Origin of the sequence: Sphingobium indicum B90A (genome assembly GCF_000264945.2) — a bacterium.
In the GTDB taxonomy this organism is placed as follows: Bacteria; Pseudomonadota; Alphaproteobacteria; order Sphingomonadales; family Sphingomonadaceae; genus Sphingobium; species Sphingobium indicum.
The window spans coordinates 2,597,048-2,819,478 of sequence record NZ_CP013070.1 but is presented as its reverse complement, the minus strand read 5'-3'; the positions used below and the strand labels follow the sequence as shown (position 1 = coordinate 2,819,478).

Sequence of the window (222,431 nt, the reverse complement as noted above, 5' to 3'; positions counted from 1 at the left end):
GCTGGGCGCGGCGCTGCATCCGCCCGGATCGGTAGTGATCGACCGGGCGGGCATCTATTATGACGCGCGCTCGCCCAGCGACATGGAGGCGCTGCTGGCGAGCTGCGTCTTCACCCCCGCGCTGGAACGGCGGGCGGCGCGCCTGCGGGCGAGGATATGCGCTTCGGGCGTCACCAAATATGGCAGGGAGGGGGGGCGGATGATCGGCCTGCCCCAGGGCCGCCGCACCGTGCTGGCGGTCGGGCAGGTCGAGGACGATCTGTCGGTGGAATATGGCGGCGCGGGGGTGACGGGCAATCTCGACCTGCTGAAGCGCGTGCGCGGGGCCGAGCCGGACGCCCATATCGTCTATCGCCCGCATCCCGACGTGCAGGCGGGCCTGCGCAGGGGGCATCTGAGCGATGCCGCGGTGCTGGAGCAGGCCGACGCCATCGACACCGGGTCGCCGCTGATGGAACTGGTGCAGGCGGTGGACGAGGTCCATGTCCTCTCCTCCCTCACCGGGTTCGAGGCGCTGATGCGCGGGCGGCCGGTGACGGTCCACGGCATGCCCTTCTACGCCGGCTGGGGGCTGACCCGCGACCTGGCGGCGGCCAATGGACGGCGCGGGCGTCGGCTCTCCCTGGATCAGCTTGTCGCCGGGGCCTTGATTCTCTATCCACGCTATCTGGACCCGGTCACGCGCTTGCCCTGCGGACCTGAAATCATGGTCGAACGTTTGGCAAGCGGGGCGCCGGCCCCGGTGTCATGGTTGATTCGACTGCGGACTTTACAGGGGAAGTTGCAGAGATTTATGACTTTGTCCGCCGAGTATTTCCATGGTTGACGCCCAGGCCAGAACCTTTCTCTTCCTCCAGGGACCGCATGGGCCCTTTTTCGCCATGCTGGCGGAGGCGCTGAGGGCGCGGGGGCACCGGGCGCTGCGCATCAACATCAATGGCGGCGACAAGGTGGACTGGCCGGGCGAGGGCGCGACCGACTATCGCGGGACGTTCCGCAACTGGCCGATCTTCTTCGACGACCATATCGTCCATCATGGCGTGACGGACCTGATCCTCTATGGCGACTGCCGCCCCTATCATGCCTCCGCCCACAAGATGGCGCGGCTGCGCAACCTGCGCGTCCATGTGGTGGAGGAAGGCTATATCCGCCCCGATTTCCTGACGCTCCAGGAGGATGGGGTGAACGGCAACTCGACCCTGCCGCTCGACCCCGAATGGTATCTGGAGCAGGCCAGGGCGCTGCCGCCGGAGGATAATGGGCGGGAACCGCAAATCCCCTCCACCTTCCGGCAGCGGGCCTTCAACACCGGGCGCAACGGCATGGCGTCGGCGCTGATGCGGCCCGCCTTTCCCTTCTATCGCACGCACCGGCCCAACAGCTTCCTGTGGGAGACGGTCGGCTGGTTCAAGAAGCTGAACCTGCGCCAGGCGGAACGCGGCAAGTCGCGGGAGCAGTGGTCGGCGGTGTGCGACCGGCCCTATTTCGCTCTGCCGCTCCAGCTCGATTCCGACTATCAGATCCGCGTCCATTCGCCCTTCGGCACGATGCGCGCCGCCTTGCGCTTCGTGATCAAGAGCTTCGCCGCCCATGCGCCCGCCAACACCGCCCTGGTGGTGAAGCGCCATCCGCTCGATCCCGGACTGGTCGCCTGGGGCCGGCTGACGCGGCGGCTGGCGGCGCAATATGGCGTCGCGGACCGGGTCTTCTACCTGGCGGACTGGGACATTGCCGAAGTCGTCGACAGGTCGCTGGGCGTGGTGACGGTCAACAGCACGGTGGGCACGCTGGCGCTCAACGCCGGAAAGCCGGTGGTCGTGCTGGGCCATGCGGTCTACAAGGTGCCGGGCGTGGTGCACAGGCGTTCGCTCGACGAATTCTGGTCCGCGCCGGGCGCGCCCGACATGGCGCTCTATTCCGCCTTCCGCCGGGTGCTGATCGACCGTTGCCTGATCCGGGGCGGCCTGCTGAGCGAGGAAGGGCTGCGGATGCTGGTGGACAATGCCGTGGAGCGGCTGACCCGTCCCGCCCCTTCGCGGGCCGAGCCGCGGCTGGTCCATGATCGTCGGCCCGCCCGGGCAGCCCAGCGCTAGGGGCGCGTGCCGCAGCAGGACGATCCGCCCGGCCCGCTGGCGCCTTTGGCCTCCGGCGCGAGTTCGCGCGTCTGGCGCGTGGACGAGGGGCGCGTGGCCAAGATATTCCACGCCGCCGTGTCGGAGGAGATGATCGCCCGCGAGGTGGAGGCGGCGACGCTGGCGGCGGAGGCGGGCCTGCCGGTCGCCAGGCCGCTGCGACGGCTGGACATGGCGGAAGGACGGGCGATCCTCTATCCCGAAGTGACCGGGCCGACGCTGATGCGGCGCATGCGGCTGCGGCCTTTGCAATCGGGGTCATGCCTGCGCGAGATGGCGGCGCTGCACCGGCGGATCCACGGGCAGGCCGCGCCGGGCCTGCGTTCCCTGCGGCAGGTGTTGCGCACGGACATCCTCTATGGCCCGGCGGATCGCGGCTTGCAGGAGGCGGCGGTGGCGCTGCTGGACGGACTGCCGGAGGGCGACCGGCTGCTGCACGGCGATTTTCACATCGGCAATATCCTGCTGTCGCCTTCGGGCATGGTGGCGATCGACTGGTCGAAGGCGGCGCGCGGCGACTTCGTGCCGGACCTGCTGCGGACGGAGATGCTGCTGCGCTTCGGCGAGGGGCCGCAGGATCGGTTGACCAACATGGCGCGGGACTGGGCGGCGCGCCATTATGCGGTCAGCTACAGGCGGCTCGCCCCGGCGCTGGAGCATGGCGCGGAATGGCGGGCCGTCGTGGCGCTGGCCTGGCTGCGGGCGCGGGCGCCGGTCAGGCAGGCGGCTTTCCTGGCCTATTTGAACCGGGCCCTGGCTGGGGCGGGCCTGCCCCCCTACAGCGCGATGACCTGATCGGCCAGCCGTTCGACCTCCGCCCGGTCGTGGCTGACATAGAGCATCGGCATGGCGAGATCGCGCTTCATCCGTTCTATCACGGTCAGGATTTCCTCGCGCCGGGCGGGGTCGAGCGAGGACAGCGGCTCGTCCAGCAGCAGGAATCGGGGGCCGGACAGCAGCGCCCGTCCGATCGCGACGCGCTGCGCTTCGCCGCCGGACAGGGTGGCGGGCCAGCGGTCGAGCAGATGGCCGATGCCCAGAAAGTCCATGACCGCGTCGAACGGCAGCGGCGCGTCGCCATGGCGGCCGTAGAGCAGATTGGCGCGCACGCGCATCTGCGGGAACAGGCGTCCGTCCTGGAAGACATAGCCGGCGCGCCGCCGGGCGGCGGGAATGTCGATGCCCGCGCCGCTGTCGAACAGCGTCTCGCCCGCCACCGCGATCCGGCCGCTGTCGGGCGTTGATATGCCCGCGACCATGTTGAGGATGCTGGTCTTGCCCGCGCCGGAGGGACCGAAAAGGGCGACGAGGCCCGCGCCCGCCTCTGCCCGCAGGCGGATTTGGCGGTCCGCGATGCGATGGTCGACGGCGATGTCAAAGGACATGGTTGGTCCTTCCGCCGCTCGCCCGGCGGGCCAATGCCTCCGATGCGACCAGCGCCCCCAAGGACAGCAGGATCGAGATGATGGCGAGCCGGGTGACCGCCGATTCGGCGCCCGGCATCTGCAGCGCGGAATAGATGGCGATGGGCAGGGTGCGGGTTTCGCCCGGAACGTCGGAAACGAAGGTGATGGTCGCGCCGAACTCGCCGATGGAGCGGGCGAAGCCGAGCACCAGTCCCGCCACTATGCCCGGCAGCGACAGCGGCAGCGAAATGGTGAGGAAGACGCGCCCCCGGCCCGCGCCCAGTGTCTGCGCGGCCTGTTCCAGCCGCCGGTCGATGCCCTCTATCGACAGCCGCATGGCGCGCACCATCAGCGGCATCGCCATGATCGCGGAGGCAAGCGCCGCGCCGGTCCAGCGGAACATGAAGCCGATGCCCAGCATCTGTTCGAACAGCCTGCCGAGCGGGCCGTTCGCGCCGAAGAGGAGCAGAAGCAGCCATCCGGTGACGACCGGCGGCACCACCAGCGGCAGGTGGACGAGCGCGTCGACGAGCAGCTTGCCGGGGAAGCGCCAGCGGGCGAGCAGCCAGGCGAAGGCGAAGGCGACCGGCAGCATCAGCCCGACCGCCACCAGGCTGACCCGGAGCGACAGCGCGACGATGCCCCATTCATCGGCAGAGAGGATCATGCCGCCCTCTTTCGGTCAGGATGGGGGAAAACACCAGCCCCCCGTCATATCCCGCTCATCGGCATTGCATCGGTCGAGGCCAGAGGGCAAAGCCGGACGGCCCTTCAAGCCGGAGCATGCGCATGAAAGACCTGATTGCCTTCGACCTCGACGGAACGCTGGCGGAGAGCAAGCAGCCGCTGGGCGAGGCGATGGGCGACGCGCTGGCGCGGCTGTTGCAGGTGGCGCATGTCGCGGTGATCTCCGGCGGGGACTGGCCGCAATTCGACAAGCAGGTGGCGAGCCGCCTGCCGGAACGGGCCGACCGCTCGCGCCTGTGGCTGATGCCGACGACGGGGACCAAGCTCTACACCCATCGCGACGGGCAGTGGACGCCGGTCTATGCCGAACTGTTCGAGGAGGCGCAGAAGCAGGCGATCCTGGCGGCGTTCGACGCCTCGCTGGAGGCGACGGGCTTCGTGCCGGAACAGGTGTGGGGCGAGCGGATCGAGGATCGCGGCAGCCAGATCACCTTTTCCGCGCTGGGCCAGCAGGCGCCGATCCATGCCAAGGAGGTGTGGGATCCCGACTTTGCCAAGCGCAAGGTGATCCAGGCCGACCTGCGCCAGCGCCTGCCGGGGCTGTCGATCAACATGGGCGGGGCGACCTCCATCGACATCACGCGGGAGGGGGTGGATAAGGCCTATGGCCTGAAGAAGCTGCGCGACGCGAGCGGGATCGCGCTGGAGGCGATGATGTTCATCGGCGATGCGATCTTCCCCGGCGGCAACGACTATCCGGCCAAGCAACTGGGGCTGGACACGGTGCGGGTGCGCGATCCGCAGGAGACGCTGGCGGTGATCGACGCGATCGTCGCCTGTCAGAGGTGATGGCGTAAGATTGGACATGCATCATGTTCCTGCGAAGGCAGGAACCCAGTCCTGCCGTTGGAACTGGGCTGTTGCCTTCGCAGGAGCACGAATTTCTCATGATCTGCCGGAATATCAAGGTCGGCTGAAACCATGGCGCACCAAGATGCTCTGCCCGGCTCGCGATAGCAGGAAGCGGCGGAAGCCTTCCGCCTCCGGGTGCCGGCTCGCGGTCAGGCGGGCGATGGGATAGCGGATCGGCGCATGGCTGCCCGCCGGGAAGACGCCGACCACCACGACCCCCTTCGATGCGCGGGCGTCGGTCGCGTAGACGACGCCCAGCCGCGCCTCGCCCCGTTCCACCAAGGTCAGGGCGGATCGCACATTGCCGCCCAGCGCCAGCCGGTTCGCCACGCTGGGCCACACGCCCAGCGCGCTGAGCGCCGCCTTGCCATATTTGCCCGCGGGCACGCTGTCCGGATTGGCCATGGCCAGCCGGGAGTCGCCCAGCGCCCTGGCGATCGGCATGCCGCGGGCGATCCGAAGCCGCAGCGGCGCGCGCGCGGGGGCGACAAGCACCAGCCGGTTGCCCGCCATGTCGGCCCTGCTGCCGCGCCGGACGAATCCGGCCTTCTCCACATCGTCCATCCAGCCTTCGTCCGCCGACGCGAACAGGTCGGCCGGGGCGCCGCCCCTGATCTGCCGGGCGAGGGCGGAGGAGGCGGCGAAGGACAGGACCGGCCGGGCATGGCGCCGCGCCGCCCAGGCGTCGGCGGCGGCGGTCATCGCCTCCTGAAGGCTGGCGGCTGCCAGCACCAGCGGGCCGCGCTGCTGCGCCATGGCCGGGACCGGCAGCATATGGACGACCATGGCGATGGACGCGAGGGCGCGGAGAATCGGTTTCGGCATGACCCTTGTCCTGCCAGCAGCGCGCCCTTTTGTCTTGCCCCGCCATCGGTTAAGCCGGAGCGCATGACGATGTTTCCGACCCCGCCGGTTCCGGCCTGATCGCGCCGTGGCGGTCATTCGCTCGCTTTGCGGCCAATGCGGCGTGGGCTGCGGCATCCGCGCCGTGACCGGCGAGGGGCGCGAGGCGCTGATAGAGGGCGATCCGGTGCATCCGGCCAATGGCGGCCTGCTCTGCACCCGCAGCGAAGCGCTGAAGGACATGTTCCCGCTGGACGGGCGGCTGTTGCGGCCGATGGTGGACGGCCGCGCCGCCGGCTGGGACCGGGCCATCGACCAGGCGGCGCGCCGCCTGTCCGCCGTCATCGCCCGCCACGGTCCGGGCAGCGTGGCGATGCACGTGCCGGGCGGCCTGCTGACCGAAGACTATTATGTCGCCAACAAGCTGATCAAGGGCTTCGTCGGTTCCGCGCATGTCGAAGCGCCGTGCAGCGATGCGGGCGGCATGGCGGCGGCGCAGCGCGCCGCCTTCGGCGAGGATGTGACGCCCGCCGTCTATGAGGATCTGGCGCAGGCGGACATGCTGTTGCTGCTGGGCGTGCCGACCGCCCGCCGCCATCCGGTTCTGCACGAAAGGTTGGCCGAGGCGCGGGCGGAGCAGGGCGCGCGCCTGATCCTGGTCGCGCATGCGGACGACGGGCAGGAGGTCGAGGCCGATGAGCGGCTGAACGTCGCGCCGGGCAGCGAAGCGATGCTGTTGAACGGGCTGCTGCTGCATTGCCATGACCATGGTGCGCTGGACCGGAAATTCATGGAACGCAGCCTGTCCGTGCCGGCGGATTTCTGGGCGGGGCTGCGCCGGGGACATGACCTCTGGTCGGTGGCCCGCGCCTGCGGACTGGCGCCGGGCGAGGTGCGCGCCTTTTACGATCAGGTCGCGGCGGCGCCCCGGCTGGTGACGCTGTTCAGCCCGCAGGGACAGGGTGAGGAGGCGCGTCGCCTTTCGGCCGCCATCCTCAATTTCCATCTGGCGACCGGGCGGATCGGCAAGGCGGGCGCGGCGCCCTTCGCCGTGACGGACGCGGGTAACGGCATGGGCGCGCGGGAAGTCGGATGCCGCGCCGGGGAACTGGCCGCGCACCGGGATTTTTCGGTCCAGGCCCTGGCGGAGGTCGGCCGCTTCTGGGGCGCGGCGCGGCTGGCGGACCGGCCGGGGATGTCCGGCGCGGCGCTGGCGCGGGCGGTGGAGGCGGGGCATGTCAAGGCGCTGCTGATGATGGGCGGCCTGCCTTCGGCGTCCCATCCGATCCGCAGCCTGATGGGGCAGGTGCCGCTGGTCATAGCGACGACGCCATGGAGCGAGCCGGAAATCGAGTCGCTGCGCATGGTCGCGCTGCCGTCGCCGCTGTGGGTCGAGAAGGACGGGACGCTGACCGGCGCCGACCGGCTGATCAGCCGACAGCGCCGGCTGTTTCCCCTGCCCGGAGAGGCGAAGCCAGACTGGTGGATATTCACCCGGATCGCGCAGGCCATGGGGTGGCGCGAGGCCTTCCATTATGAGCGCCCCGCGGAAATCTATCGCGAGCATGTGCGGCTGACCGCCTATCGCAATGAGGGGGGGCGGCTGCTGAACCTCAAGCGGCATGCGCCGATTTCCAACCCGGCCTATGACGAGCTGACGCCGTGGCGCTGGGGGGAGGTGCCGTTCGACGAAGGGCGTTTCCCGACGCCGGACGGGAAGGCGCGGCTGATCGCCCTTTAAGGTGTGTGGGGATTCAGCCCATGGCGGGCTGCAAATAGCGGCTTTCTGCGCTTCCGGTGCTCACGTACTGAAGTACGCTGCGCGCCGGTTCTCGAATTCCACTATTTTCGCCGCGCCCTGAACTGAATCCCCACACACCCTAGAGCGATTTCCAAGCGATGATCGGAACCGGTCGCCGGTTAAGAAATCGGGGGAAACAAAGAAACCAGAGCGGCGATCTGATTCAATCAGATCGAAACGCGCTCCAGGAGTCCCCAACCTAGGGTGTGTGGACAAATTCGGAATGTCGGGAACTGGCCAGTTCCGGACATCATTTACCGTCACCCCGGGCTTGACCCGGGGTCCCGCTTTCTTTCTGAGTCCGCGCCCAGCCCAAGGCAGCGGGACCCCGGATCAAGTCCGGGGTGACGAATAGGGGAATGACGGCTTCCCACTCAAATCACTCAGTCCGGCGAGTCTTGAATTTGTCCGCGCTGCCTAGGACCGCTGAGCCGCGATTGCGCGGAGATGCTCCAGCAGCGCGTCGCCATTGGCGGTCCAGGTGAAGCGCAGGGCCGCTTCGCGCACCGCTTCCCGGTCGGGCGGGTTGGTCAATATGGCGCTGATGGCGTCGGCCAGCGCTTCAGGTTCGCGGGCGACGATCAGTCCCGCCTCCGGCCGGTCGAGCAGTTCGCGGGCGCCGCCGACATCGCTGATCACGACGGGGGTGCCGCAGGCCAGCGCCTCCACCCAGGCATTGGCCAGCCCCTCGGACGAGGAGGGGAGCGCCATCACGTCGGCGGCGGCGTAGATGCGCGGCAGGCGGTCGTGCGGCACCGACCCCAGAAAGCCGATTCGCCGGTCGACGCCCAGTTCCTCCGCCTGCTTTTCCAGCGCCCGGCGATATTGCCCCTGGCCGGCGAACAGCAGCGTGACGCCCGGCAGGTGCGGCAGCGCCCGGATCAGCAATTCCTGCCCCTTGCGCGGAATGAGCGCGCCGACGCACAGCACCACCGGCCCTTCGAAGCCCAGGCTTTCCTTCGCGGCGGCGCGGTCGCTTATCTCGAATCGGTCGAGGTCGACGCCGGTATAGTGGACCCGGATCTTCTCCGCATCGATGCCCATGCGCGCCATCGACCGGCGCATCGCGTTCGACACCGCGAGCAGCCCGGCGGCATCGTCGGCGGCGCGCTTCACCATCTTCCGCGTGCCCCGGCGCGTGCCCCAATAATGGATGTCCGCGCCGCGCGCCTTCACCGAATAGGGAATGCCGAGGGCGCGGGACAGGCGCTGCGCCACCGGGCCGTCGGGGAAGAAGAAGCTGGCGTCGATGACGTCGAAGGGCTGCTGCGCATGGAGGCGCCGGACCAGCGGCAGGATGGCGCGGGTCATGCCGTGGACGTTGAAGCGGCCGCCGAATTTGGGGATGATCGGAAAGACCGGGCGGTGGACGGTCAGATCCTTCCATCGTTCCTTGGCGGGCAGGGCGCGCAGGGCGGCATAGCGCTTCGCCTTCGACAGGGGCCAGGGCGGAATGCCCAGCGGCGCGACCACCGTGACCCTGACGCCGTCCCGGCTGGCCAGTTCGCGGGCCTGCCGTTCCACGAAGACGCCGAAATTGGGGCGGCTCATGTCCGGGAACAGGGTGGACAGCATCAGGACGTTCAGCGTCATCGCATCTTCCTAGCGGGCGCTCATCAGGCGGCCCTGGTCGACGCAGCGTTAAGGATGAAACCGCCTTTGTCTACAGCCGTCTGACCAATTGGACCGCCACGGCGCCCCAGGGTGGGTCACTGATCACCTGCTGGCGGGTGCCGCTGCCCAGGGGAAGGACGTGCAGCCGGTCGTCCTCACGCCCGATCAGCCGACCGAACAGGAAGCGCCCGGCGTGGCGCGGCAACAGCAGGTCGCGGTTCAGCACGCTGGAAAATTCGTCCGGCATGATGCGGCGGCACCAGATTTCGTCACCGCTGCGGTAATCCCCGATGCTGCCCGACACCTGCACGCCCACCATCGCGTCGGCGGGGGCCGGCGGGGCGAGCGAAAGGGGACGGGTGGGCGCCCTTGCGCCCTCCGGCCCCAGCAGCGCGGCCACGGGCACCACATTCTGGCCCGGCAGCGCGACCAGTTCGGAGGAGGCGACGCCCAACGCGCGGGCGATGCGGTTCAGCCAGTTGACCGATACGGTTCGGGTGCCGGTTTCCAGACGGCCGATGGTCTGGGCCGTGGTGGGCGGGACGCACAGGGCGCCGACCTGTTCCAGCGTCAGCCCCTTGGCCTTGCGTACCTCCCGGATGCGGGTGATCATGCCATGTCCTGTTTTACCTATTTGGTTTTAGTTCTTTCCTACAAACGAGCCGCCATGGCAAGTCCCCTCGCATCCGATTCCTGCAAGGAGAAGCGCCATGGCCACGCAATATGTCGAACGGATCATGGAGGATCCCTTTGGACGGGCGCAGAAGGTGGCGGTCAACCTGCACGAATCGCCCCTCGCCTGGCTGCAGGCGCGGGGGCATTTGAGCGAGCGGCATTATCTGGCCGGCGACAGGCTGCGCGCCGATTGGGAGAAGGCGGGGCTGGGTCCGCGGGTCACGATGCGCTGGGACGCCGCGCCGGGGCGGCAGCGCGGCGGAGGCGCGGCGGCGCCCGAACCGGGCCTGGCGCAACTGTCCGCGCGCGAGCGGTTCGACGGCGCGATCCGATCGGCGGGGCCGGGCCTCGCCGATGTGCTGTGGCGGGTCGTCTGCGCGGGCGAGGGATTGAGTGCGGCGGAAAGGGCGCTGGGATGGCCGACGCGCGCGGGCAAGCTGGTGCTGACGCTGGCGCTGGATCGGGTGGCGGCCTGGTACCGGCTGAGCTGAAGCACGCTGCGTTGAATCGATCCGCCGCGTTCGTGCCGAGGGCTTGTCGAAGGGCTCAGCACGAACGGTTCCGAGCTATTGCACGCGGCCCAGTCGGAAGAGGGCGCTGCCGAATCTCCGGCAGCGCCCTCTTCGCAATGGTCGTTGTCCGTGGCGCGCCGGCTTACTGGGCGCGGGGCGCCGCCGCCGCCGCATTGGCGGGCAGGCCGCCGAGTTGCGTCACCAGCTTGGTATAGGCGTCGAGATAGGCGAGGACGATCACCTGGCCGATCTCCGTATTCTGGTAGCCGCCGCCGCCGGCCGCGGCCAGGCCGCCCATCCAGCCAGCGCCGCCGCCCGCGCCGAAGCTGAGGTCCGACTTGCGGGCATAGCCTTCCGTCAGCGCCTCTTCCTCGGTCGTGCGGGCGTTGACGATGGAGAGCGTCACATTGGCTTCGCTTTTCTTGATCGAGATGCCGCCGGCCAGCGCGCCGATCGTGCGGCCGCCCAGGAAGCCGCCGAGCATGCCGCCCAGCGCGTTGCCGCCCGAATTCTTGTTGGAGGAGACGATGTCGGGCTGAAGATAATAGTCAGCCGCCTTCACCTGGCCCTTGCCCAGGTTCGATCCGGCCTGAAGTTCGCCGGAGTCGGCCATGGCGCGCTCCATATTGCGGCTGGCCATGGCGCGGCCGCGATTGACGATGCCGAAGCAGCCCGACTGCTGGATGAACACCTTGAGGATCGCCTCCGGGCTGCCCAGGTTCAATTCCCGCCACCACTGGTTGTCCGGGTCGACGATGGCAACCGTGCCGAGGCGCCGGGTGCAATGAGGAATTTCGGCGGTTTTCTTGGCCTGCTGCTGGCGGGCGGACGAGCCCTTGTCGGCGGCCATCGCCGGAGAAGCCGCGACAGCCAGGCCGGCTGCGGCAGCGACGAACTTCGCGAACACACGCATTGTCATGCACCCCTGAAAGTTGCTGAAGTCGTTTTGATTTTGTGGCGCCCCGTTATTTGCCCCAAGCTCTAGCACAACCGCGTGGCCGCGCAAGTAATGCGAACGGTTATCGCCGCTATTGCCCTCCATGCGCGATCCTGCTGACAGGCCCGCAAATGGCTGCTATCGGCGCGGCCATGACCGATCTCTCGCACATCCGCAATTTCTCGATCATCGCCCATATCGACCATGGCAAGTCGACCCTGGCCGACCGCCTGATCCAGCGCACCGGGGGCCTGACCGACCGGGAAATGTCGGCCCAGGTGCTCGACAATATGGATATCGAGAAGGAGCGCGGCATCACCATCAAGGCGCAGACCGTGCGCCTGGACTATGTCGCGAAGAATGGCGAGACATATGAGCTGAACCTGATGGACACGCCGGGCCATGTCGACTTCGCCTATGAGGTGAGCCGGTCGCTCGCGGCGTGCGAGGGCGCGCTGCTGGTGGTGGATGCCGCGCAGGGCGTGGAGGCGCAGACGCTGGCCAACGTCTACCAGTCGATCGAGCATGACCATGAGATCGTGCCCGTCATCAACAAGATCGACCTGCCCGCCGCCGAGCCGGAGAAGGTGAAGGCGGAGATCGAGGAGGTGATCGGCCTCGACGCGTCGGAAGCCGTGCTGGCGAGCGCCAAGGCCGGGATCGGCATCGACGACATATTGGAGGCGGTGGTCGCCAAGATCCCCGCGCCCAAGGGCGACCGGGACGCGCCGCTGGAGGCGATGCTGGTCGATAGCTGGTACGACCCCTATCTGGGCGTCGTCATCCTGGTGCGCGTCGTCAACGGCGTCATCAAGAAGGGCCAGAGCATCAAGTTCATGATCGGCGGCACCGAGCATCTGATCGACCGCGTCGGCTGTTTCCGGCCCAAGATCGAGCAACTGGGCGAACTGGGGCCGGGCGAGATCGGCTTCATCACCGCGCAGATCAAGGACATCAGCCAGACCCGCGTCGGCGACACCATCACCACCGTCAAGAATCCGGCGAAGGCGCCGCTGCCCGGCTTCAAGGAAGTGCAGCCGGTGGTGTTCTGCGGCCTGTTCCCGGTCGACGCCAATGATTTCGAGAAGCTGCGCGAATCGATCTCCAAGCTGCGGCTTAACGACGCCAGCTTCTCCTTCGAGATGGAGACGTCGGCGGCTTTGGGCTTCGGCTTCCGCTGCGGCTTCCTCGGGTTGCTGCATCTGGAGATCATCCAGGAGCGGCTGAGCCGGGAATATGACCTCGACCTCATCACCACCGCGCCGTCGGTGGTGTACGAGATTCACATGAATGACGGGACGGTGCGGCATCTGCACAATCCGGCGGACATGCCCGACGCCAACCATATCGACTATATCGAGGAGCCGTGGATCGAGGCGGTGATCTATTGCCCCGACGAATATCTGGGTTCGATCCTGAAGCTCTGCCAGGACCGGCGGGGCATCCAGAAGAACCTGACCTATGTCGGCGGGCGCGCGCAGGTGACCTATGAACTGCCGCTCAACGAGGTGGTGTTCGATTTCTACGACCGGCTGAAGTCGATTTCGCGGGGCTATGCCAGCTTCGACTATCATCAGATCGGGGCGCGGGAAGGCGACCTCGTCAAGATGAGCATCCTCGTCAACAACGAGCCGGTCGACGCGCTCAGCATGATCGTCCACCGGGGCAGCGCCGAATCGCGCGGGCGCGGCATGTGCGAGCGGCTGAAGGACCTGATCCCCCGCCATCTGTTCAAGATCCCGATCCAGGCGGCGATCGGCGGCAAGGTGATCGCCCGCGAGACCATCGCGGCGATGCGCAAGGACGTGACCGCGAAATGCTATGGCGGCGACATCACCCGCAAGAAGAAGCTGCTGGAGAAGCAGAAAGAGGGCAAGAAGCGGATGCGCGAATATGGGTCCGTGCAGATCCCGCAGGAAGCCTTCATCGCGGCGCTGCGCATGGGGGATGAGGGCTGAGGCAGACGGGAATTGGGTGGGCCTTCCCCATATCGTCATGCTGAACTTGTTTCAGCATGACGGGTTTGATGGGGCAGTTCGCAGCGCTCGGATGTCGGATCATTCCGCCGCCAGATGGTCCCGGAACCAGGCGGCGGTTTCCTCCTCGCTCAGTTCTCCGGCGGCTAGTGCCAGGAAGGCTACCACCAACTCGGCATCGGTGGCCGTCAGCACATAGCCGTTCAGCACCAGGAAGGTTTCGCTCACGACTGCGGCGGTGCGCTTGTTGCCGTCGACAAAGGGATGGTTGCGCGCAATGCCATAGGCATAGGCAGCCGCCAGTTCCGCGGCATCGGGTTCATGATAGGCTGCCAGATTCTGCGGGCGTGCCATGGCGCTTTCCAGCAGGCCTGCGTCGCGCACACCTTCACCGCCGCCATGCTCGGCTAGCTGTTCGGCATGCGCCGCCATCGCCACTTCGGCGCTGATCCAGACCCAATTGCGGGACATGGTTTATTTCGCAAGCTCGCGCAGCGCGCGCTTGCGGCGCTGCATGACCTCCCGCGCTGCCGCCATCTGGGCGTCGAAATCGGGTTCGGCGGCGCTCAATTCGATGCCGCGCGGCGTGGTGACGACCGACAGGGTCTCGCCGATGCCGACATTGAGATGCGCCAGCACCTCCTTGGGCAGGATGACCCCGGCGGAATTGCCGATCTTCGTGATCTTGAGCGGTGCGTTCATACAGATGTTATAACCATGATCCGGTCACGGCGCAAGCCCGGCGGCCTTGACGGCGGCGGGGCGTCCATGGTCAATGCAGGGGTATCAGCGTCAGGGGACCGGCATGAGCGAGACATGGCTGTATGATGAGCATCCCGCGATGTTCCGCGCCCATCCCTTCCTGTTCCTGCTGCTGCTGATTTCCGTGGTCGGCATTCTGGCCATCGGCGTGTGGTGGGTGTTGCGCAAGGGCGAGCGGCTGGCGCTTTCCGACCGGGAAGTGCTGCTGGAGCGCGGCCTGCTCGCCAAGCAGCGGACGGAGATCGCGCTTTCCAGCATCCGCAGCGTGCGCATCACCCAGACGCTGGGCCAGCGCATCTTCAACGTCGGCAATGTGGAGCTGTTCAGCGCGGGCGACATGGCGGAAATCGCGATCAAATCCATGCCGCGGCCCGACCGCATCCGGGCGATCGCGGCTTCCCGCAATCTCGACCTGCTGCCCCAGCGGTAGGAATAGCCAACAGCCTCTTGACTTGACCGCATTTATTTCAACGATAGTGCAATAGCGAGAAGGGGCGCGTTGGAGCGCCCACGGCCAGCAGGAAGGACGCCGGAGGAACGCCGGTCCGCAGTGGCGCGGGCGGGTGATTGCAAGGGGTCGTCGTGCATGGGCTTGCGTGTGATGCCGTCGTTGCCGGAACTGACCGCGCAGCAGCAGGACGATGTCCGCCAGGCTTGCGGTTTCGCCTGCGTCCGATGTGGCGTGACCATCTACCGTTATCTGCGGCTGCCGGAGAGTCATGGGGTGACGCTGCTCTGCCCGACCTGTCATGGGCTGGTCGAGGAAGGGCGGCTGACGCCGATGCAGGTGCAGGGATTCCATGCCAATCCGGTCGTGCGGCAGCGCCATTTCGCGCGCGATCGCCTGCCCTTTTCGCCGGAACTGCCGACGCTGATCATGGGCGGCTCCCAATTGCTGAGGGACACGCCGATCCCGCTGACGCTGGAGGGCGAGCCGATCCTGATCTTCGCCCCGCCGCGCCGCAGCAATGGGGCGACGCGAATCAGCCTGCGCATGGGCGGCCCCGATGGCGAGCCGGTGCAGGTGGTGAACGGCAATGAATGGATGCCGACGGACGGTAGCTGGCATTTCCTGCTGCGCGGCGACCGCTACAGCATGATGGCGGCGCGGGGCGAGGGGCTGGCGGTGCTGCGCATCGTGGCGCGCAACCGGATCGCGGTGGAGCATCTGCGCACGACGATCAAGGGGCGCCGGCTGGAAGTGACGCCCGACTGGCTGGAGATCGACGGCAAGCGCTATGTCGGGCGGATCGGCAGCGGGACGTTGATCGGGCTGGAATGTTGATTGCCGTGGAGAACCATGTGCTCCTGCGAAGGCAGGAGTCCAGTTCCAACACCTGATCTGGTCCTGCCTTCGCAGGAGCACATGGTTTATTCCGTCCGGACTTAGCCGCAGCGGGCGGAGGTGATCGCCATCTTGCCGTCATAGCTGACGGTCAGACGGTCGGCGCGGAAATCCATGGTCATCGCCATGCCCGGCGCGCCCCAGCGCAGCGTGCGCGCGCCCGACGCCTTCAGCAATTCCGCTCCGGTCGCCGCGCTGGCGGTCTGGCCGAGGAAGCGGTCCAGCCCTTCGTTGCGGCACGGTCCCTCGACGGCGGGCGGCGTCGCGGCGGGGCCTTCGCCGTTGGCGCCCGCGCAGGCGGCCAGAAGGGGAAGGAAAATCAACGCTGCCGTCCGCATCGTTCCTGACTCCTATTGCGTGCGGGTCATCTTGAGGCGGCCGTTCTTGACAGCGAAGGCCAGGCGACCCTCCACCAGGTCGACCGCATCGCGGCCGAACTGTTCATAGCGCCAGCCTTCCAGGATGGCGAGGTCTTCCCGCACGCCGGCCGCCAGCGCGTCGATGTCGTCGCTGCGGGCGATGAGGCGCGCGGCGACGTTGATGTCGCGGGAACGGATTTTCAGCAGCAGCTTCAACAGGTCCGCCACCAGCGCGCCGTCCTTGCCCAGGCCGGGGCGCTTGGGGTCGCGCTCCGGCATTTCCTCCTTGGCGAGCGGCGCGTGGCTTGCCAGCGCCAGCATCAGGCGGTTGCCGATGTCGTTGGTCTTCCAGGTGGCGGACAGGCCGCGCACCTTGCCCAGGTCTTCCTGCGTGCGCGGCGGGTGGCTGGCGATGTCGGCCAGCGTCTCGTCCTTGACGATGCGGCCGCGGGGCAGGTTCTTGTCCTGCGCCTCCATCTCGCGCCATGCCGCCAGCGCCTTCAGGCGGCCCAGCACATCGGCCTTGCGGCTGGCGATGCGGACGCGCTGCCAGGCCTCGTCCGGCTTGTTCTCGTAATTGGACGGGTCGCTGATCCGCTCCATCTCCTGGTCCAGCCAGTCGCCGCGGCCGGTGCGGCGCAGTTCCTCCAGCATCTTGGGGAATATCTGGATCAGATAGGTGACGTCGCCGATCGCATAGTCGATCTGCCGCTTGTCGAGCGGGCGGCGCGCCCAGTCGGTGAAGCGCGCGCCCTTGTCGAGCTGCACGCCCAGCCAGGCGTCGACCAGATTGCCGTAGCCGATCTGCTCGCCCAGCCCCAGCGCCATCGCCGCGATCTGCGTGTCGAACAGCGGATGGGGCGTCTTGCCGGTCAGGTTGTAGATGATCTCCAGGTCCTGGCCGCCCGCGTGAAAGACCTTCAGCACATCCTCATTGTCGACCATCAGGTCGAGCAGGGGCGACAGGTCGAGGCCGGGCGCCTTGGGATCGATGGCGGCCGCCTCATGCTCGTCCGCGACCTGCACCAGGCAGAGGTCGGGCCAATAGCTGTTTTCGCGCATGAATTCGGTATCGACCGCGATATAGGGCGACTTGGCGATCCGGGCGCAGAATTGGGCGAGAGTCTTGCTGTCGGTAATCAGCGGATGGATTTGCATATGGTCTTCGATCTTATTATGGGCTGGCCCGTCGCGCACGGGCTCGTCAATGCTTGACAGGACTGCCCATAGCGGCGCTGCAACAATTTGTCATTTGCGTAAAACGAAGCTGAAAGACCAAAAACGCCATGCATCCCTATCGCACCCACACCTGCGGCGCCCTTACGACGGCGGAGGTCGGCAATGAGGTGCGGGTGTCCGGTTGGGTGCACCGCAAGCGGGATCATGGCGACCTGGTCTTCATCGACCTGCGCGATCATTATGGCATGGTGCAGATCGTCACCGAAGTCGACGGGCCGGTGTTCCAGGTGATCGAATCGCTGCGGGCGGAAAGCGTCGTGACGGTGACGGGCAAGGTCGTCGCGCGGGCGAAGGAAGCGGTGAACCCGAACCTGCCGACCGGCGAGATCGAGATTCGCGCTCTGGACGCGGTGGTGCTGTCCGCCGCCGCCGACCTGCCGCTGCCGGTCGCGGGGGAGCAGGAATATCCGGAGGACATCCGCCTGCGCTATCGCTTCCTCGACCTGCGGCGCGAGACGCTGCACGCGAACATCGTCAAGCGGACGAAGATCATTTCCGACATGCGCCGCCGCATGGAAGGGGCGGGCTTCACCGAATATTCGACGCCGATCCTGACCGCCAGCAGCCCGGAAGGCGCGCGCGACTTCCTGGTGCCCAGCCGCATCCATCCGGGGAAATTCTACGCCCTGCCGCAGGCGCCGCAGCAGTATAAGCAGTTGCTGATGGTCGCGGGTTTCGACCGCTATTTCCAGATCGCGCCCTGCTTCCGCGACGAAGACCCCCGCGCCGACCGGCTGCCGGGCGAATTCTACCAGCTTGACCTGGAAATGAGCTTCGTGCGCCAGGAAGATGTCTGGAACACGATGGAGCCGGTGATCGCTGAGGTGTTCGAGGCCTTTGCCGACGGCAAGCCCGTGACCCCGGCGGGCAGCTTCCCGCGAATCCCCCATGCCGAGGCGATGCTGAAATATGGGTCGGACAAGCCCGACCTGCGCAACCCGATCCTGATCACCGACGTCACCGAGCATTTCCATGGCTCCGGCTTCGGCATCTTCGCCTCTCTGGTGGAGAGCGGCAGCGTGATCCGCGCCATCCCGGCGCCGGGCGCTGGCGCGGGCAGCCGCAAATTCTTCGACGACATGAACAATTGGGCGCGCGGCGAAGGCTATTCGGGCCTGGGCTATATCAACATCAAGGACGGCGTGCCCGGCGGCCCCATCGCCAAGAATCATGGCGAGGAACGCACGGCCAAGCTGATCGAGGCGCTGGGCCTGGGGCCGAACGACGGCGTGTTCTTCGCGGCGGGCAAGGAAGGCCAGGCGGCGAAGCTGGCGGGCCTGGCGCGGATTCGCGTGGGCGAGCAGCTCGACCTGATCGACAGGGATCGCTTCGAACTGTGCTGGATCGTCGACTTCCCCTTCTACGAATATGACGAGGACACCAAGTCCATCGACTTCGCGCACAACCCCTTTTCCATGCCGCAGGGCGGGCTGGACGCGCTGGAGAATCAGGATCCGCTGAGCCTGAAGGCCTATCAGTACGACATGGTCTGCAACGGCTATGAAATCGCTTCGGGTTCGATCCGCAACCAGTCGCCCGAATTGATGGTCAAGGCGTTCGAGAAGGTGGGCCTCAGCCAGGCGGACGTGGAGGAGCGCTTTGGCGGCCTCTACCGCGCCTTCCAATATGGCGCGCCGCCCCATGGCGGCATGGCGGCGGGCGTGGACCGCATCGTCATGCTGCTCTGCGGGGCGCAGAATCTGCGCGAGATCACGCTGTTCCCGATGAACCAGCGGGCCGAAGACCTGCTGATGGGCGCGCCCAGCCCGGCGGAGTTCAAGCAGTTGCGCGAACTGCACATCCGGGTCGTGGAGCCGCAGGCCAAGGCCTGAAATCCTTTCGGTCCCGTGCTTGTCAAAGCCCCGCTCCTGTTCTCTAAGGGAGCGGGGCTTTGCTGTTCGGGAGCTGAGGGATGACCATCGACCTCGCCGACTATGAGAAGGGCGCGAAGTTCAAGGGCGACTATGAGGCCAGGCTTGCCGAATTGCAGGAGCGGCTCGCCAAGATACAGGTCGCGCACATCATCCACGACCGGCGCAGCGTCATCCTGCTGGAGGGATGGGATGCGGCGGGCAAGGGCGGCATCATCAAGCGCATGACCGCGCAGTGGGACCCGCGCTATTACAAGGTCCATCCCATCTCCGCCCCGACCGAGGAGGAGCGCGACCGGCATTTCCTCTGGCGCTTCTGGACGCGCCTGCCCGCCGGGCGCAACATCGCGATCTTCGACCGAAGCTGGTACGGCCGGGTGCTGGTCGAGCGGGTGGAGGGCTTCTGCTCCAAGGGCGAGTGGAAGCGCGCCTATGAGGAGATCAACGCCTTCGAAAAGCAGCAGGTCGACGCCGGGACCAACATCGTCAAGCTGTTCGTCCACATCACGCAGAAGGTGCAGGACGAGCAGCTTGCCGAGCGGCTGGACACCCCCTGGAAGCGGTGGAAGACCGGCGCGGACGATTATCGAAACCGGGCCAGGCGGGCGGATTATCTGGACGCCATGCACGACATGTTCCGCAAGACCGACACGAAGGCGGCGCCCTGGCAGGCGATCGACAATAATCATCGCCGCGCCGGGCGGATCGCCGCGCTGGAGCATGTGGCGAGGCGGCTGGAGAAGCTGGTGCCGATGGATTTTCCGGAAGCCGATCCGGAGGTGGTGAAGCTGGCGGCCGAGGCATATGGCTACAGGAAAATGCCGTAGCCCGAAAAGGGCTGGCTTCGGGCGGAATTCGGGTTAGGTTCTCCCTCCATAAAGAAGGAGAGGATGCATGCTCGTCATGTTCGTGGGCGCCGACCGGACCGAAACCGCCGTCAATGCCGCGCAGGTCACCTTCATATCCTCCGTGACCGACGGCACCCGCATCCGCTTCGGCGAAGGGCGCAGCGTCACCGTGATAGAGCCGATCGCCGAGGTGATGGAGCGGCTCAACGTCATATTGCGGCGGGATGATTAGCGGGGTTTCGGTTGGAGGGTGGACCTATCCTATTCCTCCCCATCGATAGATGGGGAGGGGGACCAGCCGAAGGCTGGTGGAGGGGAAGGGGCACGACCTCCGAATTCCCCCTCCCCACGCTTCGCGTAGGGAGGAATTGAGGGCAGGTCACTCCGGGTAGCAGATTTCCATCACCTCATATTCCTTCTCCCCGGCCGGGAGCATCACGCGGCGCAGGTCGCCCACCGCCGCGCCGCGCAGGGCGCGGGCTATCGGGGTGCTCCAGCCGATGCGGCCGGCGCTCGCCTCCGTCTCGTCATTGCCGACCAGGGTGACGGTGCGGCGCTTGTCGTCCTCGTCCGCGATGGTGACGGTCGCGCCAAAATAGACCTTGCTCTTGTCGGGCTGCTGGCGCGGGTCGACGACCTTCGCGTCCTTCATCTTACGCGACAGGCGCTTCAACTGCCCGTCGATCTCCCGCATCCGCTTGCGGCCGTAGAGATAGTCGCCATTTTCGCTGCGGTCGCCATTGCCCGCCGCCCAGCTTACCACTTCCACGATCTTCGGGCGCTCGACGCCAAGAAGCTGGTCATATTCGGCGCGCAGCTTCGCGAAGCCTTCCGGAGTGATGTAATTGGGGTGAGGGTTGCTCATGATGAACCCTCCCTACCCGTTCGCGTCGAGCGAAGTCGAGACACGTCATGCGCGGCGTTTCCCGACTACGCTCGAAACGAACGGAGGAGACAGCTTAGGGTGTGTGGGGATTCAGTTCAGGGCGCGGCGAAAATAGTGGAATTCGAGAACCTCGAAACGAGGCGCGTGACTCGTTTCGACGGAGCGTACTTCAGTACGTGAGCACCGGAAGCGCAGAAAGCCGCTATTTGCAGCCCGCCATGGGCTGAATCCCCACACACCCTAGCCCGGCGTCTGTTTGCCGAGATATTTGGACAAGGGCGTCGTCGTGCCCCTGAAGCGCGCACGCCCAGGGTTCATCGCCTCGTACACCACGGCGTTTTCCAGCACGCGCTGGACATAGTTGCGCGTTTCGAACAGCGGGATCTGCTCGATCCAGCGCAGAATGTCGGCGCCGGGCAGCCGGGGGTCGCCATTGGCGCTGATCCAGCGGTTCACATTGCCCGGCCCGGCATTATAGGCCGCCACCGCCAGCGGATAGCTGCCGCCATAATAGTCCAGCATCCGCTGGAAATAAGAGGAACCCAGCATGATGTTGTAGCTGGGGTCGTTGAGCGAACTGGGGTCGTAGCTCATCCCCAGCTTGCCCGCCTGTTCGCGGGCGGTGCCGGGCATCAACTGCATCAATCCCCGCGCCCCGGCGTGGCTGACGATCTGCCGGTCGAACTGGCTTTCCTGCCGGGCGATGGCGTGGACCATGGTCCAGTTATATTGCGCTTCGGACGGCACCGGCACGCGGGGGAAGGCGCTTGTCCCATAGCCGGTGAGGCCGCTGGACACGGCGCGGCGGCCGACCATCACGCCCATGTCGGGACGGCCGATGCTCTGCGCCAGCTCGACGGCCAGATAATGGTCGGCGTCGCTGTCGGCATTGTTGGCGATGGCGCGGGCGAATTTGCTCTGATCCTCCCAATAGCCCATCTGGCCCAGCGCCTTCACCGCCCGGACGACCGATCGGTTGGCGAAGGCGGCGCGTTCGCTCGCGGAGATTTCCACCGGGCGCTCCACGGCGGCGGGAGCGGGGATCGGGCGGCCCAGCCGTTCAAGCGCGAGCTGGCCGTAAAACTGGTCGGGAAAGGCCCCGGCGCGGGCGAAATAGCTGTTTGCGCTGGCGGCGTCCCCGGCCTGGAGCGCGGCGCGGCCCGCCCAGTAGAAGCCCTTGGACTGGGTCTGCGGCGACTTGGCGGCGGTGGCGTAGCGGCGGAACATCTCCATCGCGTCCAGCGGCTTGCCGAGATTGTAGAAGGCCGTCGACCCCGCCAGCCAGGCTAGGCTGGTATAATCGTCGCGCTCGCCGATGGGCCGGGTGCTGACGTCGGTGCCTGGCAGATAGGCGTCGTCCAGCTTGCTGGCGATGCCGTAGGCGAAGCTCCACTGGCTGTCGTTCGCGGCGGCGCGCGCCTGGGTCAGCAGCACCTCATACCATTTTTCCGCGTCGCCGGGGCGGAAGGTCAGCGCCGGGCGGTTGGCCAGATATTGACGCCCGGCGATCCAGTTGCCGGTGTTGAGCAGCCATGCCGCCTTGTCCGCGACGAAGCCCGCGTCGGTCGCGCCGACGGCCTCGGCCAGTTGCATCTTCATCGCGGCGTCGGGCGCCTTCTGGCGGAAGGCGATGCGCGCCTCATAGACGGGGCGGCGGGCGGGCGAGACATAGGCCAGCATCCGTTGCGCGCCGAACAGGTCGCCCTTCCACAGCAGGGCGTCGGCGCGCAGGTCATGCTCCGCCGATGTCCAGCCGGAACCGAACAGCGAGAGCAATCGCGCCTCGTCATCGGGGGAGAGGGTGCCGCCGATCCAGGCGTTGCGCGCCGCGATCCGCGCTTCGCCCATGCGGCCCTGCTGCATCAGCGCCAGCGCATGGCGGGCGTTGCCGGTCGCGGTGCGCGGCGGGAAGCGGGCGAAGAAGGCGACGACCTGCCCCGGATCGTAGCTGTTGGGATTGATGCCGGTTTCCGCCAGCCGCCGCATCCGGTCTTCCCCCGGCCAGCCGGGATTGGCCATGATGAAGCTCATATAGGTCGAAGACCCCAGCCCATCGCTCTGCTGGAGCGCGCGCCACTGGCTGATCGTGCCGGAGATCGAAGGATCGCTCGCCACGCCGATTCGGCTTTGCGCCTGCTGCCAGGGGCTGGGCTCGGTGGAGCGGGGAATCGGCTGCACCACGGCGCCCGGCGGATAGGCCGAGGCGGGCGCGGGGACGGCGGTTTCGGTCTGGGCGCTGGCGCCGGCCGTGAAAAGCAGAAGGGCGATCAAAGGCATACGAACCGTAAGGGCTTCCGGGGCAGTTTCGAGACAGGAGAGCGATACCCTACTGGACATTATCGCAATTGCATCCTTATCAGGCCCTGAATGACGCGCTATAGCGCGCCGTTCGCGTGTTTCACGCTATCATGCCCCGGAATCCCGGTGAGTTGAAGGAGTTTGTTGCATGTTTTCCGGGTCGATTCCGGCGCTGATCACGCCCTTCCGCGACGGGGCGGTGGACGAGGCGGCTTTCCGCGCCTTTGTCGACTGGCAGATCGGGGAAGGCAGCAGCGCCCTCGTTCCCTGCGGCACGACGGGCGAAAGCGCGACCATGACGGTCGAGGAGCATAATCGCGTCATCGCCATCTGCGTCGACCAGGCGGCGGGCCGCGTGCCGGTGATCGCCGGTTGCGGATCGAACGACACCCGAATCGCGCTGGAGCATATGTTCGCTGCGCAGGCGGCCGGGGCGGATGCGGCGCTGGTCGTCGCGCCCTATTACAACAAGCCCAATCAGGAGGGGGTCTACCGGCATTTCGCGCATCTGGCGGAGCGCTGTTCCCTGCCCATCATCCTCTACAATGTGCCCAGCCGCACCATCACCGACATCGGCGTTCCGGTGATCCACCGCCTGTCGGAGGAGTTCCAGACCATTGTCGGCATCAAGGACGCCACCGGGAATCTGGGGCGGGTCGCCGCGCAGCGGCTCGCCTGCCGGGCCGATTTCTGCCAGCTTTCCGGCAATGACGAAACGGCGCTGGGATTCAACGCGATGGGAGGGAAGGGCTGCATTTCGGTCACGGCCAATGTCGCGCCGCGCCTGTGCGCCGAATTCCAGCAGGCGACGGAGAACGGCGATTGGGATGGTGCCCTGGCGCTCCAGGATCGTCTCTATCCCCTGCATGATGCCCTGTTCAGCGACGCTTCACCCGGCCCGGTCAAATATGCCCTCACGCGGGTCCGCCCCGACATGCCCGGCGACGTCCGCCTGCCGATCACCTGGCCGTCGGAATCGAGCCGCGCCGCCGTGGACCGGGCGCTGGAGATCGCGGGACTGGTTTGAGAAGGGGACTATCCCCATCTTCCGTTCGCGCAGAGCAGGCCTTGAGCTTGTCGAAAGGCCGTATCGAAGGACGGGGATGTGCCAGATGCTTCGATACGGAGCTTCGACAGGCCCAGCCCCTGCTCTGCGCGAACGGATAGTTTAGAGAAGTCTGATTGAACGATAATGGCCCGTCCCCGTCCCGAAGCCTTCGACAAGAAGAAGATCGTCGCCGAGAACCGGCGCGCCCGTTTCGAATATTTCCTGGAGGATGTGTTCGAGGCCGGCATCGCCCTGCAAGGCACAGAGGTCAAGTCTCTGCGCTTCGGCGAGGGCAATATCGCGGAAAGCTATGCCGAGGTGAAGGGCGAGCAGGTGTGGCTGGTCAACAGCAACATCCCCGAATTCAGCCATGGCAACCGCTTCAACCATGAGCCGAAACGCCCCCGCAAGCTGTTGCTGCACCAGCGGGAGATCGCCCGGATGCACGGCGCCGTCGAGCGCAAGGGCATGACGCTGGTGCCGCTGTCCATCTATTTCAACAGCCGGGGCAAGGCGAAGGTGGAACTGGCGCTGGCCAAGGGCAAGAAGACCCATGACAAGCGCGACACGATCAAGGAACGCGACTGGAAACGCGACCAGCAGCGCATCATGAAGGCGCATCGCTGATGGACAATCGACTTTCCCGCTGGTGGCACGCCAATGCGCCCACCCGCGAGTCGCTGGAAAACAACCGCTTTCTGGCCCCGGTGGCGCATCGCGTGCTGGAACCCTCGCTGTGGCGCTTCACCCGGCGGTCGGTGCCGCGCGGCGTGGCGCTGGGGTTGCTGGTCGGCATCTTCCTGCTGATCCCCGGCGTGCAGATTGCGGGCGCGGCGCTGCTGGCGCTGCCGTTCCGGGCGAATATTCCGCTGGCGGCGGCGATGACGTTCCTGTCCAATCCTGCCACCACGCCGCTGTTCCTGATGGCTTCGGTGTGGATGGGCAACTGGATGTTGGGGCGGACGGCGGATGCTTCGGGCTTCATGGCGCTGATCGACCGGCACGCCTCGATCCGCGAATGGTGCGCCTGGCTCTTTTCGGAGGCCGCGCCTGCCATGCTGCTGGGACTGGCGCTGATTTCCCTGGCTTTCGCGGTGGTCGGCTATTTCCTGGCCGACTGGATCTGGCGCCATCGCATGGGGCGGAAATGGCATGCGCGCAAATTGAGGATTGGCAAGGCGCGCGAAAGCGGCGCATTGGAGGAAATCGCTTCGGCCTGAGGGGGTTGGGGCGGCAAGTCCATTGTGGATGCAGGGGGCGCGTGTGATCAGGGATGGAGACGCTTGGGCGGCTGACCGGCCATCGCCGCTTGCCCTGCCGCTGCTGGTCCTGCTGGCGCTGATTTCCGCCGGGCTGGTGATCTATGCCGCCGGGAACTGGGCGCTGGGCGCGGGCTTCGGCGCGGCGGTGCTGGCCGGGGCGGCGCTGCTGAGCTGGTATCGCAGGCTCCATCCGCCGGAAGTGGCGGTGGGGGAGGCCGTGCCCGACTGGACGGTGGCGCGGGCGGCGGCGGACGCATCCAACATGGCGATCGCCGTCACTGACCGGGCCGGGCGGCTGGTCTGCGCCAGCGACCTGTTCGGGGAGTGGTTTCCCGGTTTTCCCACGCCGCCGCATGTCACCGGCGATGCGCCCCTGTCCGACAGCCTGGGCCACGCCGCCCGCGCCGCCTGGCGCGACGGCGAGGCGCGGGTGGAGGGGATCGTGCAGGGCGCGCTGCGGCTGGACGCCTTCCTGTGCCGCACCGGTCGTTCGGAGGATTATCTGCTGTGGCGCTTTTCCCCCGTGCGCCAGCCCAGCGCGCTGGACGATGTGCATCGCCTGCTGACCGGGGAGGCCGGGCGGCAGTTGGGCGAAGCGGGCATCATGGCGGTGATGATCGGCGGGGAAGGGCGCATCCGGGCCGCCAACGGCGCCTTCCTGCTGCGCGCCGCCGGGCGGATCGACGCCAATATCACCGGGCGCGACTTCGCCGCCCACATGCGGGTGGACGACAAGGGGCGGCTGTTCCTGGCGCGGGAGGAATCGGGCGGCGTTCCGCTGCGGCTGTTGCAGGTGCCGTTGAAGCGCGCCGCCCAGCCGGCGGGGGCGCAATCGGGCGCGCAGGACGGGCCGATGCTGCTGCTGCTGATCGACGAGCCGGCGGGCAATGCGGGCGGGACGTCAGCGCTTTCCTATATCGAGACGCTGTTGTCGCTGCTGCCCTTTGGCCTTGCCATGGCGGATCGTGACGGGCGCGTGCTGTTCATGAACAAGGCCTTTTCGCGGGCCGCGGGCGTCAAGCCGGAGGAGAAGCCGAGCTATCCCGGCGACCTGGTGGTGCGGGAAGATCAGGCGGCGGTGGCCGACGCGGTGCGGCGCTTCGCGGTCGGACCGCAAATGTCGGGCGACGTCGCCGTGCGCATGCGCAACCAGCCCGACGAGCCGATCGCGCTCAGCCTGGCGGGCGTGCGCGGGCTGGGCGAGGCGGCGGTGCTGCTCTCGCTCAAGGACAATAGCGAGGAGAGCAAGCTCAAGCGGCAGGTGGCGCAGGCGACCAAGATGCAGGCGATCGGCCAGCTTGCCGGGGGCGTGGCGCACGACTTCAACAATATCCTGACCGCGATCATCGGCCATTGCGACCTGATGCTGATGCGCCATACGCCGGGCGACAGCGACTATGACGACATCCAGCAGATCAAGTCGAACAGCAACCGCGCTGCGGGGCTGACGCGGCAGTTGCTGGCCTTCTCGCGCCAGCAGACGCTGCGGCCGCAGATATTGCAGTTGCCCGACATCGTCGCGGACGTTTCCAACCTGCTGAAGCGCCTGCTGGGCGAGAGCGTCAAATTGGAAGTCACCCATGGCCGCAATCTGGGCGCGGTGCGGGCGGACCCCGGCCAGTTGGAGCAGGTGATCGTCAACCTGGCCGTCAACGCCCGCGACGCCATGCCGGACGGCGGCACGCTCAACATCCAGACCTATGCCGTGCCCGCCGCCAAGGTGCGGGAGATGCGGTCGGACATATTGCCGCCCGCCGACTATACCGCGGTGCGGGTGTCGGACACGGGCCTGGGCATCCCGCCCGACATATTGTCCAAGATCTTCGAACCCTTCTTCACCACCAAGGAACTGGGCAAGGGCACCGGCCTTGGCCTTTCCACCGTCTACGGCATCGTCAAGCAGTCGGGCGGGTTCATCTTCGCGGAATCCGAACTGGGGCGGGGGGCGAGCTTCGTCATCTACCTGCCGGTCTACCAGGGCGCCGACGCCGATCAGGCCGCGCAGCCCAAGGCGCCGGTCCGCCGCAGCGAAACCTGGGGCACCGGCACCGTGCTGCTGGTGGAGGATGAGGATATGGTGCGCGCCGTCGCGGAACGGGCATTGTCGCGTCAGGGCTACAAGGTGCTGACCGCCAATGACGGCGAACAGGGGCTGGAGGTGCTGGCCGGGGACGAGAAGATCGACCTGCTGATTTCCGACGTGGTGATGCCCAACATGGACGGCCCGTCGATGGTGGCGCGGGCGCGGGCGACACATCCCGACCTGCCGGTGCTGTTCATGTCGGGCTATGCCGAGGAACAGTTGCGCAAATCGATCGACATCGCCAATGTGGCTTTCCTCCCAAAACCCTTTTCCGTCAGCCAGTTGGCGGAAGCGGCGCGGGATGCGCTGGCGATGCGGCCGGCGGAATGAACGGCATGATGAACTTCCGCGCGGTTTGTCGATTATGTCGGTGGGAAAACGCCTTTGGGGTTGCGATGGGTAAGATTGGGGACCGCAAGCATGTCTGACGGCAAGACCATCCTGGTCGTGGAGGATGAGGCAATGATCGGCATGATGCTGGAGGATTATCTCGACACGCTGGGATACCGGCTGCACGCCATTGCCGAATCGGTGGACGAAGCCTGCGCCAAGGCGCGGGAGGGCGGATTCGACGCGGCGCTGCTCGACTGCAATCTGCATGGCGAGAAAAGCTGGCCCGTGGCGGACATATTGGCGCAGAGCGGCATACCCTTCGTCTTTGCGACGGGCGGCATGGCGGACGATCTGCCGACGGGCCATGCCGACCGGCCGACGCTGGCCAAGCCCTTCACCATCGGCGCGGTCGAACGCGCTCTCAACAAGGCGCTGGGCGCCGCATAAGAAAATTTCGTTCCCCTCTTGTTCCATTAGAACAAACAGGATACATGGTGGCCACGCGCCATCCGGACCGGCGCGTTCCGCTTGACAGGGGATAGGCCGATGACCGCAATGCTCTCACTCATCGATTCCAAGAAGACGGGGACAATGGACAGACAGAAAGCATTGGAAGCGGCCCTTTCCCAGATCGACCGCGCCTTCGGCAAGGGTTCGGCGATGAAGCTGGGCAGCCGCGAGAAGATCGAGATCGAGGCGATTTCGACGGGATCGCTGGGGTTGGACATCGCGCTCGGCATTGGCGGCCTGCCGCGCGGACGCATTGTGGAGATTTACGGGCCGGAAAGCTCGGGCAAGACCACGCTGGCGCTGCACGCCATTGCCGAAGCGCAGAAGGCTGGCGGCATCGCGGCCTTCGTCGACGCGGAACATGCGCTCGATCCCGGCTATGCGAAGAAGCTGGGCGTCGACATCGACGAACTGATCGTGTCGCAGCCGGACACGGGCGAACAGGCGCTGGAGATCGTGGACACGCTGGTGCGGTCGAACGCCATCGACGTGCTGGTGGTCGACTCGGTCGCCGCGCTGGTTCCCCGCGCGGAAATCGAGGGCGAGATGGGCGACAGCCATGTCGGCCTGCAGGCGCGCCTGATGAGCCAGGCGCTGCGCAAGCTGACCGGTTCCATTTCCCGCTCGCGCTGCCTGGTGATCTTCATCAACCAGGTCCGCATGAAGATCGGCGTCATGTACGGCAACCCGGAAACGACGACCGGCGGCAATGCGCTCAAATTCTACGCCTCGGTGCGTTTGGACATTCGCCGCACGGGCCAGATCAAGGACCGCGAGGACATTGTCGGCAACGCGACCCGGGTGAAGGTGGTCAAGAACAAGGTCGCGCCGCCCTTCAAGCAGGTCGAATTCGACATCATGTATGGCGAGGGCGTGTCCAAGATCGGCGAACTGCTCGACATCGGCGTGAAGGCCGGGCTGGTCGAGAAGTCGGGCGCCTGGTTCTCCTATGACTCGGTCCGCATCGGCCAGGGTCGGGAGAATGCGAAAACCTATCTGAAAGAACATCCCGAAATGGCGGAACGGCTGGAAAAGGCGATCCGCGGCAAGACCGAGGAGGTCGCCGAAGGGATGATGGCCGGACCCGAAGCGGAGGATGATGGCGAATAGGCGCTGACGGGCCTTCCGGCCGGATCAACCGGAAGGCTCCAGCGCGGCTCTGCCCGCCTGCCGCTTCACGCACTGAAAAGGCCCGCTGCGCGACTGGCGCGGCGGGCCTTTTACCGGATCGGCCTTTGCCGCACAGCCCTTTCGCCGGGCGCAGCGTCTAAAGCCCTGCGTTCAATCAAATCCACGGCGTTCGTCCTGAGTAGCCACGAAGTGACGCATCGAAGGACCAATCGGCGCAGATGCTTCGATATGGGCCTTCGACTTGCCTGTCTTGAACCCGTCGAAGGACTCAGTCCCTGCTCAGCATGAACGGTGCCGAGTCATTGCACGATGCTCCCGCTTTGGCCACGGCCGTCGGATGGCTTGCCAATCGCGGACCGGGCCATCGGTTCATCGGCGGAAAGAGCGATTTGCGGGCAGGAAACGCATCGTCCTCTCGGGGCGCCACTCGTTTCCTTCGAGCGCCCGGGCAGGAGCATGACGGGGTCCAGCCAAGGCCCTCGCCGCCTATCGTCCAAACTTCTTCTGCACCTTCCCGTAGCGCAATTTGCGGGTTCCCGGCTTGCCTTCCATGGCCCGGCCCCTGGGCGCCGCCACCTGCTGTTCGGCGGGCAAGCCCAGTTCCTCCGCCTCCAGCTTGCGGATCTCGTCGCGTATCCGCCCGGCTTCCTCGAACTCCAGATCGGCCGCGGCGGCGCGCATCTTCTTTTCCAGATCCTCGATATAGGCGCGCAGATTGTGGCCCACGAGGTGCGGCCGGTCCTCCAGCCCCGTATCCACCGTCACCTGATCCTTCGACGCGACATGGGCGATGATGTCGCCGATGTTCCGCTTGATCGTGGTCGGCGTGATGCCATGCTCCAGATTATAGGCCATCTGCTTCTCGCGCCGCCGCGACGTTTCGTTGAGCGCCCGTTCCATCGACCCGGTAATACGGTCGGCATAGAGGATCACCCGCCCGTCGACATTGCGCGCCGCGCGCCCGATCGTCTGGATCAGCGAGGTTTCGGAACGCAAAAAGCCCTCCTTGTCCGCATCCAGGATCGCGACCAGTCCGCATTCGGGAATGTCCAGCCCCTCGCGCAGCAGGTTGATGCCCACCAGCACGTCGTAGACGCCCAGCCGCAGGTCGCGGATCAGCTCGATCCGCTCCAGCGTCTCGACATCGCTGTGCATGTAGCGGACCTTGATCCCGGCCTCATGCATGAATTCGGTCAGATCCTCCGCCATCCGCTTGGTGAGCGTCGTCACCAGCGTGCGATAGCCCTTCTTCGCCGTCTCCTTCGCCTCATGGATCAGGTCGTCCACCTGATCCTCCACCGGCTTGATCTCGACCGGCGGGTCGATAAGCCCGGTCGGGCGGATCACCTGTTCGGAGAAGGCGCCGCCGGTCTGCTCCATCTCCCACGGGCCGGGCGTAGCGGAGACGCTGACCGTCTGCGGCCGCATCGCGTCCCATTCGTTGAAGCGGAGCGGCCGGTTGTCGATGCAGCTCGGCAGGCGGAATCCATATTCGGCCAGCGTGATCTTGCGCCGGTGGTCGCCCCGCGCCATCGCCCCGATCTGCGGCACGGTCTGGTGGCTCTCGTCGACGAACAGCAGCGCGTTTTCGGGCAGATATTCGAACAGGGTCGGCGGCGGCTCGCCGGGCAGTCGGCCGGTCAGGAAGCGCGAATAATTTTCGATCCCCGCGCAGGAGCCGGTCGCCGCGATCATCTCCAGGTCGAAATTGGTCCGCTGCTCCAGCCGCTGCGCCTCCAGCAGCTTGCCCTCGGCGGTCAGTTCCTTCAGCCGCTCGGCCAGTTCGAACCGGATCGCCTCCATCGCCTGCTTGAGCGTCGGCCCCGGCGTGACGTGGTGCGAATTGGGAAAGACCTTCACATAGTCGAGGCTCGCCACCTTCTTGCCGGTCAGCGGGTCGAACTCGACGATGTCCTCTATCTCATTGCCGAAGAAGCTGACCCGCCAGGCCGTATCCTCATAGTGGGACGGGAAAATCTCCAGATTATCCCCCTTCACCCGGAAATTCCCCCGCGCAAAGGCCGCGTCGTTGCGCTTGTACTGCAACGCCACCAGCTTGCGGATGATTTCCCGCTGATCCTCCACCTGGCCCTTCTTCATCGCGAAGGTCATCGCCGAATAGGTTTCGACCGATCCGATGCCGTAGAGGCAGGAAACCGAGGCCACGATCAGCACATCGTCGCGTTCCAGCAGCGCGCGGGTGGCCGAATGGCGCATCCGGTCGATCGCCTCGTTCACGCTGGACTCCTTTTCGATATAGGTGTCCGACCGCGGCACATAGGCTTCGGGCTGATAATAGTCGTAATAGCTGACGAAATATTCGACGGCGTTTTCGGGGAAGAAGCTCCTGAACTCCCCGTAAAGCTGCGCGGCCAGGATCTTGTTGGGCGCCAGCACCAGCGCGGGCCGCTGCAACGCCTCGATCACCTTCGCCATGGTGAAGGTCTTGCCCGATCCGGTGACGCCCAGCAGCACCTGGTCCTTCTCGCCCTGGAGCGCCGTTTCCACCAGTTCGGCGATGGCGGTCGGCTGGTCCCCCGACGGTTCATAGTCGGAAACCAGCTTGAACGGCCTGCCGCCCTCGCTCTTTTCCGGGCGTGCGGGGCGGTGGGGGACGAAGCCTTCGCCGGTCTCCGGCTCGTCCAGCGTGGTGCGGATCTGGATAGACATGGCCCGAATATGGTGCCTTTGGTTGGAGACGCAATCGGCTTCACACTCTCCTGGGGCAGGGAGGCGGAAAAGCCGTGCGCCGCCGTTCCTTTTACGACTTCAATTCAAACGCATCCTGGGGCGGGGGAGGATAAATCACCGGCTTGTCACCATAGCGAGCGCGCAGGGCTGCCTCACGCCGCCGTGCATCGACGATCTCGACATTCATCTCGTCAGGATATTTGAAACTAACGCTGAATTCGCCGTCCTTCACATCATATTCCATCACTGACCAACGCTTGATGGGATCTTCCGATGCCGCATACCAGGACTCGAAAAGAAGGTCTGAAAGAATCTCACTTGCTGAATTATAATAGCGGACGACGTCGCCTTCGTCCTTGAAGACGCTCGGTCCATTCCATCCTTCACCAATCTCCGCATAGAGGAAGACGCCATTTGGATCGCCGCCGACAATCTCCGCCAGTTCCTGTCCGATCTCATTCATCAGCGGCCCTAGATTGTCGAGTTTATCGTCTGCCATTGCTTGCTCCCCTCGGTTCGTTCGGGAAATTTCGGAGATTTCTTTCGCCATTGACGTACCAAGTAACGGTGAGCCTGTAGGGCCGCCTCGATGTTCCCGCATATTGGGGTATGATATCGACAAAGACTTTTTTGCCCGCTCGTAAATCGTTGGCCCAGCTATTTTCCAGTGCTTTATAGGCGCTCCGATTGAAATTGGCATCTTGGGCGAAATGATTGAAGCTGTCGTTCGGCCCGTTGAAGCGAGCAGCGATGAAATGTCCACGATCGTCACCAGAGCGACGATCCGGTTTGCCCGCTTGAATTTGATTGAATCGTGACCGTGCGGTTGTCGGACCGAGAAACAATTGGCCATGGACTTTCCTGACCCGGGCAAGCATGTCCATGTAGAAATCATAGCCATTCTTGCTCTCCCGGCTCATAGCAAAATAATTAGAACAAATCAAGAACAAACGTCGGAACTGTTCCGCATTGCATCGCCGCCGCCCGTTGTTATGGTGGCCAGCAAAATGGAGTGGAAACAGGGAGAATGCCTATGCGTGCGACACTTCCCGTCCTGATCGGCTTGACATCTCTGCTGGCGGCCTGCGGCGAAAAGCCGTCCGGCCAGCCCCAGACCCGCGAGGAGGTCCGTGAGGAGGTGCAGAAGGTTCAGCTCAAGCCCGGCCAGTGGGAGGGCGCCTATGAGCTGGTCGACATCGACATGCCCAACATGCCGGGCGGCGGCGACCAGATGAAAGAGCAGATGAAGAAGATGATGAGCCGCGCCTCCATCAAATATTGCGTCTCGCCGGAGGAAGCCGCCAACCCCAGCGGCAAGATGTTCTCCGGCCAGGAGAACAAGGACTGCGCCTACAAGGGGTTCGACGCGAGCGGCGGATCGGTGAAGGGGGAGATAAGCTGCAAGTCGCAGGGCGGCACGATGAACGCCGTCATGTCCGGCAGCTACGCGCCCGAAAGCTATGAGATGCACATGGACATGAAGATGACCGGCGCCCCCAACGGCATGAACATGAGCATGAAGGCGAAGACCAGCGGCAAGTGGATCGGCGCGGCCTGCGCCGAGAAATAAGGGCGAGGCGAGCGGGCGCCCCTGCCCGCAACAGGTGATGGCAGATTCCTCTTGCGCTTTGCGCGGCTTGGCGCGAGCCTGCCCCCGTTCCAACAGAGAACAGGGGAGAGGATATGCAGAAATTCGCGCTGGCGGCCCTGCCGCTTGGGCTTGCTCTCGGCTTGGCCGCCTGCGGCAGCAAGCCGGAACCCGCGCCCGAAACGACCGAAGCGCCGATCGTCATGAAAGCGGGCGAATGGACGCTCACCCGCAAGACCACCGGCTACAACACCCCCACCGTCACCCCGGCCGAATATCAGGCCGCGCTGAAGCAGGTGAGCGAGGACAGGGTCTGCATCGCCGTCGACGCGGCCGGCGTGCCGGACGCCAATGCGCTGGCCGGGGATGAGGGCAGTGACTGCACCTACAAGGACAAGCTGATCCGCAAGGGCCGCTTGATCGCGACGCTGAGCTGCACGTCCGGCAAGGGCACGTCCGAAATAGCGCTGGAGGGCAATTTCACCGCCGACACGCTGACCCTGGGCAGCACCATGACCAGGACAGAGGGCGGCCAGCCCGTGCTGCGCACCACCCATGACGTCACGGGCAAGCGCGCCGGGGAATGCACCAAGGCCTGAGGGCCGGTCCGACACCTTCCGTCCGACGCGGCGCCCGCATGCCATGATGGACGGCCGAACCGTCGGCAGGCCGCGCCCGGTCCGTGCATCGGATGGGGACGGCCTGCCGAACGGCGCGCATGGAAATGCCATGGGCCGATCGCGGCAATATCGGCGCCGCCTGGCGGACGCTCAAGATTTGCGCCTGAGGCCCAACAGCCACGGCTTCACCCCGCGCGTCGGATGCGGCGTGCCGTCGAGCCGTCTGGCGCGGATGATCCGGATCGGCTTGACGATCATCTGCCCGCGCATCGGCCCCGACCCGCAGCAGGTCGGCGCGGCGAGGATTCGTTTCACCACGTCCATGCCCGCGACCACATGGCCGAAGGCGGCATAGCCGATATAGTCGCCCCGCGCATCCATATTGGGCGTCGGCCCCACGGTGATGAAGAAATTGCCCATGGCCGAATTGGCGCGGTCGGGCCGCGCCATGGACAGCGTCGCGTCCAGATGCCTGATCCCGGTCCGCGTCGTCGGCTCATGCCTGATCGGCGGCAGCGACCGGCGCGCATCCGTGTCAATGCCGCCCTGGATCAGCCCCAGTTGCGGAGCGCTCTTGCGCCGCGCCGCGCGATAGAAGGTGACGCCGTCGAAGCGCCCGTCATCGACATAGGTCAGGAAATTGGCGGAGGTGACCGGCGCCCGCTTATCGTCGGTCGCCACGACGATGGCGCCGACGGAGGTCTCGATGGCCACGCGGGTATGGCCCGGCGTCGGCCGGTTGGCGTGCAGGGCGAGGGCGGGACCGGAGAGGAAGGCTGTCAGCAGGACGAGATAATGCAGGACGGCAGGACGCATCGGCGGGAAGGCACGCTCAGGAAAGAGGGACAAGACCCAAGGCTAGGGTGTGTGGGGATTCAGCCCATGGCGGGCTGCAAATAGCGGCTTTCTGCGCTTCCGGTGCTCACGTACTGAAGTACGCTGCGCGCCAGTTCTCGAAATCCGCTATTTTCGCCTCGCCCTGAACTTAATCCCCACACACCCTAGAGAGCTTGCAGGCGCGGCGCAACCGGGCGGCAAGCACGGACTTTAACCGCTTTGCAAAGGAGGAAGGTGGCGACGGGGGCGCTCCATGGGGAGCGCCCCTTTTTCAGAGGGCAGTCATCAGAAGCGCTTGGCCAGGGTGACCGTGTAGGACCGGGGCGGAGCGAAAATGCGCACGCCCAGATTCTGGAAGCTGATATGGTGCACCGAATATTGCTCGTTCGTCAGATTGTCGGCGCTCAGCGAGAGCTTCAGGCCCGACGCGCTCTCCCAGGATGCAAAGCCGTTGAGCACGCTGTAAGCCTTCTGAAGGCCCGCAACATCGTTGGACGGATTGTAGAAATAGGAACTTTGGAAAGCCTGGCTCAGACGCACCGTGGCCGTGCCGCCGAACAGGTCCTCGTTGAGTTCGATATAGTTGCTGATCTTGTAGCGCGGCGCGCGCGACAGGCGGTTGCCCTTATAGGCAAGCGTCGCCCCCGCGAATTGCGGATTGGACGTGAACTTGCCGTCGAGGAGGCTCGCATTGATGCCGACGTTGAGATGGCGTGACGGCGCGATCGCAACCTGGAGTTCGGCGCCCTTGATCCGCGCATTGGCATTGGCAAGGATGAAGTTCAGATTTGCGCCGAACTCGAACACCTGAAGCTTCTTATAGTCGAGATAGAAGAGGTCGGCGTTCACCCGCAGCGTGTTGTCCAGCCATTGGGTTTTCGCGCCCAGGTTGAAGCTGTCCAATTGTTCGGGCTTCACGAGGAAGGTGGCCTGGACGGCATTCTGAGCCTGGCTGGTGAAGGTGCCCGACTTGTAGCCGCGATCATAGCTCAGGTAGAAATGCTTGTCCGGGCTGGGTTCCATGGCCAGCGTTGCGCGCCAGGTGGGCTTGGTGAAGCTTGCGGACGCCGGCACCGCGTAAAGCGAGCCGGGGAAGAAGGGGAAGCCGAGTCCCTGGCCTGCCGGCGCATTATGCACCGCCTGCTGAAAGACGTCCTTCTTGTCGCGCGAGATGCGGGCGCCAAGCGTCAGTTCGAAGATTTGCGCGAACGGTATGGTGACCTGGCCGAAAGCGGCATAGCTCTTCGTGCTGGCATTCTGGAGGGCAGTGTTATCGCCGCCCAATCCTCGCGGCAGCGGCGCCACCGAGGTGACGACGAAGCGCTCCTCGCGGTCGATGCTGTCGGAATAATAGAAGAGGCCGGCGACCCACTGGACCTTCGAGCTGGACGGCGAGGTCAGCCGCAATTCCTGGCTGAACTGGTGCGACGCTTCATTGACCCGGTCGTCGGTCTGGAAGGGAAAATTCGATTCCCCCACATAGTCGGCGCGCAACGAATAGAGATTGTTGCGATAGGCGGTGAGCGACGTCAGCGTGGCCCAATCGCCCGCATATTCGACCCGCCCGACGAGTCCGTAATTGCGGCGACGCTGGAACGTCCCTGGGATCGTCTCGCTCTCCCAGACATTCTTGCGGTCGGCGTTGGAGGCGGCCGCCAGCGCCGCGAAGGTGGGGCTCGCCAAATAGGTCGACACGATCGACCGGGAATCGCCATCGAGATCATCCTTGGAATAATCTCCCGACAGGAGGATGGTCCATGCGTCCTTTTCGGCCTGGAACTGCAGTCGGCCGCCATAGCGCTCTCCGCCCTGAAGATGCTTGCCGGTCAGCAGGTTATATGCATAGCCGCGGCTGTCGGAATATTGACCGGCCGCGCGGAACGCCATGCCGTCGCCGACCGGCAGGTTGACGATGCCCTTGCCGCCGAAGGTGCGGAAGCTGCCGGCAGACGCCTCGACACTGCCCTCGAATGCTTCGGTCGGACGGTTCGAATAGAAGCTGATCGTGCCGGCGGACGCATTTCGTCCGTAGAGAGTTCCCTGAGGACCGCGCAGAACCTCGACCCGGCTGGCGTCCAGAAACGCGATCGACGTGGCGCCGCCGCGGCCGATCGCCACTTCGTCCATGGAGATCGTGACCGACGATTCGGAGGCGGCCGAATCCGTCTGCGATCCGACGCCGCGAATATAGGTCTGGGGTTCGCCGATATTGAACTGGGTCATGGTGACGCCGGGCGTCAGCGCCGCGACATCCAGAACCGAGGTGATATGCGCGCGCTCCATGGCGACGGAGCCGAGCGCAGTGACCGCGATCGGAACATCCTGGAGATTTTCGGCGCGCTTGCGCGCCGTCACGACGATGTCGGCAATGCCGACCGCGGCCTGTTCTTCAGCCGGCGCACCCGCCGCCGGAGCATTTGCGGCCGCTGTCCCTTGAGCGAAAACCGGCGCTGCGACACCGGCGGCGGCGGTGCACAGCAGACGCGACAATAGGCTGGCGAAATTACCTCGCATAACATCCTCCCTCTTTATGCAACCGGCGCCGCCCTCCCTCTTGTCAGGCGGCGTCCGGCTTCAATCTTCAGTTCACTTCGAACAATTGCCCGGCGCCCATGCCCCCGATGTCGAGGACGCCGGCCTCCCCCGGCGCGCTCGCCTCAGCTTCAGCCAGAAAAACGGAAGCGTCATCGGGAACGCGAGCATCAAGGGCCGCGCGCAACGATCGCGCCGTCCACCGCCTCGACCTCCGCAAACAGAGACGCGAGCTTTTCCGCACCTGGTTGGCCAGCATGAACGGAGTAGCCTTCGCGGGCGCGGCGCTTCACAATCTCGCCATCGACATAGTCGCCCACCCCAACTGATCCGCGATCGGTTCGGATCGCTTGGAAATCGCTCTAGTCGCGCCATTGGCGTCTTGATAAAGTGTATCTACACTTTTCTAAAAGCGGTCAACAGGATTCTGACTGAAGATCGGGGGTGACCGTCAACTTCAACGGCTTCGGATCAGGCAGCTTGCTGCGTTCAGGGGCTTGTCAGTTTCTCCGGTCCGCCGCTCCTGTCCTGTTCGCAATCGCTCGCCCCGCCGCAGATGCGCGCGACCGCCTCGGCGATTTCGCTGCTGGCCGTCATACTCTTCGGCAATGGCCTTGGTCCGCTGCTGGTCGGTCTTGCGAGCGACCTGATGGCATGGATGGGATATGATGCGGGGTCCGCGCTGCGGGCGGCCCTGACCATCACCACCGTGCCGGTGCTGTGCGCCGCGATTCTGTTTTTGTCAGCGGCGCGCCATTTAAAGGCCGATCTCGGCGAGATATGACCCTCACGCGAAGGTGAAGGAGCTGGATCAGCGAAGGCGGTCGAAAGCGATCGGCTTCCCGCCGCTCAGGCGGGCCGGCGGAATCCCTATGCCTTTTCCAGGGTGCACTGTAGCGGGTGCTGGTTCTGGCGGGCGAAGTCCATGACCTGGTTCACCTTCGTTTCCGCCACCTCATAGCTGAAAATGCCGCAGACGCCGACGCCGCGCTGGTGGACGTGGAGCATCACGCGGGTCGCCTCCTCCATGTCCATGCGGAAGAATTGCTGGAGGACGTGCACGACGAATTCCATCGGCGTGTAGTCGTCGTTCAACATCAGCACCTTGTAGAGAGAGGGCTTTTTCGTCCGGGCGCGGGTGCGCGTGGCAATGCCGACATTGGGACCGCCCGAGCCGTCGCCCTGGTCGTCCTGATCCCTGCCCGCCATCGTCACGGAATATGCCATCGTCGTGGAGCTGCTCATGATGGGCGAGGATATGGCGATTTGCTCCCGCATGGCAAGGGGTCCTGCCGGGCGTAAACCATCCTTCCTGGCGGGAATGGCATGGGGGAGAGTGAAATGGGTGGCTTCCCGCCATTCCCCATCTCGTCACCCCGGGCTTGACCCGGGGTCCCGCTGCCTTTTCCAGGCGGGCACTCAGAAAGAAAGCGGGACCCCGGATCAAGTCCGGGGTGACGGAGGGGCTAACGTCCGCCATTGGCCATGGGGCATCCTTCGGAAAAAGGAAACGGCCCCTGCGACGGGGCCGTTTCTTTCTCGCAAGCCCGAAGGCCGGGGGTCAGGCGGCGAGCGCCTTTACCTTGTCGGTCACCACGGTCACGCGGGCGGTCAGCGGAGAGGCGACGTCGCCGGCCAGCTTGATCAGCGCTTCGCTGCTCTTGGCCGCTTCCTTGGTGAATTCGTCGAAGCTGCTGGAGAGCAGCTGGCTCTGAAGCTGGAAGAATTCGGTCGGCGTCTTCACGGTCGAGAAGCTCTTGAAAGAAGCGGTCGCCTTTTCGAAGCTCTTGCGGCTGTAGTCCACGGCTTCCTGGCCCAGGGTCTCAAAGCCCTTGGCCGCGATCTTGCCGGATTCGACCAGCGCTTCGACATTGCCCTTGGCGATGTCGCTGAATTCCTCGATCGCCTTGGTCGACTTCTCGACGCTCACCTTCGCCTTCTCGTTCAGGTCGGCATAGACCGTTTCGAGCTTGGCCTTGGTTTCTTCCGCGAATTTCTTTCCGGTCTCGATCACATCGTTCATCATTTTCGTTCCTTCTGTGGCGGGCAGCAACATGGGCTCTAGCGGCCCGGCCCCGGATAACAGGGTCTTCGATAGGTCCGGTTGCGCCGCTGTCGGCTTCGCAACCGGCTTGGACCTGGGCGTCTCCGCCTTCGGCGCCGCGGCGACGGGGGCGGGTTGCGGGGTCACATCCTTCACCAGTTCCGGTTCGGGCGCCGCGTCGACCGCCGTGGTCGCCGCGATCACCGCTACCGGATCGGCCTTCGCCGCCGGCGCAGCCTTCGCCGCGGGCTTGGCCGCCGGAGCGACGGCCTTGGGCGGGGCAGGCTTTTTCGCGGCGGGCTTCGCCCGGGCGGGAGCCGGCGCCTTGATCGCCGCTTCGGCGGCCTTCAGCGCCTCGCTGGCGGAGAGGGTCGACGACGCCTTCTTGGCGACAGGCTTCTTACGCACTGGCTTTGGGGTAACGGCCATGGACCAACCTCCATTTGTTGCAGTGCACAATATAGAAATCGCGCCGCCGTTGCAAGCGCTTTTGTGCAGTGCAGCAAAATTGCCCGTACGACCCGTCGCTTCGGCAAGGCGGGCTGCCGCAAACGGGCCGCCCGCGAAGGAACTGGAGCGGGTTTCGATCTGAGCGAATCAGATCGCCGCTCTTGATTCTTCGTTTTCCGCGATTTCTTGACCAGCGATCGGAACCGACCGCTTGGAAACCGCTAACGGGTTTTCACATAGCGGCCGGGGGCGTCCTCCAGCGCCTTGAGTCGGCCCTTGCCGGGGCGACGGGCGCCCTTCACCGGGACGGTGGCGGGGGCCTGCCCGCGAATCCACTCGATCCAGTCGGGCCACCAGCTACCCTTTGTCTCCTTCGCATGGGCGAGAAAGGCCTCCAGGGTCGGCTGCGATTCGGCGCAGGTCCAATATTGATATTTTTGCGCGGAGGGCGGGTTCACCACGCCCGCTATATGCCCCGACCCCGCCAGCAGGAAGCGGATCGGGCCGGAGAAATGCTCGGTCAGCTTCCACACGCTTTCCAGCGGGGCGATATGATCTTCCCGCCCTGCCTGCACATAGGCGGGCGTCCTGACCCGGCGCAGGTCGATGGGCGTGCCCGCGACGCTGATCGCGCCCGGCTGCACCAGCAGGTTGTCGCGATAGAGCTGCGTCAGATAATCCTTGTGCCAGCGCGCCGGCAGGTTGGTGGTGTCGCCGTTCCAGTAGAGCAGGTCGAAGGGCGGGTAATCCTGCCCCAGCAGGTAGTTGTTGACCACATAGTTCCAGATGAGGTCGCGCCCGCGCAGCAGGTTGAAGGTCGCGGCCATGTAGCGCCCGTCCAGGAAGCCGCCGGAGGAAAGCTGCTCCACCATCTTCATCTGCTCGTCGTCGACGAACAGGGTGAGGTCGCCCGCCTTGCTGAAATCGACCTGGGCGGTGAAGAAGGTGGCGCTGGCGACCTTGTCCGCCTCGCCCCGCGCCGTCAGCAGCGCGAGCGTGGCGGCCAATGTCGTCCCCGCCACGCAATAGCCGATGGCGTGGACGCCGGGCACGCCCAGCAGGTCGCGCACCGTGTCGATCGCGTCGATCTGGCCGTCCAGGATATAATCGTCCCACACGACGTCCTTCATCGAGGCGTCGGCCGATTTCCACGACACCAGGAAGACGCTGATCCCCTGGTCGACGGCCCATTTGACGAAGCTTTTTTCCGGCGACAGGTCGAGGATGTAGAAACGGTTGATCCAGGGCGGGAAGATGATCAGCGGCGTTTCCAGCACCTTGTCTGTCGTCGGGGCATAGTGGATCAACTGGTAGAGCGGCGTTTCCTTGATCACCTTGCCGGGGGTCGAGGCGATGTTGCGGCCAAGCTCGAACGCCGTGCCGTCGGTGTGGGTGAGCTGGCCCTTTTCCAGATCGGCCAGCATGTGCTGCAGGCCCTTAACCAGATTCTCGCCGCCGCTCTGAATCGTCTTCTGCACGACCAGCGGGTTGGTCAGCGGGAAGTTGCTGGGGGCGATGGCGTCCAGCAGGCCTGTGGTGGCGAAGCGCAGCTTGGCCTTCTGCTTCGGATCGACGCCGTCCACCGCGTCGGCCAGCTTCATCAGATAATCCGAGAGCAGCAGATAGCTCTGCCGGATCAGGTCGTAAAAGGGATGCTCGGTCCAGGCCGGGTCGGCGAAGCGGCGGTCGCGCGCGGCCGCGGGGCTATCCGATGGCGGGGGTTCGGGATGGTCGCGCAGCAGGCCGCCGGAATCCAGGAAACGCTGCCACAGCGCCAAGCCTTCATCGGCAAAGCCGGTCTGGATGCGCGCCACGGCTTCGGGGTCGAAGGGCAATGTCCGGCCGGTCGCGCCTGCCGCCTGTTCCAGCATCAATTGCTGCGCCCGGCCCAGCACCTGCGTCCATTGCTGCATGTCCTCCAGCGTGGGGAGGTGGGGTTCCATGACGTCCTGTGCTTTCATGGCCACCTTCCTTCGCCTGGCATTGTCCGGTCCGCCGCTTTCTCTGGCGCGTCGCGGGCTGGCGGGTTATAGCCGGATCGTGACAAGCCGAGTGCGCGTCACTTACTATTCCTTACAGCGAGCTTTCAGGAAAGCCCCAATGTCCGAAGAATTCTACCGCATGAAGCGTCTGCCGCCCTATGTCATCGCCGAAGTGAACGCGATGCGGGCCGCCGCGCGCGCCGCGGGGGAGGACATTATCGACTTAGGGATGGGCAATCCCGACCTGCCGCCGCCCGACCATGTCATCGCCAAGCTGTGCGAGGTCGCGCAGAAGCCGAGCGCGCACGGCTATTCCCAGTCGATGGGGATTCCGGGGCTGCGCCGGGCGCAGGCCAACTATTATGGCCGCCGCTTCGGCGTCGATCTGGACCCGGAGACCGAGGTGGTCGTGACCATGGGGTCGAAGGAGGGCCTTGCCAGCCTGGCCACCGCGATCACCGCGCCGGGGGACGTCGTGCTGGCGCCCAATCCCAGCTATCCGATCCACATGTTCGGCTTCATCATCGCGGGGGCGACCATCCGCTCCGTGCCGACCACGCCGGACGAGCATTATTGGCAGTCGCTGGAGCGGGCCATGGCCTTCACCGTGCCGCGCCCCTCGATCCTGGTCGTGGGCTATCCGAGCAACCCGACGGCCGAGACCGTCGACCTCGCCTTCTATGAGCGGCTGGTCGCCTGGGCGAAGGAGAACAAGGTCTGGGTGCTGAGCGACCTTGCCTATTCCGAGCTTTATTATGACGGCAATCCGACGCCCTCCATCCTCCAGGTGCCGGGCGCCAAGGATGTGGCGGTGGAATTCACCTCGCTCAGCAAGACCTATTCCATGGCGGGCTGGCGCATCGGCTTTGCCGTGGGCAACCGGCAACTGATCGCGGCGTTGAAGCGGGTGAAATCCTATCTGGACTATGGCGCGTTCACGCCGATCCAGGCGGCCGCCTGCGCGGCGCTCAATGGGCCGCAGGACATCGTGCAGAAGAACCGCGAGCTTTATCACAAGCGCCGCGACGTGATGGTGGAGGCCTTTGGCCGGGCTGGCTGGGACATTCCCGCGCCCAGGGCGTCGATGTTCGCCTGGGCGCCGCTGCCCCCGGCGCTCAAGGACATGGGGAGCCTGGAATTTTCCAAGCAGTTGCTGACCCACGCCAAGGTCGCGGTCGCGCCGGGGGTCGGCTATGGCGAGGATGGCGAGGGCTATGTCCGCATCGCCATGGTGGAAAATGAGCAGCGGCTGCGGCAGGCGGCGCGCAACATCAGGCAGTATCTGAAATCCATGGGCGTCAACACGCCGGCCAAGGGCGCTGCCTGAGGGGAATAGGATCGGGAGATGAGGGACGTGCTCCTGCGCGGGCACTCGAATGAGACAAGTGGCTCATGAGAGCCCAGTTCTGCCCTCGGAATGTCATTCTACCGTTGGAACTGGGCTCCTGCCTTCGCAGGAGCACGCTTCCCCAAGGGCATGATGGCATGCAACCTGTACAGCCATTTCAACCCTTGCCATTTTCCTCGCTCTGCGCTGCTTTGACACGATGATCGCACTTCCCCAGGTTTCGCAGGTCGCGCAGACCATCCAGCTCGCCTTGGCCCCCGTCTTCCTGCTCGCGGGCATCGGGGCGTTCCTGAACGTCTGCGTCGGGCGGCTGGCGCGCATCATCGACCGGGCGCGCAAGGTGGAGGACAAGATCCTCGCCTCCCGCGGCAAGGAGCATGACCGGATGGTCAGCGAGATCCGCGTGCTGGACCGGCGGATGAGCGTGGTCAACGGCGCGATCTTCCTGTCGGTGGCGTCGGCCTGCGCGATCTGCCTGGTCGTCATCCTGTTGTTCGCCGCCAACCTGCTGGGTTCGCACCTCGGCACGCCCATCGCGATCCTGTTCAGCCTGGCCATGGTGTTGCAGGCGGCGGCCTTCGCCACCTTCATCCAGGAAATCCGGCTCGCCTCGCGCACCATCCACATCCGCAACGAAGTGCTCTATCACAAGGTCGAGGAAGAGGGCGCGGGATGACGAAGTTCACGGTCAACGACCGGCCCGTCCAATATCGCATGGACCCGGCGACGCCGCTGCTCTGGGCGCTGCGCGACGCGTCGAACCTGACCGGAACGAAATATGGCTGCGGCACGGGCGATTGCGGCGCCTGCACGGTCGACATAGACGGGGAGGCCGTGCGTTCCTGCCAGGTGACCATCGCCGCCGCGGAGGGGAAGTTCGTCACCACCATAGAGGGGCTGTCGCCCGATCGCGGCCATCCGCTGCAACAGGTGTTCGCGGCGGACAATGTTTCCCAATGCGGCTACTGCATCCCCGGCGTCATCATGGCGGCGTCGGCGCTGCTGCGGCGCACCAGCGATCCGAGCGATGAGGAGATCGACGCGGCGATCACCAATATCTGCCGCTGCGGCATCTATCCCCGGCTGCGAGGCGCGATCCAGCGGGCGGGACGGGTGATGCGGGGCGAGGAGGTGGTGGACGCCGTCCCGCCATCCGGCATCGCTCCGGAGGAGGCGGCGAAGGCGGTTCCGGCGCTGCGGCGGCCCTAGCTTCAGCCGAAGCGATAGCCGGACACGGTCCAGCCCAGCACGGTGCTGCCATGATTGCGCACCGCCTTGTCCTTGCCTGCCGCGCCGAGGGCGACCATCAGGGGCAGCAGATGCTCCTCCCGCGGGTGGGCGAAACGGGCATGGGGCAGGTCGGCCCAGGCCGCGACGCGGCGGGCGCGGCTGGCCGGGTCGGGATCGGTCACGGCGGCGGTCAGGGCGTCGTCCCACAGCTTCGACGGCGCGGTGGCCTGGGAACCGCGGACGCGCAAATTGTGGAAGCTCATGCCCGAACCGACGATCAGCACACCTTCGTCGCGCAACGGGGCGAGGGCGCGTCCGGCGGCGATGTGCGCCGCCGGGTCCAGATCGTGGCGGAGCGAGAGTTGGACGAGCGGAATGTCGGCTTGCGGCAGCGCGACCTTCATCGGGATGAAGACGCCATGGTCCCAGCCGCGCTCCTCCTCCGTTCCGGCGGGAAAGCCCGCCTGTTCCAGCAGGCCGGCGGCGCGGCGGGCGAGCGCGGGCGCGCCGGGCGCGTCCCAGCGGAGCGCATATGTGTGCGGCGGAAAGCCATGATAGTCGAACAGCAGGCCGGGCCTTTCCCCGTCATGGACGGTGAACCGGCTTTCCTCCCAATGGCCGGAGACCAGCAGGATCGCGCCGGGGCGTTCGGGCAGGGTCGCGACGATGCCCGCCAGATAGTCCTGCATCGGCTGCCACATCGGGTCGCAATGCGGGCGATCGGGGTCGCTGGGGTCCATGAAGAAGCAGGGGCCGCCGCCATGGGGGATGAAGAGAGTCGGCTGTCTCATGCCCACGAGATCGGATGGATTTGGGCGCAGCGCAAGCGGGGCGCTGGAAACGGACTGTTTCAGGTGGGGCGTGAAAGGCGGCGGCGGGCGGCCCTCAAGCTTCGTTCTCTTACAGCACGGGGGCGATGGCCTGGGCCAGGGTGGCGCCGGAATAGGGCTTTTTGAGCAAGGTCACGTCGCCGAAGCGTTCGGGCAGGTCCAGCCCGTCGCCATAGCCGGTGGCGAAGAGGAAGGAGACGCCCCTTTCCGCCAGCAGTTCCGCCACCGGAAGGCTGGTTTCATTGCCCAGGTTGAAGTCCAGCACCGCCAGATCGACCTCATGGTTCGCAATCGCCTCCCGCGCGCGGCTGACGCTGGCGGCGGTGATCACTTCGGCGCCCAGGTCGCGCAGCGCGTCCTCGCCGTCCATGGCGATGATCATATTGTCTTCGACCAGCAGGACGTTGCGGCCCTTGAGCAGCGTGGGCGCGGGCGCAGGGGCGGGGGTCGCGCGTTCGGCGCCGACGACGTCGGGCAGGACGGAGGCGACATGGGCGGAGGGGATGCAGAATCGCGCCTCCAGCCCGGAAAGGCGGTAATGCACCTCCGCCCGGCCATCGAGATCATAGGGGATGGACCGTTCGATCACGGTCGATCCGAAACCCCGGCGCGTGGGCGCGACCACGGCGGGTCCGCCGCTTTCCCGCCAGTCGAGCAGCAGGCTGCCGTCGGCATCGACGCGCCAGTCGATGGCCACGCTGCCATTGTCGGACAGCGCGCCATATTTGGCGGCGTTGGTCAGCATCTCATGGATCACCAGCGCCAGCACGGTGAAGGCGGCGGGGGTCAGCAGGACATTGGGGCCGGTCAGCTTCACCCGGTCGCGCCGCTCGCCCAGATAGGCGGCCGATTCCACCTCTATGAGGTCGTAGAGCCGGGCAGGCGCCCAGCGGTCGGCGGTGATCTGGTCATGGGCGCGGGCCAGGGCATGGACGCGGCTTTCCAGCGTGTCGATGAACTGGTCGACCGACTGGGCATTGTCGCGGGTCTGGGACAGCAGCCCCCGGATCAGCGAGAGGATGTTGCGGACGCGATGATTGAGTTCGGCGATCAGCAATTCCTGCTTTTCATGCGCCTTCTGCCGTTCCTCATGCGCGGAATCGGACAGGCGCAATATGACCTCCAGCAGGGCGGTGCGCAGCGCCCCGGCCACGCGCAGTTCGGCGGCGGTGAAGGGCACGGCGGTGCCGCGCACCAGTTCCGACCACTCCTCGAAGCTCTTGCGGGGGGAGAGGCGGGGACCGTTGGGACCATATTCGACATGCTTTTCCGGACTGCCCGCCCAGCGCACCGAGCGGAGCTGTTCCGCCCGGAACAGCACCACATAGTCGCGGGGACGGCGCGACAGCGGGATGGCGAGCAGGCCGGCCGCCCGATCGGCATGGGCCGCCGCTTCGGGCAGCAGGCGAGCCAGATGGTCGGTGGCGAAGACCTGGCCGGCGGCCGTCCGGTTCAGCATGGCGACGATGGCGGCGAAGCTGCGCTCGTCCGGGCTGAGGCCCGAAAAGGTCATCTGGCCGTCGATATAGACGCCCACGCCGTCCGCCGGGATGGTGTCGAAGATCACGTCGCCCAGCCAGCGGGCGTTGGACAGCAGGTCATGGTCCTGCGCCACCGCCGACATCAGCCGGTCGGCCACCTGCCGGGCCTTGCCCTCATAGGCGGCGGTTTCGCTGCGCTCGCGATTTTCGAGCATCATCGAGAAGATCTGGCCGAACAGTTCGGCCGCGCTGCGCTGCGCGAAGCTGGGCAGGCGGGGACCATAATGGTGGCAGGCGAACAGGCCCCAGAGCCGCCCTTCGACGATGATCGAGATGGAAAGCGAGGCCCCCACCCCCATATTGCCGAGATATTCGATATGGATCGGCGACACCGCCCGCGTCAGGCAGAGCGACATGTCGAGCGCCGCGCCGGAGGGATCGAGTTGAGGCACGACGGCAACCGGCCGCGCCCCGACGTCCGCGATCACGCGGAAGATGTTGCGCAGGTAGAGCGCGCGCGCCTGCGCGGGAATGTCGGACGCGGGATAATGCAGGCCGAAGAAGCTGTCGATGCCGGGACGCAGCGCTTCGGCCACGACTTCGCCGTCGCCGCCCTCCGCGAAACGATAGACCATCACCCGGTCGAAGCCGGTCAGCGCCCGCACCTGCCGCGCCCCGTCCCGCAGGAAGGCGGCCATGCCCTCCGTCTGGCCGAGCCGCGAGACCATGGAGCGGACCGTGCTGCTGGCCTCCATCTCGTCATGGGATGCCGGTTCGGCCTCGATCACGACCAGCGATCCGGAGAAATGGACGGCGACGTCGAACGGCGCGACGCCCTCCATCAGGGCGAGCGAGAAGATGCGCTCCACCGCGTCGGGGCCGCGCAGCAGGGTGATGCGGTTGCGCAGGGAATGGACCGCCTCCGCGCTGAAGATGCCGCTGATCGGCCGGCCCAGCATCTGTTCGGGCGAAAGGCCGATATGGTCGGCGCTGTTGGCCGACACGCGCGACACCAGCCAGTCGGCGGTCAGCGCGACCAGGAAGCCGAAGGGCTGGACCGTGCCGGGGACATGGATCGGCTCCCGGTCGCAATTGGCGAGGTCGACGGCGAAACCCCCCGCCGGGATATTGCCGTCAGCCATGGGCCGGCGCCGTGCCGCCGGCGGCGGCCGCGAACAGGCCGAAGGCGGCCTGCGCGCCGCGTATGGCATCGTCGATCCATGGCTCGCCGCCTTCGGCCGCGGCATCGTCCAGCCGACGCTGGAACGCGGCCCAGCCGCCCTTTTCATGCACGGCGGACAGATAGGCGCGGGGCAGGCCGGGGCCGACGCGCCGGGCGAGCATGGCGCCGCCCAGCCGCGATCCTTCCAGCGTGTAGCGGACGCCCCAGCGGCAGGCGTCGGACGGGGAGGGCGGCGCGGCGAGCGGCGCGGGCAGCGTTTCGCCCAGGTCCGCCAGATCGCGCGCCAGCAGCGGCAGGCGCGGCGCATCGGGCCGGGCCATCTCCTCCAGCGGGGCGAGCGCCCTGGCGTGGGCCTTCAGGAAAGCGGCATAGCTGGCGCTGTCCTCCAGCGAAAAATGGGAAAACAGGTCGTCGACCCGCTGATGGCTTTCCATCGTCGCTTGGCGCAGGGCCTGGCGGGCGCTGCCGGCAGTGGGCGTCATCGTCACCCCGCATTCCTAAGGGGGTTTGCGGGGCGATGCTCTGATCTGGATCAGCTTTTGCCGTTCCTGGCCATATTTCCGGTGATTTGGGCGCAACCGATGCTCATCCTGCGCCGGGGGATTCTTTCAAATCGCTGACAGACGGGTTCAGCATCACGACATGGCCCGAGTCCTAGAAGCGGAATATGAGGGGCGAATGGCCCCGTGATACGAAAGCGAACGGCATGTTGAGGAAAATGATGCTGGCGGGCTTGATGACCGCGACGATATTGGGCGGAATCGCCCCGGCCCATGCCCAGCGGGGCGAGGATGGCGGCTGGCGCGGACGCGGCGGCGAACGGTCGGCCCGTCCGGACGGCGGCCGTGGCGGCCAGGGCGACGGACAGGCGCAACGCCAGTGGCAGGGCGGCGAGATGCGGCAGCAGCGGCCGGAACGCTCGGCGCAGGCCGCCCAGCCGCAATGGCGCGGCAATGAAGCGCGGCCGGAGCAGCGCGGCCCCGCGACGGTCACCCGCTGGAACCGCGACCAGCAGCGTTTCGAGACCACGCCGCGCGGCGACGACAGGAACCGGCGCGGCTGGAACGGGCGGGACGGGGATCGGCCGAACTGGCAGGACAACCGGCGCGACAATGACCGCCGGGACTGGAATCGCGACGATCGGAACCGGAACGACCGGGATCGGGGCGACTGGAACCGGAACGATCGGGACAGGCGCGACGACCGCCGCTGGAACGGCGGCGGTTCGGGCTGGAACGGCGGGTCCGCCTGGAACGCTGGGCGGCGCTTCGACGACCGCACCCGGTGGCAGGGGCAGAGGCGCTGGGACAATGGCTGGCGCAACGACCGGCGCTATGACTGGTACAGCTATCGCGCCCGCTATGGCGACCGTTACCGGATCGGCCGCTATTATGCGCCGCGCGGCTGGAGCTATGGCTATTCGCGCTTTTCCATCGGGATCTTCCTGAACAGCCTGCTCTATTCGAACAGCTATTGGATCGACGATCCCTATTCCTACCGCCTGCCGCCCGCCTACGGCACGCTGCGCTGGATTCGCTATTATGACGACGCGCTGCTGGTCGACATACGCGACGGCTATGTGGTCGACGTGATCCACGATTTCTTCTGGTGATGCCGGAAGACAGGCGCTCCTGAACTGGCCTTCAGGACATACTGGGCCCGGAGCCGTGAGGTTCCGGGCCCTTTTCATTTGCGCCGGGCGCCCGCGCGGTGGCAGGAAAGCGGCATGAGCGAGATTGTTGACGATGGCGGCGTCGCCTCCGCGGCGCGGGCGCGGATCGGGGAGACGGTGCGGGCGCGGCTGGAGCGCAATCCGATGGTCAGCCGGATCGATGCGCCGCACCTTGAGATCTATGGCCGGCAGGAATTTCTGAGCGCGGAGGAATGCGCGGGCCTGCGGGAACTGATCGATGCGGGGGCGCAGCCCTCCACGCTGTTTTCCGGCAGCGCCAATGCCGATTACCGCACCAGCGCGAGCTGCCATCTGAGCCCCTGGAGCCCGCTGGTGATGGCGGTAAGCGACCGGATCTGCGCGCTGATGGGCCTGGCCGGGGAGCATGGCGAAACCCTGCAGGGGCAGCGCTACCAGGCCGGGCAGGAATATAAGGCGCATTGCGACTATTTCCCGGTGACGGCCAGCTATTGGCCGGCCATGCTGAAGACCGGCGGGCAGCGGAGCTGGACGGCGATGATCTACCTGTCCCCGGTGGAGGCGGGCGGGGAGACGCATTTCCCCCATTGCGGGTTCATGGTCCCGCCGGTGGAGGGCATGCTGCTGATGTGGAACAATATGGAGCGGGACGGATCGCCCAATCCGTTCAGCCTGCACGCCGCGCGCCCGGTGGAGCGGGGCGCGAAATATGTCGTCACCAAATGGTTTCGGGAGCGGCCCTGGACGCCCTGATCCCCCGGCCGTCGCCGTTTCGGCCGCTGATACAAAGTGCGACATAAATGACTGATTCCTGACCGTTTCATTCCCGGCATGTTCAGGTGGCCGGACGCATAACCGTCTTCGTGGTCGGCGGAACCGGCGGGCCGGGGGAAAGTTTCCCCCCTCCCCACCGGACTTCAGCCGCCAGGCAATGGGAGAAGACCTATGCGTAAATTGATCATCTTGGGCCTGATGGCCGCCACCGTCATCCCAGGGGCCGCCATGGCCCAGTCCCGCGCCGAGGTGCGCGACAGCGCCCGCGACCTGCGCCAGGAACAGCGCGACCTGCGCGACGCCCAGCGCTACGGCAACCGGCGCGACGTGCGCGAGGAACGCCGCGACGTGCGCGAGGCGCGGCAGGAATTGCGGGAGGATTGGCGCGATTACCGCCGGTCGCATCGCGACGTCTATCGCGGCGGCAACTGGCGCGCCCCCTTCCGCTACAATCGCTGGGAAGTCGGCGCGCGGCTCCGGCCCGCTTATTACAGCTCGCGCTACTATATCGCCGACCCCTATCGCTATCGCCTGCCCCGCGCCGGCGCGAACCTGCGGTGGGTGAGGCATTATAACGACGTGCTGCTGGTCAATGTGCGGACCGGCCGGGTTATGGAAGTGCATCGCGGCTTCTTCTGGTAACGGCCGCCCGAATGACGAAACGGCCCCCGACGAAGGTCGAGGGGCCGTTTCCTTTTGCGCTATGGCGCTTTCGGTCCTGTTCATCCCCCTTGGCCGCGCCGCTCGTTTCCGGGCGGGCGCGGCCGATGGCGCGTGAAACGCACCATCAGTCCGAAAGGGGGTGGACCATATGGCGAAACGCCCGGCGCCCCTTTATGTTCCGCTGCGCGCCGCTCAGGCGGCCAGCGCCTCCGCGATCAGGCGGCGGCTGTTCTCCACGCCGTAGAGCGCGATGAAGCTGCCCATGCGCGGCCCCTGGTCCGCGCCGAGCAGCGTCTGGTAGAGCGCCTTGAACCAGTCGCGCAGTTCGGCAAAGCCATAGGCCTCGTCCTTGCCGATGGCGTAGACGATGTTCTGGATGTCCTCCGCCGTGGCGCCTTCCGGCAGGGCGGCGAGTTCCGCGTCCAGCCTGCGCAGGGCGGCGGCCTCGCTGTCGGTGGGAGCGCGGCGCCTGAGCGTCGGGGCGACGAAATCGCGGTGATAGGCGAGCGCGTGGCCGATCAGCGCGTCCAGTTCCGGATAGCTTTGCGCATTGGCGTCCGCGACATAGTTCTGCAGATAGCCCCAGACCTGTTCGCGGCTGGCGTCTCCCATCACGCCGACCAGGTTCAGCAGCAGGCCGAACGTCACCGGCAGGCGGCCCTCCGGCGGCTTGCCGTCATGGATGTGGTGGACCGGATTGCCCAGCTGCTGTTCGACCGGCTGGTTCGGATAATTGCCGCGGAACTGCCAATATTCGTCCACGGCGCGGGGGATGACGCCCATGTGGAGCTGCTTGGCCTTCTTCGGCTCGCGATAGGCGTAGAAGGCCAGGCTCTCCTGCGGGCCATAGGTCAGCCATTGCTCCAGGCTGAGGCCGTTGCCCTTGGACTTGGAGATCTTCTCGCCCTTTTCGTCGAGGAACATCTCGTAATTGAAGCCTTCGGGCGGGCGGGCGCCCAGCGCGCGGCAGATTTTCGACGACTGGGTGACGGAATCGATCAGATCCTTGCCCGCCATCTCATAATCGACGCCCAGCGCGACCCAGCGCATCGCCCAGTCGACCTTCCATTGCAGCTTCGCGCCGCCCGACAGGATCGACTGTTCGATGACGTCGCCCTCATCCTCGAAGCGGACGATGCCATGGTCGGCGTCGATCACCTCCACCGGCACTTGCAGCACGATGCCCGTCTTCGGGCTGATCGGCAGGACCGGGGAATAGGTCGCCTGCCGTTCCTTGCGCAGGGTCGGCAGCATGATGTCCATGATGTCCCGATAATGGCGCAGGACGTTTTTCAGCGCGTCGTCGAACGCGCCGGACCTGTAGCGTTCCGTGGCGGAGACGAACTCGTAATCGAAGCCGAAGCGGTCGAGAAATTCCCGCAGCATGGCGTTGTTGTGATGCGCGAAGCTCTCGAACTTTTCGAACGGGTCGGGCACCTGCGTCAGCGGCTTGCCCAGATGCTGCGCCAGCATCGCCTGGTTGGGGACATTGTCCGGCACCTTGCGCAGCCCGTCCATGTCGTCGCTGAACGCGATCAGGCGGGTGGGGATGTCCGACAGCGCATGATAGGCGTTGCGGACCATGGTGGTGCGCAGCACTTCGTTGAACGTGCCGATATGCGGCAGGCCCGACGGGCCGTAGCCGGTTTCGAACAGCACATGGCCCTTTTCGGGCGCGCCGTTCTGATAGCGCTTCAGGAGCTTGCGGGCTTCCTCATAGGGCCAGGCCTTGGACGCCTGCGCGGCGGTGCGGATGATTTCGGACACGGTCATGATGCATGCCCCCCTAAGCATTTTCGCGGCGGTTGGAAACATCTGACGACTCGGAAAACATCATGGCGGCGGGCCGAAAGGCTAAGGCTCCGTTAATATAGATCAGCCTTCATTTTGGACCCTAAGCGGCGATTCCAGGTGCCGAAATGGAGACGAATGGCGGCCTTTCCCCACTCCCATTTAACTTTGATTAACCTTGATGAGGCATATTTATCGGGAGCTTAGGGGGCTCAGGAGGGACTATGCAGCCGCGCAGCCGTCATAGAATAACGGTCGATATACCAGTCGTGGTGACGACGGTGCTCGACAGCATGGACGGAACGATCGTCGATTTGAGCGAAGGCGGCGCGCAGGTCGCGGGCTGCGGCCTGCCGGTGCGCAGCCAGTGCCAGATCGACTATGAGGGCCATGTCGTGTTCGGCACGGTGCAATGGTCCGAAGAGGACCGCATGGGCATCCGCTTCCCCTATGAACTGGCCGACGGGCCGCTGTTCGACCGGCTGGAGATTGCGCGGGCGGCGCGGCTGACCCCCACGGCCCTTCAACCCCGGACTTTGGGCGCTCGTCCCGCCGGCGGTTTCGGACGTCGTTTCGGCTGAATCCGGCGCTTTTCAGGTTTCCCTTTTGTTCCCGTTCGCCTAAGCGAGACGGGTGATCGACCCCGCCGCCCTGCCCGCCCTTCACGCCAGCCATGGCGGCATCTGGCTTCGGGAAGCGGATCGCACCGCCGCCGTCGCCAAGGGCACGGCCATAGCGCGGACGGCCGAAACGCCGACATTGCTGCTGAACGCGCCGCTGACCGGACAGCGGCTGGGCTATCCCGACCTCAATGGCCTCGACCTGCTGGAATTATGGGCCTTCATCCATCCGGCGCGCTTCCTGGTGCCGACGCCCAAGGGGCTGGCCGAAGCGCTGGACCTGCCGCGTCCGGCGAGCGAATCCGATATTCCCGAACTGTTGCAGGCGGCGACCGCCGCCCTGTTGGCGACGCTGGAATCCCCTGCCTGGACGGAGCGCGAGGGCGGCTGGACGGCGGCGCAGGCTCTGCACCGGCTGCGATGGCCCTGGGCGCCGCTGCTGGCGGGCCGCATCGCCACGCCGAAGGAGGCGGAGCGCTGGCTCTTTTCCAAGCTGCCCGAATGGGAGGAGAACCCGCCGCGCCCTGCCCCCCGTTCCGTGTCGCTGCAACCCGATGCGGTGGTGGCGCGGCTGGAGCAGCTGACGGGCGCGGAGGCGGAGGCGCGGCCGGGGCAGCGCGCCTATGCGGCTGCGGCGGCGGAGATTTTCCGGCCCAGGGCGCATCGCGACCAGCCCAATATGCTGCTGGCGGAGGCGGGGACGGGGATCGGCAAGACCCTGGGCTATCTGGCGCCCGCGTCGCTCTGGGCCGGGGAGGCGCAGGGGACGGTGTGGATTTCCACCTATACCAAGGCGTTGCAGCGGCAATTGGACCGGGAAAGTCTGCGCCTCTTCCCCGATCCCGCCGTGGCGGCGAAGCGGGTGGTGGTGCGCAAGGGGCGGGAAAATTATCTCTGCCTGCTGAACCTGGAGGATGCGCTGCAAGGCGGCTTTGCGGGGCGGGCGGCGATATTGGCGCAACTGGTGGCGCGCTGGGCGGCCTTCACCAAGGATGGCGACATGATCGGCGGCGACCTGCCCGGATGGCTGCCGACCCTGTTCCGGCGCAACGGGTCGACCGCGCTGACCGACCGGCGCGGCGAGTGCATCTATGCGGGCTGTCCCCATTATCGAAAATGCTTCATCGAACGGTCGGCGCGGGCTTCGGCCGACGCGGACATCGTGATCGCCAATCATGCGCTGGTGATGATCAATGCGGCGCGGGGGCGGGAGACGGGACAGGCGCCGCAGCGCATCGTGTTCGACGAGGGCCATCATCTGTTCGATGCGGCGGATTCGACCTTCTCCGTCGCGCTTTCGGGGCAGGAAGCCATCGAACTGCGCCGCTGGGTGATGGGGCCGGAGGGAAATGCGCGGGGGCGGAGGCGCGGGTTGGCGGCGCGGCTGTCGGACCTCGCCAGCTATGACGAGCAGGGCGGCGAGGCGATCCGGGCGGCGGCGGAGGCGGCGCGGGCGCTGCCCGCCGACGAATGGTTGAAGCGGATCGTCGCGGACGAGCCTTTCGGGCCGGTCGAGCAGTTGCTCGCGGCGGTGCGGGGAACGGTCTATGCGCGGGCCGCCGACACGGGCGAGGCCGATGCGGGCTATGGGCTGGAGACCGAACTGGCCGAGCCGGACGGCGCGCTGGTCGAGGCCGCGCAGGAGGCGGCGCGGGCGCTCGATAATCTGCTGCGGCCGCTCACCCATCTGGGCAAGCGGATGGAGGCGGTGATCGAGGAAGCGCCCGACTGGCTGGACGGCGCGGCGCGGGCGCGGGTCGAGGGGGCGATTGCCTCGCTGGGCTGGCGGCGCGACCTGGTGACGGCCTGGCTGGCGCTGCTGGCGCGGATCGGCGGACCGGCGGACCCGGATTATGTGGACTGGCTGGCGGTCGAGCGGATCGAGGGGCGGGAATTCGACATCGGCATCCACCGCCATTGGCTGGACCCGACGCGGCCGCTGGCGCAGGCGGTGCTGAAACCGGCGCAGGGGGTGCTGATCACCTCCGCCACGCTGAAGGGCGGCGGCGACTGGGACAATGCGGCGAGCCGCAGCGGCGCCAACCACCTGCCGCGCGGGGCGGAGCAGTTCGAGGCGAGCAGCCCGTTCGACTATCCGGAGCGGTCGGAAGTGCTGATCGTGACCGACATCAAGCGCGGGGACATCGCGGCATTGTCGGGGGCCTATGCGCGGCTGATCGAGGCGGCGGGCGGCGGGACACTGGGGCTGTTCACCGCGATCCGGCGGCTGCGGGCGGTGCATGCGCGGATCGCGGACCGGCTGGCGCGGGCGGGGTTGCCGCTCTACGCGCAGCATGTGGACCCGATGGACACCGGCACGCTGATCGACATTTTCCGCGACGATCCCCGCGCTTCGCTGCTGGGCACCGATGCCTTGCGCGACGGGGTGGACGTGCCGGGCCATTCGCTGCGGCTGGTGGTGATGGAGGGGGTGCCCTGGTCCAAGCCGACCGTGCTGCACGCGGCGCGCAAGCTGGCGGGCGGCGGGTCGGCTTATGACGACCGGCTGATCCGGGCGCGGATGGCGCAGGCCTTCGGCCGGCTGATACGGCGGGCGGAGGACCGGGGCAGCTTCGTCATCCTGTCCGCCGCCATGCCCAGCCGGTTGCTGAGCGCCTTTCCGCCCGGCACGCCGATCCGCCGCCTGACGCTGGACGAGGCGATCATATCGGTCAGCGGGCAATCCCGCGCTGGCCATGGGAGCCATGCCGCGTTAGGGCATCAGCAATTCGAATCCGGCACCTAGAGACTTTGTTTTCGTGATTTCCGAGTCAGCGGCTGTTCCACCCGCTTCGAAATCACTCTGCGACCTGGAGCAAAAATGAAGCGGTTGATCCTGTTCCGTCACGCCAAGTCCGATTGGGACGATCCGGTTGCGCGGGACTTCGACCGGCCGCTGAACGGTCGCGGGGAAAAGGCCGCGCTGGTCATGGGCGAGTTCGCCAGGGCAAAGGGCATCCGCTTCGACATGGTGGTCGCTTCCCCGGCGGTGCGAGTGGTGGAAACGCTCAACGTCTTCTTCACCGGCTATGGCGAGGTGGTCGATCCGCATTGGGACCGGCGCATCTATCTGGCCTCCACGCCGACCCTGTTCGACGTGATCCGCGACCTGCCCGACAGCGCGGACAGCGTGCTGATGTCGGGGCATAATCCGGGGCTGGAGGAACTGGTCCTGGACCTGGTTCCCGACGACGGCGCGAGTCCGCTGCGCGAGGATGTGGAGGTGAAGTTCCCGACCGCCTCCATCGCCGTGCTGGACCTGCCCATCGATCATTGGAGCGAGGCGAAGGCCAATATCGCCACACTGGCCAGCTTCACGCGCCCGCGCGACCTGGACCCGGCGCTGGGGCCGGGCTCGCGCTGAGCGGGCGGCAACGCCGATCCTCCGGCGGCGGGCGGAGGCCCGCGATGGATATGGCCCATGCAGCGGCGGTGGGATGAGGGCTGTCCGGACGTGGCCGGAACGCCGCATGCTGGCGTGCAGGAACGTCCATATCGGAACGGATGGTCCCTATTCCCCGATCGCCTTGGCCAGAACGGCGCGGATGGCTTCCAGGCGCGGGATCAGATCGGCGCCGGCTTCCGTTTCGTCATTCTTCGGCGCGGGGGCGGCTGGCGGAGGATCGCCGCCGCCATCGGCCAGCGCCTTTTGCGCGCCGCGTACCGTGAACCCCTCGACATTCAGCAGATGGTTGATGCGCCGCACCAGCGCCACGTCGGCCGGCCGGTAATAGCGGCGGTTGCCCGATCGCTGGAGCGGACGCAACTGGGTGAAGCGCGTCTCCCAATAGCGCAATATGTGCTGCGGAAGATCAAGCTCGCTCGCCAGCTCGCTGATCGTCAGAAATGCGCCCTCTGCCTTTTCCATGGTCCTGATGTTGCACCTGTAGCGGCGCAAAGGTCAACCTTCGGGAAAATGGCTGTTTTGACGGCCGCCCTCTCAGGCCGAAGCGACACGGTCCCGCATCGTCTGGCTGGCGCGGAAGGTCAGCACCCGGCGCGGCTCGATCGGCACTTCGACGCCCGTCTTGGGGTTGCGGCCCATGCGCTGCGTCTTGTCCCGCAGCACGAAAGTGCCGAAGCTGGAGATCTTCACATTTTCCCCGCGTTCGAGCGCGGCGGACATATGCTCCAAAATGGATTCGATCAAGGTTGCCGCCTCTGCCCGCGAAAGGCCAATATGACGGTTCACGCTCTCCGCGAGATCCGCGCGCGTCAGAGTTCCGTTACCGCTCATAGCATTTCCCCACCTTGACACCCGTCAAGCCTAAATGCGGGTGATCATTCGACAATGTGCGCGATTTTGCATGATTCGGCAAGATCAGCGGTTGCCGAAATCCTTAAAAAACCGTGAAAATTGGACGGTATAGCGGTCCCGGAATGGGATTTGCGAGGGCCATGGGCAGGGATGTCGTCCGTTTTGGGCGGGATCGAGTGGGATCAAGGGCATCGCCGGACCGGAGCAGGTTGCGCCTGATGCCGGCAAAGGGTGGGACGCCGTCATTCCCCTATTCGTCACCGCTCCCCCTATTCGTCACCCCGGACTTGATCCGGGGTCCGCTGCCTTGGGCTGGGCGCGGACTCAGAAAGAAAGCGGGACCCCGGGTCAAGCCCGGGGTGACGGTAAATGATGTCCTGGATTGGCCAAAGCCCGCCCTACACGCGCAGGACGCAGGCGCCCCAGGTGAAGCCGCCGCCCATCGCCTCCAGCACCAGCAGGTCGCCGGGCTTTATGCGTCCGTCGCGCATGGCGAGGTCGAGCGCCAGGGGGACCGACGCGGCTGAGGTGTTCGCGTGGCGATCCACCGTCATCACCACCTTTTCCGGCGAGAGTTTCAGCTTGCGCGCGGTCGCGTCGAGGATGCGGGCATTGGCCTGGTGCGGGACCAGCCAGTCGATGTCCGCCGGGGTCATGTCGGCGGCGGCCATCGCCTCGGTCAGCACGGAGGCGAGGTTGGTGACGGCGTGGCGGAAGACTTCCTGACCCTTCATGCGCAGCTTGCCGACCGTCTGCGTGGTCGAAGGGCCGCCGTCGACATAGAGAAGCTGGTTGTGGCGACCGTCGGCATGGAGTTTCGAGGCGAGGATGCCGCGCCTGCCGTCGGCGCTTTCCTCCGCGCCCAGCACGACCGCGCCCGCGCCGTCGCCGAAGAGGACGCAGGTGGTGCGGTCTTCCCAGTCGAGGATGCGGCTGAAGGTTTCGGAACCGATCACGATGGCGTTGCGCGCCGCGCCGGCGCGGATCATGCTGTCGGCCACGGTGACGGCGTAGAGGAAGCCGGAGCAGACCGCCGCTACGTCGAAGGCGACGCAATCGTCGATGCCGAGCGCGGCCTGAACGACGGTCGCGCTGGCGGGGAAGGTCTGGTCGGGCGTGGCCGTCGCCAGGATGATCAGGTCGATGTCCTGCGCGCTGACCCCGGCGGCTTCCAGCGCCGCCCTGGCCGCGTCGGTGGCGAGGGTGGCGGTGGTTTCGCCCTCGCCCGCTATGTAGCGGGTGCGGATGCCGGTGCGCTCGACGATCCATTCGTCGCTCGTGTCCACGGTTTCCGCCAGTTCGGCATTGCTGACGGCGCGGGCCGGCAGGGCGGAGCCCGTGCCCAGGAGAATGGATCGGCGGATCACTTTGCGGGCAGCTCCATCCTGGATGCGGGGGCGGTCAGCCCCTCGATCCCATGCATGTCGGCGGCGATGCGCCGGGTGATGTCTTCCTCCAGCAGCCGGGCGGCGACATGGACGGCGTTGGCGACGCCCTTGTCGTTGGCGCTGCCGTGGCTTTTCACCACCACGCCATTCAGGCCCAGGAATACGGCGCCATTATGGTTGTTGGGGTCCAGATGATGGCGCAGCAGGTGCATGGCGGGCTTGGAGATCAGGAAGCCGAGCTTCGAGCGGATCGAACTGGTGAAGGCGGTGCGCAGCAGGTCGGTGACGAAGCGGGCCGTGCCCTCCGCCGTCTTGAGCGCGACATTGCCGGAAAAGCCGTCCGACACGATGACGTCGACATCGCCCCGGCCGATCTTGTCGCCTTCGGTGAAACCGTCGAAGGACAGCGGCAGGCTGGTCGCGGCGCGCAGGATGGCGGCGGCGTCGCGGATTTCCTCCGTCCCCTTCATCTCTTCCGTGCCGATGTTCATCAGCCGGACGCGGGGGCGTTCCAGGTCAAGAGCGATGCGGGCATAGGCCGCGCCCATCACCGCGAACTGGACGAGGTTGCGGGCATCGCATTCGGTGTTGGCGCCCAGGTCCAGCATGACCACGTCATTGTCGCCCAGCGTCGGCAGCATGGCGGCCAGCGCGGGCCGGTCGACGCCCTTCATGGTGCGCAGCGCCAGCTTCGCCATCGCCATCAGCGCGCCGGTATTGCCGGAGGAGACGGCAGCGCCGCAATCGCCCGCCTTCACCGCCGCGATGGCCATGCTCATGGAGCTGGTCTTCTTGCGGATGGCGACGCTGGGCTTGTCGCCCGCATCCACCACGTCGGGCGCGTGGACGATTTCCGACGCGGCGCGCAGATTGGGGTGGTTGTCGAGCGCGGCCTTGATCCGCGCCTCGTCTCCGAAAAGGGTGAAGCGCAGTCCTTCGTGACGGCGACGGGCGAGCGCCACGCCCGCCATCATCACGCGCACGCCTTCATCCCCGCCCATCGCGTCGATTGCGATTCGCGGTTGGCTGGACAAGTTAACGCACCCTTTTCAGGAGAAATTCCGGAACGTCAGGCCCCGACGGCGACGATTTCGCGACCGTTATAATGACCGCAGGCGTCGCAGAGATTGTGCGGGCGCTTCAGTTCGCCGCAGTTGGAGCATTCCTGATAGGCCTCTACGCGCAGCGAGTCATGGCTGCGGCGCATGCCGCGGCGGGACGGGGACGTTTTCCTCTTGGGGACAGCCATGTCGGCACCTTATTCCATAAATTGATCTGTTAGTGCGACTGGCCGTATCCGATGGATGCCGACGCCAACGGCGCCGCAGACCCATGCGGCCCGGATGATCGCGAAGCCCTGCGCCTATAGCGTTTTTTTGCCCATGCGCAAGTCCTTCCTTGCCCCGGCATGGCGCCGCCCTATTCTGGGGGCGTCACGATAAAAGGGGGGAAATCCGATGTTGCTGCCGATCACGCTGACCCTGGCCGCGGCCTGCGCGCTGATCAACATGTGGCTGGGGTTCCGCTGCACGCGAATCCGGATCGCGAGCCAGGTGATGCATGGCGACGGCGGCAGCGCGATGCTGGCCAGGCGGATGCGCGCCCATGCCAATTTCATCGAATATGTGCCGGTGACGCTGATTTTGTTCGGACTGGTGGAACTGGCGGTCGGCGCGTCGATCTGGCTGTGGGGCGCGGCGCTGGTGCTGGTGCTGGCGCGAATCGGCCATGGATTCGGGATGGATGCGGACAAGCCGACCGTCTGGCGCGCGGGCGGGGCGCTGCTGACCTGGGTGGTGATGGTCGGCATGGCGGTGACGGCGCTCGCCATCGCCTATGGCGCGACGCGGGAAGTGCCCGCGCCGCCCGCCATGGCGATGATTCGCTGACGCTCAAGCCAGGACGGCATCCCCCACGAAGGGATTGGTGCGGCGTTCATGGGCGAAATTGCTCATCGGGCCGTGGCCGGGGACGAAGGCCGTGTCGCCGCCCAGGGGCCATAGCTTGCCGGTGATCGCGTCGATCAGATCCTGATGATTGCCCATCGGGAAGTCGGTGCGGCCGATGGAACCCTGGAACAGCACGTCGCCGACGATGGCGAGCTTGCTGGGGGCGTGGTGGAAGACGACATGGCCCGGCGTGTGGCCGGGGCAATGATAGACGTCGAGCGTGAGGTTGCCGACCGTCACCTGGTCGCCGTCCTTCAGCCAGCGGTCGGGTTCGAAGCTTTCGCCGTTGATGCCATATCTCGCGCCGTCCTCGCCCAGCCGGTCGATCCAGAAGCGGTCGGCTTCATGGGGTCCTTCGATCGGCACGCCCAGGTCGCGGGCGAGGATGCCCGCCTGGCCGCAATGGTCGATATGGCCGTGGGTAACGAGGATCTTCTCTATGGTGACGCCATGCTGCTCGGCCGCCTTCCTGAGCAGCGGCAGATCGCCGCCCGGATCGACGAAGGCGCCGCGATTGGTCGCCGTGCACCAGAAAAGCGTGCAATTCTGCTGGAGCGGCGTGACGGGGATCAGGGCGGCTTTGAGGGGCGGAGTCGTCATGGCGTTGATGTGGCGAAGCTGCGCGCCGGGCGCAAGGCTTTGGGGGAAGGGTGGGAGTGGATCTCTCCTATTCCTCCCCATCGGGAGATGGGGAGGGGGACCATGCGAAGCATGGTGGAGGGGAAGGGAGCACGACCTCCGAATTTCCCCTCCACCACTCGCTATGCGAGCGTCGAAGAGAGTCACGTGCCTCTCTTCGACCCTCCCCACGCTGCGCGCAGGGAGGATTAATGTCGCCAAAGGCCCTCTTACCCCATGTCCCCCGTCGCGAAGGGTTCCGCCAGGCTGATGCTGTCGAGCACCTTGGCGGTTTCGTCGCGCACGCGGAGCATCACGCGGTGCAGGCGGCATTCCGATTCGGGCAGGCAGTTGGTGCAGGTCTCATGCGCGAAGCGGCTGGCGCAGGGCGTGAGCGCGAGCGAGCCGCGGGTCAACCGGACGATGTCGCCATAGCTGATGTCCACCGGGGCCAGCGCCAGCCAATAGCCGCCGTCGCGTCCGCGCTGGGTCGCGACCAGCCCCTCCCGCGCCAGTTCCGACAGGATCACCGTCAGGAATTTGGACGGGATGTTCTGGCGCGTGGCGATCTCGTTCAGCGGCACCGGACCCTGCCGGTAGCGGTCTGCGAGATGCTGGAGGGCGCGGATGGCGTAACGGGTCTTCTGCGAAAGCATGGGGCTGTTATTCGCTGCCGCCGCAGATTTGACAAGTCATCAGGGCGCGGGATTCAGCGCCTGGCGCGCCTGTTTCGGAAAATCGCTGAACATCGCGTCGACGCCCGTTCCGGCGACCGCCCGGACATAGCCGGCGAAATCGCCCCGGCCCTGCGGATCGTCGGGGCGCTGGAAGGCGGCGGGCAGGAAGCTGTTTTCCATGCGCAGCGTCCAGACATGGACTTGCAATCCGGCCTGATGGGCGCGCTCGACCAGCCCCGTCGGGCCTTCGGGCGCCAGCACCATGGCCGCCGCCGGGCCGATGCCGTCGGCATAGTCCGCGACCTGCCGCAGCCCCTGCGCCGTCATCATGTCGGCATAGCTCGTCCCCGGCTCATCGGCGGGACCGCCCTCGCCCGCGACGAGCTGGATCAGGCGCAGGCGCGACGCGGCGCGCAGGGCCTTGAGGTTGCCGACCTCGAAGGACTGGATGAAGACCGGATCGGCCTCCGTCTGATAGCCGTAGCGGCCGAGCAGATCGAGCAAGGGCGCCTGATGCGGCAGGCCGATGCCCGCGAAATAGGCGGGATGCTTGGTTTCGGGATAGAGGCCGATGCGGCGGCCGGTTTCCGCCTCCTTGGCGCGGACCAGCTTCAATATCTCCTCGAAGGTGGGGATCGGGTAGAGGCCGTCGAAGCGGCTGTTGGCGGGCCGAAGCTGCGGCAGCCGTTCGCGGGCGCGCAGCGTGCGCAGTTCCGCGAGCGTGAAATCCTCCGTGAACCAGCCGGTGACGGGCTGGCCGTCGATGGTCTTGCTGGTCCTGCGCGCGGCGAATTCGGGGTGATCGGCGACGTCGGTGGTGCCGCTTATCTCATTTTCATGCCGGGCGACGAGGACGCCGTCGCCGGTCAGCACCAGATCGGGTTCGATATAGTCGGCGCCCTGGTCGATGGCGCGTTCATAGGCGGCGAGCGTATGTTCGGGCCGTTCGCCGCTGGCCCCGCGATGGGCGATGATGAAGGGTTCCGCCCCGGTCTCCGTCATCGCTGGCGCCGCCGTCAAAAGGGTGAGGAGGAGGAATGTTCGGAGCATCCCCCTCAAAATCATGCCTTCACGCCCTCCAGAGCGTCCTCATAGGTGGTCGCCTTGAAGCCGACGATGGTGCGGTCGCCCAGGTCCAGGATCGGGCGCTTGATCATCGAAGGGTTGCTCATCATCAGCAGAATCGCCTTTTCCGAATCGATATGCGCCTTGTCGCCCGCGTCCAGCGCCTTGAAGGTGGTGCCGGAACGGTTGAGGATGGTTTCCCACCCATGCTCCATCACCCATTCCTCCAGCTTCGCCTTGTCGACGCCCGACACCTTGTAGTCGTGGAAGCTGTATGGCTTGCCGCTATTGTCCAGGAAATTGCGCGCCTTCTTGATCGTGTCGCAATTCTTGATGCCGTACATGGTCAGCATGGCCGTTATCCCTTGAACGCGGTGACTTCGATCTCGATCTTCATCTCCGGCTTGATGAGGCCGGTGACGATGCAGCTTGCGGCGGGGCGGGTGTCGCCGAAGACCGGCGCGGTCGCCTCCCCCAGCACGTCCCAATAGGCGGGGTCCGTGATGTAATAGGTGACGCGCACCACGTCCGCGAAGGAGAAGCCCGCCTCCTCCAGCGCCCGGCCGATGACTTTCAGCGCATTCTTGCCCTGGTCGACGACGGATTCGGGCATGGCCTTTGTTTCGGGATCGGTGCCGGTGGTGCCGGCGACGAAGCACCAGTCGCCCTGGACGACGGCGCGCGAATAGCCGACCTGCGCCTCGAAAGGCGAGCCGGAGGAAATGAGCTGGCGGGGCATGGAAGTTCCCTGTGCAGAACGGAGCGAAAAGGATCGCTGCGGCTCTTGCCCCGTTCGCAGGATGCTGTCCAGCGCCTTTTGCCCGGCGGGAACGGCGCGGGCCGCCGGCCGTTGGAGCGAGGAAGGAGACAGAGCATGAACCGACCCGACGACAGCCCCTTCCCCGACGCGGGGGAGGAAAATGACGAACAGGCCGAAGCGGGGTCGCAGGCGCAGGACGTGGCCGACGAGGCGCGGGCGCGGTCGACGGACCTGGCCGAGGACAGCGAGCGCGGCGGACGGCCCAATCCCGCGCAGATCATTCCCGACGACACGCCCGATCTGGTCGAGCGGATGGAGGAAATGAACCGATCCGGCCGGATCGACAATGACGCCTTCGCCGGCGAACCGCAGATGGACGATGAGGAGGATATATTGGGGCCGACCGAGGACGAGGAATAAGGTCCGGCCCGCCGGCCTGCTATCCGGCTAAGCCGCGTTCTGGTCCAGCGACAGGTTGATCATCCCCCTCGCCATATGGCCGAGCGCATCGGCCATGGCGGCGGCGAGTTGCGGGTCGATGCCCGGTTGCGCCTTTATGGCGCGGGCCATGGCGGCGGACCATTGATCCGCCAGTCCCGCGGTGATCGGGAAGGCGCGGTGCAGCGACATGATGCACTGGCCGCGTTCGAACCAGTCGCGCGGCCCGCCCGACCATCCCGCCAGGAAACGGGTGAGGCCATGGCGCACGGCGCGCAGGTCCGCCGCATGGATGGCGCGCAGATCGGCATAGGCGCGGTCCCGGTCGATCAGGTCGTAGAAGCGGTTGGCGATGGCGGCGACGGTCGCCTCGCCGCCGATGCGGGCATAGGGGGTGGTCATGGGGCCTCCTGCTGGTCGGGCCAGCGTGGCGGCCTGTGCCCGCGGGTCATTGATATGGATCAAATCGCGCGCTTTTGACGCGAGACGGCAGGGACGTCTTTCGTTATGGCCGCGTCATGAGCCGAGGAACCAGGAAGACGCGCAATGAGGTGATCTGGCTGGCGCAGGCGCGCCGGGCCGGGCGCGGACGCCTGCCACCCAGGAAGCCCAAGGGGCCTTCGGTCGCCATGCTGGTGATCGGCGGGGTTCTGATGGGCGCGGGCCTGGGCTGGTTCGGGCCGGATCTGGCGCAGCGCTTCCAGAGCAGTTGGCGGGAGGTGGCGTCGCCCGTCGCGGGGGACAAGCTGTCGGCGCGGTTCGGCTTCTGCCATGTCGGCGGCGGCGCCGATTGCGTGGTCGACGGGGACACCTTCTGGTTCCGCGGCGAAAAGATAAGGGTGATGGACATCGACGCGCCCGAAACGCACGGGCCGCGCTGCGCCCAGGAAGCGGCGCTGGGGGCGCGGGCGACGCAGCGATTGCAGCAGTTGATGAACGCCGGTCCCTTCTCGCTGGAAAGCGGCGATCGGGAGACGGACCGCTATGGGCGGGCGCTGCGGGTGGTGACGCGGGGCGGGCAGTCGATCGGCGAGATGCTGGTGGCCGAAGGGTTGGCGCGGGAATGGGACGGGGCGCGGCATCCGTGGTGTTGATTGCCCGGCATTGATCGGCCCCGTGCCGATAGGCCTGGCGTTGAATGAGGGCTGAGGGAGGGCGGCTCCCTCAGCCTTTCCGGTTTTAGCGGCAGCTCAGATTGCCGCGGTCGATTTCGCGGCCGAGCAGAGCGCCCGCGCCCGCGCCGATGAGGATGCCCGCCGTGTTGGAATAACCCCGGTCGAGTTGGCCGCCGAGCAGGCCGCCCAGCGCCGCGCCGACGATCAGGCCGGTCGTGCCGTCCGAGCGGCGGCAATAATAGCGGTCGTCATAGCCGCGATAGATGCGCGTCGAGCGGGTCACGCGGATCGGCTCATAGCCGCCGCGATAATAGCGGTCGGGCCGGTAATAGCGGCCATAGCGCGGGTCCGGACGGTTCCAGTCATAGCTGTAGATCACGCGGCCGGGGCGCTGGTAACGGTCATGCTTGCCGCCATGCTTCCAGTCGTTGCGGCCGTGGCCGGGATTATGCTTCTTGCCGTGACCGGCCCAGGGCGGCGGATCAGCGGCGGCGGGGGCCGCGCTCAACGTCACGGCGCCGAGGGACAGGGCGGCAAGGGCGGTTTTCAGGGTGAACTTCATCTCAGGCTCCCTTGGTTATGATGAGGGAGAACATCCGAATGCACATAAACGTTGCATGAACGGAACAAAACGGGGCGTTCATGTGAGGGACAGGGAGGGGGGAGGAATTTTGTACTTTGTAAGTTGCAAGAACGTCCGAAATCCAGCTATTTAAATATGTAATTTAAGTAGATCATTCATCCGATATAATACGACTTCTTATTTTTATGCATAATTTTGCAGTTGATGTATATGTCTTCTTCCATATTGTTAAAAGCAATAAACCTATTATAAGGCCTAATATTGTAGAAATTAAAAAGAAATTATAAATCTTGGTATTTGATATGTCAGTCGTCATCAGGGTAATTAAAAAAGATATGCCTATGGATATCAAGAATATTGCAAAATTTAAATATAGAGAGCTTGGTCCACCACTTTCCAATATATCTAGTTCATAGTCCGTTATCTCGTAAATAGAAAGAGAAGTAAGGCTGCCCCGCTTAATCACTGGAGCCGGAATGTAACCAGACTGCTCTAGTTGATTCATCACAGTTTAGCCTTTAGCCACTCATTCTTACAACGAGAGTTATGCCATGCTGCTTCACGGCCTGACTTAACTACAAACAACCTGTCGTTGCTATCCAGAACGGTAAGAAGATCATCTCTTATCTGAACCGCAGTTTTCGTCGTAACAATCACCCAATTCGATTCAGTTACTCTGGCCCAAGTGCCATAAGATTTAATTTTCTCGTATAAATTCTGATAATTCCTTCCAGGATTGGTTAGGTCATAACAGATAATATACGCGGCCATTCTACTTCCTCTACTCCGCCGCGATGCCCGCCGCCTTGAACATATCCGGGTCGCCCGCTTCATCCGCGTTGGCTGCTTCGCCGCCTTTCAGCTTGGCGCGGCGGTCGAAGGCGTCCCAGACGTCGTTCCACTGGCCGCGGGTCGCCGCCTTCGAATATTCGGTGGCGCGGGTTTCGAAGAAATTGGCGTGCTCCACGCCGTTCAGCAGCGGGGTCAGCCAGGGGAGGGGGTGTTCGTCGATCATGTAGATGGGTTTCAGGCCCAGTTGCCCCAGGCGCCAGTCGGCGATGTAGCGGACATATTTCTTGATGTCCTTGGGCGTCATGCCGGGCACCGGGCCCATTTCGAAGACCAGGTCGACGAAGGCGTCCTCGATGCGGACGGTCTTCTGGCACATGTCCATGATGTCGTCCTTGACCGAGGCGGTCAGGCAGTCGCGTTCCTTCACGAAGGCGTGGAACAGGCGGACGATGCCTTCGCAGTGCAGCGTCTCGTCGCGGACCGACCAGCTTACGATCTGGCCCATGCCCTTCATCTTGTTGAAGCGCGGGAAGTTCATCAGCATCGCGAAGCTGGCGAAAAGCTGCAGCCCCTCGGTGAAGCCGCCGAACATGGCCAGCGTCTTGGCGATGTCCTCGTCCGTGTCGACGCCGAACTGCTGGAGATAGTCGTGTTTGTCCTTCATCTCCTTATACTGCATGAAGGCGCTATATTCGCTTTCCGGCATGCCGATGGTGTCGAGCAGGTGTGAATAGGCGGCGATGTGGACCGTCTCCATGTTGCTGAAGGCAGTCAGCATCATCTTGATCTCGGTCGGCTTGAACACGCGGCCGTATTTTTCGTGGTAGCAGTCCTGCACTTCCACATCCGCCTGGGTGAAGAAGCGGAAGATTTGCGTCAGCAGGTTGCGTTCATGGTCGCTGAGCTTCTGCGCCCAGTCGCGGCAATCCTCGCCCAGCGGCACTTCCTCCGGCAGCCAGTGAAGCTGCTGCTGGCGCTTCCAGAACTCATAGGCCCAGGGATATTCGAAGGGCTTGTAGACCTTGCTGGCTTGAAGAAGGGGCATGGTGGTTACTCCGAGGATTTTATACCAGACCCTCTCCCCTTGTGGGAGAGGGAGGGGCCCATCGCGTCAGCGATGGGAGGGTGAGGGGTGAAGATCGCTATCCTTGCCAGCGCGCCTTCGGGATTTTGCATCACATCATGGTTCCAGAAGCGGATCACGCGATAGCCTTCCTGTTGGAGAAAGGCCGTGCGGGGCGCGTCTGCCGCCTTGTCATGTTGGCCGCCGTCCAGTTCGATGATCAGGCGGGCGGCGTGAGAGGCGAAGTCCGCGAAATAGGGGCCGATGGGAACCTGGCGGCGGAACCTGGCGCTCGGCAACTTTTCGCGGAGGAGAGTCCAGAGGCGTTTCTCGGCGTCGGTTGCATTGCGGCGCAGTTCTCTCGCGCGGGCGATCGTCGGGTTTGGGGCCTTACCCCTCACCTTCCCACGCGGCTTTGCCGCGCGGGCCCCTTCCTCTCCCACAAGGGGAGAGGAGATTCTTGGATCACTGGCAGGCGAGGCACTCGTCATAGTCGGTGGTCTCGCCGATTTCGAATTTGGGGGCGTCGATGGTGTTGTCCGCTTCCACCCCGCCCGCGAAGCCGGCGCGCTGGACCGACTTGGAGCGGAGATAATAGAGCGACTTGATGCCCAGCTCCCACGCCCGGTAGTGGAGCATCAGCAGATCCCATTTCTCCACGTCGGCGGGGATGAACAAGTTGAGCGACTGCGCCTGGTCGATATAGGGCGTGCGGTCGGCGGCCAGTTCGAGCAGCCAGCGCTGGTCGATCTCGAAACTGGTCTTGAAGACGTCCTTTTCCTCCTGGCTCAGGAAGTCGAGATGCTGGACGCTGCCGCCCTTTTCCAGGATCGAGTTCCAGACCGCCGTGCTGTCCTTGGCCTTCGCCACCAGCAGCTTTTCGAGGTACGGATTCTTCACCGCGAAGCTGCCGGACAGCGTCTTGTGGGTGTAGATGTTCGCCGGGATCGGTTCGATGCAGGCCGACGCGCCGCCGCAGATGATGCTGATCGACGCGGTGGGCGCGATCGCCATCTTGCAGGAGAAACGCTCCATCACGCCCATGTCGGCGGCGTCCGGGCACGGGCCGCGCTCGACCGCGAGCTGCATCGAGGCTTCGTTCACCTTCTCGTTGATATGCTTGAAGATGCGCAGGTTCCACGATTTGGCCATCGCCCCTTCGAAGGGAAGTCCGCGGGCCTGGAGGAAGGAGTGGAACCCCATCACCCCCAGGCCCACCGACCGTTCACGGCTCGCACTATATTTCGCCCGCGCCATTTCCGGCGGCGCGCGGTCGATATAGTCCTGCAGCACATTGTCGAGGAAGCGCATGACATCCTCGACAAACTGCCTGTCGTCCTTCCACTCGTCCCAGGTTTCCAGGTTGAGGGAGGAAAGACAGCAGACGGCCGTGCGGTCATTGCCGATATGGTCGCGACCCGTCGGCAAAGTGATTTCGGAACAGAGGTTGGAGGTCGACACCTTGAGTCCCAGATCGCGGTGATGCTTGGGCATCGTGCGGTTCACGGTGTCGTTGAAGACGATATAGGGTTCGCCGGTGGCGAGGCGGACCTCCACCAGCTTCTGGAACAGGGCGCGGGCGTTGACGCTGCCGCGCACCGACTGGTCCTTCGGGCTGCGCAGCGCGAATTCCTTGCCGTCGCGCACCGCCTCCATGAATTCGTCGGTCAGGAGGACGCCATGGTGCAGGTTCAGCGCCTTGCGGTTGAAGTCGCCCGACGTCTTTCGGATTTCCAGAAACTCCTCGATCTCCGGATGGGAGATGTCGAGATAGCAGGCGGCCGAACCGCGGCGCAGGCTGCCCTGGCTGATCGCCAGGGTCAGCGAGTCCATCACGCGGACGAAGGGGATGATGCCGCTGGTCTTGCCGTTGAGGCCCACCGGCTCCCCGATGCCGCGCACATTGCCCCAATAGGTGCCGATGCCGCCGCCCCGGCTGGCGAGCCAGACATTCTCGTTCCAGGTGTTGACGATGCCTTCCAGGCTGTCGTCGACGCTGTTGAGATAGCAACTGATCGGCAGGCCGCGCCCGGTGCCGCCATTCGACAGGACGGGCGTGGCTGGCATGAACCAGAGGCGCGAGATATAGTCGTAGACGCGCTGGGCATGGTCGGCGTCGTCGGCATAGGCGGCGGCGACGCGGGCGAACAGATCCTGATAGGATTCGCCGGGCAGCAGGTAACGGTCCTGCAGCGTGTCCTTGCCGAAATCGGTCAGCAGCGCGTCGCGGCTGGCGTCGGTCACGACATGGAAGCGGCGCTCCAGCACGGTGGAGGAGTCCGGCGTCGGGTCGGCCTTGGGCGCAGGCGCCCCATCGACCAGCGCCCCCTCGGCGGGAACGGGAGCCTTCTTCTTGTCCGCCACGGTTTCGACCACTTCGTCAATCACGGTTGCCACGTCGCTTGCACTCACCTGTTCGCTGTCTCGAAAATCCATGACCAGCTCCCGAATGTTCCTGTTTCGTTCGATTCGGTCAAGCCGCTGCCGGCCGGGCCGAACGAATATAGCATTATCGACCCGGTCAGGCACGGAGATGGGGCCAGCAGGCGCGATCGCAAGGGCAAAAACAGCCTCCCTCCGGGAAGCGGCCCGGTTGGTTCGATCACAATCTGTTGGGTAACCCCCGTTAACCCGATACAAGGGATAGTGCCACAGCTTCATTTCCTTTCAAGGGGGTAAATGACGGTTCGGAGACTCAACTCATCGACGCTGAGACTCGTTTCGTCGACGTTGCGGCACGGCGCAGCGCAGCGACGCACGGACTTTCCTTGGCTTTGCAAAAGGCAAGGGGGACAATTTGGCCCGGAAAATAAATTTGGCTTGCCACGCAATTGCTGGGCCGGGCGATTCCACCCATGGCGTTTCGCGACGAATGCATGACAGATAGGGGGGAACGGAGCAGCACGAGCCATGGGCGACGAGAGACGAGAGGAGCCGACATGATTCTCTATTACCACCCCCTCTCCTCCTGCAGTTGGAAGGTGCTGATCGCCCTTTACGAGAACGGCACCCCGTTCGAGCCGCGCATGCTGGACGACCCGGCCGTGGCGGAGGCGTGGCTGGCGCTGTGGCCGCTGGGGAAGTTCCCGGTGCTGCGGGACGAGGCGCGGGACAGGACGGTCGCGGAAACCAGCATCATCATAGAATATCTGGGACGGCATCGTCCGGGGCCTTTCCGGCCGATTCCCGAAGATGCCGACGCGGCGCTGGAGGTTCGGCTGATGGACCGGCTGTTCGACATCTATGTGATGACGCCGATGCAGGCGATCGTCGCCGAGAAGATCCGGCCCCAGGGCGTCGCCCGCGATTCCCATGGCGTGGGGGAAGCGCGGCGGATGCTGGGCAAGGCCTATGCGCTGCTGGAGGCGCGGATGGCGGGACGGCGCTGGGCGGCGGGGGACGATTTCACCCTGGCCGATTGCGCGGCGGCGCCGGCCCTGTTCTATGCCGACAAGATCGAGCCGATGCGGGGCGGCTTTCCGGCACTGCGCGCCTATCTGGAACGGCTGGAGGCGCGGGAGAGCTTCGCGCGGGTGCTGCGGGAAAAGGAGCCGTGGTGGCCCATGTTTCCCTTCGCGGATTAGGGCGTGTGGGGATTCAGCCCATGGCGGGCTGCGGGTCGGGCCTCAGCCCTTCCACGCCTTGAGCGCGCGTTCATAGCGCCCGGCGGCCGTATCGCGGGCTTTTTCCAGTCGGCGCCTTTCGGCCCCATGTCGTTGTTCCAGTTCCTGCCGCTCGCGCCGGAGGGCGGCTTCGCGGCGGGCCAGCCGCCGGCTTTCCGCTTCCTGCCGCCGGTCGAGCGCCGCCAGCGCTTCCTCCGCCTCGTCCAGCGGCGCGCGATCGGGGCGGGGTTCGGGCTTCGCCGCCTTGCGCGCCGTCGCTTTCCCGGAGCCTGCGGGCCTTTCCGCCGGCAAAGCCGCGAGATGCTCCGCCATGGAACCGCGGGGGCGCTTGATGACCGTGCCCGGATGGGCGAGCGGCTCGGCGGTCAGCGCGGGATCGGTCACGACCTCCGCCACGCCGCGGGCGAACAGATTGGCGTCGGCGCCCCAGGCCTCCAGCGCCGCCTTCTGGCTGGGCGCGGCGACATAGGCGTCGTGGAAGCCGATGGCGGTGCGATAGGTCTTGAGCGCGCGGGGCATGGCCGGGAAACGCCTGGGGCGGGCGCCCGGCTCCCTGCCGCCACTGGACTCGCGCGCGATTCCCTACTAGCCGCTCCCCTGCATGGACCTGCCGCGCCGGGCGGGCCTTTAGATTAGGGACCAGGGTAGATGACCGTCATCAAAACCGCCGATCTGATCGAGAGCGTGGCCGACGCGCTCCAGTTCATCAGCTACTATCATCCGATGGATTATATCCGCGCATTGGGCAAAGCCTATGAGGCGGAGGCCAATCCGGCGGCGAAGGACGCCATCGCCCAGATCCTGACCAACAGCCGCATGTGCGCCGAGGGGCACCGCCCGATCTGCCAGGATACCGGCATCGTCAACGTCTTCGTCAAATGGGGCATGGACTGCCGCCTGGACGACAACAGCCGTTCCATGCAGGAGGTGATCGACGAGGGCGTGCGCCGCGCTTACCTCAACCCCGAAAACCGGCTGCGCGCCTCGATCCTGAAAGACCCGGCGTTCAGCCGCGTCAATACGAAGGACAACACGCCCTGCGTGCTGAATGTCGAGATGGTGCAGGGCGACAAGGTGATCGTCGACGTCGCGGCCAAGGGCGGCGGGTCGGAGAACAAGACCAAGTTCAAGATGATGAACCCCAGCGATTCCATCGTCGACTGGGTGCTGGAGATGATCCCGCAGATGGGCGCGGGCTGGTGCCCGCCCGGCATGCTGGGCATCGGCATCGGCGGCACGGCGGAAAAGGCCGTCGCGCTGGCCAAGGAATCGCTGATGGAGCCCATCGACATGGGCGAACTGAAGGCGCGCGGGCCGCAGAACGACATCGAGAAGCTGCGCATCGAGATTTTCGACAAGGTCAACGCGCTGGGCATCGGCGCGCAGGGGCTGGGCGGGCTTTCGACCATCCTGGACGTCAAGATCTACGACTATCCCTGCCATGCGGCGGGCAAGCCGGTGGCGATGATCCCGAACTGCGCCGCCACCCGCCATGCGCATTTCACGCTGGACGGGTCGGGTCCGGCCTATCTGGAGGCGCCGAAGATTTCGGAATGGCCGCAGGTGGACTGGAAGCCGAGCAAGGAGGCGATCCGGGTCGACCTGGACAAGCTGACGCCGGAAGTGGTGCAAAGCTGGAAGCATGGCGACCGGCTGCTGCTGAACGGCAAGATGCTGACCGGGCGCGACGCGGCGCACAAGCGGATTCAGGACATGCTGGCCAAGGGCGAGGAACTGCCGGTCGATTTCAAAGGCCGCGTCATTTACTATGTCGGCCCGGTCGATCCGGTGCGCGACGAAGTGGTGGGTCCGGCCGGGCCGACCACCGCCACGCGCATGGACAAGTTCATGGACATGATGCTGGAGCAGGGCCTGGCGGCGTGCGTCGGCAAGGCGGAGCGCGGGCCTGCGGCGACCGATTCCATCGCCAGGCATAAGAGCGCCTATCTGATGGCGGTCGGCGGCGCGGCCTATCTGGTGGCGCGGGCGATCAAGGCGGCCAAGGTGGTCGGCTTCGAAGACCTGGGCATGGAGGCGATCTACGAGTTCGAGGTGCAGGACATGCCCGTGACCGTCGCCGTCGACAGCGAAGGGCAGAATGTCCACCGGCTCGCCCCGCTGGTGTGGCAGGAGAAGATCCGGAAGGAAGGTCTTCTCGAAAAGGCGTGAGGCTTCTTGATCCTCCCCATCGGTAGATGGGGAGGGGGACCAGCCGAAGGCTGGTGGAGGGGAAAGGGCGCGATGCCTCCCAAAAGGAAGACGGTGGCGCAGGCGCGGGGATTGCGCCGTGCTTTGACCCCTCCGGAGGTCAGGCTCTGGCAATGGCTGCGGGAGCGGCCCGAGGGGCTTAAGTTCCGGCGGCAGCATCCGGTCGGGCCGTATGTGCTGGACTTTTATTGTGCGTCGGCGCGGCTGGGGGTGGAGGTCGATGGCTCCGGGCATGATAGCGCCGAACGAGTGGTTCGGGATGAACGACGGGATGATTGGCTGGGCGCTCAGAATATCCGTGTTCTGCGGATCAGGGCTGTCGACGTGCTTCGGGAGTTTGAGGGGGTGACGGTGCATGTCCTGCACCAATGTCGCGCATTTCCCCTCCACCAGCCTGCGGCTGGTCCCCCTCCCCATCTTTCGATGGGGAGGAATGAGTGATTTGGCTTCCGGCGGCTTTGTTGGCGGGGGTGGCGCAGGCCTGGCGGACGGCGGTGCAGCGGCGGGTCAGTCATGATCTGTCCGTCAATGCGGCGGGGGTGGTGCGTTATCTTTATGGGCTGCCTTTCGCGCTGATGTTGCTGGCGGGCTATCGGCTGGTTTTTGCCGGGCCGTGGCCCTCGCCCGATGCTTCGTTTCTGCTCTTTTGCCTGGGGGGCGGGTTGGCGCAGATCATTGCGACCAATTTGCTGATCATGGCCTTCGCCCATCGCAATTTCGTCGTCGGCACCGCCTATTCCAAGACGGAGGCGGTGCAGGGGGCCATATTGTCCTTCCTGCTGATGGGGGAGCGGCTGCATCCGCTGACATGGGCGGGGATCGGTTGCGGGGTGATGGGCGTGATGCTGCTGTCGGCGGGCGGCAGGCAGGCGGGATTCGTCCGGTCGCTGGGGCAGCCGGCGGCGCTGTGCGGGATCGCTTCGGGTTTCTTCTTCGCGCTGACCGCCGTCGCCGTCCGGCGGGCGACGCAGATGGCGGGCGGCGGCGATCCGGTGCTGGCGGCGCTGGTCGTGCTGGCGGCGGCGGTCGCGATGCAGGCGGCGATGCAGGGCGGCTATCTGCTGCTGCGGGAGCCGGAGCAGATGCGCCGGGTGCTGCGCGGCTGGCGGGTTTCGGGGCAGGTGGGGCTGTTGTCCGCGCTGGGTTCGGCCTGCTGGTTCACCGGCTTCGCCACCGCGCCGGTCGCGCTGGTGCGGATCGTCGGGCAGGTCGAGGTCGCCTTCACCCTGGGCTTCGGCCATTTCTACCTGGGCGAGCGGATGGCGCGCAGCGAGGTCATGGGGCTGATGCTGGTGGTGGGCGGGGTGGTGCTGGCCTTGATGGGGGCGCTTTAACCAGCCCTTCGATGCGCCATTTCCACTTCGCTCAATGCTGCTCAGGACGAACGGAGTGAGTTCGGCCAACGGCCCGCCGCATCGCTAACGGATATTTTACCAACGTCCGATAGCCCGGATTGCGTGGAAAACCAGGCAAGAAACCGGAACGTCGAACAGGCGGTGAAGAAGGTGGCCGAGTTGTCGGGCGACCTGGGCATCCGCACGCTCGATTTGCAGGCGGACATCAGCGAACTGGCGGATCGCGTCACCAACCAGGCCCGCACCATAGAGGCGATCAGCGGCGCGGCGGCGCAGCTTTCCCGCGACGGCGAAAGCGTGGCGCTGGCGGGGCAGGACGCGCGCGAAAAGGCCGTGGCGGCCCGCGGCATCATCCAGGATTCTGGGCGCCAATTGTCGGACGCCAACGGCAATTTCGTCGACCTGATCGAACGGGTGAGCAGCGTCCACGCCCAGCTCGACGGCTTTCGCGAGGCGCTGAAGACCGTCGCCCATGTGACCAGCGTCATCAGCGGCATCGCCAGCCAGACCAATTTGCTGGCGCTGAACGCCACCATAGAGGCGGCGCGGGCGGGCGACGCCGGGCGCGGCTTCGCCGTCGTGGCGGCGGAGGTCAAGAAACTGGCGCAGGAAACCGCGACCGCCACCCAGACCATCGACCAGTCGATCGGCGCCCTGACCGGCGAGGCGGGCAAGATGCTGGAGGGCATCGTCCACGGCGCGGAAACGGCGCGCACCGCGCTCAACGACACCAAGAACATCGAACTGCTGGTCGAACGGCTGGGCGCGCTGATGGCGGACCTCTCCAGCAACAGCGAAACCGTCGCCGAACGCATCGCCTCCATCGTCGGATCGGCGGGCGAGATTCGCGGCGGGCTGGCGGCGCTGGCGAGCACATCGACCGACAATGCCGGGGGCCTGCAAAGGCTGTCCGGCCGCATCTCGACCGCCAGCGACGACACCAACCGGCTGCTGCAACTGGTGGCGGAAAGCGGCGTCGAGATCGCCGACACGCCCTATATCGACTTCTGCCTGGACGCGGCCCGGACGGTGAGCGACGCGCTGGAACTGGCCCTGGCGGAAGGCCGGCTGACGGAAGGCGAATTGTTCAGCGAAACCTATATGCCGATCCCCGGCACGCAGCCGGCGCAATACAGCCATCCGGTGCAGCCGGTGCTGATCCCGGCGGCGCGGGCGCAGCAGGAACGGGCGCGCGCCTTTCCGGGGCTGTTCGGCATGACCTTCACCGACCGCAACAGCTTCGGCGCGGTCGCCATGCCGGAACGGTCGCATCCGCAGCGGCCGGGCGACGACGACTGGAATTTCGAATATTCGCGCCAGGGGCTGATCTTCGACTATCCCGACACGCGGGAACAGTGCCGCATCACCCAGCCCTTCTGCATCAAGGCCTATCGCCGGCTGAACGCGGTGGGCGAGGTCATCCTGCTGAAGCAGGTCATCGCCTCCATCCACGTGCGCGGCCGACATTGGGGAATTTTGCAGATGGCCTATCAGGACCAGGACGGGTAAGATTTCCCGGCCGCCTGGAGCCATGTTCAAAGGCGTCAATAATCCTTCGAATAGCGCAGATTGGCGGACGATCCCGCATTGGTCCCCGTCTTCGACAGCAGGCTGAGCGTCCTCGACAGGGAAATTTCGAGCTGCGTCGCGGTGAAGCCCTTGGGATCGGTGATCACCTCCACATAGATGTTGTTGGAGATATGCTGCCCCACCGCCAGCGACGTGCCGCGCCCGGTCGCCTCGTCGCCGCCGACGATGCCGATCCGGTCGACGCCCGACGCATTTTGCAGCTTGCCCATGGGGTTCAGCCCGCCGCCGCCCCCCCGCAGGCCGTTCAGCGCCGCCGCCAACTGGATCGCCTGCGTCGCGGACAGGTTCGCCACATTGTCGCCGAACAGGATGCGCGCCAATATCTCATCCTGCGGCAGCGTCGGCGTCGAGACGAAGGCGATGTCCGGCCGCTGCGCCGTGCCGCCGACCGCTATGCCCGCCGTCACGTCGCTGATCTTTGTTTCGGCGCGGATCGCCAGCGTCGGGTTCATCATCGGCCCGTTGAAGCTGATGACGCCCTGCTCCAGATCGAACTGATGGCCGGAGAAGCTGTAGCGGCCGCGTATCACCTCGATCTTGCCGACCACGCGCGGATCGCTCGCCGTGCCGGTCACGCGCATGTTCGTCTTCCATTCGGAATCGAGGCCCATGCCGGTCACGTAGATCTCGTTATCGGCGCGGATGCGCACGTCCAGCTTCCATGGCGCGGGCCGGGCGGCCGCCTGCCGCGCCGCCACGCGCTGGTCCAGCAGGTCGGTCCCTTCGCCCTTGCGGCGCACGCCGGTCAACTGGCGGATGTCGCTGCCCCCCTGCCAGGCGACGCGGTAGCGGGTTTCGGGAAGCGACAGGTCGCCCCTGATCAGGCCGCCATCGGCCGGGCTGTTGGTGATGGCCAGCGTGCCGCTGACCACGCTGGTGATCGCTTCGCTGCGGGCGAGGCGGGCGCGGTTCAGCCTCACGGCGATGTTCATCGGATAGCCGCTTTCCGCCGCCAGCCCCACCGTGCCGCTCGCCTGCACCGTGCCTTCGCCCGCCCGCCCGGAAAAATCGCGCAGGTCGAGCCGGTCGTTGGTGAAGCGCCCGTCCAGCCGCATCTGCGTGACCCGCGTGCCGAAGGTCTCATTCTCATAGGTGAGCGCATTGGCGCGGACGAGGCCGTTAAGCCGCGGCGCGCTCAGCCGCCCGCCGAAATCGGCCGCGACGGCGATCGGCCCGGTTAATTGTTGATCCGCCAGCCCGGCGAAGGAGAACAGCACATCGGCCGGCCCGGCATAGCGGATGCCGCCCCCCAAGGGCGCGGATTGCAATTGCTGCGCCCAACCCGCGCCCGGTCCCGGCGGCGCCAGCGTCGCGACGAAGCGGCCGAGCGTCGCATTGCCGCGCCGGATGAGGCCGCGCATGTTGCCGCCCGCGCTCGACAGCTTGCCCTCGACCGCCATGGACACGGGATCGGACACGGCGGTCAGGCTGGAGCGGCGGAAATCCGCAATCGCCAGCCGCGTGGTCGCGGTCGGGAAAGCCGAACCATCCTGCGCGAAATCCAGCGTGCCGGTCGCCTTCCCGCCAATGCCCAGCCCCGGCGAGGCCATGTTGACGATGGCGAGGTCGAAATCCTTGAACCGCGCCTGCATCGCCGTCTGCTGGCCGAAGCGGCCCGCCAGATCCACCCGCCCCTGCGGCAGCACCAGCGTCGCGGGTTCCAGCCGATACCCCGCCTGCTCGATCCGGACGATGGCGGGCCGGGCGAAGCGGAAGGGAATGTTGCTCGCCCGTCCCTCCAGCGCGACGGCATAGAGCGTCGGGCGCAGCGCGGCGTTCATGGCGATGGAGAAGGGCACGCCGGTCGAACCGTCAGCGACCAGTTGCGCCCGCCCGCGCCCGCCGCGATAGTCGATCCGCCCGCGCGCCTTGCGCACCACATAGTCGCCATAGGCGGCGTTCGCCATCTGCACGTCGGCGCTGATCTGCGGCTGTTCGGCCAGCACCATGTTCGCGGTGATCAGCGCCCGGCCGATCACCACATCCGCCTCGCCCGGCAGCTTGGCATTGCTGGCGGTGGCGTTCAGCTGCGCGCCCTGCGCCTTGCCCACCGCCGTCAGGCGGACCGCGCCGGTGACGCCGGAACCGTTCATGGCAAGCTGCCCGGTGAAGGGACCGGCGGCGCTCTGCTGCACGCGGCCGTTCATGTCGATCCCGGCGAAACGCGCTTTGGCTATGTCGATGGTGAGCGGCCCCTTAGAGGTGCGGATCAGCACATTGGCGAAGAAGGGGCCATAGGCGGACCCGCCGGTGGCTTCCAGCCTATAGCCCGCCGCCTCGCCGTTCAGTTTCGCCACGACATCGTGAAGCTGCACCCCGACATTGGGTCGGGCGGCGCGCAGCACCGCATTGGGTCGCTCCATCGTGCCGCGCACGGTCAGCGCCAGCGGGCCGTATCGGTTGGACGTCGCCCTGGCGTCGAAGGCGATCCGGCCATCCGTATCATAGCTGCCCGAACCGCTGTGGATGCGGAATTCGGGCGCCGCGCCCTTCAGGCCGCTGAGGGTGAACCTGCCCTCCGGCGTCATGCCGATGCTGCCGGACGCGACGGCATTGCCGCCCAGGAAGTCGCGGACGGAGGCGTTCTCCCACCGCGCCGTGCGCACGCCGAAGCGGCCGGACAGGCCGAATCCGCCCCTCGGTCCCGGCACCAGCTTCACATCGGTCTGCAGGTTGACGATGCCGACGCCGTCGATCCGGTAGTCATTGACCCGGCCCTTCAGCGCGCCGCGATAGACGGCGTTGTCCATGTCCGCCAGCACGATGGCGGTGGCGTCCACCCGGTCGCTGTCGATCTTCAGATTGTCGCTGATCAGCTTCCCCGCGGCATAGGCGAAGTCGCCCTTCACCCGCAGATTGTTGAGCAGCCCGCCCGCCGCCGCGTTGAGGCCGGTGACGCGGCTGGCGGTGGCGCTCACCGGAATGCGGATGCGGTCGGCGTCGATCACGGCGCGCCCGCTGGCCTTCAGATTCTCGATGCCGGTGGCGTCGAAGGCGATCTGCCTGGCGGTGATGTCATAGTCGATGAAGGGCGTCGCCATCGGCCCGTCGAGAATGACGGAGGCGCGCACGTCGCGGCCCTTCACCTTCTCCATGATCGCGCCGGGGGCAAGCAGGGCGGCGTCGATCCGGAGCGCCCCGAACCGGCTTTGGCCAAGGTCGACCAGCCCCTGCGCGGTGGCGGCGACGGCGGGGGATTTCAGCGAGCCTTTGAGGTTCACCCGCCGCTCGTTCATCCCCGCGAACAGGTCGACGTCGAGCGCGGGCATCGTCAGCCGGTCGACCGTCCCGGCGAAGACCAGCCCCGGCCGCAGCGGCCCCTTCGCCGTGAAATTGCCGTCGCGGGCGGCGAGCGCGATGTTCGCCAGCTCGCCCTTGCCCGACATGGCGATCAGCCGCCCGTTCCACGCCTGCCATGTCCCCCGGCCGTCCAGCGTCGCGGTGAAGCCGTCGGTCAGGCCGCTCATCGCCGCGATCACCCCGCCTTTGGGCGCGGTCAGCCTGCCCTTCATGGCCAGGCGGTTCTGCGCGGGCACGGCGTCGAGATTGGCGTGCAAACGGTCGCCGCTGTCCACCACCGCATCGGCGGACAATATGGCGCGGCCGTCAGCGATATGGGTCACGCCGTCGATGGCGATCTCGCGTTTTTGACCTATGACCGGCTTGGCGACGAGGAACCGGGCGATCTTCAGCCGGTCGACGTCGATGTCCAGGTCGGGCAGGATCGGGGCGTTGGGATCGGTCTTGGTGATGTTGAACCGCGGGCTGCGGGCGAGGACCACCAGCGGGCTTTCCAGCAGCCGCACCGAAATATGGTTGTCGATGTAGCGGAAGGGACTCCACACCACATGCACTTCCGGGCTGACCGCGAAAATGCCCTTGGGGTCGCGCAGCACCAGATTGCGGATCGTCATGTCGCTGTAGATCGACCCGTCGATCCGCCCGACCTCTATGGCCATGCCGGATTCCAGCTTCAGCGCGGCGATCTGGCGGATCAGGAATTTCTTGCCCGGCTGCGTATCGAGGAACAGCAGCAGGCCCGCCGCCAGCACCGCCAGCGCGACGACAAGGCCGACGACGCCCAGTGCGACCTTCTGCCAGAGCGGGCGCTTTTCGCGAAGGATGACGGTTTCCTCAGCCATCAGAAGGCCTGTCCGATGCCGATATAGAGCGCGAATTTGGATTCGCCCGGCTGCCGGTTGATCGGCATGGCGATGTCGGCGCGGAAGGGACCGAAATTGGTGTAGAAGCGCCCGCCTATGCCCACGCCGTAGCGGATGTTCGAAAATTGCGGCACGGAGCTTTCATAGACCTGCCCCGCATCGACGAAGGCGACCACGCCATAATCGCCGAAGCGATAGCGGCCCTCGACCGCGAATTCATTGACGGACCGGCCGCCGATGGGATCGTTGTTCGCGTCCTTCGGCCCCAGTTCCTGATAGCCGTAGCCACGCACCGACCCGCCGCCGCCCGCATAGATGCGGCGGGATGGGGCGACATCGTCACGCTTCACCCCGCTGATCGTGCCGACCCGCGCCCGCCCGGCGATCACCAGGCTGTCCGATACCGGATAATAGCCGGTGAGGTCGAATGTCGCCCGCAAATAGGGCGAGAAACTGCCCTGCAAAGACCCCTCCGGCTCGGCGCGCAGATTGGCGCGGAAGCCTTTTGTCGGGTTCAGCAGGTCGTTCGACCGATCATAGCCGACCTGCACCGGCAGGCCGCCGATGAAATAGGTCCGCCGCGTCTTGTCCGCGCTCGCCGGATCGACCACCACCTGCTCGTTGGTCAGCAGCACCTCCGCCCCATAGCTGTAGGTCCAGCGCTTCTGGAAGATCGGCGTCGACTGGCGCGACCAGCCGATGTTCAGCCCCAGCGTATAGGCCTCATAGGCGTCGTAATTCTGGTGGTTGACCGCGATACCCGTCTGGAAGGTCTTGTCGCGCTTGCCCGCGTTCGATCGGCGGAAGGTGCCCGACGCGCCCTGTTCCTGCGTGCCCGCTATGACGCTGGCGATCACCGCGCCTTCGGGCGGGAAGAGGTTGCGGTGCGTCCATGTTCCCTCGGCGCGGAAGCCCTGCCCCGTGCCATAGCCCAGCTCGCCCGCCAGCGTGCGCGGCTTGCCCGCCTCCTGCGCGACGTTCAGGTCGACATATTCGGTGCCGTCCGGGCCGGACTCATCGGTGCGCACCGGATCGACCGAAATGCTGGAAAACAGCCCCGTCGCCACCAGCGCCCGGCGCAGATCGTCCACCTTGCGGCTGTCGTAAAGCTCGCCCGGCTTGAAGCGGCTGATGACCTTCATATGATCCGCGCCGAAGGCCTGCTTCTCGCCCGTGGTGGCGATCCCCCGGAACGACCCGCGCGGCCCGGTCTCCACCGGTAGGGTATAGTCTCCCGTCACCGTCGCGGGGTCGAGCAATATGTCCCGCTGCCCGACCTTGGCGAAGGGATAGCCGTTTTCCGGCAGCCTGACGCCGACATTGGCCTCCGCCCCCTCGACCGCCGCCGCGACGATATGGTCGCCGGCCTTGAGCGGCAGGCTGTCGCGGACCAGGCCGGGCGGCACGGTCGGCCCGGCGTTGATGACGATGTCCCCGATCCTGTAGCGCTTGCCCGGCGTGACCGAGAGGACGGCCTTCAACGCCCCGTCGCCCGCCTGATCCAGCGAGGCGAGCGCGGTCGCGTCATAATAGCCCTCCGAATAGAGCAGCCGCACGGCCAGCGCCTCATCCTCATGGGCGCGGGCCTGCACCATCGCCGCCGTGTCGGCCTTGCCGCCGCCGTCGATCAGGGCGGAGGACTCGCGGAACGCCGGTTCCAGCCCGGTCCTGCCGAACCCCTCCACCGCCACCGAATAGCGGACCGCCTGGGTCTTCGCATCGGGGTTGTCGTCGGTCGCGACCTGCGCCGGCACCTGCACGCTGTCGAGCGGGGGCAGCGGCTGGGCCAGTTCGCGCTCCTCCTGCGGCTCGACCGCAGGGGGCAGTTGCCCGGCGGCTTCGGCGGGCGGCATCTGCCGGTCGATCCACTCGTCGATCGAGGGCAGCGGCGCGCCGGGGTCCGCTGCGGCTTCTCCCGCCTTGGGCAGGCGCGCCTCGAACTCGCTGTCGGGCAGGATCGGTTCTTCCTGCTGTTGCGGCGGCGGAGGCGTCTGCGCCGTCAGGGGGAGGGGAAAGGTCGCCATCATCGTCAGACCCAAGGCTCGCCGGACCCGCTTCTGCCTTGAACCCATGGAAACCGCTTTGCCCCTCTTGCCCTTCGCCCATGGAGGGCGGGAACAGCCAATACGCGCAGCGGGTTGCCAAGGTTCCGCCCGCGTCATGAAGGGGGCGCTTCCCTCCAAATCCCATCCAGTCTAGACCGGCGGCATGACCATCGCGCTCAACGTCACCCGTTCGATCCTCGGCCAGCCCTGGCGGTGGCGCGGGGGCAGCGCGGACGGGCGCGATCCGGGCTATCGGCCTGACGATCTGGTGACGCAACTGCTGCTGGCGCGGGGCTGCCCCCGCGACGCGGTGGAGGCGCACCGCAATCCCACCATCCGCCATTTCATGCCCGATCCCAGCCTGTTCCGCGACATGGACGCCGCCGCCGAACGGCTGGCCGACGCGGTGGCGCGGGGGGAGGATGTGCGCATCTTCGGCGACTATGACGTGGACGGCGCGACCAGCGCGGCGCTGCTGATCCGTCTGCTGCGCGACCTGGGGCTGGCGGCCCGGCCCTATATCCCCGACCGGCTGATGGAGGGCTATGGCCCGTCGGGCGAAGCGCTGGTGCGGCTGGCGGGCGAGGGCGCGACCCTGATCGTCACGGTCGATTGCGGCGCGCAGGCGTTCGACGCGCTGGCGCAGGCCAAGGCGGCGGGCGTCGATGTGGTGGTGGTCGACCATCATAAATGCGCCGCCGCTTTGCCCGAAGCGCTGGCGCTGGTGAATCCCAATCGCCTGGATGAGGGGGAGGAAGCCGCCGCCCACGGTCATCTGGCGGCGGTGGGCGTCGCCTTCCTGCTGGGCGCGGCGCTGATCCGGGCGCTGCGCAAACGCAACTGGTTCGCGCAACGGACGGAGCCGCCGCTGATGGACCTGCTCGACATCGTCGCGCTGGGCACCGTGGCGGACGTGGCCCAGTTGAAGGGGCTGAACCGCGCCTTCGTGGCGCAGGGGCTGAAGGTCATGGCGAAGCGCCGCAATATCGGCCTTTCCGCCCTGATCGACGCCAGCCGCCTGACGCGGGCGCCGCTCTGCCACGACCTGGGCTTCGCGCTGGGCCCGCGCATCAATGCGGGCGGGCGCGTGGGGAAGGCGGACCTGGGCGTGCGGCTGCTCACCACCGACGACCCGGCGGAGGCCGCGCAGATCGCGCAGGAACTCGACCTGCTGAACGAGGAACGCCGGACCATCGAAGCGGCCGTCCAGGCGGAGGCGGAGGAACTGCTGGCCGCGCAGGGCAACCGGGCGGTGGCGCTGCTGTCCGGCGCGGGCTGGCATCCGGGCGTGATCGGCATCGTCGCGGGGCGCATCAAGGAGAAGGCGGGCCGCCCCGCCATCGTCGTCGCCATCGATGGGGACGGCACCGGCAAGGGGTCGGGCCGCTCCATTTCCGGCGTCGATCTGGGCGCGGCGGTGCTGGCGGCGAAGGATAGCGGCCTGCTTGTCGCGGGCGGCGGCCATGCCATGGCGGCGGGTCTGACGGTCGCGGCGGACAAGGTCGATGCGCTGGCCGACTTCCTGGACGAGCGGCTTTCCGGCGCCGTCGCGAAGGCGCGGGACGACCGCGCCCTGCTGATCGACGCGGTGCTGGCGCCTGCTGGGGTCAATCCGGATTTCGTCGCCGCCATCGACGCCGGCGGCCCCTATGGCGCGGGCTGGCCCGCGCCGCTGATCGCTTCCGGGCCGATGCGGGTCATCAAGGCGGACGTGGTGGGCAACGGCCATTTGCGCGCCATCATGGCGGGCGATGACGGCCGGTCGATCAAGACCATCGCCTTCCGCCAGGCGGAATCCGACCTGGGCCAGGCCATATTGGGGGCGCCCCGCGACCGGCGGCTGTGGATCGCGGGCCGGGCGAAGATCGACGATTGGGGTCCGCGCCCCGCCGCCGAACTGCATCTGGAGGACGCCGCCTGGGCCGATTGAGGGGAGGATCGGCTATTTTATGCCCCGCGTCATTTTCAGGACGAAAAGGGGGTTGACCGTTCCGGAGCCACCGCCTAATGCCCGCCTCGCTTCGCAGCGACGCCCAGGCGAACCTGCTTGTGGCCCCTTCGTCTAGCGGTCTAGGACGCGGCCCTTTCACGGCTGAAACACGGGTTCGATTCCCGTAGGGGTCACCACCTTCCCTTGCCGGAAGGCGCCATTGCATCCCGTAAATGGCTGTTTTCTGTGATATGCTCCGCTCGTACGGAGTATGCGGTGTTTCACCGCATACCAACAAACCGATGGTAGAGTTGATGGTGTCCGCCACTCCCTGATCGGGAGATAGCATCATGGCGCTTTCCGCAGTGGCGATCAAAGCCGCATGATTTGGATTGCCCAATGCAGACCGTCCCATTCTGGCAGCCGTCGACCAGATACCGCCATCCCCACTCAGACCGGAAACCGCAGCTGCTGGCAAAAACGGTCGCCGCAAAATGATCATTCGGATGATCGCCGCGCCATGTCGATCAAAGCCTTGAAAGCGGCCGAGGGATTTCGTCTGGTCGGATAATAGAGACATAATGGCGCGATTGGCGGCGTCCAGTCTTCCAGGACTCGAACCATGCGCCCGGCCTGGATGTCTTCCCGGACGTCGGCCTCCATGAAATAGCCGATGCCGACATCATCGAGGACGGCGATGCGCGCCAGGCTCGCCTCGTCCAGCGTGATGGGACCGGCAACATCGATCTGAACGGGCTGACCGTTCTTCTCAAAATGCCAGCGATGCAGCGCCCCATTCGGCAAGCGGACGCGAATGCATGAGTGACGAAGCAGGTCCGGAGGGGTGCGGGGCTTGTCGTTGACCTTGAAGTAGGAAGGCGATGCAACCACGGCAAAGCTGCGCGGAGGTCCGACGGGAATTGCGATCATGTCGGTCGGCACAAGGTTCGCGGTTCGCAAGCCAAGATCAAACCCCTCGGCGACGATGTCCACGATCCGGCCTTCGGTGACAAGGTCGATGTGAACCTTGGGATAGTGTCGCAGGAACTTCAACAATAGCGGACTGAGAATCTCCCGTGCGCCCGTGGCGAAAGCATTGATCCGCAGAGTGCCGGAGGGCGTTTCCTGCTGCGACCGGGCGGCTCCCATCGCTTCGTGAAGAGTGCTCACGGCAGGCCCCACCTGTTCGACGAAATTTCGGCCGGCATCGGTGAGGGACACGCTGCGGGTCGTGCGATTGAACAATCGGACGCCAAGCTGCCCTTCCAGCTTGGCGATGGCATTGCTCAGCGCGGTGGTTGAAAGCCCCAGTTCCAGAGCCGCAGCGCGAAACGACCCGCGCCGCGCTATGGCGAGGACCGCATCAAATTCAACCAGGCCGTGCTTTGACATTGTCCCGCCTTTCGCAACGTCACATGCCGGTTTGGTCCGATTATCACAAGCATTGCTCGACGCTAAATTCCCCTTGTCACCGCAAGGAGCCGAGCAATGTCGATCGAACTACCCAAGCCCATCGCCGACTATGTCGCGGCCAATGCACGGCTCGATGCCGATGCCATGCTCAAGCCGTTCGCCGCCGACGCGGTTTTCCTGGACAACGGAAAGCGCTTCGAAGGCCACGACGAGATCCGCAAACTGTTCGAGGAGGAAGTCATCGCCGTGAAGGCCGTCTTCATGCCGGAGGCGATCCGCCGCGAGGACGGTCAGGTCGTCGTCGAAGGGCCCGCCCATGGCGACTTCCCCGGCAGTCCCATTCGCTTCACCTATCGTTTCACGCTCGAAACCGATGCCATCAAGGCATTGGAGGTCACGGCATGACGATCAGGGCCGATGCGACCGAGTTCGCGGGAAAGCGCGTGCTTGTGAGCGGTGGCACCAAGGGTGCGGGCCGCGCTACGGTGGATCGGTTCCTGGCCGGAGGCGCGCGGGTCGTCACCGCCGCGCGCGGAACGCCGGAGCCGATCGATGGGGTCGAGTTCGTCCAGGCCGACCTCACGACCGCGGAAGGCGGTAAAGCGCTGGCGGACGCCGCGCTCGAACGGCTCGGCGGCATCGACATTCTCGCCCACGTCCTCGGCGGTTCGTCCGCGCCCGGGGGCGGCTTTGTCGCCCTGACCGACGAACACTGGCTTTCGGAGTTGAACCTCAACCTTCTGGCCACCGTTCGGCTCGATCGCCTGCTGGTCCCGAAGATGATCGAACAGGGCGCTGGCGCCGTGGTGCATGTCACCTCCATCCAGTCCGTCCTGCCATTGCCGGAGTCGACCACAGCCTATGCCGCTGCCAAGGCCGCGCTCAGGACCTACAGCAAATCGCTGTCCAAGGAACTGGGGCCGAGGGGTGTGCGGGTCAATGTCGTGTCGCCCGGCTGGATCATGACCGACTCGACGGTCCACTTCCTGGAACGCCTCCAGCAGGTGAATGGCGGCACGATCGAGGATGCGAGGCAGTCGGTCCTCGATGCCCTTGGCGGCATTCCGATCGGGCGCGGGGCCGAACCTTCCGAGGTCGCGGACCTCATCGCCTATCTGGCCTCGGATCGCGCCGGCGCGATCCACGGCGCCGAATTCGTCATCGATGGCGGCACGATCAGAACCGTGTGAGGCCAACCACATGACGGCATTCTCCGATGGCGCGGCCTCGTCGTCGACGCAGCGGGGCACGATCGAAACCGCGGTGAAAAAAGTTCGACATGGCGCGTGACCGAGATCGCCTTGCGCGCGAATAAGAGATCATGCGCTCGGACTTCCTCTCGAGATTGATCTCAAAGCCCGCGCCGAGCACGGCGCCGGCCAGCCGCGAGCGTCCGTCCAGAACCGCGCCGGACGGCTGGAGCAGCCTGATGGCGGCGGCGCAGGACGGCCATGGCGGAGCCTATCGGCGGCTGCTCGGCGAGATGTCCTGGTGGCTCAAGCACTATTTCCAGCGCCGACTGCCACCGGGCGACGTGGATGACGCCGTCCAGGAGACGCTGCTCGCCGTCCACCGGCGGCGCCACACCTATGATCCGCAATATCCACTAGGACCCTGGCTGGCGGCGATCGCCAAGAATAAGTGGGTCGACCAGTTGCGCAGCCTGGCGCGCCGGCCCATGGACGAGCTGCCTGACGAGATAGCCGTCGCCGACCACGAGGCTTCGGTGGTCAGCAGCTCCGTCTTGGCCAGCCTGCTCGACGAGCTTCGCCCCGCGCAGGCGCAAGCGATCCTGCTGGTCAAGGTGCAGGGCTACAGTGTCGATGAAGCGTCGGGCCAGATCGGCCTCTCGCCCTCGGCCGTGAAAATGAACATCCACCGTGGGCTTGCGCGCCTGACGGCCATCATTGAGAAGACCCCCGATGTCGAGTGAAACCCTGATCGTCGCGCTGTCGTCCGATCTCGCGCCAGTGCAGCGCCGCAGCATGCTGCGCGAAGGCGGGCTAGTCCTTGCACTCGGCGTTGTGGAGCTCGCGCTGTTCGTCTCGATGGGAGTGATGCGGCCCGACATGCACCACATCACCGGCTCGCCCTTTCTCATCTGGCGGGTGGGAAGTCTCGGCCTGCTCGCTGCGGTCGCCTGCGTTCTGGCGATCCGGTCCTTCTCTCCGACGGCGCGACCACGGCGGGGGCTGATGCTTGCCTGCGCCCTCGCGGTCGCGGCCATCGTCGGCGGTGCGTTCGTGATGCCCCCAGGCGCGAGCGACCGCGCGCTGCTCGATCGCATCGATCCGGCCAGCGGCATGCTGTGCGCCGCGTCGATCTTCGTGCTCTCGCTGCCGATCGTGGCGCTGCTCGGCGCCCTCATGCGGAGGGCCGCGCCCACCCAAGCGAGGCTCAGCGCGCTCGCCTCCGGCATCGCCGCCGGCGCCTGCGGAGCCTTTGTCTTCGCCTTCTGCTGCCCCTTCAACGACCCGCTCTACGTCGTGGTCTGGTATAGCGTCGGGTGCGCCGCGGTGGCGGCCGCAGCACGATGGCGCCTGCCGCGACGCTTCCGCCTCTGATCAGAACCGGCGCGGCGCATAACGAGCCGCGCAATGCCCGAACACCAATCACCGATCCACCCGGATTCCGGGACAGGAGACGTGCGCCCGCTTCACATGAAGGAACCATGCCATGAAGACCATCACCGACGCGAAGTCCCCGGATCGGGATTGGCTCAAGACCTATTATTATCTGCGCTTCGCGGTCTCCGCGATCTGGGTCGCGCTCGCCTTCACGGTCGCGAAGGCCATGCCGCCGCTGGCCGCGATGATGCTCGTCGCCTATCCCGCATGGGACGCGCTGGCGAACTATCTCGACGCCAGCCGAAGTGGCGGCCTGATGAGGAACAAGAGCCAGATGCTCAACTTCGTCGTCAGCGTCGCGACCGCCATGGCCGTCGCCGCGACCCTGCCGCACGGCATGCATGCGGTCCTCCAGATCTTCGGCATATGGGCGGTGCTCTCCGGCCTGTTCCAGCTACTCACCGGGGCGCAGCGCTGGAAGTCCTATGGCGCGCAATGGGCCATGATCCTGAGCGGCGCCCAGTCGGGGCTCGCCGGGGCGCACATGATCAGCAAGGCCGTCGGCGCGGCGCCGGTCAGCATCGCCGACATCGCGCCCTACGCCGCCTTCGGCGCCTTCTACTTCCTCGTCTCGGCGGTCTCGCTGACCATCAGCGGCGCGCGTCATCGCTCGAAGGCGGCCGCCGCCTGACACGCGAGCCGGGTCGCCCATCAGGCGACCGCATTCACGAGATGTCCCGATACGGTCGAGATGAACGCGCGAAGACGCCCAAGACGCCTTAGATCCCGGTGATATCCCATCCAGATGTCTCGCGCTGGCGGCGTCGTCGGCAGGTCCACTCTGCGGATGCCCGGGATCTGATTGCCGACCACGCGGGGCAGGACAGCGATGCCGACGCCTTCCCTGCACATGCGCCCCTGGACGTTGCGGTTGTTCGATCGCAGGACCGGCCTCGCATTGGGGAAACTCTCGATGAGCCATGCGATGTCAGGGAAATGGCCGGTGGAAGTGTCATGGGTGATCAACCGGAAGCCGGTGCCGTCGCCATATTCGGGATCAGCTGCCTCCTCGGCGATGTAGACGCCATATTCCAGCCTGAAGAGCCGCCGCTGAACAACATCGGCAGTGTCGAACGGCACTATACGGAATGCGACGTCGGCCTCGCGCTGGGCAAGGTTGAACAGGCGCGTGCCGGTCAGGATCTCGACATCGACATTGGGATAGGCTTTGGAGAAATCCGCCAATATGGGGGGTAGGACATAAGCCCCGAACCAGTCAGCTGATGAAATTCGCAGACTGCCTTTGAGAGTCTGCTCCTGCCCCGCGAGCCGACGCTCCATGGCCAGCGCGCCTTCCTCCATCTGCTCGGCCAGCGGGATGATCCCATGGCCCTCGTCGGTCAGGACAAGACCGTCCGCCGTGCGCTGGAAGAGCGCGTGACCGATCGCCTGCTCCAGCGCGCGAAGGCGCCTGCCGACGGTTGGATGGCTTATCTGGAGAGACCGCGCGGCGCCGCCGAAGGTGCCGGATCGCACGATGGCAAGAAATATCCTGACGTCGCTCCACTCCATCACAACACCCATACAAAACTGAACAGCGAGAATGCATTTATGGCAGTTAAAGAACAAATATAAACATCTAGATTCCCTTCATCATTTGGAGGTGCTCAGGAATGAAAACCTGGTTCATCACAGGCTGCTCAAGCGGCTTTGGCCAGCGGCTCGCGCTTGCGGCGGCGCAGCGCGGCGATCGGGTCATCGCGACGGCCCGCGGTGTCAAGACGATCGAGGCGATGGCGGAGCCTTTCGGCGGTCGCATGATCACCTTGCCGCTCGACGTGACAGATGCGGCGGCCGCGAAGGCGGCGGTCGCAATGGCGGTCGAGACCTTCGGCGGGTTTGACGTGCTCGTGAACAATGCCGGCTACGCGCTGTTCGGGGCGATCGAGGAAGGCGCGTCCGAGGAATATCGCCCGATGTTCGAGGTCAACCTGTTCGGTCTGATCGAAACCACCAAGGCTGCATTGCCCGTCCTGCGGCGTTCGGGCGGAACGATCGTCAACATGTCGTCCGGCGCAGGCATCGAGGGGCGTGGCGGCGGAGGCTATTATCACGCCGCCAAGTTTGCCGTGGAAGGGATTTCAGAAGCGCTCGCAGGCGAACTGCAGCCGTTTGGCATCCGCGTGCTGATCGTCGAGCCGGGGCCGTTTCGCACCGATTTCCTGGGACGTTCGATCGCCATGGCGGCCAATCAGATGCCGGAATATGCGGCGAGTTCGCGCAAGCGCTATCGCGAAACGAACGACGGCAATCAGGCGGGCGATCCCGACAAGGCGGTCGCGGTGATCCTGCAGGCAGTCGACGCCCATGAGGCCCCGCTGCACCTGCCGCTCGGCCCGGCCGCGCACGCCATCGCGGAGCGAAAGCTGGCGGCCTTCCGCAGCGACATCGACGCCTGGCGCGCCATCACGATCGCCACCGATTACGATTAGCGCCGGCCACGCGCTCCGTTTGAACGTCAGCATCCGACTGGAAAGCCATCATGATCGCAGCCTTGAAGGGCTTTGCCCAGCAACTGGTGCCGGCGAACGGCATCAGGATCAACGCCGTCACGGGCGGCTCAGGCCCGCCGATCCTTCTGCTCCACGGCTGGCCGGAAACATGGTGGGAATGGCGCCATGTGATGCCGCTGCTCGCCGGGCATTTCAGCGTAGTGGCCATCGATCTGCGCGGCGCGGGCTTTTCCGACTGCCCGCAGGGCGGCTATGACAAGGCGACGATGGCGCGCGACGCGCATGAAGTCATGGTTGCCCTTGGGCATGAACGCTACGCCCTGTGCGGCCATGACATCGGCGGAATGGTCGCCGTGCCGCAGGCCGTCCTCTATCGGGAGGCTGTTACTCATCTGGCGGTCCTTGACGTACCCCTTCCCGGCTGGACCGGATGGGAGGCGACGACCGCACGGCTCTGGCACTTCGGCTTCCATAATAATCGGGATCTGCCTGAGCGCCTGATCCATGGCCGTGAATATGACTATGTTTCGACCTTTATGGCAGAGCGGTTCTACGATCACAGCAGCTTCGATCCGGCCAACATCGAGGTCTACGCCAGGGCGATGGCGCTTCCCGGCCGCACCCGCGGCGGCATGGAATGGTATCGCGCGCTCGCCGCCGACCATGCGGCCGCGCTCGCGTACAAGAAGCAGCCGCTTGAGATGCCGGTGCTTGGCCTGGGCGGCGACCAGCGCTTCGGCGCGCAGATGGTGCCGATGCTCAAGGAATTCGCGACCAACGTGACGGGCGGCTCGATCGCGCGGTGCAGCCACTATGTCGCGGACGAGCGGCCGGATGAAGTCGCAGCCGCGCTGATCGCGTTCCTCAAGGCCAAGTGAAACTCAGCCACTGCGCCTTTGTGACGCCTCGCGATAGATCGAACAAATAGCAAAGGAGACTGTCATGACCGCACCCGTCATTCGCGGCGTCAATCATATCGGCATCACGGTGCCCGACATCGAAGCCGCAAAAGCGTTCCTGGCGGATGCATTCGGCGGCCAACTGATCTATCAGTCCTTCGGACCGCAGGATCCGCCGCGCCAGGGGCCCGAGTTCGAGCGGGCCGTCGGCGCTTTCCCGGGAACGGTTGTGCGCGCGCAGGCGATGGTCAAGATTGGAACCGGACCCGATATCGAGCTCTTCGAAATGCACGGTCCCCAGCAAGCCCAGCCGATCCGGGCGAGCGATTTCGGCATCACGCACTTCGCGCTCTATACCGACGACATCAATGCATCGGTCGAGCGCTTCGAGAAGGCTGGAGGCACGCCCCTCACCGCGCCGCGCGCTATCCCCTATGCCACCGAAAAAGGGCCCGGAAACAAGGTCTGCTATTGCCGCATGCCGTGGGGCACGACGATGGAGTTCATCACCACGCCGGACCGCATGGCCTATCATGACCAGACCGATCTGCGCAGGTGGCAGGACGAGGACTGAGCAGGGCGGGAAGAGGGATGGTACCACCCGACTTGAGGAGTGAAGCGCATGTGGCAAATCCCGAAATTCGCTCGGCTGAGAGCGCCGACATCGCGGACATTATGGCTAACTTCAACGAACATCGGCGGCCTGAGGAAGCCAGATTTTCCTCAGAAAACCGCCCATTTCGGCGGTTGTCTATGAACACTGGCAAATGGGGCGGGAGGGAGTCTAACTCATTTCATATGTAGTTGATATATGGGATCATTTTATGATCTCAAAATTCATCCCCCACATTTTCCCCCACACATTCTCAAAGTGTCCCTTCATTTTACTGGTGCGGAGATTCGTGACGGTAGCGAGGCTGCCCGCTCGCGCGCTTCCCAAATAGCGCTGTAGCGGGCGGGCAGTCTTGCGGGCGGTGTCTGATGCCCTCGATACTGGACACGACCGGAATGTGTGAGACACTGCCACATCAAAAGGATTCGACATATTCCGATACGATAGCCAACTGCGCCGCATGGACACAACTGCGGCTGACAAGATCAAGCTCCACCTAGACGCACTCGCGGCAAAGGCGTTGAGCGCCTTCAAACGGCAGATGCTCCACATACATGCGGGTGGGGATTATCGTGAGTTCGTCCCAGAGTTTATGGTCAATGACATGGTGCGGGCTGCCGAGAGCAGCGCCAGCCAGTTGCTTGCCGATGCTGTGTCTCGAGTCTCAGGCATATCGACGGCACCGGCCAGTTTCACGATGATTGATATGGCGATGGACGCTTACCTTTCCGACCTGCAAGGCGTGGTGGAGCAGGGGCGTGGCGTTCCACTGCATCCTGCCATGCTCAAAGTGGCTGGCGAACGGTTTGATGCTGTTCGCCAGAGGCTGATCCGGTATCTCGACAATCATCGCCCCAGCTTTGTCGAGTCAAAGAATAAGGGCGGTCGCCCGCCAACATGGGATTGGGAAGGTGCGCTGATCCATGTCACGGCCATAGCCAATACACCAGACGGGCTGCCTTCAGAACGAGGGGCGCAGGCGCGGATTGAGGAAATCATCCATGACTGGTTCATTCAGGCCGGTGGCGATGCGCCTGCCGACAGTGAAATCCGCAAACGGGCCAGCGCGATAATGAAAGGGCTGAAAACCAGTTTCCGGCCCTTACCAGCCGACACGCTCCCGGATTCGTAGTCAACCGCCCCTGCCCACGGAAAGCGGACGCATGAAAGCGTTAGCTGATGGGCTGGGAACCAAGTCTATGAATGAACCCTATCTGTGTTCCGTCTCCGATGCCGCAAGGATGTTGGGGGTCGGACGAACCAAACTGTATGACATGATCGCCAAGGGCGAAATCCTGTCCATGCAAATCGGCACGAGGCGGCTGGTCAAGGTGGCCAGCATTCGGGCGCTGATCGAGCGCCTGACTGGCGGTGCCGCATGAACGATGCCAGCCACAATGAAGGGGCCGGTGCTGCGTCAACAGCAACCGGCCCGGAAGATGCCAAAGCTGCGAACCCGGCATCACTGTCTAACCCGGACCAGCCGATGACGCCAGATGAGATGCAGGCAGAAGCGGCGAGCGTCGATGGTGCGGGACTGCTGAACCGCATTCACGCATTTACACGCCGTTTCATCTGCTACCCCTCGGACCATGCAAGCACCTCACATGTCCTGTGGATCGCTCACACACATCTGATGGAGGCATGGTTTTCGACGCCCCGCCTTGCGGTGCTGTCGCCGGAGCCAGGAAGCGGAAAGTCGCGGGTGTTGGAGATTACAGCGATGCTGGTTCCAAACCCGCTTCTGTCGGTAAACTCGTCTGCGGCGTACATTCTGTGGAAGGTCTCCGATCAGGCGAACCGGCCAACGATCCTGTATGATGAAATCGACACGATCTTTGGCCCAGCCGCTAGGGGCAACGAAGACCTGCGGGGAATGGTCAATGCAGGCTATCGCCGTGGTGCCATGGTGGGCCGCTGCAATACGGAACGCGGCAAGGTGCAGCCTGTTGAACTGGCTACATATGCGGCGGTCGCAATGGGCGGCCTTGGCAACCTGCCCGACACTATCATGAGCCGGTCGATCATTATCCGAATGCGGAAGCGGGCGGCTGGCGAAAAGGCCGAACCTTTCCAGCCCCGTATTCATGAGCTTGAAGCAGAAGCCCTGCGGATCGAACTGGCCGAATGGGCGGCCAGCATCGCCGGTCTGGCGGAAATGGCACAACCGGCCATGCCGGACTGTATTGCCGACCGGAATGCCGATGTGTGGGGACCGCTGTTCGCGGTGGCCGATCTGGCAGGTGGTACATGGCCCGAAGCGGTGAGGATGGCTGCTACGGATGCCGTGCTGTCAGCGAAAGCCAGCGAGCGTCCTTCTTTGGGCGCTCAACTGTTGGCGGATATTCATGCCTGCTTCGGCAATGCTGATCGGATCACCACCGTCGATCTGCTGGACAGGTTGCTGGACGACGACGAAGCGCCTTGGGGCGACCTGAGAGGCAGGAAGATCGACGCCCGCAAACTGGCCGAGATGCTGCGTGAATATGGCATCCGGTCGTCCACGATCCGTATGCCCAATGGTCAGACGCCCAAGGGCTATAAGCGCGAAGCATTTGATGATGCATGGAAGCGCTACCTGCCTGTGTCACCAGCACGCACAACAAGCGCAACATCCGACACCGATCCTGCCAACGCCAATGAAACCGGGGATGGCACTGTGTCGGAGTATAACATGCCTGCGGCGTGTGGCGGCAAAAGCGGCTGAGCCACGGACGATGAGGCCTGAAAACCATTGGTATTCGGCCAAGTTGCCCATGTGTCGTCAGTGGCGGCAAATCCTGGAGAGTGGTCGGGAAGTTGGCTCGGCCACTCCCCAAATGCCCCGACGCGGGGCGGGAGCCAAGAAGTTGGACATTCTCACGGACAACCCCATGCAACCGGCCAATCTGGCCAATGCCTCTCGTTGCGGTGCCAGAACACGGTCAGGGGCCGAATGTCGGTCCCCGGCCGTCAGGGGAAAGCGGCGATGCAGGATGCATGGTGGGAATAGCTGCGGTGCGCCGAAGGGAAATCGCAACGCATGGAAGCATGGCGATCGCTCGGCACAAACGGAAGCTGAATTGAAGTTGGTAAGGGCGGCTGACCGCATGCTTCGGATGCTGACAAATTCCAGCAAGAGCCGGAAGCTGCCGCGAACTGACTGGTAGCCAGTCTGCCTATCGGACGTTCAGACCGGACCCGCCCCGGAGGGCTGGGTCCGGCACTTCACTCCCCGAAAATGCTGTCGGGGAGATATTCGATAGCCTGAGCGTAGAGCGTGGCATTGGCCTCGGAGTCGGCGCAGAAGTCCAGAACCTCACGGTTTGAACGAGCCACGTCGATACGGGCTTCTCGCAGCAGCGTGTCGCGGAAGGTCTTGCGATGGATCGCATGACGGTCGCGCTGATCGGTGGCAGCAGATTCCACGAAGCGGCTGGCCATGTCGATGCCGCCGCTAACGGTGGTGACGGTCTTGCTGACCATACCGGCGGTGTCGGTGATGGTGCCAAGAACGGCACCGAAAGTCATGCGGGTGGTAGCCATGAGGTAAGCCCTCCATTGAGCCGGACAAAATTATCCAAACAGGCCGGAGGCCATGTATTGAAGGGGGGGCCGTATTTCTGTATTCCCGGACACCGGGGGGGTATCTGTATATTGGGGGTGCCTCATGGTGACACCCCTGCCGCCAGCCGTTGCGATGAAAAATTTGCATAAGGCGCGGCTGCGCTGCGAATGACTGAAAAGGGTGGTTACGGGACGGTCTGCTGAGGGATACCACACTCAACAATTTGGCATGGCAGAGCTTTGGACCCCTTCCTTTCGGTCCTTCCGCCACGCTTCAAGGCGGAGCCTGCATTCTGCTGCAGCCAGCGGCGCAGGAATACAAAATGATTGAGTTCCAATCGAAGCGGCGCTTGGGACAACTGCATCTACAGTGACGCCGCCGATCCGCTCGCAGGCAGCTCCCGGTTCAGCGTCGTAGTGAACAATGGAGACCGTGTAGTCTGGGCAAATGTCTCCGCAAATATGGTCATCCAAGACCATCACATCGTTATGAAGCCCCAGCCGCAAGCGACCATGATTGTTGCTTTTCGCGTCGTCAAACTTGATCGCTATGGCGGCGACGTCAGCGTCGCTGAGTCTTCTGGTAGGATTATCTGTAAAGAATGGGTCAGTGGTACGTCTTCCAAATTGACCAACAAGGACAGCGACACTCAGCGAGGCAAAGATCGTCGCAACTGCGATCCAGAATATCACGCGGTAAGGATTTTTGGTATCCAACTTCATCTCGGATTAGGAGTGGCCCGATAGTCCGCTATTTGAAATCATTTTATCATTCATTAATGACCGCCACTGGTCGTTAGCGCCTTGCCCTGTGGCGACCAAGAAAGCCAAGTTCAAGCGCAACCCCAGCCCAATAAGCAAGGATCATCACGAACAGCAGGCGTCGATAGTCGGGGCGAAGCAAGCCAAATGCCTCACCTGCCATTAAGGCCATTCCAACCCAGGTCGCGATGAAGAATATCGTGATATGGGTAACGCTGAATAGGGCATCGAGCAAACGTGTCATGATCGCTACCTAGCACGATTTTCTATGTCGGCTATTGCGACCGGCGCGAGGCCAAACGAACGACCACAACTGGTCGCCTGCCGCTGGGCAGTTTTCGAATCCTGAATCGGACCAGCAGGTTATCGACCGCTTGGAGTGATTCGCGGGGTGGGAACGCCGATGGCGGGTGGTGAACGGAAAGGCAGCTCATAGAACGAGCTTGCTGCAAAGCCGCCGTAAAGTTCGTTTACTTGCGGTCGCGTTAACCCATTAACTTTGCAACGTGCCTTCCGTTTGCCATGTTGAAGAAAATGAGGGGCCTTCTGTGTTTGATTCGATGGGTGCGTTCAACAATCAATTTACGCCGGTAGATGGCGGCTATCTGTATTATCCGTCAAAAAATTCTGGCGGTAAACTTGTCACTGCTGATGAATACGAACAGTTAGCCGCAGGCTGGCGTAAGGTCGCTGGCCGCCGTGGTATGTGGAAGATCGTTGGCATCGTCATGCTGGCTATCATCTTTTGGACCACCATATCGAAATCTTTGTCTCTGCCGGAATGGTCGGACTCGATTATGGTTGCTGCATCTGTTGCAGGAATTTCGGCATGGTTGCTTTGGGCCAGCTTTGCCCCGCGTCGTTTGGTTCGAGATCGACCGGCGATGACTCCACCTAGACCCGTTTCGGAGACGAAACGTCAAGCGCGAGCTTTGCTCAATTGGCGTTTCATCACCTTTGCGCTCTTCCTCAGCGGCATCGCCTTTTTCGGTTCATTGAACGCACCAGAACGCGATTTCAAATCTTGGGCTTGGCTTATTGGCAGCGGAGCGATGTTTGGCCTCTATATATGGATAGGCATTCGGAAGTTTCTGGATAGGTAGTTTCTGGTTCCGTTATACAACAAGCTGCCGAATGTCCGCTAACCGGGAACTGCTCTGGTTCATTGAATGACAAAAACTGGTCGTTTGCTGCCGATGCCGCTGCCTCCTCACCTTCGATGCAGGAAGCTTTTCCCTTCTCCTCCCCCCTTCGGCTGGGGGGCCGCTCGGGAGCGAAGGCTGCTCATCGGCCCGTAGCGAAGCGGAGGGGCCGATAGGGCAAAGCCGGGAGCGGAGAGCGGGCGACCAGCCGACGAAATGAACCGCCATCTCGTTTATCCCCTCAATAATATGTCGGGGTGGGTGGTTGAGAGATTTCCACCTCTTGGTTCCCATTCTGGCGCACGGCGTGCCCAGCCTCTTCCACTCCTGCCCCACCGCGCCTGCGGCGCGTGGGTTGTGCGGACGGCTGGAACACGCCGAAGGCGGTTCAATGCGGGGCTTTGATGGGGCGGGAGATGAGGAACGCCCCGCGCAGCTTCTTGATCTCCCATGCTATGGCAGCAGCAGCGATCAGGTTCACCAACGCATGAAACTCTTTACTCATGGTGATGACGAAAACGGGATTATATAACAGGGCGATGAAGGAGAACGCCCACGCCCACGAACTCGGCTTGCGGATGAAATACAGGGCAGCGAGATAGCCCATATATCCTGTCACCAGCAGGCGGAGCAGTTGATAATAGCCGTAGGGCATATCAGCCACGGCCAGAATGCTGAGAGCCGCAATCGACCAGCCCAGCCAATGGGGCAAGAATCCCTGCGGGGTTATCTTCTCTCTTCTTGGTTCCCCAAGGCCGATAGGCCTTTCCGGCTCGACATGTGGCGTGATCGCGGGCGACGATACAGATGGTGCTCTTGCGGCCATTGGCTCTGCCTGCTGGCCGCCCGAATCAGAAGGCGCGGCCTTGCACAAAGAAATGGCGTGCGCCTTCCCGTCTGCCTTCACGCGGCCGATATGGGAAAAGCCGAGCCTGCGCAGCTTCCGCGCTCGTAGCGCATTACCGAACAGTCCAAACAGTATCCGGATTGTGAGTAGGACGGAGGACACAGCCAGCACCACAAGCCGGGTCGGCTCGTCGTAACGGTCATAGGGATCGACATACCCGTTGGTATTGTTCCCGGTGATGCTGAAAACGAGGTCTATGGGCAGCAGCAGAAAGGCCGCAAGCCATAGTCCGTTGAACAACGCCCATATCGATCCGAAGAAGAATGCTGGCCAGCACCAGCCTTGCTTGACGGCCTTGTAATCGCCGTCATCGTTCGAGAATACGTTGAATGATCGCATATCTCCCCCCTTTCATGGCAGCGTCCGCAAGGCAGACGCAAGAAAACACGTATAGGTGTGATTATGTTTAAATGCATCGTAAAAGCGGGATTCACACTTATACGATGTAGTGATGCGGAAGACAGGTCGGCATCCACATTTGCGTGGAAGTCGATCCCGATCTTGTCCCGTTAGGTGAGGCTGTCCGCCAGCTCAGGAAGGCGCGTGGCCTGACCCAAGAAGACCTGTCCGGGCTGACCGAATTGCACCGCAATCATATAGGCGGGATCGAACGCGGCGAACGTAACATTACCATCAAGACAATGCTGGCCCTGGCTCGTGCATTGGACGTACAGCCTGCGGAATTGTTTTCGAAATATCGCATTTCGGCGGCCACCCGACCTTAGTCGAGGGAACCTTAGTTCGCCGCCGATTGAGGGCCGCACGATCAAGGTTAAAGCAGCGGTTGTTTGTTGAGCCACTGACACGTTGTCCATCCTGTGATCGCGGCGATAATGTTCATCATGTTAGAGGCAAACAGTAATCTGGCTATATTCTGCTCGCAGACAAGAATGTGACATTTGTCAATCAGCCGCGCTCATAATACGATGCCTGAGGGCGGCTCGTTGGCGGACAGGGTTTGGTCGGCGGAGGTCCGAATCGCCTGTTCGATCAGATTCAATAAACTAGCTACACCTGCCCATTGCCGAATGTGGGGCGGTCAAGTTATGAGCGGGCGCAAGGAATGCGCCACGGGTCCGACGTCTCTTGTCGGTATGGCCCATGCCTTATGCGAAGATGCGACTAAAATCGGGGGACATATGGCTGGATTGTTGGACGGCGCGGGCGGCGGCGCAAGCAACTCGCTAAACCGGCTCTACTACGGCGACAATCTCGACATAATGCAGAACAAACTTGGTCTTGAAAGCGTTGATCTGATTTACCTTGATCCACCGTTCAAGTCCGACACCAATTATAACTTAATGTATCGCAATCTGACCGGTAAACCAGTGCCAGAACAGGTTCATGCGTTTGCCGATACGTGGGAATTCGACGCCGAAAAGGAAAGAATTGCACGCGAGATACCTACGCTCATGATCCAACAGGGCATTGACCCTGATGCTGTGCAGTTTTGGACGCTTTGGGTTGATGCACTTAGGAAAACCAATCGCGAACTACTCGCCTATCTAATTTATATGGTGCAGCGAATGCTCTTCATGAAAAGCATTTTGAAACGGACCGGTTCGATTTATCTTCACTGCGACCCGACAGCGAGCCATTATATCAAAGTTATGATGGACGCGATTTTCGGGCATGACAATTTTCGGAATGAAATCATTTGGAAGCGTACTGGATCACATGGGGGATCAAAGCGGTGGGGTCCGGTCCACGATGTCATATTATTTTACACTAAATCATCAAAATACACTTGGAACCGGGTTTTTCAAGAATATGAAAAGTCATACCTTGACGATTTCTACCGCTTTAGTGATGGTAAGGGTCGTTATAGACTAGTCACTTTGACAGGGGCGGGCGTTCGTACGGGAGATTCTGGAAAGCCATGGCGCAATGTTGATCCCACCGCTTCTGGCAGACATTGGGCGGTTCCAATTAAGTCGCTTCAACGTGCATATCCAGACCATGATTTCGCCGGGCTATCAACTCAGGAAAAGCTGGATTTGCTTGATAAGGCTGGCCTTGTGTATTGGCCCCCGCGAGGAAGTGTTCCACAACAAAAGAGATATGCCGATGAGAATCCTGGGGTGCCTGTTCAAGACATTGTGACGGACATCGGACCAGTTTCATCGCAAGCAAATGAACGCCTCGGCTACCCCACGCAAAAGCCCGTGCCGTTGCTTGACCGGATCATTCAGGCATCCAGCAACCCCGGCGACGTAGTGTTCGATCCATTCTGCGGTTGCGGAACGACGATCTATTCTGCCGTAAAGAACGAAAGAAGATGGATTGGATGCGACATTGCCATTTTACCAATACAAATGGTCACAACGCAACTCGCTGAGCGCCATCGCTTGGTCCAAGGAATTCATTTCGAAGTAGATGGTGTTCCAATTAGTGTCGAACAGGCTCGGCATCTCTTTGATAGAAACCCTTATCAATTTCAACAATGGTTTGTTGAGCGTGTTGGTGGATTTCCAATGCAGAAGAAGGTCGCGGATCGCGGCATTGACGGTCGCCTATACTTCCAAACAAATATGAAATTGGAACAGATTATTCTTTCGGTGAAGGGTGGCAAGTTGAAGCCCACCGACGTTCGCGACCTACGGGGTGTCATGGAACGCGAAAAGTGTCCGATTGCTGGTTTCCTTTGTCTCAACGAACCTACGAAGGCCATGCGACAAGAAGCCGAAGATGCGGGCGAATATGAATATATGGGAATCCCATACAAGCGGCTTCAACTGCTGAGCGCGACCGACGTTTTGGAGCGGGGGATGACATTCCATACGCCTACGAAGGTCAGCACGAAGTTCGCGACGGGCCAAGGTTCATTGGCGTTGATGTAGCACAATGCCTGCCTTCAAGCTTGCCTCATCAACTGTAAAACCACTGCTGGTTTACGATCCGTGGCACAATGCGCACCCCATGCTTCCATCAGCTTCCGGCGCTTGTCGAGCATACCGCCCCGCTGATAGGCGCGTTCAACCTCGTTGGGGTTCTGGTGGGCCAGTGCGGCTTCCGCCACTTCACCGGGGAAGTTGGTCTGTTCGGCGACCCATGTGCGGAATGATGACCGGAAGCCGTGAACGGTCACTGGTTCTTCCATCCGCCGCAACACCTTTAACAGGGTCATGTCGGACATGACGCCACCGTTCATGCCGGGGAATACAACATCAGTTCCTTCGCGCCGGACAACCATGGCGCTTCGCAGCACAGACGCGGCTTCGGGCGACAGCGGCACGACATGCTCACGCCGCATCTTCATGTGATCGGCGGGCACCGTCCATAAAGCGTTATCAAGATCGAATTCATCCCATGTCGCCAGCCGCACTTCCTGCGAGCGTGCGGCGGTCAGCACGGCGAACTCCAGTGCAAGGCGTCCCCACACTCCGCCAGTGACACGAAGGCGAGTGAGGAAGGCAGGGACATCGGCATAGGGCATGGAGGGATGATGCTTGCCGCCAGATTGCTTGGGCAGGCCCTTGCCTGCTGCCAGAGCTTTATGCGGGGCTTCGGTCGCCCGCCAGCCACGAGCATGGGCATAATCCAACACGGTGCAAATCCGCTGCTTCACTCGCCGCCCGGTTTCCGGGGTTTTCGTCCACACTTCGGAGATGGCCGCAATGATCTCGCCAGCGGTGATGCTGCCTACCGGCTTGGAACCAAGGGCAGGGAAAGCATAGGTTTTCAGTGTGCTAAGCCACTGGTCCCCATGCTTCTCGTTAGCCCATTGATACTTATGCGCTTCCAGATAGGCATCGGCGGCCTCTTTGAAGGTGACGGCCGCGGCCTTGGCCTTGCGCTTGTCAGCCACCGGATCGAGGCCTTTGATTCGAACGGCCTCACGCAGCTTCACGGCCTCGATACGGGCGTTGGCCAAAGTCACCAGTTTGGCGGTGCCGATGGTGTAATCGCGCCGTTTTCCTTGATGCTGGATGCGAACGAGCCAAGACGCACCGCCGCGCCTGTCCACTTTCAGGAACAGGCCGTCACCATCCTGATAGGTGCCGGGCTTGTTCAGAAAAGCCTTCACCTCATTGGCCGTCAATTTCCCCATGCCTCACCTCGCCGAGGCGCGTTCCACCACACCCCCTGAAATCCACCACACTTTCCACCACGTTTTATCGCGATTGGAGGTGAACTTCAACGAACATCAGCGGCCTGAGAAAACCTTACTTTCCGCAGAAATCCGCGCATTTCGGCGGTTGACTGTAAACGCTGACGGATGGGTAAATGGCGGAGCGGGAGGGATTCGAACCCTCGATACGCTTTTGACGTATACTCACTTTCCAGGCGAGCGCCTTCGACCACTCGGCCACCGCTCCGCATTGCACTGGAGGCGGCTCCCTATCGTGCGTCGGCGCGCTAGGCAAGGGGATGCTTTACTTTCCTTTCCATCCCATGCTTGATCGCGCCATGCCAATCCGCTCCCTCGCTTTCACGGCCGCGCTTTTCCTGTCTTCCCCGGCGCTTGCCGCCGATGCGCCCGCCACCCCCTCCGCCATGGTGGCGCAGGCCCCCGCAGGCGCTTGGCGGCCGATCGCGCCCGACGCGCTGCTGGTCATGACGGTCGAGGGCGGCAAGCGGGTCGTCATCCAGCTCGCGCCCGATTTCGCGCCCGCCCATGTCGCCAATATCCGCGCGCTCGCCCGCGCGGGCTGGTGGGACGGGGAAAGCGTCTACCGCGTGCAGGACAATTATGTCGCCCAATGGGGCGACGCGACGGAGAAGAAGGCCCTGCCCCCCGGCATCGCCGCGAACATCGTGCCCGACTATGTCCGCCCGCTCGCCACGCTCAAGGGCGCCCCCGTGCCCTTGCCCTATCCGGACGCCTATGCCCCGCGCACCGGCTTCATCGACGGCTGGCCGGTGGCGATGGACGAGACGTCGGCCTGGCTGCCCCATTGCTACGCCATGGTCGGCGTGGCGCGGAACCTGTCCCCGGACGCGGGGACCGGAGCGGAACTCTACGCCGTGATCGGCCAGGCCCCGCGCCAGCTCGACCGCAACATCGCGCTGGTCGGCCGGGTGATAGAGGGCATCGGCCTGCTCGCCAGCCTGCCGCGCGGATCGGGCGACCTCGGCTTCTACGCAGCGGGGGAAAGGCGCCTGCCCATCCTTTCCGTCCGCCTCGCCAGCGACCTGCCGGAGGCGCAGCGGCCGCGTTACCAGGCGATGGACGTGGGATCGCGTAGCTTCGCCGATTATCTTCGCCTGCGGGCCAACAGGAAGGACGATTTCTACGAACGGCCCGCCGGCGGCGTCGACCTCTGCAACGCGCCGGTGCCGGTCCGGCAGGCGCCCTGAGCGCGCCGTTTCGCCGACACGGGCAAAATGCCGGAACGATGCCTATCTAACGGACATTACACCCCCGCCGGCAATGATGGAGAAGATGGTCATGATCGTAGGCACCGTCAGGGAGATCAAGAATCACGAATATCGCGTCGGCCTGACGCCGGAGAGCGTGCATGAGCTGACCGCCCACGGCCATCGCGTGCTGGTGGAAAGCGGCGCGGGGGAGGGGATCGGCGCGCATGACGGCCTCTACGCCCGCGCCGGGGCGGAGATCGTCGAAGACCCCGCCGCCGTCTTCGCCGCGGCGGAGATGATCGTGAAGGTCAAGGAACCCCAGCCGGAGGAACGCGCCCTGCTGCGCCCCGGCCAGATCCTCTACACCTATCTGCACCTCGCCCCCGATCCGGACCAGACGCGGGATCTGATGGCGTCGGGCGCGGTCTGCATCGCCTATGAGACGGTGACGGACGCCCATGGCGGCCTGCCGCTGCTCAAGCCGATGAGCCAGGTCGCCGGGCGCATGGCGATCCAGGCGGGCGCCACCGCTCTGGAAAAGGCCAATGGCGGGCGCGGCGTGCTGCTGGGCGGGGTGCCCGGCGTCCTGCCGGCGAAGGTGGCGGTGATCGGCGGCGGCGTGGTCGGCTTCAACGCGGCGCAGATGGCGGCGGGCCTGGGCGCGGACGTCACCATCCTGGACCGCAGCCCGGAAGTGCTGGAGCGGCTGGGCATCCATTTCGAGGCGCGGGCGAAGACGCGCTTTTCCAACCGCGCCAACCTGGCCGAATGCGTGGCGGAGGCGGACCTGGTGATCGGCGCGGTGCTGATCCCCGGCGCCGCCGCGCCCAAGCTGGTGTCGGCGGATATGCTCAAGACCATGAAGAAGGGCGCGGTGCTGGTCGACGTGGCGATCGACCAGGGCGGCTGCTTCGAAACCAGCCACCCCACCACCCATGACGACCCGACCTATATCGTGGAGGGCATCGTCCATTATTGCGTCGCCAACATGCCCGGCGCCGTGGCGCGGACCAGCACCTATGCGCTCAACAACGTGACCCTGCCCCACGCGCTGCGGATCGCCGACCTGGGGTGGAAGGAAGCGATGCGGGCGGACCCGCATCTGCTGGACGGGCTGAACGTGTGGAACGGGCAGATCGCCTATCGCGCCGTGGCGGAGGCGCTGAACCTGCCCCATATCCCTGCGGAACGGGCGATCGGATAACGGCCGGGCCGGCGTCTTATGGCCAGTTGCGGACATCATTTACCGTCACCCCGGACTTGATCCGGGGTCCCGCTGCCTTGGGCTGGGCGTGCACTCGGAAAGAAAGCGGGACCCCGGGTCAGGCCCGGGGTGACGAATTGGGGAATGGCGGGAAACCACCCCAACCACCCCCATCGCCTCCCACAATATTGCACCCCCCTTTGCGGGTTCCCCGACTTCGTTCGTCTTGGGAAGAAGCGGGGCAGTTGATCGTCCCCGCCCGTTATATTCCGCCGCAGAGAGGCATGGGTTTCCAAAATGGTCGATTGCACAGCTTCCGCCGCCTTGATCCATCGGGGCATATTCCTCCATAACGCCGCCCGCACGGCACCGACAGGGGAGCAGCGCTGATGCATGGTGACCTGACGACCTGGCTGGTGCCGCTGGTCGCGATGCTGGGGGCGGGCCTGTTCGCCGGTTTCGCGGCGGGGATTTTCGGGATCGGCGGCGGCTTCGTGGTGGTGCCCGCGCTGTTCGTGGTTCTGCCGCTGCTGGGCGGCACGCATGAGGCCATCGCCCATGTCGCCATCGGCACGTCGGCGGCGACGATCATCGTCACGTCGATCCGCTCGCTGCTCGCCCATGCCAAGCGCGGCGCGGTGGAATTCGAGATACTCAAGACCTGGGCGCCGTGGATCATCCTGGGCGACGGCGTCGGCGTGCTGCTGGCCGGCCGGGTCGACGGGCACATATTGACCATGATCTTCGCGGTCGGCGTGTTCCTGATGTCGCTCAACTTCCTGCTGCCCAAGGTCGGCGGCAAGGTGATCAGCGACACCATGCCGTCCGGCATCGCCCGCGTCGGCATCGCCGGCGGCCTGGGCACCTTTTCTGCGCTGCTGGGCATCGGCGGCGGCACCATCGCCATCATGGTGATGACGCTGTGCGGCCGTTCGATCCACCGCGCCATCGCCACCGCGTCTGGCATCGGCACGCTCATCGCCATTCCCAGCGCCATCGGCTTCGCGCTGATCGGGCTCAAGGAAGGCGGCCTGCCCTGGGGTTCGCTGGGCTATGTCAACATTCCCGCGACGCTGGCCATCGCCTCCATGTCCGTGCTCACCGCGCCGCTGGGCGTCGCCGTCGCGCACGCCATGCCCGCCGCCCCGCTCAAGAAGATCTTTGGCGTCTATCTGGTGATCATCGCCTTCGTCATGTTCCGCAACGCCATGAAGATGTGAATTCCCCGGCCCATGGCCCCTGCACGGGCCATGGGCGGGATTTTTCCATAACATACTGATTTAAATGGATTTCTGTTCGATCCGTCCTTTCCGCCGGTCGCCGCGGGGATGCGTTTCGTCCATTCTGCACAACCGTTCATGCGCAAAATCCCGCTCCTCGCACGTTGAACCCGGCATCGGGACGAGGAAGAGGAGAAGAGACATGAAACGCTCGACCATCGCCGGCGCCCTTGCCATGATCGCAATGGCGCCGCTTTCCGCAACGGCCATGCCCCATGGCGCGATGAGCTATGAGGAAAGGCTCGCCGCCATGGAGGACGACATGACCCTGCCCGCGCCGATCGCGGGCGTGCAGAACAAATATTGGTTCAACTATCGCACCGATGTGGCCGAAGCCCGCAAGGAACTGGCCCACGACCTGCGCCACGCCACCGATGCGGAGGATGAGCGCGACGCCTGGGATGAATATCGCGCGGAACTGGCGGACGCCCGCCGCGACTATGCGAAGGAAATGCGGGAAAAGGGCTATCGCAGCGGACAGGTGCGCGTCCACGGCTCTGGCCGCTGACGATGCAGGGCGGAGGATGGGGCGGCCGCAAGGCCCGCGTCACGCCGCCTCATCCTCCGGCATGACATCCACCATCACCTGCACGCTCTGCCCCGCGCCGCCGACGAACAGCCCGTCCATCGGCGCGACATCGGCATAATCGCGTCCCATGGCGACGAACAGATGCCCCTCGCCGGCAATCACCCCATTGGTCGGATCGAAGCCGATCCAGCCCCGCGCCGGGCCGCACCACAGCATCGCCCAGGCATGCATCGCGTCCGCGCCCACCAGCCGCGCCATGCCCGGCGGCGGATCGGTGCGCAGATAGCCGCTGACATAGGCGGCGGGCAGCCCGAACCAGCGCAGGGCGGCCACCATCACATGGGCGAAGTCCTGGCACACCCCATGGCGCGCCGCAAAGGCCTCCGCCACCGGCGTCGCCGCGTCGGTCGCCCCGCTCACATAGGCAAATTCGCCCTTGATCCGCCGCGCCAGTTCCAGCGCCGCCTCGACCACCGGCCGCCCGGACGCCATCAGGTCCGCCGCCCAGGCGCCGATCTCCGCCACCAGCGGCACGCGCGGCGAGGCATGGAGATAATGCGCCGGTCCCGCCGGTCCCATGTCCCGCGCCGCCAGCGCCGCCGCCGCCACCGCGCCAACGGTCGGATCGTCCGGCTGCGGCTCGATGGGCGGACCGCCCTGCACCCCGGCGCGGAAGCTGCTGTCGATGCTGATCCGGCAAAGCGGACTGTCGATCTCCAGCCGCGCCACATTGACCGGCCACGCCCCCGGCCGCGATTCGATGGAGGCGGGCGCGGGATCGACCGCCAGATGATAGTCCGACGTCCACTGCCCCGGCCACGGCGCGGGCCGCAGCCGCAGGTTCAGGCGCGCCAACTGCACCGGTGCATCATAATGCACGATGGTCTGGTGCCGGATGCGGTAGATCATGACAGCAGGCTGCCGCCCTCGCTCCTCTCCTTGCGTCGTTGCAGGAAATAACGCTGCCCGATGGCGTCCGACAGGTCGAGCAAGCGGCTTTCCGCATCCGCCAGATCGGCCATGCCCAGCATGTCTCCGGTCATCGGCGCCAGCCGCGCCGCCAGCATCGCCGCCAGCCTTTGCGGCTCCTCCGGCATGCCGTCGCCATGCAGCGTCGGCAGCGCGGCGACATGCTCCGCCAGCCTTTGCGCCTGGTAGAGGATGGAGCGCGGATTATGCGGCTCCAGCGCCACCAGGTCGCGCACCGGCGCCAGCGCCGGCCCGGCCAGATAGCGGTTGCGATAGCTGATCTGGCTGTCGTTGAGGTCCAGCAGCACGGTCAGGTCGTCGGCCGAAGCCCCGTCGCTCGCGAACAGCATGGCGAGGCGGCAACCGTTGATCGCCCGCTCCATCCGCCGCCCCATGTCGTGGAAGCGCCACCCCTCGGTCCGCCCCATATTCTCCGCCGCCAGTCCCGAAAGCGCCGAAATCCGCTCGATCATGCGGGAGGACGCTTCCAGCAGCGTCTCCGTCACCCCGCCGTCGAAATCGGGCAGGGGCAACCGCACCAGCCGCCAATAATCCACCGCCAGCCGGTCGCGCAGCCCTTCGCCGATGCCCGCCACCGCCGCCAGCAGGGCGCGCACGCTGCCCGGCTGCGCGCCGTCGCCCAGCGCCTGCGCGCAGAGCGGCCCGACGGCACCGGCAGTCCCCGGAATCGCGCCCCACAGCGCCAACTGCCCCATCAGCCGGTCCATGGTGGGCGACCCGACCGCCGGACCCAGATCGGCCTCGATGGACCCGCCGACAATCGCCCGGATCACCCGCGCCGTCATCTCCATGCGCTCGATATAGCGGCCCAGCCAATAGAGATTGTCCGCCGCCTTGGCGGGCAGCATGCCGCCCACCCGCCGGATCGCCGGGGCCGCCGCCGTCAGCCCGTCCCGCGGCACCGGCCTGGCGTCCAGCACGCACATGTCCGCCGACAGGTCGCCTTCGCCCATCAGCGCGGCGCGAATGTCGCCATGCGCCGCCAGCCGCGCAAAGGCGCCCGGCATGATCCGCCACTGGCCCAGATCGTCCCGCGCCACGAAGACCCGCAGGGTGAAGGGCAGGGGGGTCAGCTTGCCGTTCACAATGGCGGGCGTGGTCGACAGCCGCACCACCTCCTGCCCGACATAGTCCATCGGCCGCCGCGCCATCGCCTCCAGCAACGCCGCCCGCTGCTTCGCGTCCAGCCCCGATCCGGGCAGGAATCGCGTCCCCGTCAATCCCGCCACGTCCCGGTCGAAGGCGGACCCCACCACCAACTCGTCCATCGCCCCCGCCACATGCGCCCGCTCGGCCGCCTGCCCGCACCACCATGTCGCGATATTGGGCAGGATGAGGTCCGCCCCCAGCACCTCCCGCGCTAGCCCCGGCAGGAAGGCCGCCATGGCCCGCGATTCGATCACGCCCACGCCCGGCCAGTTGGCCAGCATCAGCCCGCCCTTCACGCAGGCGTCGAACAGGTCGGGCACGCCGATGCGCGATTCCGCGTCGAACGCCAGCGGATCGAGGAAACGGCTGTCCATCCAGCGCCACAGCCCGTCGACTCGCTTCAGCCCCTGGATCGTCCGCACGAACAATTGCCCGTCCGACACGATCAGGTCGTCACCCTCGACCAGCAACAGCCCCAGATAGCGCGCCAGATGCGCCTGCTCGGCATAGCTCTGGTTGAAGCGGCCCGGCGACAGCAGCCCGATGCGCGGATCGCTCCGCTCGCAATCCGCCGCCAGCCCGCGCCGCAGGTCGCTCAGGAACGGCGCCAGCCGCCGCGCGTTGAGCGCGCCCAGCAAGTCCCCGGTGGCGCGGGAGAGGGCCAGCCGGTTCTCCAGCGCATAGCCGACCCCCACCGGCGTCCTCACCCGGTCGGCCAGCACGTGCCATTCCCCGTCCGGTCCCCGCGCCAGGTCGGCGGCGTAGAAATGGACGAAATGCCCGTGCGGCGGCGGCGCGCCGGTCATCACGCGCCAATGATGCGGACTGCCGGTGATTGCGCTGGCGGGCAGCTTCCCGTCGCGAACCAGCGATTGCGTGCTGTAGATGTCGCTGATGACCCGCTCCAGCAACTGCGCCCGCTGGGCCAGCCCCTGCTCGATATGCGTCCATTCCCGCGCCCCGATCAGCAGCGGAACGGGGCTGAGCGGCCAGGGCCTTTCCTGCTGGTCCCCGGTCAGCCGGAAGGCGAGGCCCAGGTCGACCGCCTGCCGCTCGACATTGCCGGCCAGCACCGCCGGATCGCCCTGCGCCTGCGCCGACAGCCGATCCAGCATTGCCCGCCAGTGCCCGGCCATCTCAGCGCTCGCCCCGGCGAACAGGTCGCCCTCCGGCGCCCGCGCCAGATAGGCGTCGGCCCAACCGGCGGCTTCCATTACAGGGGCGCTCGCCACGGTCATGGATGCCGGAAACGCAGGTCCAGCGTCATCGGAAATTCGCTCGGAGCCTCGGCGGGCGGCATGTCGACCGGCCCCGGCGTATGGCCATGGTCCTGGAACCGCGCCTTGCGCCGCGCCTCCGCCTCATAGGCGTTGATCGGCAGCGTGTCGTAATTGCGCCCGCCCGGATGCGCGACATGATAGACGCAGCCGCCCAGCGACCGCCCGCTCCAGCTATCCAGCACGTCGAAGGTCAACGGCGCGTTGACCGGCAGGGCAGGGTGCAGGCAGGCGGCGGGCGCCCACGCCTTGTACCGCACGCCGCCCACCGCCTCGCCCGGCACGGCGGTCGGCGTCATCGGCACGCGCCGCCCGTTGCAGGCGATCACATGCCGCCCGGCGACCAGGCCCGTCGCCCGCACCTGCAACCGCTCCGTCGAACTGTCGACATAGCGCACCGTCCCGCCGATCGCCCCGGTCTCGCCCAGCACGTTCCACGGCTCCAGCGCGTGGCTGATCTCCAGCCCCACGCCGCCCGCATCCACCGCGCCATGCACCGGAAAACGGAACTGCCGCTGCGCCTCGAACCAGTGGGGATCGAACGCGTAACCCGCGCCCTTCAGGTCGCCCAGCACCTCCAGGAAATCCGCCCAGACGAAATGCGGCAGCATGAAGCGGTCATGCAGCGCCGTCCCCCAGCGCACCAGACCGCCCTGCTGCGGCTGCCGCCAGAACCAGGCCGTCAGCGCCCGCAACAGCAATTGCTGGACAAGGCTCATCCTGGGTTCCGGCGGCATCTCGAATCCCCGGAACTCCAGCAAGCCGAGACGGCCAGTAGGGCCATCGGGGGAGAACATCTTGTCGATGCAGATCTCGGTGCGGTGGGTGTTGCCCGTCACGTCGACCAGCAGGTTGCGGAACAGCCGGTCCACCAGCCAGGGCGGCGGCGCATCCCCTTCGCCCGGCGCGGGAACCTGCGCCAGCGCGATCTCCAGTTCATACAGCCCGTCATGCCGCGCCTCGTCGATGCGCGGCGCCTGGCTGGTCGGCCCGATGCACAGCCCCGAAAACAGGTAGGACAGCGAAGGATGCCGCTGCCAATAGAGCACAAAACTCTTCAGCAGGTCGGGCCGCCGGATAAAGGGGGAATCGTTCAGGCTCGGACCCCCCAGCACGATATGATTGCCGCCCCCGGTCCCCACCGACCGCCCGTCGACCATGAACTTGTCGGCGGTAAGGTCGCAGGTCCGCGCCAGCGCATAGAGCCGCTCGGTGATCTCCACCGTCTCGTCCCAGCTTGACGAAGGCTGGATATTCACCTCGATCACGCCGGGATCGGGCGTGGCCTTCAGCACCTGCAGGCGCGGATCGGGCGGCGGCGCATAGCCCTCTATCCGCACCGGAATCCGCATCGCCTCCGCCGCGCCCTCGACCTCGGCGACCAGTTCCAGATAATCCTCCAGCGCCTCCACCGGCGGCAGGAAGACGGACAGGAAATGCCCCCTCGGCTCCACCGTCACGGCGGTGCGCACCGCCCCCTCGATGGGGACTTGCTCGACCCGATCCTGCGCGGCGGCCCCGCCCGGCGCGTCGGGAACCCGCTGCACCGGCTGCGCCCGCACCTCGTCCACCGTCGCCCGGAAATCGGGCAAGGGCCCTCGCGGCTCGCTGGGGTCGCGGGGATGGATATAGGGAAAGGCCGCCTCCGGCACATGCGGCAAAGACCCCAGGGGCAGGCGATAGCCCAGCGCCGAATCCCCCGGCACCGCGAACAGCCGCCCGCGCCGCAATTGCCAAATCTCGCTCTGCCAGCGCGGCGTCGCGGCCTGAGCCTGCCACCGCTGCACCGGCAGCACATAGCCGACCGGCTGGTCCAGCCCCCGCTCGAACGCCCGCACCATCCGCGCCCGCGCTTCGGGATCGGCAATCTTGGGATCGTCGGGAGAGGTGTTGACCGGCAGGTCCGCCTCCTTGACCGCCCACACCGCCGGGTCTTCATAAACCGGCTGGATATGATCGGCGGAAAAGCCCATCGCCCCCGCCATATGCGCGATGAAGGCCTGCGCATCCTCCGCCGTCACCGCCCGCGCGCCCTCCGGCGCGACCTCATCCGCGATCAGCCCGGCATCGCGCCAGATCGGCACCCCGTCCTGTCGCCAATAGACCGCATAGGCCCAGCGCGGCAGGCTCTCGCCCGGATACCATTTGCCCTGCCCATGATGCAGCATCCCGCCCGGCGCGAAAGCCTCCCGCAAGCCCCGGATCAGCCGGTCGGCATAACCCGCCTTGGTCGGCCCCACGGCATCGCCGTTCCACTCGCCCGCATCGCCGCCATTCTCCGCCACGAAGGTCGGCTCGCCCCCGGTCGTCAGCCGCACGTCCTGCGCCTGCAAATCGGCATCCACCTGCGCGCCCAGCGCCATCACCGCATCCCAGCGCGCATCGGTGAAGGGCTTGGTGATCCGCACCGCCTCGGCAATGCGGCTCACCCCCATGGAGAAGTGAAAATCGACCTCCGCCGGTTCCGCCATGCCGCTGATCGGCGCGGCCGACCGATAATGCGGCGTCGCGCAGAGCGGAATATGCCCTTCGCCCGCGAACATGCCCGACGTCGCGTCCAGCGCCACCCAGCCCGCGCCGGGCACATAGGCCTCCGCCCAGGCATGCAGGTCGACCACGTCCTGGCTGACCCCCTTCGGCCCTTCCAAAGGCTCGACATCGGCCACCAACTGGATCGAATATCCGGACACGAAGCGCGCCGCAAAGCCCAGCCGCCGCAGCAACTGCACCAGCAGCCAGGCCGAATCCCGGCACGACCCGGTGCCGATCTCCAGCGTCTCCTCCGGCGCCTGCACCCCGGCCTCCATGCGGATCACATAGCCGACCTGGTTCTGAAGCTGCCGGTTCACCTCGACCAGGAAATCGATCGTCCGCCCCTCATACCCCCTGTGGCTTTCCACCAGGGCCTCGAACAGCGGCCCCTGATCCTCCAGGTCGAAATAGGCGGCAAGGTCTGTCTTCAACTGATCGTCATAGGCGAAGGGATAGTCCTCCGCATAAGGCTCCACGAAGAAGTCGAAGGGATTGATGATGTCGAGATCGGCCAGCAGGTCGACCTCGACCGAGAAACGGTCCACCGGATCGGGAAAGACGACCCGCGCCAGCCAATTGCCGTGCGGGTCCTGCTGCCAGTTCAGGAAATGCCCGGACGGTTCGATCTTCAACGCATAGTTGGGGATTTTCGTGCGGCTATGCGGCGCGGGCCGCAACCGGATCACCTGCGGCCCCAGGCGGATCGGCCGGCTGTAGCGATAGGATGTCAGGTGGTGGAGCGCGGCCTTCAGCATGAAAGCGATGAAACGCCACCCCCTGCTGCAATGCAATATGTAATCGTTTCAGGATCGAAGAATCTGGCGTTTCTCCCTTTCGTCACCCTCTGCCTCCCTTTCGTCACCCCGGGTTTCCGCTTTCTTCGCCGCCAGCGTCCAGCCTCAAGAAGCGGAACCCCGGCGTAAGGCCGGGTGACCGGGAACGTCTTTCGCCATCCCCGCCAAACCCAACTCTCAAGGCGCCAAATCCACCCGCTCCGCATCCGGCATGATCGCATCGACCAGCAGCGACCTGTGGCAGGCCCCCGCATCCCGCTCGAAGCACAGCAGCGCGACCGCCTGCTCCTCCGCCATCTCCACCAGTTGCGCCGCCTGCACCATCGCTTCGGGCAGTTCCAACTGCCCCGCGTAAATCTCCGCCAGACGCCGGTGCTGCCCCTTGCGCGCCGCTTCGCGCCCGGCGGCGGGCGTCCCCAGCGCCTTCAACCCGACATAGCCGATCCCCGCCTCGCGCAGCCCGGCGGCGAGGATATTCTTCGAAAAGCCCGGCCGCCGCGACAGCGGCACCGCCCGCACGTCGGCCAGCATCGTGACGCCCGCCGCCCGCAGGGCGGCGATCACCTCGTCCTGCGTCGCGCCCTCATAACCGATAGTGAAGATTCGCATGCCCGACAGGATACCGTGTTCCTGCGAAGGCAGGAACCCAGTTGAAGCGGTGGGGCTGGGTTCCTGCCGTCGCAGGAACACGGAGCGGCGAAACCCTACTCGTTCCCCCCGGCCCGTTCCATCATCTCCATGAAGTCCCGCGCCGCGTCCCGGTCCGCCGGGTCCTCGAACGCCTCGTCCAGGTCGGGCGCCGCCCCCAGCAGGAACATCAGCGACCACAGCGCGAACCGCCGCCGCCCGTCCGTCTCCAGCCCGAAATCCACCCGCATATGCTCGATTCCCGCGGCCAGCGCATCGGGCGTCAGCGCCTCCAGTTCCCGCACCCCGAAATAGCGGTGCAACTGATCGTCGAAATTCATGCCGCCACCGTTTCCGGCAAGCCCCAGTCGATCGCCCCGCGCCCCTTCTCCTCCAGAAAGGCGTTGGCCTGCGAAAAATGCCTGCACCCCAGAAAGCCGTTATGCGCCGAAAGGGGGGAGGGGTGCGCCGCCTTAAGCACCAGATGCCGCGTGCGGTCCACAAACTCCGCCTTGCGCTGCGCATAGCTGCCCCACAGCAGGAACACGACCGGCTCGTTCTTCTGATTGACCAGCCGGATGATGGCGTCGGTGAACTGCTCCCAGCCGCGCTTCTGGTGCGACGCGGCCTTGCCCATCTCCACCGTCAGCACGCTGTTCAGCAGCAGCACGCCCTGCCGCGCCCAATGTTCCAGGAAACCGTGACGCGGCGGCCGCAGGCCCAGGTCGCTCTGCAATTCCTTGTAGATATTGACCAGCGACGGCGGCGTCCGCACGCCCGGCTTTACGCTGAAGCACAGCCCATGCGCCTGCCCCTCGCCATGATAGGGATCCTGCCCCAGCACCACCACCTTCACCTTGTCCAGCGGCGTCAGGTCCAGCGCCCGGAAATATTCGCTGCCCTTGGGGAAGATGCGCTTGCCCTGACGCTTCTCCTCCTCAAGAAAGCGCTTCAGCCCCTGCATATAGGGGCTTTCGAATTCGCCGAGCAGCGGGGCGCGCCAGCTCTCGTCCAGCCTGATGGTGTCGCTCATGGCCCGGCGTGATGAACCGCCGGGCGATCCGCTGTCAACAATGCTTGGCCGGCCCCTTGCCCTTCTCCGGCGAATCGGGAAAATAGGCGGGATGCCGCGCCTTCGCACCAAGCTGATCGCCTTTCTGGGCCTGTTCCTGGCTCCGCTGCCCACTGCCGACGCCTTCGGCCCGACGCCCAATCCGGTCCAGCACAGCGCCGAATCCCGCCTGATGGCCGAATTCGCCCGCTTCGCGACGCTGACCGACGGCACCGTCGGCATCGCCGTGCGCGACCTCGGCACCGGGGAGACGCTGGCCTATAATGGCGACACGCTGTTCCCCATGGCCAGCACCTACAAGCTGGCGGTGGCCGCCAAGATCCTCTCGCTGCTGGACGCGGGCAGCCTCAGCCTCGACGAACCGCTCATGCGCCTCGGCCGCCCGCTGCCGGTGCGCACCCTGATCGACATGAGCCTGACGCTCAGCGACAATGAGGCGACCGACGCCCTCGTCGCCCGCGCCGGCGGGCCGCAGGCGGTGAACGACTGGGTCCGCGCCGCCGGGATCAAGGGGCTGCGCGTCGACAGCAACACCCGCGACCTGCTCGCCCGCGCCAAGGTGGTCGGCACGGGCTATGGCGATGAAGCGGCGCTGGAATCCGGCCTCTCCGCCGCGCAGCGCGACGCCCGCGACATGCCCAATCTGGGCTTCGCCGCCGACCCGCGCGACACCGCCACGCCGCGCGCGATGGACGACCTGCTCGCCGCGATCCGCCTGGGCAGGGTGCTGCGGCCGCAGACGACGGCGCTGATGCTCTCGATCATGGAACGCTGCAAGACGGGCAAGGCCCGGCTGCGCGCCATGCTGCCGCCGGGCACGCGCATCGCGCACAAGACCGGGACGCTGAACGGCCTCGGCAACGACGCGGGCATCGTCACGCTGCCCGATGGCCGCATGTTCGTCATCTCGGTCTTCGTGATGAAGGACCATATGGGCCATGAACTGCGCGACCGCATCATGGCCGAAGCGGCGCGAGCCGCTTATGATTATTTCCTGTTCGCCCCCGATCGGCACACGGCCTGACGCATCCACCTTAACTTCCATCCCGTTTCCCGATAGGCTCGCGCACACAGGCAGGAGGGGATGCGATGGACGACAAGACAGCGGCGTTCCGCGACTTTTGGCCCTATTATCTCCAGGAACATGCCCATGCGGGCACGCGGGCGATGCACTATGCCGGCACCAGCCTGGTCGTGCTGCTGATCGCCGCGCTGCCGGTCGCGGGGAAATGGTGGATGATCCCGGCCATGCCGCTGGCAGGCTATGGCTTCGCCTGGATCGGCCACAGCCTGATCGAACATAACCGCCCCGCGACCTTCCGCTATCCCTTCTGGTCGCTGCGGGCCGATTTCGTGATGTGGTTCCGCTTCCTGACCGGAAGAATGGGCCGCGACCTGAAACGCGCCGGCGTCCGCCCCGACGGCAGCATAGACCCCGCCCTGCGCCGCGAACTGTAGCACCCTGCTCCCGCCTTCGCAGGAACGCCATACTCCTCCCACCACGCTTGACCCCCACCGCCGCTCTGCCAAAAGGGGGCCCGCAATGGCCCTCACCGCCCACTTCACCCGCCTGCCCGACCTGGCGAGCCTCGCCCCCCGCTGGCAGGCGCTGGAGTCCCGCGCCGCCGCCAGCTTCTTCCTCGGCTGGACCTGGACCGGCGCCTGGCTGGAAAGCTACGCCGTCCGCCCCGAACTCCTCGCCGTCACCGACGCGCAGGGCCGGGACGTCGCGCTTGCCCTCTTCGGCCATGCCCTGCAACCCCGCCTGCTGGGCCGCAGCGCCACCCTGTCGCTCAACCAGTCCGGCGACCCCGGTGCCGACCGCCCCTTCATCGAATATAACGGCCTGCTCGCCGCAAAGGGCAGGGAAGGGGAGGCGACACGGGCCGCCCTCCAGGCCCTGCAAAACCGCAACGACTGGCGCACCCTCCGCCTCGACGGCATCGCCCCCGACTCGCCGCTCCTGACAATCCCCGCCCGCCGCAAGACCCGCCTCGACCGCTCCCCGGTCTATCAGGTCGACCTCGCCGCCGTCCGCGCCGCCGACTATCTGTCGCTGCTCAGCTCCAACAGCCGCGCCCAGATCCGCCGCGCCCTCAAGGATCATGGCGGCGCGCTCCCGGCCATCGCCAAAGCCGCCCCAGCCGACATTGCCCCATGGCTGGACGAAATGCGGTCCCTCAACACCGGCCGCCACGCCGACAATGCCTGGGACGACCCCGCCTTCCGCCGCTTCGCCGCCGCCCTCGCAAGCCGCGACGAAAAGGTCGAACTGCTGCGCTTCACCGATGGCGGCGGAACCGTCGGCCTGCTCCTCAACGTCCTCCACGACGGCATAGCGATGAACTACCAGTCCGCCTTCGCCGCCCCCCGCGCGCCGAAGGACAAGCCCGGCCTGCTCTGCCACGCCGCCGCCGTCGACCACTACGCCGCCCGCGGCCTCGCGCTCTACTCGCTGCTCGCGGGCAAGGACCGCTACAAGCAGAGCCTCGCCACCCGCGAGGAAGCCCTTGAATGGTGGCAGGTCGACCGCTTCAGCCCCCGCCTCGAAGCCGAAGCCGCCTTGCGCAAGCTGCTCAGACGCCCAGCTTCCGCATGATGCGGTAGGCGATCCGCCGCGCGCCCTGCGCCTCCGGTCGCGTCCCGATCCGCCCGACCGGCAGCCCGCGCCGCCGCAGCAGCGCGTTCAGGCTGTGCAACTCGCCCTCCGCCACGCTCCGCTCCGACCGCCAGGTGACGGACAGGCTGACCGAAACGACAGGGCCATTCTCCACGAAATGCGGCGCCTTGACCGGCACATGGATCGCATCGCCCGGCAACAGCGTCACCGCCATGCCCCGCTCGCGAAACCCGTCCCGCCAGTCCAGATTGCGATGCCCGCCCGCATGGAAGGCCTCGCTCTGCACCGCAGGCACCAGTTCCTCGTCGCCCGCCGGAAAGACCGTCATCGTCTTCTCGCCCCGGATCTGGAGCAGGATATTATGCTCCGGGTCCATGTGGAACGGCGTCACGCTGCCGGGCGAGGACAGGAAGATGAACGCCTCCCGATGCAGCATCGGCCCGGTCTCCCGCTCCACCAGCGGCGCCAGTTCGGCCAGCGCCCGGTCCAGCAGCGCGCCATAGGCCGCATCCCGCTCGACATTCTTCAGCACCGCCCAACTGCCGTTGGTCTCTATGGTCCGGATCGTCTCGCCCAGCGTCAGCCCGTTGGACGGCGTATCCTCCGCCCGCACGCCCAAAGGCAGCTTCCCCAGATTATACTCCACGGAGTCGGCCGGCATTCGCTCCGCCAGCCCGGCCAGAGCCTCCAGCGTCAGCAGCGCATGCCCCGCCAGCCCGTGGCTCAATTTCGCAGCCCGGTCCGGATAAGCCGCCGCGAAGGCCGCCCGCGCCTCTTCCGGAAACACCGCCGCCTCGATGGCGCTCACCGCGTTCATATCTGCCCCTTCAACCTCTGCCCCAGCGCCTCGACGCCATTGGCCAGCGCAAAGGCGACGCTTCGCCCGGCGCCCCGCAGGGCGATGCGATATTGCGTGATCGTCCGCCGCTCGCCCCACAGGCTGTCGATCATCGGATGGTCCGCCGCCGCGCAGCTATCCATCCAGCCGATGGCGGGATCGCCCAGCACTGCCTGCAGATTGGCGATCTCGATCAGCACCCCCGGCGAAAAGCGCCCCAGCGCCTCGTCAAAGGCGATCTTGAAGGAAAAGGCCCCTTCGCCATGCCGGAAATTGACCAGCATCGCGATCGCCCGCCCATCCAGGTCCATGCGCAGGAAATGCAGCCGCCCGTTCTCGAAAGCCGCCGCGCAGGCCGCCCGGAAGAAAGCCGCATCCTCGTCCTTGCAGGCCAGCGCCGATCCTTCGGCCCCCTTCCAGCCCGCGGCCTCCAGCGCCAGAAATTCCCCGCACCACGCGGCCAGCTCCGCCCCGTCGACCAGCAGCCTGCTCTCGACTGTGCCCAGTTCGGCCAGCCGCTTCTGCAGGCGCCGCAATTCCTTGCGCTTCTTGGCCCGCACATGGGTTTCCCAATAGGCGTCCGCGTCCAGTTCCGACCGCAGCATCGCCCGGTCGTAGCGATGCACCTCCCGCCGCCCGCGCCGCTGCTCGACGCACAGCGCCTCCAGCGCCGCCGCATTCGCCCCCGCCGCGTCCAGCCCGCGCAGATGCAGGAAGCCCGGCGCCCAGTCCGCCTCGTCCAACTGCCTCAGCAATTCCCGCCACGCCGCCACCTCCTGGCCCCGCCGGATCAGCGGCGCGCCGAAGAAGCAATGATCGTGCATCCAGTTGGTGACGCAACGCAGCGGCAGCCGCCCGTGCCGCGCCGCGACGACCACGGGCATCAGCCCGATCAGTTCCCCGTCCCGCTGCGCCTCCAGCACGCGGACCGTCGCGCCATCCGCCAGATGATCCAGCGCCGCGCACAGCATTTCGGGCAGGTAGAAGGCATTGGCCTCGGCCGCCGCGTCCGCCAGCGCGGCCCAGCGCGCCGGCGCATGGGCGCGCGCGTTCGCCATTGCGGGATGGGAAGCCATGTCCATGCTCCCGGCCATATCCGCCAATGATTAGGGAAAGGCTAACCCGCGAAGGTAAACGCAGCGTGCTCCTGCGAGGGCAGGAGCCCAGTTCCCAGGGAGCGATGATGAACGAAGGGCGGGACCGGACTCCCGCCTTCGCAGGAGCACGGCAAAGCTGAATGTCCACCGCCATCCACCCCAAGCCCGGCAAATTTTAGGCACTATTACGGAGCTTCCGGGGAAAGCCCTTTACATCGCCCCCCGGATTGTCTGTGAAAGACTCCGGCGCCAAGGCAAGGACAGGAAACCGCAGCCCATGACAATCCTCGTGACCGGCGCGGCCGGCTTCATCGGCATGGCCGTCGCGGACCGTCTTCTGTCCGAAGGCCGGGCCGTCTTCGGCATCGACAATATGAACGACTATTATCCCGTCTCGCTGAAACGCGACCGGATCGCCGCCCTGCATCAGCGCCATGGCGGCCTGTTCACCTTCGCCGAACTGGACTTCGCCGACATGGACGCGCTCCAGGCCGCGCTGCACGACCATCCGGTCGACGCCATCATCCATCTGGGCGCGCAGGCGGGCGTGCGCTATTCGCTGATCAACCCGCACGCCTATGTCCGCTCCAACCTCGCCGGCCATGTCAACATGCTGGAAGTGGCGCGGGAAAGGCGGGTGCGGCACCTGGTCTACGCCTCCTCCTCCTCGGTCTATGGCGGCAACGACACGCTGCCCTTCCGGGTCGAGGACCGCGCCGACCACCCCGTCTCGCTCTACGCCGCAACGAAACGCGCCGACGAACTGATGAGCGAAACCTACGCCCATCTCTTCCGCATCCCGATGACCGGCCTGCGCTTCTTCACCGTCTATGGCCCCTGGGGCCGTCCGGACATGGCGATGTGGATCTTCACCTCGAAAATCCTGTCGGGCCAGCCGATCCCCGTCTTCAACCACGGCCGGATGCAGCGCGACTTCACCTATATCGACGACATCGTCAGCGGCGTGATCGGCTGCCTCGACCATGCGCCGGAGGATGACGGCGCGGCCAAGGCGGGCGGCAGCCGCTCGCCCCACCGGCTCTACAATATCGGCAACAACCGGCCGGAGGAATTGATGCACCTCATCTCCGTTCTGGAGGAAGCCTGCGGCCGCAAGGCGGAGATCGACTTCCAGCCGATGCAGCCGGGCGACGTGCCGGCCACCTTCGCCGACATCAGCGCCATCGCGCAGGACATCGGCTTCGCCCCGACCACGGGCATCGAAGTGGGCGTCCCCCGCTTCGTCGACTGGTATCGCGCCTATCACGATTAGGCAGGGACGAATTCAAGCGTCGCCGAACCAAGCGGTTTTGGGTGGAGAGCGGACCTTCCCCCTATTCGTCACCCCTCCCCCCTATTCGTCACCCCGGACTTGATCCGGGGTCCCGCTGCCTTGGGCTGGGCGCGCACTCAGAAAGAAAGCGGGACCCCGGATCAAGTCCGGGGTGACGGAAACTGATGTCCGCCATTGGCCATCTCCCGCCATTCCCGCATTACCCCCCACCCTTGCTCATGGCGCGATGCAGCAAAAGCACGCCATAACCACTCCTCCTGCAAAAGGTTCCGCCATCCGCCGATAAAATTATGCGCTTCATCGCATTTTCATCCATTGTGGCGTTAATGGCGCGGAAATCATCATTCGCGCTTGCGAAATCGATTGCCAATATTAGGGGAAGACGCTTATCCCCGACAACCGGGTGCCGGTCGCTTCGATCGGTCGGGTCGCGGAACGAAGTAAGGGCGGAACACCTGGGGCGGTGGATCGTCGCCGCTGTCGTCAGTCGGAAAAAGCCGGCGGCGATGGTGGAAAAAAGGGCTTACGCGTGTCGACAGTAACGAAGATCGTGCCATTCGGCTCAGGCGGGCGCATCGCGGAAACCGCGCGCCGGACATTATCCATCGCGGCCGAGGGGCTGAACGCCCTTGAAAACCAGTTCAACGACCGGGAATTTTCCGCCAATTTCCTACGGCTGGTCGGCGTCATCATGAATGTGCGCGGCCGCCTGATCGTCACCGGCATGGGCAAGAGCGGCATCATCGCGCGCAAGATGACGGCGACGCTCACCTCCACCGGCACGCCCGCCATCTTCCTGCATCCCGCCGACGCGGGCCATGGCGACCTGGGCATGATCACGCCGGACGACGTCGTGCTGATGCTGTCCCATTCGGGCGAGTCCAACGAACTCGGCCCGATCATCCAATATTGCAAGCGCTTCGCCATCCCCCTGCTGGGCATGACGGCGCGCCCGCACAGCACGGTCGCCGCATCGTCCGACATCTGCATCCTGATGCCCGACGTGAAGGAAGCGTGCCCCAATTCGCTGGCGCCCACCACCTCCACCACGATCCAGATGGCGTTCGGGGACGCGCTCGCCATCGCGCTCATGGAAATGCGCGGCTTTTCGGCGGACGACTTCCATAAATTCCACCCCAATGGCCGGCTCGGCGCGCAACTTGTCAAGGTGCGCGAACTCATGGCCTCGGGCGGCGACGTGCCGCGGGTGGAGGAGGACGCCTCCCTGCTCGACGCCACCATCGAAATGACCCGCGCCCGGCTCGGCGGCACGGCGGTGGTGAACGGAAAGGGCGAACTGATCGGCGCCTTCACCGACGGCGACCTGCGCCGCACCGTCACCGGCACCCGCCACATGAACGAGCCGGTCGGCCGCTACATGACCGTCCAGCCCGTGTCGGTCAGCCCCGAGGAACTGGCTTCCGAAGCGCTCCGCCTGATGCACGACCATAATATCACGCTCCTCTTCGTCTGCGAAAAGGACAGGCTGGTCGGCGCCATCCACATGCACGACCTGCTCCATGCGGGCGTCGCCTGAGCGCCATTCGCCCCAGGGGCGACCGCGCTCCTGCGAAGGCAGGCGCCTGGGCAAAGCAGGCAAATTCGGCGTCCGTGGGGCTGATCGATTTGGCCAGTTGCGGCCATCAGTTTTCCGTCACCCCGGACTTGATCCGGGGTCCCGCTGTCTTGGGCTGGGCGCTAGTTTACAAGAAAAGCGGAACCCCGGATCAAGCCTGTCCTGAGCTTGTCGAAGGGTCCGGGGCGACGAAATGGGGACCGTCCGCTCTCCACCCAAATCACCCGGTCCAGTCCCGCCCCCTGACGGCCTTTCCACACATGCCCCTGCACGCGGCCCCTCGACGGCATTCCTCCTGAAATGAACCCATCCACCCTCATCGTCATCCCCGCCCGCGCCGGCTCCTCCCGCCTGCCGCGCAAGCCGCTGCGCCTGATCGCCGGCCGCACGCTGCTGCACCGGACCATCGCCATGGCCCGCGCCGCCACGGCCGGCCTCTCCGACATCCAACTGCTCGTCGCCACCGATGACGAGGAAATCGCCGCCCACGCCCGCGCCGCGGGCTGCGATGCGGCCATGACGGAAAGCGCCATCGCCACCGGCTCCGGCCGCGCCCTCGCCGCCGCGCGCCAGTGCGGGAGCGAACCCCGCTTCATCGTCAACCTCCAGGGCGACAGCCCCTTCCAGCCCCAGGGGGCCCTGCGCGCCGTCATCGCCGCGCTGGAGGCGGGGGCGCAGGTCGCCACCCCCGTCATCGCGCTCGACTGGCCCGCGCTCGACGCCCTGCGCGACCACAAGACGCGCTCGCCCTTCAGCGGCACCACCTGCGCCCGCGCCCCCGACGGCCGCGCCCTCTGGTTTTCGAAGACCATCATCCCCGCCATCCGCGACGAGGACGCCCTGCGCCAGAGCCAGCCGCTCTCCCCGGTCTGGCGCCATGTCGGCCTCTACGGCTACACGCTCGACGCCCTGACCCGCTTCGAAGCGACGCCCCCCACGGCCCTCGAAACCCTCGAAGGCCTGGAACAACTCCGCCTGCTCGAACTCGGCATCCCCATCACCACCGTCCCGGTCCCGCCGCCCGTCTTCGACAGTTCCGGCATCGACACTGAGGCCGACATAGCCCGCGTCGAAGCCCTCATCGCCGCCCACGGCGACCCCACGCCCTGATCCTCCGCCCGTTTCGAGCGAAGTCGAGAAACAGCCCATGCGCCGCATCTTCATCATCCGCCACGGCAACACCTTCGAAAGCAGCGCCGACGCCCGCCGCATCGGCGCCCGCACCGACCTCCCGCTGGTGGAAAGCGGCCACGCCCAGGCCCAGCGCCTCGCCGCCTGGTTCGCCGCGCAGAACCTGCCCATCCGCCGCCTGCACAGCGGCCCGCTGCTCCGCGCCCGCCAGACCGCCGCCGCCATCGCCGCCGCCACCGGCCACCCGCTCGACGGCCCGCTCCCCTGGCTCGACGAGATCGACCACGGCCCCGACGAAGGCCAACCCGAAGCGCAAGTCCTCGCCCGCCTCGGCCCTGAAGCCCTCGCCGCCTGGGATGAACGGGGCATCCCGCCCCAGGACTGGAAAGTCGACGCGGAATCCCGCATCGCCGCCTGGAAAGACTGGTTCGCTCGGAAAGGGGAGGGCGCCGACCTGCTCGTCACCAGCAACGGCGCCGCCCGCTTCGCGCTCCTGGCGCTGGGCCTGCCGCTCGCCAACCTCAAGCTCCGCACCGGCGCCTTCGGCGAACTGGCGATCGAGGAAGGGGCCGGCGTCCATCTCATCCGCTGGGACGAACGGCCCTAACCACGCCGAACGCCCCGAAGCGGCAGCTAAAGGGTAGAGAGCGGACGTTCCCTCTATTCGTCACCCCGGACTTGATCCGGGGTCCCGCTTTTCTTGTAAACCAGCGCCCAGCTCAAGACAGCGGGACCCCGGATCAAGTCCGGGGTGACGGAGGATTAAACCCCCCGAACCCCGGCTCAATCCTTCCGCTGCGGCACCGTGAACGTGCCCGACACGCGCCCGCCAGCCCCGCTGGAAACCCCCGGACCACCCCCGCCAGCAGCGCGCCCGTCCACGGTCGAGCGCCCGCTGGTCAGGTCGATCACCAGCCGCCCCCCGGTCAGCCGGTTCGCCCCCTGCGTCAGCGACACATTGCCCAGCATGGTGATCAGCCTGCTGTTGAGGTCATAGATCGCGACATTGCCCTTGGCCGTCTGGTCCGCCTTGCGCACCACGACATTGCCGGACGCGTCGATCCGGTCGATCTCCACGCCGCCCGGCCCGGTCCCGCCCCCCGGCTGGTTGCGGTAGGCCACCGTCATCCGCGCCGCGTTCAGCGTCATGCCCGCCTGCGTCACCTCGACATTGCCGGACACCACGACGCGGTCGGCGCGGTCCTGCACCTCGATCCTGTCGGCGGTGAAGTTGACCGGCGCATTGCTGTCATGGTTCTTCAGCACCTGCGCGTCCGCCCCCGCGAAAAGGAGGCCCGCCGCACCCAGCGACAGCAAAAGAAGGGGCTTTCTCATCACCTTTGCCCTTTGAGACCATTTTGTTCGATACGCAAGCTCGCCCGCCCGTTCAGCGTCACGGTCCGGGCGCTCAGGTCGGCCTCCAGATGGTCGCCGCTGAACGTCCCGATGGGTATGCGCCCGTCGACCCGCCCGGCGCTCTGCATCCGCCGCGTCTTGAGGTCCACGCCCACGTCCCGCGTGGTCAGCCGGTATCCGCCCTCCGACTGGAACTGCACCGGCCCGTCGATGGCGACCCGCTCCGTATCCATGTCGTACCGCCCCTTCTGCGCCCGCAGCAGCGCCTGCCCGTCGGACAGCAGGATCCGCGCCGACATGTCGTTGAGGTCGACGATCGGCTCCCGCGAGCTTTTCTGCACCGCCGATCCCGCCCGCAGGGAAAAGGGCTGGCCCTTGCTGTCCTCCCCGCGATAGAGCGCCTCGGTCACGCGCATCCGCTCCTTCGCCACCTCGACCTTGTTCTTGTCCAGCACGAAGCTCACCTTGTCGCCCCCGGTGAAGGGCGCCGTCGCCAGCAAGGCCGCCAGCACGCCCACCGACACCGGCAACCAGTTCTTCAGCAGCCCGACCAGCCGGTCATGGCTTCCCCCCGGCCGCGCCCAGTGACGGCGCACGTCGCGTTGCTGATCGGCCTGTATCGACATGGGTTCAGCCCTTCACATATGCGCGAAGATGTCGATCTCCGGCCATCCCGCCAGGTCCAGCTCCGCCCGGTGCGGCAGGAAATCGAAACAGGCCTGCGCCAGTTCCATCCGCCCCTCGCGCACCAGCCGCTTGTCCAGTTCCGCCTTCAACGCATGCAGGTATCGCACGTCCGACGCCGCATATTCCTTCTGCGCGTCCGACAGCACCGGCCCGCCCCAGTCGCTCGACTGCTGCACCTTGGACAATTCCTGCCCCAGCAATTCGCGCACCAGTTCTTTCAGGCCATGCCGGTCGGTATAGGTCCGCACCAGCCGCGAAGCGATCTTCGTGCAATAGACCGGGGCGGCCACGACGCCCAGATAATGGCGGATCGCCGCAATATCGAACCGCCCGAAATGATAGAGCTTCAACCGCGCCGGATCGGCCAGCGCGGCGCACAGGTTGGGCGCGGCATAATCGCTGCCGGGGTTGAAGCGCACCAGATGCTCGTCCCCCTGGCCGTCGCTGATCTGCACGACGCACAGGCGGTCGCGGGGCGTGATCAGCCCCATGGTTTCGGTGTCGACGGCGATCGGGCCGGGGGCAAGGACGCCCTGGGGCAGATCCTCTTCATGGAAATGGACGGTCATGATTCCCCTCTATGGCCAAAGCCGCCGGTTCGCAATCGCCCCTTGGCGACCGGGAACGAAAGGCGACCATTCCGTCCCAAAGTCGCCATTTTCACGCCCTTTACCCGCCTTAAAAATCATTCGCCTGTCCCGCAAAAGTTGATATAGTGATTCCCAAACCGCGCGTGAGCGGTGGATTCTGCATGTCATTCGCCCGACATGCTTGTCTGGTTTAGTCTGGGGCGAAGCGAAAGTGACCAACAGGGCATGAGTTTTGATAGAGGTCGCCGCGGCGGGCGCGGCAAGGACAAGCGCGACAGTTTCGGCGACGATAGTTTCTATGAAGGCGGCCGTGGCGGCTTCGGCGGTGGGTTCGACCGCGGCGGTTTCGGTGGTGATCGTGGTGGCTTCGGCGGCGGCGACCGCTTCGGTGGCGGCGGCGGCGGCTTCGGCGGCGACCGTGGCGGTTTCGGCGGCGGCGGTGGTGGCGGCGGCTTCGGCGGCGGTCGCAGCGGCGGCGGCGGTTTTGGCGGCGGTGGCCGCGGCATGCCCGCCCAGGTCGTGGGTGAAGGCACCGGCGTCGTCAAGTTCTTCAACGGCCAAAAGGGTTTCGGCTTCATCGTCCGCGACGATGGCGGCGAAGACGTGTTCGTCCACATCAGCGCGGTCGAGCAGGCGGGCCTGACGGGCCTGGCCGAAGGCCAGCCGCTCGGCTTCACCCTGGTGGATCGCGGCGGCAAGGTGTCGGCGACCGATCTCAAGATCGAGGGCGAACCGCTCCCCGTCACCGAACGCGCCCCCCGCGAACCCCGCGCCGGCGGCTTCGGCGATCGTCCGGGCGGCGGCGACCGCGGTCCGCAGCGCCAGCTCACCGGCGAACGCGCCAGCGGCACGGTCAAGTTCTTCAACGCCATGAAGGGCTTTGGCTTCATCCAGCGCGACGACGGCCAGCCCGACGCGTTCGTGCACATCAGCGCCGTCGAACGCGCCGGCATGAGCGCCCTGAATGAAGGCGACCGCCTCGACTTCGAACTCGAAGTCGACCGCCGCGGCAAATATGCGGCCGTCAACCTTCAGACGAAGGCCGACTAAAGAACAGCCTGCCCGCTTTAGGGAGAGATAGAAGGGGTCGCCTGCCCGGCGGCCCCTTTTTCGTATCTTGAGCTCAGCTACAGCTTCGCTTGGCATCAATACCGCTCGGTGAGCAATCTCGCGTTGGACCCCAGAGCGTCCTCCCTGCTCCAGCGGGAATGTTACGTATAAGTTTCATTATTGACAATCATGAAACTTATACGTAAGGAGAATGCGAGGAGGTCACTTGTGATGACCGACAACATTATCTATCTTCATGGAAAACCGACAGAAATTGCTCAAACCACGCGCGTAGGATTTCGCGAGCAAGGGTTGTGCGAACAGCTTTTAAGCGCCAACAAACTTTCAAGTCGTAGGTTTGTTTTAGACGCGGCGACTGAAGGCACCCGTCGGCAAAAGAGCCTGATGCGGTCGCTTAAGGATCGGCAGGCAGAGATCATTCTCGATACTAACTGTGCTGAATTGAGTGTGCCCGGTCGCTTCTCTGGTTCCATGAAATCCGCGCCTTGGGCTGCGGAAGGGCGCCTCCTTGAAGCCGCCGATTTCACGCCTGGAACCAATCGCAGTGTGATCGAACCAATTGCGCGGCATGTCGTGAAAAGTGAGGTTGCTGCCGTCCTTTCTCCTGCCCATTTTTTGGGCGAGAGCAATCGGAATTGGCGCGTAATCGACCTGAAATCCTGTGAGGCCCTTCGTAAGGCGCTGGATCAATATGGTGGTAATCACATTCCGATCGATTATCCAATTATCGCATCCTATGCGCAGTTTCGTGATCCAACCTTTCGAAAAGCTCTGCGCGAGGATCTCCGCAACATGCCGATTGATCGCGTTTGGCTTCGCATTTCGGGCTTTGGTGGAAGCGCAACTGGCGTGGGCATCTCGCGATTCATCGAAGCATCGGCGGATTTCCATGAACTAGGCATCCCGCTCATTGCCGACTATGTCGGGGGGATTGCTTCTCTTGCTGTCGCTGCTATGGGCGGGGTTAGCGGTTTTGCGAGCGGACTCGAAGGTAAGCAGCGATTTGATACGTCCACTTGGCTGAAGCCATCAGAAAGCGGCGGAGGTGGTGGGTCCAAGCGGATTTTTATAGCGGGTTTGGATCGCTTTGTGTCGACTTCAGAAATGCGTGAATTCTTCGACGGAACACGAACCTCTCGACAGTTGTTCGGGTGCTCTGATCCTTCCTGCTGTGGTGACATCGACAAGATGCTCCGGAACCCGGAGGCGCATCATGCCGTTCAAACAAGCCATCTCGTCAAAAGCTTATCTGACATGCCAGAGTCGCTTCGCGCCGAGCAGTTTTTAGAGAAGCATCTTTTAGAACGCGTGAAAATCGCGGGAAGGGCGAACAAAATTCGCAACATGGATGGTGACATCAGAAAAAAGATTGAGTCTTCATCTAAGCGCCTTGAACTCGCCTATGAGGCATTGTCCGGCCTCCATTATCGCGTGGGTGCTATTGCACCTCCTGCAGAAGCCAAATTTCGCCGCGGATCGCGGCAGAACGATCTATTTCAAGAAGGGTCATCATGACTGCTGCTAATCTTCATCGTGAAACAGCGGTATCCCGGCTGGTTGGAGAACTTAAGGCCATGGGCGGTCTTAAGGGTCGCGACTTAGCGAATATGCTCGGCGTGTCGCCACCCACCGTCAGCCGTTGGAGCAAGGGTGAAGCAGATCCCACCATCGACAAGCAGACTGCAATGGCCCAATTGCGCTGGGTCGCTGCCAGGCTTGCGGACTTCTATGAGCCGGATGAGGTACGGCTGTGGCTTCAATCTCCGCATCCGCAACTCGATGGCTTGCGTCCTTATGACTTGATCGTGGATGGACGCACGGCCAAAGTTCTTGAGGTGATCGAGCGATTGGACAGCGGAGTCTACCTTTAAGTGGACCGCCGGCGCGCACTTGATGACAGGCTTCTTGATCTCGTAGGTGCCATCGACGCCCAGCCGTTCAGTGGCCCAATGTGGCGGGTCGTAAGAACCGGACGCGACGTACTCGACGGCTCGCGTGGATCAGGTCGGTGGAACACATCGGAAATGTCCGTCCTATATGGCGCAGCCAAGCGTGAGGGAGCGATCGCTGAAATATACTTTCACCTGAGCCGTGGACAATCGGTGTTCCCCTCTCGGATGCGCCACGACGTGTTCGAACTCACCATAAAGATGCAAAAAGCGCTCATTCTTGCGGACGAGGGGCAGCTTAAACGATTGGGCGTAGATGATAGTCGCTATCGCGAATTGCTGTATACGCGCACACAGGAGATTGGTGCCGCTGCGGCTTTTCTTGGTTTTGATGGCTTGATTGTCCCATCAGCGCGCTGGGATTGCCAAAACATAATATTATTTCTGGACGCTATTAATCTCGACGAAGTGCAGAAGGTCTCCGTTCAGTCAGTTGATTGGAATGCTTGGAAACAATCCAATTCATGATCTGCGTCCTGCGGCGGTACTCTACATCTCCTCGGAGCAGTTATTTTTCCAGCTTATGCCTGTCTTATGGGATAACGTTATTTGAGAGTGGACGGACCCCATCCCCCCCCTCAAACCCGCCGAAACGGAAACGGCGCCACCGTCCGCTCATAGCCATGCAGATCCAGCGCCCGCGTCACCGGCGGCAGGGCGCGATCCGGACAGCCCCGCCGCTCGCATAAATGACATGTCGGCCCAACCCCGGTCGCCGCGCCTTTCTCGAAATCGATCCCGTCGGCATGCACGATCCGCGCCCCATGCTTCGCCTCGCAGCCCAGCGCGATCACCGACCGCCCCCGCGCTCCGCCTTCCCTCGGCAATCCCACGGTCAGGCTGACGAAGCGCCGCCCGTCCATCGTCTCGATCAGTTGCGCGGCCACCGCATCGGGCGCCTGCTCCTCATGCGCGTCCCAGCGCGGGCAGGTGCCCCCCAGCCGCGCAAAGGGCCACGCCTCCCCGTCGAAGCGCTTGGACACGATGCCCGCCCGGTCCACCTTCGCCATGAAGAAGGGCACGCCCCGCGCCCCCGTCCGCCCCAGGCTGGTCAGCCGGTGCGCCAGTTGCTCCATCGACACGCCGAAGCGCGCCCGCAGCAGCGGCAGGTCGTGCCGGCTCTGCTCCGCCGCCTTGGCGAAACGGTCATAGGGCATGATCAGCGCCGCCGCCGCATAGTTGGTGAGCGCGATTCCCGCCAGGCGGCGGCTGTCTTCGTCCGGCGGCCCCGCCCGCGCCACCTGCGCGGCGATGGCGTCCGCCAGTTCCTGCGCGCAAAGCTGATAGGCCACCGCGAACAGCCGCCCCGAAGAGGCCAGCCGCTCGCTCAGCAACAGCCGCCGCCGGTGCATGTCATAATGGCGCAGCGTTCCCGCCAGCACATCCTCCCGCACGATCTGCACGGCCATGCCATGCCGCTCCTTCAGCCGCGCCCGGATGCCCGCCTGCAAGGCGGAAGGATCGTCGCCCAGTTCCCCCGCCAGCGACTCCGCCGCCGCATCCAGTTCCGCGAAATGATTGCCCGCCTTCGCCATGGTCTCGCGCAACCAGTCGAGCGGCGCATGCAGCGGCGCCACGCTCCCCGGCGCGCCCGACAATCCTGACGCCACCTGCTCCGGCAGGCGCCGCAAATCGCTGAGCGCCCGGTAAAATCGCCCGATCGCCTCGCTCACCCCCGGATAATTTTCCGCGACCTCCAGCACTTCGTCGCGGGCGATGCCGATGTCGCGCACCAGCGCGTCGGACAATATCTCGCTGAGCGCGCTGGCGGCCCCTTCCTGCGTGCTGGCGACGAAATCGCGAATGTCGATGTCATAGACATTGGCCAGCCGCAGCAGCATCTGCGCCGTCAACGGCCGCTGGTTGCGCTCCAGATGGTTGAGGTAGCTGGGCGACACCCCCAGTTCCTCCGCCATCCGCGTCTGGTTGAGGCCCAATTCCCGCCGCAACACCCGCAGCTTCGGCCCAAGATAGAGTTTCCGGTCATCCGCCATACTGTCACCATGTCAAAAAATGACACTATGAACAAGTCACCGCATGACACCGCCTCACTAATCGGCCTTCATTGACCGACTCGTTCATGGTTTGATGCGTCATCCCAACGGAAAGGAAGACCCATGGAAACGACCGAAGCACCCCAGCCCGCCCGCTCCCGCGCGGTTTTCTCCCAGGAGGATTTCGGCCTGATCCGAACCGCCATCGCCCATTATCTGCGCGAGGTTCAGGACAAGCCGGAATCTGTCAAATACGCCAATCTCTACCACCGCCTCGGCCGGGTGAGCTGAGCGTTTCAGGGTTCAGGAGAGGGAAGGGCGCGGCGGAAAAACCGACCGCGCCCTTTTCCCGTCAGAACAGCCGCGTCAGCCCGTAAAAGGCCGCGCCGATCGCCGCCGCCGCCGGCAGCGTCACCACCCAGGCGACGATGATGCTCGACGCCACGTTCCACCGCACCGCCGACAGCCGCCGCGAAGCCCCGACGCCCACGATCGCGCCGGTAATGGTGTGGGTCGTCGACACCGGCACGCCCAGATGCGTCGCCATGAACAGCGTCAGCGCCCCGCCCGTCTCCGCGCAGAACCCCTGTCCGGGCGTCAGCCGCGTGATCTTCGACCCCATGGTGTGGACGATCTTCCACCCGCCCAGCAGCGTCCCAAGGCCCATCGCCGCCTGGCAGCTCAGCACCACCCAGAAGGGCACATGGAACCCGCCGGTCAGCATGCCCTGCGAATAAAGCAGCACCGCGATGATCCCCATCGTCTTCTGCGCATCATTGCCGCCATGCCCCAGCGAATAGAGCGATGCCGACACGAGCTGCATCTTGCGGAACACCCGGTCCGCCCCCTGCGGCGTGAAGCGCCGGAAAATCCAGCTTACGATCAGCACCAGCAGCAATGCCAGAACCAGCCCGATGGCGGGAGACATCACGATGGCCGCGCTGGTCTTGAACACCCCGCTCCACACCACGGCGGAAAGCCCTGCCTTGGCCGTCCCCGCGCCCAGCAACCCGCCGATCAGCGCGTGGCTGCTGGATGACGGGATGCCCAGCCCCCAGGTGATGAGGTTCCACGCAATCGCCCCCATCAGCGCGCCGAAGATCACCGCCGGATCGATGATGCTGGCGTCGACAATGCCCTTGCCCACCGTCTCCGCCACATGCAGGCCAAAGAAGAGGAAGGCGATGAAGTTGAAGAACGCCGCCCAGGCGACCGCATATTGCGGCTTCAAGACCCGCGTCGACACGATGGTCGCGATCGAATTGGCGGCGTCGTGCAGCCCGTTCAGGAAATCGAACAGCAGCGCGACGCCGATCAGCGCGACCAGCAGCGGAAAGGCGATTTGGGCGTCCATATGAGTGTTCCGGCCGGATCAGGCGTGGTCGATGACCAGGCCGGAAATCTCGTTGGCGACGTCCTCGAACCGATCCGTCACCTTCTCCAGATGGCTGTAGATTTCATTGCCGACGACGAAATCCATCGGATTGCCCTGCCGCGCCTGGTTGTAGAGCGCCTTCAGCCCCGCTTCATGCAGGATGTCGGCATGCCCCTCCAGCTTCACCAGCCTTTCGGTCAGGTCATGCAGCCGGGCCGAATTCAGGTTCAGCGACCGCAGCAGCGGCATCGCCTCCGCCGTGATCCGCGCGCATTCGACGATCAGCGCGCTCATGTCTTGCATCTGGGACGGAAATTCCTTCACCTCGAACAGGGCGATGGCCTTTGCCGTCTGGTTCATCTGGTCGATGGCGTCGTCCATCACCCCGATCAGCCCGGTGATGGCGCTGCGGTCGAAGGGCGTCACGAAGATGCGGCGCACGTCCTGCAGCACTTCGCGGATGATGTCGTCCGCTTCATGCTCGCGGTCCGAAATCTCCTTGATCTGGGCGTCCATGTCCGGCCCGCCCTTCAGCAGCCTGGCGAGCGCATCGGCGCCGGTGACCAGGGTCGCGGCATGATCCTCGAACTGCTCGAAAAAGCGCCCTTGCTTGGGCATCAGCGCGTGAAACCAGCGCAGCATTCCAGTCCTTTCGCTTTGCCATTCCTTGACCCGCAGCAACGTCCGCACGAACAGGCCGGGATCCCGGGGCGGTTCGCGGAAAGCGGCGATGATGGATTGCAGATCGGGTTCGTCGACGGCCTTTGCAGCTTCGGCAACGGGGAACCAACGCAGTTCCCGCTGCCCTTGTTCGGGCCATTGCGGCAACTGGCCGGTCACTGCAAGCGGGAAAACCTCGACCGTCGCCTCTTTCGTGTCGCCGCGCCGCCGTTTCTTGTCATAACGATAGCGGCCGAGCGGCGCGGGGCAGGCAATGCCGTGGATGCCCGCTTCCTCATAGGCTTCCAGTTCGGCGGCGCGGTGCCCGGCCATGCCCTTGATGCGATTGCCCTTGGGGATCACCCAGCGCCGCGTGTCCCGCGACGTGATCAGCAATATGCGCATCGACCCGTCCGGGCCGGTCGCATAGGGAAGGGCGGCGATCTGACGCATCAGCCGCCCTTATGCGCCGCTCGGCGTTCATGACTGATGAATGGCGGCCCCTGAATCACCGGCGCCTTGTAACAAAATCGTCACATTGCGCAATCGATCCACGCGTCAGATCGACAGCCGCGCCGTGATGCGGATGTCCCGCCCTGCCAGGGGGGCGTAATCTTTCAGGAAACTCGCCGCCCGCCGCGCCTCGACATCGAAGATGTTGTTGGCGGACAGGGTGATGGTCGTCCGCTCATTTCCCTTGATCGGCTTGAAGGACAGGGAGGCGTTGACCAGCGTGAAGCCGTCGGTGGGCGTTTCGGTGTCGGCGATGCGGTTCTGGGCGAAGCTGCGCTCGACTTCGCCGCGCAGGCTCAGCCGGTCGCCCTGCAATTCCACGCCGCCCAGCAGGCGAAGCGGGGGTATGCGCGGCGCCGGACCCGACCCGACGATGGTGGCCCGGACATAGTCCGCCACGCCGTCCAGATTGACGGCATAGCCGCCCACCTGCCCTAGCTTCACCGTGCCCTCCGCCTCGAAGCCCAGATAGCGGGCGTCGGCCTGGAGGTTCTGGTAGCAGGGGAAGTCGAGCGGCTCTCCGCCATTTGCCGCCATGCAGACGCTGTCGTCGGCCAGCGAATCGTAGATATAGCCGTCGAACCAATTGTGATAGGCGGACAGCGAGACGGTATAGCCATTGCCCTGGCCGCGCAGCGTGCCCTCGACGCCCCAGCTCTTTTCCAGCCCGAAATCGGGATTGCCCAGTTCGAAGGCCTGCGTTCCGGCATGGTTGCCGCGCGCGAACAGTTCCTCGGCCGAAGGGGCGCGCTCCGTGCGGGACAGGTTCAGCCCGACGCGCCAGCCCGGCACGATTTCCTGGCTGACCCCTAGCGATCCGGACAGCGCATCGAAGCTGCGGCGATAGGCGGGATTGAGCAGCGTCTCGTCCGCGTCCGCCCCGACCCGCGTATGCTCATAGCGTCCGCCCAGTTCCACCCGCGTGGTGCCAAGGTCGAAGGATTGCAGCGTGAAGAAACCCAGTTGCTCCGTCTCGTTGCGCGGCAGGAACTTCTCCTCCCCCACGACGTGGAAATTGCGGGCGAAGAATTGCGCGCCGATTGCGCCGTCCCATCCGCCGCGCTTGGCCTGCACCAGTTCCAGCCGCGATTCGATGGACTGGTTATAGAAGGTCGTGCCGACCTCGCCCGTCTCCTCGATCTCCTGATGCTGGTAATCGGCAAAGCCAGCGCGCAGGCGGATTGATTCCAGGAAGCCGCCATTGACCGGCAGTTCGGCGCGCAGGTCGGCGCGATCCTGCTTCATGTGCAGCCGCACCTCTTCCGCTTCGCCGTCGGGGTCGAGCGAATAGCGGACGGGCACGCCATAGAAATTGTCGGTATGCGCGACCGAAAAGCCCAGATTGCCGCCATCGGTGATCAGCGCCGCGCCGCCCGCCACTTCCCAGGTGCGCGCCGCGCTGTTGGGCAGCTTGCCGCGCAGATTGGCCAGATCCTCAATCTCCGGATCGCCGCTCAACGCCGCCTGCGCGCGCAGCGCTGGCGTCAGGATATAGCTGCCGGTGTCCAGGTCGCCGCTCTTGGAATAGCTGCCGTCGAAATGGACCACGAACCTGTCGCCGACGGGCACCTCGATCTCGCCCGATCCGGTGCGCTCATTGGCGGCGCTGCCATAGGTGGCGATGCCCTCGACATGGATCGGCTCGTCGGGCACGCGGCGGGGGATGCGGCTGTCGATCACATTGACCACGCCGCCAATGGCCGAGGAACCGTAGAGCAATGCCGCGGGGCCGCGCAGCACCTCTATCCGGTCGGCGGTAAGGGGGTTGATCGCCACGGCATGGTCGACCGAAGTGTTCGACACGTCGAAGCTGCCGATGCCGTCGGTCAGGATACGCACGCGTTCCCCCTGGAAACCGCGCAGCACGGGGCGGGAAGCGTTGGGACCGAAGGAGGTCGCGGAGACGCCCGGCTGGCGCGCCAGCGTGTCGCCGATGGTGGGACGCAGCGACCGGGTGAGTTCCTGGCCGGACACCACGGACGTCCCGGAAAGAATATCGCCCTGCCGGCGGGGAATGATGGCGGTGACGATGATGTCCGCTCGTTGATCATGATAGGCTTGCGGCGCCGCATCGGCGGGCGCGTCCTGGGCGAAGGCGGGAAGGGCGGCAGACAATGCGGATAGGGCGCAACCGGCACGCAGCACTGCGGAACGATACATTCGGTTCGTCATCCTTGATTGGGAAAGAGACGCGCTCTCCTATCTGAAATGATATAGCATATCAATACCGCTTCGGCGCGCAATGGATCGCTTCCCCGCGGAATCCCCCCAACCAGTCGCGTGGAGCGATCAGAGAAAGAGGAATTCGGCCAGCGCAGCGGCGGCGGGGGCGCTTTCCGGGCGGAGCGCCTGGCGCACTTCTATGGCGGGCAACGGACGTTCCAGCGCGATCCGCCTGATCCCGGTCATCCGTCCCAGGTCGCGGGCGAGCGGGCCGAAGGCGGCGAAACAGCCGGCCCCTTCGCGCAATATGGTCATGATGTCGAACAGATTGTCGGTTTCCAGCACCGGGTCGCCCAGCCGGATGCCGCCGCGCAGCAGCGCCTCGTCGATGATCCGCCGCAGGCCGTTGTGCGCCTCCATCGCCAGCGTCGGCATGGCGGCGAGCTCGCCCGTCGCCACGCTGTCGCGACGGGCGAGCGGATGGTCGGCGCCGGCATAGAGGTTGATCTGCTCCGACCAGCCATAGCGGGATAGCGGCTCGTCCGTTTCGCCCAAGGCATAGAAATAGGCGATGTCGGCCTTGCCCCGGCGCAGCGCCCAGGCGGCTTCGTCGGCCAGGTGGATCGTCAGGTCCAGCGTGATGGCGACGTCGTCATTCGCCGCCTCGAACGCGGCCAGCGCTTCCTGGAAGTGGCCGAAGACCGGCGCTGGCGCGGCCAGGACAATGCTTTGCCGCGATGAGGAGGATTCCGGCGGAGCGGCGGCGGGGACAATGCCGTCCGCCTGGTCGACCTGCCAGTTTTCCGGCCGGTCCTGCGACAACAGGGTCATGGCCTCCGCCGTTTTCCGGCCGGCGGCCGTCAGGCGAGGAGCGCCGGCAAGATCGTCGAACAGGCGATAGCCCAGGCGCAGCTCCAGCGAGGCCAGGTCGCGTGCCACGTCATCGGGCGTGACCCCCAGGTCGCCGGCGCAGCGCGAGAGGCTGCCCGATGCCACCATCTGCGCGAATATATCCAATTGGCGCAGGGAAGGCGTGGCCATGACCCCTGATAGTGCAAATATGGCGCGGGGTTAAGGCCGATATTGGGTGAATATCGCTTTGCCATATTGACGAAGGCCGCCCAAAGATGGCAGGGCGCTCAGCCTGACGGGCGGGTATAGCTCAATGGTAGAGCACTAGCCTTCCAAGCTTGTGATGCGGGTTCGATCCCCGCTACCCGCTCCATCCCCTCATGGAGGCCCGTCGACGTCATGGGCGACATCGTCAACCTGCGGCAGGCGCGCAAGGCGAAGGCGCGGGCGGACAAGGAGCGCCGGGCGCAGGGCAATCGCGTCAAGTTCGGCCGGACCAAGGCGGAACGTCTGGCCCTATCGGCGGAAGAAGAACGCAGCAGGCGGCAGATCGACGGCGCGCGCCGTGACAATCGGGATGATGATCCCAAATAATGGATCGCAATCTTCGCGCTGCTGGCAGAGGCTGAAGAGTAGAAACCGCCCAATAGAAATGAACGCCTGTTAATATTGACCAAGGTCGGATCATTTCGTCGGTGCTTTGGCTCGATTGATCGGGAATATCCTGCGCGTTTTGCGCTGAATCGTGAAGTTCGCGGGTTCAACCCTGGCTATGACTGGACGTATTCGCTCACTTCGCCCCGCCAGGGCCGCGATTGCCGCTGTTCTGGCTTTCAGTTCGCCAACGCTGCTCGCGCAGGACGTCGTGTCGCCCGGTCAGCCGGCGATCGCCAACGCTTCCCCCGAACCGGCGCCCCCGGCGGCCTCCGCTCCGACATTCGCGCCGGCTCAGCCCGTGGTCCAGGCGACGCCATCGGTCGAAGAACGCCTGGAGGCCGCCATCGCGGCCGCGCAAGCAGAGGAGAAGACGCAGACCGCTGGCGCAGCGACCGGGGCGGAACGGAGCGCGCCCAAGCCCGCGGCGCGCGCGGCGGCACGAGCCGAGCCGACCGCGCCGCCCGCCCGCGTCGAGCCCCCGGTGCAGCGCGAGGCACCGTCCCCGACGCCTCCTGCCGAGGCATTTGCGCCCGCCGCGCCCGCGACGCAGGCTCCTGTTCCGCCGTCCGAAGCCGGGATCGATCCGGCATTGCTTTGGGCATTGGGCGGCGGCTCCTTGCTGATGGTTGGCCTGGGCGGAGCCGCTTTGTTGCGCAGGCGCAGGCGTCGCGAGGGGCAGTGGGAAGGGCAGGAGCATTGGGAGGGCGAGGTGATTCAGCCCATGGAACCTGCCGCGACGACCGCGCCCGCCATGCCGCCGATGACCCCACCGCCCGCCGCCGCTGTGCCGAGCGAGGAGGAACGCACATTGGAGGCGATGGTCGCCGCGCCGCCCAGCGCCGACAACCCGTTCCGCACGCATGCCAAGCGCATGACCCGGGCGAAATTCCTGCTCGCGCAACGGCAGAGGCAGGCAGAAACGCCGATGGTCGAGGAAACCGCGGCAGCACCGGCCGAATCGTCCCGGCCTGCGCCGGCGGCCACCCAGACGGTTTATCGTTTCGGTTCCGACCGGCGGCGCGACGGCGTCTTCAAGCCGCGGACAAGCTGAGTTCCTTCGGATTCCGTGAGGAAAGGGGGATGCCGGTCCCGATCGGCATCCCCTTTGTCGCGAGATAGTGCGGCGCATCCGGTTGCCTTGAGCCGTCCGGCCTGATACCGGCCCGCCGGTAATCGCATGGCCGCCCAGGCCCGCCCTCAAGGAAAGTTGCCCATGTCCGACAAGATCAACCGCATCGTTCTTGCCTTCTCAGGTGGGCTGGATACCAGCGTGATCCTGAAATGGCTGCAACAGACCTATCAGTGCGAGGTGGTGACCTTCACCGCCGATCTGGGCCAGGGCGAGGAACTTGAACCGGCCCGCGCCAAGGCCCGGCTGATGGGCGTCAAGGAAGAGCATATCTTCATCGACGACCTGCGCGAGGAATTCGTCAAGGACTATGTCTTCCCGATGATGCGTTCCAACGCGCTCTATGAGGGGCTTTACCTGCTCGGCACGTCCATCGCCCGCCCGCTGATCGCCAAGCGCCAGATCGAGATCGCGAAGCAGGTCGGCGCCGACGCGGTGTCCCACGGCGCGACCGGCAAGGGCAATGATCAGGTCCGCTTCGAACTGGGCTATTACGGCCTCGCGCCCGACATCAAGGTGATCGCCCCCTGGCGCGAATGGGATTTGACCAGCCGCACCAGGCTGATCGAATTCGCCGAAAAGCATCAAATTCCGATCCCCCGCGACAAGCGCGGCGAAAGCCCCTTCTCGACCGACGCGAACATGCTGCACACCTCGTCCGAGGGTAAGGTGCTGGAAGATCCGTGGGAGGAAACCCCGGACTATGTCTATTCGCGCACGGTCAATCCGGAGGATGCGCCCGACGCGCCGGAATATATCACCATCGATTTCGAGCGCGGCGACGGCGTGGCGATCAACGGCGTCGGCATGTCGCCTGCGACGCTGCTGGAGACGCTCAACGACTATGGCCGCAAGCATGGCATCGGCCGCCTCGACCTGGTCGAAAACCGCTTCGTCGGCATGAAGTCGCGCGGCATGTACGAAACGCCGGGCGGCACCATCTATCACCTCGCCCATCGCGGGATCGAGCAACTGACGCTCGACCGGGGCGCGGCGCATCTGAAGGACGAGTTGGCGCCGCGCTATGCCGAACTCATCTATAACGGCTTCTGGTTCTCGCCGGAGCGCGAGATGCTCCAGGCCGCCATCGACCATAGCCAGGAGAAGGTGACGGGCACCGTCCGCCTGAAGCTCTACAAGGGCGGCGTCTATGTCGTCGGCCGCAAGTCGCCCTATTCGCTCTACAGCGAGAAGGTCGTGACCTTCGAGGATGACGCGGGCGCCTATGACCAGCGCGACGCGGCGGGCTTCATCAAGCTCAACGCGCTCCGCCTGCGCCTGCTGGGCCGCCGCGACCGCTGAGGAATTTTCGTCGCCCGATACAAATTGCGACATTTTATCGGGTGACGTGACAAAATTGCGGGACAAAACTTCCCGATAAGCGTCTTCAAGGACGGCAGGGCGCCGTTCGTGACAGACGCTTTGAAGGAAAATCCCATGATCCGCAAATTCATGACCACGGTGGCGCTGGGCTCGCTGTTCGTCGGCGGGCTCGCTGCATCCCATCTCGCTTTCGCTCAAGACGCCGGACCGCGCGGCGGCGGCATGCTGATGATGGCCGACGCCGACAAGGACGGGGCCGTCACCAAGGCGGAATTGACCGCCGCCCTCGAAACCCGCTTCGCCAGGCTGGACGCCAACAAGGACGGCAAGCTGGACCAGGCGGATCGCGACATGCTCCGCCAGCAGCGGCTCGATAAGCGCTTCGCCGCGCTGGACGCCGACAAGAACGGCCAGATCAGCAAGGCGGAATTCGCCGCCGGGCATCAGGGCCGGGACGGCATGCGCGACCGCATGGGCAAGCCCGGCGGGCCGGAAGGGCGCGGCTGGCGCCACCGCGGAGGGGGGCATCATGATATGGGAGAGGGCATGCGCGGCGGTCCGGGTGATGCGGTGAAAAAGGACGGCATCACCAAGGCCGAGTTCCTGGCCCGTCCGCTTGCCCTGTTCGACAAGGCCGACGCCAATCATGACGGCAAGGTGACCGCCGAAGAGATGAAGGCGGCGCGCCAGGCCTTCCGCGACGGGTGGAAGGACCGCAGGGCGACGCCGCCCGCCAATTGAGGGTAAAGGGCGAAGGCGCTGATTTGCAGGCCTCGCCCTTCCAACCCGCCCCAAGCCATGACAAGAAGCGGACCATGAGCGAACGACCCCATCTGCTGCTCGTCGATGACGAGCGCTCGATCCGCGAGCCGCTGGCGCAATATCTCGGCCGCAACGGCTTTCGCGTGACGGCCGTCGAAAATGCGGCGGAAGCGCGGGTTCGCCTCAACGCCAACGCCATCGATCTGGTGATCCTGGACATCATGATGCCGGGCGAGGACGGGCTGTCGCTCTGCCGCCATATCCGCGAGACCAGCGAGATTCCGGTGATCCTGCTCACGGCGAAATCGGAAGAGACGGACCGCATCGTCGGGCTGGAGATGGGCGCCGACGATTATGTGCTGAAGCCCTTTTCCCCCCGCGAACTGGTCGCCCGCATCAAGGTGATCTTCCGCCGCGTCGCGACCGGCGGCCAGCGCGTCACGGCTCCCGACGGCGCCACCTATGCCTTTGCGGGCTGGCTGCTCAAGACGCAGGAGCGCACGCTGGTCGACGGTGAAGGCGTGGCGCTGCCGCTTTCCACGGCGGAATATAATCTGATGCTGGCCTTCGCTACCCGGCCCAATCAGGTGCTGAGCCGCGACCAGTTGCTGGACATCACCCAGGGGCGGGAGGCCAACGCCTTCGACCGGGCGATCGACAACCAGATCAGCCGCCTGCGCAAGAAGATAGAGCCGGACCCCAAGAACCCGACGCTGATCAAGACGGTCTGGGGCGGCGGCTACACCCTGTCGGCGGACGTGCGCAAGCTGTGAGGCGGCTGCGCCTTTGGCCGCAGGGCGTCGTCGGCCAGATCATCATCCTGGTCGCGCTGGCGCTGTTCGTGGCGCAGGCGATCAATTTCGCCCTGCTGCTGCGCGAGCGGCAACGGATCGAACTGACGGCGCAGACGGCGCCGGGCGTCTACCGCATCGTCGATGCGCTCGACAACCGGCCGGACCGGCGCGGCGGGGATGAGGCGGACCGGCGGGGCCGGGTGCGCTTCCTGGACGCCGCCCCGTCCTTGCCGGGGCAAGCCCGGCCGGATGTCGAGCGCCGCGCCCGGGCGATGTTCGACGATGTCGGCCTTTCGGTCCGCTCCATCCATGCGGTCGAACAGAACCGGCCGCTGCCCATGCGGCGCTGGGACAATTTCCGCCTGCGCGCGGACGGGGACAGGCACGCCCCCATGCGCATGACGCGCCTTGCGATGGCGGTCGAATATCAGCCGGGCAAATGGGCGCTGACGCAGACGCGCATCGGGGGCCGGCCGCCGCGCTTCGGCGGCTGGCTGGTGGGGCAGACGCTGATCCTCTATGCCATCGTGCTGCTGCCGCTGCTTTGGGTCGGGCGCAGGCTGGCGCGGCCGTTGAAGCAGTTGACCCGCTCGGCGGAGCAGTTTGCCCGCACCGGATCGGCCGATGCGGTGGAGGAGCGCGGCCCCGGCGACGTGCGGCAGCTCACCATGGCCTTCAACGCGATGCGCAGCCGCATCTTCGCGATGCTGAACGAGAAGGACCGGATGCTGGGCGCCATCGGCCATGATCTGCGCACGCCGCTGGCCTCGCTGCGGGTGCGCGCCGAATCGGTGGAGGACGAGGGCGAGCGCGCCCGCATGTCCGAGACGATCGACGAGATGAACCGGATGCTGGAGGATATTCTCTCGCTGGCCCGCGCAGGGCGCAGCAGCGAAGCCCGGCAGAAGGTCGACCTGTCGGCGCTGGCCGATGCCGTGGTCGAGGATTTTCTGGAACTCGGTTCCCCGGTCGATCTGGCCGACAGCGAGCGCGTGGTGGCCGATGTCCGGCCCCAGCAGATCAGGCGGGCGCTGCGCAACCTGATCGAAAATGCCATCGTCTATGGCGAGCGGGCGCATGTCTCGGTCGAAAGGGCGGACGGCGCCATCCGGCTGATCGTGGCGGATGACGGGCCGGGCATATCCGAGGAGCGGATGGAGGAGATGATGGAGCCCTTCACCCGGCTGGAGGGCTCTCGCAATCGGGATACCGGCGGGGCGGGCCTGGGGCTGGCGCTGGTGCGGGCGATCATGATCGAACATGGCGGCGCGCTGAAACTCGCCAATCGGGCGCAGGGCGGGTTGGAGGCGAGCCTGGTCCTGCCCGCCTGAAAACGGCGCTTTTCCGCCGAAGTTCACACTATATGCGCGCGCGTGCCTGGGCGCGCGTAGGCGTCGGGCGCAATGTGTCGGACGTTTCAAAGAGGGATGGGGGATAGGCCGGGCGGCGGACGGTAGGACAGGCCGGATTGGCTGATGTTGGGAAAATAGGACATTTTGTCAGGAGCCTGTTGCCCTTGGGCCACATGGGCTTTTCTGCGGCGGCCTCTAGGCAAGGTCGAGGAGGGGCTGAAATTCGCCAATCCAGATATACCCCTCCCGCAGGCGGGAGGGGGGATGACGGGAAGCCGCCCATGGCAGCGGTCCGGCTCAGTGCTTGCCGGGCTTGTTCGACGTGCCCGGCGCCGTCGGGTTGATCAACTGCGCGCCTGCGGGGAGGCTGGTGCCGCCCATGTCGAGCTTGCGGGCTTCGGTCCGCGCCATGGTCATCGGATTGTCGCGTTCCCTGATCGCGGCCCTGGTTTCGGCGTCGGCTTGTTCGTCCGCATCGCCGCCATTCGCGCCGTGGCTCCACCCCAGGATGATCGACATGCGCCGGTTGCGCGGGTCGTAGACGTCGCCCTTCGCGAAGGGTTCGCGGTCGGCCACGCCCTCGATCCGGGCGAAGCGGTCGTTGCCGATGCCGCTCGCGGCCAGCGCCTTGCGCGTGGCTTCGGCGCGGGCGGAGGAGAGCATCCAATTGTTCATCGTCTGGCCGGCGCTATAGGGCAGGCCGTCGGTATGACCGCGCACGATCAGCGGATTGGGCATGGTCCGGATCGTCGCCGCGACCTCGTTCACCAGTTCCCGCGCCTGCGGCAGCAGCCGGTCGGTGCCCATGGCGAACATCGCGAAGTCCGCCTCGTCGATCAGGTCGATGCGCAGCCCTTCGTGCGTTTCGGTGAAGCGGATATTCTTCAGCAGCTTGCGGATGCCCTGGCGGCGGGCCATGCGCGCCTCCAGTTCCTTCCTGATCGATTCGAACTTGGCCCGATCGGCGGCCTTGGTGGCCTTGCCGCCCTGGTCCTTGGTGCCCGATGCGTCGCGGGGGATGGTGATGGCGAGATTGCCCTGGCCGCCGGTGGTCGGATAATTTTCCTTCGCCGTCATGCTGTCGCCGCCGAACATGCCGTTCGACCCGGCGGAGCCTTCCTTGAGCTGCACCAGCGTCGGCGTGAAATAGTCGGCCAGCCCCTTGCGCTGCTTTTCGGTGGTCGCGCCCAGCAGCCACATCAGCAGGAAGAAGGCCATCATCGCCGTCACGAAGTCGGCATAGGCGACCTTCCATGCGCCGCCATGATGGCCGCCATGCCCTTCCACCACGATCTTCTTGACGATGATCGGCCGGGGTTCAGGCTCGTTCGCGCCGCGCTTCTTCTCGGCCATGGCTTATTTGCCCCGCATGCCGTCGAACACTTCGGCGAAGGCCGGCTGGTTCGCATGGGTCAGGCTGGAGCGCGCCGCCTCTATCACCAGCGGCTGCGGATGGCCGTGCAGGGAGGCGACGATGATCTGCTTGACGACATGGTACATCGACCCGTCCGCCTCGATCACGGCGCGGCAGCGATTGGCGAAGGGATTGACCATGCCATAGGCGAGCAGAACGCCCAGGAAGGTGCCGACCAGCGCCGAACCGATCATGCCGCCCAGGATCGCCGGCGGCTGGTCGATGGACCCCATGGTCTTCACCACGCCCAGAACCGCCGCGACGATGCCGAGCGCGGGCAAGGCGTCCGCCAGCCCCTGCAGATTGTCGGCGGGGCGCAGCGCTTCGTGATGATGGGTCTTGAGCGCATTGTCCATCACCTCCTCGACCGCATGCGGGTCGAGCGTGCCGGAGGAGACGACAACCAGCCGCAACGTGTCGCTGATCAGGTGGATCAGCGTCTTGTCGCCCATCAGGCGCGGATATTCGGAGAAGATGGTGGAGCTTGCCGGATCCTCGATATGCGGTTCCAGCGCCACCGGGCCTTCGACGCGCAGCGTCTTCATCAGCTTGGAGACGAGGAAGATGCAGTCCAGGAAATCCTGCTTCTTGTATTTCGGCCCCTTGAACACCTTGCCCAGGCCGCCGCCCAACGCCTTCAGGTCGCTGCCCGAATTGCCGATGATCAGCGCGCCGACGGCCGCGCCGCCGATGATGATCATTTCATGCGGAAGCGCGTGCAGAACCGGACCGATGTCGCCGCCTGTAAAGATGAAGCCGCCGAACACCATGGCGAGCAGCACGACCAGGCCGATGATTGCGAACATGATTATCCCCGAAATTCTGCCCGAAGGCGCCGTCTTGATCGAAGCATCGCATGAGAGACGCTCTCGATTGGTTAATACGGCTTGGCGATGCCGTGATTTAGGGTGCGGGCCGAAAAAACCATGAGGATGCTTTTTACCGGAAAGTCGCGGTTTTGGACGGTGTATCCGTATTCTCGTCATCCCCGCGAAGGCGGGGATCCATCTCCCACAAGAATGCGCTTGGCGCGGCGTCAGGAGATGGGTTCCCGCCTTCGCGGGAACGACAGGGAATTGCGGTTGCCGCTTACCCCTATTTGATCAGGTCGAACAGCGTCTGCTGGTTGATCCGGGCGAAGGCGGATTGGGCAGCGTCCAACTGGAGCAGCTTGGCCGAAACCGAGGAGATGACTTCGGTCAGATCGGTCGATTCCAGATCGGCCCGCCGTTCCTTGAGGTCGATGTCTATGTCGGTGAGGCGCGTGCCGATCACGTCCAGCCGGTCGCTGCGCACGCCCTGCTTGGTCTGTTCCAGGACGACGTGATTCTGCGCCGCCTTGACGGCGTCCAGCGCGGCGACGACGTCCGCGTCCACGCCGCCTTGCAGGGCGGTGATGCTCTGGCCCAATATGGCGTCCAGCGTCATCGGCGTGCCGCCGACGTCGATGCCTTCGGACACTTCCTGCCGGGTGCCGACCACCGCCAGGTTGAGGCCGCGGCTGACCGGAACCAGGACGCTCTGCCCGTCGTCGAAGGTCGGGACGCCGTTATAATCCTTCTGGTTGAGCAGCGCATCGATGGTCGTGCGGATCGTCTTCATTTCCTCGACGATGGCGGTCTTGCTGGCGTCGTTCAGCGCTCCGTTGCGGGCGGCCGTCAGCAATTCCTGCGCGCGGGTCAGCAGCGTGTTCATCTCCTGCAGATTGGCTTCGGCCGTGGCGGCCCGCGCCGTGCCGGTGCTGACGTTGGACTGCCAGGCCGCCTGCTGCGCCTGCGCCCGGCCGATGTCCGACACCTGCACCCAGGCGAGCGCGTTTTCCGACGGCCTGGTCAGCGTCTTGCCGGTCGAAATGGCGGTCTGGCCGTCGACTATGCCCTGGGAAAGCTGCTGCTGACGACGGATTTCCGCCAGAAGGATCTTGTTGGTGATGCCTACCATGGTTCGGTTCCTTGCCTTCAGATGATCTGCAGGATCGCGTCGACGGTTTCCTTCGCGACCTGAAGGATCTTCGCGCAGCCCGAATAGGCCTGCTGGATGCGCAGCAGGTCGGCCGCCTCCATGTCCAGGTCGACGCCGCTCACCGCTTCGCGCGCGGCCACGGCCTGGTCGCTGCGGCTCTGTGCGGTGGTCTGCTCCGCCTTGGTGGAGGAAAGCAGGTTGGCGTGCGTCGCGATCAGCGCGGTCCAGCCCTGTTCGACGCTGCCATTGCCGCGCAGCACCGTGGATACGGTCAGCAGATTGCCGTTCGCCGTGCCGTCGCTCGATTTGACGGCAAGCTGGGCGGGGTCGCTGATCAATGCGGTGACCGTCGCGGCGCTGGCGCCGGACAGCAGCGGCGCGCCCGCAGCGCCGGGGCTGCCGTCGGTCAGGCCCTGCGCATGCCAGGCGTTCATGTTGGCGACGAACTGCTGCGCCAGCGTGTCGAGGCTGGCGCGGCGCTGCGAGACCGTGCCCGCGGCCGAAAACAGCCCGCCCAGCGTGCCGCTGGTCGGCGCGGCGAGGGCGGCGCCCGCGCTCGTCGCCAGGGCCAGCGTGCCGTCGGCGTTGACGGTCAGCGCCAGCGGCGTGGCGGCGTCGCCCTGCACCAGCGTCTGGCCGTTCAGCGTCACCTGCGCCTGGTCATGCGTGCCGAAGCTGACGTCGATATTGAGGTTGGACGACAGCGTGCCAAGCGCCGCGTCCCGGCTGTCGAGCAGTTGCGCATAGGCCGACGTGCCCGGCTGCGCCCGCAGCAGGCTGTTGTTGATGTCGGCAAGGGCGGAGAGCGCCTGGTTGATCGTCGTCACGGACGCCTGCGCCTCCGTCGCGATGCCGCTCGACACCTGCACCAGGTCGGCCGCCGTCTGGTTGAAGGCCTGGGCGACGCGGCCGATGCTGTCCAGCGTCGTCACGCGCAGCGATTTGTCGTTGGGGCTGGCGGCCAGCTTGTCCATATTCTGGAACATGCCGGTCATCAGTTGGCCGATGCCGGTTTCCGTGTCGTTGAGCGCGGTTTCCGAATCGGTCAGCCAGCGCATCCGCGCCAACGCGCTGCCAAGCTGCGTGTTGGTGTAGCGCACCGTCGCGTCCAGATAGGGATCGGTGGCGCGGTTGACGCTCTTGACGTCGGTGCCGCCGAAATTGGCGCGGGAGATGTAGACGGCCATGGTCGCGGTGGACGAACCGGATTCGACCGTCGTCACCGACCGGCGCGAATAGCCTTCGGTGCTGGCGTTGGCGATATTCTCCGACACCGCCGCCATGGCGGTGCGATAGGCCTTCGTGCCTGAGGCGCCGATGATGAAGAGGTCGCTCATTCAGCCTTGTCCGCCGGGCCGGTGGGCGCGGATGCGCCGGGCCTGGCCCCGAACTGGCGCATCAGCATCTCCGCGATGCCCAGCGTGCCGCGGCTGGCCATGCTGTCGGCGGTGCGGGCGTCGGCCATGTCGCGAAACTGGTCGGTCGCGCTGGAATCGCTGATGCCCTCGGCCAGGCTGGCCGAGCGCATCGCGCCCATCATCTGGCGCAGGAAGATCGCCTCGAACTGCTGCGCGGCCTTTTCGAGGCCTGCCTTGTCCTGCGTTCCGCCCGGCTGGGTCGCCGTTCCTGTCGTCGCACCGATCTGCATCACAACACCACCAGTTCAGCCTTGAGCGAACCTGCCTGCTTGAGCGCTTCGAGGATCGCGACCATGTCCGCGGGGGAGGCGCCGATGGCGTTCACCGCCTTGACTATATCGGCCAGAGAGGCCCCACCTTTAAAATTAATCATCGGCCGCTTTTCCTGATCGATCGAAATCGAACTGGATTGCTCGACCGCCGTCTGCCCTCGCGAGAAGGGGGCGGGCTGGACGACGCGGGGCGATTCGTTGACGCTGACCGTGATTTTCCCGTGCGCGATGGCGGCGGGGTGGATCTTCACCGCGCCGTTGATGACGACGGTGCCGGTGCGGGCGTTGACGATGACCTTGGCGGGCGCGTCGGCGGGCGCGACCTCGATATTCTCGATCAGGCCCATCATCATGATGCGGTCGGTCGCGCCGGGCGCTGCGTCGATGGAGACGGAGACCGCGTCCGTCGCCCTGGCGCGGCGGTCGCCGAAGGTGCGGTTGATGCCGTCCGCCACGCGCAGGGCCGTGGTGAGGTCGGCTTCGGAGAGGTTGAAGGTGAGCGTGGGAGCGGTGTCGAAGCCGGTGGCGACGGCGCGCTCCACCGTCGCGCCGCCCGGAATCCGGCCGGCCGAGGGGATGTTGACCGACACCTGGCTGCCGTCCGCGCCGGACACGCCCAGGCCGCCGACGGCCAGATTGCCCTGCGCCATGCCGTAAATCTCGTTATCCGCGCCGCGCAGGGGCGTCATGATCAGGGTGCCGCCGCGCAGCGACTTGGCCTTGCCAAGGGCGGAGACGGTGACGTCGAGCCGCTGGCCGGGCTTGGCGAAGGCGGGGAGGTCGGCGGTGACCAGCACGGCCGCCGCATTTTTGAGCGCGGGGTTGATGCCCTGCGGCAGGGTGAGGCCGAAGCGCGAGACGACGCCCTTCATGCCCTGCGTCGCATAGTCCAGGCTGTCGTCGCCGGTGCCCGCGAGGCCGACGACGATGCCGTAGCCGGTGAGCTGGTTCGGACGGACGCCCTGGAATGTGCCGAGATCCTTGATCCGCTCGGCATGGGCCGGAGCGGCGAGGAGGGCGAGGGCGGTGAGGATGGCGATTATGGTGCGGTGGAAGGCTTTGCTCCAAACACTCTTGTCATTCCCGCGAAGGCGGCAATCCATCTCCAGCCGCATCCCCAGGCGCAAGGCCGGGAGATGGATTCCCGCCTTCGCGGGAATGACGGAAAGGAAAGGGTGCGAGAAGGAGGCCATGGGACGTTCCATCAGAAGGGGCTGATCATGGAGAAGAAGCGCTGCAGCCAGCCCTGGCGGCTGGCGCGGGCGATTTCTCCCTTGCCGGTGTAGATGATCTTCGCGTCGGCCACGCGGGTCGATGCGATGCGGTTGTCCGGGCCGATGTCGGCCTGGCGGACGAGGCCGCTGATCTGGATAAATTCGTCGCCGCGATTGAGCGTCAGCGCCTTTTCGCCCTTCACCAGCATCGTGCCATTGGGATAGGTCGCCGCGATGGTCACGGTGATTTCGCCGTTCAGGGCATTGGACTGTGTGGCGGCGCCCTTGCCGGTGAAGGCGTTGCTGCCGCTGGAGCCGATGTCGCTGGCGGAGAAGATCTTGGACAGCGGGCCGGTGCTGGGCGGGGTCAGCGCGATGCTGCCGTCGCGGCTGGTGTCGGCGCTGTTGCTCTTGGTCGCCTGGGTCCGTTCGACCAGGACGATGGTGATGATGTCGCCCACGCTGGTCGCGCGCGCACCGCTGGTAAGCGGGGTATAGCCCATCGACGCCTGGAAGATCGAACCGTTCGCCGCCGGGGCGGCAGGGGCGGCAACGACCGAGGGGGCATAAAATTGCCGCTCGGCATCGCGCTTCTTGCCGGCCATGGCCGGGGAGGCGGCGAGGGCGGCAAGCGCCAGTCCGAATATCATTCGTCCTGAGCGAAGTCGCAGGATGCGGCCGACCGACGGGGAGGCCACTTCGACAGGCTCAGTGGAGGGCTTCGACAGGCTCAGCCCGAACGGATTATGTGGCGAGAACATGGTTAGGCTCACAACTGCTGGTTGGCATATTGGAGCATTTCGTCGGTCGCCTTGATCATCTTCGAATTGACCTCATAGGCGCGCTGGGTTTCGATCATGTCGACCAGTTCCTCGACCACGTTGACGTTCGAGGTTTCGAGATAGCCCGCGCGCACGACGCCGCGCCCGTCCAGACCCGCGACGCCGACCTGCGGCGTGCCGCTGGCGGCGCTTTCCTTGAGCAGGTTGCCGCCCACCGAGGTGAGCCCGCCCGGATTCATGAAGCTGGCCAGTTCGATCTGGCCGAGCTGGGTCGGTTCGGTCTGGCCCTGAAGCGTGGCGGAGACGGTGCCGTCATTGCCGATGGTGACGCTGGTCGCGCCCTCCGGCACGGTTATCTGCGGGATCAGCGGCAGGCCGTCGCTGGTGACGACGACGCCTTCCGCCGTGGTCGTGAAATTGCCGGCGCGGGTATAGGCGATGGAGCCGTCGGGCTGCTGCACCTGGAAATAGCCGGAGCCCTCGATCGCCATGTCCAGCGTGTTGCCGGTCTGGTTCAGCGTGCCCTGCGCGTTGATCTTGCTGGTGCCCTGCAGGGCGACGCCGGAGCCGAGGTTGAGGCCGGTGGCGAACTTGTTCTCGCTGTCGCTGTTCGCGCCCGCCGCCACGATCTGCTGATAGGCCAGCGTCTCGAAATCGGCGCGGTCGCGCTTGAAGCCGGTGGTGTTGACGTTCGCCAGGTTGTTGGCGATCACGCGCATCTTCGTGTTCTGCGCGTCGAGGCCGGTGCGGGCGACATGAAGGGCGGCGTTGGTCATCGTCTATCTCCGTGAGGCAGGCTCATGCGGGCATCAAAGCAAGGGTCGTGCCAGATTAACCGTTAATCCAGGCGCATCAGCGAGGCGCCGCCGTCATCCAGTTGCTTGGCGGTGTCGATCATCTTGATCTGGGTTTCCCAGGCGCGGCTGGCCTCTATCATCTGGACCAGCGCCGATGTGGCGTTGACGTTCGATCCTTCCAGCGATCCGCCGGTCACGGTGGCGATGGGATCGTCGGGCAGGACGCCGCCATTCGCTTCGCGGAACAGGCCGTCCGTGCCCTTGGCGATGCTGGAGCCGACCGGGTTGACCAGCTTCAGCTTGTCGACCTGCTGCGGATTGGCGGGGTCGCCGCCCTGCGGCACGCCCCAGATGCTGCCGTCCTTGGCGATGGAGACGCTGTCCATCTGCGGCAGGGTGATGGGGCCGCCCTCGCCCAGCACGACCAGGCCGTCGCCGGTGGTGAGCAGGCCGTTGTCGCTGACCTTCAGGTCGCCGCGGCGCGTATAGGCTTCGCCGCCGTCCGGGGCCTGGACGGCGAGCATCGCATCGCCGTTCATGGCCACGTCCAGCGGATTGCCGGTTTCGGTGACCGCGCCTTGCGCCATGTCGGCGGCGATCACCTGTTCGGATGCCTGCGCCCGCGTGTTGAGGTTGTCGCCCTTGATCCAGCGCGTCTCGGCATTGGCGATTTCCGCGCGAAAGCCGGTGGTGTTGACGTTCGCCAGATTGTTGGAGATCGCCGCCTGCCGCGCCATCGCGCCGCGCATCGCGGTGAGTGCCGTGTTGACGAGCCGGTCCATGGGGGTTCCTTCGCAGGTCTTTTATGCAGTGTGTTCCTGCGTAGGCAGGAACCCAGTTCAGACGGCGGGACTGGGCTCCTGCCTTCGCAGGAGCACGTTACCTACCGAGGCGAACTATTACGTCCGCATGTTGACGATGGTGGTCGACAGCGTGTTCGCCGCCTCGATCGCCTTCGAGTTCGCCTGGAAGTTGCGCTGGGCGGAGATGAGGTTCACCAGTTCTTCCGTGATGTCGACGTTGGAGCGTTCCAGCGCGCCGGAGCGGACCGAGCCGAACAGGCCGCTATTGCCGGTGCCCAGCATCGGCGCGCCGCTGGCGTTGGTGGCGGTCCAGTGGGCGTCGCCGCTCTGGCGCAGCCCTTCCTGGCTGTTGAAGGCGGCGATGGCGGTCGCGCCCAGATAGACGGTGGAACCGTCGGCGTAGACGCCGGTGATCTTGCCTTCTTCCGACACGCCCACGCTGGTGAGCTGGTTGCCGGTGCCGCCGTCGGGCCAGTTGGTCGGGATCTTGAGATCCGTGAGCGAAGCGGGGGTCAGCGTGCCGGTCACCGTGGGCGCGCCGGTCGTGGGATCGAGCGGAATGACCTGGAGCCGGGCGCCGGTGGTGTCGACGACATAGCGGTCCTCCTCCACCGAGAAGGCGCCGTTGCGGGTATAGCCGATTTGGTCGTCGGCGCTGCGCTTCACCGTGAAGAAGCCTTCGCCGGTGATGGCGAGGTCCAGCGTCTTGTCGGTGGTTTCGATGGTGCCCTGCGTGAACTGCTGGCTGATGCCCTGGGTGCGGACGCCCTGGCCCGCGACCTGCGTGGTGGTCTGCATCGGCGCGGCGGCGAAGATGTCGCCGAACACGGCCTTGCTCTTCTTGAAGGCGGTCGAATTGACGTTGGCGACATTGTTCGCCGTGGTCGACAGGTCGGTCTGGGCGGCCTTGAGGCCGGAAAGCGAGATGTAGAAGGACATGGCGTTGCTCCTTGGGTGAAAGGAAAGGGATTAAGCGAGTGAAATGGCGTCGGTCGGCTTGTAGGTGCCGAGCGGGGTGATGAGTTTCGACGAACTGCCGTCGGCGGGTGACTGGACGGCCGCAATGGTGGCCCAGCTCGCGACGCGGCTGGGGTTGGCGCCGTTGACCTTGATCCGGAGGGCGTCGGTGGCGATGCTGTTTCCTGCGTCGTCCTTGCCGTCCCAGTAGAAATTGACGTCGCCCTTGGGCTGGTCGCCAAGGTCGATGGTCTTGACGACATTGCCGTTGCCGTCGATCAGGTCGACCGAAGCGCCGCTGGTGGCGTCGGCAAAGCTGACCTGGCCCATATATTGGCCGGCGGCGTCGGGGGCGGCGATGTTGCTCTGCACCAGCATCGACTTGCCGATCCAGCTTGCCGCGTCGCCCAGGCGCGATCCGGTCAGTTCCGACGCCAGATTCTTCAGCGTCTGGTTCATCTCCGCGATGCCGCTGCTGTTGGTGATGGTCGCCATTTGCGCGACCATCTGCGCGTTGTCGACGGGTTCGAACGGGTCCTGCGTCTGCATCTGCGCGGTCAGCAGGCGCAGGAAATCGGCCTGGCCCATTTCCGACTTGCCCGTGCCGACCTTGGCATTGGGGTTATAGACGGACAGGCCCGCTTTGTCGGTGGCGGTCGTGGTCGTCATTTGCCGATCCTTATGGTTTCCATCATCAGGGACTTGGCGGTGTTCAGCACCTGCACGTTGTTCTGGTACATGCGGGCGGTCTCGATCATGTCGACCAGTTCCGCGCTGCTATCCACGGCGGCTTCCCATACATCGCCATTCTTGTCGGCCAGCGGATGGTTGGGGTCGTGGCGCTTGGTGGGCTGCGCGTTGGTGGTGACGACATTCTGGACCTTGACGGTCGAGACGCCGGGGCTGTCGGTGACCGACTGGAACATCGGCTTGATCGCGCGATAGGCCTCCGCCGCGCTGCCGGTGACGTTTCCGGCATTGGCCATGTTGGAGGCGGTGGCATTGAGGCGCACGAGCTGCGCGCTCATGGCGCGGCCGGCGATGTCGAAGACGTTCATGGGGCCATGGCCGCTCATGCTCATTCTCCCTTCAGGGCGCGGGTGATGGTGTTGATGCGGCCCTCCAGGAAGGAGAGGGTCGTGCGATATTTGACGGCGTTCTCCGCAAACAGGGTCTGTTCGGTGCTGAGTTCGACGGTGTTGCCGTCCAGGCTCGACTGAAGCGGCACGCGATAGCCCATGGAGTCGTCCACCGCCTGCGACACGTCGGCGGCGGATTTGCCCTGCCGGGTGGTGGCTTCCTTCAGCGCGGACTCGAAATCGATGTCGCGGGCCTTGTAGCCGGGCGTGGAGGCGTTCGCGATGTTGGACGCGAGCAGGGACAGGCGCTGCGAGCGAAGCGCCAGCGCCTTTCCATGTATCCCGAACAATCCGTCTTCCAGCGACATTGCACATCTTTCCGTTTTTTCGCCCTGGCGGGCCTAAAACTTCCTTCTCCCCCGCCGTTCTGAGGCCTGATGGCGTGAACCGCGGGTGATCCAGCCCGATATTCGCAAGAGCCGTGCCAATTTGCGTGGGTGACGCACCGGCATGGCGGGAAATCGCGGAAATCCGGGCGATTGCGCGGTGACGGCGGCAAGGACGGCAAAATTTTGCCGGCGGGTGGCAGCGCTTTGCCGCCGGCCGGTCGGGCGTGAGCGGGGACGTGAAGATGATCGGGATCATGGCGCATTTGTTCGACCCGCTGACCCTGCTGGCCATGGTCGCGGGCGTCGGGCTGGTGGCGCTGTTCCAGAATGGAGCGCGCGCGCTGGGGCGGGCCTTTGCCGCCCTTGTCCCCCTGCTGCGCGCCGATCCGACAAAGGACCGGGATGCTGCGCGGGCGGCGATGCTGAAGATCGACCAGGTCGCGCAACTGCGCGGCCTTGCCTGCACCGACCGGGTGAAGACCGCCAACCCCTATCTGACCGAAGCCGCGCGCAAGCTCGCCAATTGCGAGAAGACCGAGCAGTTCGAACTGTGGGCCGTGCAATCGCTGGCCGACCGGGCGCAGCGCCACGGCGCCGCCTGCAAGGCCTGGCTGTCCATCGCCGACGCCGCGCCCGCGCTGGGCATGGCCGGGACGATCATCGGGCTGGTCGGCATGTTCGCCGCGATGGACGATCCGGCGGCGCTGGGGCCTTCCATGGCGCTGGCGTTGCTCACCACCTTCTATGGCGTGGTCATCGCCAATGTCATCGCCGCGCCGGTGGCGACGCGGCTTGCCGACCTGTCGGAGCGGGAACTTGCCTGGCAGAAGGAAGTCACCGACCGCATGGCCGCCATTGCGCGCCGGGAAAATGTGCCGATGCGCCGCGCTTCCATCCGCGAGGTGGCATGAATATTTCCACCCTCGCCAGTGCGCGGCGCGGGCGCTGGGCGCTCAGCTTCGCCGACCTGCTGCTGTTGCTGCTGGGTTTCTTCGTGATGCTTCAGGCCAGCGGCCAGCGGCGCGACGCCGTGCTGGCGCAGGTGCGGCAGCAATTTGGCGGCCATGCCGGCCGGCCCATGGAAATCCGCGCTGCCGAGCTGTTCCTGCCCGGAGAGGCGGTGCTGACCGAGCAGGGCCGGAAGCGGCTGAAGGTCGTGGCGGATCGCTTCGCCCTGGGCCGCGAGCGGCTGGAGGTCAGCAGCCGGGGCACGGACGCCGCGCATCGGCGCTTCGACGGCTGGGATCTGTCGGCGGCGCGTCTGGGCGCGGTGGCGCGGGCGCTGAAGGCCGACGGCATTGGGGGCGACCGGCTGGCGCTGCGCGGACTGGACCAGTTGGATGGCGAGGGCGGCAAGGGGCAGGTGATCCTGATCGCCGCCGGGCGTTAGGCCCGCCCGAAAGTCCGGCGTGACTGCCCTCCACCGGCCCTTGTCCATCACATGGCACGAATATTGCGTACTCCATGGTTAATCCTGTCCGCTTTCGGAGAGACGCTGTGAACCATTTGCCCAAGATCCTCCTTCTGGCGCTGTCCGTTTCAGCGTCCGACCCTGCGCTGGCGCAGCAGAAGTTTGAGAATCTGGACCGTATCGACAGCCTGGTCGCGATGACCGTCGGCGCCAATCTGGGCGAGCCGGGCGGCCCCGTCGCGCCGGTGGACCGGCGGTTGCGGCTGGCCGCCTGCCCCACGACGCCCAGCGTCGACGGGCCGGTCTTCGGCGCGGCCATCGTCAAATGCGACGCCCTGGGCTGGCGCATCCGCGTGCCTCTGGGCGCGGGGGGCGCGGCGGCGGCTTCGGGGCCGGTCGCCCGCTATGCGCCCGCCGCGCGTCCCGTCGCCAGGGAAGCCGTGGTGAAGAAGGGCGATCCGGTCCAACTGATGGCGGGCAATGAGAATTTCAGCGTTTCGCGCATGATGGTCGCGGACGAAGACGGCGCCGTGGGCCAGACGATCCGCGTGCGCGAAGACAGGAAAGGCGCGCCGATATTGGCGCAGGTCGTGGAAATGGGAATTGTTCGCGTTCCGGGATTTAATAATTTTTGAACCCGTCCGTATATAGGCTGTGCGGGACGAGTGAAGGAATGGAATCATGATTAAGTCTGTCGGCCAGAATATCAGCGCCGCCATAGAGGCGAGCCGCCTGAAGGAAGGCGGCAAGACCGTGCGCGCTTCGTCGGCCGGTTCGGTCGGCGGCACGTCTTCCTCGGCTCGTTCGGCCAGCCCCGCGGCCCGCATGGCGGCGGAAGGCGCGCCGGTCGACATGGATCGCGTCGCCGCGATCAAGGCCGCCATCGCGTCGGGCAATTATCCGGTCGATCCGGCGGCCATCGCCGACCGCATGATCGCGCTCGACCTGCCGGCGGCTGACTGACGCCATGCCGCTCGGCCTTGCAGCGCTGGATGAACTGAACGCGGCTTTCGAGGAGCTGCGCGGGGCGCTGGACGGCGTGGACGCGGCGGAGATCGAAGCGGCGACGCAGCGGATCGCCAAAGCCGCCTCCGCCGTGCGCGCCATTGGCGTGTGGCGATCCGACGAAGCGGTGAAGGACCGGCTGAAGGCGCTCCAGCCGCTGATGGAATCGGCGCGAATCCGCACCAACCTGCTGGCGGACCATGCGAATCAGCGGCTTGCGATACTCGCGGCCCAGGGGGCGGAAACGGCGCCGCTGGTTTACGGGCGCTGAAATATTCCATTTCCGGCATATGCGAAGGCGCCCAGGAGGCGCCTTTTTTCACATCAACTTCTTACGTTCCTTCCGGACGCCCGGTGCTCCTGCCTTCGCAGGAGCACGGGTTCGCAGGCACGGGGGCGCGCCTTGATTTGACCGGAGCAGGCTCCATCCCCAAAAATCAAATTATGAGCGCGCGTTAACCAAATCTTGGCACGTCACTTGCTCTAATGACCCCCGGTACCAACGGGGATTGATCGAACCAGTGTCGGCTTTCGCAGACATCACAGCAACAGGCGCTTCGACGGGCAACCGCGTGACCAACGCGATCGCCATGGCCAGCCGCAGGACGGGCGTGGACTTCGCCTATCTGCTGGGGCAGGCCAAGATCGAGAGCAGCCTCAATCCCACGGCCCGCGCCACCACCTCCTCCGCGACCGGACTGTACCAGTTCGTCGACCAAAGCTGGCTGGCGGTCATCGACCAGCATGGCAGCGAATATGGGCTGGGCTGGGCCGCCGACGCGATCAGCAGGGGCAGCAACGGCCGCTATTATGTGGCTGACCCCGACCTGCGCCAGCAGATACTGGACCTGCGCAAGCATCCCGAAACCGCATCCGTCATGGCCGCCCAACATGCCGCCGACAACAAGGTCGCGCTGGAACAGCGGCTGGGCCGGGAGGCGGAGCTGGTCGACCTCTACATGGCCCATTTCCTGGGCGTCGGCGGGGCCGGCAAATTCCTGTCGATGAACGACCGCGCGCCCAATGCCGCCGCGGCCGGCATGTTCCCGGCGGCCGCGCGCGCCAACCGCTCCATCTTCTACGACCGGCAGGGCAATGCCCGCAGCTTCGCGGAAATCCGCGACCGTTTCGCCGCCAAGCTCCAAAGGGGGTTCGATTCGGTCGGCGGCGCCATCCAATATGCCGAAGCCTCGCTGCCTGCGGGCGCGAAGGCCGTGCAGCCCGCCGACTATGTGCGGATCGAAACCGAGCGCCTTGCGAGCGCGGCCGATGTGACAAGCATCCGCCCGCAGCCGCAGACGGCGCGCCTCGCCTATCTCATGCTCGCCACCCTCGGAAGGTAACGGCCCGATATGACTCCCGCCCAAGTCAAAGCGAAGATCTGGATGAGCGCCGCCAAGGGGGCGGTGCTGCCCATCGCGACGCTGATGGTCGTGCTGTTCATGATGGTGCCGGTCCCGGCGGTCATGCTGGATGTCGGCTTCATCACCAACATCATGATCTCGCTGGCCGTGCTGATGGTGGCGCTGAACGCCGCCAAGCCGCTGGATTTCTCCAGCTTTCCCACGGTGCTTCTGTTCGCGACCCTGCTGCGGCTGGCGCTGAACGTCGCGTCGACCCGCGTGGTGCTGGTGAACGGGCATGAGGGCACCGATTCGGCGGGCCATGTCATCGAGGCCTTCGGTCATTTCCTGATCGGCGGCGACTATGTCGTCGGCATCTTCGTCTTCGCGATCCTGATGATCATCAACCTGGTCGTCATCACCAAGGGCGCGGGCCGCGTGTCGGAAGTGTCGGCGCGCTTCACCCTGGACGCCCTGCCCGGCAAGCAGATGGCGATCGACGCCGATCTGAACGCCGGCCTGCTGACCCCTGAAGAAGCCAAGGTCCGCCGCCGCGAGGTCGCGACCGAAGCCGACTTCTACGGATCGATGGACGGCGCGTCGAAATTCGTGAAGGGCGATGCGGTCGCGGGAATCCTGATCCTGGCGATCAACATCGTCGGCGGCATCATATTGGGCGTGGTCAGCCACAAGCTGAGCATCGGCGAGGCCGCGCAGACCTATATCATCCTGGCCATCGGCGACGCGCTGGTGGCGCAGATTCCCGCGCTTTTGCTCTCCATCGCGGCGGCGGCCATCGTCACCCGCGTCGGCAGCGAGGACGATCTGTCGAACCAGATCACCAGCCAGTTCGGTTCGGGCAAGGCCTGGATGCCGGTCGCGGCGATCCTGACTTTCCTGGGCATTTTGCCCGGCATGCCGCACATGATCATCCTGCCCGCCGCTGCGGTGGCGGGCGGAATCGCCTGGCATCTCCGCAAGTCGAGCCAGCGCAAGGCGGCCGAGCCTGAACCCGCCGCCCCGCCGCCCAACCCGGCGCTGATCGAATGGAACGACGTGTCGGACGGCGCGGTGCTGGGTCTGGAGATCGGCTATGGCCTGATTTCGCTGGTGGACGAGCGCAAGGGCGCGCCCCTGATGGCCCGCATCACCGGCATCCGTCGTCAGTTGTCCAAGGAACTGGGCTTCGTCGTGCCGATGGTCCGGGTGAAGGACAATCTGGCGCTGGAGCCGAACCAATATCGCATCACCATCGCGGGCGTGGTCGTGGGCGAGGACGAAATCTTCCCCGACGACCTGCTGGCGCTGGACAGCGGCGCGCTGGAGGGCACGGTGTCCGGCCGCGAGACGAAAGACCCGACCTTCGGCCTGGACGCCGTGTGGATTTCGCCCGCCAAGCGCAGCGAAGCGGTGGTCGCGGGCTATACGGTGGTCGATCCGCCGACGGTGGTGGCGACGCATCTCAACCAGCTCATCGCGATGAACGCCAGCGAGATGTTCGGCCTGGACGAAGCGCGCAAGCTGCTCGACAATTTGAAGGACGCCGCGCCGCAACTGGTCGACGGGCTGACGCCCGGCCTGTTGAACCTGACTCAGATTTCGGCGCTGTGCCGCGCCCTGCTGGCGGAGGGGATTCCGCTCAAGGATTTCCGCCGCATCTGCGAGGCGATGGTCGACGCGGCGCGGCCCGACATGACGCTGGACCAACTGGTCGAGGCGGTGCGCCAGCGGATCGGTTCGCTGATCATCCAGGGGCTGGTGCCGGTCAAGATGCCGCTGCCGGTGATCACGCTGGACGGCGATCTGGAAGCCTTGCTGGCGCAGGCGATGCGGGTCGCGGGCGATGCCCGGCACCCGATCGAACCCGCCCTTGCCAACCGCATTATCGAGGCGGTTATCACGGCGGCCCGCCCGTTGCTGGGGCAGGCGCGCAATTTCGCCATCGTCACGTCGCCGGTGGCGCGGCGCGCCATGGCCCGCCTGTTCAAGCCGCATCTGCCGGAGACGCCTGTGCTGTCCTTCCTGGAAATTCCCGACGGCAAGGGCGTGGAGGTCGTCGCCGTGGTCGGCGGCGAGCAGCGGCCCGCGCCGCGCCACGATCCGCTGCCTGCGCGCGAACGGGTTGCTTGAGGAGCCTGGCCGATGTTCATGAATAGGGTCGTCGCCGGTTCCGATGCCAACACCTATGGCCGGTCCGCCCATGCCAGTTCGCCCGAACGGCTGGCGCGGCAATATATGCCGCTGGTGCGCAAGATCGCCTGGCATGTCCATGGCCGGGTATCGAGCGCCATCGAGATAGAGGATCTGCTCCAGATCGGCATGGTCGCGCTGGTCGAGGCCGCCAACGGGTTCGAGGATCGGGGGCTGGGCTTTGCCTCCTATGCGCAGATGCGCGTGCGCGGGGCGATGATCGACCATCTGCGCCGCCATGCGACGATGACCCGCTCGGCCATGTCGCAGCGCAAGCAGTTGGCGAGCATCCGCAACCGGCTGGAACAGAGACTGGGCCGGGCGCCGCTGGAGGCGGAGATGTCCGCCGAAATGGGGCTGGACGCCGCCGCCTATCGCGAAGTGGCCGATGGTTGCGAGATGGTGCAGCACACCAGCATGGACGAGGTCTATTCAGACCAGTCCATGTGGTTCGCCGATGTCGAGGACCGGGCCGACGACATCATGGAGCGGGAGTCGCTCAAGGGCGCGCTTGCCCAATATATCGGGGAATTGCCGCAGCGCGAGGCGCTGGTGCTTCAGCTTTATTTCGTCGAGGAACTCAATCTGGAGGAAATCGGCGCGACGCTGGACATCGGCGCGGCGCGGGTCTGCCAGATCAAGAAAGCGGCGCTCGACAAGCTGCGCGTGAAATTGCGGGATTGGGATTGAATTCATTTAGCGCGACGTGCTCCTGCGAAGGCAGGAGCCCAGTCCGAACGGCGGCGTAATGAACTGGAGGCGGAACTGGGTTCCTGCCTTCGCAGGAACACGGAGCGATATACTAACTATCGTTCGCGGCGTTGGAAAAGTCCCTGATGGGCGCATTGTCCAACTGCAACTGCCGATAGCGGGTCTTCTGGTAATTCTGCGTCCGCCACCATGGTTCCGCCACCTGGAACAGGCCGCTTTTCGCGACATGGCTTCCCAGATCCTTGCGCGCCGTAAAGGCCGCGAAGAAGGGCGCCAGCACCAGCCCCGCCGCCACCGGCGCGATCCAGCCGAGCGAGGTGCCGGACCTGATCGCGAGCAGGGTCAGCCCCGCGCCGAGCAATATATGCCATTTGAACAGCCAGATCGCGGGCAGTATCGCCATGCCGTCGCGGTCGCGGGTCTGGCCGTTCCAACTGCTCTTGCGGCCCATCAATATGCCGAACAGGTTGATGGTCTGGGTCAGCATGCTGATCGGCGCCATCAGGATCGACAGCGCGATGTCGGCGATCACGCCGCGCACCATCCGGACGCCGCCGCCGAAACCGATGCGCCGCGCCGGATCGGCCAGCGCCCAGAGCAGCGCCAGCAGCTTCGGCCCGAACAGCAGCACCGCGGTCAGCGCCAGCAATCCGCCCGCGGGCAGGATCGCGCTGGGCGGCCAGACGCCCGCCGCCGCGCCGCCCAGCACCACCAGCATCAGCGCCAGCCACAGCGGCGAGGTGCAATAGGCGGACGCGCCGACGAAGAGCTGGAACTTGCTGACCGGATGCATGCCCCTGATCTTCGAGAGAAGGGGCACATGCTGGATATTGCCCTGGCACCAGCGCCGGTCGCGGGTGGCTAGATCGGGCAGGGAAGGGGGGAATTCCTCGAAACTGTCGTCGGCCATGACGATATGCACGTCCCAGCCGCGACGGCGGAGCAGCGCGGCCTCGACCATGTCGTGGCTCATGATATGGCCGCCGAAGGGCGCGCGGCCGGGCAGTTCGGGAAGGCCGCAGCTTTGCGCGAAGGCGCGGGTGCGCAGGATGGCGTTATGGCCCCAGAACATGCCCTCCGACCCCGCCCACCAGATCATCCCGGCGGCGGAGATCGGCCCGAAGAGGCGGCTGGCGAATTGCTGCCAGCGGGCGAAGAAGGTGGAGGCGCCGACGATGGACGGCACGGTCTGAATCAGGCCGACATGGGGGTGCCGCTCCATATCCGATGCCAGGCGGGCCATGGTCTGGCCGCTCATCACGCTGTCCGCGTCCAGCACGATCATATAGTCGTAGGCGCCGCCGAAGCGTTCCACCCATTCGGCGATATTGCCGGGCTTGCGGCCGACATTCAGGGCGCGGCGGCGATAATGGACGGGGCGGGAGAAGCCTCTGCGCATCTTCAGATAGGCGGTGCGTTCGATCTCGCCATTTTCGGCGTTCGAGTCGCTCAGGATGAAGAATTCGAACCGCTCGCCGCCCATCACCTGCGCCAGCGAGCGCTCCATGATCGACAGGCGGCCCAGCACGCCCCGGAAATCCTCGTTGCAGACGGGCAGCAGCACGGCGGTGCGCCCGCGCAGCGGGGTCGTGGAGCGGGCGCGATAGGGGCGCACGCTTTGCCCCCTGCCCATGGTCAGCAGCAGGAAGCCGATCAGGCTGGTCGCGAAGCCGAAGGCGATCCAGGCGAAGAGCGGGATGAACAGGGCCAGATAAACCCCTTCCCATGCCGAAATGCCGTCCAGGCCGATGGAGCGCCGCATTTCGTGCGCGGCCATGGACGCGGGCAGCAGGGCCAGCAGCACGACCAGCGTGCGCCGCGCCCAAAGGTCGATGTTGAAGGGGCGATGGGGCAGGTCGCGGGGCGTCGCGGCGAAATCCTGCGCGGGCATGGCCAGCGGCCTTTCCGGCGGCAGATGCTCGAACGCCCGGCCTGGGACCGACCCGTTCGCCTTGTCGCTATGCACGCCGCCTGTCGCTTTCATGCCTGACCCGCTTTTGGTTTCGTTACCAGAACCGACCTGTAACCGGCTGGTTCCCTTTGCCCGCCTTCAGGCGCCCAGCGGGTAATGCACATATTCGCTGAACGGGCGATTGCCAGCGCGAAGTTGGGCGCGGATATCGGTCGGCCTGCCGGGCTCCCGACGGATATCCAGGACCATCCGGAACATGTCCTTCTGGTGCAGCACCGGATAGCCCGCCTTCTTGACCAGCGTTCCGCCCGCCAGGTCGACCCATATGTCGGGATTCGCGCCTGCCGGAACCCCGGCGAAGTCGGCCAGGAACCGTTCCACCCCGGCCTCGCCCGATTGCCCGGTCCAGATATTCTCGACCGTGGCGAGGCCGGTGGAGGCGGGCGTCCGTGCCGCCGACCAGTCGAGCCGGTAGCTCGCCTCGATCCGGCTGCCTGCGCGGACCGGCGCGGCGGGCGTCCAGTAGGCCGCGACATTGTCGGTATATTCGCTGTCGGTCGGGAAGGCGTAGAGCCTGACCTGCCCCGCGCCCATCGGCTTGCGGCTGGTGGCCCAGAGCGAGGGCCGCCGTTCGTAGAAGACGCCGTCATCCTGATAATGGTCGAAATTCCGGTCGCGCTGGAGCAGGCCGAAGCCCCTGGGATTGCGCTCGGCAAAGACGTCAACGCGGGGGGCGGAGGGGTTCACCAGCGGGCGGCAATGGGCGGTGCCGTCGGCGCTGGCGATGGAGAGCATGTCGGAATCGTGGATTTCCGGCCGCCAGTCGGTCCGTTTGGCGCGGTCGGCCTGATCGTACCAGAACATGCTGGTCATCGGCATCAGCCCCAGTTCGGCAATCGACTTGCGGGCGAACAGCACGGCGTCGACATCCTGCCGCACCCCTTGCGGCGTCAGGCTGTTGACGAAGCGGAAGGCGCCGGTCAGCGACGCGCTGTCCATCAGCGCATAGACGGTGACGCTGCTGCGCCCGGTCCGCTCCAGCCAGAAATGGGTGAAGCGGGGAAATTCCTCCTTGCCCGCGATGCTGGTGTTGATCGCGACGGCGCGGGCGGACAGGCCGAACTGCCTTTCGGCGGGGGCGCGGAAATAGGTCGCGCCCAGGAAGGACAGCCAGTCGCCGTCCCGCGCCGCGTTCATGATTCGGAAGCCGGCAAAGCCCGCGCCGGGGCCAAGGTTGCGCACGGCATTGCCCGGCGGCGCGTCGAACATGGCGGGATCGTAGCGCAGCGGCGTGGACCGGCCATTTTCGACCAGCGCGATCTCGACCGGCTGCTGCACCGTGCTGCTCAGGGGGAACAGGCGGATGCCGGTGTCGTCGCCCTTGTCGTTCCAGATGGTGCGCTCGTCACGGAAGCGCGCCTGGTTGAAGGCGTCATAGCCGATCTTGTCCGCGCCGGGGAAAAAGGGCGTCACGGCAAAGGGCGCGCGGGTCAGCCGCTGCGCCCGGCCGATCACCATGTTCCAGGAGAAAGTCTCGCCCCTTGCCTGAGCCAGTGCCGAGCGGGGAAGCAGCAGGGCCGCGCCGGAGGCGGCGATCATGGCGCGGCGATCTATCTTGGTCATGGCGCTTATCATGGGTGCGACAACCGCCAATGCAAGTGTTTCGATCCCGTATTAACCGGAACTGGCCGATCGGCAAATGCGATGAAGCCTCCGCCCGGGGGGACGGAGGCTTCGCTATGCTGGTCGTTTCATCGAAGTTTTTACCCCCGGCGCGGTGGGGACTGTAAATGCGCCGGGGGCGACATGACCGGCCGGGGTGACCAAGACCCCAGCCGGTCAATCCGGTGTCAGCCTTAGCTGATCAGCTTCAGCACGCCCTGCTGGCTCTGGTTGGCCTGCGCCAGCATCGCGGTCGAGGCCTGGCTCAGGATCTGCTGCTTGGCGAGCGCGGTCGTTTCGGCCGAGAAATCGGCGTCCTCGATGCGGCTGCGGGCGTCGGTCAGGTTGGTGACGTTGGCCGTCAGGTTGTTGACCGTCGATTCGAGGCGGTTCTGCGCGGCGCCCAGGTCTGCGCGCTTCGTCGCAACCGTTTCCAGCGCCGTGTCATAGACGGCGAGGTCGGCAGCCACGAAAGCAGGGGCGGCCACGGTGCCGCTCAGCGCGCCGCCGGTGGCGGTGGCGACAGCGGACAGGTCGAGCTGACCCAGGGCGATGGAAACCGTGTCGGTGCCGCCGGCGCCGGCCTGGATGTCGATCGTGGCCGGGGCTGCGGCGGAGAACAGCATCTTGCCGTTGAATTCGGTCTTGCTCAGGACCGAGTCGATCTGCTTGGCGAGCTGGTCGATTTCATTCTTGATGTTGCCCTGCGACTTCACGTCGTTGGTGCCGTTCAGGCCCTGAACGGTCAGTTCACGCATGCGCTGCAGCATGTTGCCGACTTCGCCCAGCGCGCCTTCCGCCGTCTGGGCGAGCGAGATGCCGTCATTGGCGTTGCGGATGCCCTGGGTCATGCCGCGAATCTGCGAGGTCATGGTCGACGCGATGGCGAGGCCGGCGGCGTCGTCCTTCGCGCTGTTGATGCGCTTGCCGGTCGACAGGCGTTCCATCGCGGTGCCCAGGGCCTTGTTGGCCATGGCCGAAGCATTGGTGGCGCGCAGCGCCGAGGAGTTGGTTCCGATAACAGTCATGATAATCCCTTTCCGTTCACTATCAGGTCGCTGCCATCAGGCTGCTTGCGGCCTCGAAAGGGGATAACGGCGCCGGGAAAAAAGCTTTTAGGGCCATTGCGATTTTTTCTGCTATTTTATTGAAAAGGCCCGGAAACCGGGCGTTCGCGGCCTTTGGCGGGCACCGCCGCATATATATATGCCGGCGAAAAGTTCCGGCCGTCCGGAAAAAAATTGCCGTTATGCGGCAAGGACTTTGCCGCATTAACCATATGATAACCACATTGGGGCAGTCCTGAACCATCGAAGGGGTCAGGGGCGTGCGGGGGCACAAGCCGGCCAAAACATGGGGACAAGTTCATGTCATCTCTGGACGTGAGCCAAGGAGTCTGCGCGCTCGTTCCGGGCCTGCGGCACTGGCTGGAAAATGCGTTCTTTACCGTCCGGATCGTGGACGCCCAGAGCCCGCGCGAGCGGGATGATCGGCGCGTGCTGCTGGCCACCGAAATCGGTCACGCGACCCATCGCGACATATTGATCAACCTGGTCGACGGGGCGCCTTCCCTGGTGCCCGCTGCCAACGGCCTGCCCGCCCGCGTGGCGTTCGGCCTGGAGGATATGGGCTTCGCCTTCGCGCTGATCGCGGAACTGGCCCGCCCGGCGGCGGTTCCGGCGGTGGGCGACAATGCCAGCACCCGCCTGATGACGTTGGCCGGGCGCGTCGCCCGCAGCGACGCCACCGTGCTGATCCAGGGCGACACCGGCACCGGCAAGGAAGGCATGGCGCGCTTCCTCCATGCCCAGTCGGGCCGCGTGAGCCGCGACTTCATCGCCGTCAACTGCGCCGCCCTGCCCGAAACCATGATGGAAGCCATGCTCTTCGGCCACAAGAAGGGCAGCTTCACCGGCGCGGCCCAGGCGTCGGAAGGGCTGTTCCTGGCGGCGGACGGCGGCACCCTGTTCCTGGACGAAATCGCGGAACTGCCGCTGGCGCTGCAGGCGAAGCTGCTGCGCGCCCTGCAGGAAGGCGAAGTGCTGCCTGTGGGCGCGACTCACTCCATTCCCGTCAATGTCCGCATCATTGCCGCCTGCAACCGCAACCTTGCCGCCGAAGTCGCCGCCGGGCGCTTCCGCGAGGATCTCTACTGGCGGCTCAACGTCATGCCGCTGGAGCTGCGCCCGCTGGCCGAGCGTCCGGGCGACGTGACCGCCATCGCCGCCGCCATGCTGCTGCGCTCGTCGGATGCGGCGAAGGACGCCTTCGTCTGGCCGACCGCCGCGGCGCTGGAAAAGCTGACCGCCCATGTCTGGCCCGGCAATGCCCGCGAACTGGGCAATGTGCTGCAGCGCGCCGTGGTCCTGCGCGACGGCGACCGGATCGAGCCTGCCGACCTGCACATCACCGGCGCGCCGCAGCTTCGCATCGTGGAGCAGGTTCTGGCGCCCGCCGATCCGATCCGCCTGCGCGACGTGGCGCATAACAGCAAGCTGGAGGCTGTCCGCGCCGCGCTGCGCGAGACGGACGGCCACCGCGCCGCCGCCGCCCGCAAGCTGGGCATTTCCGAACGCACGTTGCGCTATCGGCTCGCCGAAATGCGCGAAATCGCGGCTTAAAGGGGGTAGGGCGCAATGACCGGAATTTCTCCGACCGACAGCGTGATGGCGATCCGCAACGCCATCCTCCAGAAGAACGCCGCGCTGCGCGATGTCGCCCAGACCGGCAATGTCGGCGCGGGTTCCGCCGTCGGCACCAACGGCGCAACCGCGCCGGGCGGCTTCACCGACGCGCTGAAATCGGCGCTGGAGCAGGTGAACGGCCTGCAGAACCAGGCGGGTGAAGCAGCCGCCTCGTTCGAACGGGGGGAAACCACCGACATCGCCGGGGTCATGCTGGCCAAGCAGCAGGCGTCGGTGAGCTTCGAAGCCACCCTTCAGGTCCGCAACAAATTGCTGTCCGCCTACAAGGACATCATGAGCATGCCGGTGTAATATGAGCGAGAACGCACTCACCCCCTCCGTCGGCGGCGCCGCCGCTCTCCCCGCCACCAGCCCCGCCTCTTTCGGAGGCGCGAAGGGCGTCGACGCGCTGAAGGCGCGTTTCACCGGCTTCATGAAGCAGCCTGCGGTGGCGAAAAGCCTGCCGCTGCTGGGCCTGCTGGGCGTCGTCGCCACGGCGGGCGCGGCCTGGCTGGCGCTGCGCGAACCGCCGCAGCGCGACCTGTTCCGCGCCCTGCCCGATGCCGACAAGTCGGCCGTGGCGCAGGTGCTGGACCAGAATGGCATCCGCTACGATTTCGACAATAGCGGCGGCATGACCGTCGGCGAGGACGATTATTTCAAGGCGAAGATGATGCTCGCCGCGCAGGGCCTGCCCAAGAGCGCGCCCGACGGCAACAGCATGATCGACAGCCTGCCCATGGGCGCCAGCCGCGCCGTCGAGGGCGAAAAGCTGCGCTCCGCCCGCGAAATGGACCTGGCCCGCACCATCGAGGCCATCGACAGTGTGGAAAGCGCCAAGGTGCACCTGGCGGTCGAGCCGCCCAGCGTCTTCCTGCGCGAGCGGTCGAAGCCCTCCGCATCGGTGATGCTGCGCCTCGCCTCCGGCCGGTCGCTGACCGACCAGCAGGTCAGCGCCATCGTGCATCTGGTCGCTTCCTCCATCCCGGAACTCAATCCGGAGGATATCTCGGTCGTCGACCAGAATGGCCGCCTGCTCAGCAATAATGACGGCAATGCCGCCGACGACCGTCAACTGGCCGTGCAGACCCGGATGGAGGATCGCTATCGCCAGTCGGTGATCGCGCTGCTGACGCCGATTTTGGGCGCAGGCAAATTTTCGACCGAGGTGCATGCCGAACTGAACTTTGCCGAGCGTCAGGCGACTCGCGAAACCTATCCGCAGGATGAAGCCCGTCTTCGCAGCGAGCAGGGTACATGGGCATCCGACCCGCGTGGGCAAGGCGCCGGTGGCGAGGCAAGCGGCATTCCGGGCGCGCTCAGCAACCAGGCGCCGGTCAACCCGACCGTCACCCAGACCAATCCCAACGGACAGGCCGTTGCCCAGGGCACGGAAAGCGCGCAGACCGCCGCCCAGCCCGGCACGCCGGGCAATCCGCTCATGAAGACCGAGGAGACGTTCAACCGCAGCTTCGAACTGGGCCGCGAGGTTTCCGTCACCAAGGACGCCGTCGGCACGGTGAAGCGCCTGTCGGTCGCCGTCGCGCTGGACAACGGGCCTGACGGCAAGCCGCGTTCGGCGCAGGAAATCGCCGCCCTGGAGGCTCTGGTGAAGGGCGCGGTCGGCTTCGACCAGGCGCGGGGTGACGTGGTGGCCCTGTCATCGCGCAGCTTCGCCAAGGAGGAAGTGGTCGAGGCCCCCTGGTATGAGGCCCAATGGGTGTCGCCGCTGGTGCGCAACGTCTCCGCCTTGCTGGTCGCGCTGCTGCTGATCTTCGGCATCGGCCGCCCGCTGCTGAAGCGCCGCGCCGCCGCCCAGGCCGCCGCCGCCGAACAGATCGCCGTCCAGGGCCAGAAGATCGGCCGGGAAATCTCCACCGAGATCGGCCGTCAGGCGACGGCGAACCCCGACGGGTCGACGCCGATCACGCTCGACATGATCTCCTCCACTTATGATTACGCCCAGCGCGCCGACCTGATCCGCAATTTCGTGAAGCAGGATCCCGACCGCGCCGCCCTGGTCGTCCGCGACCTTCTAAAGGAAGGGAAGAAGGAAAATGCCTGACGCCGCCACCGCCCCGGCGCTGAAGGGCAGCGCCGCCGCCGCCGTCCTGCTGATGCTGTTTGACGAGGACGAGGCCGCGCAGATCCTGTCCCGCCTGGAGCCTGACGAGGTCCGCCAGCTTGGCTATGCCATGTATGACGTGGCCGACGTGCAGGTCGAGGAAGTCAACGAGGCGCTGGACCATTTCGTCACAAAGGCGAAGAAGCGCACCACCATCGGCTATGGCGCGACCCGCCATATTCGCGGCGCGATGACCAAGGCGCTGGGCGAGGAGCGGGCGGAGAACATGCTCGCCCGCATCACCCCGCCGACCCGTTCGACCCAGCTTGAGATGCTGAAATGGATGGACGCCAAGGAGATCGCCTCCCTGATCGAGGCGGAGCATCCGCAGATCATGGCCATCGTGCTCGCCCATCTGGAGGCGCCGATCGCCGCCGACGTGCTGCAATTGCTGCCGACCGAATATCAGGAGGAGATCGTCTATCGCATCGCCACGCTCGGCCCCGTGTCGAACGAGGCGCTGGACGATCTGGAGCAGCTCCTGCTGCGCGGCAACATGGCCAAGAAGCAGGGCGGCGCGTCTCAGCGCGGCGGCACGGTCGAGGCGGCGGCGATCATGAACAATGTCCGCAAGGACAATGAGCAGCGCATCATCAAGGCGCTGGCCAAGCGGGACAAGATGGTCGCGCAGACCATCGAGGAGGAGATGTTCGTCTTCGACAATCTGATCGACATGGACGACAAGAATCTCGGCACGCTGATGCGCACCGTCGACAGTTCGATCCTGGTGGTCGCGCTGAAGGGGGCGAACGACATGCTGAAGGCCAAGATATTCGGTTCCATGTCGGCGCGCGCCGCCCAGGCCATCGCCGACGAGATCGAGGAACGCGGGCCGATCCGCCTGGCCGAGGTCATCGACGCGCAGAAGCTGATCATCGCCACCGCCCGCCGCATGGCGGATGCGGGCACCATCATGCTGGGCGGCAAGGGGAATGATTTTGTCTAAGCTCTGGACCAATGCCGACGTCGCCAGCGTGCCCCTGGGCGGCATGGGTCAGGTGACGAGCGGAGGCTTCCGCAGCCGGTTCACGCCGATGCATGCCCCGTCCGGACAGGCGATGCACGACAGCGTGCCGGAAACCGAGGAAGACCTGCTGGAACAGGCCCGCATGGAGGCCTTCGCCATGGGTTTCGATGAAGGCAGTCGCGTGACGGCGGAGGCCAATGCGACCGACGCCGACGCGCGCCGCCGCCTGGCCGAAGCGCTGGAACTGCTGACGCCCGCGCCCAGCGGCATGCTCTCCACCATGCTCTCCGCCACGGTGGTGCGGCTGGTCGAGCAGATCGTGGGCGAGGTGGAGATCGACATCGAACGGCTGCTCCAGCGGTGCGACAGCGTGGCCGCCTTCATCGAGGAAAATGACGAAAAGGGCGCGCTGCACCTGCATCCCGACGACATCGAACTGCTGGAGGGCGAAAGCATCGGCGTGAAGCTGGTGCCCGACGGGGCGATGCAGCGCGGCTGCGTGCGCCTGGAAACGGCGGACGGCTGGGTCGAGGACGGGCCGGATGTGCGCCTGTCCCGCCTGCGCGCCCTGCTGGACGACATGGAGGGCAAGGCCTGATGATCCGCGCCGCGCTGGCCCAGGCGGAAACGCTGTTCGACCATATGCAGGTGCAGAACCGCGCGCCCCGCCATGTCGGCCGTCTGGTCAGCCATGATGCGGGGATGCTGGAAGTCACCGGCTTCCGCCGCCCCATCGGCGCGGGAGCGCGGCTGATCGCTTCGGACGGCACCATCTGCCGCGCCGAGGTGGTGGGCTTTCGCGGCGACAGGACGCTGCTGGTGCCGCTGGACGCGGACGCGCCGCTGGAAAATGGCGCGCGGGTGGAGCCGGACAGCCAGGCGACCATGGTGCAGGTGGGCGAGGGCCTGATCGGCCGCGTGATCGACGCCATGGGCCAGCCGCTGGACCGCAAGGGGCCGATTATCGCGGGCGGTAGCTGGCCATTGAACGGGGTCAAGGGCAATGTGCTCGACCGGGGCCGCGTGACCGAGCCTTTCGACCTTGGCGTGCGCGCCGTCAACGCGCTGCTGACCGCCGGGCGCGGCCAGCGCATCGCCATCATCGCGGGTTCGGGCGTGGGCAAGTCGGTGCTGATGGGCCAGATGATCCAGGGCGCCGAGGCCGACATCGTCGTCGCGGGCCTGATCGGGGAGCGCGGCCGCGAGGTCAGCGATTTCCTGGAAACCAAGCTGAAAGGCGCGATGCGCAAGAGCATCGTCGTCGCCGTCCCCGCCGATCATCCGCCGGTGCTGCGCCTGCGCGCCGCCGCGCGCGCCACCGCCATCGCCGAATATTTCCGGGCGCGGGGCAAGAAGGTGCTGCTGCTGATCGACAGCCTGACCCGCTGCGCCCATGCGCAGCGCGAGATCGGCCTTGCCCTGGGCGAACCGCCCGCGATGAAGGGCTATCCGCCCTCCGCCCTCGCCCTGATCCCGCGTCTGGTCGAGCGCGCCGGCGTCGATGCGCGCAGCGGCGGATCGATCACCGCGCTTTATACCGTGCTGGCCGATGGCGACGATACCGACGATCCCATCGTCGACGCCGCCCGCGCCATCGTGGACGGGCATTTCGTGCTGTCCCGCCATTTGTCGGAACAGGCGATCTTCCCGGCCATCGATGTCGGCAAGTCGCTGTCTCGCGTCATGGCCGATGTGGTGCCGGACGAGCATCGCATGGCGGCCGCCGCCTATCGCCGCCTCTGGGCCGCCTATGAGGAGAATCGCGACCTCATCCTGATGGGCGCCTATCGCCCCGGCAACGATCCGGTGATCGACGAAGCCGTGCAGCGGCGGCAGGAAATCCTCGACTTCATCCGGCAGGATCAAAAGAGCTTCATCGACCTCGACACCAGCGCCGCCGCCCTGATCGCCGAGTTCGGCGCGTGAAGGGGGAGGTCGCCCGCCGCCAGCGCGTGCTGCGCGTCCGCCATGTCCAGCATGCCATGGCCGTCGCCGAAACCGCCCGCGCCCGCGACGAGGCGGAGGGTATCGCCCGCAACGCCCAAAGGCTGCGCAATGTGCGCAACGATCTTTTTACCGGCCAGGGCGTCGCAACTGGCGCGAATTTTGCAGCGATGCAGGAACTGGCGGGCCGTCTGGAACAGGCGGGGCGTCAGTTGGATGGTGCGCTCTACGATGCGCGCCGCAAGGTGGAGGCCAAGGAAGGCCTTTCCCTGGCGGCCAATCGGGATCGCGAAATCGCCGTGAAGCTCAAGGATCGCGCCCGCGCGGACCTGGAGGAATGGCGGGAGAACAAGTTGGCGGCCCTGCCGCGCTATCGCCGGATGCAGAGGACAGGAGATGTCTGACGTGAACATGCTGACGAGCCTCAAGGCGCTGCTCTTTTCCTCGGCGGCGACGCCCATGCCCGCCGACGGCGCGGCTGCGTCGGCCGTGCCCGCGGAAGGGGCGGCGGATTTCGCCAAGCTGCTGAACGGCACGATGGACGCCAAGCCGGACGCGCAGGAAAGCGCCGGGATCGCGGGCCTGCCGCAGGAAATTGCGCCCATGGTCGCTGATGACGCCGAAGGCGTGGAGGTCGCGCCGGCCAAGGGCGGCAAGTCCGATGCTGCCGATGCGCAGGGCGAGACGCCTTCCCCCTTGCCCTTCGGCCTCGCCAACGCATTGAGGGCGGTGCAGGGCCATCGCAAGGATTCGCTGCCCCTGCCGCCCGGACTTGCCAGGAAGATCGACGCGCCGGCCGAGCCCGCCGTCGAGGGGACGGTGCCTGCGCCGAATACCGACTCTGTCGAGGAGGTCGCGGCGGAAATGCCTGTTCCGGTGTTGGTCGCGATGGAAGAGGGCGAGGTCGAGGCGCCGGAACTGCCGATCCTGACGCCCGATCCCCCGGCCAAGGCCGCGCGCCCCGGCAAGGAAGCCAAGCCGGAGAAGGCGGAGGCCTTGCCCGAAGCCGCTGCGGTGGAGCATGCCGACGAGCCGGCGGAAGCCGAACCGAGCGGCAAGGACAAGCCGAAGGAGCAGGCCGAGGCGACACAGGCTCCGGCAATGGTCGTCGCCGCTGTCCAGACGCCGGCGCTGCAAGGCGTTCCGGTGCCGCCGCCGACATCGGCGGCCGCGGCCCCCGAAATAGTGTCCGTCCAGCCGGAAAGCGGCAAAAATCTGCCGGCAGCGGCGGCGCCATTGCCGCCCCAGATTGCCGGACAGCCGGTTACCGCTCAGCCGCCGGTTGAAAAAACTCATGTGGCAAAAGGCCCCGTTCAGCCTGCCGTTGCAGCGCCTGCGGCATCGGCCGATCACGCGAAAGGCCCTGTCGCCGATCCGGCTTCCGACCGCATCCCGATGAAGTCCGAGGCGCTTGCCCTGCTCCAGCTGGTCCGCGATCAGGTCGCCGCTCGCCAGCCGGGCACGCCGGTCCGCGCCGGGGAACCGCTCGCGGCCCGCGTCAAAACGGGCAGCGCCGCCACGCCGGTCGAGGCTGCTCCGACGCATAGCGCCCAGCATAACCCGGTCGATGCCGTGCCGCAGATGCCGCTCGCCCAGCTTGCTTCCGCCCCCTCTATCCCGCCGGTCGTGGCGCCGCAGCCAGTCGACCTGTCCGCCAGCCTGGGCGCGCAGATTGTCGACATGGGCGTTTCCGGCCAGTGGATCGACGGGCTGGCCCGCGAGATTGCCGGGCTGTCCGCGAACGGCGCGCAGGGCCGGTTCCAGATCAACGCCGACCAGCTTGGCGCCGTGCAGGTGGACATCCGCCAGGGCAGCGACGGCGCGGCGGTCAGCCTGACCGTCGCCAGCGAAGCCGCCGAAATGGCGCTGCGCCAGGACAGCGACCGGCTGCGCATCGACGCGGGCCTTTCGGCGGTGCGCATCGCCGAGGTGAAGATCGAGCGCATGCCGCATGTGGCCGAGGCCGCGAAGGCGGACAGCGCCAATCAACAGCAATCCTCCCAGCAGCAGGGCTCCCAGGGCGCGAACGCATGGGCGAACAACGGCCAGAACATGGCGCAATCCCAGGGACAGGCCCAGGGCCAGGGGCGTTGGCGTCCGCAGGAAAATAGCGCGTTCGCCGCTAAAAATTCCGGCGATCCGGCCGTTCTTAACCATGACGAGCTGCGCCATGCCGGCAATCCCGCCGCGCGCGCGCGCTATGCCTGACGACATGGATTGCGGGGGATTTTGACCGATGAGTGACGACGCCAAGCCGAAGAAGAAGAAGAAGGGCGGGGGCATGAAGATGATCCTGCTCATCGTCATCGCCATGGTCATTGGCGGGGCGGGTGCGGCCGGCGGTCTCTATGCCGCCGGTTTCTTCAGCCCGAAGGAAGAAGGGCCGAAGGAAGATCCGAACAAGCCCGTGCTCGTGCTGGCGGGCGAAAGCGCCGAGGAAGTGGCGAAGGCCCATGGCTATGCCGGCGGCGAGGGCGGCGGTCATGAGGGCGGCGGCGGTCATGCCCCGAAGGGCGCCCATGTCCCGGCCAAGGGCATCGACCTGCCCAGCCCGGCCAATCCGGCCGCCTATCAGGCGACCTATTTCCAACTCCAGACGCCCTTCACCTCCAACATGTCGGATACGGACGCCTTCGCGCAGATTTCCATTGCGGTGTCGACCTATTACGACATCCGCGTGGTCGAGGCGATCAAGGCCCATGAGATGGCGATTCGCAGCCAGGTTCTGATGATGCTGGCCGAACAGCCGGTGGAGGCGCTTTCGATGCCGGAGGGCAAAAGGGCGCTCCAGGCCAAGATCAAGACCGTCATTAACGACATTCTGAAGCAAAAGACGGGCTATGGCGGCGTCGATAACGTTTATTTTACCAATTTCGTTATTCAATAGGGATGCCTGAACGCGCGGGAAGTCCCCCGCCTGGACCGGCAGGGGACTGAAATGACCGACGTTCAAGCCTACGCCTTCGGGCGGGGGGAATCTCAGGCGCCGTTGATGCTGTCGGGGCTGGACCGGCTGGGCGAAAAGCTCGGCCGGCGTCTGCGCGCCCTGATCGAGCCGATCGCCGGGGCGCGCCCGCATGTCGTCGCGCAGGATGCGCGCGCGCTGGAATTCGGCGCCTGGGCGCATGAGGTGCCCGGATCCGCCAGCATCGGCGTCTATCGCCTGGCGCCGCTCAAGGGGCAGGTGCTGCTGCGGCTCGACGCGGAGATGATCTCGACGCTGGTCGATTGTTTCTATGGCGGGATCGGCAACCGGGCCTTGCCGCCGCGCGGAGAGTTCACCCCTACCGAAGATCGCCTGATCGCCCGGATTTCCGAGGCCTTCATTGCCCGGATGGTCGAATGCTGGAGCGACATGCTGGCCCTGGAGGCGGGCCTGATCGTCCGGGAAACCGGCATCGGCTTTGCCGCCGCGGCCCAGCCGGGCGAGCAGATGGTGCTGCAACGCTTCCTGATCAGCATCAGCCGCGATGCCGAATGGCCCATCGACCTGCTGTTCCCGCTGTCCTCGCTGCGCGCCGTCGAGCCGTTGATGGGCAACCGCATCCCGGTGGACGACGAACGCGCCGACCCGGTGTGGCAGGCCCGCATCGCCCAGCGCATGCGCGAAATTCGCCTGCCCGCCCGCACCGTGCTGGCGCGTCCCGACCTGTCCCTGGCGGAGCTGATGCAGCTCAAGGCCGGCGACATCATTCCCGTCACCATCAACCGCAGCCTGCCGCTGATCGTGGGCGACCGCATCGTCGCGCATGGCTCCATCGGCGAACAGGACGGCCGCGCCGCATTCCAGATCGAAAAGCTAGCACAGGAAACCGGACAATGAGCGACATGAGCGAAGCCCCACGCATCGACGGCGTGGGCGAGGACAGCATTTCCCGCATGGTGAACAACCGCCAGTTCCGGTTGCTGGCGGACATTCCGGTCCGCATGTCGGTGGAGGTCGGGTCGACCTCGCTCCGGCTGGCGGAGGTCATGGACCTCAGCGAAGGCAGCGTCGTGGAACTGGACCGCCAGGCCGACGACCTGCTCGACATCATGGTCAACGGCGCGCTGATCGCGAAGGGAGAGGTGGTGACGGTGAACGGCCGCTACGGCATCCGCATCGTCGAAATCGCGGCCGCCGAAAGCCGGCTGGCGGGCGTCGAGCGGCGCGGCTGAAGCGGGCGGCTGATTTACCGCTTGCCTTGCGCGGCAATCTTTCGGAACGGATGACGCATTAACCATCTTCGCGGAAAGCGCTCATGACCTGGTATTTCGTCAAGCTGCTGATTTTATTACCGCTGGTCGGCGGCATGGCCTTCGGCGCGCTGTGGCTGTGGCGCAAATATCAGCCCGGCATGATGGCCGGGCAGAATGATCGGTCGCTCAAACTGCTGGAAGCGCTGCCGATGGGAACGTTCGGCAAGCTCGCCGTGGTGGAGTTCGAGGGGAAGAAGATCCTGCTTTCCGTGACGCGGGGACGGATCGAGAAGATCGCGGAAGGCGACAGCTATCGTGCCGGGCGCTGACGTTTTTCCCGCGGTGGCGTCCGGACGTGAGGTCGGGAAATGGATTCCCGCCTTCGCGGGAATGACGAAATTGCTGTTGGCGGCGCTGCTGCTCGTGGCGCTGTTCGTCGCCATGCCCGCCTTCGCGCAGGCCCTGCCTGCCGCTCCGGCGCCTGTCGACAATGGCGGCGCATTGAGCCGCGCCATGGGGCAGATCAGCGGCGACGGCCGTTCGTTGTCATTGTCGCTGCAGATCCTGATCCTCATGAGCCTGCTGACGGTGCTGCCGTCGCTGATCCTCATGATGACCAGCTTCACCCGCATCATCATCGTGCTGTCGCTGCTGCGCCAGGCGCTGGGGTTGCAGCAGACGCCGCCCAACCAGGTGCTGGTCGGCCTGTCGCTGTTCCTCTCGCTGTTCGTGATGCGGCCCGCCATCGACCAGATCAACGCCCAGGCCTTCGATCCCTATGGCAAGGGCCAGATTTCCATCGAGGAAGCGGTGGGCCGTTCGGGCAAGGTGCTGCACGGCTTCATGACCAAGCAGACGCGCGAGACCGACCTCAAGCTGTTCCAGAATCTGGCCGAGGCGCCCGCCTTCCGCACACCTGCGGACATTCCCTTCTCGATCCTGCTGCCCGCCTTCGTAACGTCGGAACTGAAGACGGCGTTCCAGATCGGCTTCATGATCTTCCTGCCGTTCCTGATCATCGACCTGGTGGTCGCGTCGACGCTGATGGCGCTGGGCATGATGATGCTGTCCCCCACGATCATTTCCATGCCGTTCAAGCTGTTGCTGTTCGTGCTGGTGGATGGATGGGCGTTGACCATGGGGTCGCTGGCGGGGTCGTTCGCGACGTGATCGTGCCGCCTCCCTCTCCACCGCTCGGGCTGAGCCCGTCGAAGCCTCAGGCCGAGCGAAGCGAGGCCATGCAGAAGGCTTCGACAGGCTCAGCCCTGCCCTTCGACAAGCTCAGGGCGAACGGATCGGAGGTGATCTGATTCATGGAAAACGCCGATTTCTTCATGGGCCTTGCGCAGCAGGCGCTGTGGATCACGGCGCTGGCGGCGGCGCCGATCCTGATTCCGGCGCTGGTCGCGGGCGTCGTGATCGGCATGGTGCAGGCGGCGACCTCCATCAACGAACAGACGCTGGCCTTCATCCCCAAGATCATCGTCGTCGGCGCGATGCTGGTGCTGTTCGGCGGATCGATCATGGTGCTGATCGCCGATTTCACGCGCGAGATTTTCGAGCGCATTCCGGACCTGCTGCAATGATCGCGCCGGGCTTCGCAAATGTCGAAGTCCAGCTATGGATCTGGCTGATCGCCATGATCCGGCCCGGCGCGGCGTTCATCGCCGCGCCTGTCTTCGGCGCGCCTGCCGTGCCGCTGCAACTGCGGCTGATCCTGTCGCTGGCGCTGGGGATGGCGGCGCTCAACAGCGTGCATATCGTGCTTCCCGCCGACGGCGTCGCCAGTTTCCAGGGCGTCATGCTGGTGGCGGGCGAAGTGCTGGCGGGCCTCGCCATCGGCTTTGCCGTGCAGATCGGCTATGCTGCCGCTTTGGTCGCGGGCGAAGCCATCGGCAACACCATGGGCCTCAATTTTGCGGCGATGGTCGATCCCTCCTCCGGCCAGGCGACGCAGGCGGTGGGGCAGTTTCTTTCCATCCTCTCCACCTTCCTGCTGCTCGCCATGGACGGGCATCTGATGCTGGTGAGCTTCGTGGTGCAGAGCTATCAGGCGCTGCCGCCGGGTGGCGCGATGCTCAGCAACGATGCGGTCTGGCACCTCATTGAATTTGGCGGCGCGCTGCTCGGCGCGGGCGTCACCATCGCGCTGCCGGTCGGCTTCGCGCTGGTGCTGGTGCAGATCGTCATGGGCATGCTGGCGCGCACCGCGCCTGCGCTCAACCTCTTTTCCGTGGGCATGCCGGTGGCGCTGATGGCAGGGCTGATCCTGCTGGCCGTCACCGCGCCGATCATGGGGGAGGGGATCACCGCCGCGCTCAAGGCCGGGCTGGACCAGGCCCAAGCCATCGCGGAAGGGCGCTGAACCATGGCGGAGAGCAATGGCGGCGGCGAAAAGACCGAAAAGCCGACAGCCAAGAAACTGAAGGACGCCGCGGAGAAGGGCGACATACTCCAGTCCCGCGACCTCGCCACCGCGTTGGTGGTGATGGCGGGCATCGGCTGGATCGCCGTCACCGGGCCTTCGATGGTCGAATCCCTGTCCGACATGCTGATAGAGGCGCTGCGCTTCCGCCGGGAGGACATCGTCAATTTCGCGCCCGCTGACCGGGGTTTCGCCTTGCTGTCCGGCATCGCCCTGCCGGTGGCGGGGATCATGCTGGCGACCCTGCTGGCCGCCATCGCCGGACCGGCGCTGTTGGGGTCGCTGGGCTTTCGTCCTGGCGCCTTCGCGCCCAAGGCGTCGAAGCTCAATCCCGCAGCGGGCCTCAAGCGCATGTTCGGCATGCAGGGCCTGATCGAACTGGTGAAATCCATCGCCAAAGTGTCGCTGCTGGGCGCCATCGGCGTCTGGATGATCTGGGACCGGCTGACGGAGATTGTCGGGCTGGGCAAATCGGGCCTGGCCCCCGCCATGGCGGACTTGGGCAATATGTTCATCATGACCTGCCTGGTGATGGCGGGCGGCCTGTTCCTGATCGCGGGCATCGACGTGCCCGCGCAGCTCATGCAGCGTTCGAAACGCCTGTCGATGACCAAGCAGGAAATCAAGGACGAGCATAAGGAGAGCGAAGGCTCCCCTGAACTGAAGGGCCATATCCGCCGCAAGCAATATGAGGTGCTGAGCGGTTCGACGCGCAAGGCGGTGGCGGAGGCCAGCGTGATCATCACCAACCCGACCCATTTCGCCGTCGCCCTGCGCTACAAGCCGGGGCAGGACGCCGCGCCGGTCGTGGTGGCGCGGGGCTGCGACGCCATCGCCGCGGCGATCCGCGAACTGGCCGACCAGAATGGCGTGACGGTGCTGCAATATCCGGAACTGGCCCGCGCCATCTACTTCACCTCGCGCGCGGGGCAGATCGTCAATGAAGGGCTGTACATGGCGGTCGCGACCGTGCTCGCCTTCGTCTTCCGGGTGGAAAATCGCCTGGCGAGCGAAATGGATCGTCCGTTCATCACCGTGCCGGACGATCTGCGCTTCGACGCGGAAGGCAAAAAAACGGCTTGATAATCAACGATTTCATAAAAATACCTCGTCCTTAACTTAAGTTTAGGACTGAATATCCGTATAATCTTCGCGGGGACGCATTAGGATGTGCGTCATGAACAACTATATTTCGCGGACTGAACTGTCGGTGGAGCGCAGCGCGACCCGCGCGCCGTCCGCCGTGTCCGCGATTCAGCCGGTTTCCTCTTCCGGCACCGCGCAGCAGGGCGACCATTCCCCCCGGCATTCGATGGCGCAGGATCAGGCAGGCGCGGAGGAAAGCATCGCCACCAGCGCCGAATATGCCAAGGTGCATGCCCGCATAGCCGACATATTGGGCGAATTGCGCAGCTTGGGCGGCGCGGCGACCGTCGATGGGGCGGCCGACGAAATCCAGTCGATGCTGCCGACGCCGCAGGTTCTGGTTCCCCTGCCCCCGGCCTCCAAGGAAGCGGTGGAAAGCACGATCCGCATCGCCAAGCGCATCGCCGAGCAGGCCGCCTATGCCCATGCGGCGCAGGCCAATATCCGCCGCGGCGCGGTTGACCAGATTCTTTCTCCGGGCGTTTGAGCGGGGTTGGTCGCGGAGCTTTCCGCTCCGTTCGCAAGCGCGCCACTTCAGGTGGCGTGGACGAAACCGGCGCTCGTCGGACTGGGCGGTTTGGGTGGTTCCTCCTTTCGTCACCCCGGATCAAGTCCGGGGTGACGGAGGTTGATGGCCGTAATTGGCCATTCCCGGCATTTCCGAATGCGTCGCGGGTGAGGATAGCGCTGGTTCCCGCCTCCCCTCATGAAAATCATTCCTAAAGGTCTTCGCGCTAGGGCCGTTCTCTCTCTTGAAAGGACGGTCAATGACTTCGGTGAGCAGCAGCATCTTGACGGCGCTAGGCGCGGGATCGGGCATCGACACCGCGTCGCTGGTCTCCAGCCTGGTCAGCGCCACCAAGGAACCGCGCCAGGCGGCCATCACCAACCGCCAAACGCTCAACAGCGCGAGGATTTCCGCGCTGGCATCGGCCTCCAGCTCGCTCGACACCTTTGCCGATGCGCTGAACAGCCTGCTCGCAGGCACCGGCTATTCCGGCACGCCGGCGTCCAACGACCCCAGCATCGCTTCGGTGAGCGCGCTGCCCGGCGGCACGCCGACCGGCCTGCCCGCGCAGATCGAGGTGCGCCAGCTTGCGGCCAGCCGCACCCTGGTTTCCGCCGTCAACGCCAATCAGGACGCTGCGCAGGGGGCTGCGGCCACCGTCGGCATCGGCGAATTGTCGCTGAAGGTCGGTAACGGCAACCCCGTTTCCATCACGATCACCGCGGCCAATAACAGCTTTACGGGCCTGGCCGCCGCCATCAACGGTTCGGGGGCGGGCGTGACCGCGACCGTCGTCACCGATTCGCAGGGGACGCGCCTGATGCTGAAGGGGCCGACCGGCGCGGCGAACGACTTTTCGCTTACCACGGTTTCCTCCACGACCGACGGGACGACGGGCGCGGACCTTTCCCAGTTCGCCTTCTCCGCAACGACCCCGCCTGTGGGCAGCAGGATGAGCTCCGCCACAGAGCCCAAGGACGCGGTCATCCTGCTCGACGGCGTGGAGCAGCATTATGCCGGCAACACCATCGACGGCGCGATCCCCTATCTGCGGATCGACCTCAACAAGGCGGCGCCGGGGACCAATGTCACGCTGGCCACGACGGAGCCGACCACCTCGATGCGCGACCTGCTGGTCGAGTTCGTCGACGCCTACAACACGCTGATGAAGGCGCTGAACACGGCTACCTCGACCGGCACGGACCAGTCCAACGCGGGCGTGCTGAACGGCGAATCGTCCATCCGCGACATGAAGCGGCAGCTTTCGCAGATGGTGTCGGCTGAGCTTGGCGGCACGGGCGCCTACAGGACGCTGAACGATCTGGGCGTCAGCACCAATCGCGACGGCACGCTGTCGCTCGACACCAAGGCGCTGGACAAGGCGATCGCGGCCGATCCGAAGGCGATCACGCAATTGCTGAACCCGTCGGTCAGGACCGCGACCAATATCGGCCTTGCCGGGCTGATGGACAGCGTGCGCGACAATATCAAGAAGGATGGCGGGCCGCTCGCCGCCACGCAGGGCAAATATGAGAAACTGGCCAAGGAACTGGCCGATCAACTCGACAAGCTCGACATGCAGATGACCAATTATCAGGAGCAGCTCACCAAGGTCTATTCGGCCATGGAGACGCGCCTGTCGGCGTTGAAGGCGACGCAAAGCTATCTCCAGCAGCAGGTCGCTCTCTGGACCAAGAACGACAATTAAGGGGTCGGAATATCATGTTCTACAATCACGGCGGGTTCGGCGGCACGGCAGCGGCGCGGCGCTATGCGGCGGTCCATTCGGGCAGCCGGATCGAGGGGGCGACGCCCCATGCGCTGGTCAAGCTGCTGTTCGACGAGCTGCTGCTGGCGCTGGACGCCGCCGCGCTGGCGGAACGCAATGGCGACCGGCTGAAGGTTTCCGACAAGCAGGCCCGCGCCATGTCGATCCTCTTCGCGCTGGAATCGAGCCTGGACTTCGACAAGGGCGGAGACATCGCCACTGGCCTGGCGCAAATCTACCGTGAAGCCCGCCGCCTGCTGCTGGTCGGCGCCAAGGAGCATGATGCCGCCCCGGTCGATCAGGCCCGCCTGATGATCGGCGAGATCGCGGAGGCGTGGAACCAGATCGGCTGACGGCATCCACGGGGTTGCGCCTTCAAAGGCGCCCCTGTATAGGCACCGCTCGCAAAGGGCGGCCCGGCGGGGGCCGCCTTTTTGCGTTTCGGACTTTGTTTGCATCAGCCCAGAAAGGGAAGGACCATGTCGATCACGCCGCTCATGCCCGTTTACCCCCGGTGCGATGTACGCCCGGTCCGAGGCGAGGGCTGCTACCTGATCGGGGAGCGCGGCGAGCGCTATCTGGATTTCGCCAGCGGCATCGCGGTCAACCTGCTGGGCCACGGCCATCCCAAGCTGGTCAAGGCGATTGCCGATCAGGCCGCGACGCTGATGCACACGTCGAACCTCTATGGCATGCCGCTGGGCGAGAAGTTCGCGCAGCGTCTGGTCGACACGACCTTCGCCGACACGGTGTTCTTCACCAATTCGGGCGCGGAGGCGGTGGAATGCGCGATCAAGACGGCGCGCCGCTACCATTATGCCAATGGCGAGGCGCACCGGCACAAGATCATCAGCTTCGACAACGCCTTCCATGGGCGGACGCTGGGGACGATCTCCGCCACCAGCCAGCCTAAGATGCGCGACGGCTTCGAGCCGCTGCTGCCCGGCTTCACCGTGGTGCCGTTCAACGATCTGGAGGCCGCGACGGCCGCCGTCGATGACAATACCGCCGGTTTCCTAGTGGAGACGGTGCAGGGCGAGGGCGGCGTGACCCCGGCGACGCAGGCGTTCCTGTCCGGCCTGCGCAAGCTGTGCGACGACCACGGCCTGCTGCTGATCCTGGACGAGGTGCAGTGCGGCTATGCCCGTACCGGCACCTTCTTCGCCCATGAGCAATATGGCCTGACGCCCGACATCATGGCGGTGGCCAAGGGCATCGGCGCGGGCTTCCCGCTGGGCGCCTGCCTCGCGACCGAGGAAGCGGCCAAGGGCATGGTGTTCGGCACCCATGGGTCGACCTATGGCGGCAATCCGCTGGCCATGGCGGTCGGCATGACCGTGCTGGACGAGGTGCTGGGCGAAGGTTTCCTGGACCATGTGAAGAGCATGGGCGCGCGCCTGCGCTCGGCGCTGGAGCAGCTCATCCCCAATCACGACATGTTCGAGGATGTGCGCGGCCTGGGCCTGATGCTGGGCGTCAAGATGAAGAGCGATTATGACGCCCGTGCCTTCGTGGCGCATCTGCGCGACAATCATGGCCTGCTGACCGTGTCGGCGGGGCAGAATGTCGTGCGCATCCTGCCGCCGCTGGTGATCGAGGAAAGCCATGTCGCGGAATGCGTCGAGAGGCTTTCCGCCGGTGCGCGGAGCTTTGCGGAGGCTGCGGCCTGATTATATCCCCGTTCGTGCTGAGTAGGGGCTGAGCGAAGTCGAAGCCTGTCCTGAGCGCCTGCCTTGGCAGGCAGTCGAAGGGACCCGTATCGAAGCATCAGTCCTTCGATACGCCACTTCGACAAGCTCAGTGGCTACTCAGGACGAACGGTAGTTTGGGGGCGAACCTTCCAATGACCAATCATTTCCTGAATCTGAGTGACGCGGGCGGCGATGCGATCGCCGCCATGATTTCCGACGCCATCGACCGGAAGGCGGCGCGCCTTGGGCAGCCCAAGGGCAAGGCCGATGCCGACGCGCCGCTGGCCGGGCACACGCTGGCGATGATCTTCGAGAAGAATTCGACCCGGACGCGCGTTTCGTTCGACATGGCGATCCGCCAGTTGGGCGGCACGTCGCTGATCCTGGACGGCGCGACCAGCCAGCTTGGCCGGGGCGAGACCATCGCCGACACCGCTCGCGTGCTGAGCCGCATGGCCGACGCCATCATGATCCGCACCGACGATCATGCGAAGATCGAGGAAATGGCGCATCACGCGACCGTTCCCGTGATCAATGGCCTGACCGACCTGTCGCATCCCTGCCAGATCGTCGCCGACCTGCTGACCGTGGTGGAACATGGCGTGGCGCTGCCCGGCAGCCAATGGGCATGGCTGGGCGACGGCAATAATGTGCTCCATTCCATCGTCGAGGCGGCGGGGCTGATGAAGTTCGGCGTGCGCATCGCCGTGCCGGAGGGCTATGATCCCGATCCGTCCTTCGAAGCCGAAGCGCAGGCTCGTGGGGCCACGATCACCCGCACCCGCGATCCGCAGGCAGCGGTCGCGGGTGCGGACATCGTCGTCACCGACACCTGGATCTCCATGGGTCAGGCCCATGCCGAGGAGAAGCTGGCGGCGATGATGCCCTATCAGGTGACGCCCGAATTGATGGCGCTGGCCAAGCCGACGGCGAAATTCCTCCACTGCCTGCCCGCTCATCGCGGCGAGGAAGTGGTGGAAGCGGTGATCGACGGGCCGCAATCGGTGATCTGGGACGAAGCGGAAAACCGCATCCATGCGCAGAAGTCGGTGTTGCTGTGGGCATTGGGGCGGCTTGGCTGACGCTAAATCCTCCCTACGCGCAGCGTGGGGAGGGTCGAAGAGAGGCACGTGACTCTCTTCGACGTCGGCGTAGCCGATGGTGGAGGGGAAATTCGGAGGTCGTGCCTCTTCCCCTCCACCACCGCTTTCAGCGGCGGTCCCCCTCCCCATCTACCGATGGGGAGGAATAGGAGGGGCCTGCTCTCCACCCAACCCACCCGATTTGCAAGCGCGTCCATCGCCGCCTATCTAACCGCCTTTGCATGACCGGCCCGTCCAGCGGGCCGCACGGAGCCTGATTTGACCCCTTCCCCCACCCTCGACCAAGCCTTGGGCTTCACCATCCCCTCCCGCCATGCGCGGGGGCGGATCGTGCGGCTGGGGCCGGTGCTTGATGACGTCCTCGCCGCCCACGCCTATCCGCCGCAGATCGAACGGCTGCTTGCCTCCGCGCTCGTGCTGGCGGCGTTGCTCGGCTCGACGCTCAAGGATGCGGGGGGGCAGCTCACGCTCCAGGCGCAGACCGAAAATGGCGTCGTCAGCCTGCTGGTGGCCGATTACAAGGGCGGCGAAGTGCGCGGCTATGCCAAGTTCGACGCCGACCGGCTGGCCGAGCTTGGCCCCGATCCGACGCTGTTCGGCCTGTTCGGCAAGGGTTATCTGGCGATCACCTTCGACCAGGCGGTTTCCGGCGAGCGCTATCAGGGCATCGTCCCGCTCGATGGCGAATCGCTGGCCGACGCGGCGGAGCATTATTTCTTCCAGTCCGAACAGATCCCCAGCATCATCCAGATCGCGACCCGCCACGATCCGGGCCAGGGGTGCCTGGCCGCCGGCCTGCTGCTCCAGCACCTGCCCGAGGGCGAAGTCGAGCGCGAACGGCTGCATGTCCGCCACGACCATCCGGAATGGGAACATGTCCAGGCGCTGGCCCATACGCTGAAGGATGCGGAACTGACCGACAGCGAATTGCCGCTGACCGACATCGTCTGGCGCCTGTTCCACGAAGAGGAGGAGGTGCGCGTCACCGATCCCGCCGCGATCAGCAAGGGGTGCCGTTGCGACCTGGATCACATCCGCAGCGTCATCGGCCGCTTCCCGGCGGCGGAGCGGGCGGACATGGCGGATGATCAGGGCATTATCGGCGTCGATTGCGCCTTCTGTTCGCGCCTCTTCCCGGTCGCGCTCGCCAGCTTCGCGGAGGAATGAGCGGGCATTTCCCCCATTGCTATCAAATTGCCGCAATTGACGGGCAAGGCTGATGCGGATCAGCAACGATCGACAGGGGGATCGGAATGACGGCAATGCTGCGCGCCCTTGGCGCGGCGATGGCGATGATGGCGGCAGTTCCCGCCGTGCAGGCGGCGGCGCCCGCGCCACGCCTGGCCAAGGGATTGGAGACAGGCGAATGGGAATTGCGCGGCCGGGGCGAGGGCGGCGCGCGCAGGCTCTGCGTGTCCAGCCTCAGCCAGCTTCTGCAAAGTCGCCACGCCGGCCATGCCTGCAAGAACTTTACCGTCAGCGACGCCGCCAACAGGCTGGTCGTCACCTATGAATGCGGCGCGGCGGGCAATGGCCGGACCGACCTGCGCGTCGAAACGTCCCGGCTGGTGCAGATCCAGTCGCAGGGGATCGCCGACGGCGCGCCCTTCGCCTTTGCGCTGGAAGGGCGTTGGATCGGCGCCTGTCATTGAATGCGCGCGGCTTGCGCTGACGCGTCGGGAGGCGTAGCGCGGCGCTATGGTTGCCCATAACGGAAAATTCGCCGTCGTCCTGCTGTCCGGCGGGCTCGACTCCATGGTGGCGGGCGGGCTGGCGCGCGAGGCCGGCTATCGCCTGTTCGCCCTGTCGATCGACTATAACCAGCGCCACCGGCTGGAATTGCAGGCGGCGGGGCGCGTCGCAGCGGCGCTGAACGCCATTTCGCATATCGTGCTGCCGCTGGACCTGACGGCCTTTGGCGGTTCCGCGCTGACCGCCGACATCGCCGTTCCCAAGGGGGGCGTCGGCGCGGGCATCCCGATAACCTATGTGCCGGCGCGCAACACGATCTTCCTGTCGCTGACCCTGGGCCTGGCCGAGGTGGCGGGCGCGAACGACGTGTTCATCGGCGTCAACGCGCTGGATTATTCCGGCTATCCCGATTGCCGGCCGGAGTTCATCGACGCCTTCCAGAAGATGGCGGCGCTGGCCACCAAGGCGGGGGTGGAGGGCCATCCGATCCGCATCAACGCGCCGCTCCAGCATATGAGCAAGGCGGACATCGTGCGCGAAGCCTATCGGCTGGGGCTGGACACGGGATTGAGCTGGTCCTGCTACGATCCGACGCCGGACGGCAGGCATTGCGGCCTGTGCGACAGTTGCCGACTGAGGTCCAAGGGTTTCGTGGAAGCGGGCCTGCCCGACCCCACCGTCTACGCGGTGAAGCCCTGACGCCATGAGCTACGCCGTCAAGGAAATGTTCCTGACCCTGCAGGGGGAGGGCGTCCATGCCGGGCGCCGGGCGGTGTTCCTGCGCTTTGCGGGCTGCAACCTGTGGAGCGGGCGGGAACAGGACCGGGCGAGCGCGATCTGCCGCTTCTGCGACACGGATTTCGTCGGGACGGACGGCGACGGCGGCGGCAGGTTCGCGGATGCGAAGGGTCTGGCCGACGCTGCGCTGGCCTTTTGGGGGGAGGGGCGGGACGGGCGCTATATCGTGCTGACCGGCGGGGAACCGATGCTCCAGGTCGACGACGCGTTGGTCGACGCGCTCCATGCGCGCGGCTTCGCCATCGCGATCGAGAGCAACGGCACCCTGCCCGCGCATCCGGGGCTGGACTGGGTCTGCATCAGCCCCAAGGCGGGAAGCGAGGTGGTCCAGCGCAGCGGCAATGAGCTGAAGCTGGTCTGGCCGCAGCCGGGGCAGGGGCACAGCCTGGCCGATGTCGAGGATATGGAGGGCTGGGCCTTCGACCACTGGCTGGTGCAGCCGCTGGACGATCCCAAGGCTGCGGACAATGCGCGGGCGGCGGTGGAACTGGTGATGGAACGGCCGCGCTGGCGGCTCAGCCTCCAGTCGCACAAATATCTGGGATTGCGGTAGAGGGGGGGTTTAGGTGGCTTCCCGCCACTCTTCCCTTGTCGCCCTCTCTCTCTTCGTCGCCCCGGGCTTGACCCGGGGTCCCGCTTCTTTCCAATGGAGCGCCTGTTCCAAGACAGCGGGACCCCGGATCAAGTCCGGGGTGACGCAAACTGATGACGGGAAGTGGCCAACCCCGCCATCAATGGCCTCAGGGCTGCACCCCGATCTTCTGGTTCCACGCAAGCTGGCAGGCGGGCAGCATCTTGCCCTTCTTCCAGCATTTGGGATCGAAGGAGGGCAGGGTCAGCGAATAGCTGCGACCCGGATCGCCGTAGAATTGCTCGCCCGCCAGGACCAGCGACTTCTTGATCGATCCCAGCCCGCTCCGCGCCACGTCGTTCAGCGTGCCCCGCTGGGCGAAGATCGCCTGCCGCCCCACCAGCGCCGCCGCCTGGCAGAAGCCGCGTTGCGCCTGCACCGTCGAATAGCCCGAATAGATGCGCGTGCCATATTGGTCCGACGCCATCTGGCCGGGCTTGCCCTTCCCGACCGTGCGCTGGAAATAGCCGAGCAGCGTCGCCTGCGCCGCATCCAGTTCGGCGTCATGATGGGCGATCATCGCGTTGTAGTTGCTGATCGACAGCAGGGTAGGCTCGAACTGGCATTGCAGCGCCGCGACGTTCAGCGCCGCGCGCAGGTTCCACACCAGCCCGGCCTTCACCTCCGCCGCGGTTGCGCCCGGCAGGCCCAGCGCGGTCGCGGCTTCGGCGTCGGTCAGGGGCGGGGTCGAGAAATCGGGCGGCGACCAGAAGAATTGCGCGGCGGTCGGTTGCGCCGTCAGCGCCGCCCCCATCGCGGCCAATCCCAATGAGGCGCGGCGTCCGATGGAACGGCCCATGAAACGCGATGTCATCCTGATCCCTCTTCGAAACGGGCGTTGCGAACTATGCTTCGCCCGTCTGTATCATGCCTGAACGCGGATGCCAGCCTATTGATCCGACAGCACTTCGGTATCGGTCGCGGGCTTGTCCTCGCTTTCATTCCTCGCCGCCGCCGGAGCGGCCGCATTGTCGCTGCGGTTGGCGGGCACGGCCATGGCCACGCCCTCGCTCTGCACGCCGTCCAGGTCGGTCATGGCGTCGGTCGCCGTGCCGTCCACCACTTCCAGATTGTTCATCGGGACAGTGGTTCCGCTTTCCTTCTGGCTGCCGCATCCCGCCAGCGCCATGCAGCCGGCCGAAACCAATATTGCCATTGTCGTCTTGACGTCAGGACGCATCCGGGTCTCCTAAAGCGTTGCAGCATGCCCGGCAGCCCCCCACCTGGCGAAAGCCGCGACCCTAGCGGCCCGTCCCGCATTGCTCAACCCCCGCTCCATCTGCCGCCGGGCACCGGCGCAGGCGGCCGAGAAAGGCCGGGAAATGCCGGGCAAGCGCCGAGTCCAGCTCGGTCATCGATGCCTTCACGCCCAGCGCGGCCATGCTCGTCACAGGATATTCGGCCAGGCCGCACGGCACGATGCCTCCGAAATGGGACAGGTCGGGATCGACATTGATCGAAAAGCCATGAAGCGTGATCCAGCGCCGCACCCGGATGCCGAGGGCGCCGATCTTCGCCTCCCGCCCCTGGGCATCGTCGGTCCAGATGCCGATCCGTCCCTCCGCGCGCCGGGCCGCTATGCCGAAATCGGCCAGCGCATCGATCATCCATCCTTCCAGATGGTGGACGAAATTGCGCACGTCCTTGCCCCGATTCCGCAGGTCGATGTTGAGATAGCCGATGCGCTGGCCCGGCCCATGATAGGTATAGCGTCCGCCCCGCCCCGCATCGTGCACCGGAAAGCGCGGGTCGAGCAGTTCGGCCGGATCGGCGCTGGTTCCGGCCGTGTAGAGCGGCGGATGTTCGAGCAGCCAGACCCGCTCTGCGGCCTGCCCCTCGAAGATCGCGGCGGCCCGGCCTTCCATCTCGGCCAGCGCCCGGGGGTAGTCGACGGGCGCGCTTTCCACGCGCCATTCCACGCTGGGGGCGGCAGGGGCTTGGGCTGGGGATGGCGAGGACATGGCGCTTCCTTGACTTGGGCAGAGCGAGCGATCAAGTCTCCTCCGCGATTTTCAGAGCATCGGGTAGAGAACAGGGCGTAGAGATATGGCGACAATGTCCATCGGCAAGGCGTGGGAGGAGGCGGTCGCCTTCGTCGCGCGCGAAAGCAGCCTGCTGTTTCCCGTCGCCCTGCTGTTCGTCGCCCTGCCGGGCCTCATCCTGCAGGAGATGACGCCGCCGGAACTCGCCAAATGGAACCTGTCGGAAACCACCATGCCGCAGGTGCCGGGCAGCTTCTGGCTGGCGATGATGCTGGCGATGATCATCATCGGGTTCGGATCGCTGACCCTGTTGGCGCTCGCCCTGCGCCCGGGCATCAGCGTGGGAGAGGCGCTGCGGCTGAGCTTTGCGCGGCTTCCGGTGCTGCTCGGCGTGGCGCTGGTGGTCGCCGGTTTCCTGGCCGGCGCGGTGATCGCCGCCACCCTGGCGGTGACGATCCTGTCGCTCATCGCCAAGCCGCTGGGCGCGACGCTGGCGCTGCTGCTGGGCGCGGGCGTGGTGGCCGCGACGATTTTCGCAAGCGTGCGGCTGCTGTTGCTCAATCCCGTGGTGATCGACGGAACGGAAGGTGTCATGGCTTCGCTGCGCCACGGCTGGGCGCTGACCAGGGGGCATTTCTGGCGGCTATTCGGCTTCATCCTGGCGCTGACGCTGCTGTCGGCGATCGTCGGGGGCGCGGCGCAGGCGGTGTTCGGCCTGGTCGGGGCGTTGATCGGCGGGCAGGCCGGCGGCCGGCTGATCGGCGGGGTGGCTGCCGCTGCCGTGTCGACGGTGGTGCAGGTCTATATGCTGGTGATGCTGGCGCGGCTGTACCGTCAGGCGGAGGGCGACTGACCCAGCATCGGCACATGCGGCGCGGCGTCGGGCGGCAAAAGCCCCGCCAGCCGCGGATCGGCGAAGATTTCCACCTCCCGCCGGTAGGGCACGAAGCCTGACTTGCGATAAAATCCCAGGGCGGCGGGGCTGTCCAGCGTGCAGCTATGCACCCAGAAACGCGTGACCTCCTTGCGCCAGGCCAGCGCCTTCGCCTGCGCCATCAGCCATCGGCCCAGCCCCTTGCCGGTCAGGTCGGGGATCAGCCCGAAAAAGGCCAGTTCGCAATCGGGCAGCGACCGGAAATCCAGTTCCAGCAGCCCCACCTCCACTCCGCGCGGGTCGGTCACGGCGTAGACCTCTACCGCGGGATCGTGGATGATCGCCGTCAGCGCGGCGTCGTCCATCGCCAGGCGGGAAAACCACAGCCACGGTTCCCCGACGCGCCGGAACAGGGCGCGATAGGCGTCGGGCGCGGGCGCCTTCCACGGCGCCAGCCGCAGCGGGGCGGGCGGGATAGGCGCGGGTTTCGGCCGCTCCCGCATTTCCAGATGGGTGACGATGGTCGCGATCCGGTCGTCCGGAACCGGCGTCAGGCCCATGTTCAGCTCCAGCTCGCCATCGGCGGCAGGCTCATCAGGATCGCGTCGACATTGCCGCCGGTCTTCAGCCCGAACAGCGTGCCGCGATCATGCACCAGGTTGAATTCGGCATAGCGGCCGCGCCATTCCAGCATGCGGCGATAGTCGTCCTCCGACCAGCTTTCCCCCATGCGCCGCCGGACGATGGGCGGGAAGGCCCGAAGGAACGCCTCGCCCACGTCCCGCGTGAAGGCGAAGCCGGCGTCGAAATCGCCCTCCAGATGATCGTAGAAAATTCCGCCGACGCCGCGATGCACGCCGCGATGGGGTATGAAGAAATAGTCGTCCGCCCATGCCTTGAACCGGGGATAATAGTCCGCGTCATGGGCGTCGCAGGCCGCTTTCAGCGCGGCATGGAAATGCGCCGTGTCCTCGTCGCGGGGCAGCGGCGGGTTCAGGTCCGCGCCGCCGCCGAACCAGCGTTTCGACGTCACCAGATAGCGGGTGTTCATGTGCACGGCGGGCACATGGGGGTTGGCCATATGCGCGACCAGGCTGATGCCGGTGGCGAAGAAGCTGGGGTCTTCGCTCGCGCCATGGATGGTCTTGGCGAATTCGGGCGAGAAGGCGCCGCCCACGGTCGAGACGTTGACGCCCACCTTCTCGAACACCTTGCCCTTCATCACGCCGCGCACGCCGCCGCCGCCTTCGCCGGGCGCCAGGCCCGGCGCCTCGCGGTCCCAGGCGATATAGTCGAAGCGGGCGTTCGACCCCGCCTCCCGCTCGATCGCCTCGAACTCGGCGCAGATGCGGTCGCGAAGCGATTCGAACCAGGTGCGGGCGGCCTGCTGTTGCGGGTCCAGGGTCAGGGTCATTGCGGGAAACTTCCAGTCTGGCGAAGGGCCTCTGCTACCGCGATGCCCGTGGAAACGGCGATGTTCAAGGATCGAAATCCCGGCGCCATCGGAATGCGCACGCGCACGTCCGCCAGATCGCGGACGGCATTGGGCACGCCCGCGCTTTCCGACCCCATCAGCAGAATGTCGTCGGCGCGGAATTCCACATCGGGCAGGCGCTGCGAGGCGTGGCTGCTCATCAGCATCAGCCGCCGGCCTTCGGCCCTGCGGCGGGCGTCGAACGCCTCGAAATTGGCGTGGCGGGTCACATCGGCCGATGCCCCATAATCCATCGCCGCCCGTTTCAGCTTCGCGTCGGAAAAGGCGAATCCCGTCGGCATGATGATGTCCACGGGCACGGAAAAGCAGGCGGCAAGGCGCAGGATCGCGCCCACATTGCCGGCGATTTCGGGTTGATAAAGGGCGATACGCATGCCCCGCGCCATAGAACAGCGCGGTTAATTCTCCTAGCCTGTCTAAAAGGCTTGGCAAATGGCGCATCCTACGGTTATCAGGCCTGCAAATCGCGCCCGGGGGAAAGGCGCGCCCTTCTGCTTGGGCGCCGCGGCTCTCCCGATACCATAGCCATAAATGGGCAATGCGGCGGGGTCAGGGACGTTCTTGCAAGGGTTGAAGTGCATGGCGATCGTTGAACATGTGGAGAGTGAGGGGGCAGCCGTCTCCGGTGGAGGCGGCGGCGACGGCGTGCGTCGTCGCGATTTCATCAACATCGCCGCGGTGAGCTTTGCCGGCGTGGGGGCGGTCGCGGTGGTCATACCGCTGGTCGACCAGATGAACCCCAGCGCCGACGTGCTGGCGCTGGCCTCGACGGAGGTCGACCTGTCCTCCATCCAGCCGGGCCAGGCGATCAAGACCACCTTCCGGTCGCAGCCGCTGTTCGTCCGGCACCTGACCGACAAGGAAATAGCCGAGGCCGACAAGGTCGACGCGTCCAGCCTGCGCGATCCGCAGACGCTGGAGGAGCGCACGGTCGACGGCAAGAAGCAGTGGCTGGTGACCATGGGCGTCTGCACCCATCTGGGCTGCGTGCCGCTGGGCGCGGGCGAGGGTGAGAACAAGGGCGAATATGGCGGCTATTTCTGCCCCTGCCACGGGTCTTCCTACGACACTGCCGCCCGCATCCGTAAGGGCCCCGCGCCCAAGAACCTGGAAGTGCCGAAGTTCAGCTTCACTTCCGACACCGCCATTCTCGTGGGTTGAGGGGGACTGTCATGAGCTTTCCATGGGCTGAACATTATACTCCCAAGCATCCCGCGATGCAGTGGATCGACGAGAAGCTGCCTTTGCCGCGCCTCGTCTACAATGCCGTGGGCGCCGGTTATCCGGTGCCGCGCAACCTCAACTATTTCTGGAACTTCGGCGTCCTGGCCGGGCTGGCGCTGGTGATCCAGATCGTCACCGGCGTGATCATGGCGATGCATTACGGCGCCAACACGCTGGTCGCCTTCGGCACCGTCGAACAGACGATGCGCGACGTGAACGCGGGCTGGCTGATGCGCTATGCCCATGCCAACGGCGCCAGCTTCTTCTTCATCGTCGTCTATCTGCACATCTTCCGCGGCCTGTTCTTCGGTTCCTACAAGGCGCCGCGCGAGATGGTATGGCTGCTCGGCCTCGTCATCTTCCTGCTGATGATGGCGACCGCCTTCATGGGCTATGTGCTTCCCTGGGGGCAGATGAGCTATTGGGGCGCGAAGGTGATCACCGGCCTGTTCGGCGCGATCCCCGTGGTGGGCGAGCCGATCCAGACCTGGCTGCTGGGCGGTTTCGCCCCCGGCAACGCCTCGCTCAACCGCTTCTTCTCGCTGCACTTCCTGCTGCCCTTCGTGATCGCGGCCGTCGTGATCCTGCACATCTGGGCGCTGCATATTCCGGGTTCCTCCAACCCGACCGGCGTGGAAGTGAAGGGGCCGCAGGACACCGTGCCGTTCCACCCCTATTATACGGCGAAGGACGGTTTCGGGGCGGGCGTGTTCCTGATCCTGTTCGCGATCCCGCTGTTCTACGCGCCCAACTATCTGGGCCATCCGGACAATTATATCGAGGCGAACCCGCTCTCGACGCCCGCGCATATCGTGCCTGAATGGTATTTCTGGCCCTTCTACGCGATCCTGCGCGCCTTCACCGTCGACTTCTTCTTCGTGCCCGCGAAGCTGCTGGGCGTGCTGGCGATGTTCGCGTCGATCCTGCTGCTCTTCTTCCTGCCCTGGCTCGACACCTCTCCGGTGCGGTCGGGCAATTACCGGCCGACCTTCAGAAAGTTCTTCTGGATCCTCATCATCGACGTGCTGATCCTGGGCTATTGCGGCGGCGCGCCGGCGGAGGAGCCCTATGTGATGATCTCCCAGGTCGCGGCGGCTTATTATTTCGCCCATTTCCTGATCATCCTGCCGCTGATCTCGCGCTTTGAAAAGCCGCTGCCGCTGCCCAATTCGATCACGGAGGCGGTGCTTGGCCGCGACGTCATCGAAGGGGAGCGGGAGGCGCTTCCGGGCATGGGCAGCGATCCGCAGCCGTCGCACGCCGGTTAAGGGGGATAAGACTAATGATACGCATCGGCGCATTTCTTGTCGGCCTCTTCTTCGCGGGCTGGCTGCTGGTTTCCTTTCTGGTGGGCGCGGTGGCCTTCGTCACCGAGCCGCCGGCGAAGACGGTGGAGCATGAGTTCCACCTCAACCCCAAGCATGTGTCCTTCTCGTTCGACGGGCCTTTCGGCAAGTACGACCAGGCGCAGCTCCAGCGCGGTTTCCAGGTGTTCAAGGAAGTCTGCTCGGCCTGCCACAGCCTGAAGTTCGTCGCCTTCCGCGACCTCAAGGGCATTGGTTATAACGAGGCGGAGATCAAGGCGATCGCCAAGCAATGGGCGATCAAGACCCCCGACGTCGATCCGAAGACGGGCGAAATGTCGACCCGTGATCCGATCCCGGCGGATTATTTCCCCAAGCCCTTCGCGAACAATGTCGCGGCTGCGGCGGCGAACAACAATGCCATCCCGCCGGATCTGTCGCTGATGACCAAGGCCCGCCATCATGGCAGCGCCTATGTCTATTCGCTGCTGACGGGCTTCCAGGCGCAGCCGGCCGAGTTGCTGAAGGAATTTCCGGACGCCAAGACGCCGGAGGGCCTGCACTACAACCCCTATTTCCCCAACCTGAACCTCGCCATGGCGCCGCCGCTGACGGCCGATGGGCAGGTGACCTATGGCGACGGCACCAAGGCGACGGTGGATCAGATGTCGCAGGACGTCGCGGCCTTCCTGACCTGGACGGCCGAACCCAAGCTGGAAAACCGCCGCCGCGCGGGCCTGGCGACGATCTTCTTCCTGCTGATCGCGACGGGTCTGGCTTACATGGCCTACCAGAATATCTGGGCGGACAAGAAAAAGGCCGCCTGATCGGGGCCTGAAACGGAACATCGAAGGGGGCGCGGGAAACCGGGCCCCCTTTCCTTATGAGGGCGAAGATGAGCGCTGACAGCCTGGCGGCCCTGGTCCGCACGATCCCCGATTTCCCCAAGCCCGGCATCCAGTTCCGGGACATCACGACATTGCTGGCAGACGCCGCCGGACTCGCCGAACTGGTCGAACGGATGGCGGCGGCGGCGCGGCCGCTCGACCCGGCCTTCATCGCCGGGATCGAGGCGCGGGGCTTCATCTTGGGGGCGGCGCTGGCCCATGCGCTGGGGGTGGGCTTCGTGCCGGTGCGCAAGAAGGGGAAGCTGCCCGGCAAGACGGTGGGCATCGACTATGTGCTGGAATATGGCACCGATCGGCTGGAACTGCATGAAGGGCAGATTCCCGATGGAGCGCGGGTGGTGCTGGTCGACGACCTCATCGCGACCGGCGGAACCGCGCTGGCGGCGGCGCAACTGATCCGGGAGCAGGGCGCGACGGTGCTGATGGCGCTCTTTGCCATCGATCTTCCCGATCTGGGCGGCATGGCCGCGCTGGAAGCGGACGGCGTCGCATCGGCAGCGATCATCGCCTTTGAGGGGCATTGACCGGGTTCGGGTCAGCCACCTCGGATAAAGGGGGGTGAGGTCTCAACGGGGCCAATCCAGGACATTCCCCTCCCGCAGGCGGGAGGGGTTAGGGGTGGGCGCGACCCCGGACTTGATCCGGGGGAGCTTCCGGTTGGCCGCTGCAAAACAACGCGCATGTCGCGCCAGCCCACCCCCTAACCCCCTCCCGCCTGCGGGAGGGGGGAGGTCCGCTTCCTACCCATTGCACCCCAGGACGACGGCATCTCCTCAGCGCCCGAGCGCTCCCTCCAGCATATCCACCGCCTGGGCCAGACGCTCGTCCAGCAGCGCCAGCAACTGGGTCCACCCCAGCATGTCCGCCAGTTCGCCCGGTCCGTCCGAAATGCCGCGCAGGCCCATCACGGGAACGCCGAAGCGCTGGCAGGCGCGGACGACCGCGAAGCTCTCCATGTCGACCATGTCCGCGTCGATCGCGGCATAATCCTCCCCGCCGACGATGTTCGCCCCGGTCGACAGCCGGGCGGCGCGAAGTTCCAGCGGCACATGCAGCGCTATTTCGGCCGGGTGGTCGGAAAAGGGGGTCACGCCCTTCGGAAAGCCCAGGCGGGAAGCGTCCATGTCCCGCCAGGAGACGCTGGCGACCTGATAGACCTCCCCCAGGGTGCAGGTGCGCGATCCCGCCGACCCCAGCGAAACGACCAGGTCGGGCAGCGCGCCGTCCTGATCCAGCCGCTGGAGCGCGAGGCCGGTGTTGAGCGCCGCTTCTACCGGACCCACGCCGATCATCAGCGGATCGAAACGGGCCCTGAGATGAGGGCCATATTCGGCCTCTACCGCCATCACGAACAGAACCCGCTTGTCCGCGATCATTTCTCCCCGTGGCATGAAATCCCCCAGATCGGTCGATGTCAGGTCAAGGCAGGCGGGCGAGCAGCGCGCTCATCCCGTCATCGATGGTCAGCGCGGCCGTCCCTTCGATCAGCCAGCATTCGCCCCGGCGCCACGGTTCGCCGTCGATCGCGCCGGCGCCGGCCAGCGGGATGAACCAGGCCATCTTCTCTTCTATCCATTGCCGGCTTCCCGCCTCGCCCTGCACCAGGTCCAGGATGAAGGGCGCGTCGCCGCCCGCAACCAGCCTTTCCTCAGCCATGATCGGGACCACCCTGTCGGGCAGGGCGTAGGGGGCCGCCATGCTGACCGCCATCGCCTCCTCCAAATGCAGTTCGCGGGGCCGGCCATAATCGTAGAGGCGATAGGTCACGTCATTATTCTGCTGCACTTCCACCAGCGTCACGCCGCTGCCTATGGCATGAACCGTGCCGGCGGGAATATAATAGAAGCTGCCCGCGCGCACCGGCTTCCAGTCCATCAGTGCTTCGATGCTGCCGTCGAGGGCTGCGGCGCGCAGGGCGTCCGCCGTCAGGTCGCGGGTCAGGCCGATGCCCAGCCGCGCATCGGGTTCCGCATCCAATATGTACCAGCATTCCGACTTTCCGCCCGCCAGTCCGCGCTCCCGCGCCTGCGCATCATCGGGATGGACCTGCACCGACAATTTTTCGCTGGTGAAGATATATTTGACCAGCAGCGGCAATGGCCGGCCTGCGCCTCCTTCCGGCGGCGAGAACCAGATTTCCCCGATGCGACGGCCATCGGACGGCGCGACGGCCGACGGAATGTCGACGCGGCCCCAGGGCTTTTCGACGCTATGGGCAAGCAGGCGGGTCGTGGTCATGCGGTTCCTTATGAACGGTCGTTGCCGGCAGGCAAGAGCCTCGATCCGGAAAGGAGAGGAATATCGGGCAGGCGGTCGGCGAAAAGGGGCTGCGACATCGCCACGGCATCGTCCTTCCCGTCGGAATCGGAAACGGTCCGTATCGATCTTCCCGTCTGGAAGTTCGTTCTTCAGTTGCTATATGCAACCAATCTGTTCGACGAGGATCGGAACATGAAACGGCCGGTGCCCCATGAATGACGTGATCGGCACGCTCTGCCTGCGGATGTGGCCGCGGCTGGAGGGCGGGATGGCTGCCCTGATCCTGCCCGCTTTGGCGACGGCGGCGTTCCTGATGTTCTTCGCCACGGCCTATCGGTGGGTCGACGACCTGCTGGTCGCCGGCGTGATCGCCATGGTCGCGCCGATGATGGTGCTGCCGCTGCTGCTCCGGCGGAAGGGCGTCAGCTGACGCTCTCGCCCGCCAGCGCATCCATGGCCAGGGCGAGCGCACCAAGAGGGCCGGCCTGATCGCCCAGCAGCGGCGTGGTGACGATCCGGCCGATGCCGGCCTGGTCGACATGGGGCAGATAGCCGCCCAGCAGCGCGACGACCTTCCGGCGGACCTGCTCCAGCAGGTCGGCCCGACCCATGCCCACGCCGCCGCCGATCAGCACCTGCCGGGCCGAGGTGCCGAGCAGGATGGTGGCGACCAGATGGGCGATGTCGCTGGCGACATCGTCCCATCGCGGGTCGGCGGGATCGATCTCATGGCCCGGCATGCCGAAGCGCCGGGCGAGCGCCGGTCCGGACACCAGGCCCTCTATGCAGTCGCCATGAAAGGGGCAACAGCCCGCAAAGCCATCGCCCGGAGCGCGCGGGACGCGGATATGGCCGATTTCCGGATGCATGGCGCCGTGCACGGTATGGCCGTTGAACGCGAACCCTCCGCCCACGCCGGTTCCGATGGTGATATAGCACAGGCTGTCGGATGGCGCCTCCCCCCGCGCGCCCGCGCCCCAGCGCAGCTCCGCCAGGGCGGCCCCGTTGACGTCGGTGTCGATCATAGCGGGACAATCGAAGGGCGCGGTCAGCGTGCCGAATATGTCCGCGCCCGCCCAGCCGGGCTTGGGCGTCGGCAGCATGACGCCGAAATCGGGCGCGCGGCGATCGAGCCGAATCGGGCCGAAGCTGCCGATCCCGATCGCCGCGATCGGAGCCTGCGCATGCCAGCGTTCCAGCACCGCCACGACCCTGGAAAGCGTTTCCCGCGGCGTCGTGGTCGCTATCGTCTCCCGGTCGCAAACCGTCGTGCCGCGTGCGCGGAGAACCTGCACCTTGGTCCCGCCCAGTTCGATTCCCGCCAGCATCGGTTCAGCATCCGTCATCGCCGTCCAATCACAAGGCCGCACCCCGCAAGTTCCGCGCCCACCGTCATTTGCGGCCTTATTCGACATTTGTGCAAGGGGATGGCGGCTTTTCCATTGCCGGCCGCTGTCAGGGCGGGAAGAACAGGGCAGGGCGCGAAACGGCGCAAGCCGATGATAGGGAGATAATGGATCATGATCGGGCAAAAACCATGCTTCAATCCTTCCATGGTTGCCGTCCGATGAGGGGGACGTTGTTCCTCTGCGCGCTGCTGCTGGCGGCTCCCGCCTGGCCGCTCGCCGCACAGATGCCTGCCGATCCGCTGGCCTTCGTCGATCCCCTGATCGGCACCGGCCCCGAAGGCCACACTTTTCCCGGAGCCTCCGCGCCCTTCGGGATGGTCCAGCTTTCGCCCGACACCGATGCGACCTGCCAGATCCGCGAATGCTATGCCCATGCGGCGGGCTACAGCTATCATGATTCGACGATCCAGGGGTTCAGCCATACCCATTTCTCCGGCGCGGGCCATTCCGACCTGGGCGACATATTGGTGATGCCGCAGGCCGGAGCGGTCCGGCTCGATCCGGACGATCCCGAACGGCCGGGCTCCGGCTATCGCCAGCGCTTCTCGCACGACAGCGAGACGGCAAAGCCCGGCTATTACGCCGTGACGCTGGCCGACAGCGGCATCCGCGCCGAACTGACCGCGGGCGAGCGGGTGGGCATTCACCGCTATGCCTTTCCGGCCGGGCAGGAGGCGCATCTGCTGATCGACCTGCGCTCCTCTATCTACGATTATCCGGGCAAGATCCTCTGGTCCGGGCTGCACCTGCACCCGGACGGCACGCTGACCGGATTTCGCGAGACGCGGGGATGGGCGGCCGGCCGCAAGCTGTTCTTCGCCATGCGCTTTTCCGCGCCGCTGAAGGACCATGCCTTCATCGACCGGGATCAGGCGGTTCCCTATAAAGGCTTCCAGGCGCCGGGGCGGGGCAGCGACGCGCTGGCCGAGAAGCTGGGCAAGGCGCTGGAGGCAAGGCTCGACTTCGGCAGGCTCCATGGCCCGTTGGAGGTCCAGGTCGCGCTTTCAGGGGTGGACGAAAGCGGGGCTATCGCCAATCTCGATGCCGAAGGCGCGGGTTTCGACACCGTCAGGAGGAGAACCGAGGACGCATGGCGTCAGGCGCTCGGGCGGCTGAAGATGGATGCGCCGGAGCCGATGCTCAGGAATCTCTACACCGCGCTCTACCATACGCTGCTGGCGCCCAGCATCTGGAGCGACATCGACGGGCGCTATCGCGGGCCGGACGATCAGGTTCATGTGGCGAAGGACTTTACCTTCCGCTCCACCTTCTCGCTATGGGATACGTTCCGGGCCGAACATCCCTTGCTGACGCTGGTCCAGCCGGAAAGGACGACCTCCGACGTCGTCAACTCGCTGATCGCCAGCCGGGAACACAGCCCGCACGGAATATTGCCGGTCTGGCAGTTCGCCGGGCGGGAGACATGGACGATGATCGGCTATCATGCTGTGCCGGTGATCGCGGACGCCTATCTCAAGGGCATAAGGGGCTTCGACGCGGACAAGGCGCTGGCCGCCATGGTCGCCAGCGCGGACCATGCGCCCTATGGCGGGCTGGGCGACTATAGGAAGCTGGGCTATGTGCCCATCGACCGGGAGCCGGAGGCGGCATCGAAGACCGTCGAATATGCATTTGACGACTGGACCATAGCCCGCATGGCGCAGGCCATGGGGCGCGGCGACGTGGCCCAGCGCTTCCTGGCCCGTTCGGGCAACTGGCGCAACAGCTTCGACGCCAGCGCCGGCTGGCTGCGGGCGCGCAAGGCCGACGGCAGCTTCCGCACCCCGTTCGATCCGACCGCGATCAACTATGGTTCGGATTATACGGAGGGGAATGCGTGGCAATATAGCTGGTTCGTGCCGCAGGATCAGGCGGGGCTGTTCCGCCTGCTGGGCGGCGATGCCAGGGCGATCGCTAAGCTCGACGCCATGTTCGAATATGACATGTCGAAGCTCGACTACAGCCATGCCGAGGATATTGCCGGGCTGATCGGGCAATATATCCACGGCAACGAACCCAGCCATCATGTCGCCTATCTCTACGCTTATGCGGGCGCGCCCTGGCGGACGCAGGCGCGGCTCAAGCAGATCGTCGAGAGCCAGTACAAGCCGACGCCCGACGGGCTGTCGGGCAATGACGATCTGGGGCAGATGTCGGCCTGGCTGCTGTTCACGGCGCTGGGCTTCTATCCCGTCACGCCGGGGTCGAACCAATATGTCATCGGTCGCCCCTTCGTCCGCCGCGCGGTACTGACGCTTCCCAACGGCAAGCGCTTCACGGTGGAGGCGGAAAATCTGACCGACGCCAATGTTTATGTAGGTGCGGTCGAACTGAACGGACGGCCGCTGCGGCGGAGCTGGATCGCGGACGGGGAGATCCGCAAGGGCGGGACGTTGCGCTTCACCATGCAGGCAAAGCCGAACCGGAAATGGGGGAGGGGAGCAGGCGTACGGCCTTATTCGCTTTCCACTGTACCCATCGGCCGGTGACAGGCGTAGAGTTTCAACAACAGGAGGTTGAACGTGCGACCCCTGCGATGTCAAGGCAGTGGTGGATGGCGATTTTATCGTTTAAAATCAATCTGATGTCGAATCGGCTCGGCGCCCTTGCCCGGAATTTGCCCAATTCGCCCACAGTTGAATTTCCTTTCAGATTTCGCGGCATCTTGGACGGCTGCCTTAAACCCTCAGATAGTTGATGTTCGCATCTGTTTCTACCCTAAACGATAGCTGGAAAATGCTTGTACGGTTTAAGCCATTTTCTTTCTCATATTGTCCCAGGATGCTGGGGTGCCGGCAGTCATCTTGGTCGCATCACAAGCGGCGAAAGTCTCCGCTCCCTCGGGCCGCGTCGGGCAATGCCGACGGAGGGCTTTGTGTCGGCTCTACCATCTCCTCTGTTAGCCGAGCTTCTTGGTTACACTCCACGTGCCTGTAGCCAATGATGGAGTTCACAAGCTTCTTCTACACTATCGAAATGAACAAGTGATCCAGCGCACAGCACTGCACCTCGAGTGCAATATGCCTTGAGCGTTCCGGGATCATGAGAGATCATGATAAGGGTCGCGCGATCTCGTCTTGAGATCAAAGCTTCCTCTGATTTCGCGCGAAAGCGCTCATCGCCGGCACCGGTCACTTCATCCACAAGATAACATTCAAAGTCGACAGCAATACTAATTCCGAAAGCTAAACGCGCGCCCATTCCGGCAGAATATGTATGTACAGGCTGATAAAGATAGGGACCAAGTTGCGCAAAATCTTCTACGAATGATAGAAGTTCATGCTCATCGCGATTATAAATACGTGAAATGAATCGGGCGTTGTCTGCGCCGGTTAAGCTGGATTGAAAGCAGCTACTATATCCGATCGGCCACGACGTCGACATAGTCCTTGTTATCTTACCAGTTGTTGGCTGTTCGACTCCTGAAATTAAACGCATCAAAGTGGACTTGCCGGCTCCATTGGCGCCGCAGATTCCGATAGATTCTCCCTTTTCGATCGTAAAATTGAGATCTGCGAACACCAATTTATTGAAATTGCGCAGGTGGTACGTCTTGGATACGTTGTCGAAGCGGATCATACGAATACTCGGTGAATCATAGCGGGAAACCGGGGTGTGTTTAAATAGAACGTTGTCTGCGGGCGTGCAATGTGGCTAATAGCCGCGATGAACGGTCAGAATGTCCCGATCTGCGTTGATGCCAGAATGATTTACAGGAATGGCGGGACAGGTACGACCACCTATTCACAGGGTCTGGTTGCAGCCGCCGAGGCGATCGGGCGTCCTTTCTTTCTCCTTAGGGCGGATCACGAGGACGATGGACGGTCGCGGAAACTGCTGGGTTCGCTGACGACGGATCACGCGTTACGCGAACGCAAAATAGATCAGATGCGGGGAGAGTTGATTGGCCGAGACATTTTTCGGCGAGCTCACGTCCATTTCACGCTCCGACGCCGCTTTCTGTCTTTGAAACCACCGCGGTCGTTCGGTATCATGCACTGGACCTACCCAGTGCCGATACGCATGGCGGGCTGGATCAACATTTACACCGTACATGATATTATACCGCTAACCCAGCCCCATCTTTCGCCTATAAGCTATCAACGTCACTGGGCCGTGATGAGTGAGTTGCGGCAATATGCAGACCGGATTGTGACCGTTTCCGAGGCTGCCCGGTCCGACATTATCTCGCTGCTTCAATTGGACAGTGCTTTGGTCATAAACTGTGGCCAGGCGGTGCTTGGCTCGTTGAACGATGCGCGGTCGAGGCCGCCATTGGACTTGGACGTGGATGGGTATTTCGTCTTCTGTGGTGCCATCGAGCCGCGTAAAAATCTTGCCTGTCTCATAAAAGCCCATGCCCTAAGCGGAGTTGAGAGGCCGCTGGTCATTGCCGGGCCTGACGGTTGGCGTTCTGAAGAGATCAACAGGCTGATCGATTGCACGCCGAATGTGATACGGTTGGGATATCTTGAGCGGGGTGAATTGCTCGCACTTATCCGTTATGCTCGAGGCTTACTCTTCCCTTCGCTCGCCGAAGGGTTCGGGCTTCCTGTGGCGGAAGCGATGCGGTTAGGAACGCCGGTCCTGACCAGTTCTGTAGGGGCGCTCGCCGAGGTTGCGGGCAACGCTGCGCTCTTGGTGGAGCCTTCAGATGTCGATGCGATAGCATCTGGTATCCGGTTGCTCGCTTCTGATGAGGCGCTAGTCGCTGATCTCTCGGCGCGGGGGCGAATCCATGCTGAGCTTTTTTTGTTGCCCCGCTTCGCAACGCAACTTGCTACTATTTACGAAGAGGCACTTGCTACCTATAGCGAGCCTGCTGTGCTGCTACAGCGAATGCAATAATCGGTTGGAATAGTGTGTGAACGGGTTTGCAAATTTCCAATGCGAGATGAATCCGTTTGAATTGGCTCCGTCGCACGCTAGCCGGATCGGAGGTTTGGGTGGCGCACTGCCCGCTCCGGAGAACGGATATGCCTTCCGAACTAAGCCCCTGTTCGTTCCGGCTGGCGAGGTCGGCGTAACTTTGACCTTTGAGGGGCTGCAGGCGAGTAAGGGGGTGCTGCTTATCGAGATCAGCGGTGGGGAAGAGGGCGCGCGGCGTCAGTTGCAACTTCGAACAGTCTCTCTGGTTGATCTTGCCGCAGCGGGTGGGGTTGAGCACATCGCTTTGATGAACGGCCATGGCGATGCCTATGTGGTTGCTGGGCATATTTACGACGATACAGATGCAATCGCGGAAAGCCTTTCTGTGCGGATCGTTGTGAATGCCCTGCCGGCCACAATTCAGACAGCTGGCGCTCTGAATACCATGGCACGGGTGCCGCGCTTGGCTGGGTTGGACCTTCCCAGCTTTGAGCACCCGACTTCGCAAACTTGGTCAAAGGAGCAAATGGGTGACCCTGCCTTTCAGTCAGCTTGTAATATCTTCGGCTTGGAAGTGGACGCCGCTTCATGGTCGGCTGCCTACGTATTTCAAGCAATCCGCTACCTTCTTGGAAACCTGTCCGGACTGAAAGGCTTTGGAGCAGGCCTCCATGCGGAGATCATTTCTGGCGGGTTTGGTGCCGAACAAGCGGAGGTGGTCGGCCATCCGAGCCTTGATCCAGCCCATTGGCCTCCGGCGAAGAATTTCGATTTCGCTTGGTTGATTTTCGAGGTGCCGATAATACACGCAGGCCATCTGTTCTGGATGATAAATCTGCTCCTTGACAGGCTGAGGCCTGGCGGTGTGCTAGCCGTAGCCTTCACTTTCGAGCACGGCAGGATGCCGCGTGAGCAGTGTGAAGTCTTGACTCGAGGAGATGTTGAGGTCTTTGCATTAAGGCTGCTTGGGCAAGGGCATAGCGTAGCTCAATTGAAGTTCCGTGCGGGCAATCAACCGCTTCCTGTTGGCACACGCACACCATTTGGCCTAATGGCCCAACGCGCAGCATGACCCATTGGCGGAATGTCTGGTAAATGTTCGAACAAGCGGTAGGGCATTAGGACATTGCGGTAGTTATCACGGTCGCCAGTCTTTCAGGCGGGAAACAAGATAGTTCGAAGGACGATTACTCGAAATGATAGTGCTTGGTATCGGACGTGGCGGTGCTCTTCTGGCAGCTGTTGGATTGAGTGTATTGACGGCTGGTTGTGCCGGTTTGCCGTCGAGCGGTCCCACAGCTCAGCGTATTTTGTCGCAGGCTGCGCCAGATAAAGGGCCGGTCCAGTTTAATGTCGTTTCCTTAGACCAAGCCAGTGTCGATGCACTCAACGGCTCGGGAGGCCCGGCTCCTTCAAATTTGTCACGACTAAACTCTCTGGATATACCGCTAAGTGGATTGATCGGGCCAGGGGATACGCTGCACATTAATCTTTTTGAAGTTGGCGTTTCGCTCTTCTCAGGTTCACGCGCCACCGCGACGGCAGCCGACTCTTTTGATGCATCCGCCCATGGTCAAGAGTTTCCACCACTTACAGTTGACGCCGATGGCAACATTCGGCTGCCATTTGCTGGACTAATCCGCGTCGGCGGAATGACGCCCGAACAGGTGGCGCAGGCGGTTGAGCAGCAGTTCGTCCGCAAGTCGCAATATCCACAGGCGGTGGTTACGATCGAGAAGTCGATTTTCAGTTCTGTTGTCATTTCTGGTGACGTGCGCAAACCTGGGCGAATCAGTCTGACGTCTGCCAAAGAAAGGCTGGTCGATGTCATCGCTGCCGCCGGGGGCACAGAGTTGCCTATAGATGATGTGATTGTGCGGATGGCTCGAGGCAATGCTCGTGCCGAACAGAGGTTAGGGGGCATAGTACCTGGATCGATTGACGATCTCGTGCTTAATCCTGGCGACCGCATTGAAGTTATCCGTGCACCGAGAACCTTCACCGTGTTTGGGGCTTCGAGCAAGGTTTCGGAGGTGCCCTTTGAGAGCGCGCATCTGTCGCTTGCTGAGGCGATAGCCCGGGCCGGCGGGCCAAATGATGCATTTGCTGATCCTACTGCCATTTTCCTGTTCAGATTAAACGCACCAGCGGGAGTGAACGGGAGTCCTAATATTTATCGGATCAACATGCTTGACCCTCGGACTTACTTTCTCGCTCAGAAAGTCATGATGCAGGACGACGATTTGATCTATATGGCGAGTGCGCGGTCGAACCAGGCCAGCAAGTTCGTTGCTATCATCAATCAACTTTTCAGCCCTGCGGTGGCGGTCCGGGCAGTGACGAACTGACTGGTGCGCTATCGTAACCTTACGCATATTATTGGGCGTATGTGACGCGCTCTAGTTCAGGGGTAAATTACTAGATGGTCGTTGCAGACTTCGCTTTCTTTCCGATCCAACTGCGTCCAGAAATGGGCCGACAGTCGCTCTATATGTGCGCGCCTTTTCCTACCCCCGTCGAAGATGGCCTGCTCATTGAAGGCAATGAGGTTTTGACTGTCGATGGCGTGATGACCTCGCTTTATGACCGCGAAGTGCTGGCCCTCGTGGGCGGTGAGCGCCTTGCGCTCCGCGTGAAGGTGCAAGGTGCATGCCGTATTTCTTTAGTCCATCGGAGGGCTGATGGGCAGGAGGCCGTCTATGGTTCCGCCATATCGTCCAGGGCCATTCGGGCTGGAAAAGGCGACGGCAGCGAAGGAGAAATCCAGACCTTCGATTTGGATTTCCAATTGATGAGTTCCGAGCAAAGCTTCGGGCGCTGGTTCTTCCGGGTAGAGCCGCTGCGATCAGATGTGAAAGTGCTCAGCGCAACATGGCTAGTTCGGAGCGCCGAGGTAAACCAGATTATCCCCGCTTTTGTTATCTGTACTTACAAGCGCGAACGTCAGGTTGTTGCTAACGTAGAATTGTTGACTGAAGCGCTCAATCCAGCACCGCCGTCGTTACGTACAGAAGCGCCTTGGCTGCTTCAGCACCTAGGTCTCGTGCAGAAAATAGATCGTGGGTCCGCAGCGGAAACGTCCGATCAGGTTGACATGGACGATTATAGTATCCTGGTCGTCGACAATGCACAGACCCTGCCAGAAACGACGTTCTCGTCACCTCATGTACGCCTCATCAAGCAGCGTAACGTTGGTGGTGCGGGAGGGTTTGGGCGTGGCATCTACGAGGCTCTCGAGGCAGGCTGTTTCACGCATATCATATTGCTTGATGACGATGCCGACATCGATCATATTTCGATCTTGCGGATGCTGAACCTATTACGGCTGAATAGCGATCCCGACATTTTCATTGGCGGCTTACAGTTCGACACCTATAGTTCCTGTCAACTCGCAGACGCCGGTGCATATTGGACGCCTGAGCGATTTGAGCGTCCTATAGGCCGGCTGGCGCCTAGTGACATGGGGACACTCGAGGGACGGGACGGCCTTGCCCGCAGCTATAATTCCAATTTCAACGGTTGGTGGCTGTTTGGCGGTGCCGTTGAAGGTTTCAAGAAATTTGGTATGCCTCTGCCTTGCTTCGTACATCTCGATGATGTGGAATTCGGCGCGCGCGTGCAATTGAACGGCGGCCGAACCGTTACCGTTCCGGGAATCGCTGTGTGGCATGAGCCATATTATGCCAAGGTCGAGGGCTGGTTCGCCTACTACAACATTCGTAATGAGCTAATCCGTCTTTCCGCACAAGCGCCGATGGCGCTGGCCCAAGTTTCTGGCCTTCCGGTTTCGGTTATGGCGAAGCGATCAAGCAGGCGCGTTGCTTCAGCTTCAAAGCAATTACGCAGTCGCTTCCGTGACTTTGTAAACTCCTACCAATATGGCTCGGCAATGCTGCTGGCCAAGGCAATTGAGGATTTTATCTCCGGACCTGCTGTGCTTCTGGATCGAGACGCAGAAGCACTGCACATGGATGTGATGGAAGCTTATAAAGAATCGAACGGCAACTATCGAACAAGCAGAACATTGCCGCCTGGCTTCATTCCAGAAGCACCTTCGCGAGGCCGAAAGCTGTATCGGATTGCGCAAATCTATTCACGCAACGGTAACCGATCGCTTATCCCGGGTGGTCGCGCTAAAGCCAACCGGGTGACGATGTTCCAGAACAGGCGTGACATCAACTGGAAATTCATGCGAGCGAGGCAGGCTTGGGGCTACCCTGATCCGGGTTCTTCGACATATCACATCTACAAGTTCGATCGTGAAGCCTATGCTGCGGTCAACGCCCGTTTCGGCCAAGCTATCAAAAAATTCGATGCCCATGCGCGCGAGGCGCAGGCAAATTGGTTTAATGCTTACCCGGAAATGACGTCACATGAGTTCTGGCGCAAGCTCGTAAAGACCTTTTGAGGATCAACGCATTGTCGCGATCGCGTCCCTTGCATATCCTCCAAAAACTTAGCTGTACGAGCAGGACCGAGGCTGGCACCATTTGCGCAGGTGATCTTCGCTTCAATGGCGAGGCTTTGGAGGGTTTGGCCGGCCAAAATGTGACTTTCGACGGGATTTTTGGCGCTTTCTTTGAGGGGTACTGGGCGCGCTACACGAGTATCGACGATCTCGCCCTTGTCCTGGATTTGGCCGGTCGGGTTGAAATCACAGTCGATCGTATTTCGTCGTCAAGTAGGCAGGCGGATCGGATCATCCATGTCGCATTGCAGGGAGGCGGCGAACGCCTGGTAGTTCCCGTGCCAATGGCTGCTGTTGGGGAGACGCGCCTGGTTCTTAGTGTAACGTTGATTGAGGATAGCAGAATCGCGACGCTTGCGTGGGCAACCCGAGCATCGCCCGCTCGCTCGGTTGGGCTCACTGCAGTTATCTGTACTTTCAACCGGGAAGCGGACGTCGCTGCAACACTGGGGGAGCTTCTCACGGGTAGCAACGGTTTGTATCGCATCCTCGTTATCAATCAGGGTGAGACGGGCTTAGCTTCTCGCTTGGAACACCTCCGTGGTGCTCAGGCAGCGGAAATTCTCTATATTGTCGACCAGCCCAATCTTGGCGGTGCAGGTGGTTTTGGTCGAGGGATGCTCGAGAGTCTTTCGGACGAACATTGCAGCCACCTTCTCCTGATGGATGACGATATTGATCTTGATGCCGGTATAATCACCCGGCTGATCACTGTGCTGTCCTATTTGAAATCCGACTACGCGGTCGGGGGCGCTATGCTGGATCGCAACAGTCGTAATAAATTGTTCTCTGTTGGCGACGTTTTGGATAGTAGAAAGCCAGAAATTCGAAACCTCGTCGATCCCGAAGCTAACGATATAACGCAAGAAGCTACCAGTCGCTACCTTGCTATGCATCACCGCCCGGACTTCAATGGATGGTGGTTCTTCGCGGTCTCAAAATACCAAGTAATCCGTTTGGGTCTGCCGCTGCCTCTGTTCATCCGGGGCGATGATGTCGAGTATGGCTACCGCCTCACTGTCAACGGTACGCGGACGCTTGCGTGGCCGGGATTAGCCGTCTGGCATGAGCCTTTCCATGCAAAGCGACAGCCATGGCATTATTTTTATGATCGCCGCAACTCGCTGTTTTTATGTGAAGCGCATGGTCGACTTGGTCGTTTTCGTCTTTTCCGAGCTCTGCTGATCGGTTTTCTCAATCATCTGCTTCGCTTTGACTATGATCGGGCTAGCTGTGTCTTGCTGGGTTTGCGAGCATTCAACGACGGATTGGAGAATTTGAAACGTTGGAATGGTGGAGATCACATTCGTCTTGCCAAGGCGTTTAGTTCAAAGGAACAGCCCCGGGCAAAGAAACCCGAGTTCGGCCCTGTCTCGGTATCCCGCACACCTACGCTCCTGTTGTTCGCTGGACGTCTTGTGAAAGATCTGTTGCGACCTACCGCGTTGAAAGGGCCAGCGACCATCATATCTTCTCAACATTGGCGTCCCGCCGTGCAACACCGACCTTCTCCCGTAAGTGTTTATTATGAGGACAGTGGTACGACCGTAGAGTTCTCCCATGACCGAGACCGTACTCGAACATGCACTAAGGAATTTATTCGTGAGATAATGCGTTTTATGGTCCGTCCTTGGCGCCCCGCGTCGCTGAAGGAGCTTACCCATCAAGACTTCTGGTCCAGTTACACCTCTTAGCTTCTCGATATTTTCGGAGACTAGTATGACGCTTACTCATCAACCCGCGCTTGCGGATGCTCTCGGCACGGCTGATGTCGTGATCGTTGGTTGTGGTTTCTATGGTGCCACGGTCGCTGAACGGTGTGCCAATGAACTGGGTAAGAAAGTGGTCATTCTTGAACGGCGCGATCACATTGCTGGGAATGCCTATACCGAGGATGACCAAGAAACAGGAATTGAGGTGCACCGTTATGGGGCGCATCTTTTTCATACCTCCAATATAGAGGTTTGGAACTACGTTAACAGGTTCGCACATTTTACCAATTATAGCCATCGGGTATTCACTCGTCATCGGAACAATATCTACTCGATGCCGATGAATCTTGCGACCTTGTGCCAGTTCTTTGGCAAAGCCTTCACACCCGACGAGGCAAAGGCGCTGATAGCTGAGCAGGCCGGTGAACTCGCTGGACGCCGGCCCACAAATCTTGAAGAAAAGGCGATTTCCCTCATCGGGCGCCCACTCTATGAGGCCTTCATCCGAGGTTACACCGCTAAACAGTGGCAGACTGATCCGCGGGATCTGCCGGAACACATCATCACTCGGCTTCCAGTGCGGTACAACTTCGACTCGCGGTACTTCTCCGATAAATTTGAAGGTCTGCCAGAGAAGGGATATACTGCTTTATTTGAAAATATGCTGGACCATGATAACATAGAGGTGTTCTGTGGAGTAGATTTTTTTGACGTTCGCGGCCTGATTCAGAAATCCGTGCCTATTCTATATACTGGACCTATCGACCGTTACTTCGATTATTCAGAGGGAGCATTGGGATGGCGAACGGTTGATTTCGAGAAGCAGGTTCTGAACGTCCAGGATTTCCAAGGAACGTCGGTCATGAACTACGCCGATGAGGAGGTGCCGTATACACGCATTCTGGAGTTTCGACACTTTTACCCAGATCGCCCATATGCGGCTGATAAGACCGTAATTTTTAGAGAATACTCCCGTTTCGCTGGTGTGAGTGACGAGCCTTACTACCCTATCAACACAGCAAAAGACGATACCGTGTATGCGCGCTACAAGGTTCGCGCGAAGATGGAAGAACGAGTTATCTTTGGAGGCCGATTGGGCACATACCGTTATCTCGATATGCACCAAGCTATCGGCGCTGCGCTAAAGGCTTACGAGAGGCTGAAGTTGATGATGATTTGATCTTGATATCGGTCGTCCACTGTTAAGATCATCTGCAACGATGGGCTATGATTATGGCGCTAATTTCTCAAGAATATCTTCGGAATACTACTTGGTGTCTCTCACGTGCTGATGGCTTCATTTTAGCACCGGCGTTAAGGTTTAGGGATTTTGGCATCATAGGGGGCATCGTCTCAAAATGGGAACGAGTATGGGAGTTGCGAGATAACCGCGTCCTGCTTCAGGATATTTCTGGCGTCACTACTACTAGTTTTGAAGTGAAGGAGGAGGACGAGCAGGGTATAAGGGAATTGCGCGGCAATTCGCGCGTGGTTGGCAGCATTGAACATGTGCTTACGCGCGTAGAAATGCCATCGCTTGACGAGACGCCGGTTGGCAATCCCGACGATCTTTCCTCGATCGGTATCATCAAGAGTGGGCAGAAGGGAAGGCGCTCTAACCTAGTGGTCCTCAGGGCTGGAAACAGTTCGCTTCATCGGGAGTGGCCACGTTACCTGGCAGATGATGATCGCAATTGGGATCTGTGCATCAGCTGGTATGGCGCCGATCTGCCCAGTTCTGTTAAGGAATGCGAGTATTTCTTTCATCAGCGGCGCGACATGAAGTTTACAGCAATTGCTAATCTCTTCTTCAATCAGCCAGCATTGCTTGAATATGAGAACTTCTGGTTTCCTGACGACGATCTCGAGACGTCGTGGAAGGACATTAATAGATTATTCAATATCTTTCGTCGTTCGCGGCTTGATCTCGCGCAGCCCTCGTTATCTAGCAATTCAAATTCCTACGTGAACCATCAGGTCACGGCACAAAATCCTGAGTACTTCCTAAGGTATTGTGATTTTGTCGAGTTAATGTGCCCGATGCTGTCGCAGGAGCTTTTGCAGATTTGTTTGCCTGCTTTCAGAGGCACTAAACAGGCTTTTTGTCTCGATCACGTGTGGGGGGGATTGCAGGGGAGGGTGCCCGGACGCATCGCCATAATCGATGATGTTGTCGTCACACATACTCGCCCAATGGGCGTAAGCTACAGCGGTGAGCAGGCGATGGACGAAGGAAACAGGTTGGCTGCCCTGTATGGCATTGAGGGAAGCTTTGCTGTCGGCTCTGTTGCAAAGATTGGCGGCAGTCAGAGGTAGGCTGTCGCTCTGCGCCGATCAGGCGGCTGCTGCGAAATGGTGGTTGAGCATGCCCATGGCCTCCGTCAGCGCCGAGGGCCCAATGCCAAAAGCTCTCTCCACAAGGCGCACCTCGCCCCTGATGCCGGGCTGCAGGCACCAGGGGCGAGCCTGTCCTTTGCGCAGGGCTCGCATGACTTCGAATCCCTTGATCGTGGCATAGGCCGTGGGGATCGATTTGAAACCGCGCACCGGCTTGATCAGTATCTTGAGCTTTCCGTGATCGGCCTCGATCACGTTATTGAGATACTTCACCTGCCGGTGGGCCGTCTCCCGGTCCAGCTTTCCTTCGCGCTTCAATTCGGTGATCGCTGCACCATAGCTCGGCGCTTTGTCGGTATTGAGCGTGGCAGGCTTTTCCCAGTGCTTCAGGCCTCGCAGGGCCTTGCCCAGGAACCGCTTCGCTGCCTTGGCGCTGCGGGTCGGCGACAGGTAGAAATCGATCGTGTCGCCCCGCTTGTCGACTGCCCGGTACAGGTAGGTCCACTTGCCCCGCACCTTGACGTAGGTTTCATCCAGGCGCCAGCTCGGATCAAAGCCACGCCGCCAGAACCAGCGCAGCCGCTTCTCCATCTCCGGGGCGTAGCACTGGACCCAGCGATAGATCGTCGTATGGTCGACCGAAATGCCGCGTTCCGCCAGCATTTCCTCAAGGTCGCGATAGCTGATCGGATAGCGACAATACCAGCGCACCGCCCACAGGATCACATCACCCTGGAAATGGCGCCACTTGAAATCCGTCATCGTTCCGTCCGTCCAATCTCCGCCAAGCATGCTCAAGCTTCACGATTTTTGCAACAGAGCCCGGTCAGCGCGTGCTTGCTGCCAAAACGCGATGATGATGACGGGAGCCCCGATCAAACTTACCCAAGCGGACGCCGCAGACGTTGCAGACCTGTACAACCGTTGCAGCGACTATTTCCTGTTGCAGGACGGGGCCGCGCCCACGCTGGACGATGCTCGCGAGCTTTTCTCCGATGTGCCGCCCGAAAAGAGCGCCCACAATCAAGCTGTCCTGGGATGGAAGGGGCCTGGCGGCCTATATGCAATCGCGGCCATCCTCCGCGATTATCCGCGTGATGGCACATGGTATCTCGGCTTCATGATCGTAGATGCCGCACAGCGTGGTCGTGGCGTCGGACGCTCAATTTACTCGACGGTCGAAAGCTGGGCCGCTGCGAGAGGTGCCACAGAGATTCGGTTGGCCGTGCTGGAAGCGAATGAAGCGGCAGAGCGATTTTGGCGTTCTCTCGGCTTCATTGAGTATCGGCGCGTTGGGCCAGACACCTTCAAAATGCGTAGCCATCGCCGGATAGAACTGAGCCGTCGCCTTTCTGGCGCGACCGTAGAAGGCAGCAACAAGTAAGATCTCGCGCCGGCTATCTGGGCGAGCTTGGCGTAGGATTCCGCCCCCTCCCGCAAACGCCCCCTTTCAGGGAAGGGGGCTTGAGATCGCCTTGATGGCCTTCAATCCCGTTCCAAAACGAGCGATCGCGTCCCTGTTTCTCTCCAGCTCGCCATAGGGCAGATAGGCGAAGTCGAGATCGGCAATACGGCTGAAAGCCGGGCGACGGAGTTGCGCGCGAACGTCCTGCTCGCGCGCATTCGGTGCGACCAGGAATAGCCCGGCGGCAGCGTGCAGATCGCTCCCCGACAGCGCCAGATCGAGCATGCGCACGATCCCCGAGTAGATCGAGGTCGAATGTTCAACCTCGAACGCGGCGGCGACGCCGTCGCCACCCTTCGCCAGCCACAACACGTCGATGAGGCGGATCGAGTCCGCTCCGGGAGAGGTCGCAATGGCGTCTGGAAGGCGCTCGAGGCATCCCTGTCCAAGCGGGCAGCCAGCGTGAAGTCGACCGCGGTCATTGGCGGCGATCCACACATCGTAACCGAGGGCATGGCCGAGGTCGCGCAGCCAGGCCTGGATTTCGGCGTGCGTGCGATCGGTTTCGCCCTGCGCGGCGGCTGTCTTGTCGAGCCGGCTTGCCTCCGCTCTGGCATGTTCCAATCTGCCGAGCCAGTCGTCGGCCGCCGTTGCGTCATCCTCCAGCGGTGGCGCGGGATAGCGGCCCGAGCCAATGTCGAACAACAGTCCGCCGATCGCGCCGAGATCGTTGGAGAGCAACTCGCGGTAACGGTCGTTGAGGTCGAGGATGCCGGCGCGCATGGCGAGAAAATGATCCCATGACCCGAGCTTCACCTTGGCGCCGGTGACGGCATTGTAGCCCTTGACGATCGCGGTATTGAAGGGCGGCACCAGCGTCGGGTGAAGGAAATAGAGCAGGTTGGCCGCCGCCGGCCCCAGCCCCTTGATCTTGAGCGCGTCTATGCTGCGGATGTGGCTGATGATCTCCTCGGCGGTATCGCAGCACGAGCAATTGTCGAGCAGGCGACCGAACGCCCGCTGGTTGTCCGGGCTTTCGTAGATGTCTGGAATGCGCAGCTTGGGCTTCCACAGCCAGGCATGGTCGGCGCCCTTGAAGATCTGCCGCTGTTCGGCGATCGAGTGGACAACCGTTTCCAGTGACGAGCCGCGATAGGCGACGCCGAACCGCCCACTTTCGATTTCTGCGACCACCTGCTGCAGCCCGCGACGGATGGAGCGGAAGTTTTTCAGCCGTTCGTCCCACAGAAACCAGGAGCGATAGGTGGCGCCGGGATCGTCTCGCCAACGACGGACAAGCTCGCTCACGAGATCATGATGTGTCGCGGGTAACAAGGTCATACTGGCTGGGTCATCTAAACTGGGCTCCTTGCCGTTCAGGCTATCGCGAGCAAGGGCGGCTTGCACGTTCAATGTGCGATCCGCGAAGCGTGCTCAAATTGTCGGTGATCGCGCAGGGAAACGCCGCTGGCATTGGGCGTTGCCGGTCGCAACCGTCGACCGGGCGCACAGCCAGGCAGACGGCCGGCACGGGCGTCGCCGCCCGGGAGCGGCGCCGCAACCAGCTTTTTCCGGTCGAACTTAGCGGATCACTGCTTTGCGATCGCGGTGACCTCGCCATCGCTGCCCTTGAGCGAGAGGTCGAAATCGACCTTGTCGCCGACCTTGACCGCATCGGTGATCGACGGCGCGGCCTTGAACGCCATCGTCATCGCGGGCCACTTGGCCTCCGGGATCGGACCATGATCGAGCGTGATCGTGCCTGCCGCCTTGTCGATCGCGGTGACGGTGCCATGGCCCTTGGCCTTGATCGCGGCGTTCGCGTCAGGCGCCATCGACATGTTGCCCATGTCGCCGCTCATGGTCGCGGCGGGCGCCGCCTCGTTGGTCTCAGTCGCAACGGGGGCCTCCGCCTTCTTGCCGCACGCGGCAGTCAGGGCGGCGAGGCCGAGGGCAATGGTCAGTCGTGCATGGTTCATCGTCTTCTCCTTCATGATGAAACGGGTTGAGGGATGGGATCGGTCTTGGGCCGGCGCAACAGCAGGTAGGCGGCGGGCAGGACGAACATTGAGAGCAAGGGCGCGGTCAGCATGCCGCCGATCATCGGCGCGGCAATCCGGCTCATGACCTCCGAACCCGCGCCTGATCCCAGCAGGATCGGCAGCAGGCCGGCCAGGATCACCGCCACCGTCATCGCCTTGGGACGGACGCGCAGCAGCGCGCCTTCGCGCACGGCGGCCTCGACCTCGGCAGCGTCCGGATGTGCGCCGCGCTCGGCCAGCGCGTTCTTGAGATAGATCAGCATCACCACCCCGAACTCGGCGGAGACGCCGGCGAGCGCGATGAACCCGACCCCGGTGGCGATCGACTGGTTGAACCCCAGCAGATAAAGCGTCCAGATGCCGCCGGTCAGCGCAAACGGCAGCGTCCCCATGATCAGCGCCGCCTCGTCGAAGCGGCCGAAGATGAGGTAGAGCAGCACGAAGATGATCAGCAGCGTCGCGGGCACGACCAGCTTCAAGCGGTCGACCGCGCGCTCGAGATATTCGAACTGGCCAGAGTAAGCGATGCTGACCCCAGGCGAGAGCCTGACCTGTTTCGCCACCGCACGCTGCAGATCGCCGACCACCGAGGCAAGATCGCGCCCGCGCACATCGACGTAGACCCAGGTCGAAGGCCGGGCATTCTCGGTCTTGAGCATCGGCGGTCCCTCGGCGATCGAGACGTTTGCCACGGTGCCCAAGGTGATCTGCTGGCCCGCGGGCGTCAGGATCGGTAGCGCCCGCAGCCTTTCGAGGCTGTCGCGCAATTCGCGCGGATAGCGCACGCTGATCGGATAGCGGGCGAGGCCCTCGACCGTCTCGCCGATCGTCTCGCCGCCGATCGCGCCGGAGACGATGGCCTGGACGTCGGCGATGTTGAGCCCGAACCGCGCGGCGGCGGCGCGGTCTATGTCGACATCGACATAGCGTCCGCCGGTCAGCCGCTCGGCGAGCGCCGAGCTGACGCCGGGCACGCTCCTGGCCACGGTCTCGACATCATGCGCGATGCGGTCGAGCTCGGCGAGGTCACTGCCCGACACCTTGACCCCGATCGGGCTCTTGATGCCCGTCGCGAGCATGTCGATGCGGTTGCGGATCGGCGGCACCCAGATATTGGCGAGACCCGGAAGCTTCACCCGGCGATCGAGCTCGTCGACAAGGCGTTCGGGCGTCATGCCCGACCGCCACTGGTCGCGGGGCTTGAATTGGATCGTCGTCTCGAACATTTCGAGCGGCGCGGGATCGGTCGCGGTCTCGGCGCGGCCGGCCTTGCCGAACACGCTTTCGACTTCGGGCACGGTCTTGATCAGGCGGTCGGTCTGCTGGAGCAGCTCACTCGCCTTGGCGGCCGAGAGGCCCGGCAGCGCCGAGGGCATGTAGAGCAGGTCGCCCTCGTCGAGATTGGGCATGAACTCGCCGCCGAGCCGGCTGAGCGGCCAGGCCGTGGTGGCGAACACCAGAGCCGCGATCAGCAGCACTGCCTTGGGCCGCTTCATCGTCCAGTCGATCGCGGGCCGGTAGATATTGGTGAGCCAGCGATTGACCGGATTGGCCTGCTCGGCCGGAATGCGGCCCCGGATCAGCCAGCCCATCAGGATCGGCACCAGGGTCACCGACAGGATCGCGGCCGCGCCCATCGCATAGGTCTTGGTGAAGGCGAGCGGCGCGAACAGCCGGCCTTCCTGCGCCTCCAGGGTGAAGACCGGAATGAACGACAGCGTGATGATCAGCAGGCTGAAGAACAGCGCCGGCCCGACCTCGGCCGCCGCCTCGGTGACGACGATCCAGCGCATCTCGCCATCGAGATGTCTGTCCGGGTGATCCTGCTCCCAGCGTTCGATCCTCTTGTGGGCGTTCTCGATCATGACGACCGCCGCATCCACCATCGCGCCGATGGCGATGGCGATGCCGCCCAGCGACATGATGTTGGCGTTCACCCCCTGGAACCGCATTACGACGAACGCGGCCAGCACACCGAGCGGCAAGGTCAGGATCGCGACCAGCGCCGAGCGGACGTGCCAGAGGAACAGGGCGCAGACCAATGCGACGACGATGAACTCCTCGACCAGCTTGCGGGTGAGGTTCTCGACCGCGCGATCGATCAGCTGCGAGCGGTCATAGACCGTGACCACCTCGACGCCCGGCGGCAGGCTTTTCCTGAGATCGGCGAGCTTGTCCTTGACCGCCGCGATGGTCTCACGGGCGTTCTTGCCTGACCGAAGAATAACGACGCCGCCGGCGACCTCGCCTTCGCCGTTCAGTTCGGCGATGCCGCGCCGCATCTCGGGGCCGACCTGGATCGTGGCGACATCGCCGAGCCGGACGGGCACGCCGCCCGCCGCAGTCTTGAGCGGGATTGCCCGGAAATCGTCGAGCGTTTTCAGATAGCCCGAGGCGCGGACCATATATTCGGCCTCGGCCATTTCCAGCACCGAGCCGCCGGCTTCCTGATTGGCTTGGCTGATCGCCTGCACTGCCTGGGCGTGGGTTACGCCGTAGGCCGCGAGCTTCACCGGATCGAGCAGCACCTGGTACTGCTTGACCATGCCGCCGATGCTGGCGACTTCGGCCACGCCGGTCACGGTCTTCAGCTCGTAGCGCAGGAACCAGTCCTGCAACCCGCGAAGCTGCGAGAGATCGTGCCGGCCGGTGCGGTCGACCAGCGCATATTCATAGACCCAGCCGACCCCGGTCGCGTCCGGCCCGAGCGCGCTGCGGGCGCTGGCCGGCAACCGACCCTGGACCTGGTTGAGATATTCGAGCACGCGGCTGCGCGCCCAGTAGAGATCGGTGCCGTCCTCGAAGATCACATAGACGAAGCTGTCGCCGAAGAAGCTATAGCCGCGCACCGTCTTGGCGCCGGGCACCGACAGCATGGTGGTGGTGAGCGGATAGGTGATCTGGTTCTCGACGATCTGCGGCGCCTGACCCGGATAGGAAGTGCGGATCACGACCTGCACGTCGGAAAGATCGGGCAGCGCGTCGATCGGGGTCGAGCGCACCGCCCACAGGCCCGCGCCGACCAGCGCGAGCATGCCGAGCACGACGAAGAAGCGGTTCCTCACCGACCAGCGGATGAGATGGGCGATCACTGGCCCGCCACCTTCGCCATATGCCGCAGCGTCGGTCCCGCCGGGGGCCGGTCGAACCCGAACCGGACCCGGTCACCCGCCTTGAAGCCGCGCGCGATGCCCGGATTGGCGAGCGCGAAGGTCATCGTCATCGCCGGCCAGTCGAGCGCGGGAACGGGCTCGTGGCTGAGCGTCACCGAATTGGCCGTGATCCGCTCGATCTTGCCCGTCGTCTCGTACAGCGTGGCTTTCGACGCCGGCGCGGCGATGGTCGCCGATGCCGCACCGCCGCCGATCGGCCGCGCCTCGATTCCCGACAGGCTCGCCTCGGAATCGATCAGGAACTGCCCCGAGACGACGACGTTCTCGCCGGGCGACAGGCCGGCAAGGATCTCGGTCTCGCCGCCTGCCTCGCGGCCGATGCGGACCTCGGCGGGATGATAGCGCCCGTCGCCTGCGGCCAGCATGACGAGCGTGCGCCTGCCCGTGCGGATCACCGCTTCGCTCGGCACCAGCAGCGCCGGCTTGGCATCGCCGCCAAGCGCGACGCTGGCGAACATGCCCGGCCGCAACCGGCCGTCCCGGTTGGGCAGCTCGATCCGCACGGTGAGCGTGCGGCTGTCGGCCTGCGTGGTCGGCAGGATCGCGATCACCCGGCCGGCGAAGCGCTCGCCGGGGAAGCCCGCCAGCGTGGTGCTGGCATTCTGGCCGACCCGGACATCGCCCGCGCGCGCTTCGGGCACCGCGGCATTGAGCCAGACGGTGCCGAGCCCGCTTACCTGGGCGAGCGTCTGGCCCATGGCGAGCGTCACGCCGGCACGGGCGTCGAGCGTCTGGATCGTGCCCGAGATCGGCGTCGTGATCGTCACCACGCCGTTCGGGCGTCCGCTCCGCTCGACGCTGGCGATGAGGCCGTCGGACATGCCCATCAGCCGCAGTCGCTGGCGCGCGGCCGCGGTGAGGTCGGGCTTGCCGAGCCGCCTGACGCTCAGATATTCGGTCTGCGCGCCGCCCCATTCGGGCAGGAGCAGGTCCGCGATCGGCGCGCCGGCGCGGACCACGTCCCCGGGCGCTCGCGCATAGACGCGGCTCACGAACCCGCCCGAACGCGCCTGGATGACGGCGACGTCGCGCTGGTTGAAGTCGATCGTGCCGGTGACCTCGAGGGCCGAGGCAAGGCTGCCCATCTTCGCCGCGACGACCCGCAATCCCAGGCTCTGCCGCGCGGCGGGATCGACGGCGACCGTGGGGGCCGCGCCGGCGCTTCCTCCGTCCGCGTATCGCGGCACGAGCTGCATATCCATGAAGGGCGACTTGCCGGGCTTGTCGAACTTCTGGTTGGGGAACATCGGATCGTACCAGTAAAGGACTTTGCCTGCCCCGGCGGGCGTGGTCGCCTCCGATTGCGGTGCCTGGCGATGGCCAGCCCAATAGCCTGTGCCGCCGGCCAGCAGCGCGACAGCCAGGATCGATGCGCCCCAGCGCAGCGCGGATTTATCGAGCGTCATGGCCGCTCCTCCCCATAGGTGATAGTGATGCGGACCGCGTCGCGCGCGACGTCGGCTTCGCGGTTGAGCGCCTCGACCTCGGCCTCCGCGAGCCCGAGCGTCGTGAGCAGCGCGGCGCCAAGGTCGAGCTTGCCGGCGCCATAGCTGTCGCGGTCGAGCTCGGCGCGGTGCCTGGCGAGTGGCACCAGCGTCTCGCGGGCATTGCGCAACCGGGAGAGATGCATGGCATGGTCTGCGAGATCGGCGTCGAGCTGCGCCACCAGCTCGCGGCGGA

The 222,431-nt window shown here is 65.0% G+C and carries 224 protein-coding genes and 3 tRNA genes (2 of these 227 running past the window's edge); 127 read left to right on the top strand and 100 right to left on the bottom strand.

Going from position 1 to position 222,431, the window contains the following annotated elements; genetic code table 11:
- The 3 genes in view from SIDU_RS13700 to SIDU_RS13690 are tightly spaced (at most 6 nt apart) and all read left to right on the top strand, a layout consistent with a single transcriptional unit that may run on beyond the window.
- Positions 1–826, top strand: partial view of a capsular polysaccharide export protein, LipB/KpsS family gene (locus SIDU_RS13700; protein WP_007686244.1) — the 3' end only. The gene continues 830 nt to the left of window position 1, outside the view; 826 of the gene's 1,656 nt are visible here — the last part of the coding sequence; the start codon falls outside the window, past its left edge; its stop codon occupies positions 824–826.
- The gene (locus tag SIDU_RS13695; RefSeq protein WP_007686245.1) at positions 819–2,093 is read left to right on the top strand and encodes a capsule biosynthesis protein; all 1,275 of its coding nucleotides are present in this window, start codon (positions 819–821) and stop codon (positions 2,091–2,093) included. The genes SIDU_RS13700 and SIDU_RS13695 overlap by 8 nt, the downstream gene beginning before the upstream one ends.
- Before the next feature lie 6 nt (positions 2,094–2,099).
- Positions 2,100–2,927, top strand: a complete 828-nt coding sequence (locus SIDU_RS13690) for a phosphotransferase family protein (RefSeq protein ID WP_007686247.1) — start codon at positions 2,100–2,102, stop codon at positions 2,925–2,927.
- Here the strand turns inward: SIDU_RS13690 and SIDU_RS13685 are convergent.
- Both SIDU_RS13685 and modB read right to left on the bottom strand, forming a co-directional pair.
- Complete coding sequence (locus SIDU_RS13685; protein ID WP_007686249.1) at positions 2,909–3,517, bottom strand: ATP-binding cassette domain-containing protein; 609 nt, start codon at positions 3,515–3,517, stop codon at positions 2,909–2,911. The two genes, SIDU_RS13690 and SIDU_RS13685, sit on opposite strands and share 19 nt — an antisense overlap.
- On the bottom strand, positions 3,507–4,205 hold the full coding sequence (gene modB, locus SIDU_RS13680) for a molybdate ABC transporter permease subunit (protein ID WP_007686252.1): 699 nt from the start codon (positions 4,203–4,205) through the stop codon (positions 3,507–3,509). Before modB ends, SIDU_RS13685 begins: the two co-directional genes overlap by 11 nt.
- A gap of 122 nt (positions 4,206–4,327) precedes the next feature.
- On the opposite strand from modB, the gene SIDU_RS13675 reads away from it, so the two are divergent.
- Positions 4,328–5,074 (top strand): HAD-IIB family hydrolase, encoded by a 747-nt coding sequence (locus SIDU_RS13675; protein ID WP_007686254.1) that lies wholly within the window; start codon positions 4,328–4,330, stop codon positions 5,072–5,074.
- Between the two features lie 114 nt (positions 5,075–5,188).
- On the opposite strand, the gene modA is transcribed toward SIDU_RS13675, so the two are convergent.
- A complete protein-coding gene (gene modA / locus SIDU_RS13670) occupies positions 5,189–5,962 on the bottom strand; it encodes a molybdate ABC transporter substrate-binding protein (RefSeq protein ID WP_007686257.1) in 774 nt (257 codons plus the stop codon).
- 106 nt (positions 5,963–6,068) lie between these two features.
- Here modA and SIDU_RS13665 point away from each other — a divergent pair, with 106 nt between their 5' ends.
- Positions 6,069–7,721 (top strand): molybdopterin oxidoreductase family protein, encoded by a 1,653-nt coding sequence (locus SIDU_RS13665; protein ID WP_037508474.1) that lies wholly within the window; start codon positions 6,069–6,071, stop codon positions 7,719–7,721.
- A gap of 477 nt (positions 7,722–8,198) precedes the next feature.
- On the opposite strand, the gene SIDU_RS13660 is transcribed toward SIDU_RS13665, so the two are convergent.
- Together SIDU_RS13660 and SIDU_RS13655 are read right to left on the bottom strand one after the other, a co-directional pair.
- The gene (locus tag SIDU_RS13660) at positions 8,199–9,374 is read right to left on the bottom strand and encodes a glycosyltransferase (RefSeq protein ID WP_007683017.1); all 1,176 of its coding nucleotides are present in this window, start codon (positions 9,372–9,374) and stop codon (positions 8,199–8,201) included.
- Between the two features lie 70 nt (positions 9,375–9,444).
- Complete coding sequence (locus SIDU_RS13655; RefSeq protein ID WP_007683019.1) at positions 9,445–10,008, bottom strand: helix-turn-helix domain-containing protein; 564 nt, start codon at positions 10,006–10,008, stop codon at positions 9,445–9,447.
- A 97-nt stretch (positions 10,009–10,105) separates the two neighbouring features.
- Between SIDU_RS13655 and SIDU_RS13650 the strand changes: the two genes are divergently transcribed.
- Positions 10,106–10,561, top strand: coding sequence for a DUF6456 domain-containing protein (locus SIDU_RS13650; protein ID WP_007683021.1), 456 nt, complete (start codon positions 10,106–10,108; stop codon positions 10,559–10,561).
- A 163-nt stretch (positions 10,562–10,724) separates the two neighbouring features.
- Here the strand turns inward: SIDU_RS13650 and SIDU_RS13645 are convergent, their stop codons facing one another.
- Entirely contained in the window at positions 10,725–11,495 is a 771-nt protein-coding gene (locus SIDU_RS13645) for a CsgG/HfaB family protein (protein ID WP_007683023.1), read from the bottom strand.
- A 176-nt stretch (positions 11,496–11,671) separates the two neighbouring features.
- Here SIDU_RS13645 and lepA point away from each other — a divergent pair, with 176 nt between their 5' ends.
- Positions 11,672–13,477 carry a translation elongation factor 4 gene (gene lepA / locus SIDU_RS13640; protein WP_007683025.1) on the top strand — a complete coding sequence of 602 codons (1,806 nt, stop codon included), beginning with the start codon at positions 11,672–11,674 and terminating at the stop codon, positions 13,475–13,477.
- A gap of 99 nt (positions 13,478–13,576) precedes the next feature.
- Here lepA and SIDU_RS13635 read toward each other — a convergent pair whose 3' ends face one another.
- On the bottom strand, positions 13,577–13,966 hold the full coding sequence (locus tag SIDU_RS13635; protein WP_007683026.1) for a type II toxin-antitoxin system death-on-curing family toxin: 390 nt from the start codon (positions 13,964–13,966) through the stop codon (positions 13,577–13,579).
- Positions 13,967–13,969: 3 nt separating this feature from the next.
- Positions 13,970–14,197: an AbrB/MazE/SpoVT family DNA-binding domain-containing protein gene (locus SIDU_RS13630; protein ID WP_007683028.1), complete on the bottom strand. Its 228-nt coding sequence runs from the start codon at positions 14,195–14,197 to the stop codon at positions 13,970–13,972.
- A gap of 103 nt (positions 14,198–14,300) precedes the next feature.
- Here SIDU_RS13630 and SIDU_RS13625 point away from each other — a divergent pair, with 103 nt between their 5' ends.
- Together SIDU_RS13625 and SIDU_RS13620 are read left to right on the top strand one after the other, a co-directional pair.
- Positions 14,301–14,687 carry a PH domain-containing protein gene (locus SIDU_RS13625; RefSeq protein WP_007683030.1) on the top strand — a complete coding sequence of 129 codons (387 nt, stop codon included), beginning with the start codon at positions 14,301–14,303 and terminating at the stop codon, positions 14,685–14,687.
- A gap of 171 nt (positions 14,688–14,858) precedes the next feature.
- Positions 14,859–15,542 carry a hypothetical protein gene (locus SIDU_RS13620; protein ID WP_025772774.1) on the top strand — a complete coding sequence of 228 codons (684 nt, stop codon included), beginning with the start codon at positions 14,859–14,861 and terminating at the stop codon, positions 15,540–15,542.
- 101 nt (positions 15,543–15,643) lie between these two features.
- Here the strand turns inward: SIDU_RS13620 and SIDU_RS13615 are convergent, their stop codons facing one another.
- Entirely contained in the window at positions 15,644–15,940 is a 297-nt protein-coding gene (locus SIDU_RS13615; RefSeq protein ID WP_007683034.1) for an I78 family peptidase inhibitor, read from the bottom strand.
- A 12-nt stretch (positions 15,941–15,952) separates the two neighbouring features.
- Positions 15,953–17,119, bottom strand: coding sequence for a ribonuclease D (rnd, locus tag SIDU_RS13610; RefSeq protein ID WP_025772773.1), 1,167 nt, complete (start codon positions 17,117–17,119; stop codon positions 15,953–15,955).
- A 128-nt stretch (positions 17,120–17,247) separates the two neighbouring features.
- Between rnd and aspS the strand changes: the two genes are divergently transcribed.
- The 3 genes from aspS (at position 17,248) to SIDU_RS13595 (ending at position 20,151) form a co-directional block, all read left to right on the top strand.
- The gene (gene aspS, locus SIDU_RS13605; protein ID WP_007683038.1) at positions 17,248–19,032 is read left to right on the top strand and encodes an aspartate--tRNA ligase; all 1,785 of its coding nucleotides are present in this window, start codon (positions 17,248–17,250) and stop codon (positions 19,030–19,032) included.
- Between the two features lie 80 nt (positions 19,033–19,112).
- On the top strand, positions 19,113–19,898 hold the full coding sequence (locus tag SIDU_RS13600; protein ID WP_007683039.1) for a polyphosphate kinase 2 family protein: 786 nt from the start codon (positions 19,113–19,115) through the stop codon (positions 19,896–19,898).
- A 67-nt stretch (positions 19,899–19,965) separates the two neighbouring features.
- Positions 19,966–20,151 carry a hypothetical protein gene (locus SIDU_RS13595; protein ID WP_007683041.1) on the top strand — a complete coding sequence of 62 codons (186 nt, stop codon included), beginning with the start codon at positions 19,966–19,968 and terminating at the stop codon, positions 20,149–20,151.
- A 147-nt stretch (positions 20,152–20,298) separates the two neighbouring features.
- On the opposite strand, the gene greB is transcribed toward SIDU_RS13595, so the two are convergent.
- The gene (greB, locus tag SIDU_RS13590; protein WP_007683043.1) at positions 20,299–20,784 is read right to left on the bottom strand and encodes a transcription elongation factor GreB; all 486 of its coding nucleotides are present in this window, start codon (positions 20,782–20,784) and stop codon (positions 20,299–20,301) included.
- 261 nt (positions 20,785–21,045) lie between these two features.
- Positions 21,046–23,082 (bottom strand): lytic transglycosylase domain-containing protein, encoded by a 2,037-nt coding sequence (locus SIDU_RS13585; RefSeq protein WP_007683046.1) that lies wholly within the window; start codon positions 23,080–23,082, stop codon positions 21,046–21,048.
- Between the two features lie 169 nt (positions 23,083–23,251).
- Between SIDU_RS13585 and dapA the strand changes: the two genes are divergently transcribed.
- The 6 genes from dapA (at position 23,252) to recA (ending at position 29,449) form a co-directional block, all read left to right on the top strand.
- Positions 23,252–24,130 carry a 4-hydroxy-tetrahydrodipicolinate synthase gene (dapA, locus tag SIDU_RS13580; protein WP_007683047.1) on the top strand — a complete coding sequence of 293 codons (879 nt, stop codon included), beginning with the start codon at positions 23,252–23,254 and terminating at the stop codon, positions 24,128–24,130.
- 165 nt (positions 24,131–24,295) lie between these two features.
- Positions 24,296–24,778, top strand: a complete 483-nt coding sequence (gene smpB / locus SIDU_RS13575; protein ID WP_007683053.1) for an SsrA-binding protein SmpB — start codon at positions 24,296–24,298, stop codon at positions 24,776–24,778.
- On the top strand, positions 24,778–25,371 hold the full coding sequence (locus tag SIDU_RS13570) for a DUF2062 domain-containing protein (protein WP_007683056.1): 594 nt from the start codon (positions 24,778–24,780) through the stop codon (positions 25,369–25,371). Before smpB ends, SIDU_RS13570 begins: the two co-directional genes overlap by 1 nt.
- Before the next feature lie 28 nt (positions 25,372–25,399).
- Positions 25,400–27,826, top strand: coding sequence for a hybrid sensor histidine kinase/response regulator (locus SIDU_RS13565; RefSeq protein WP_020819872.1), 2,427 nt, complete (start codon positions 25,400–25,402; stop codon positions 27,824–27,826).
- 90 nt (positions 27,827–27,916) lie between these two features.
- Complete coding sequence (locus SIDU_RS13560) at positions 27,917–28,276, top strand: response regulator (RefSeq protein ID WP_007683060.1); 360 nt, start codon at positions 27,917–27,919, stop codon at positions 28,274–28,276.
- A gap of 99 nt (positions 28,277–28,375) precedes the next feature.
- The gene (recA, locus tag SIDU_RS13555) at positions 28,376–29,449 is read left to right on the top strand and encodes a recombinase RecA (protein ID WP_007683061.1); all 1,074 of its coding nucleotides are present in this window, start codon (positions 28,376–28,378) and stop codon (positions 29,447–29,449) included.
- A 507-nt stretch (positions 29,450–29,956) separates the two neighbouring features.
- Here recA and uvrB read toward each other — a convergent pair.
- The 3 genes from uvrB to SIDU_RS13540 all read right to left on the bottom strand — a co-directional run bounded on the left by uvrB (position 29,957) and on the right by SIDU_RS13540 (position 33,081).
- Positions 29,957–32,140: an excinuclease ABC subunit UvrB gene (uvrB, locus tag SIDU_RS13550; RefSeq protein WP_007683063.1), complete on the bottom strand. Its 2,184-nt coding sequence runs from the start codon at positions 32,138–32,140 to the stop codon at positions 29,957–29,959.
- A 91-nt stretch (positions 32,141–32,231) separates the two neighbouring features.
- A complete protein-coding gene (locus SIDU_RS13545) occupies positions 32,232–32,660 on the bottom strand; it encodes a hypothetical protein (RefSeq protein WP_007683065.1) in 429 nt (142 codons plus the stop codon).
- Positions 32,647–33,081, bottom strand: a complete 435-nt coding sequence (locus tag SIDU_RS13540; protein ID WP_007683067.1) for a DNA/RNA non-specific endonuclease — start codon at positions 33,079–33,081, stop codon at positions 32,647–32,649. Before SIDU_RS13540 ends, SIDU_RS13545 begins: the two co-directional genes overlap by 14 nt.
- Positions 33,082–33,194: 113 nt before the next feature.
- Here SIDU_RS13540 and SIDU_RS13535 point away from each other — a divergent pair, with 113 nt between their 5' ends.
- A complete protein-coding gene (locus tag SIDU_RS13535; RefSeq protein ID WP_007683069.1) occupies positions 33,195–33,731 on the top strand; it encodes a DUF3617 domain-containing protein in 537 nt (178 codons plus the stop codon).
- Between the two features lie 113 nt (positions 33,732–33,844).
- Positions 33,845–34,348 carry a DUF3617 domain-containing protein gene (locus SIDU_RS13530; RefSeq protein WP_007683071.1) on the top strand — a complete coding sequence of 168 codons (504 nt, stop codon included), beginning with the start codon at positions 33,845–33,847 and terminating at the stop codon, positions 34,346–34,348.
- Positions 34,349–34,519: 171 nt separating this feature from the next.
- Here the strand turns inward: SIDU_RS13530 and SIDU_RS13525 are convergent, their stop codons facing one another.
- From SIDU_RS13525 to SIDU_RS13515, 3 genes are all read right to left on the bottom strand, one after another.
- Positions 34,520–35,185: a peptidylprolyl isomerase gene (locus SIDU_RS13525; RefSeq protein WP_007683073.1), complete on the bottom strand. Its 666-nt coding sequence runs from the start codon at positions 35,183–35,185 to the stop codon at positions 34,520–34,522.
- A 306-nt stretch (positions 35,186–35,491) separates the two neighbouring features.
- A complete protein-coding gene (locus SIDU_RS13520; RefSeq protein WP_007683075.1) occupies positions 35,492–37,720 on the bottom strand; it encodes a TonB-dependent receptor in 2,229 nt (742 codons plus the stop codon).
- 188 nt (positions 37,721–37,908) lie between these two features.
- Complete coding sequence (locus SIDU_RS13515) at positions 37,909–38,058, bottom strand: hypothetical protein (RefSeq protein WP_025772772.1); 150 nt, start codon at positions 38,056–38,058, stop codon at positions 37,909–37,911.
- 236 nt (positions 38,059–38,294) lie between these two features.
- Between SIDU_RS13515 and SIDU_RS13510 the strand changes: the two genes are divergently transcribed.
- Positions 38,295–38,522 (top strand): hypothetical protein, encoded by a 228-nt coding sequence (locus SIDU_RS13510; RefSeq protein WP_007683078.1) that lies wholly within the window; start codon positions 38,295–38,297, stop codon positions 38,520–38,522.
- Between the two features lie 86 nt (positions 38,523–38,608).
- Here SIDU_RS13510 and clpS read toward each other — a convergent pair whose 3' ends face one another.
- The 3 genes from clpS to SIDU_RS13495 all read right to left on the bottom strand — a co-directional run bounded on the left by clpS (position 38,609) and on the right by SIDU_RS13495 (position 42,193).
- Complete coding sequence (gene clpS / locus SIDU_RS13505) at positions 38,609–39,016, bottom strand: ATP-dependent Clp protease adapter ClpS (RefSeq protein WP_007683081.1); 408 nt, start codon at positions 39,014–39,016, stop codon at positions 38,609–38,611.
- A 283-nt stretch (positions 39,017–39,299) separates the two neighbouring features.
- Positions 39,300–40,211, bottom strand: a complete 912-nt coding sequence (locus SIDU_RS13500) for a phasin family protein (RefSeq protein ID WP_007683083.1) — start codon at positions 40,209–40,211, stop codon at positions 39,300–39,302.
- A 242-nt stretch (positions 40,212–40,453) separates the two neighbouring features.
- On the bottom strand, positions 40,454–42,193 hold the full coding sequence (locus tag SIDU_RS13495; RefSeq protein WP_007683087.1) for a PHA/PHB synthase family protein: 1,740 nt from the start codon (positions 42,191–42,193) through the stop codon (positions 40,454–40,456).
- Between the two features lie 139 nt (positions 42,194–42,332).
- Here SIDU_RS13495 and SIDU_RS13490 point away from each other — a divergent pair, with 139 nt between their 5' ends.
- The 3 genes from SIDU_RS13490 to SIDU_RS13480 all read left to right on the top strand — a co-directional run bounded on the left by SIDU_RS13490 (position 42,333) and on the right by SIDU_RS13480 (position 44,771).
- Complete coding sequence (locus SIDU_RS13490) at positions 42,333–43,541, top strand: LL-diaminopimelate aminotransferase (protein ID WP_007683089.1); 1,209 nt, start codon at positions 42,333–42,335, stop codon at positions 43,539–43,541.
- A 220-nt stretch (positions 43,542–43,761) separates the two neighbouring features.
- On the top strand, positions 43,762–44,238 hold the full coding sequence (locus SIDU_RS13485; RefSeq protein ID WP_007683091.1) for a DUF2721 domain-containing protein: 477 nt from the start codon (positions 43,762–43,764) through the stop codon (positions 44,236–44,238).
- Positions 44,235–44,771 (top strand): (2Fe-2S)-binding protein, encoded by a 537-nt coding sequence (locus SIDU_RS13480; RefSeq protein ID WP_007683092.1) that lies wholly within the window; start codon positions 44,235–44,237, stop codon positions 44,769–44,771. Before SIDU_RS13485 ends, SIDU_RS13480 begins: the two co-directional genes overlap by 4 nt.
- 2 nt (positions 44,772–44,773) lie before the next feature.
- Here SIDU_RS13480 and SIDU_RS13475 read toward each other — a convergent pair whose 3' ends face one another.
- The 3 genes from SIDU_RS13475 to SIDU_RS13465 all read right to left on the bottom strand — a co-directional run bounded on the left by SIDU_RS13475 (position 44,774) and on the right by SIDU_RS13465 (position 48,768).
- Positions 44,774–45,583: a DODA-type extradiol aromatic ring-opening family dioxygenase gene (locus SIDU_RS13475; protein ID WP_025772771.1), complete on the bottom strand. Its 810-nt coding sequence runs from the start codon at positions 45,581–45,583 to the stop codon at positions 44,774–44,776.
- Between the two features lie 109 nt (positions 45,584–45,692).
- On the bottom strand, positions 45,693–48,245 hold the full coding sequence (locus tag SIDU_RS13470) for an HWE histidine kinase domain-containing protein (protein ID WP_007683095.1): 2,553 nt from the start codon (positions 48,243–48,245) through the stop codon (positions 45,693–45,695).
- A complete protein-coding gene (locus SIDU_RS13465; RefSeq protein WP_007683097.1) occupies positions 48,238–48,768 on the bottom strand; it encodes a biliverdin-producing heme oxygenase in 531 nt (176 codons plus the stop codon). Before SIDU_RS13465 ends, SIDU_RS13470 begins: the two co-directional genes overlap by 8 nt.
- 224 nt (positions 48,769–48,992) lie before the next feature.
- Here SIDU_RS13465 and SIDU_RS13460 point away from each other — a divergent pair, with 224 nt between their 5' ends.
- The 3 genes from SIDU_RS13460 (at position 48,993) to SIDU_RS13450 (ending at position 51,353) form a co-directional block, all read left to right on the top strand.
- On the top strand, positions 48,993–49,898 hold the full coding sequence (locus tag SIDU_RS13460) for an RcnB family protein (protein ID WP_073507195.1): 906 nt from the start codon (positions 48,993–48,995) through the stop codon (positions 49,896–49,898).
- A gap of 114 nt (positions 49,899–50,012) precedes the next feature.
- Positions 50,013–50,690, top strand: a complete 678-nt coding sequence (locus SIDU_RS13455) for a prolyl hydroxylase family protein (protein WP_007683101.1) — start codon at positions 50,013–50,015, stop codon at positions 50,688–50,690.
- A gap of 192 nt (positions 50,691–50,882) precedes the next feature.
- A complete protein-coding gene (locus tag SIDU_RS13450; protein ID WP_007683103.1) occupies positions 50,883–51,353 on the top strand; it encodes an RcnB family protein in 471 nt (156 codons plus the stop codon).
- Positions 51,354–51,566: 213 nt separating this feature from the next.
- Here SIDU_RS13450 and SIDU_RS13445 read toward each other — a convergent pair whose 3' ends face one another.
- A complete protein-coding gene (locus SIDU_RS13445; protein ID WP_007683104.1) occupies positions 51,567–53,147 on the bottom strand; it encodes a lysine--tRNA ligase in 1,581 nt (526 codons plus the stop codon).
- A gap of 242 nt (positions 53,148–53,389) precedes the next feature.
- Between SIDU_RS13445 and SIDU_RS13440 the strand changes: the two genes are divergently transcribed.
- The 3 genes from SIDU_RS13440 (at position 53,390) to SIDU_RS13430 (ending at position 57,149) form a co-directional block, all read left to right on the top strand.
- Positions 53,390–53,746 carry a PilZ domain-containing protein gene (locus SIDU_RS13440; RefSeq protein ID WP_025772770.1) on the top strand — a complete coding sequence of 119 codons (357 nt, stop codon included), beginning with the start codon at positions 53,390–53,392 and terminating at the stop codon, positions 53,744–53,746.
- A 52-nt stretch (positions 53,747–53,798) separates the two neighbouring features.
- A complete protein-coding gene (locus SIDU_RS13435) occupies positions 53,799–56,531 on the top strand; it encodes an ATP-dependent DNA helicase (protein ID WP_007683107.1) in 2,733 nt (910 codons plus the stop codon).
- A gap of 75 nt (positions 56,532–56,606) precedes the next feature.
- Positions 56,607–57,149: a SixA phosphatase family protein gene (locus SIDU_RS13430; RefSeq protein ID WP_007683108.1), complete on the top strand. Its 543-nt coding sequence runs from the start codon at positions 56,607–56,609 to the stop codon at positions 57,147–57,149.
- Between the two features lie 147 nt (positions 57,150–57,296).
- On the opposite strand, the gene SIDU_RS13425 is transcribed toward SIDU_RS13430, so the two are convergent.
- From SIDU_RS13425 to rpmF, 5 genes are all read right to left on the bottom strand, one after another.
- On the bottom strand, positions 57,297–57,653 hold the full coding sequence (locus tag SIDU_RS13425; RefSeq protein WP_007687992.1) for a MerR family transcriptional regulator: 357 nt from the start codon (positions 57,651–57,653) through the stop codon (positions 57,297–57,299).
- Positions 57,654–57,725: 72 nt separating this feature from the next.
- The gene (gene ihfA / locus SIDU_RS13420) at positions 57,726–58,022 is read right to left on the bottom strand and encodes an integration host factor subunit alpha (protein ID WP_007687990.1); all 297 of its coding nucleotides are present in this window, start codon (positions 58,020–58,022) and stop codon (positions 57,726–57,728) included.
- Between the two features lie 419 nt (positions 58,023–58,441).
- Positions 58,442–59,410 (bottom strand): beta-ketoacyl-ACP synthase III, encoded by a 969-nt coding sequence (locus tag SIDU_RS13415; protein WP_007687988.1) that lies wholly within the window; start codon positions 59,408–59,410, stop codon positions 58,442–58,444.
- A complete protein-coding gene (gene plsX, locus SIDU_RS13410; RefSeq protein ID WP_037509150.1) occupies positions 59,407–60,432 on the bottom strand; it encodes a phosphate acyltransferase PlsX in 1,026 nt (341 codons plus the stop codon). Before plsX ends, SIDU_RS13415 begins: the two co-directional genes overlap by 4 nt.
- Before the next feature lie 68 nt (positions 60,433–60,500).
- On the bottom strand, positions 60,501–60,680 hold the full coding sequence (gene rpmF, locus SIDU_RS13405) for a 50S ribosomal protein L32 (protein WP_007687984.1): 180 nt from the start codon (positions 60,678–60,680) through the stop codon (positions 60,501–60,503).
- Positions 60,681–60,888: 208 nt separating this feature from the next.
- Here rpmF and SIDU_RS13400 point away from each other — a divergent pair, with 208 nt between their 5' ends.
- Positions 60,889–61,320 carry an MAPEG family protein gene (locus SIDU_RS13400; protein ID WP_007687982.1) on the top strand — a complete coding sequence of 144 codons (432 nt, stop codon included), beginning with the start codon at positions 60,889–60,891 and terminating at the stop codon, positions 61,318–61,320.
- A gap of 3 nt (positions 61,321–61,323) precedes the next feature.
- On the opposite strand, the gene SIDU_RS13395 is transcribed toward SIDU_RS13400, so the two are convergent.
- The 5 genes from SIDU_RS13395 to SIDU_RS13375 all read right to left on the bottom strand — a co-directional run bounded on the left by SIDU_RS13395 (position 61,324) and on the right by SIDU_RS13375 (position 64,479).
- On the bottom strand, positions 61,324–61,980 hold the full coding sequence (locus SIDU_RS13395; protein WP_007687980.1) for an MBL fold metallo-hydrolase: 657 nt from the start codon (positions 61,978–61,980) through the stop codon (positions 61,324–61,326).
- A 248-nt stretch (positions 61,981–62,228) separates the two neighbouring features.
- Positions 62,229–62,654, bottom strand: a complete 426-nt coding sequence (locus tag SIDU_RS13390; RefSeq protein WP_007687978.1) for an RrF2 family transcriptional regulator — start codon at positions 62,652–62,654, stop codon at positions 62,229–62,231.
- Positions 62,655–62,693: 39 nt separating this feature from the next.
- Positions 62,694–63,740, bottom strand: coding sequence for a glycerophosphodiester phosphodiesterase (locus SIDU_RS13385; protein ID WP_037509144.1), 1,047 nt, complete (start codon positions 63,738–63,740; stop codon positions 62,694–62,696).
- Positions 63,737–64,093, bottom strand: coding sequence for an ArsC family reductase (locus SIDU_RS13380; protein WP_007687974.1), 357 nt, complete (start codon positions 64,091–64,093; stop codon positions 63,737–63,739). Before SIDU_RS13380 ends, SIDU_RS13385 begins: the two co-directional genes overlap by 4 nt.
- 5 nt (positions 64,094–64,098) lie before the next feature.
- Positions 64,099–64,479, bottom strand: coding sequence for a RidA family protein (locus SIDU_RS13375; RefSeq protein ID WP_007687972.1), 381 nt, complete (start codon positions 64,477–64,479; stop codon positions 64,099–64,101).
- A 135-nt stretch (positions 64,480–64,614) separates the two neighbouring features.
- On the opposite strand from SIDU_RS13375, the gene SIDU_RS13370 reads away from it, so the two are divergent.
- Positions 64,615–64,920 carry a hypothetical protein gene (locus SIDU_RS13370; RefSeq protein ID WP_007687970.1) on the top strand — a complete coding sequence of 102 codons (306 nt, stop codon included), beginning with the start codon at positions 64,615–64,617 and terminating at the stop codon, positions 64,918–64,920.
- Between the two features lie 27 nt (positions 64,921–64,947).
- Here SIDU_RS13370 and SIDU_RS13365 read toward each other — a convergent pair whose 3' ends face one another.
- A complete protein-coding gene (locus SIDU_RS13365) occupies positions 64,948–65,340 on the bottom strand; it encodes a globin domain-containing protein (RefSeq protein WP_007687968.1) in 393 nt (130 codons plus the stop codon).
- A 116-nt stretch (positions 65,341–65,456) separates the two neighbouring features.
- Here SIDU_RS13365 and SIDU_RS13360 point away from each other — a divergent pair, with 116 nt between their 5' ends.
- The gene (locus SIDU_RS13360; RefSeq protein ID WP_020817965.1) at positions 65,457–66,032 is read left to right on the top strand and encodes a thermonuclease family protein; all 576 of its coding nucleotides are present in this window, start codon (positions 65,457–65,459) and stop codon (positions 66,030–66,032) included.
- An 85-nt stretch (positions 66,033–66,117) separates the two neighbouring features.
- Here SIDU_RS13360 and SIDU_RS13355 read toward each other — a convergent pair whose 3' ends face one another.
- From SIDU_RS13355 to SIDU_RS13335, 5 genes are all read right to left on the bottom strand, one after another.
- The gene (locus SIDU_RS13355) at positions 66,118–66,615 is read right to left on the bottom strand and encodes a glycine zipper 2TM domain-containing protein (RefSeq protein WP_007687964.1); all 498 of its coding nucleotides are present in this window, start codon (positions 66,613–66,615) and stop codon (positions 66,118–66,120) included.
- Between the two features lie 172 nt (positions 66,616–66,787).
- Positions 66,788–67,141 carry a hypothetical protein gene (locus SIDU_RS19395; RefSeq protein WP_148663259.1) on the bottom strand — a complete coding sequence of 118 codons (354 nt, stop codon included), beginning with the start codon at positions 67,139–67,141 and terminating at the stop codon, positions 66,788–66,790.
- Between the two features lie 276 nt (positions 67,142–67,417).
- On the bottom strand, positions 67,418–68,473 hold the full coding sequence (locus SIDU_RS13345) for a ribonucleotide-diphosphate reductase subunit beta (protein WP_007687962.1): 1,056 nt from the start codon (positions 68,471–68,473) through the stop codon (positions 67,418–67,420).
- 5 nt (positions 68,474–68,478) lie between these two features.
- Positions 68,479–68,892, bottom strand: coding sequence for an endonuclease domain-containing protein (locus tag SIDU_RS13340; protein WP_409349295.1), 414 nt, complete (start codon positions 68,890–68,892; stop codon positions 68,479–68,481).
- Between the two features lie 64 nt (positions 68,893–68,956).
- Entirely contained in the window at positions 68,957–70,927 is a 1,971-nt protein-coding gene (locus tag SIDU_RS13335) for a ribonucleoside-diphosphate reductase subunit alpha (RefSeq protein WP_007687958.1), read from the bottom strand.
- 503 nt (positions 70,928–71,430) lie between these two features.
- On the opposite strand from SIDU_RS13335, the gene SIDU_RS13330 reads away from it, so the two are divergent.
- Entirely contained in the window at positions 71,431–72,075 is a 645-nt protein-coding gene (locus tag SIDU_RS13330) for a glutathione S-transferase family protein (protein ID WP_007687949.1), read from the top strand.
- Between the two features lie 42 nt (positions 72,076–72,117).
- On the opposite strand, the gene SIDU_RS13325 is transcribed toward SIDU_RS13330, so the two are convergent.
- Positions 72,118–72,633 carry a hypothetical protein gene (locus SIDU_RS13325; RefSeq protein WP_007687948.1) on the bottom strand — a complete coding sequence of 172 codons (516 nt, stop codon included), beginning with the start codon at positions 72,631–72,633 and terminating at the stop codon, positions 72,118–72,120.
- Between the two features lie 129 nt (positions 72,634–72,762).
- On the opposite strand from SIDU_RS13325, the gene SIDU_RS13320 reads away from it, so the two are divergent.
- From SIDU_RS13320 to SIDU_RS13305, 4 genes are all read left to right on the top strand, one after another.
- Positions 72,763–74,283, top strand: a complete 1,521-nt coding sequence (locus SIDU_RS13320) for a fumarate hydratase (protein ID WP_007687946.1) — start codon at positions 72,763–72,765, stop codon at positions 74,281–74,283.
- 72 nt (positions 74,284–74,355) lie between these two features.
- Complete coding sequence (locus SIDU_RS13315; RefSeq protein ID WP_007687944.1) at positions 74,356–74,763, top strand: endonuclease domain-containing protein; 408 nt, start codon at positions 74,356–74,358, stop codon at positions 74,761–74,763.
- Positions 74,760–75,656: a DMT family transporter gene (locus SIDU_RS13310; RefSeq protein WP_007687942.1), complete on the top strand. Its 897-nt coding sequence runs from the start codon at positions 74,760–74,762 to the stop codon at positions 75,654–75,656. Before SIDU_RS13315 ends, SIDU_RS13310 begins: the two co-directional genes overlap by 4 nt.
- A 123-nt stretch (positions 75,657–75,779) precedes the next feature.
- Entirely contained in the window at positions 75,780–77,186 is a 1,407-nt protein-coding gene (locus SIDU_RS13305; RefSeq protein WP_007687940.1) for a methyl-accepting chemotaxis protein, read from the top strand.
- Between the two features lie 35 nt (positions 77,187–77,221).
- On the opposite strand, the gene SIDU_RS13300 is transcribed toward SIDU_RS13305, so the two are convergent.
- Together SIDU_RS13300 and SIDU_RS13295 are read right to left on the bottom strand one after the other, a co-directional pair.
- Complete coding sequence (locus SIDU_RS13300) at positions 77,222–81,409, bottom strand: translocation/assembly module TamB domain-containing protein (RefSeq protein WP_025772766.1); 4,188 nt, start codon at positions 81,407–81,409, stop codon at positions 77,222–77,224.
- On the bottom strand, positions 81,409–83,502 hold the full coding sequence (locus tag SIDU_RS13295) for an autotransporter assembly complex protein TamA (protein WP_037508063.1): 2,094 nt from the start codon (positions 83,500–83,502) through the stop codon (positions 81,409–81,411). Before SIDU_RS13295 ends, SIDU_RS13300 begins: the two co-directional genes overlap by 1 nt.
- Positions 83,503–83,638: 136 nt before the next feature.
- Here SIDU_RS13295 and recJ point away from each other — a divergent pair, with 136 nt between their 5' ends.
- Positions 83,639–85,405, top strand: coding sequence for a single-stranded-DNA-specific exonuclease RecJ (gene recJ / locus SIDU_RS13290; protein WP_007687938.1), 1,767 nt, complete (start codon positions 83,639–83,641; stop codon positions 85,403–85,405).
- Positions 85,406–85,526: 121 nt separating this feature from the next.
- Positions 85,527–85,602 (top strand) — tRNA-Glu (locus tag SIDU_RS13285).
- 301 nt (positions 85,603–85,903) lie between these two features.
- Here the strand turns inward: SIDU_RS13285 and SIDU_RS13280 are convergent.
- Positions 85,904–86,797 carry a LysR family transcriptional regulator gene (locus SIDU_RS13280; protein WP_007687937.1) on the bottom strand — a complete coding sequence of 298 codons (894 nt, stop codon included), beginning with the start codon at positions 86,795–86,797 and terminating at the stop codon, positions 85,904–85,906.
- Positions 86,798–86,893: 96 nt separating this feature from the next.
- Between SIDU_RS13280 and SIDU_RS13275 the strand changes: the two genes are divergently transcribed.
- The 5 genes from SIDU_RS13275 to SIDU_RS13255 all read left to right on the top strand — a co-directional run bounded on the left by SIDU_RS13275 (position 86,894) and on the right by SIDU_RS13255 (position 90,076).
- A complete protein-coding gene (locus tag SIDU_RS13275; protein ID WP_007687936.1) occupies positions 86,894–87,223 on the top strand; it encodes a nuclear transport factor 2 family protein in 330 nt (109 codons plus the stop codon).
- A complete protein-coding gene (locus SIDU_RS13270) occupies positions 87,220–88,008 on the top strand; it encodes an SDR family oxidoreductase (protein WP_007687935.1) in 789 nt (262 codons plus the stop codon). Before SIDU_RS13275 ends, SIDU_RS13270 begins: the two co-directional genes overlap by 4 nt.
- A gap of 131 nt (positions 88,009–88,139) precedes the next feature.
- Positions 88,140–88,751 (top strand): sigma-70 family RNA polymerase sigma factor, encoded by a 612-nt coding sequence (locus SIDU_RS13265; RefSeq protein WP_025772765.1) that lies wholly within the window; start codon positions 88,140–88,142, stop codon positions 88,749–88,751.
- On the top strand, positions 88,741–89,382 hold the full coding sequence (locus SIDU_RS13260) for an NrsF family protein (RefSeq protein WP_007687933.1): 642 nt from the start codon (positions 88,741–88,743) through the stop codon (positions 89,380–89,382). The genes SIDU_RS13265 and SIDU_RS13260 overlap by 11 nt, the downstream gene beginning before the upstream one ends.
- A 112-nt stretch (positions 89,383–89,494) precedes the next feature.
- Complete coding sequence (locus SIDU_RS13255; RefSeq protein ID WP_007687932.1) at positions 89,495–90,076, top strand: DUF308 domain-containing protein; 582 nt, start codon at positions 89,495–89,497, stop codon at positions 90,074–90,076.
- A 20-nt stretch (positions 90,077–90,096) separates the two neighbouring features.
- Here SIDU_RS13255 and SIDU_RS13250 read toward each other — a convergent pair whose 3' ends face one another.
- A complete protein-coding gene (locus tag SIDU_RS13250) occupies positions 90,097–91,014 on the bottom strand; it encodes a LysR family transcriptional regulator (RefSeq protein WP_233431828.1) in 918 nt (305 codons plus the stop codon).
- 44 nt (positions 91,015–91,058) lie between these two features.
- Here SIDU_RS13250 and SIDU_RS13245 point away from each other — a divergent pair, with 44 nt between their 5' ends.
- The 7 genes from SIDU_RS13245 to SIDU_RS20365 all read left to right on the top strand — a co-directional run bounded on the left by SIDU_RS13245 (position 91,059) and on the right by SIDU_RS20365 (position 96,559).
- On the top strand, positions 91,059–91,877 hold the full coding sequence (locus tag SIDU_RS13245) for an oxidoreductase (protein ID WP_007687929.1): 819 nt from the start codon (positions 91,059–91,061) through the stop codon (positions 91,875–91,877).
- 50 nt (positions 91,878–91,927) lie between these two features.
- Positions 91,928–92,776: an alpha/beta fold hydrolase gene (locus SIDU_RS13240; RefSeq protein WP_007687927.1), complete on the top strand. Its 849-nt coding sequence runs from the start codon at positions 91,928–91,930 to the stop codon at positions 92,774–92,776.
- Positions 92,777–92,840: 64 nt separating this feature from the next.
- A complete protein-coding gene (locus SIDU_RS13235) occupies positions 92,841–93,371 on the top strand; it encodes a VOC family protein (RefSeq protein ID WP_007687925.1) in 531 nt (176 codons plus the stop codon).
- A gap of 499 nt (positions 93,372–93,870) precedes the next feature.
- Entirely contained in the window at positions 93,871–94,542 is a 672-nt protein-coding gene (locus tag SIDU_RS13230) for a hypothetical protein (RefSeq protein ID WP_007687922.1), read from the top strand.
- Positions 94,543–94,609: 67 nt separating this feature from the next.
- Complete coding sequence (locus SIDU_RS13225) at positions 94,610–94,792, top strand: helix-turn-helix domain-containing protein (RefSeq protein ID WP_007687920.1); 183 nt, start codon at positions 94,610–94,612, stop codon at positions 94,790–94,792.
- Positions 94,789–96,117, top strand: coding sequence for a DUF3631 domain-containing protein (locus SIDU_RS13220; protein ID WP_233431827.1), 1,329 nt, complete (start codon positions 94,789–94,791; stop codon positions 96,115–96,117). The genes SIDU_RS13225 and SIDU_RS13220 overlap by 4 nt, the downstream gene beginning before the upstream one ends.
- Positions 96,050–96,559 (top strand): HGGxSTG domain-containing protein, encoded by a 510-nt coding sequence (locus tag SIDU_RS20365; protein WP_409349294.1) that lies wholly within the window; start codon positions 96,050–96,052, stop codon positions 96,557–96,559. Before SIDU_RS13220 ends, SIDU_RS20365 begins: the two co-directional genes overlap by 68 nt.
- A gap of 58 nt (positions 96,560–96,617) precedes the next feature.
- On the opposite strand, the gene SIDU_RS13210 is transcribed toward SIDU_RS20365, so the two are convergent.
- The 3 genes from SIDU_RS13210 to SIDU_RS13205 form a co-directional block, all read right to left on the bottom strand.
- Positions 96,618–96,935, bottom strand: a complete 318-nt coding sequence (locus tag SIDU_RS13210) for a hypothetical protein (RefSeq protein ID WP_007687917.1) — start codon at positions 96,933–96,935, stop codon at positions 96,618–96,620.
- A 237-nt stretch (positions 96,936–97,172) separates the two neighbouring features.
- A complete protein-coding gene (locus tag SIDU_RS19390; RefSeq protein WP_129965426.1) occupies positions 97,173–97,679 on the bottom strand; it encodes a hypothetical protein in 507 nt (168 codons plus the stop codon).
- 73 nt (positions 97,680–97,752) lie between these two features.
- Positions 97,753–97,962 (bottom strand): hypothetical protein, encoded by a 210-nt coding sequence (locus SIDU_RS13205; protein ID WP_007687915.1) that lies wholly within the window; start codon positions 97,960–97,962, stop codon positions 97,753–97,755.
- 304 nt (positions 97,963–98,266) lie between these two features.
- Between SIDU_RS13205 and SIDU_RS19385 the strand changes: the two genes are divergently transcribed.
- Positions 98,267–98,821, top strand: a complete 555-nt coding sequence (locus SIDU_RS19385; protein ID WP_129965427.1) for a hypothetical protein — start codon at positions 98,267–98,269, stop codon at positions 98,819–98,821.
- Positions 98,822–99,248: 427 nt separating this feature from the next.
- Here SIDU_RS19385 and SIDU_RS13200 read toward each other — a convergent pair whose 3' ends face one another.
- Positions 99,249–100,106, bottom strand: coding sequence for a DUF2628 domain-containing protein (locus SIDU_RS13200; RefSeq protein WP_007687913.1), 858 nt, complete (start codon positions 100,104–100,106; stop codon positions 99,249–99,251).
- Positions 100,107–100,249: 143 nt separating this feature from the next.
- On the opposite strand from SIDU_RS13200, the gene SIDU_RS13195 reads away from it, so the two are divergent.
- Positions 100,250–100,492 carry a helix-turn-helix domain-containing protein gene (locus SIDU_RS13195; protein ID WP_007687911.1) on the top strand — a complete coding sequence of 81 codons (243 nt, stop codon included), beginning with the start codon at positions 100,250–100,252 and terminating at the stop codon, positions 100,490–100,492.
- Positions 100,493–100,813: 321 nt separating this feature from the next.
- Positions 100,814–102,607, top strand: a complete 1,794-nt coding sequence (locus tag SIDU_RS13190) for a site-specific DNA-methyltransferase (RefSeq protein WP_158514630.1) — start codon at positions 100,814–100,816, stop codon at positions 102,605–102,607.
- Positions 102,608–102,621: 14 nt separating this feature from the next.
- On the opposite strand, the gene SIDU_RS13185 is transcribed toward SIDU_RS13190, so the two are convergent.
- Positions 102,622–103,818, bottom strand: coding sequence for a tyrosine-type recombinase/integrase (locus SIDU_RS13185; RefSeq protein WP_007687901.1), 1,197 nt, complete (start codon positions 103,816–103,818; stop codon positions 102,622–102,624).
- 177 nt (positions 103,819–103,995) lie between these two features.
- Positions 103,996–104,086, bottom strand: a tRNA-Ser gene (locus SIDU_RS13180).
- A 52-nt stretch (positions 104,087–104,138) separates the two neighbouring features.
- On the opposite strand from SIDU_RS13180, the gene SIDU_RS13175 reads away from it, so the two are divergent.
- The 4 genes from SIDU_RS13175 (at position 104,139) to SIDU_RS13160 (ending at position 108,063) form a co-directional block, all read left to right on the top strand.
- Positions 104,139–105,068, top strand: coding sequence for a peptidylprolyl isomerase (locus SIDU_RS13175; RefSeq protein ID WP_007687899.1), 930 nt, complete (start codon positions 104,139–104,141; stop codon positions 105,066–105,068).
- A gap of 91 nt (positions 105,069–105,159) precedes the next feature.
- Positions 105,160–106,275, top strand: a complete 1,116-nt coding sequence (ald, locus tag SIDU_RS13170; RefSeq protein WP_007687897.1) for an alanine dehydrogenase — start codon at positions 105,160–105,162, stop codon at positions 106,273–106,275.
- A 389-nt stretch (positions 106,276–106,664) separates the two neighbouring features.
- Entirely contained in the window at positions 106,665–107,495 is an 831-nt protein-coding gene (locus SIDU_RS13165) for a sulfite exporter TauE/SafE family protein (RefSeq protein WP_007687895.1), read from the top strand.
- A gap of 202 nt (positions 107,496–107,697) precedes the next feature.
- Positions 107,698–108,063 (top strand): hypothetical protein, encoded by a 366-nt coding sequence (locus SIDU_RS13160; RefSeq protein WP_007687887.1) that lies wholly within the window; start codon positions 107,698–107,700, stop codon positions 108,061–108,063.
- 39 nt (positions 108,064–108,102) lie between these two features.
- Here SIDU_RS13160 and SIDU_RS13155 read toward each other — a convergent pair whose 3' ends face one another.
- From SIDU_RS13155 to ung, 6 genes are all read right to left on the bottom strand, one after another.
- On the bottom strand, positions 108,103–108,993 hold the full coding sequence (locus SIDU_RS13155; RefSeq protein ID WP_007687884.1) for a transglutaminase family protein: 891 nt from the start codon (positions 108,991–108,993) through the stop codon (positions 108,103–108,105).
- A complete protein-coding gene (locus SIDU_RS13150) occupies positions 108,990–111,461 on the bottom strand; it encodes a circularly permuted type 2 ATP-grasp protein (protein WP_073507154.1) in 2,472 nt (823 codons plus the stop codon). The genes SIDU_RS13155 and SIDU_RS13150 overlap by 4 nt, the downstream gene beginning before the upstream one ends.
- Entirely contained in the window at positions 111,458–114,787 is a 3,330-nt protein-coding gene (locus SIDU_RS13145) for a transglutaminase family protein (protein WP_025772763.1), read from the bottom strand. Before SIDU_RS13145 ends, SIDU_RS13150 begins: the two co-directional genes overlap by 4 nt.
- A gap of 216 nt (positions 114,788–115,003) precedes the next feature.
- Positions 115,004–115,435: a DUF488 domain-containing protein gene (locus SIDU_RS13140; protein ID WP_007682291.1), complete on the bottom strand. Its 432-nt coding sequence runs from the start codon at positions 115,433–115,435 to the stop codon at positions 115,004–115,006.
- A 95-nt stretch (positions 115,436–115,530) separates the two neighbouring features.
- On the bottom strand, positions 115,531–115,794 hold the full coding sequence (locus SIDU_RS13135; protein WP_007682289.1) for a hypothetical protein: 264 nt from the start codon (positions 115,792–115,794) through the stop codon (positions 115,531–115,533).
- A complete protein-coding gene (ung, locus tag SIDU_RS13130) occupies positions 115,791–116,486 on the bottom strand; it encodes a uracil-DNA glycosylase (protein WP_007682287.1) in 696 nt (231 codons plus the stop codon). Before ung ends, SIDU_RS13135 begins: the two co-directional genes overlap by 4 nt.
- Positions 116,487–116,577: 91 nt before the next feature.
- Between ung and SIDU_RS13125 the strand changes: the two genes are divergently transcribed.
- The 3 genes from SIDU_RS13125 to SIDU_RS13115 all read left to right on the top strand — a co-directional run bounded on the left by SIDU_RS13125 (position 116,578) and on the right by SIDU_RS13115 (position 119,124).
- A complete protein-coding gene (locus SIDU_RS13125) occupies positions 116,578–117,549 on the top strand; it encodes a serine hydrolase (RefSeq protein ID WP_007682285.1) in 972 nt (323 codons plus the stop codon).
- A 65-nt stretch (positions 117,550–117,614) separates the two neighbouring features.
- Complete coding sequence (locus tag SIDU_RS13120; protein ID WP_007682283.1) at positions 117,615–117,983, top strand: DUF962 domain-containing protein; 369 nt, start codon at positions 117,615–117,617, stop codon at positions 117,981–117,983.
- 85 nt (positions 117,984–118,068) lie between these two features.
- Complete coding sequence (locus tag SIDU_RS13115) at positions 118,069–119,124, top strand: GNAT family N-acetyltransferase (protein ID WP_007682534.1); 1,056 nt, start codon at positions 118,069–118,071, stop codon at positions 119,122–119,124.
- Here the strand turns inward: SIDU_RS13115 and SIDU_RS13110 are convergent.
- Positions 119,102–119,962, bottom strand: a complete 861-nt coding sequence (locus tag SIDU_RS13110; protein WP_007682535.1) for a cupin-like domain-containing protein — start codon at positions 119,960–119,962, stop codon at positions 119,102–119,104. The genes SIDU_RS13115 and SIDU_RS13110 overlap by 23 nt on opposite strands.
- The gene (locus SIDU_RS13105; protein ID WP_025772762.1) at positions 119,959–121,065 is read right to left on the bottom strand and encodes a GNAT family N-acetyltransferase; all 1,107 of its coding nucleotides are present in this window, start codon (positions 121,063–121,065) and stop codon (positions 119,959–119,961) included. Before SIDU_RS13105 ends, SIDU_RS13110 begins: the two co-directional genes overlap by 4 nt.
- A gap of 292 nt (positions 121,066–121,357) precedes the next feature.
- Between SIDU_RS13105 and SIDU_RS13100 the strand changes: the two genes are divergently transcribed.
- From SIDU_RS13100 to SIDU_RS13085, 4 genes are all read left to right on the top strand, one after another.
- Positions 121,358–122,353 carry an NAD-dependent epimerase/dehydratase family protein gene (locus SIDU_RS13100; protein WP_007682537.1) on the top strand — a complete coding sequence of 332 codons (996 nt, stop codon included), beginning with the start codon at positions 121,358–121,360 and terminating at the stop codon, positions 122,351–122,353.
- A gap of 550 nt (positions 122,354–122,903) precedes the next feature.
- A complete protein-coding gene (locus SIDU_RS13095) occupies positions 122,904–123,911 on the top strand; it encodes a KpsF/GutQ family sugar-phosphate isomerase (protein WP_007682538.1) in 1,008 nt (335 codons plus the stop codon).
- 339 nt (positions 123,912–124,250) lie between these two features.
- The gene (locus SIDU_RS13090) at positions 124,251–125,060 is read left to right on the top strand and encodes a 3-deoxy-manno-octulosonate cytidylyltransferase (protein ID WP_007682539.1); all 810 of its coding nucleotides are present in this window, start codon (positions 124,251–124,253) and stop codon (positions 125,058–125,060) included.
- Between the two features lie 37 nt (positions 125,061–125,097).
- Complete coding sequence (locus SIDU_RS13085) at positions 125,098–125,688, top strand: histidine phosphatase family protein (protein WP_007682540.1); 591 nt, start codon at positions 125,098–125,100, stop codon at positions 125,686–125,688.
- A gap of 176 nt (positions 125,689–125,864) precedes the next feature.
- Here the strand turns inward: SIDU_RS13085 and SIDU_RS13080 are convergent, their stop codons facing one another.
- Genes SIDU_RS13080 through SIDU_RS13070 form a run of 3 tightly spaced genes read right to left on the bottom strand, consistent with a single transcriptional unit; the run spans position 125,865 to position 127,693 of the window.
- Positions 125,865–126,416, bottom strand: a complete 552-nt coding sequence (locus SIDU_RS13080) for an LptA/OstA family protein (RefSeq protein WP_007682541.1) — start codon at positions 126,414–126,416, stop codon at positions 125,865–125,867.
- Positions 126,416–127,063 (bottom strand): hypothetical protein, encoded by a 648-nt coding sequence (locus SIDU_RS13075; RefSeq protein ID WP_007682542.1) that lies wholly within the window; start codon positions 127,061–127,063, stop codon positions 126,416–126,418. The genes SIDU_RS13080 and SIDU_RS13075 overlap by 1 nt, the downstream gene beginning before the upstream one ends.
- 12 nt (positions 127,064–127,075) lie before the next feature.
- Positions 127,076–127,693 carry a ribonuclease D gene (locus tag SIDU_RS13070; protein WP_007682543.1) on the bottom strand — a complete coding sequence of 206 codons (618 nt, stop codon included), beginning with the start codon at positions 127,691–127,693 and terminating at the stop codon, positions 127,076–127,078.
- Between the two features lie 246 nt (positions 127,694–127,939).
- On the opposite strand from SIDU_RS13070, the gene SIDU_RS20275 reads away from it, so the two are divergent.
- The 4 genes from SIDU_RS20275 (at position 127,940) to SIDU_RS13050 (ending at position 131,202) form a co-directional block, all read left to right on the top strand.
- Entirely contained in the window at positions 127,940–128,764 is an 825-nt protein-coding gene (locus tag SIDU_RS20275; protein WP_007682544.1) for a cold-shock protein, read from the top strand.
- Positions 128,765–128,995: 231 nt separating this feature from the next.
- The gene (locus SIDU_RS19380; protein ID WP_129965428.1) at positions 128,996–130,300 is read left to right on the top strand and encodes a hypothetical protein; all 1,305 of its coding nucleotides are present in this window, start codon (positions 128,996–128,998) and stop codon (positions 130,298–130,300) included.
- A complete protein-coding gene (locus tag SIDU_RS13055; RefSeq protein WP_037508357.1) occupies positions 130,297–130,656 on the top strand; it encodes an antitoxin Xre/MbcA/ParS toxin-binding domain-containing protein in 360 nt (119 codons plus the stop codon). The genes SIDU_RS19380 and SIDU_RS13055 overlap by 4 nt, the downstream gene beginning before the upstream one ends.
- Before the next feature lie 78 nt (positions 130,657–130,734).
- The gene (locus SIDU_RS13050) at positions 130,735–131,202 is read left to right on the top strand and encodes an RES family NAD+ phosphorylase (RefSeq protein WP_257787153.1); all 468 of its coding nucleotides are present in this window, start codon (positions 130,735–130,737) and stop codon (positions 131,200–131,202) included.
- Positions 131,203–131,312: 110 nt separating this feature from the next.
- Here SIDU_RS13050 and SIDU_RS13045 read toward each other — a convergent pair whose 3' ends face one another.
- Positions 131,313–132,728 (bottom strand): helix-turn-helix domain-containing protein, encoded by a 1,416-nt coding sequence (locus tag SIDU_RS13045; protein ID WP_007682548.1) that lies wholly within the window; start codon positions 132,726–132,728, stop codon positions 131,313–131,315.
- Positions 132,729–132,851: 123 nt separating this feature from the next.
- Between SIDU_RS13045 and SIDU_RS19820 the strand changes: the two genes are divergently transcribed.
- Positions 132,852–133,019 carry a hypothetical protein gene (locus SIDU_RS19820; protein ID WP_007682549.1) on the top strand — a complete coding sequence of 56 codons (168 nt, stop codon included), beginning with the start codon at positions 132,852–132,854 and terminating at the stop codon, positions 133,017–133,019.
- 61 nt (positions 133,020–133,080) lie between these two features.
- On the opposite strand, the gene SIDU_RS13040 is transcribed toward SIDU_RS19820, so the two are convergent.
- From SIDU_RS13040 to SIDU_RS13025, 4 genes are all read right to left on the bottom strand, one after another.
- Positions 133,081–134,082 (bottom strand): inorganic phosphate transporter, encoded by a 1,002-nt coding sequence (locus SIDU_RS13040; RefSeq protein WP_007682550.1) that lies wholly within the window; start codon positions 134,080–134,082, stop codon positions 133,081–133,083.
- A gap of 18 nt (positions 134,083–134,100) precedes the next feature.
- On the bottom strand, positions 134,101–135,216 hold the full coding sequence (locus SIDU_RS13035) for a DUF47 family protein (protein ID WP_007682552.1): 1,116 nt from the start codon (positions 135,214–135,216) through the stop codon (positions 134,101–134,103).
- 105 nt (positions 135,217–135,321) lie between these two features.
- Positions 135,322–137,436, bottom strand: coding sequence for a TonB-dependent receptor domain-containing protein (locus SIDU_RS13030; RefSeq protein WP_007682553.1), 2,115 nt, complete (start codon positions 137,434–137,436; stop codon positions 135,322–135,324).
- Between the two features lie 129 nt (positions 137,437–137,565).
- Positions 137,566–138,480, bottom strand: a complete 915-nt coding sequence (locus SIDU_RS13025) for a LysR family transcriptional regulator (RefSeq protein WP_007682555.1) — start codon at positions 138,478–138,480, stop codon at positions 137,566–137,568.
- Between the two features lie 110 nt (positions 138,481–138,590).
- Between SIDU_RS13025 and SIDU_RS13020 the strand changes: the two genes are divergently transcribed.
- The 7 genes from SIDU_RS13020 (at position 138,591) to SIDU_RS12990 (ending at position 144,287) form a co-directional block, all read left to right on the top strand.
- Positions 138,591–138,664: transfer RNA gene (locus SIDU_RS13020), tRNA-Gly, on the top strand.
- A gap of 26 nt (positions 138,665–138,690) precedes the next feature.
- A complete protein-coding gene (locus SIDU_RS13015) occupies positions 138,691–138,885 on the top strand; it encodes a DUF4169 family protein (RefSeq protein WP_007682557.1) in 195 nt (64 codons plus the stop codon).
- Positions 138,886–139,063: 178 nt separating this feature from the next.
- Complete coding sequence (locus tag SIDU_RS13010; protein ID WP_025772138.1) at positions 139,064–139,999, top strand: hypothetical protein; 936 nt, start codon at positions 139,064–139,066, stop codon at positions 139,997–139,999.
- A 162-nt stretch (positions 140,000–140,161) separates the two neighbouring features.
- Complete coding sequence (locus SIDU_RS13005; protein ID WP_007682561.1) at positions 140,162–141,379, top strand: argininosuccinate synthase; 1,218 nt, start codon at positions 140,162–140,164, stop codon at positions 141,377–141,379.
- A gap of 135 nt (positions 141,380–141,514) precedes the next feature.
- Positions 141,515–142,141: an EF-hand domain-containing protein gene (locus SIDU_RS13000; protein WP_007682563.1), complete on the top strand. Its 627-nt coding sequence runs from the start codon at positions 141,515–141,517 to the stop codon at positions 142,139–142,141.
- Positions 142,142–142,215: 74 nt separating this feature from the next.
- Positions 142,216–142,935, top strand: coding sequence for a response regulator (locus tag SIDU_RS12995; RefSeq protein WP_007682565.1), 720 nt, complete (start codon positions 142,216–142,218; stop codon positions 142,933–142,935).
- On the top strand, positions 142,932–144,287 hold the full coding sequence (locus SIDU_RS12990; RefSeq protein WP_007682566.1) for a sensor histidine kinase: 1,356 nt from the start codon (positions 142,932–142,934) through the stop codon (positions 144,285–144,287). Before SIDU_RS12995 ends, SIDU_RS12990 begins: the two co-directional genes overlap by 4 nt.
- A 318-nt stretch (positions 144,288–144,605) precedes the next feature.
- On the opposite strand, the gene SIDU_RS12985 is transcribed toward SIDU_RS12990, so the two are convergent.
- The 13 genes from SIDU_RS12985 to flgB all read right to left on the bottom strand — a co-directional run bounded on the left by SIDU_RS12985 (position 144,606) and on the right by flgB (position 155,374).
- On the bottom strand, positions 144,606–145,661 hold the full coding sequence (locus SIDU_RS12985; RefSeq protein WP_007682569.1) for a flagellar motor protein MotB: 1,056 nt from the start codon (positions 145,659–145,661) through the stop codon (positions 144,606–144,608).
- A gap of 3 nt (positions 145,662–145,664) precedes the next feature.
- Positions 145,665–146,528 carry a flagellar motor stator protein MotA gene (gene motA, locus SIDU_RS12980; RefSeq protein WP_007682571.1) on the bottom strand — a complete coding sequence of 288 codons (864 nt, stop codon included), beginning with the start codon at positions 146,526–146,528 and terminating at the stop codon, positions 145,665–145,667.
- A gap of 289 nt (positions 146,529–146,817) precedes the next feature.
- A complete protein-coding gene (locus tag SIDU_RS12975; protein WP_007682573.1) occupies positions 146,818–147,663 on the bottom strand; it encodes a flagellin in 846 nt (281 codons plus the stop codon).
- A gap of 17 nt (positions 147,664–147,680) precedes the next feature.
- The gene (flgK, locus tag SIDU_RS12970; protein WP_007682575.1) at positions 147,681–149,021 is read right to left on the bottom strand and encodes a flagellar hook-associated protein FlgK; all 1,341 of its coding nucleotides are present in this window, start codon (positions 149,019–149,021) and stop codon (positions 147,681–147,683) included.
- On the bottom strand, positions 149,018–149,332 hold the full coding sequence (locus SIDU_RS12965; RefSeq protein ID WP_007682577.1) for a rod-binding protein: 315 nt from the start codon (positions 149,330–149,332) through the stop codon (positions 149,018–149,020). The genes flgK and SIDU_RS12965 overlap by 4 nt, the downstream gene beginning before the upstream one ends.
- A complete protein-coding gene (locus tag SIDU_RS12960) occupies positions 149,332–150,567 on the bottom strand; it encodes a flagellar basal body P-ring protein FlgI (RefSeq protein ID WP_007682579.1) in 1,236 nt (411 codons plus the stop codon). Before SIDU_RS12960 ends, SIDU_RS12965 begins: the two co-directional genes overlap by 1 nt.
- An 11-nt stretch (positions 150,568–150,578) precedes the next feature.
- Entirely contained in the window at positions 150,579–151,238 is a 660-nt protein-coding gene (locus tag SIDU_RS12955) for a flagellar basal body L-ring protein FlgH (RefSeq protein ID WP_007682581.1), read from the bottom strand.
- A 119-nt stretch (positions 151,239–151,357) separates the two neighbouring features.
- On the bottom strand, positions 151,358–152,146 hold the full coding sequence (flgG, locus tag SIDU_RS12950) for a flagellar basal-body rod protein FlgG (protein WP_007682583.1): 789 nt from the start codon (positions 152,144–152,146) through the stop codon (positions 151,358–151,360).
- 62 nt (positions 152,147–152,208) lie between these two features.
- Positions 152,209–152,949, bottom strand: a complete 741-nt coding sequence (gene flgF, locus SIDU_RS12945) for a flagellar basal-body rod protein FlgF (RefSeq protein WP_007682585.1) — start codon at positions 152,947–152,949, stop codon at positions 152,209–152,211.
- 117 nt (positions 152,950–153,066) lie between these two features.
- The gene (locus SIDU_RS12940) at positions 153,067–153,909 is read right to left on the bottom strand and encodes a flagellar hook-basal body complex protein (RefSeq protein WP_007682587.1); all 843 of its coding nucleotides are present in this window, start codon (positions 153,907–153,909) and stop codon (positions 153,067–153,069) included.
- A gap of 30 nt (positions 153,910–153,939) precedes the next feature.
- The gene (locus SIDU_RS12935) at positions 153,940–154,596 is read right to left on the bottom strand and encodes a flagellar hook assembly protein FlgD (RefSeq protein ID WP_007682589.1); all 657 of its coding nucleotides are present in this window, start codon (positions 154,594–154,596) and stop codon (positions 153,940–153,942) included.
- Entirely contained in the window at positions 154,593–155,003 is a 411-nt protein-coding gene (flgC, locus tag SIDU_RS12930) for a flagellar basal body rod protein FlgC (RefSeq protein WP_007682591.1), read from the bottom strand. The genes SIDU_RS12935 and flgC overlap by 4 nt, the downstream gene beginning before the upstream one ends.
- 2 nt (positions 155,004–155,005) lie before the next feature.
- Complete coding sequence (gene flgB, locus SIDU_RS12925) at positions 155,006–155,374, bottom strand: flagellar basal body rod protein FlgB (RefSeq protein ID WP_007682593.1); 369 nt, start codon at positions 155,372–155,374, stop codon at positions 155,006–155,008.
- A 263-nt stretch (positions 155,375–155,637) separates the two neighbouring features.
- Here flgB and SIDU_RS12920 point away from each other — a divergent pair, with 263 nt between their 5' ends.
- The 8 genes from SIDU_RS12920 to SIDU_RS12885 all read left to right on the top strand — a co-directional run bounded on the left by SIDU_RS12920 (position 155,638) and on the right by SIDU_RS12885 (position 162,034).
- Positions 155,638–156,306: a MotA/TolQ/ExbB proton channel family protein gene (locus SIDU_RS12920; protein WP_037510151.1), complete on the top strand. Its 669-nt coding sequence runs from the start codon at positions 155,638–155,640 to the stop codon at positions 156,304–156,306.
- The gene (locus SIDU_RS12915; RefSeq protein WP_007682597.1) at positions 156,303–156,785 is read left to right on the top strand and encodes a flagellar motor protein MotB; all 483 of its coding nucleotides are present in this window, start codon (positions 156,303–156,305) and stop codon (positions 156,783–156,785) included. Before SIDU_RS12920 ends, SIDU_RS12915 begins: the two co-directional genes overlap by 4 nt.
- A gap of 74 nt (positions 156,786–156,859) precedes the next feature.
- Entirely contained in the window at positions 156,860–157,441 is a 582-nt protein-coding gene (locus SIDU_RS12910) for a flagella basal body P-ring formation protein FlgA (protein ID WP_050983532.1), read from the top strand.
- A 46-nt stretch (positions 157,442–157,487) separates the two neighbouring features.
- Positions 157,488–157,769: a flagellar biosynthesis anti-sigma factor FlgM gene (gene flgM, locus SIDU_RS12905; RefSeq protein ID WP_007682601.1), complete on the top strand. Its 282-nt coding sequence runs from the start codon at positions 157,488–157,490 to the stop codon at positions 157,767–157,769.
- 4 nt (positions 157,770–157,773) lie between these two features.
- The gene (locus SIDU_RS12900) at positions 157,774–158,082 is read left to right on the top strand and encodes a hypothetical protein (RefSeq protein WP_007682602.1); all 309 of its coding nucleotides are present in this window, start codon (positions 157,774–157,776) and stop codon (positions 158,080–158,082) included.
- A gap of 250 nt (positions 158,083–158,332) precedes the next feature.
- The gene (locus SIDU_RS12895; RefSeq protein WP_007682605.1) at positions 158,333–159,154 is read left to right on the top strand and encodes a lysozyme family protein; all 822 of its coding nucleotides are present in this window, start codon (positions 158,333–158,335) and stop codon (positions 159,152–159,154) included.
- A gap of 9 nt (positions 159,155–159,163) precedes the next feature.
- Positions 159,164–161,284: a flagellar biosynthesis protein FlhA gene (gene flhA / locus SIDU_RS12890; protein ID WP_020820130.1), complete on the top strand. Its 2,121-nt coding sequence runs from the start codon at positions 159,164–159,166 to the stop codon at positions 161,282–161,284.
- Positions 161,285–161,296: 12 nt separating this feature from the next.
- Positions 161,297–162,034 carry a FliA/WhiG family RNA polymerase sigma factor gene (locus SIDU_RS12885; RefSeq protein ID WP_007682608.1) on the top strand — a complete coding sequence of 246 codons (738 nt, stop codon included), beginning with the start codon at positions 161,297–161,299 and terminating at the stop codon, positions 162,032–162,034.
- A 112-nt stretch (positions 162,035–162,146) separates the two neighbouring features.
- Here SIDU_RS12885 and mdoH read toward each other — a convergent pair whose 3' ends face one another.
- From mdoH to SIDU_RS12870, 3 genes are all read right to left on the bottom strand, one after another.
- Positions 162,147–164,039, bottom strand: a complete 1,893-nt coding sequence (gene mdoH, locus SIDU_RS12880; protein ID WP_007682610.1) for a glucans biosynthesis glucosyltransferase MdoH — start codon at positions 164,037–164,039, stop codon at positions 162,147–162,149.
- A 66-nt stretch (positions 164,040–164,105) separates the two neighbouring features.
- On the bottom strand, positions 164,106–165,590 hold the full coding sequence (locus tag SIDU_RS12875; protein WP_007682612.1) for a glucan biosynthesis protein: 1,485 nt from the start codon (positions 165,588–165,590) through the stop codon (positions 164,106–164,108).
- A 233-nt stretch (positions 165,591–165,823) separates the two neighbouring features.
- A complete protein-coding gene (locus tag SIDU_RS12870) occupies positions 165,824–166,657 on the bottom strand; it encodes a flagellin N-terminal helical domain-containing protein (protein WP_007682615.1) in 834 nt (277 codons plus the stop codon).
- A 339-nt stretch (positions 166,658–166,996) separates the two neighbouring features.
- Between SIDU_RS12870 and SIDU_RS12865 the strand changes: the two genes are divergently transcribed.
- The 25 genes from SIDU_RS12865 (at position 166,997) to queE (ending at position 189,212) form a co-directional block, all read left to right on the top strand.
- A complete protein-coding gene (locus tag SIDU_RS12865; protein ID WP_007682617.1) occupies positions 166,997–168,250 on the top strand; it encodes a sigma-54 interaction domain-containing protein in 1,254 nt (417 codons plus the stop codon).
- Positions 168,251–168,265: 15 nt separating this feature from the next.
- Positions 168,266–168,625, top strand: a complete 360-nt coding sequence (gene fliE / locus SIDU_RS12860) for a flagellar hook-basal body complex protein FliE (protein WP_007682619.1) — start codon at positions 168,266–168,268, stop codon at positions 168,623–168,625.
- 1 nt (position 168,626) lies between these two features.
- Complete coding sequence (fliF, locus tag SIDU_RS12855) at positions 168,627–170,378, top strand: flagellar basal-body MS-ring/collar protein FliF (protein ID WP_073507153.1); 1,752 nt, start codon at positions 168,627–168,629, stop codon at positions 170,376–170,378.
- Positions 170,371–171,384 (top strand): flagellar motor switch protein FliG, encoded by a 1,014-nt coding sequence (gene fliG / locus SIDU_RS12850; RefSeq protein ID WP_007682626.1) that lies wholly within the window; start codon positions 170,371–170,373, stop codon positions 171,382–171,384. The genes fliF and fliG overlap by 8 nt, the downstream gene beginning before the upstream one ends.
- On the top strand, positions 171,371–172,003 hold the full coding sequence (locus SIDU_RS12845; RefSeq protein ID WP_037510143.1) for a FliH/SctL family protein: 633 nt from the start codon (positions 171,371–171,373) through the stop codon (positions 172,001–172,003). Before fliG ends, SIDU_RS12845 begins: the two co-directional genes overlap by 14 nt.
- Positions 172,003–173,331: a FliI/YscN family ATPase gene (locus tag SIDU_RS12840; protein ID WP_007682628.1), complete on the top strand. Its 1,329-nt coding sequence runs from the start codon at positions 172,003–172,005 to the stop codon at positions 173,329–173,331. Before SIDU_RS12845 ends, SIDU_RS12840 begins: the two co-directional genes overlap by 1 nt.
- Complete coding sequence (locus SIDU_RS12835) at positions 173,328–173,753, top strand: hypothetical protein (protein WP_007682629.1); 426 nt, start codon at positions 173,328–173,330, stop codon at positions 173,751–173,753. The genes SIDU_RS12840 and SIDU_RS12835 overlap by 4 nt, the downstream gene beginning before the upstream one ends.
- Complete coding sequence (locus tag SIDU_RS12830; protein WP_037510145.1) at positions 173,746–175,557, top strand: flagellar hook-length control protein FliK; 1,812 nt, start codon at positions 173,746–173,748, stop codon at positions 175,555–175,557. The genes SIDU_RS12835 and SIDU_RS12830 overlap by 8 nt, the downstream gene beginning before the upstream one ends.
- A gap of 28 nt (positions 175,558–175,585) precedes the next feature.
- Complete coding sequence (locus SIDU_RS12825; RefSeq protein WP_007682633.1) at positions 175,586–176,236, top strand: flagellar basal body-associated FliL family protein; 651 nt, start codon at positions 175,586–175,588, stop codon at positions 176,234–176,236.
- Between the two features lie 51 nt (positions 176,237–176,287).
- Positions 176,288–177,172, top strand: coding sequence for a flagellar motor switch protein FliM (locus SIDU_RS12820; RefSeq protein WP_007682635.1), 885 nt, complete (start codon positions 176,288–176,290; stop codon positions 177,170–177,172).
- Positions 177,169–177,507 carry a flagellar motor switch protein FliN gene (gene fliN / locus SIDU_RS12815; protein WP_007682637.1) on the top strand — a complete coding sequence of 113 codons (339 nt, stop codon included), beginning with the start codon at positions 177,169–177,171 and terminating at the stop codon, positions 177,505–177,507. Before SIDU_RS12820 ends, fliN begins: the two co-directional genes overlap by 4 nt.
- Before the next feature lie 83 nt (positions 177,508–177,590).
- Positions 177,591–177,857, top strand: coding sequence for a FliO/MopB family protein (locus SIDU_RS12810; protein WP_007682639.1), 267 nt, complete (start codon positions 177,591–177,593; stop codon positions 177,855–177,857).
- Between the two features lie 61 nt (positions 177,858–177,918).
- The gene (gene fliP, locus SIDU_RS12805; protein WP_021224054.1) at positions 177,919–178,698 is read left to right on the top strand and encodes a flagellar type III secretion system pore protein FliP; all 780 of its coding nucleotides are present in this window, start codon (positions 177,919–177,921) and stop codon (positions 178,696–178,698) included.
- Between the two features lie 143 nt (positions 178,699–178,841).
- Entirely contained in the window at positions 178,842–179,114 is a 273-nt protein-coding gene (gene fliQ / locus SIDU_RS12800; RefSeq protein WP_007682643.1) for a flagellar biosynthesis protein FliQ, read from the top strand.
- Complete coding sequence (gene fliR, locus SIDU_RS12795; protein ID WP_007682646.1) at positions 179,111–179,893, top strand: flagellar biosynthetic protein FliR; 783 nt, start codon at positions 179,111–179,113, stop codon at positions 179,891–179,893. Before fliQ ends, fliR begins: the two co-directional genes overlap by 4 nt.
- A gap of 3 nt (positions 179,894–179,896) precedes the next feature.
- Complete coding sequence (gene flhB / locus SIDU_RS12790) at positions 179,897–181,036, top strand: flagellar type III secretion system protein FlhB (RefSeq protein WP_007682649.1); 1,140 nt, start codon at positions 179,897–179,899, stop codon at positions 181,034–181,036.
- 94 nt (positions 181,037–181,130) lie between these two features.
- Entirely contained in the window at positions 181,131–181,586 is a 456-nt protein-coding gene (locus tag SIDU_RS12785) for a hypothetical protein (RefSeq protein WP_007682650.1), read from the top strand.
- Between the two features lie 280 nt (positions 181,587–181,866).
- Complete coding sequence (gene fliD / locus SIDU_RS12780; RefSeq protein ID WP_007682652.1) at positions 181,867–183,315, top strand: flagellar filament capping protein FliD; 1,449 nt, start codon at positions 181,867–181,869, stop codon at positions 183,313–183,315.
- 14 nt (positions 183,316–183,329) lie between these two features.
- Positions 183,330–183,728 carry a flagellar export chaperone FliS gene (locus SIDU_RS12775; RefSeq protein ID WP_007682654.1) on the top strand — a complete coding sequence of 133 codons (399 nt, stop codon included), beginning with the start codon at positions 183,330–183,332 and terminating at the stop codon, positions 183,726–183,728.
- Between the two features lie 126 nt (positions 183,729–183,854).
- Positions 183,855–185,045 (top strand): aspartate aminotransferase family protein, encoded by a 1,191-nt coding sequence (locus SIDU_RS12770; protein WP_007682656.1) that lies wholly within the window; start codon positions 183,855–183,857, stop codon positions 185,043–185,045.
- A gap of 173 nt (positions 185,046–185,218) precedes the next feature.
- On the top strand, positions 185,219–186,148 hold the full coding sequence (argF, locus tag SIDU_RS12765; RefSeq protein WP_007682658.1) for an ornithine carbamoyltransferase: 930 nt from the start codon (positions 185,219–185,221) through the stop codon (positions 186,146–186,148).
- Positions 186,149–186,427: 279 nt separating this feature from the next.
- A complete protein-coding gene (gene hslO / locus SIDU_RS12760) occupies positions 186,428–187,336 on the top strand; it encodes an Hsp33 family molecular chaperone HslO (RefSeq protein ID WP_007682212.1) in 909 nt (302 codons plus the stop codon).
- Between the two features lie 95 nt (positions 187,337–187,431).
- Entirely contained in the window at positions 187,432–187,821 is a 390-nt protein-coding gene (locus SIDU_RS12755; protein ID WP_007682213.1) for a DUF3617 domain-containing protein, read from the top strand.
- A gap of 46 nt (positions 187,822–187,867) precedes the next feature.
- Entirely contained in the window at positions 187,868–188,560 is a 693-nt protein-coding gene (gene queC, locus SIDU_RS12750) for a 7-cyano-7-deazaguanine synthase QueC (RefSeq protein WP_013041181.1), read from the top strand.
- 4 nt (positions 188,561–188,564) lie between these two features.
- Positions 188,565–189,212 carry a 7-carboxy-7-deazaguanine synthase gene (gene queE / locus SIDU_RS12745; protein WP_007682728.1) on the top strand — a complete coding sequence of 216 codons (648 nt, stop codon included), beginning with the start codon at positions 188,565–188,567 and terminating at the stop codon, positions 189,210–189,212.
- Between the two features lie 187 nt (positions 189,213–189,399).
- On the opposite strand, the gene SIDU_RS12740 is transcribed toward queE, so the two are convergent.
- From SIDU_RS12740 to lipB, 3 genes are all read right to left on the bottom strand, one after another.
- Positions 189,400–190,104 (bottom strand): hypothetical protein, encoded by a 705-nt coding sequence (locus SIDU_RS12740; RefSeq protein WP_007682726.1) that lies wholly within the window; start codon positions 190,102–190,104, stop codon positions 189,400–189,402.
- Positions 190,105–190,179: 75 nt separating this feature from the next.
- Positions 190,180–190,470, bottom strand: a complete 291-nt coding sequence (locus SIDU_RS12735) for a hypothetical protein (protein ID WP_007682725.1) — start codon at positions 190,468–190,470, stop codon at positions 190,180–190,182.
- A gap of 61 nt (positions 190,471–190,531) precedes the next feature.
- Entirely contained in the window at positions 190,532–191,251 is a 720-nt protein-coding gene (gene lipB, locus SIDU_RS12730; RefSeq protein ID WP_025772845.1) for a lipoyl(octanoyl) transferase LipB, read from the bottom strand.
- An 85-nt stretch (positions 191,252–191,336) separates the two neighbouring features.
- Here lipB and SIDU_RS12725 point away from each other — a divergent pair, with 85 nt between their 5' ends.
- Positions 191,337–192,125: a hypothetical protein gene (locus SIDU_RS12725; protein WP_039979475.1), complete on the top strand. Its 789-nt coding sequence runs from the start codon at positions 191,337–191,339 to the stop codon at positions 192,123–192,125.
- On the opposite strand, the gene SIDU_RS12720 is transcribed toward SIDU_RS12725, so the two are convergent.
- From SIDU_RS12720 to SIDU_RS12710, 3 genes are read right to left on the bottom strand one after another with little or no spacing between them, the layout of a single operon-like run.
- Positions 192,107–192,706 (bottom strand): GNAT family N-acetyltransferase, encoded by a 600-nt coding sequence (locus SIDU_RS12720; protein ID WP_007682719.1) that lies wholly within the window; start codon positions 192,704–192,706, stop codon positions 192,107–192,109. The two genes, SIDU_RS12725 and SIDU_RS12720, sit on opposite strands and share 19 nt — an antisense overlap.
- 2 nt (positions 192,707–192,708) lie before the next feature.
- Complete coding sequence (gene hemF / locus SIDU_RS12715; RefSeq protein ID WP_007682717.1) at positions 192,709–193,560, bottom strand: oxygen-dependent coproporphyrinogen oxidase; 852 nt, start codon at positions 193,558–193,560, stop codon at positions 192,709–192,711.
- On the bottom strand, positions 193,557–194,027 hold the full coding sequence (locus SIDU_RS12710; RefSeq protein WP_007682716.1) for a tRNA (cytidine(34)-2'-O)-methyltransferase: 471 nt from the start codon (positions 194,025–194,027) through the stop codon (positions 193,557–193,559). The genes hemF and SIDU_RS12710 overlap by 4 nt, the downstream gene beginning before the upstream one ends.
- Before the next feature lie 193 nt (positions 194,028–194,220).
- Here SIDU_RS12710 and petA point away from each other — a divergent pair, with 193 nt between their 5' ends.
- The 4 genes from petA to SIDU_RS12690 all read left to right on the top strand — a co-directional run bounded on the left by petA (position 194,221) and on the right by SIDU_RS12690 (position 197,601).
- The gene (petA, locus tag SIDU_RS12705; protein WP_007682714.1) at positions 194,221–194,802 is read left to right on the top strand and encodes a ubiquinol-cytochrome c reductase iron-sulfur subunit; all 582 of its coding nucleotides are present in this window, start codon (positions 194,221–194,223) and stop codon (positions 194,800–194,802) included.
- An 11-nt stretch (positions 194,803–194,813) separates the two neighbouring features.
- Positions 194,814–196,133: a cytochrome b gene (locus tag SIDU_RS12700; protein ID WP_025772843.1), complete on the top strand. Its 1,320-nt coding sequence runs from the start codon at positions 194,814–194,816 to the stop codon at positions 196,131–196,133.
- Between the two features lie 14 nt (positions 196,134–196,147).
- A complete protein-coding gene (locus SIDU_RS12695) occupies positions 196,148–196,996 on the top strand; it encodes a cytochrome c1 (RefSeq protein WP_007682710.1) in 849 nt (282 codons plus the stop codon).
- Positions 196,997–197,064: 68 nt separating this feature from the next.
- Complete coding sequence (locus SIDU_RS12690) at positions 197,065–197,601, top strand: adenine phosphoribosyltransferase (protein ID WP_025160622.1); 537 nt, start codon at positions 197,065–197,067, stop codon at positions 197,599–197,601.
- A 249-nt stretch (positions 197,602–197,850) separates the two neighbouring features.
- Here the strand turns inward: SIDU_RS12690 and SIDU_RS12685 are convergent, their stop codons facing one another.
- A complete protein-coding gene (locus SIDU_RS12685; RefSeq protein ID WP_007682707.1) occupies positions 197,851–198,453 on the bottom strand; it encodes a 5'-methylthioadenosine/S-adenosylhomocysteine nucleosidase in 603 nt (200 codons plus the stop codon).
- A gap of 43 nt (positions 198,454–198,496) precedes the next feature.
- The gene (locus SIDU_RS12680) at positions 198,497–199,315 is read right to left on the bottom strand and encodes a class I mannose-6-phosphate isomerase (protein WP_007682706.1); all 819 of its coding nucleotides are present in this window, start codon (positions 199,313–199,315) and stop codon (positions 198,497–198,499) included.
- Between SIDU_RS12680 and SIDU_RS19375 the strand changes: the two genes are divergently transcribed.
- Together SIDU_RS19375 and SIDU_RS12675 are read left to right on the top strand one after the other, a co-directional pair.
- Positions 199,289–199,555: a hypothetical protein gene (locus tag SIDU_RS19375; protein WP_129965429.1), complete on the top strand. Its 267-nt coding sequence runs from the start codon at positions 199,289–199,291 to the stop codon at positions 199,553–199,555. The two genes, SIDU_RS12680 and SIDU_RS19375, sit on opposite strands and share 27 nt — an antisense overlap.
- Positions 199,548–199,766: a hypothetical protein gene (locus tag SIDU_RS12675; protein ID WP_007682705.1), complete on the top strand. Its 219-nt coding sequence runs from the start codon at positions 199,548–199,550 to the stop codon at positions 199,764–199,766. The genes SIDU_RS19375 and SIDU_RS12675 overlap by 8 nt, the downstream gene beginning before the upstream one ends.
- Here the strand turns inward: SIDU_RS12675 and SIDU_RS12670 are convergent.
- Positions 199,759–200,664, bottom strand: a complete 906-nt coding sequence (locus SIDU_RS12670; protein WP_007682704.1) for an ROK family protein — start codon at positions 200,662–200,664, stop codon at positions 199,759–199,761. The two genes, SIDU_RS12675 and SIDU_RS12670, sit on opposite strands and share 8 nt — an antisense overlap.
- A gap of 239 nt (positions 200,665–200,903) precedes the next feature.
- Between SIDU_RS12670 and SIDU_RS12665 the strand changes: the two genes are divergently transcribed.
- Complete coding sequence (locus SIDU_RS12665; RefSeq protein ID WP_039979473.1) at positions 200,904–203,234, top strand: GH92 family glycosyl hydrolase; 2,331 nt, start codon at positions 200,904–200,906, stop codon at positions 203,232–203,234.
- A 427-nt stretch (positions 203,235–203,661) separates the two neighbouring features.
- On the opposite strand, the gene SIDU_RS12660 is transcribed toward SIDU_RS12665, so the two are convergent.
- On the bottom strand, positions 203,662–204,324 hold the full coding sequence (locus SIDU_RS12660) for an ABC transporter ATP-binding protein (protein WP_007682702.1): 663 nt from the start codon (positions 204,322–204,324) through the stop codon (positions 203,662–203,664).
- Between the two features lie 87 nt (positions 204,325–204,411).
- Between SIDU_RS12660 and SIDU_RS12655 the strand changes: the two genes are divergently transcribed.
- From SIDU_RS12655 to SIDU_RS12625, 7 genes are all read left to right on the top strand, one after another.
- On the top strand, positions 204,412–205,593 hold the full coding sequence (locus SIDU_RS12655; protein ID WP_158514629.1) for a glycosyltransferase family 4 protein: 1,182 nt from the start codon (positions 204,412–204,414) through the stop codon (positions 205,591–205,593).
- A gap of 16 nt (positions 205,594–205,609) precedes the next feature.
- The gene (locus SIDU_RS12650; RefSeq protein ID WP_144240404.1) at positions 205,610–206,686 is read left to right on the top strand and encodes a hypothetical protein; all 1,077 of its coding nucleotides are present in this window, start codon (positions 205,610–205,612) and stop codon (positions 206,684–206,686) included.
- 124 nt (positions 206,687–206,810) lie between these two features.
- The gene (locus SIDU_RS12645) at positions 206,811–207,962 is read left to right on the top strand and encodes a polysaccharide biosynthesis/export family protein (RefSeq protein WP_073507152.1); all 1,152 of its coding nucleotides are present in this window, start codon (positions 206,811–206,813) and stop codon (positions 207,960–207,962) included.
- Positions 207,963–208,036: 74 nt separating this feature from the next.
- The gene (locus tag SIDU_RS12640; RefSeq protein WP_007682698.1) at positions 208,037–210,022 is read left to right on the top strand and encodes a glycosyltransferase family 2 protein; all 1,986 of its coding nucleotides are present in this window, start codon (positions 208,037–208,039) and stop codon (positions 210,020–210,022) included.
- Positions 210,023–210,138: 116 nt separating this feature from the next.
- A complete protein-coding gene (locus SIDU_RS12635; protein WP_084677773.1) occupies positions 210,139–211,776 on the top strand; it encodes a glycosyltransferase in 1,638 nt (545 codons plus the stop codon).
- 25 nt (positions 211,777–211,801) lie between these two features.
- Entirely contained in the window at positions 211,802–212,974 is a 1,173-nt protein-coding gene (gene glf, locus SIDU_RS12630) for a UDP-galactopyranose mutase (RefSeq protein WP_025772837.1), read from the top strand.
- 53 nt (positions 212,975–213,027) lie between these two features.
- Complete coding sequence (locus tag SIDU_RS12625; RefSeq protein WP_148663258.1) at positions 213,028–214,110, top strand: hypothetical protein; 1,083 nt, start codon at positions 213,028–213,030, stop codon at positions 214,108–214,110.
- 18 nt (positions 214,111–214,128) lie between these two features.
- Here the strand turns inward: SIDU_RS12625 and SIDU_RS12620 are convergent, their stop codons facing one another.
- Complete coding sequence (locus tag SIDU_RS12620) at positions 214,129–214,893, bottom strand: IS6-like element IS6100 family transposase (protein ID WP_001389365.1); 765 nt, start codon at positions 214,891–214,893, stop codon at positions 214,129–214,131.
- Between the two features lie 91 nt (positions 214,894–214,984).
- On the opposite strand from SIDU_RS12620, the gene SIDU_RS12610 reads away from it, so the two are divergent.
- Positions 214,985–215,515, top strand: a complete 531-nt coding sequence (locus SIDU_RS12610; protein ID WP_007686150.1) for a GNAT family N-acetyltransferase — start codon at positions 214,985–214,987, stop codon at positions 215,513–215,515.
- A gap of 66 nt (positions 215,516–215,581) precedes the next feature.
- On the opposite strand, the gene SIDU_RS12605 is transcribed toward SIDU_RS12610, so the two are convergent.
- The 5 genes from SIDU_RS12605 to SIDU_RS12585 all read right to left on the bottom strand — a co-directional run.
- Complete coding sequence (locus SIDU_RS12605; protein ID WP_007683327.1) at positions 215,582–216,844, bottom strand: hypothetical protein; 1,263 nt, start codon at positions 216,842–216,844, stop codon at positions 215,582–215,584.
- A gap of 281 nt (positions 216,845–217,125) precedes the next feature.
- Positions 217,126–217,530, bottom strand: a complete 405-nt coding sequence (locus SIDU_RS12600) for a copper-binding protein (RefSeq protein ID WP_007406376.1) — start codon at positions 217,528–217,530, stop codon at positions 217,126–217,128.
- Positions 217,527–220,670 carry an efflux RND transporter permease subunit gene (locus tag SIDU_RS12595; protein ID WP_007406408.1) on the bottom strand — a complete coding sequence of 1,048 codons (3,144 nt, stop codon included), beginning with the start codon at positions 220,668–220,670 and terminating at the stop codon, positions 217,527–217,529. Before SIDU_RS12595 ends, SIDU_RS12600 begins: the two co-directional genes overlap by 4 nt.
- Positions 220,667–222,157, bottom strand: coding sequence for an efflux RND transporter periplasmic adaptor subunit (locus tag SIDU_RS12590; protein WP_007406384.1), 1,491 nt, complete (start codon positions 222,155–222,157; stop codon positions 220,667–220,669). The genes SIDU_RS12595 and SIDU_RS12590 overlap by 4 nt, the downstream gene beginning before the upstream one ends.
- Positions 222,154–222,431, bottom strand: the final stretch of a protein-coding gene (locus SIDU_RS12585) for a TolC family protein (RefSeq protein ID WP_013039107.1). The gene runs 985 nt beyond the window's last position; only the last 278 of its 1,263 coding nucleotides appear in the window; its start codon lies off the right edge, out of view; its stop codon occupies positions 222,154–222,156. The genes SIDU_RS12590 and SIDU_RS12585 overlap by 4 nt, the downstream gene beginning before the upstream one ends.

Excerpts from the sequence above, each read along its gene's own strand:
- SIDU_RS13325 (WP_007687948.1), bottom strand. The coding sequence starts at position 72,633 with ATGCCCCGCGCGCTCAAGACCTATCGCACCGCCATCGGCTTCCACGAC.
- SIDU_RS12675 (WP_007682705.1), top strand. The coding sequence starts at position 199,548 with ATGAATGACGTGATCGGCACGCTCTGCCTGCGGATGTGGCCGCGGCTG.
- SIDU_RS13120 (WP_007682283.1), top strand. The coding sequence starts at position 117,615 with ATGGACGACAAGACAGCGGCGTTCCGCGACTTTTGGCCCTATTATCTC.
- SIDU_RS12735 (WP_007682725.1), bottom strand. The coding sequence starts at position 190,470 with ATGCGTCCTGACGTCAAGACGACAATGGCAATATTGGTTTCGGCCGGC.
- SIDU_RS12680 (WP_007682706.1), bottom strand. The coding sequence starts at position 199,315 with ATGACCACGACCCGCCTGCTTGCCCATAGCGTCGAAAAGCCCTGGGGC.
- fliP (WP_021224054.1), top strand. The coding sequence starts at position 177,919 with ATGACGAAATTGCTGTTGGCGGCGCTGCTGCTCGTGGCGCTGTTCGTC.
- SIDU_RS12770 (WP_007682656.1), top strand. The coding sequence starts at position 183,855 with ATGTCGATCACGCCGCTCATGCCCGTTTACCCCCGGTGCGATGTACGC.
- recA (WP_007683061.1), top strand. The coding sequence starts at position 28,376 with ATGACCGCAATGCTCTCACTCATCGATTCCAAGAAGACGGGGACAATG.
- SIDU_RS12755 (WP_007682213.1), top strand. The coding sequence starts at position 187,432 with ATGCTGCGCGCCCTTGGCGCGGCGATGGCGATGATGGCGGCAGTTCCC.
- fliE (WP_007682619.1), top strand. The coding sequence starts at position 168,266 with ATGACCGGAATTTCTCCGACCGACAGCGTGATGGCGATCCGCAACGCC.
- hemF (WP_007682717.1), bottom strand. The coding sequence starts at position 193,560 with ATGACCCTGACCCTGGACCCGCAACAGCAGGCCGCCCGCACCTGGTTC.
- SIDU_RS13055 (WP_037508357.1), top strand. The coding sequence starts at position 130,297 with ATGACTGCTGCTAATCTTCATCGTGAAACAGCGGTATCCCGGCTGGTT.
- SIDU_RS13320 (WP_007687946.1), top strand. The coding sequence starts at position 72,763 with ATGACCGTCATCAAAACCGCCGATCTGATCGAGAGCGTGGCCGACGCG.
- SIDU_RS19395 (WP_148663259.1), bottom strand. The coding sequence starts at position 67,141 with ATGAATCAACTAGAGCAGTCTGGTTACATTCCGGCTCCAGTGATTAAG.
- SIDU_RS13070 (WP_007682543.1), bottom strand. The coding sequence starts at position 127,693 with ATGACCGTCCATTTCCATGAAGAGGATCTGCCCCAGGGCGTCCTTGCC.
- SIDU_RS12965 (WP_007682577.1), bottom strand. The coding sequence starts at position 149,332 with ATGCAGATCGGTGCGACGACAGGAACGGCGACCCAGCCGGGCGGAACG.
- SIDU_RS13460 (WP_073507195.1), top strand. The coding sequence starts at position 48,993 with ATGTTGAGGAAAATGATGCTGGCGGGCTTGATGACCGCGACGATATTG.
- SIDU_RS13370 (WP_007687970.1), top strand. The coding sequence starts at position 64,615 with ATGAACCGACCCGACGACAGCCCCTTCCCCGACGCGGGGGAGGAAAAT.
- SIDU_RS12685 (WP_007682707.1), bottom strand. The coding sequence starts at position 198,453 with ATGATCGCGGACAAGCGGGTTCTGTTCGTGATGGCGGTAGAGGCCGAA.
- greB (WP_007683043.1), bottom strand. The coding sequence starts at position 20,784 with ATGAGCAACCCTCACCCCAATTACATCACTCCGGAAGGCTTCGCGAAG.
- SIDU_RS13300 (WP_025772766.1), bottom strand. The coding sequence starts at position 81,409 with ATGGCTGAGGAAACCGTCATCCTTCGCGAAAAGCGCCCGCTCTGGCAG.
- SIDU_RS13530 (WP_007683071.1), top strand. The coding sequence starts at position 33,845 with ATGCAGAAATTCGCGCTGGCGGCCCTGCCGCTTGGGCTTGCTCTCGGC.
- SIDU_RS12695 (WP_007682710.1), top strand. The coding sequence starts at position 196,148 with ATGATACGCATCGGCGCATTTCTTGTCGGCCTCTTCTTCGCGGGCTGG.
- SIDU_RS13455 (WP_007683101.1), top strand. The coding sequence starts at position 50,013 with ATGAGCGAGATTGTTGACGATGGCGGCGTCGCCTCCGCGGCGCGGGCG.
- SIDU_RS13430 (WP_007683108.1), top strand. The coding sequence starts at position 56,607 with ATGAAGCGGTTGATCCTGTTCCGTCACGCCAAGTCCGATTGGGACGAT.
- SIDU_RS12975 (WP_007682573.1), bottom strand. The coding sequence starts at position 147,663 with ATGGTAGGCATCACCAACAAGATCCTTCTGGCGGAAATCCGTCGTCAG.
- SIDU_RS13470 (WP_007683095.1), bottom strand. The coding sequence starts at position 48,245 with ATGGCTGACGGCAATATCCCGGCGGGGGGTTTCGCCGTCGACCTCGCC.
- SIDU_RS13535 (WP_007683069.1), top strand. The coding sequence starts at position 33,195 with ATGCGTGCGACACTTCCCGTCCTGATCGGCTTGACATCTCTGCTGGCG.
- SIDU_RS13270 (WP_007687935.1), top strand. The coding sequence starts at position 87,220 with ATGACGATCAGGGCCGATGCGACCGAGTTCGCGGGAAAGCGCGTGCTT.
- fliF (WP_073507153.1), top strand. The coding sequence starts at position 168,627 with ATGAGCGAGAACGCACTCACCCCCTCCGTCGGCGGCGCCGCCGCTCTC.
- aspS (WP_007683038.1), top strand. The coding sequence starts at position 17,248 with ATGCATCCCTATCGCACCCACACCTGCGGCGCCCTTACGACGGCGGAG.
- SIDU_RS13440 (WP_025772770.1), top strand. The coding sequence starts at position 53,390 with ATGCAGCCGCGCAGCCGTCATAGAATAACGGTCGATATACCAGTCGTG.
- lipB (WP_025772845.1), bottom strand. The coding sequence starts at position 191,251 with ATGTCCTCGCCATCCCCAGCCCAAGCCCCTGCCGCCCCCAGCGTGGAA.
- SIDU_RS13615 (WP_007683034.1), bottom strand. The coding sequence starts at position 15,940 with ATGCGGACGGCAGCGTTGATTTTCCTTCCCCTTCTGGCCGCCTGCGCG.
- SIDU_RS13125 (WP_007682285.1), top strand. The coding sequence starts at position 116,578 with ATGCCGCGCCTTCGCACCAAGCTGATCGCCTTTCTGGGCCTGTTCCTG.
- SIDU_RS13185 (WP_007687901.1), bottom strand. The coding sequence starts at position 103,818 with ATGGGGAAATTGACGGCCAATGAGGTGAAGGCTTTTCTGAACAAGCCC.
- flgB (WP_007682593.1), bottom strand. The coding sequence starts at position 155,374 with ATGTCGCTGGAAGACGGATTGTTCGGGATACATGGAAAGGCGCTGGCG.
- SIDU_RS13085 (WP_007682540.1), top strand. The coding sequence starts at position 125,098 with ATGCGCCGCATCTTCATCATCCGCCACGGCAACACCTTCGAAAGCAGC.
- SIDU_RS13540 (WP_007683067.1), bottom strand. The coding sequence starts at position 33,081 with ATGAGCCGGGAGAGCAAGAATGGCTATGATTTCTACATGGACATGCTT.
- SIDU_RS12820 (WP_007682635.1), top strand. The coding sequence starts at position 176,288 with ATGACCGACGTTCAAGCCTACGCCTTCGGGCGGGGGGAATCTCAGGCG.
- flgC (WP_007682591.1), bottom strand. The coding sequence starts at position 155,003 with ATGAGCGGCCATGGCCCCATGAACGTCTTCGACATCGCCGGCCGCGCC.
- rnd (WP_025772773.1), bottom strand. The coding sequence starts at position 17,119 with ATGCAAATCCATCCGCTGATTACCGACAGCAAGACTCTCGCCCAATTC.
- SIDU_RS13150 (WP_073507154.1), bottom strand. The coding sequence starts at position 111,461 with ATGACCGTGGCGAGCGCCCCTGTAATGGAAGCCGCCGGTTGGGCCGAC.
- smpB (WP_007683053.1), top strand. The coding sequence starts at position 24,296 with ATGGCCCGTCCCCGTCCCGAAGCCTTCGACAAGAAGAAGATCGTCGCC.
- fliR (WP_007682646.1), top strand. The coding sequence starts at position 179,111 with ATGATCGCGCCGGGCTTCGCAAATGTCGAAGTCCAGCTATGGATCTGG.
- SIDU_RS12600 (WP_007406376.1), bottom strand. The coding sequence starts at position 217,530 with ATGAAGGAGAAGACGATGAACCATGCACGACTGACCATTGCCCTCGGC.
- SIDU_RS12885 (WP_007682608.1), top strand. The coding sequence starts at position 161,297 with ATGTTCATGAATAGGGTCGTCGCCGGTTCCGATGCCAACACCTATGGC.
- SIDU_RS13660 (WP_007683017.1), bottom strand. The coding sequence starts at position 9,374 with ATGACGCTGAACGTCCTGATGCTGTCCACCCTGTTCCCGGACATGAGC.
- SIDU_RS12900 (WP_007682602.1), top strand. The coding sequence starts at position 157,774 with ATGCCGCTCGGCCTTGCAGCGCTGGATGAACTGAACGCGGCTTTCGAG.
- queC (WP_013041181.1), top strand. The coding sequence starts at position 187,868 with ATGGTTGCCCATAACGGAAAATTCGCCGTCGTCCTGCTGTCCGGCGGG.
- SIDU_RS12665 (WP_039979473.1), top strand. The coding sequence starts at position 200,904 with ATGAGGGGGACGTTGTTCCTCTGCGCGCTGCTGCTGGCGGCTCCCGCC.
- motA (WP_007682571.1), bottom strand. The coding sequence starts at position 146,528 with ATGTTCGCAATCATCGGCCTGGTCGTGCTGCTCGCCATGGTGTTCGGC.
- plsX (WP_037509150.1), bottom strand. The coding sequence starts at position 60,432 with ATGGGCGGGGATGAAGGCGTGCGCGTGATGATGGCGGGCGTGGCGCTC.
- clpS (WP_007683081.1), bottom strand. The coding sequence starts at position 39,016 with ATGCGGGAGCAAATCGCCATATCCTCGCCCATCATGAGCAGCTCCACG.
- flgK (WP_007682575.1), bottom strand. The coding sequence starts at position 149,021 with ATGAGCGACCTCTTCATCATCGGCGCCTCAGGCACGAAGGCCTATCGC.
- flgM (WP_007682601.1), top strand. The coding sequence starts at position 157,488 with ATGATTAAGTCTGTCGGCCAGAATATCAGCGCCGCCATAGAGGCGAGC.
- SIDU_RS12720 (WP_007682719.1), bottom strand. The coding sequence starts at position 192,706 with ATGGGCCTGACGCCGGTTCCGGACGACCGGATCGCGACCATCGTCACC.
- SIDU_RS13080 (WP_007682541.1), bottom strand. The coding sequence starts at position 126,416 with ATGAGAAAGCCCCTTCTTTTGCTGTCGCTGGGTGCGGCGGGCCTCCTT.
- SIDU_RS12845 (WP_037510143.1), top strand. The coding sequence starts at position 171,371 with ATGATTTTGTCTAAGCTCTGGACCAATGCCGACGTCGCCAGCGTGCCC.
- SIDU_RS13595 (WP_007683041.1), top strand. The coding sequence starts at position 19,966 with ATGCTCGTCATGTTCGTGGGCGCCGACCGGACCGAAACCGCCGTCAAT.
- SIDU_RS13015 (WP_007682557.1), top strand. The coding sequence starts at position 138,691 with ATGGGCGACATCGTCAACCTGCGGCAGGCGCGCAAGGCGAAGGCGCGG.
- SIDU_RS13140 (WP_007682291.1), bottom strand. The coding sequence starts at position 115,435 with ATGCGAATCTTCACTATCGGTTATGAGGGCGCGACGCAGGACGAGGTG.
- SIDU_RS12955 (WP_007682581.1), bottom strand. The coding sequence starts at position 151,238 with ATGATATTCGGACTGGCGCTTGCCGCCCTCGCCGCCTCCCCGGCCATG.
- SIDU_RS12985 (WP_007682569.1), bottom strand. The coding sequence starts at position 145,661 with ATGGCCGAGAAGAAGCGCGGCGCGAACGAGCCTGAACCCCGGCCGATC.
- SIDU_RS13155 (WP_007687884.1), bottom strand. The coding sequence starts at position 108,993 with ATGATCTACCGCATCCGGCACCAGACCATCGTGCATTATGATGCACCG.
- SIDU_RS13520 (WP_007683075.1), bottom strand. The coding sequence starts at position 37,720 with ATGCGAGGTAATTTCGCCAGCCTATTGTCGCGTCTGCTGTGCACCGCC.
- flhB (WP_007682649.1), top strand. The coding sequence starts at position 179,897 with ATGGCGGAGAGCAATGGCGGCGGCGAAAAGACCGAAAAGCCGACAGCC.
- SIDU_RS13000 (WP_007682563.1), top strand. The coding sequence starts at position 141,515 with ATGATCCGCAAATTCATGACCACGGTGGCGCTGGGCTCGCTGTTCGTC.
- modB (WP_007686252.1), bottom strand. The coding sequence starts at position 4,205 with ATGATCCTCTCTGCCGATGAATGGGGCATCGTCGCGCTGTCGCTCCGG.
- SIDU_RS12940 (WP_007682587.1), bottom strand. The coding sequence starts at position 153,909 with ATGTCCTTCTACATCTCGCTTTCCGGCCTCAAGGCCGCCCAGACCGAC.
- ald (WP_007687897.1), top strand. The coding sequence starts at position 105,160 with ATGATCGTAGGCACCGTCAGGGAGATCAAGAATCACGAATATCGCGTC.
- SIDU_RS13045 (WP_007682548.1), bottom strand. The coding sequence starts at position 132,728 with ATGGCGGATGACCGGAAACTCTATCTTGGGCCGAAGCTGCGGGTGTTG.
- SIDU_RS13510 (WP_007683078.1), top strand. The coding sequence starts at position 38,295 with ATGCGCGCGACCGCCTCGGCGATTTCGCTGCTGGCCGTCATACTCTTC.
- SIDU_RS13345 (WP_007687962.1), bottom strand. The coding sequence starts at position 68,473 with ATGCCCCTTCTTCAAGCCAGCAAGGTCTACAAGCCCTTCGAATATCCC.
- SIDU_RS13010 (WP_025772138.1), top strand. The coding sequence starts at position 139,064 with ATGACTGGACGTATTCGCTCACTTCGCCCCGCCAGGGCCGCGATTGCC.
- SIDU_RS12725 (WP_039979475.1), top strand. The coding sequence starts at position 191,337 with ATGGCGACAATGTCCATCGGCAAGGCGTGGGAGGAGGCGGTCGCCTTC.
- SIDU_RS13360 (WP_020817965.1), top strand. The coding sequence starts at position 65,457 with ATGAGCCGAGGAACCAGGAAGACGCGCAATGAGGTGATCTGGCTGGCG.
- ihfA (WP_007687990.1), bottom strand. The coding sequence starts at position 58,022 with ATGAGCGGTAACGGAACTCTGACGCGCGCGGATCTCGCGGAGAGCGTG.
- SIDU_RS13375 (WP_007687972.1), bottom strand. The coding sequence starts at position 64,479 with ATGCCCCGCCAGCTCATTTCCTCCGGCTCGCCTTTCGAGGCGCAGGTC.
- queE (WP_007682728.1), top strand. The coding sequence starts at position 188,565 with ATGAGCTACGCCGTCAAGGAAATGTTCCTGACCCTGCAGGGGGAGGGC.
- SIDU_RS13395 (WP_007687980.1), bottom strand. The coding sequence starts at position 61,980 with ATGACGACTCCGCCCCTCAAAGCCGCCCTGATCCCCGTCACGCCGCTC.
- SIDU_RS12655 (WP_158514629.1), top strand. The coding sequence starts at position 204,412 with ATGAACGGTCAGAATGTCCCGATCTGCGTTGATGCCAGAATGATTTAC.
- SIDU_RS13145 (WP_025772763.1), bottom strand. The coding sequence starts at position 114,787 with ATGCTGAAGGCCGCGCTCCACCACCTGACATCCTATCGCTACAGCCGG.
- SIDU_RS12640 (WP_007682698.1), top strand. The coding sequence starts at position 208,037 with ATGGTCGTTGCAGACTTCGCTTTCTTTCCGATCCAACTGCGTCCAGAA.
- SIDU_RS13100 (WP_007682537.1), top strand. The coding sequence starts at position 121,358 with ATGACAATCCTCGTGACCGGCGCGGCCGGCTTCATCGGCATGGCCGTC.
- SIDU_RS13545 (WP_007683065.1), bottom strand. The coding sequence starts at position 32,660 with ATGGCAGACGATAAACTCGACAATCTAGGGCCGCTGATGAATGAGATC.
- SIDU_RS12620 (WP_001389365.1), bottom strand. The coding sequence starts at position 214,893 with ATGACGGATTTCAAGTGGCGCCATTTCCAGGGTGATGTGATCCTGTGG.
- SIDU_RS13245 (WP_007687929.1), top strand. The coding sequence starts at position 91,059 with ATGAAAACCTGGTTCATCACAGGCTGCTCAAGCGGCTTTGGCCAGCGG.
- fliN (WP_007682637.1), top strand. The coding sequence starts at position 177,169 with ATGAGCGACATGAGCGAAGCCCCACGCATCGACGGCGTGGGCGAGGAC.
- SIDU_RS12875 (WP_007682612.1), bottom strand. The coding sequence starts at position 165,590 with ATGACCAAGATAGATCGCCGCGCCATGATCGCCGCCTCCGGCGCGGCC.
- SIDU_RS13115 (WP_007682534.1), top strand. The coding sequence starts at position 118,069 with ATGGCCCTCACCGCCCACTTCACCCGCCTGCCCGACCTGGCGAGCCTC.
- modA (WP_007686257.1), bottom strand. The coding sequence starts at position 5,962 with ATGCCGAAACCGATTCTCCGCGCCCTCGCGTCCATCGCCATGGTCGTC.
- SIDU_RS12935 (WP_007682589.1), bottom strand. The coding sequence starts at position 154,596 with ATGACGACCACGACCGCCACCGACAAAGCGGGCCTGTCCGTCTATAAC.
- SIDU_RS19380 (WP_129965428.1), top strand. The coding sequence starts at position 128,996 with ATGACCGACAACATTATCTATCTTCATGGAAAACCGACAGAAATTGCT.
- recJ (WP_007687938.1), top strand. The coding sequence starts at position 83,639 with ATGACCATCGCGCTCAACGTCACCCGTTCGATCCTCGGCCAGCCCTGG.
- flhA (WP_020820130.1), top strand. The coding sequence starts at position 159,164 with ATGACTCCCGCCCAAGTCAAAGCGAAGATCTGGATGAGCGCCGCCAAG.
- SIDU_RS20275 (WP_007682544.1), top strand. The coding sequence starts at position 127,940 with ATGAGTTTTGATAGAGGTCGCCGCGGCGGGCGCGGCAAGGACAAGCGC.
- SIDU_RS19390 (WP_129965426.1), bottom strand. The coding sequence starts at position 97,679 with ATGAAGTTGGATACCAAAAATCCTTACCGCGTGATATTCTGGATCGCA.
- SIDU_RS13200 (WP_007687913.1), bottom strand. The coding sequence starts at position 100,106 with ATGCGATCATTCAACGTATTCTCGAACGATGACGGCGATTACAAGGCC.
- SIDU_RS13480 (WP_007683092.1), top strand. The coding sequence starts at position 44,235 with ATGACGAAGTTCACGGTCAACGACCGGCCCGTCCAATATCGCATGGAC.
- SIDU_RS13090 (WP_007682539.1), top strand. The coding sequence starts at position 124,251 with ATGAACCCATCCACCCTCATCGTCATCCCCGCCCGCGCCGGCTCCTCC.
- SIDU_RS12840 (WP_007682628.1), top strand. The coding sequence starts at position 172,003 with ATGATCCGCGCCGCGCTGGCCCAGGCGGAAACGCTGTTCGACCATATG.
- SIDU_RS13165 (WP_007687895.1), top strand. The coding sequence starts at position 106,665 with ATGCATGGTGACCTGACGACCTGGCTGGTGCCGCTGGTCGCGATGCTG.
- SIDU_RS13110 (WP_007682535.1), bottom strand. The coding sequence starts at position 119,962 with ATGAACGCGGTGAGCGCCATCGAGGCGGCGGTGTTTCCGGAAGAGGCG.
- rpmF (WP_007687984.1), bottom strand. The coding sequence starts at position 60,680 with ATGGCTGTCCCCAAGAGGAAAACGTCCCCGTCCCGCCGCGGCATGCGC.
- SIDU_RS13005 (WP_007682561.1), top strand. The coding sequence starts at position 140,162 with ATGTCCGACAAGATCAACCGCATCGTTCTTGCCTTCTCAGGTGGGCTG.
- SIDU_RS13235 (WP_007687925.1), top strand. The coding sequence starts at position 92,841 with ATGACCGCACCCGTCATTCGCGGCGTCAATCATATCGGCATCACGGTG.
- SIDU_RS13280 (WP_007687937.1), bottom strand. The coding sequence starts at position 86,797 with ATGTCAAAGCACGGCCTGGTTGAATTTGATGCGGTCCTCGCCATAGCG.
- uvrB (WP_007683063.1), bottom strand. The coding sequence starts at position 32,140 with ATGTCTATCCAGATCCGCACCACGCTGGACGAGCCGGAGACCGGCGAA.
- SIDU_RS13225 (WP_007687920.1), top strand. The coding sequence starts at position 94,610 with ATGAATGAACCCTATCTGTGTTCCGTCTCCGATGCCGCAAGGATGTTG.
- SIDU_RS20365 (WP_409349294.1), top strand. The coding sequence starts at position 96,050 with ATGAAACCGGGGATGGCACTGTGTCGGAGTATAACATGCCTGCGGCGT.
- SIDU_RS13160 (WP_007687887.1), top strand. The coding sequence starts at position 107,698 with ATGAAACGCTCGACCATCGCCGGCGCCCTTGCCATGATCGCAATGGCG.
- SIDU_RS13205 (WP_007687915.1), bottom strand. The coding sequence starts at position 97,962 with ATGACACGTTTGCTCGATGCCCTATTCAGCGTTACCCATATCACGATA.
- SIDU_RS13625 (WP_007683030.1), top strand. The coding sequence starts at position 14,301 with ATGAGCGAGACATGGCTGTATGATGAGCATCCCGCGATGTTCCGCGCC.
- SIDU_RS13275 (WP_007687936.1), top strand. The coding sequence starts at position 86,894 with ATGTCGATCGAACTACCCAAGCCCATCGCCGACTATGTCGCGGCCAAT.
- SIDU_RS13685 (WP_007686249.1), bottom strand. The coding sequence starts at position 3,517 with ATGTCCTTTGACATCGCCGTCGACCATCGCATCGCGGACCGCCAAATC.
- SIDU_RS13560 (WP_007683060.1), top strand. The coding sequence starts at position 27,917 with ATGTCTGACGGCAAGACCATCCTGGTCGTGGAGGATGAGGCAATGATC.
- SIDU_RS13210 (WP_007687917.1), bottom strand. The coding sequence starts at position 96,935 with ATGGCTACCACCCGCATGACTTTCGGTGCCGTTCTTGGCACCATCACC.
- SIDU_RS13390 (WP_007687978.1), bottom strand. The coding sequence starts at position 62,654 with ATGCTTTCGCAGAAGACCCGTTACGCCATCCGCGCCCTCCAGCATCTC.
- SIDU_RS13630 (WP_007683028.1), bottom strand. The coding sequence starts at position 14,197 with ATGAACGCACCGCTCAAGATCACGAAGATCGGCAATTCCGCCGGGGTC.
- SIDU_RS13490 (WP_007683089.1), top strand. The coding sequence starts at position 42,333 with ATGTCCGAAGAATTCTACCGCATGAAGCGTCTGCCGCCCTATGTCATC.
- SIDU_RS12865 (WP_007682617.1), top strand. The coding sequence starts at position 166,997 with ATGTCATCTCTGGACGTGAGCCAAGGAGTCTGCGCGCTCGTTCCGGGC.
- SIDU_RS13050 (WP_257787153.1), top strand. The coding sequence starts at position 130,735 with ATGTGGCGGGTCGTAAGAACCGGACGCGACGTACTCGACGGCTCGCGT.
- SIDU_RS13585 (WP_007683046.1), bottom strand. The coding sequence starts at position 23,082 with ATGCCTTTGATCGCCCTTCTGCTTTTCACGGCCGGCGCCAGCGCCCAG.
- dapA (WP_007683047.1), top strand. The coding sequence starts at position 23,252 with ATGTTTTCCGGGTCGATTCCGGCGCTGATCACGCCCTTCCGCGACGGG.
- SIDU_RS12825 (WP_007682633.1), top strand. The coding sequence starts at position 175,586 with ATGAGTGACGACGCCAAGCCGAAGAAGAAGAAGAAGGGCGGGGGCATG.
- SIDU_RS12590 (WP_007406384.1), bottom strand. The coding sequence starts at position 222,157 with ATGACGCTCGATAAATCCGCGCTGCGCTGGGGCGCATCGATCCTGGCT.
- lepA (WP_007683025.1), top strand. The coding sequence starts at position 11,672 with ATGACCGATCTCTCGCACATCCGCAATTTCTCGATCATCGCCCATATC.
- SIDU_RS13445 (WP_007683104.1), bottom strand. The coding sequence starts at position 53,147 with ATGACCGTGTCCGAAATCATCCGCACCGCCGCGCAGGCGTCCAAGGCC.
- SIDU_RS13135 (WP_007682289.1), bottom strand. The coding sequence starts at position 115,794 with ATGAATTTCGACGATCAGTTGCACCGCTATTTCGGGGTGCGGGAACTG.
- SIDU_RS12915 (WP_007682597.1), top strand. The coding sequence starts at position 156,303 with ATGAATATTTCCACCCTCGCCAGTGCGCGGCGCGGGCGCTGGGCGCTC.
- SIDU_RS13635 (WP_007683026.1), bottom strand. The coding sequence starts at position 13,966 with ATGTCCCGCAATTGGGTCTGGATCAGCGCCGAAGTGGCGATGGCGGCG.
- SIDU_RS13600 (WP_007683039.1), top strand. The coding sequence starts at position 19,113 with ATGACCATCGACCTCGCCGACTATGAGAAGGGCGCGAAGTTCAAGGGC.
- SIDU_RS12830 (WP_037510145.1), top strand. The coding sequence starts at position 173,746 with ATGTCTGACGTGAACATGCTGACGAGCCTCAAGGCGCTGCTCTTTTCC.
- fliD (WP_007682652.1), top strand. The coding sequence starts at position 181,867 with ATGACTTCGGTGAGCAGCAGCATCTTGACGGCGCTAGGCGCGGGATCG.
- SIDU_RS13220 (WP_233431827.1), top strand. The coding sequence starts at position 94,789 with ATGAACGATGCCAGCCACAATGAAGGGGCCGGTGCTGCGTCAACAGCA.
- SIDU_RS13265 (WP_025772765.1), top strand. The coding sequence starts at position 88,140 with ATGCGCTCGGACTTCCTCTCGAGATTGATCTCAAAGCCCGCGCCGAGC.
- SIDU_RS13495 (WP_007683087.1), bottom strand. The coding sequence starts at position 42,193 with ATGAAAGCACAGGACGTCATGGAACCCCACCTCCCCACGCTGGAGGAC.
- SIDU_RS13425 (WP_007687992.1), bottom strand. The coding sequence starts at position 57,653 with ATGGAAAAGGCAGAGGGCGCATTTCTGACGATCAGCGAGCTGGCGAGC.
- SIDU_RS12660 (WP_007682702.1), bottom strand. The coding sequence starts at position 204,324 with ATGATCCGCTTCGACAACGTATCCAAGACGTACCACCTGCGCAATTTC.
- SIDU_RS12700 (WP_025772843.1), top strand. The coding sequence starts at position 194,814 with ATGAGCTTTCCATGGGCTGAACATTATACTCCCAAGCATCCCGCGATG.
- SIDU_RS13650 (WP_007683021.1), top strand. The coding sequence starts at position 10,106 with ATGGCCACGCAATATGTCGAACGGATCATGGAGGATCCCTTTGGACGG.
- SIDU_RS13040 (WP_007682550.1), bottom strand. The coding sequence starts at position 134,082 with ATGGACGCCCAAATCGCCTTTCCGCTGCTGGTCGCGCTGATCGGCGTC.
- SIDU_RS13355 (WP_007687964.1), bottom strand. The coding sequence starts at position 66,615 with ATGAAGTTCACCCTGAAAACCGCCCTTGCCGCCCTGTCCCTCGGCGCC.
- petA (WP_007682714.1), top strand. The coding sequence starts at position 194,221 with ATGGCGATCGTTGAACATGTGGAGAGTGAGGGGGCAGCCGTCTCCGGT.
- SIDU_RS13330 (WP_007687949.1), top strand. The coding sequence starts at position 71,431 with ATGATTCTCTATTACCACCCCCTCTCCTCCTGCAGTTGGAAGGTGCTG.
- glf (WP_025772837.1), top strand. The coding sequence starts at position 211,802 with ATGACGCTTACTCATCAACCCGCGCTTGCGGATGCTCTCGGCACGGCT.
- SIDU_RS13315 (WP_007687944.1), top strand. The coding sequence starts at position 74,356 with ATGCCTCCCAAAAGGAAGACGGTGGCGCAGGCGCGGGGATTGCGCCGT.
- SIDU_RS13565 (WP_020819872.1), top strand. The coding sequence starts at position 25,400 with ATGCAGGGGGCGCGTGTGATCAGGGATGGAGACGCTTGGGCGGCTGAC.
- SIDU_RS13485 (WP_007683091.1), top strand. The coding sequence starts at position 43,762 with ATGATCGCACTTCCCCAGGTTTCGCAGGTCGCGCAGACCATCCAGCTC.
- SIDU_RS13465 (WP_007683097.1), bottom strand. The coding sequence starts at position 48,768 with ATGACGCCCACTGCCGGCAGCGCCCGCCAGGCCCTGCGCCAAGCGACG.
- SIDU_RS13105 (WP_025772762.1), bottom strand. The coding sequence starts at position 121,065 with ATGGACATGGCTTCCCATCCCGCAATGGCGAACGCGCGCGCCCATGCG.
- SIDU_RS13475 (WP_025772771.1), bottom strand. The coding sequence starts at position 45,583 with ATGAGACAGCCGACTCTCTTCATCCCCCATGGCGGCGGCCCCTGCTTC.
- SIDU_RS12645 (WP_073507152.1), top strand. The coding sequence starts at position 206,811 with ATGATAGTGCTTGGTATCGGACGTGGCGGTGCTCTTCTGGCAGCTGTT.
- SIDU_RS13385 (WP_037509144.1), bottom strand. The coding sequence starts at position 63,740 with ATGATTTTGAGGGGGATGCTCCGAACATTCCTCCTCCTCACCCTTTTG.
- SIDU_RS12670 (WP_007682704.1), bottom strand. The coding sequence starts at position 200,664 with ATGCTGGCGGGAATCGAACTGGGCGGGACCAAGGTGCAGGTTCTCCGC.
- SIDU_RS12625 (WP_148663258.1), top strand. The coding sequence starts at position 213,028 with ATGGCGCTAATTTCTCAAGAATATCTTCGGAATACTACTTGGTGTCTC.
- SIDU_RS12690 (WP_025160622.1), top strand. The coding sequence starts at position 197,065 with ATGAGCGCTGACAGCCTGGCGGCCCTGGTCCGCACGATCCCCGATTTC.
- SIDU_RS12775 (WP_007682654.1), top strand. The coding sequence starts at position 183,330 with ATGTTCTACAATCACGGCGGGTTCGGCGGCACGGCAGCGGCGCGGCGC.
- SIDU_RS13190 (WP_158514630.1), top strand. The coding sequence starts at position 100,814 with ATGAGCGGGCGCAAGGAATGCGCCACGGGTCCGACGTCTCTTGTCGGT.
- ung (WP_007682287.1), bottom strand. The coding sequence starts at position 116,486 with ATGAGCGACACCATCAGGCTGGACGAGAGCTGGCGCGCCCCGCTGCTC.
- SIDU_RS13035 (WP_007682552.1), bottom strand. The coding sequence starts at position 135,216 with ATGCGTCAGATCGCCGCCCTTCCCTATGCGACCGGCCCGGACGGGTCG.
- SIDU_RS12870 (WP_007682615.1), bottom strand. The coding sequence starts at position 166,657 with ATGACTGTTATCGGAACCAACTCCTCGGCGCTGCGCGCCACCAATGCT.
- SIDU_RS12920 (WP_037510151.1), top strand. The coding sequence starts at position 155,638 with ATGATCGGGATCATGGCGCATTTGTTCGACCCGCTGACCCTGCTGGCC.
- SIDU_RS12995 (WP_007682565.1), top strand. The coding sequence starts at position 142,216 with ATGAGCGAACGACCCCATCTGCTGCTCGTCGATGACGAGCGCTCGATC.
- SIDU_RS19375 (WP_129965429.1), top strand. The coding sequence starts at position 199,289 with ATGGGCAAGCAGGCGGGTCGTGGTCATGCGGTTCCTTATGAACGGTCG.
- SIDU_RS13400 (WP_007687982.1), top strand. The coding sequence starts at position 60,889 with ATGTTGCTGCCGATCACGCTGACCCTGGCCGCGGCCTGCGCGCTGATC.
- SIDU_RS13260 (WP_007687933.1), top strand. The coding sequence starts at position 88,741 with ATGTCGAGTGAAACCCTGATCGTCGCGCTGTCGTCCGATCTCGCGCCA.
- fliG (WP_007682626.1), top strand. The coding sequence starts at position 170,371 with ATGCCTGACGCCGCCACCGCCCCGGCGCTGAAGGGCAGCGCCGCCGCC.
- argF (WP_007682658.1), top strand. The coding sequence starts at position 185,219 with ATGACCAATCATTTCCTGAATCTGAGTGACGCGGGCGGCGATGCGATC.
- SIDU_RS12710 (WP_007682716.1), bottom strand. The coding sequence starts at position 194,027 with ATGGCGCGGGGCATGCGTATCGCCCTTTATCAACCCGAAATCGCCGGC.
- SIDU_RS13365 (WP_007687968.1), bottom strand. The coding sequence starts at position 65,340 with ATGACCACCCCCTATGCCCGCATCGGCGGCGAGGCGACCGTCGCCGCC.
- SIDU_RS13525 (WP_007683073.1), bottom strand. The coding sequence starts at position 35,185 with ATGCGTCCTGCCGTCCTGCATTATCTCGTCCTGCTGACAGCCTTCCTC.
- SIDU_RS13230 (WP_007687922.1), top strand. The coding sequence starts at position 93,871 with ATGGACACAACTGCGGCTGACAAGATCAAGCTCCACCTAGACGCACTC.
- SIDU_RS13450 (WP_007683103.1), top strand. The coding sequence starts at position 50,883 with ATGCGTAAATTGATCATCTTGGGCCTGATGGCCGCCACCGTCATCCCA.
- SIDU_RS12740 (WP_007682726.1), bottom strand. The coding sequence starts at position 190,104 with ATGACATCGCGTTTCATGGGCCGTTCCATCGGACGCCGCGCCTCATTG.
- mdoH (WP_007682610.1), bottom strand. The coding sequence starts at position 164,039 with ATGAAAGCGACAGGCGGCGTGCATAGCGACAAGGCGAACGGGTCGGTC.
- SIDU_RS12810 (WP_007682639.1), top strand. The coding sequence starts at position 177,591 with ATGACCTGGTATTTCGTCAAGCTGCTGATTTTATTACCGCTGGTCGGC.
- flgG (WP_007682583.1), bottom strand. The coding sequence starts at position 152,146 with ATGACCAACGCCGCCCTTCATGTCGCCCGCACCGGCCTCGACGCGCAG.
- SIDU_RS12785 (WP_007682650.1), top strand. The coding sequence starts at position 181,131 with ATGAACAACTATATTTCGCGGACTGAACTGTCGGTGGAGCGCAGCGCG.
- SIDU_RS13570 (WP_007683056.1), top strand. The coding sequence starts at position 24,778 with ATGGACAATCGACTTTCCCGCTGGTGGCACGCCAATGCGCCCACCCGC.
- SIDU_RS13695 (WP_007686245.1), top strand. The coding sequence starts at position 819 with ATGGTTGACGCCCAGGCCAGAACCTTTCTCTTCCTCCAGGGACCGCAT.
- SIDU_RS13075 (WP_007682542.1), bottom strand. The coding sequence starts at position 127,063 with ATGTCGATACAGGCCGATCAGCAACGCGACGTGCGCCGTCACTGGGCG.
- SIDU_RS13620 (WP_025772774.1), top strand. The coding sequence starts at position 14,859 with ATGCCGTCGTTGCCGGAACTGACCGCGCAGCAGCAGGACGATGTCCGC.
- SIDU_RS13025 (WP_007682555.1), bottom strand. The coding sequence starts at position 138,480 with ATGGCCACGCCTTCCCTGCGCCAATTGGATATATTCGCGCAGATGGTG.
- SIDU_RS13335 (WP_007687958.1), bottom strand. The coding sequence starts at position 70,927 with ATGGATTTTCGAGACAGCGAACAGGTGAGTGCAAGCGACGTGGCAACC.
- SIDU_RS13295 (WP_037508063.1), bottom strand. The coding sequence starts at position 83,502 with ATGGGTTCAAGGCAGAAGCGGGTCCGGCGAGCCTTGGGTCTGACGATG.
- SIDU_RS13240 (WP_007687927.1), top strand. The coding sequence starts at position 91,928 with ATGATCGCAGCCTTGAAGGGCTTTGCCCAGCAACTGGTGCCGGCGAAC.
- SIDU_RS12960 (WP_007682579.1), bottom strand. The coding sequence starts at position 150,567 with ATGGCCTCCTTCTCGCACCCTTTCCTTTCCGTCATTCCCGCGAAGGCG.
- flgF (WP_007682585.1), bottom strand. The coding sequence starts at position 152,949 with ATGGACCGGCTCGTCAACACGGCACTCACCGCGATGCGCGGCGCGATG.
- SIDU_RS13500 (WP_007683083.1), bottom strand. The coding sequence starts at position 40,211 with ATGGCCGTTACCCCAAAGCCAGTGCGTAAGAAGCCTGTCGCCAAGAAG.
- SIDU_RS12610 (WP_007686150.1), top strand. The coding sequence starts at position 214,985 with ATGATGATGACGGGAGCCCCGATCAAACTTACCCAAGCGGACGCCGCA.
- SIDU_RS13255 (WP_007687932.1), top strand. The coding sequence starts at position 89,495 with ATGAAGACCATCACCGACGCGAAGTCCCCGGATCGGGATTGGCTCAAG.
- SIDU_RS13645 (WP_007683023.1), bottom strand. The coding sequence starts at position 11,495 with ATGCGTGTGTTCGCGAAGTTCGTCGCTGCCGCAGCCGGCCTGGCTGTC.
- fliQ (WP_007682643.1), top strand. The coding sequence starts at position 178,842 with ATGGAAAACGCCGATTTCTTCATGGGCCTTGCGCAGCAGGCGCTGTGG.
- SIDU_RS13380 (WP_007687974.1), bottom strand. The coding sequence starts at position 64,093 with ATGCTGACCATGTACGGCATCAAGAATTGCGACACGATCAAGAAGGCG.
- SIDU_RS13175 (WP_007687899.1), top strand. The coding sequence starts at position 104,139 with ATGCTTTACTTTCCTTTCCATCCCATGCTTGATCGCGCCATGCCAATC.
- SIDU_RS13030 (WP_007682553.1), bottom strand. The coding sequence starts at position 137,436 with ATGTATCGTTCCGCAGTGCTGCGTGCCGGTTGCGCCCTATCCGCATTG.
- SIDU_RS19820 (WP_007682549.1), top strand. The coding sequence starts at position 132,852 with ATGGAAACGACCGAAGCACCCCAGCCCGCCCGCTCCCGCGCGGTTTTC.
- SIDU_RS12910 (WP_050983532.1), top strand. The coding sequence starts at position 156,860 with ATGGTTAATCCTGTCCGCTTTCGGAGAGACGCTGTGAACCATTTGCCC.
- SIDU_RS13655 (WP_007683019.1), bottom strand. The coding sequence starts at position 10,008 with ATGATCACCCGCATCCGGGAGGTACGCAAGGCCAAGGGGCTGACGCTG.
- SIDU_RS13675 (WP_007686254.1), top strand. The coding sequence starts at position 4,328 with ATGAAAGACCTGATTGCCTTCGACCTCGACGGAACGCTGGCGGAGAGC.